This is a genomic window from Brucella sp. NBRC 14130 (assembly GCF_040371715.1).
Lineage (GTDB): Bacteria > Pseudomonadota > Alphaproteobacteria > Rhizobiales > Rhizobiaceae > Brucella > Brucella intermedia.
Map to the genome: position 1 here is coordinate 1 of NZ_BAABTE010000008.1, position 174,594 is coordinate 174,594.

Below are 174,594 nucleotides of genomic sequence, written 5' to 3' on the forward strand. Positions count from 1 at the left end.
GTATTCCCTATCAGAGCCGTGGAAGACCACCACGTTGATAGGCCGGGTGTGGAAGTGCGGCAACGCATGCAGCTTACCGGTACTAATAGCTCGATCGACTTGATCACTCCCATTTACAATATCCATCGAACGAAGTTCGATGAAGGCAATATGGCAGTAGGGCAATAAGGCAATATGTTGCCTAAAGCCCTTAACCATCGCCTGCACAGAAAGACAAAGCACAAAGGCAAAGGAAAGGCGCAGACCAAACATACTGCCCTATTCCCCTACTGCCTTACTGCCTTAAACCAGCTTCTCATTTGTGTTCTTCGCCGACCTGGTGGTTATGGCGGAGCGGCTGCACCCGATCCCATTCCGAACTCGGCCGTGAAACGCTCCAGCGCCAATGGTACTTCATCTTAAGATGCGGGAGAGTAGGTCGCTGCCAGGTCTGCTAAGCACACAAATCAATCCATCTTCTCAAACCCATGCAAAACAGACCAAATCACGCCCAAAGCGCCAAAAAAATACCAAAACCGGTCATAATATCGCACCCATAACGCGGGGTGGAGCAGCCCGGTAGCTCGTCAGGCTCATAACCTGAAGGCCGCAGGTTCAAATCCTGCCCCCGCAACCAAAAATAAAACTCGTCGCACAAGCGGCGGGTTTTGGCGTTTAGAGGGGCAGTGACGGCAGGTAGCCCGTTGCGGACAGCGGGCCTGGAACGTCATCGAAGCTTCACGCTCCCGAAATACGATGTTCCGCGTGGGGTGCCGATGCTGATTATTCTGGGTGGACTGCCAGCATCTGGAAAAAGCACGATAGCACAGGCTCTCGCCGTGCGTATCGGGGCTTGCTATCTTCGCGTGGATACCGTCGAGCAGGCAATTCGTTCTGCGGCGCCGCCATCGGCAGGGAATGAAGTCGGACCGGCAGGATATGTAACGCTTTATTGGCTGGCTGCAGAAAACCTTCAGCTGGGCCGTACCGTCATAGTCGATTCGGTGAACGCAACGGAAATCACCCGTCAGGCATTCAGAGACGTCGCGGCAAAGGCCGGCAGTAGATGGGTTCAGGTTGAAGTTGTCTGTTCGGACGTCGAAACGCATCGCCGTCGCGCCGAGACGCGAATAATGACGGTCGACGGATTGACGCCACCAGACTGGAATCAAATACAGAAACGCCACTTCGAGCCATGGAGCCCTGATCTACGCGTGGATACGTCCGTTCTGTCGGTGGAGGAAAGCGTCGAAACGATCATGAAATCGCTTTAAGCGTTGGGATGCCAACTCCCGTCGGTGGAGGCGGAAGCTTCAGCTGCCAGCTTTCACTTCAGCGACAAGGGGCGCATTGGGAGCAAGGGCGTTGCTGGATGGAGCGGCTTCCGTTGATTGCGATACGCATGCCGCTTCGCCCTGCAACTCATGAGCGTCGACCCGCATGGAGGAATTCTTTCTCCAGCCGCCGTGGAAATAAAGGATGGTCGACATCAGCAGGGTCGACAGCATCGCGGCAGGAAAGCTCAGCCAGAGCGCATCGGAACCAAGCTGTTCCCGCAGGCCGATGGCGACGCCGAGGCGTACAGGATACATCGATACGAAAAGAATGATCAGCGGCCAGATGACCTGGCCGTTTGCACGTACTGTTCCGAAGAGAACCATTGTCACGCCGAACGCGATGAAGCCCCAGGTGGCGATCTGGCCGATATGCTGGCCGATCGCGATGGCCGGGCTTTCAGCGCCGAGAAATATCTGCAGGGCCTGCCGGTCGGCGACCAGCAGCAGCCCGACAAGGGCTCCGGTCATCAGCACTGCGTAGATCGTTCCGATGCGGGTTATGGAGCTGACGCGATCCCATTTTCCGGCGCCGATGTTCTGGGCCGCCATCGCGCTGACCGCAGCACCCAACGCCATTGCCGGCATCTGCACATAGGTCCACAGCTGCTGCGTGGCGCCGAAGGCGGCTGTCGTGTCAACACCCTCGCGATTGACGAGCCGCATCATGGTCAGCATCGAGCTTGAGACAACGATCATCTGGATGCCCATCGGCAGTCCCTTGACAAAGATCAGCTTCAACAACTTCCGGTCCGGAACAAGAAGCAACAGCTCCCTCCCGCGCAGGCGCAGCGGCAGATCGCGATGGTAGATATAGTAGAGCATCGCCGCGAGACTTATGTAATTGGCGACAGCTGTCGCCAGTGCGGACCCCGCAATACCGAGCGCAGGCAGCGGACCCCAACCCAGGATGAAGAAGGGGTTGAGCACTATATCGAGGAGCACCGCCATTCCCATGAATATCAGCGGGGTCACGGCGTCGCCGCTGCCGCGCAGTGCCATCATCAGGATTGTCTGCATCAGGATCGCCGGCATGGCCAGAAAAGTGACCTGCAGGAACGCACGCGCCAGTGGTTCTATGGTTTCAGGAGTTCCCAGCAGCGCCAGAACTTTCGGGGCGAGCAGCCAGCCGATGACCGCGACCACGATGCTGAGCGGTACGAAAGTGCCGACCGTGGTGCCCGCTATGGTGCGCGCCGTTTCTATATCCCGTCGCCCGAAAGCCTGTCCGATGAGGATCGTCGATGCCATGCCGAAACCGAAGACGAAAGCGGTCAGCAGAAACATGACCAGATTGCCGTTCGTCGTTGCGGCAAGTGCGTATTCGCCCAGCAACTGCCCGATCCAGATCGTGTCGATGGAACCATTGGCCGATTGCAATATGGACGAGCCAAGGGTCGGCAGGGCAAAGAGCAGCAGAGCCTGATTGATCGGGGCGGTCGTCAGGTCGATGCTCTGTTTCATAAGTCCTCGTGATCGAAACGATATGCCGGAGCAATTGACAGGAAACTCCGCAAACCTGAAACGACTGCCATCGTTATTCTGTTCCGGTTTAAAGCATGATCCGACCTGAGTGAAACGAGGATCGATAAGATTATGCTATTAATAGAACAGCTTAGAGCGTCGATCTGATTCAGTCAGATCGAAACGCGCTCTAATGTTGGCAGTTTGCGCGCCGTGGGTAAAGTCACGGAAAAGAATGCCGCATAGGATGCAAAGAGCAGGTGTGGCTCTTTTATGCCATTCCCACCACCCAAAAGATTGCTAATATGAACTTGGGCATGGAGGGGCCCGATCCATGAAAGGTCTGGCAGACGCATCCACGCTGGGTGTCAACGAGGATAACGGCGAGAATGTCAGCGAGGGTGTCGGCGATCCGCGCCCCGGCGCAGGGCTGCACCGCTTGTCCCAGCCAAGGTCGGGCGACAATGCCCCGACAGGCACGGACCAGCTCGACTGGCTCGTCGCCATGATCAATCACGTGCCGGATTTCATCTATGCCAAGGACCTGCAAGGGCGGTTCCTGTTTGCAAACGACGCGGTGGTTCGCAACAATGGCCTGTCAGACATCAACGAACTCATCGGGCTGACGGACGTCGATATACACGGTCAAGCAGCGATTACGGCGCGCATTTCCGAGATCGAAAGGCGGGTCATGGAAAGCGGCATGCCAGATCTCGGCTATGAAGAGCGCGCCATGCGCGGCGGAGCGGATCGCTGGTTGATGATCTCGCGCGTCCCACTGCGCGACAGGAGCGGCAACATCATCGGTGTCGTGGGCGTCTCGCGCGACATTTCCATCAAGAAGAAGGCCGAACGCTTCATGCAGGTGCAGGCCCGCATTCTGGAAATGACGGTGAGCGCCGTTGCGATATCAGAATTCGTCGATCAACTGGCCCGGTTGCTGGAAAGCCTTGCCGGGGGCGTTCGATGCGTCGCCGTCGTGACCGGTCAAAACGCAGATGATGTCATTATTTCGGCCCCCTCGCTGCCTTCGCTGGCGACTGGTCTGAGACAGGCGCCACTTTCCCCGGCGCGCCTTGAAGCTGCACTGGCAGCGCTTGCTCCTGAAAGCGAAGCGATATTCTCCATGGACATTCCTTCGGCGGACGGTACGGGGCATGGCGTTCTGGGTTTCATGGTCGATGGCGAAGTTTCCGATGATCGCGGCCTGCGTGAGTTTTTGGCCACCGCTGCAGGGATGGCTGGAATTGCCATCGACAGGCGCATCGCCGACGAGCGCATCCGCTATCTCGCCGAGCACGACGCGCTGACCGGGCTGGCGAACCGGGTCTTTCTGGAACGACAACTCGAACAGATGCTCGATCAGGCGTCTAGCCATTCACGGAAGGTGGCTGTCGGCTTTCTCGACCTCGATCAGTTCAAGCCGGTCAACGATACGCTGGGCCATGCTGCTGGAGACAGGCTTTTGCAGCAGGTCGCCGGCCGGATTTTGCTTCTGCTCGACGAGGGTGAACTTGCCGGTCGCATGGGCGGCGATGAATTCATTCTCGTTCTGAAGGCAGACGAGGGTGATTATTGTTCCCGGATGGATGAGATACGGCGCAGGATAAGCGAGCCGGTCGAACTGGGTGGAACCTCTCTGGAGGTCACGTGCAGCATTGGTGTCGCCTGTTTTCCTCGACATGGCCGATCGGCAGGGGAACTGCTCGCGGCTGCGGACGCTGCCATGTATGAGGCCAAGGCGAAGGGCCGCAACAGCGTCTGTATCTATTCTGTCGAGATGCCGCGCGACTTCGCATCAAATGGAAGCGGACAGGCATAGTTCATGCGCGATGTTCAACCGATCTTCGCCTTGACGAACACGTCATAACGCGTGCTCTTGCCGAGGATCTGATGGGAGGGCTTGCGCAATCCGGCCATGGGATCGGCGCGCAACGGCCATTTGAGCACCACACGGTATTGCGCTGCCTCGAGCGCCACCTGCATCAACCTTTCGGCATCCGGATCGGTGCCGACGATTTCGCGAATCTGCCGCATTTCCTTTTTGACGAGCGCACTGTTGCCGCGCGGCGGATGCATCGGGTCAACCAGCACGACCTGCGGCTTCAATTCGGGCAGGAGCAGGCAGGAATCGCCGTGCAAAAGCGTCATGCGGGCAACAGTCTCGGCATAGCGGCCTCCTTCCGCGGCTGCACGCGCCAGCCCTTCGGCGAGAAGCCCGTGCATCTTTTCGGAGCGCTCGATCAAGGTCACTTTCGCGCCGAGGGAAGCCAGCAGAAAGGCATCGCGCCCCAGGCCAGCCGTTGCGTCAACGATTTCCGGCGTGGCATCCCGCGTCAGTCCGGCGGCCTTGGCGAGGGCCTGTCCGCGTCCTTCGCCGGAGCGGAGCCGGTGGCCGACAGCGCCGCCGACGAAATCAACGACCAGTTCCGATGTATCGATTTTCTGCGACATGGATGCTCTCAGAAAGGGCAGGGCGCGGTGAAGGTAACAGCGCGGCCATCGGGGTGCCGGAAGGAAAGTTCTTCCGCGTGCAGCAACAGGCGGTCTGCGGCGGCAAGCGCTCCGCCTTCGGCGTAAAACTCGTCGCCGAGGATCACATGGCCAAACGCTTTCATATGCACGCGCAGTTGGTGGGTGCGGCCCGTAAGGGGAAAGAGCCGCAGCCGGGTCGTGCGCTCGCTGCGATCGAGCACCTGCCAGCGTGTCTGCGCGGGCTTGCCGTGCTCGTGATCGACACGATGACGCGGCTTGTTGTCGGGATCAATCGCCAGCGGCAGGTCGATGAGCCCTTCGTCTTCTTCAACGTTCCCCCAGACGACGGCTATATAGGATTTTTGCGTCGTGCGTGCCTCGAACTGCGCGGCGATGGCGGCATGCGCCTTGCGATCGAGCGACATCAGGACGATGCCTGACGTATCCTTGTCGAGACGGTTGATCATCTGCGCTTGCGGAAATGTTTCCTGAACGCGCGTTGCGAGACTGTCAGACAGGGCAGGATGGCGTCCGGGTACGGACAGGAGACCGCTCGGCTTGTCCAGCACGAGAAAGCCCGCATCGCGATGAAGGATCGAGACATAGGGTTCCAGCGGGGGATGATAGATGGGAGCAACGGCGGATAACACACTCATGAGGCTCTTCTAGCACGGTTTGCGCCGTGCGGAGAAGCACGCGCTCGTGTCTACAGCGGCAAATGATGTGCCGTTCACCGGATGACTGGATGTTCTTGCAAGGAAATAAATGGCGGAGAGGGAGGGATTCGAACCCCCGATGGAGTTGCCCCCATGCCGCATTTCGAGTGCGGTGCTTTCAACCACTCAGCCACCTCTCCGCGTTGTGCAGCACTGTAAAACGACCCTTGAAGAATCGCACAGTAACAAGCATCAATGACGAATGCCGAGCGTGCAGCGGCTCAATAACGGGCCAGCGCCGATTAGACAAGAGCTAATTTGCATTCCCTTGCGAAAATTCTTGACTTTTCTGCCGCTTCGCACCTATAAGCACCAGACCTTAGGCGTGGGGTGATCCGCGCCTATTGTTTTGATTGCAGATTTCGGGCTTTTCCGGGGCTGCGATCAAGGGCAAAAGCCCGCTCATCAACCGACTGATAAAAAGACGGCCCATCGCTTCGACGCCAATGTCGCAGAATGAGAGCCGGACCGAACAACCGAAAGGACAACAAATGTTCGCAGTCATCAAGACCGGTGGCAAGCAGTATCGCGTTGCCGCAAACGACCTCATCAAGGTCGAAAAAGTTGCAGGCGAAGCCGGCGACATCGTAGAATTCGCAGAAGTCCTGATGGTCGGCTCGACCATTGGCGCCCCGACCGTCGCCGGTGCTCTCGTCACCGCCGAAGTCGTTGAACAGGGCCGTGCCCGCAAGGTCATCGCGTTCAAGAAGCGTCGCCGTCAGAACTCGAAGCGCACCCGCGGTCATCGTCAGGAATTGACGACCATCCGCATCTCGGAAATCCTCACCGACGGCGCGAAGCCTTCCAAGAAGGCCGCCGAGAAGAAGGCTCCGAAGGCAGACGCCGCCGAAGGCGAAGCCGCAAAGCCGAAGAAGGCAGCGCCCAAGAAGGCCGCAGCCAAGGCCGAGTCGGCTGAGTAAACAGAGAGATTAAAGGAGAACACCAATGGCACACAAAAAAGCTGGCGGTTCCTCGCGTAACGGTCGCGATTCAGAATCCAAACGCCTTGGCGTGAAGAAGTTCGGCGGCGAAGCTGTGCTCGCCGGCAACATCATCGTGCGCCAACGCGGCACGAAGTGGCATCCGGGCGCCAATGTCGGCCTCGGCAAGGACCACACGATTTTTGCAACCGTAAACGGCTCCGTGTCTTTCCGCACGAAAGCCAACGGTCGCACGTACGTGTCGGTTAACCCGATCGCGGAAGCAGCAGAGTAAGCCGGGCACTCTCACAAGCACCGGCGTCCCATCGGACCCGGTGTAAATGGCAGCCTAGCCAAAAGATCGAAGGGAAGATGGGGCCACCCATCTTCCCTTTTTGCATTTGGGCGCATCTCGAAAAGTGCGAAGCGGTTTTCAAACAAGGTGCGCCTCAAATGAAACGCTCTGGAGGAACGAAAAATGGTTGTCGAAGTTCTGGAAGAAGATTGTTACGACGCAAGCAGTAGCGAAAGAAGAGGCAGTTACGCAGATCTGTCGCCCGGCCTGGAGGATGCAAAGGCTCCCGACCTGGCCTACGAGCTGGACTGCCCCGTCCTCGTCACAGAAAGGCTGGTGTTGCGCCCGCCGCATGTCGAAGACGTGGATGCGATTTCCTATCTTGCCAATAACGCCCGCGTCTCCAGTATGCTTGCCCGTATGCCGCATCCATACACGCGTGAAAACGCCGTCGACTTTGTCGAGCGCGTGCGAAAAGGCGAGATGGGCAATTGCATCTACGCGATCACGCAAGCGGAAACCGGCATCTTCATGGGCTGTTGCGGCATCCATCCGCTCGATCGTGGCGACGGGCTTGAAATCGGCTACTGGCTGGGCGAACCCTATTGGGGGCACGGCTTTGCCACCGAGGCCGCGCACGCCCTGATCGATCTGGCTTTTCGTGCGACCGCCATCGAACGGCTGCATGTCTCGTGCCATGCCATCAATGGCGGCTCGCGCCGGGTGATCCACAAGTGCGGCTTCCAGTTCAGCAGCATGGGCATGGCCGACTCGCTCGCCGCGGGCAATGTGCCGGTCGAGCGCTATGTCCTCGATCGGCGTACCTGGATCGGGCTGAGAAGCTGGCAGTCGTAAGGGCTGTTCCAAAACCAGCCCTGTGTGGCTGCAAAATGGTCCTGCGTGAAGCCCTTCCGGCTGGCGCAGGACCGATAATCATCGGGGAATGACATGATGGATACCCACGCAATCGCACGTGACAGGATCGTGGTGCGCGCGCTCGAAAAGGGCGACCTGCATCGTTACCGGGCCATAAGGTTGAGCGCCTTGCAGCGCGCGCCGATGGCCTTCGGTTCGAGTTTTGAGGAAGAAAACGCCTATTCGGACAGCGTCTTCGCGCGCCGCCTGGAACAGGTGAACGGCAATGTGGTCTTCGGGGCCTTCGATGGCGAAAACCTGCTGGGAACGGCGGGCATGTTCCGTCATGATCGCAGGTCCGAGCGCCATCGCGGCACGCTCTGGGGCGTCTATGTAGCTCCCGAAGCGCGCGGGCTGCAACTCGGCAAGGCGCTTGTCGGCAAGGTCATAGACCATGCGGCAACGCAGGTCGTCGTTCTGGATGCCAAGGTGGTCGCCACGAACGAAGCCGCCAAACGCGTCTATTATGCGCTTGGCTTCAAGACTTACGGCGTCGAACCCAAGTCGCTTTACGTTCAGGGCCAGTATCTGGATCAGGAATTGATCTATATCGATTTCACCGATCCTGAACGAAACCCGAAATAGGCGGAAACCGGCTTCCTCGACTGTTTGCAGGAAGCCGGTTTTGCTGTAATTGCAACACACCACATGCGGGCGCGCCCGCATGTAATTCCTATTCAGGGCGCGCGCCGCCCAAAAGCCTGCCGCAGCGCGGGCATCAAGAAGGTTACGTTCAGATGAAGTTTCTCGATCAGGCAAAGATCTATATCCGCTCCGGCAATGGCGGGGCGGGGGCGGTTTCGTTCCGCCGCGAGAAATTTCTCGAATTCGGCGGTCCCGACGGCGGCGACGGCGGACGCGGCGGCGATGTGTGGGTGGAGGCCGTGGACGGTCTCAACACGCTGATCGATTACCGCTATCAGCAGCACTTCCGGGCCAAGACTGGCATGCACGGGATGGGCCGCAACATGACCGGCGGAAAGGGTGACGACGTTGTTCTCAAGGTGCCGGTCGGCACGCAGATCTTCGAGGAAGACGACGAAACGCTGATCTGCGACATTACCGAGATCGGCCAGCGCTATCGTCTCGCCAAGGGCGGAAACGGCGGCTTCGGCAACCTGCATTTCACCACCTCGACCAACCGCGCGCCGCGCCGCGCCAATCCCGGACAGGAAGGCATCGAGCGCACCATATGGCTGCGCCTGAAGCTGATTGCCGATGCCGGTCTGGTCGGTCTGCCCAATGCCGGAAAGTCCACTTTCCTCGCAAGCGTGACAGCGGCAAAGCCGAAGATTGCCGATTATCCTTTCACCACGCTGCATCCCAATCTGGGCGTCGCGCGCGTGGATGGCCGCGAGTTCGTCATTGCCGATATTCCGGGCCTGATCGAAGGGGCGAGCGAAGGCGTCGGCCTTGGCGACCGTTTCCTCGGCCATGTCGAGCGCACGCGGGTTCTGCTCCATCTGGTGTCAGCGCAGGAAGAAGATGTGGCCAAGGCCTATCGGGTCATTCGCGGCGAACTGGAAGCCTATGAGCACGGGCTTGCCGACAAGCCGGAAATCGTGGCGCTGTCGCAGGTGGATACGCTGGATGCGGAAGCGCGCAAGGCCAAGGTCAAGGCGCTGAAAAAGGCATGCGGACGCGATCCGCTGCTGCTTTCGGCGGTCAGCCATGAAGGCTTGAACGATGCGTTGCGGCAGCTTGCTGCCGTGATTGATCAGAGCCGCGCCGCAGAGGCCGGTACGGCGCAAGCCGAAGACTAAGCGTCGGATTTTATTTGGGCGCGCATCTTATCCGAAAACCGTTTCACACTTTTCGGGATGCGCTTTGGATGCGGCGAGGGAATGAAACATGCTGAAGAAACTGAAGGACTATCGCCGCATCGTTGTCAAAATCGGGTCCGCCCTTCTGGTGGATCGCGCAACCGGCCTCAAGCGCGACTGGCTGGAAAGCCTGGGGCAGGATATTGCAGCGCTTCATCACGCAGGCGTCGAGGTGCTGGTGGTTTCTTCCGGAGCGATTGCGCTTGGCCGCACCGTCCTCGGCCTGCCGAAAAAGGCGCTCAAGCTTGAGGAAAGCCAGGCCGCTGCCGCCGCCGGCCAGATCGCGCTCGCCAAGGCCTATGCGGATGTGCTCGGCGGACATTCCATCCGTTCCGGACAGATTCTGGTCACGCTTTCCGATACCGAGGAGCGCCGCCGCTACCTCAATGCGCGCGCGACCATCGAGACGCTTTTGAAGCTGAAGGCCGTGCCGGTCATCAATGAGAACGACACGGTGGCAACCACCGAAATCCGCTATGGCGATAATGATCGTCTCGCCGCGCGCGTGGCGACCATGATGGGCGCGGACCTTCTGGTTCTGCTCTCCGACATTGACGGGCTTTATACGGCCCCGCCGCACAAGAACCCCGATGCCGAATTTCTGCCGCTGGTCGAAACCATCACGCCGCAGATTGAAGCCATGGCGGGAGCGGCGGCTTCCGAACTGTCGCGCGGCGGCATGAAGACCAAGCTCGATGCGGGCAAGATCGCCAATGCGGCCGGGACCGCGATGATCATCACATCGGGCACGCGTTTCGGCCCGCTTTCAGCCATCGATCGCGGCGAGCGCGCAACGCTGTTTGAACCGGCGCGTGCGCCTGTCAATGCGTGGAAGACGTGGATTTCCGGCAATCTGGAACCGGCTGGCCGGTTGACGGTGGATGCGGGTGCGGCCAAGGCGCTCAAATCCGGCAAATCGCTTCTCCCTGCGGGTGTGAAGGAAATCGACGGTCAATTCGAGCGCGGCGATACGGTCGCGGTGCTCAATGAGGACGGGCGCGAGATCGCGCGCGGACTGATCGCTTACGATGCCGAGGATGCGCGCAAGATCGCCGGCCATAAAAGCGATGAGATCAGCGAAATTCTTGGCTATGATGCGCGCGCGGCGATGATCCATCGCAACGATCTGGTCGTGCGCGCGGCCAGCAATGCGGAAGCGGTGTAAGGGGAGAGGACATGCTGACCAAGGCAGATACGGCAAACGATATTGCTGCCGTGATGGCGGAAGTGGGGCGCAAGGCGCGCGCTGCCGCCGCCCCGCTTTCCATCGCCACCACCGAACAGAAGAACAAGGCGCTGATTGCCGCCGCCGAGGCGATGTTGGAAGCGCGGGCCGAGATTCTGGAAGCCAACAGGCTCGATCTCGCCAATGCGGAAAAGAACGGCATGGCGGCTTCTTTCGTCGATCGCCTGACGCTCGATGACAGCCGGATCGACGCCATCGCCGATGGTATCCGCGCCATCGCGGCGCTCCCTGATCCGGTGGGAGAGGTGATTGCCGAATGGGACCGTCCGAACGGCCTCCAAATCGAGCGCGTGCGCACGCCGCTCGGCGTGATTGGCGTCATTTATGAAAGCCGTCCCAATGTAACCGCCGATGCCGGTGCGCTCTGCCTTAAGGCAGGCAATGCGGTTATCCTGCGCGGCGGCTCGGATTCGGCGCATTCGTCTGCTGCCATTCACAAAGCGCTGGTCAGAGGACTGGAAGCGGCCAACCTGCCTGCCGATGCGATCCAGATCGTGCCGGTGACCGACCGCGCCGCTGTCGGCGAAATGCTGAAGGGCCTCATTGGCGCGATTGACGTGATCGTGCCGCGTGGCGGCAAAAGCCTCGTTGCGCGGGTTCAGTCGGAGGCGCGGGTGCCAGTCTTCGCGCATCTGGAAGGCATCTGCCATCTCTATATCGATAAAACCGCCGGTCTCGACATGGCGCGCAGAATTGCGCTCGACGCCAAGATGCGGCGCACCGGCATTTGCGGTGCTGCGGAAACGCTTCTGGTGGATCGTGCGGTGGCTGCGACACATCTGGCGCCGATCCTTGATGACCTTGCCGCCGCGGGCTGCGAAATTCGCGGCAGCGCCGATGTGCTGGCGCTCTATCCGGCGAAGCCTGCCACGCAGGAGGACTGGTCGACAGAATATCTCGATGCGATCATTTCCGTTGCGGTGGTCGATGGCATTTCGGGCGCAATCGAACATATCAACCGCTATTCCTCGCATCACACCGAAGCCATCGTGGCGGAAGATGCGGCAGCGGTTGCGCGTTTCTTCAACGAAATCGACTCGGCCATTCTCCTGCACAATGCCTCGACGCAATTTGCCGACGGCGGCGAGTTTGGCATGGGCGCCGAAATCGGCATCGCCACCGGCAAGATGCATGCGCGCGGACCGGTTGGCGTCGAGCAGCTGACCTCGTTCAAATATCGCGTGCGCGGCAGCGGACAGGTTCGTGGTTAGTTTCGGATGAAGTTCGGCTTCGGGCTTTCCGCATTGAAGGAAAAATATCCGGGTGTCAGTGCGCATTATCTGCGCATGCCGCATGTCGAAAAGGGCATGGCGGTGGGGCTGTTCGGCGGCTCGTTCAATCCGCCGCATGGAGGCCATGCGCTGGTGGCGGAAATCGCGATCAGGCGGCTGAAGCTCGACCAGCTCTGGTGGATGGTGACGCCCGGCAATCCGCTGAAGGACAGCCGTGAACTGGCGCCGCTCGCCGAGCGGCTGAAGCTGAGCGAGGAAGTGGCCGAAGACCCGCGCATCAAGGTGACGGCGCTGGAAGCCGCCTTCAACGTCCGCTACACGGCGGATACGCTGGCGCTCATCCGCGACGCCAATCCAGGCGTCCATTTCGTCTGGGTGATGGGCGCCGACAATCTCGCCTCGTTCCATCGCTGGCAGCGCTGGCGCGAGATTGCGCAGAATTTCCCGATTGCGGTCATCGACCGGCCGGGCTCCACGCTCGCCTATCTGTCGTCGCGCATGGCGCAGACATTTTCCGACAGCCGCATCGACGAACAATATGCGCCCATGCTGGCGCGGCGCACGCCTCCGGCCTGGACCTTCATCCATGGGCCGCGGTCGTCGCTTTCCTCCACCGCTATCCGCAAAACCCGTACCGCATCTTGATGGTTTCATGACAATTTCTGCAAGATATGGGTAGAACGGGCAAAGAAACTGAAAAAGTGAACGGGCTGGAAAAGCTCGTGCACTTGAAACAAAACAGGGACTCTGCCTATTTTAGGGAGTGTGGTGCTTACAACTGCCACACTGCGTTGTTCTGTTGAGAAAGGGATTACACTGAGAACAGCAATTGAGAAGAAGGCTCATCACGTGCCTTCCACGGTCGGGATGGACGAGTCCAATCTCGTGTCCCAGACCTTCGACGCGGCCTTGGCCAGTCTCGAAAACTCCAAGGCGGAATCCATCATCCCCATCGACATTCGCGGAAGATCAACGATCGGCGATTTCATGATCGTCGCGTCGGGCCGTTCGCATCGCCATGTGACGGCGGTTGCCGACCATCTTTTGCAGGCTCTGCGTGAAACAGGCTGCAAGGATATGCGGGTCGAAGGTCTCGAGAGTGGCGACTGGGTTCTCATCGATACCGGCGATATCATCGTCCATATCTTCCGACCGGAAGTCCGGGACTTCTACAATATCGAGAAGATCTGGCTCGACGAGGGTTTCGACGACGAACGGGCGCTGGAAACGGTGCATTAGAGCATTTTCGAGCCAAAAGTGCGCAGCGCTTTTGCGCGGAAGAATGCATGAAAGAAAAGATTAAAGCGTGACACGCTTTAATTCGATGAATTGAGAGCGTCATGCGTGTGAGTGTTTTTGCCGTGGGCCGAATGAAAGCCGGCCCCGAACGGGAACTGGTTGAGCGTTATTTCGACCGGTTTTCCAAGGCTGGACCGCCTTTGGGGCTTGAATTCGCCGGTGTGAGCGAAATTCCCGAAAGCCGTGGCCAGACGGCGGAACTGCGCAAGGCCGAGGAAGCCCAGCGCATCCACGACGCGCTCGATAATGCCAGTTCTGGCGGCGCGGCCCTGATCCTGCTCGACGAGCGCGGCAAGGCGCTCGGATCGGAAGCTTTTGCGGCGGCGGTCGGACGGATGCGCGACGACGGCAAGCGCCAGCTTATCGTCGCCATTGGCGGGCCGGACGGTCACGATCCGGCATTGCGATCACGTGCCGATCTCGTTCTGGCGCTGGGCGAACTGACATGGCCGCACCAGATTGCCCGCATACTGATTGCCGAGCAGCTTTATCGCGCCGCCACCATTCTGGCGGGCCATCCCTATCATCGGTCGTGACGGTTTTTCATATTGAAGATTTCTGATTTCTCGTGAAGGTATTTTTTACTCTTCTTGATAGAACAAGGTATGGTACAAATATCAGTGACGCCGAACTTGAAAGAAATGATTGGCCAGTTTTCTCGATTCCATCAATGATGAAATCGTATGAAAGTTCATTCATGTTTGCTTTTGCGATATTGAGCGTTATTACTTTTATTATGAAGAATGCAATAAGGCACCCTGTTGTTTTTATATAGCGCCTTATCATGAAATATAAAGATAATAGGCCTAGAATAACAAGAAATACTTGTAGTATTATAACAAAAACTATAGATGATCCGAGTAATATATTGTCGCGATATATTTCAATAATGACTTCCTCAGGGAATGCCTCTATTATATAAAATATATCAAGTGAAATGAATATTACTGAGGATATTACGGCTACAATTGGAATTAGCAGAAAACCACCAATTCCAATTGGTTCTTTTTTAAAAAAATCATTAAACACTGTTTTTCCTTAATGATCATCAGGCTGATCTCAATCGCTTTTGGTTCTGTGGCCACCCCTATCATCGGTCGTGAAATGCGTAATGCAGGCGTACGAAGCCGCGGTCAAGCGTCCTGGCGCTGAGGAGAACAGGGCTCGCCTTGAAGCCGGTCGGCGGAAACAGCGGCATGCCGCCGCCGATGAGTTCGGGGATGACGTAAATCTCGATTTCATCCAGCGCGCCGCGTTCCAGAAATGCCATTTGCAACTGTCCGCCGCCGAGCATCCACACATCGCCGTCATCGAGCGCGCGCAGTTCCGCAATCAGCGCATCGACGTCATGGCGGGTTTCAAGCGGGCCCCTGGGATTTTCGACAGGCCGTGACGTGACCACGATGCATCTTTGGTCGCCATAGGCCCAGGGCGCATCACTTTCAACCACGAAGTCATAGGTGGCGCGACCCATGACAACAGTGCGGATCGACTGGATGAAAGTACGGTAATCGTGCTCGCCCAGATCAGCGCCATCATATTTGAACAGCCAGTCGAGCTTGCCGTTCTCGTCCGCGATGAAGCCGTCGAGACTGGCGGCGATGTAGCCGACAATTTTCGCCATTGTGATTTCTCCGGTTGATTTATAAATGAACATACGTTTATATATTCACCATGGCAAGAACCAAATCCGTGCCCGATGAGGCAGTGCTCGACCGATTGATGGCCGTCATGGCGAAAGCCGGTCCCGATGGACTGACCTTCGCGCGGGCTGCAAAGGCGGCGGGGCTTTCCGCCGCCACGCTGGTCCAGCGTTACGGCAACAGCCAATCCATGCTGGAGGCGGTGCTGCTGCGCGCATGGGATAAGCTCGATGCGGCAACGCGCGCAGCCGATGAAGGCGCTGAGCCCGGCCCGCAGGGCGCAATCGACCTGCTGATGGCGCTGATGCCATCGGACGCCGCTGAATATAATGCCACCGACGGGCTTCTGCTTTTGCGCGAGGATATTCGCAATCCGGTGCTGCGGGCGCGGGGCGCGGCATGGGGCGTCTATCTGGCCGGTGCGCTCGGGCGACGTCTTTCCAGCGATGCGGAAAAAGCCGAACGTCTCGGCTGGCAGATGGCCAGCATCTGGCAGGGCGCACATATCTGGTGGGCTTTCACGCGTTGCGAGCCAGCGGAGACCGCAATCCGCCGTGCCCTCACGGAGTGGCTGGAGGCGGCGATACCGTCCTGATTTCTGTTGTACGGTCATGCCCCGCTTTGTAGGCTTGATCGCAAACAGCGGGAGGGCATTATGCGCGTCGAGCAACTGGATCATGTACAGCTGGCCATGCCGCAAGGCGGAGAAGAGCGGGCACGCGCCTTTTATGGAGACCTTCTGGGTCTGCCGGAGGTTCCGAAGCCGTCGAACCTTGCGGCCCGCGGCGGTTGCTGGTTCGAGCGCGGGGCTCTGAAAATCCATCTGGGCGTCGATCCGGCCTTCGTGGCTGCGCGCAAGGCGCATCCGGCGTTTCTGATCGATGATCTTGATGAGCTGATCGATATCCTGTCCGAAGCCGGTCATCCGGTGAGCGAGGATGAGCCGCTGGAAGGCTACAAGCGCTGCTATGTTTCCGATCCTTTCGGGAATCGCATCGAGCTGATGGAGCGCCTTCCAACCTGATGCTGGCCGTTATGGTTGATGGTTCGTTAACGGTATCGGTCTAGGTTGCGGTTTCAGCCCTGAATTTCGCCTTGTTTCGTCCCGATAGAACAGCATGTACCCTGTACGCCTTTTCAAAAGACCAAGATTGCTTGCATCTGTGCACGCCGGCCTTGTCCTTGCCGGGCTGGCCGGACTGTCTGTGTGTGCGCCGTCCGCTCTTGCGCAGGAAGCCTTGCAGCAGCAGCGCGATCAGGCGGCGAGCGAATATGAAAAGCTCAGCAACGAGCTTACCGTCACCGGCGACAGGCTGAAACAGCTCGAGGACGAGGTGGCCGGGCTGAAGAAGGACCAGACGACCATTACCGCCGCGCTGATCCAGTCGGCCAAGACCGACAAGAAGCTGCAGCAGGATATTGCCGATATCGCCGACAAGCTGACCGCGCTGCGCGAGCAGGAAGACGGCATCCGCGCCTCCCTGCGCGCAAGGCGCGGCGTTCTGGCCGAAGTGCTGGCCGCATTGCAGCGCATGGGCCTCAATCCGCCGCCCGCAATTCTGGTACGGCCCGACGACGCACTCGCCTCGGTGCGCAGCGCCGTGCTTCTGGGCGCCGTGGTGCCCGAAATGCGCGAGCAGGTGGAGGAGTTGACCGGCGATCTGAAAGACATGCAGCGCGTCACGGCTTCCATTGCGGAAGAGCAGGAAAAGCTGAAGACGACGCGCACCAACCAGGCCGAAGAACAGAAACGGCAATCACTTCTTCTTGAGGAGAAGAAGAAATTGCAGGCGCAGTCGGAACAGGAAATCGAGGCGCAGCGCAAGCGTTCGGAAGAACTGGCCGCCAGGGCAGGCAGCCTGAAAGACCTTATCGACGGGCTCGACAAGCAGATGGCGGGCGTGCGCGATGCCGCCGAAGCAGCCCGCAAGGCCGAGGCGGATCGCCTTGCCGCAGCAAGGGAAAAGGCCGGGGAAACCGCGCCCGACGACAATCATCTGCGCGCACAGGTCGATTTTGCGTCCTTGCAGGGCAAGCTCGCATTGCCTGCTGCGGGCAAGACGGTGCGCCGCTACGGCGAAAAGGACGGCGTCGGCGGTTCCATGATGGGGCAGGTGGTCGAAACCTTGCCCTCTGCCACGATTACGTCACCTTCCGATGGCGTGATACTTTACGCGGGCACATTCCGTTCCTACGGGCAGCTCTTGATACTCGACGCGGGCAATGGATATCATGTCGTAATGGCTGGCATGGGTCGAATCGACGTGTCGCAAGGCCAATTTGTACTTGCGGGAGAGCCGGTCGGCGCAATGGGAGAAAAACTTCTCGCAAGTGTTGCACCGATAGAGGTGGGCAATGGCGCGCCATTGCTTTACATTGAATTTCGAAAGGATGGAAAACCCGTCGATCCCGCACCGTGGTGGACCGAACGGCTTTCTGGAAGGACGTGAAAATGATGCGTAAACTGTCGCTGCTGTTCGCCGGGGCCCTTCTGGGGGCGTCAGCCATGGTGATGGTCCAGGGCGCGCCGGCTTCCACTGCATTTGCCGCAGGGAAAGATAGCGATGTCTACAAGGAACTGGCCCTTTTCGGCGATATTTTCGAGCGTGTGCGCGCACAATATGTGACGCCGCCCGACGACAAGAAGCTGACCGAGAGCGCGATCAACGGCATGTTGACCTCGCTCGATCCCCATTCGTCCTATCTCAACCCGGAAGCCGCGCAGGACATGCGTGCGCAGACCAAGGGTGAGTTCGGCGGTCTCGGCATCGAAGTGACGATGGACAACGATCTCGTCAAGGTCATCGCGCCGATCGACGATACGCCCGCTTCCAAGGCCGGGGTGCTGGCAGGCGATCTCATCACCAAGATCGACGGGCAGGAAGTTCGCGGGCTTTCGCTGAACGACGCCGTGGACAAGATGCGCGGTGAAGTGGGGTCGCAGATCGAACTGACGATCCAGCGCGAAGGCGCCGACAAGCCGATCACGCTGAAGATCGCCCGCGCCGTCATCAAGGTGAAGGCCGTTCGCTATCGCGTCGAGAACGATGTCGGTTATCTGCGCGTCATCTCGTTTACCGAACAGACGTCCGACGACCTGAAGAAGGCGATCAAGGATATTCAGGACAAGATTCCTGGCGACAAGCTCAAGGGCTTCGTGCTGGACCTGCGCCTCAATCCGGGTGGCCTGCTCGACCAGGCGGTCGCTGTATCCGACGCCTTCCTCGACAAGGGCGAGGTCGTCTCGACCCGTGGCCGCGATCCGCAGGACGTGACCCGTTTCGATGCGCGCAAGGGCGACCTGACCGACGGCAAGCCGGTTATCGTCCTGATCAATGGCGGTTCGGCCAGCGCTTCGGAAATCGTTGCCGGTGCCCTGCAGGATCATCGCCGGGCCACCGTGCTCGGCACGCAGTCCTTCGGCAAGGGTTCGGTGCAGACGATCATCCCGCTGGGCGAAAACGGCTCGCTGCGTCTGACGACGGCGCTTTATTACACGCCGTCGGGCAAGTCGATCCAGGGCAAGGGCATCACGCCGGACATCAAGGTGGACCAGCCTTTGCCGCCGGAACTGAAGGGTGAGGACGTCGTTCGCGGCGAATCCGAACTCAAGGGCCACATCAAGGGCAATGCCGAGGATGATAACGGCTCCGGCTCGTCGGCTTATGTCCCGGCCGATCCGAAGGACGACATCCAGCTCAATGAAGCCATCAAGCTCCTGCGTGGCGAGGTTGCCAATGCCGCCTTCCCGCCGGACCCGAAGAAGGGCGTGTTGAACTGATCGCTCCATGCTGGATCTGAACAGCCCGTTAGGACTGGACAAGAAACCGCAAAAGCGCGGGGGCTTACGCTCCCGCGCTTTTCGTTCTTCCATGAAAGCCTTGGCCGTGGTGGCCGCGCTTTGCCTTGCCGGGGGCGCGGTGTTGGCCATCTGGCAGACCAATCAGGCAGGTTTCCGCAAGACCGAAACCGCCGCCGTGGAACCAGCGCAACCCGAAGCCCCCGCCGTCAAGCCCGTCATGAAACCCGCGACCGGCAACACACCGCCGCCCGGCAGCGCGTTGCGCGGGGTAGGCGGACAGCCGGGACCGGCCATCATCAAGGTCACGCCGGACATGCCAACCGGCATGCCAAATGTCATTGCGGGTACGGCGGACGGCAGTGTGGTCGTGGTGCAGAACACGCATCAGTCCGGACAGGATCAGCGCGTCGCGCATCTGCCGGAACCGGCGCTGGTCGAGCAGAGCCCGACCGGACCGCTTCCGGTGCGCGGTGCGGACGGCCTGCGCCCGATGGATGCCTATGCGGTCGGCTGGTCTGGCGCGCGCGGTGCGCGGATTGCGCTTGTGATTGGTGGTCTCGGGCTTTCCCAGACCGGCAGCATGGAGGCAATCGACAAGCTGCCGCAGGAAGTCACGCTCGGTTTTGCGCCGCAGGGCAACAGTTTGCAGCGCTGGATGCAGGCAGCACGGCAAAACGGTCATGAACTTGTGCTGCAATTGCCGATGGAGCCGTTCGATTATCCGCGCGTCAATCCCGGTCGCAATACGCTTACGGTGGATGATGGGGCCAGCAAGAATCAGGCTTCGTTGTTGTGGGCGCTGTCGCGCATGACCAACTATGCCGGAGTGATGAACTATATGGGCGCGCGTTTCACATCCGAGACGGAAGTTTTCTCGCCGGTGCTGGGCGAGATCGGCAGGCGCGGCCTCTATTATCTGGATGACGGCACCTCGGCGCGCAGCGAGGCCGACCGGATTGCTTCCAGCGATGCCGTGCCTTTCGCGGCGGCGGATGTGCTGATCGATGCGGCGCAGGAGCGCGGCGCGATCCTCGATCGTCTTGATGAGCTGGAACGGATAGCGCGGGCCAATGGCAGCGCCATCGGCACCGGTTCGGCCTTTGCCGTCACCGTCGATGCGGTTGCCGCATGGGCCAATGAGGTCAAGAAGCGCGGCATTGAAATCGTGCCGGTTTCGGCGCTGGTCCGCGATCCCGAACGGCAGTAAAACATTTCCAGCAAAAAGTGCGAAGCGGTCTTGCGTCGGATAATGGGCAAAACAAAAAGATAGAGCATTTCCAATGGTTCAATTTAAGCTGGAACTGCTCTGAGTCTGCATATCATGGAGAATGTCATGTCGAAGCATAAAGCTTCAGCCGGTCATCCGGTCGATCCTGAAAGCCTGCCTTACCGCCCCTGCGTTGGGCTGATGGTGCTGAACAAGTCCGGTCTGGTCTGGGCTGGCCGTCGTATCGTCATTCCGGGCGACGAGATGGATGGCGCGACGCAGCTCTGGCAGATGCCGCAGGGCGGCATCGACAAGGGCGAGGACCCGGTCGAAGCCGCGGTGCGCGAGCTTTATGAGGAAACCGGCATGAAGTCGGTCTCGCTGCTCGAGGAAGCTTCGGACTGGATCAATTACGATCTGCCGCCGCATCTGGTCGGCATCGCGCTCAAGGGCAAGTATCGCGGGCAGACGCAGAAATGGTTTGCCTATCGCTTCGAGGGTGACGAGAGCGAAATCGCCATCAACCCGCCGCCGGGCGGCCATACCGCCGAGTTCGACCGCTGGGAATGGAAGCCGATGGCCGAGCTGCCGGGCCTGATCGTTCCCTTCAAGCGCAAGGTTTACGAGGACGTGGTGGCTGCTTTCCGGCATCTCGTGGACTGATTTAACGGGGGAGGTGTTCGCGCCCCCCTTGTGCCTTCCGCCAACATATAGTCAACTCGCATCAGGCGCGCCGGACGGCGCGTTCTGAGAGGGAGAAAAACGCATGGATGTTGGAAGTCTTCTCGTATTTCTTTTTGTGGGTCTCATCGCCGGCTGGCTGGCTGGCAAGGTCGTGCAAGGCGGCGGTTTCGGCCTGATCGGCAATATTATCGTCGGCGTGATCGGCGCTTTCTTTGCGGGCTGGTTGCTGCCGCGCCTTGGGTTTTCCATCGGCGGAGGGATCATCGCCGCAATCGTCAATGCCTTTATCGGCGCGGCCATCCTGCTTATCATCCTGCGCATCGTCAAACGCGCCTGATCTGCAAATATTTTTCTGAACAGGCCCGGCTTCCCGCAAGCCGGGTTTCTTCATTGCGAAGTTCAATTAGATGACACCGAATTCCAAACTGTCGCTCGGGCTGGTTCTCACCGCATCGGCTGGTTTCGTCGATGCGATTGCCTTCCTGCAGCTTGGCGGGTTCTTCGCATCCTTCATGAGCGGCAACACGACCCAGCTTGGCGTCGGGCTGGCGGGACAGCCGGGCGTGCAGGGCACCGTGCTGGTCTGGTTTCCGGCCATCCTGATCGTGTTGTTCTTTGCCGGAGCCTTTTTCGGCACGCTGACGGTGCGGGCGTGCGGGCGTCGCGGCAGTCTCTATGTGATGGCGAGCGTGGTGGTTATATTGCTTCTGGTCGGTGTGCTGCGACGCGAGGGGGCGCTGCTTGTCCAGCCGGTGCTGCTGCTTGCCGCGGCCATGGGCGCGCAGAACGCGGCGGTGCAGCCGATTGGTGCCGCACGTCTCGGCGTGACCTATGTGACTGGCACGCTTTTCAACGCTGCCGCCGATCTCGCCTGTTCGTTGCGCGGGGAAACGCCGAAATGGCGCTGGCTCCAGCACGTGGCCGTGTGGCTCTCCCTGATGCTGGGCGCTGTCGGCGGCGGTCTCGGCCACTATTTCATCGGCCTCGACGCCCTGTTCGTTCCGGCTGCGATGATTGTCGGCGTGATGATCGCCTATATGCGGCTCGATTGATTCAGCATGATCTGACCCGAAAACCGCTTCACGCTTTTCGGGATCAGCTTAACTGAACAGCGATTTCTCGCTTTCCACCAGTTCGGAAATGAGCGCCGAAACCGCCGTCACGCGCCGCAATGTGCGGGCGGATTCGTGATAGGCGAGCCAGTAGGCGCGGCGGATCACCCGGTCCGGCAGCACGGGTACAAGGTCGGGATCGGCGCGTGCGATGAAGGCGTGAAGAATGCCGATGCCCGCACCGGCGCGCACGGCCTCGACCTGTCCCAGAGCGCTCGACACTTCAAAGGCCGGTTTCCAGTCGCGGCTGATTTCCGGGGCATAGGCGAGCGACGGGTTGATGACGAGATCCTCCACATAGCCGATGAGCCGGTGCCGGGCGAGGTCTTCCGGGCTTTCCGGCGTGCCGTTTTCTTCCAGATAGCGGCGATGCGCATAGAGACCCAGCGTATAGTCGACGAGCCTGCGGGCAATCAGCCTGCCTTGCTCCGGGCGTTCGACGGTGATGGCGATATCGGCCTCGCGACGCGACAGCGAAAAGGAGCGCGGCACCGGCACAAGCTGGATGGTCAGGTCCGGGTATTTCTGCGTCAGCCGCGCCAGCCGGGGCGCCAGGAAATTGACGCCGAAACCGTCCGGCGCGCCGATGCGCACCGTGCCCGACACGGCAATATCGGCATTGCCGACCTGCGAGCGGGCAGCGAGCATTTCGGCTTCCATGCGTTCAGCCGCCAGCAGAAACTCTTCGCCCGCCTGCGTCAGCGTCGAGCCATTGGTGCGCCGCGTCAAAAGCGTGGTGGACAGCGCTGTTTCAAGCGCGGTGAGACGCCGCGCGACGGTGGTGTGGTTGAGGCCGAGCCTCCTGGCTGCGCCCAGAATCTGGCCCGAGCGGGCAACGGCGAGAAAAATGCGGATATCGTCCCAGTTCATGATGTTCCCTGCATGAGGATGCATCTTTGTTACTATAAAATTTGCACAACAGATACGCTTTTCAGCGCCTTGCAATCACGAATTTGCAGAGTCAAGATGAGGGCAACGATGGGGGCGCCTGCGCCCTCCAAAGCGATCATCAGGGAGGTTCTTCGATGCGCAATATCGGACATTTCATCGGCGGCAAGCATGTGGCAGGCAAGAGCGGCCGCACGGCGGACGTCTTCCAGCCGCTCGACGGTTCGGTGCAGGCCAAGGTGGCGCTGGCCACCAAGGACGAAGTGCGCGCCGCTGTCGAAAACGCCAAGGCCGCGCAGCCCGCCTGGGCGGCGACCAACCCGCAGCGCCGGGTCCGCATCCTGCGCAAGTTCATCGAACTGGTCGAAGCCGAATATGACAGCCTTGCCGAGCTGCTGGCGCGCGAACACGGCAAGACCATTGCCGACGCCAAGGGCGATATTCAGCGCGGCCTCGAAGTGGTGGAAGTCTGCCTCGGCGCGGCACATATGCTGAAAGGCGAGTTCACCGACAATGCCGGTACCGGCATCGACACCTATTCCATGCGCCAGCCGCTCGGCGTCGTGGCAGGCATCACGCCGTTCAACTTCCCGGCCATGATCCCGCTGTGGAAGGCCGGCCCGGCGATTGCCTGCGGCAATGCCTTCGTGCTGAAGCCGTCCGAACGCGATCCGGGCGTGCCGATGCGCCTTGCCGAACTGTTCATGGAAGCCGGTCTTCCGGCAGGCATCTTCAACGTCGTCAACGGCGACAAGGAATCGGTCGATGCGCTGCTCGACGATCCGGATGTGCAGGCCATCGGCTTTGTCGGCTCGACGCCGATCGCGCAATATATCTATGGCCGCGGCTGCTCGAACGGCAAGCGCGTGCAGTGCTTCGGCGGTGCGAAGAACCATCTTCTCATCATGCCGGATGCCGACATGGACCAGACCGTCGATGCGCTGATCGGCGCAGGCTACGGCTCGGCTGGCGAACGCTGCATGGCGATTTCGGTTGCCGTGCCGGTCGGTGAAGACACCGCCAACCGCCTGATGGAAAAGCTCATCCCGCGCGTTGAATCGCTGAAGATCGGCATCTCCACCGACAATTCCGCCGATTACGGCCCGCTGGTCACCAAGGCGGCGCTCGACCGCGTGCGCGGCTATGTCGATCTCGGTGTCGAGGAAGGCGCGAAGCTGGTCGTCGATGGCCGTAACTTCAAGATGCAGGGCTATGAAGACGGTTTCTACATGGGCGGCTGCCTGTTCGACAACGTGACCAAGGACATGCGCATCTACAAGGAAGAAATCTTCGGTCCGGTTCTCTCGGTCGTGCGTGCCAAGAATTACGAGGAAGCGCTGGCTCTGCCGAACGATCATGAATATGGCAATGGCGTTGCGATCTTCACCCGTGACGGCGATGCGGCCCGCGATTTTGCTAGCCGCGTGCAGGTCGGCATGGTCGGCATCAACGTGCCGATCCCGGTTCCGATCGCCTATTACACCTTCGGTGGTTGGAAGGCTTCCGGCTTCGGCGATCTCAACCAGCACGGCCCGGATGCATTCCGCTTCTACACCAAGACCAAGACCGTCACCTCGCGCTGGCCGTCTGGCGTCAAGGATGGTGCGGAATTCGTCATCCCGACGATGAAGTAAGCATTGCGCTAAACACCTCGTCCTTCGATAAACTCAGATGAGGCTGCGCTTCGTGCGTCCTCAGGATGAGGTGGTTGGCAATCTTTACTGCCCCCAAGCGAAACCCCGCCCTTGTGGCGGGGTTTTTGTTTATATCCGGGTATCAATAAGGGCGCAGAGTTGGTGATCATCGACAATGAAGCAGGCGGCATGGCGTCTGTCACCTCATCCTGAGGAGGCGCAAAGCGCCGTCTCGAAGGACGAGGTGAGGGGCCCCCATCGCCAATGTGACAATGAGGCAGGCTTTCAGGGATGCAGGGGCGGAAAGCCATGCCGTTCCGTGAGGGCGGCTAATATCTTGTGCGGGTCGGCAATCAGCGAACGCCCGTCATGCACGCCGGTCTCGAATGCGGAGCGGTCGCCATCCCTCACGATCAGCAAAGGCAGGCTCTGGTTGTCCTCGCCAGCCAGCGCGATTACGGCCTTACGCGGGCGCTGCCATTCCACGCGCTCGATGTCCAGATCGCTTCCCAATGCTGGAAACGAAGCCAGCACGCCCTCGATGAGCGCGCAGTGCCAGCAATAAAATTTCTGGCCGGGATAGGCCGGATCTTCAAAACCCGGTTTCAAGAGAAAAAGCTTGTCCTGATTCATGCTGTCATCCAAGGGTTGCTGCAAAAGGGCGATGCGTGGCGCAAATTCCCCGGCTCCAAAGCGCACATTCCGTAAACCGCTTCTCACTTTTCGGAATGCGATTTGGAACAGCTTTCCAAGCCAGGCGTTCACAACCGATGTATAGCTTGGTTCGGCTGCGGGCGGTCAGTTTTTTCGATCCCGGCTTAAAACAAATGCTTGGAGCGCCGATCCCTTTCAATAAGATCGGAGCGCTCGAAGCCGATCATCAGGAGTTCCGTCCATGAGCCAAAAGATCAATCGCCGTATCGTGCTGGCGTCCCGCCCCGAAGGTCGCCCGACCGCGGAAAACTTCCGGCTGGAGCAGGCGGCGCTCCCCAGTCCCGGTGATGGCGAGGTTCTGCTGCGCCTGCGCTATCTGTCGCTCGATCCCTATATGCGCGGGCGCATGAGCGCCGCGAAATCCTATGCCGCGCCAGTGGCCATCGGCGATGTGATGGAGGGCGGCACGGTCGGCGAAGTCGTTGAAAGCAGGAGCGCGGGCTTTGCACCGGGCGATTTCGTGCTGTCCCATTCGGGCTGGCAGGATTATGCGGTGGCCGATGCTTCCACCCTGCGCAAGCTCGACCCGAAACAGGCGCCCGTGACGACGGCGCTCGGCGTTCTCGGCATGCCGGGCTTTACCGCCTATTCCGGCCTTCTGACCATCGGCCAGCCGAAATCCGGCGAAACCGTCGTGGTTGCGGCGGCGACCGGCCCGGTCGGGTCTGCCGTCGGGCAGATTGCCCGGATGAAGGGCGCGCGCGCCGTCGGCATCGCGGGCGGGGCGGACAAGTGCAGGGCGTTGATCGATGAATTCGGCTTCGATGCAGCCATCGACCATCACAGCCAGAATTTCGCGCAGGAACTGGCGCAGGCCTGCCCGAAGGGCATCGACGTCTATTTCGAGAATGTCGGCGGCAAGGTCTTCGATGCGGTGTTTCCGCTGCTGAACCAGTTTGCACGCGTGCCGGTCTGCGGGTTGATCGCACAGTATAATCAGAGCGGGCCTTTCGACGGGCCGGACCGGCTGCCATTGGTGATGCGGGACATCCTGTCGAAAAGCCTGACCATTCGCGGCTTCATCCAGCGTGATTTCGCCGATCAGCGGCCAGCCTTCTATCACGACATGGTGAAGTGGATTGCCGACGGCCAGCTGCGCTACCGCGAAGACATTGTCAAAGGGCTGGAAAACGCGCCGAAAGCCTTCATTTCCCTGCTCGAAGGCGGCAATTTCGGAAAGCTTATCGTAAAGCTCTCTTGAGCTCGCAATATTCTGCTTGCAGAACGGCCTTTTGAGCGTGATGCTGTGCCCGTCAAGTCAAACTGAAGCGCGTTTCGATCTCCTGAATCGGATCGGCGCTCCGGTCATTTGTTTTAACGCGCATCTGTTCTGAAAGCCGTTTCACACGTTTCAGGATGCGCTCCAAGGGCAGGCAGAGCATGGGCGAGCGCCAGCAGGCGGGCATAGGGGAAGGCGGCGGGCCGGGACGTGAGCGCCAGGAAGAGGCCCGGCGCATTCTCGACCGGCTCGAGCGCGAGCAGAGCGGTGCAGAAGGCATGGTGCGGCGTGGATTTACCCGCACGGCACAGCATCTTTCAGCCGCCGACGCTCCCGAGAACGATGTCGTCGAACTGTGGGCTACACGTGTCGGACGCGGGCTCGGCTTCCTCATCACGCTGGCCATCATCGTCTGGCTCATTTTCTATCTCATGCAAAGCTAGGTACCCAATGACGCTTTCTGCGCCTTCGGATGCGACAACCGTTATTGTCATCTCAAGCCATGTCGTGCGCGGTTCGGTCGGCAATCGGGCCGCCGTTTTCGCATTGGAAACACTGGGTTTTCCCGTCTGGGCCGTGCCGACTGTGGTGCTGCCATGGCATCCGGGACACGGGGTTCCAGGCGCTCCGGCGGGCCGCATCGTGCCGCCGGCGGAAGAGTTTTCGCGTCTGATGCAGGATCTTCAGCGCGCGCCTTGGCTTGGCGAAGTGGGCGCCATCCTGACCGGCTATCTCGGCCATCCCGAACAGGCGGCAGCCGTCGCCGAACTGGTGAAGACCGTGAAGGCGAAAAACCCCGACGCGGTCTATCTGTGCGACCCGGTCATCGGCGACGAGAAGGGGCTTTACCTGCCCGAGGCGACGGCGACCGGCATTCGCGACAAGCTTCTGCCGCTCGCCGATATCGCAACTCCCAACCGGTTTGAGCTTTCCTGGCTGACCGGCGTGCCGCTCGAAGACAATACAGCCCTGATGGAAGCCGCGCTGGAGGCTGGTCCGGCAACCATGCTGGTCACATCGGCCTTTCCGCTGATGAGCGGCAGCATCGGCAATATTCTGCTGACGCCGACCATGGCGCTGATGGCCGAACATCGCCGCGTGGAAGGCCCGACCAACGGGCTTGGCGATCTGACCTCCGCCGTGTTTCTGGCGCGGCGTCTTTCCGGCATGACTGAGGAGAAGATGCTGCAAAGCACCACGGCGGCGGTGTTCGAGATCATGGCGCGCTCGGCAAAGCGCGGTGCGGACGAACTGATGCTGGAGGCCGATGCGTCGAGCCTCGCCACGCCGATGGCCATGGTGCAGACGCGGCGGCTGATGCATCCGACCAAGGGGTTCCGCGCTTGACGCAAGCCGTGCTTGCCGGTGTGGACGGTTGCCCCGGCGGCTGGATCGCGGTGGCCGGTGAGGGCGGGAGTTTGCGGGCCGAAGTGTTCGGCAGTTTTGCCGCTTTGGCGGCTTCGCTTCCCGACAGGGCGATCATTGCCGTGGACATGCCGATCGGCCTGCCGGAAAAGGGTGTGCGTTCGGCGGAGCGGGCAGCGCGCGACCATCTTGGCGAAAGACAGTCGAGCCTTTTCTCCATTCCCGCGCGCCGCCGTCTATGCCGGGGATTACCGCGAAAGCTGTTCCCTGTCGCTCGAACGGACCGATCCGCCGCGCAAGGTTTCAAGGCAGGCATTCGGGCTTTTCCCGAAGATCTGCGAACTGGACACCCTGTTGCGAAGCGATGCCGCATTGGCGGCGCGCATCATTGAATCGCATCCTGAACTGGCGCTTGCCGCGCTGAACGGCATGAATTCCATGTCCCTGCCGAAGAAGATCAAGGGGCGCGTAAACCCGGAAGGGCTGGCCGAGCGCCGGGCCTTGTTGCAGCGCTGCGGACTGCCGGAGGAATTTTTAAAAAGTCCCGTTCCGCGCGGCGCGAAGGAGGATGACTTTCTCGACGCCTGCGCCATGTATCTCGTGGCCCGTCGCCATGCACGTGGCGAGGCGCGTCCGTATCCTGATCATGTGGAGCGCGACGATTTCGGTCTCCGCATGGCGATTTGGGCTTGAGAAACATGCGTGAATGCGAACGGAAACATGCGTCCAATTCGACGCAGCCCGTTCAATGCATTTCGATTGATCTCGGTTTTCGATAGGGATATTGGAAAAATATGGTTGATCTTCCAGACTCACTTCTCGCCGGTTATCGAACCTTCATGCGCGAGCATTTTGCCCACGAAACTGCACGATATCGCCATCTGGCCGACAAGGGACAATCACCGGAAACGCTGGTTATCGCTTGTTGTGATTCCCGTGCGGCCCCTGAAACCATCTTCAACGCGGCGCCCGGCGAAATCTTCGTCCTGCGCAATGTTGCCAATCTCATCCCGCCCTACGAACCCGATGGCGAATATCATGCGGCTTCCGCAGCGCTGGAATTCGCGGTGCAGAGCCTCAAGGTGAAGAACATTGTCGTCATGGGCCATGGCCGCTGCGGCGGCATCAAGGCGGCGCTCGACACCGAAAGCGCGCCGCTTTCGCCGGGTGACTTCATCGGCAAGTGGATGAGCCTGATCGCTCCGGCCGCCGAAGCCGTCAGCGGCAACCAGCTCATGACGCAGAGCGAGCGTCAGACCGCGCTGGAACGGATATCGATCCGCTACTCCATCAATAATCTGCGCACATTCCCCTGCGTCGATATCCTGGAGAAGAAGGGCAAGCTCACCCTGCATGGCGCATGGTTCGATATTTCGACCGGCGAACTGTGGGTGATGGATCATCAGACGGGTGATTTCAAACGTCCTGACCCTGCCTGATCCGGCTCCCCGAAATGCCTTCCGAAACGGTTCCTCTCTCATCGAGAGGGCCGTTTTGTTTTTTCTGAAATACCGAAAATCGGTGTTTCTCGTTGCCAAAACGCGAAAAACCGCACCGGAACATGCAAAAATAGCCCCAAATTTTGGGGCTATTTTGTGTCGCGTGTAGCTTTTCTGTGGCAATTTCAAAGCGAAATTGCGGATTTGGGCTTCAGAACGGGGCGTTTTTAAACTGAGCCGTCATCCCGCTCCGAATTTTTTTGAGCATGATTTTATCCGAAAACCGGGTTCCGACTTTTCGGAATCATGCTCTAGTTGCCGTCGATGGCCTTGCCCATGACGGCGATGGCGCGCTGGTAGACCTGTGCGGCATTCCAGCCCTGGATCGCGCCATAGTTCGGTTCGCCCGGCTGATAGCCTGCGCCGCGCTGCCAGCCGTGGCCGACGAGGAAGTTCGCCGTCGAATGGAGCGCGTCCGCCTTGTTGCGCAGGTCGAAATGGGAGCCGCCCGAACCGCTGACACCGTATTTCAGGACGTTTGCCGGCATGAACTGGGTCTGGCCGACTTCGCCATGCATCGCGCCTACGGCCTGCGGGCTGAGGTCGCCCTGATCGATGAGCTTGAGAGCGGCATAGAGCTGGCCGGTGAAGTAATCTGAACGGCGGCAGTCATAGGCCAGCGTTGCGACGGCCGACAGGGTGTGCTGCTTGCCGAGATAGGAACCGAAGCCGGTTTCCATGCCCCAGATCGCGATCAGCGGGCCGGCCGGAACGCCATAGCGCTTCTCGATTGCGGCGAAGAGAGCGGCGTTCTGCTGCTTCTGCGCGCGACCGCGCTTGATGATGGTGTCGGCGCCGCGCTTCTTCATGAAGTCTTCAAAGGAGAGCTTGAAGCTCTTCTGATTGCGGTCGGCATTGATGGTGGCCTGCGCATATTTGGTGCCGGCCAGCGCATTGAGGCCCGCCTTGCCAACGCCGCGCGACGGCGCTTCCTTCAGGGTCTGCTGGAGCCAGGCATTATAGCCTGCGGCGTTGTTGCCGCACTGGGCCGCCTCGGCAATGCCTGTTCCCGTCATCATGCCCATTGCAAGAACTGCTGCTGCCGTCCAAGTCCGGCCCTTGGCAACCAACGCCATTCGTTTCTCCTTTGGAATTGATTCGACTTCAACGCGAACTTGCCATTCCTTACACCAAATGTCATGTCGGAATGGCAGCTGAAGAGTGGTCGAGCGGCGCGGTTTCAAGCATTTTTGCACCGGATCGGCAAGTGTTTCTTTGGTCGCAGAAGAAATGCAGCCCGCCGGCATGCCCCACGATCTGCCTCTTCAGGCTACCTCTTGGGGGCTGCATGCCGGAGCGGATGCGCCGGAGTTTATTTCCGGTGCGGGTTTCAGCCCGTTTCGGGCCTTTTGCTTGACATTGCGGGCTGATCGCCTTAAAGCCTGCTCCAATCTATCCGCGATCTTCAGAACGCGAGCCACCGACCGGGACCCATCATGGTATAAAGCGATCCCGGAGGTCCACATCCGACAGCGCGATGCGCCCTCGGGTGCTGTACCGCTTTGGTTGCTTCTTGAACTGGCAGACACACGGGACGATTTATCCCTGACGAAGCATAAGCCTCTTCTCGGATTAAAAGGAAATTCGATGTTTGAATCACTTCAGGAGCGTCTTGGCTCCATCCTGAACGGCCTTACCGGACGCGGCGCTCTTTCAGAAGCCGACGTGACGGCGGCGCTGCGCGAAGTGCGCCGCGCACTGATCGAGGCCGACGTTTCGCTGGAAGTGGTTCGCTCCTTCACCGACCGCGTTCGCGAGAAGGCTGTCGGCGCCGAAATCCTGAAAAGCATCAAGCCCGGCCAGATGGTCGTCAAGATCGTCCATGACGAACTTGTCGAAATGCTCGGCACCGAAGGCGTCTCCATCGACCTGAACGCGCCGGCCCCGGTCGTGATCATGATGGTCGGCCTGCAGGGTTCGGGCAAGACGACGACGACGGGCAAGATCGCCAAGCGTCTGACCGAGCGCCAGCGCAAGAAAGTGCTGATGGCCTCGCTCGATACGCGCCGTCCGGCTGCGCAGGAACAGCTTCGCCAGCTTGGCATCCAGACCGGCGTCGACACGCTGCCGATCATTGCCGGACAGTCGCCGGTGGAAATCGCCAAGCGCGCCGTTCAGGCTGCAAAGCTTGGCGCGCATGATGTCGTCATTCTCGATACGGCAGGCCGCACGCATATCGACGAGCCGCTGATGGTGGAAATGGCGGATATCCGCCAGGCCGCCAATCCGCATGAAATCCTGCTCGTCGCCGACAGCCTGACCGGCCAGGACGCCGTCAACCTGGCGCGCAATTTCGATGAGCGCGTCGGCATTACCGGCATCGTGCTCACCCGCATGGACGGCGATGGCCGTGGCGGTGCGGCACTTTCGATGCGCGCCATCACCGGCAAGCCGATCAAGCTGATCGCCACCGGCGAAAAGATGGATGCGCTCGAGGAGTTCTATCCGAAGCGCATTGCCGACCGCATTCTCGGCATGGGCGACATTGTTTCGCTGGTCGAAAAAGCCGCCGAAAACATCGACGCGGAAAAAGCCGCGGCGATGGCCAAGAAGATGCAGTCGGGCAAGTTCGATCTCAACGATCTTGCCGAACAGCTCAAGCAGATGAAGAAGCTCGGCGGCATGGGCGGCATCATGGGCATGATGCCCGGCATGAGCGGGATGAAGGACAAGGTGGCCGCTGCCGGTCTCGACGACAAGGTGTTCGACCGCCAGCTCGCCATCATTGGCTCGATGACCAAGGCCGAGCGCGCCAATCCCGACATTCTCAAGCACAGCCGCAAGCAGCGCATCGCCAAGGGTTCCGGCACCAGCGCCGCCGACATCAACAAGCTTCTCAAGATGCATCGCCAGATGGCCGACATGATGAAAGTCATGGGCAAGGGCAAGGGCGGAATGATGAAGCAGATGATGGGCGGCCTTGCCAACAAGATGGGGCTGGGCGGTCTGGGTGGAGGAATGGGCATGCCCGATCTCTCCAAGATGGACCCCAAGCAGCTCGAGGCGCTTGCCAAGCAGGCGGAAGCAGCGGGCCTGACGAAAGGCGGCGGTCTGCCGGGCCTTCCCGGCGGCGGTCTTCCGGGCGGTCTGCCCGGTCTGGGCGGACCCAAGCTTCCCGGTCTCGGTGGCGGTCTTCCGGGCCTGCCGAAGAAGAAGTGAGCATCATGAGCGACGAACAGAACACTGCACCGGCTGAACTTCTGGCACTGCGCGCCTCCATCGACAATATCGATGCGGCGCTGATCCATATGCTGGCCGAACGTTTTCGCTGCACAAAGGCCGTTGGCGTACTCAAGGCCGAACGCGGCCTCGCACCGGCTGATCCCGCCCGCGAAAAGCGCCAGGTGGAGCGTCTGCGCGCGCTGGCAGTCGATGCCCATCTCGATCCCGATTTCGCCGAAAAATTCCTGAACTTCATCGTGAAGGAAGTCATTCGGCATCATGAGCATGCCGCCGCCAATCACGGCGGAAAACAATAGCTATATCGATAGCTTAACCCGTTTTGCCACGGCCATTCCCCGGGCGAAGCAATTGTCTAAAGGAAAGAAAAAATGTCTCTGAAGATTCGTCTGGCCCGCGCTGGCTCCAAGAAGCGTCCTTACTACCACATCGTCGTTGCCGACGTCCGCAGCCCGCGTGACGGCCGCTTCATCGAAACCGTTGGCGCATGGAACCCGATGCTGGCCAAGGACGCTGAACGCGTGAAGCTCGACGCTGACCGCATCCAGCATTGGATTGCACAGGGCGCACAGCCGACCGACCGCGTTCTGCGCTTCCTCGACCAGGCTGGCCTTGCCAAGCGTCCGGCCCGCAGCAACCCGACCAAGGGCGAGCCGGGCAAAAAGGCCCAGGAACGTCTGGCCATGGCCAAGCAGGCTGAAGAAGAAGCCGCTGCAAAGGCTGCTGAAGCTGCTGCGGCCGCTGCAGAAGCCGCTGCTGCCCCGGCTGAAGAAGCTGCAAGCGAATAATCTTTCGCGCAGTTTGCGTTATAAAAAGGCGGCGGAGCAATCCGCCGCTTTTTTGTTGACCGCTTTCCTGGGGGGGCGAATGGGGATTTCATTGAAACTCGCCGCCGTGCTGCCCGCGCTTATTGTCGCCGTACTTGCCAGTCCGGCGCGCGCGATCGACGCGCAGCTACTGGCTGCGGCGGCGGCCTCTTATCGAGACGGAGCGGCAGCGCAACAATTGGAAGACCGGATTGCCGACCTCATCGAAGCGGGTGACAAGGCTGGGCTGGAGGCACTGGCCTCGCAAATCGAGAGGGAGGACGGCCCCTTTCTCGATGCATTGATAGCACTTGCGGAACAGGATCAAGCGCCGGCAGGTGAGGCGAAGCCTGCTCCCGGCAGCGAACTGGCACGCTTGGCGAGCGCCCTGGGCCCCTGTCATCAGGCGAACATCGCTCTCAGGATCATTGTGCTTCTCATTTCGAACGGCGAAGCTGAACCGGTTGTCAGGAATGGTATTGTCATGATCGACGGGAGTGAGATCGATAGTACCTATGCAACCCTGATCCACATATGCGAGAACGTCAACGCGCTGCCCGCCCATAAGGCGAGGATTGGGTCCAGATGCTATTTCACGGGTGCTTGTGGCGATGATCCCGATATGGATTGAGATATCGGGACTGACCTGATGGCATTCCATGATAAGGTCGGATCATGGAACATTCTGGTGAAATTCTTATTCTGACCGGCACCCCGGGCGCCGGTAAAACCACGACCGCCGAGAGGCTTGCGAACCAGCCGGGTTCGCCGAAGGTTCACCTTCATTCGGACGATTTCTGGCACTTCATCAAGAATGGTGCGATCCAGCCCTATCTGCCGGAAGCCCATGCGCAAAATGCCATTGTGATGGATGCGCTGACCAAGGCGGCCAAGGCCTATGCCGACGGCGGCTATTTCGTCATCGTCGACGGCATAATCGGGCCATGGTTCCTCGAGCCATTCCGAAACCTTGCCACGCCGCTTCACTATGTGGTTCTGCGTCCATCTCTCGATGAGGCGATCCGGCGCTGCCGCGAGCGTGGCGGCAATACGCTTACCGATCCGGGTCCGATTGCGGAACTGCACGGGCAATTGTCCGCGCTGGGGCCGCTAGAGCCGCACGTGCTGGCTGCCGAAGGGTGGTCGCGCAGTCAGACGCTTGCCGCTGTTCGCGCTGCGGTCGAAAGCGGCGCTTTCCGCCTGCATCCCTGAACCAGGCGGTCGCGGTTTTACCTTGTTGTCCAAACCGACTGGAAAACGAGTGAATTTCGACTATCTTGCTGATTTGACGGCTCGCATTTGCGTGAACGCACTCATGCGGGTGTTGAATTTGTTTCCCCGGCGCTTGGCAAAGCGCCCTTTTCAGGAGAAATCCATGTCGGGTACGACGGTTGCCACTTCCTTCTCGCTTGCAGCCCTGGGCCGCCGTATTTTCATCGCTCTTGGTCTGGCTGTTCTGGTTCCACTGCTCTCTGCCTGCGGTTTCAACACTATCCCGACCAATGAGGAACGGGCGAAGGCCGCCTGGGGCGAGGTGCAGAACCAGTATCAGCGCCGCGCCGATCTCGTGCCCAATCTGGTCGAGACCGTGAAGGGCTATGCCGCTCACGAACAGGAGACGCTGCAGGCCGTGATCGAGGCGCGCGCCAAGGCGACGCAGGTGCAGATCACACCCGAAACGCTCAACAATCCCGAACTCTTCAAGCAGTTTCAGGATAATCAGGCCAACCTGACGAGCGCGCTGTCGCGCCTGATGGTGGTGGTCGAGCGTTATCCGGACCTGAAAGCCAACCAGAACTTCCTTGCATTGCAGTCGCAGCTCGAAGGCACTGAAAACCGCATCGCCGTCGCCCGCCGCGACTATATCGAGGCGGTTCGCGTCTACAACACGTCGCTGCGCACCATGCCGACGATGATCTGGACGTGGATCTGGTATCGCGATGCGCAGCCCATGCAGAGCTTCAGCGCCGATGCAGGCAGCCAGACCGCGCCCAAAGTCAACTTCAACTGACGGCGCGTCTCATGATGCGTCTGGAGGCGGGTGCAGCACCCATGCGTGATCGTCGTGGCTTTTATTGGCCGCGACACCTCCTCGCGCTTGTCTTTGTGCTGTTTTCCGCAGCGCTGGCCCTGCACCCGACAGCGTTTGCGCAGGACGCGCCAAAGCCCGCCCAGGTCCTGACTGGCCGCGTGGTGGATGCGGCGGGGATCATCGATCCGGCAGAGCGCCAGAGCCTCACGCAGAAGCTTGCCGATTTCGAAGCCAAATCCTCGGATCAGGTGGTCGTGGTGACGGTCCCGAGCCTCAACGGCGAGGAAATCGAAACCTATTCCAACCGTCTGTTCCGCGCCTGGGCGCTTGGCCAGAAACAGGAAAACAACGGTATATTGCTGGTGGTGGCGCCCAATGACCGCAAGGTGCGTATCGAGGTCGGCTACGGCCTCGAAGGTGTCATGACCGATGCGCTTTCGAGCGTTATCATCAATGGCACCATCATTCCCGAATTTCGCACCGGCGATTATTCGAAGGGCATCGTGCAGGGCGTTGACGGCATTCTTTCGGTGCTTTCCGGGGATGCCGCCGAGCTTGAAGCGCGCGCCAGACGCAATGTGCAGTCGAGTTCCGATGATGTCGACTGGGTGTTCGTCGTCTTCATTGCCTTCTGGTGCCTGATCTTCTTCGGCGGTTTCGGCATGGCGATCCTGACGCCGGTTTTCGGGCGCAAGATCGGGCCGGGCCGGTATCAGTGGCTCGGCATGGTGGTGGATTATAACAATCGCGGCGGCGGCGGGTCTGGCGGCAGGGGTGGCGGAAGCTGGGGCGGCGGTGGCTGGTCATCCGGTGGGGGCGGCGGCGGTTTCTCCGGCGGCGGTGGTTCATCGGGTGGCGGCGGCGCCTCGGGCAGCTGGTAGGGAGACGCAGGGATGAAGCATCACACGCTGATTGGCGCCGAGGACCATGCCCGCATTGCCGAGGCGATCCGCAAGGCGGAAGCCGAGACCAGCGGCGAAATCTATGCGGTTCTGGCCCGTTCCAGCGACGATTATTTCTTTGCGGCGGGCTTTGTCGCCACCTGCGGCATTCTGCTGGCGTCGGTCGTCGTGGCGTTTCTGGCGCACTGGTACTGGTTCGATGTCCGCCTGCCTATGTTCGGGCTTGCGGTGCTGGCGGCCTTCCTCACCGCGATGCTGGTGCTGTGGGTCTTTCCGGCCATCCGCATGCTGCTGGTGCCGCGCCGCATCCGTTACAAGCGCGCGCATCTCAATGCGCTGCAACAGTTCCTGGCGCGCAATGTGCACATCACCGAGCATCGCACCGGCATCCTGCTCTTCGTCTCCATGGCCGAACATTATGCCGAGGTGATCGCCGATGCGGGCATCAATGCGCGGGTCGAACAGGACGAGTGGAATGCGATCGTGGCGACGCTCGTCCATCATGCGTCGCGGGCGCAGGTGGCCGAGGGTTTCGTGCTGGCGATCGGTCAGGCGGGCCTTTTGCTGGAGACGCATTTCCCTGCAGGGGCGGACAATGTCAACGAACTCGACGATCACCTGATCGAGTTATGAGAGCCGTTCGGTTCCGTCAGAATCATCTGCAACTTTAGTCTGAAACAGGGCAAAACCGGCCTGCGGCTTTACCCTTCCGGCGCCATTTCTGCGGGCCGTGGAGAAATCCACTGGCATAATCCGAAATTTCGCGGGAAGTTTTCGAAGTTTTGTTCCAAATTAAATGGATTAAATGCGGTTTTTCTGACTTTCCGGGAAATTTTTCGTTATTTTCAACGAATTGCCATCGAATCCGGTGCCTAATCTGCTAGTTTGGCGCGCATTGCCATCATGACAGGAGTATCCGACGTGACTGCAAAGCAGGATCGGTCGAGCAAGGTTAAGGGTTCAAAGGCAGGCAAGGAGGAGAAGAAGGGAGGAAAGTCGAAGGCGCTTACAGCCTTCTCGCAGCTTCTCTTCGAATGGGCGCCGCCAGAAGATCTGGCCGCTTACGATGCCGCCGCTCTCGACAGTTCAGCCCGTCACGGCTACGCCGCTCTGGAATCCTATCGCAAGGGCAAGAGCATCATCAGCGTCGATAACGGTATCGAACGCCATGATCGCCCGGTGAGCGTCATCACCATCGTCAACGACAATATGCCGTTCCTGCTCGACTCCATCATGGGTGAGCTGAACGATCATGCCAACCAGATTTTCATGGTTGTGCATCCGGTTCTGGACATTGCGCGCGAGAAGGACGAGCTCGTCATTCTGGGCGAGGCATCGCAGCTTGCGCCTGCCAAGGGCGTCGAGCGCGTCAGCCTGGTGCAGATCCATCTCCCGGCTCTCGACAAGCAGACCAAGGCCGACCTGACCGCCGCCATCAAGCGCGTGCTGGGGCAGGTTCGCGCCGCCGTCAGCGACTGGAAGCCGATGCTGAAGCGCCTCGATGGCGCGATCGCCGATTACAAGCGCGTGCACGACATGACGGGCGATCCGGCCATGCCGGAAGCGATCGCCTTTCTGGAATGGCTGCGCGACGACCGTTTCATCTTCCTCGGACTTCGCGAGCTGACCTTCAAGGGCAAGGGCGACAAGCGCGAACTCGTGCCGGTCAAGGAAACGCTCGGCATCCTCAACGATCACGAGGTCCGCGTCCTGCGCAAGGATGACGACGACACGGTGACGCCGCGCGAAGTGACCGAATTCCTCGATAGCAACGAGCCGCTGATCGTCACCAAGGCGAACTCGCTTTCGCTGGTGCATCGCCGCTCCTATCTCGATTATGTCGGCGTGAAGATATTCGGCGAGAAGGGCGAGGCCATCGGCGAACTGCGCCTGGTCGGCCTCTTTACCTCGGTCGCCTATACGAGTTCGGTCGCGGGCATTCCGTTCATCCGCTCCAAGGCCGATGCGGTCATCAAGCATCTCGGCTTCAACCGCGAGGACCATTCGGGCAAGGCGCTCATCAACGTGCTGGAGGAATATCCGCGCGACGAGCTTTTCCAGATCGATGTGGAAAGCCTGACGGCCAATGCAGAACTGATCCTGGCGCTGGGCGAGCGTCCCCGGGTGCGCGCCGTTCCGCGTCTCGACCGGTTTGGCCGTTTTGCCACCGTGCTGGTCTATATCCCGCGTGACCGTTACGACTCGGTCGTGCGCGAGAAGATCGGGCATTATCTGGTCGACGTCTATGGCGGCGACAGTTTTGAATTCCATCCGGTCTTCCTGCAGAACGGCCTGACGCGCGTCCAGTTCGTCATCCGCCGTCACGAGCGTTCCACGCCGCATGTGGACCGGGAAGCGCTGGAAGCGCAAGTGCGCGCCATCGTCCGCAACTGGGACGATGCGGTGCGTGAAAGCTCCGACAGCGCCGACGCGAAGACCGTCGCGCTTGCCGCAAGCTTTCCGCCGTCCTACCGCGAAATCTTCACGGCGCCGGAAGCGCTGGTCGATGCGGAACGCATTGCCAGCCTCAGCGCCGAGGCGCCGCTTTTCGTGGATTTCTATCGCTATCGGACCGACGGTCCCGATGCGGTTTCGCTGAAGATCTATCATCACGGTGCGCCGGTCGTGCTGTCGCAGCGCGTGCCGCTTCTGGAAAACATGGGTTTCCGTGTCGTCAGCGAGCAGACCATCGACCTGCCGCATGCTGGCAAGGACGGCGCAACCGTCTACCTGCACGACATGCAGCTCGTGAACGCCTATGGGGCACCGGTCGATCTTTCCGACGATGGCGAGATGCTGGAAGACGTGTTCCGCAATGTCTGGGACGGTCAGGCCGATAATGACGGCTATAATGCGCTGGTGCAGACCGCGCGCCTGACGGCACGCCAGATCATGATCCTGCGTTCCTATGGCCGCTATCTGCAGCAGGCGGGCATCGCCTATTCGCAGGGCTTCATCGCGGCAGCGCTGAACCGTTATCCGGAAATCGCCAGCGACCTCTATTCGCTGTTCGACCTGCGTTTCAACCCGTCGGCCAAGCGCCGGGATGCGGCTGAAAAGAAGCTCGTCGATGGCATCGAAACGGCGCTGCTGGGCGTGCCGAGCATCGATGACGACCAGATCTTGCGCCGTTTCCGCAATCTGATCGAAGCGACACTGCGCACCAATGCCTATCAGCCGGATGCCGAGGGCAAGCCGCGCGTCACCTTCGCCTTCAAGCTCAATCCGCGTCTAGTCGACGGCCTGCCGGACCCGCGCCCGTACCGCGAAATCTTCGTCTACGGGCCTGAAGTGGAAGGCGTGCACCTGCGTTTCGGCGCGGTCGCCCGCGGCGGCCTGCGCTGGTCGGACCGCGCACAGGATTATCGCACCGAAGTACTGGGGCTGGTAAAGGCACAGCAGGTCAAGAACGCGGTTATCGTGCCGGTCGGCGCCAAGGGCGGCTTCTATCCGAAGCGTCTGCCGGTCGGCGGCGATCGCAATGCGGTGTTCGAAGCCGGCCGCGATGCCTACAAAGTCTTCATCTCCACGCTCCTGTCCGTTACCGACAATATCGAGGACAGCCATGTCGTGCCGCCGGCGGAAGTCGTGCGCCATGACAATGACGATCCTTATTTCGTCGTTGCCGCGGACAAGGGCACGGCCACTTTCTCCGATACGGCCAATGCCATCAGCCAGGCGCATGATTTCTGGTTGGACGATGCCTTCGCATCGGGCGGTTCCGCCGGTTACGACCACAAGGGCATGGGCATTACCGCGCGCGGCGCGTGGGAAGCCGTGAAGCGCCATTTCCGCGAACTCGACATGGATATCCAGAACGAGCCTTTCACGGTTGCGGGCGTGGGCGACATGTCGGGCGACGTCTTCGGCAATGGCATGCTGCTTTCCGAACAGATTCGCCTCGTGGCGGCGTTCGACCATCGCGATATCTTCATCGACCCGAACCCGGTTCCGGCGGACGGCTTTGCCGAGCGCAAGCGCCTGTTCGAGCTGCCGCGTTCGAGCTGGCAGGACTATGACCGCTCCAAGCTTTCGGCTGGCGGCGGCATCTACAGCCGCAGCCAGAAGACGATCACGCTCTCGCCGGAAGCGGCCAATGCCATCGGCCTCGGCAAGACCTCCGGAACGCCGCAGGAAATCATGACGGCGATCCTGAAGTCCAAGGTCGATCTGCTGTGGTTCGGCGGCATCGGCACCTATATCCGCTCGTCCGCTGAAACGGATGCGCAGGTGGGTGACCGCGCCAATGATGCGATCCGCATCACCGGCTCGGAAGTCGGCGCCCGGGTGATCGGCGAAGGCGCAAACCTTGGCGTGACCCAGCGCGGGCGCATCGAATATGCCTTGTCGGGCGGTCGTGGTAACACGGACGCCATCGACAATTCGGCGGGCGTCAACTGCTCGGACGTCGAGGTCAACATCAAGATCGCGCTGGCTGCGGCCATGCGTTCGGGCAAGCTCAAGCGCCCGGCGCGCGACAAGCTTCTGGTCAGCATGACCGATGATGTTTCGGCACTGGTGCTGCGCAACAACTATCTGCAGCCGCTGGCGCTTTCGCTAAGCGAACGTCAAGGACTGGCGGAGCTGCCCTATCAGGCGCGCTTCATGGCGGAACTGGAAGCCCGCAAGCTGCTCGACCGCAAGGTGGAGAACCTGCCGTCGGACGCATTGCTCGCCGAGCGTCAGAAGGCTGGCCAGCCGCTCACCCGCCCGGAACTGGCGGTTCTGCTGGCCTATGCAAAGCTTTCTCTCTGTGACGATCTGGTGGCGAGCCAGCTTCCGGACGAGCCGTACTTCCAGTCGCTGCTGATGGGCTATTTCCCCAAGCGCATGGTGAAGACCTATGCCGAGGAAATCTCCGGCCATCGCCTGCGCCGTGAAATCGTCGCCACCTTGCTGGCGAACGATGTCATCAATCGCGGGGGCATTACCTTCATCAGCCGCCTGGCCGATACCACCGGCAAGTCGCCTGCCGATATCGTCCGCGCCTATGTGGCGGTGCGTGACGGCTTCGACATCGACACGATCTATGACGCCATCGATGCGCTGGACAATCGCGTTCCGGGCGATGTGCAGAACCAGTTCTACCATCTCGTCGGCGAAATGCTGCAGGCGACGACCGCATGGGTGCTGCGCAACGACACGACACGCGCCAACCTGACGGAACTGGTGGATACGATCACCAGGGCGCGCGCCGAACTGGAACCGCGTTTCGACGGCCTGATGCCGGAATATCTCAAAACCACGCTTCAGGCCGACAAGGCCGCTTTCGTGGAAATGGGTGCGCCGGAAAAGCTGGCACAGCGTCTTGCCAATCTGCAGCTTGCAGGCATCATGCCGGACATTGCGCTGATCGCGCATCTGGCGGGCGCCGACCGGGTGGTTACCGCCAAGACCTATTTCGGTGTTTCGGAAGCCTTCCGCATCGGCCGCATTGAGGAAGCCGCGCGCTCCATCCCCGTCACGGACTATTATGACGGGCTGGCGCTGTCACGGGCAAGCGATACGATCACGCAGGCTGCACGCGGCATCACCATTGCGGCGCTCAAGCGTTTCGCCAAGGACAAGGACCCGGCGGCAGCCTGGTTTGCAGCCGATGGCGCCCGCATCGAGCAGGTGCAGAACCGCATGGTCGCGCTGACGGAAGGTGGCGACCTGACCGTTTCGCGACTGGCGGTTGCAGCGGGCCTGATGTCCGATCTCGCCCAGTAGGCAGGTCGGGAAATTCTATTGCAGAAGGGCGGCTGTGGCCGCCCTTTTTATTTCTTTCCTGTGCACATTTCGGGGTATAAGCTCCCGCTAATATGATTTGGGCCTGAAATTCATCCGACACATTGAAGGAACGATGCAGCCGAACGGCTCGGCTGGCCTGCGTGCATCTGCATGAAAACCGGAACCGGTTTTCGCAAAGCATCGTGTGCAGATGTACCGGGCTGGAGTGGTCTTTATACGCCAAAAGGCGCATGGTGCTCTATCGTCGGAAGCCGCTTCGGGCGTGGGGGGAAGGAAAGAGTAATTGAGCGATCAGCTTATGGCTGCCCGCAGCCATGCCTCGCGGCGTGGCATATGGGGCTGGATATTCTTCGACTGGGCGGCACAGCCGTTCTTCACCGTCATCGTAACCTTCATCTTTGGTCCCTATTTCATCTCACGCATGGCCGACACGCCGGAAGCGGGGCAGATCGCCTGGGGGTACGGCTTTGCCGCCGCGGGCCTCGTGATCGCACTGCTGTCGCCCGTTCTGGGATCGATTGCCGACAAGACCGGCGCGCGCAAACCGTGGATCGGCTTCTTTGCCGTCCTGAAGATCGCGGGCCTGATGACGCTGTGGTTTGCGGTGCCGGGCGCAAACCTGTTCTGGGTGCTTCTGGCTTTCAGCATCGCGATGATCTCGGCGGAGTTTTCCATCGTCTTCAACGATTCCATGATGCCGCGGCTCGTCCCCGCCAGGGAGATTGGCAAAGTGTCCAATCTGGCCTGGGGGCTCGGCTATCTGGGCGGCGTGCTGGTGCTGATCTTCGTCGTGGTCTTTCTGGCGTCGTCACCCGAGACGGGCAGGACCCTGATCGGGCTTCCGCCGCTCTTCGGACTTGACCCTGCCAGCGGCGAAGATGCCCGCATCACCGGCCCCATCGCGGCGCTGTGGTATCTCGTTTTCATCATGCCGATGTTCCTGTTCACGCCGGATCAGGCGCGCGGCCAGCCGCTGCGCCAGGCGGTCGGCAGCGGTCTGGCGGAACTGAAGTCGACGCTGAGGGAAGTGCGGAAGCGTCCGGGAATAGTCCGCTTCCTTGCCGCCCGCCTTGTCTATCAGGACGGGCTCAATGCCATTGTCGCGCTGGGCGCGGGCCATGCCGCCTCACTGTTTCACTGGAGCATCAACGAAATCGGCCTCTTCGGCATGATCACCAATGTGTCGGCGATCCTGAGCTGCCTCGTCGCGGCTCGCCTCGATGCAAGGCTCGGCTCAAAAGCCATCGTGCTCGGATCGCTGGTGCTTCTGCTCATCGCCTCGTTCGGTATCGTTTCCACCGGAACGGATTATTTCCTGCTCGGCCTTTTGCCGGTTGGCTATTCCGAGGGAAATGGGCTGTTCTCCACGGCTGCGGAACAGGCATTTCTCGTCTACGGGCTGATGATCGGCGCCGCTCTGGGGCCGGTGCAGGCGTCCGCCCGTTCGTGGTTTGCGCGCAGCATCAGGCCGGAGGAATCGGGCCGCTATTTCGGCATCTATGCGCTGGCGGGCCGGGCGACGGGATTTCTCGGGCCGTTTCTGGTCGCGACGATCACGGCTCTCAGTGGCTGCGCGGCGATTGGCATGTCGGTGCTGCTGCTGTTTTTTGTCGTGGGGCTCTATCTGGCTGCCATTACGCCTTATCCGGCCGACAGGCCGCTTGTACCCGGCCCGCATTGACGGGCCGGAGGCGGTTCCGGTCTTTTCGAGACGGCTCTATTCGATCCAGCCCATCGAACGCTGCACGGCCTTTTCCCACGACCGGAACAGGCGCGTGCTTTCCTCGACCGGCATTCGCGGGTGCCAGCGCTGGCCCACCTGCCAGTTTTCCACGATGTCCCGCGTCGATTTCCAATAGCCGACGGCAAGTCCCGCCGCATAGGCGGCGCCCAGCGCCGTGGTCTCGATGATTTTCGGGCGCACCACCGGCACGTCCAGAATGTCGGACTGGAACTGCATGAGCAGCTCGTTGACGGTCATGCCGCCATCGGCGCGCAACTCCGTGATCTCGACGCCGGAATCCTTCACCATCGCATCCAGCACTTCGCGCACCTGATAGGCGCTCGCCTCCAGCGCCGCGCGTGCGATGTGCCCCTTATTGGCGAAGCGTGTGAGGCCAGCGATGATGCCGCGCGCGGAATCCTGCCAGTGCGGCGCATAGAGGCCGGAGAAGGCCGGGACGAAATAGACGTCGCCATTGTCTTCTACGGTGCGTGCCAGCGTTTCGATGTCGCTGCTGTGCCTGATGATGCCGAGATTGTCGCGCAGCCATTGCACCAGAGCACCGGTGATCGCGATTGATCCTTCCAGCGCATAGACCGGCTTCGCGCCGTCCAGCTTGTAGGCAACCGTGGTCAGAAGGCCAAAATTGGAGGGCACCAGTTTCTCGCCGGTGTTCATCAGCATGAAGCACCCGGTGCCATAGGTGTTCTTGGCCTCGCCCGGTTCCAGACAGGCCTGGCCGAAGAGCGCTGCCTGCTGGTCACCCAGAATCCCCGCCAGCTTGACGCCGGAAAGCGAGGGTAGGGCGATCTCGCCATAGACCTCGCTCGAGGAGCGGATTTCCGGCAGACAGGAAGCAGGAATCTCGAATAGGCGGAGAATATCCGCGTCCCATTTCAGCGTTGAAAGATCCATCAGCTGGGTGCGGGAGGCGTTGGTCACATCGGTGATGTGAATGCCGCCATCGGTGCCGCCGGTGAGGTTCCAGACTAGCCATGTGTCGATGGTGCCGAAAAGCGCGTCGCCAGCTTCGGCCTTTTCACGGGCACCGGGAACGTGATCAAGTATCCAGCGCAGCTTGAGGCCGGAGAAATAGGTCGAGATCGGCAGGCCCGTCTTTTCGCGCAAGCGGTCCGCGCCGCCGACTTTCGTGTAACGGGCGACCAGCTCGTCCGTGCGCGTATCCATCCAGACGACCGCATTAAAGAGCGGCGCGCCGGTCTTCCGGTCCCAGAGCAGGGTGGTTTCGCGCTGGTTGGTAATGCCGACGGAAGCTATGTCGGCTGCCTTCAGGTTTGCCTTTTTCAGCGCGGCGGCAATGACGTGCTGCGTGTTGCGCCAGATTTCTACCGGATTGTGTTCGACCCAGCCCGCCTTCGGATAAATCTGCTCGTGTTCGCGCTGGTCGCTGGCGACGATATCGCCCTGCCGGTCGAAAATGATGAAACGCGAACTCGTGGTTCCCTGGTCGATGGAACCGATAAACTGCGTCATGGGGCGGGCTCCTCCGTTGATCCGGTCTATTCTGAAAACGAATTTAAACGAAACAATATGAAACTCAACGAAAACGAGACCCCGGAACGGTTGGTTTCGGGGCCTCGATAATTAATTTTTATAAGGGGTTAGAGCATTTCCAGCAAAAGTGCCAAGCGGTTTTGCGCGGCATGATGCGTAAAAGCTCTAATGCCGGAAATGGCGCATGCCGGTCATGACCATGGCGATGCCATGTTCGTCGGCAGCGGCGATCACCTCGTCGTCGCGCATGGAGCCGCCAGGCTGGATGACGGCAGTTGCGCCGGCCTGAACGGCTGACAGAAGACCGTCTGCAAACGGGAAGAACGCATCGGAAGCGACCACGCAGCCCTTGGTGAGCGGCTCTGCAAGACCGGCGGCTTCTGCTGCATCTTCCGCCTTGCGGGCTGCGATACGGGCTGAATCCACGCGGCTCATCTGGCCTGCGCCGATGCCGACCGTAGCGCCGTCCTTCACATAAACGATGGCGTTCGACTTCACGTGCTTGCCGACGCGGAAGGCGAATTTCAGATCGTTGAGTTCGGCTTCGGTCGGCGCACGCTTGGTGACGACCTTGAGATCGAGATCGTCCACCACGCCATTGTCGCGCGACTGGACCAGCAGGCCACCGGCAACGGTCTTGGCGGCAATGCCCTTGGCGCGTGGGTCCGGCAGGCCGCCGGTCACGAGCAGGCGGAGGTTCTTCTTGGCCGCCACGATGGCCTGTGCGCCTTCGGTGGCATCCGGGGCGATGATGACTTCGGTGAAGATTTTCACGATCTCTTCGGCGGCTTCCTCATCAAGCGTCTTGTTGAGCGCGACGATGCCGCCAAAAGCCGAAACCGGGTCGCAGGCGAGCGCCTTGAGATAGGCTTCCCTGATGGTGGAAGCTTCCGCCACGCCGCACGGATTGGCGTGCTTGATGATGGCGACGGCTGCGGTGCGGGCCGGATCGAATTCAGCCACCAGCTCGAAAGCCGCATCGGTGTCATTGATGTTGTTGTAGGAAAGCTGCTTGCCCTGAAGCTGGGTCGCAGTGGCGACGCCGGGGCGCTTTTCGCCGGTGAGATAGAAGCCGGCCGTCTGGTGTGGGTTTTCACCGTAACGCATGACGGAATGCAGCTTGCCTGCGACCGAACGATAGACCGGGGTTTCTTCCTCGATCGCTTCGGCAAACCAGTTGGAAATGGCCGCATCATAGGCAGCGGTGCGCGAAAAGGCCTTGGCTGCAAGCTTCTTGCGGAAGGCGAGCGGCAGGGAGCCTGCGTGCTTTTCCAGTTCGGCTACCACGTCGGCATAGTCGGCGGGGTCGACGACCGTTGCGACATAGGCATGGTTCTTGGCGGAAGCGCGGATCATCGCCGGGCCGCCAATGTCGATATTCTCGACGGTGGTGTCGTAGTCGCCGCCCTTGAAGCGGACTTCCTCGAACGGATAGAGATTGATGACGGCGAGATCAATGCCGCCAATGCCGTGTGCTTCCATGGCCGCGACGTGTTCCGGATCATTGCGCACGGCGAGCAGGCCGCCATGGACTGCCGGATGCAGCGTCTTGACGCGCCCGTCCATGATTTCCGGGAAGCCGGTCACTTCGGACACGTCCTTCACGGGAATGCCCTCGGCGGCAATCGACTTGGCGGTGCCGCCGGTCGAAAGGATTTCGACGCCCTGCGCGTGAAGCGCCTTGGCGAAATCGATCAGGCCGGTCTTGTCGGAAACGGAAAGGAGGGCGCGGCGCACCCGATGAAGATCGGGAGCGGGAATATGCTTGGAGCTGACAGCCATAGGGAGTTGGTCTCTTCGTTGCTGAAACGGATGCGTTCAGGAAAGTGGACGGCTCGCCCTAACACAGGCGCGCCGAGAATCCTACCGCAAAAGGCCGGAAATGAACGGTGAAGAGGTATTTCTTGCTCTGCATCGCTACCACGCCGTCTCGAAGGGGAGGAGCGGGAGAGCGAATTACACGTAACTGCCGAGCGCGACGCGGCTGAACTGCCAGTTCACTTCCGGCAATTCGGAAGCCGGGAAGGAGAGCACGATCTGCTTCGATGTCACAGGACCGCGGAAGCCTGCAAAGAAGATCGAATCTTCCAGCTGCGGCGCAACCTCGAAGCAGGAAAAGACCCAGGTGTCGTCGCGGTCAGCCGAAAGGACGATCAATCCGTTCTCATCGAAGGAAATATCGACCGAGGGATGCAGGTGGAAACGGACGGCAATATTGTCGCGTCCGTTTGATTTCAGCGGACGGCCATCGCCGCGATAGAAGCGGTCGGCACCCTGGATGACGCTGCCATTATGCGACAGCACGAGACGGCGTTCGTGATAAATGCCGAACAGGCGCGCATAGCCGTCATGGCTGGCGACAAAACCCTGCCTTCCCATCTCCTCGATCCGGTCACGCTGTACGCGCGTCGGGCCTGCAATAATCGGCGTGCCGATCATGTTGGAGAGGCCTGCATTCAGGCTGAAACGGCACGAGGACGTGTCATTGATGGTGGCGGTGGAATGCGCTGCCGTCGAACGGCCCAATGGACGAAATTCCGGCGGGCCGAAACGGTCGACGCCGGAATTGACGATATAGCGCTGGCGTCCGGAGGACATTTCAAAGGCGAGACAGCCGGCATGGGCGTCCCGCGATGCGGTGACGGGCGGCGGCAGTCCGGTATCGGCGATGATGGTGGTCGAACCCATGGAAAGCCGTTCATAGCCCGAATAGGGCGCGTGGGTCAGCGGCGATCCGGCAGTTTCATCGTGCCGCAGAACCGAAATGATGCGTTCCGGCATGGTGGGGCCGACGCCGTTGAAAAGCGCAAGGCTGCCATCCTGATGACGGAAGAAACGCAGGGCAGGCAGCATGCGCTCGACGGCTTCGATCAGCGCCTTGGGCGGGGATTCCGTGCCATTGGCATAGGTCTGGCGCAGCGGCAGAAGATCGGCCAGCAGCTCCAGAACCGTAACGGGATTGCGTGAAATATGCCCGCCATCGGGCAGGATCTGGCGCTTCAGCTCATATTCCAGATTGCGCCGCGCGGCACGGGCCGTCGGCGGCGAAACCGGCAGCGCCAGAGCGGCGAAAGCCAATGCGATGCGGGCGCGCAAGCGTTCCTCGCCATCATCCATGGCGGCAGCGACGGTGCGCAGATAACGCACCTGCATGGCGAGCGAGCGCATGAACTTGCGATAGGCGGGAAGTTCCGCGCCCGACAGAATGAGATTGGAATGCTGCAGCCAGGCAATGATGCGCTGGGCGGTGACTTCTGGCGACCAGGCAAGGCCGCCGATGCGCTTGCCGAACATGCGCATCCAGTCATCGACGAGCGCGCGCGCATTGGCGGTTGCCAGTTCGCTGTTGGCGCTTTTCAGATGGCGCAGCCAGCCGAAACTCTGAAGTGCCGCTTCCCACTCCGGCGTCGGCGGCTCGACGGCGAAAGGCGACAACCCGCCGGTCTCGACCAGTCGACCGGCGAGCGCAAAGCGGCCGTGGTAAAACTCCTGCGCCAGCTGCGGGTCGGCGACGCGCAGGTCGGGCGGGGCGATCAGGATACGGTCCGGGGTAAAGCCGGTGAAGCGCCAGCGATAAAGCGGCCCCATGCGCAGACGGCGGCTGAACTTGCGCCACGCCTGTGCAACGGCCAGTCCCCAAAGATGTGGGGTTTCGCTGAGGGCGACTGCCACCCGGTCTTTCTCCGTATTGTTTGTCATTCTGCTGCGGCCAGATCGAAAGCCGGTTTCCCTTGATACAATTGTACAGAAATGGTGAATCGAGCGTTAACCATAACGGGCATCCCGGCCCGTTATGGCAAATTATCCGACTTGTCTGCTTATATCCGGTCTCAGGCCCGACGCTTGAAGCGGGCGGCGAAGAAACCGTCCATTCCGGCCATCTGCGGATTGCCGTCAAAACGCTCCGGCGGCAGGTCTGCCGGCGTGGACCGCAAAAAGCCTTCCGCCGTTACCAGCCCCTCCAGACCGGAACAATCCTGCTCCGTGATGGGGAAAGGCTCCAGCAGCGGATTTTCCGCCGCCTTGCGCGCCATTTCCTCGCCTTCGAGCGGGTGCAGGGAACAGTTGGAAAAGACGATTACACCGCCGGGTTTGACCAGGGTGGCCGCATGCGCCAGAAGCTTGCCCTGAAGTTCGGCAAGCTTGGCAATATCCTGCGGCGTCTTGGTCCATGGCACGTCGGGATGACGGCGCACCGTACCGGTGGACGAGCAGGGCGCATCCAGAAGCACGGCATCGAACAGTTCGTCCGGCTGGAAATCCATAAGATTGGTCGCGACGGTCTTCGCCTCGAAACCGAGCCGTTCCAGATTGCCGCGCAGGCGCTTCAGCCGGTTTTCGGAAAGGTCGAGCGCGGTCACATCCGCACCCTGGAGCACAAGCTGCGCCGTCTTGCCGCCGGGGGCCGCGCAAAGGTCGGCAACCCGTTTGCCCTTGATGTCACCCATCAGGCGCGCAGGCAAACTCGCCGCCACATCCTGCACCCACCAGTCGCCTTCGGCAAAGCCGGGCAGATCGGTGAGATTGCCTTCGACCGTCTGCAGGCGCACCGAGCCGTTGGGAAGCGCCACGCCACCCAGCTTTTCGGCCCACGCTTCCGCGTCGCCCTTGACCGTGAAATCGATCGGCGGCTCATAGGCGTGCATGGCGAGAATGGCTGCTGCCTTTTCCGCGCCATAGGCCTCGGTAATGCTCCTTGCAAACCATTCCGGCACGTTCGTTTCAGGCTCAAGCGTGTGGGCGAGCGCGCGTTCCTTGTTGCGCGACAGCCTGCGCAGCAGCGCATTGACGAGACCGGCATATTTGCGGTTGCGCGGGTCGCTGTTCGCCGCTTCCACGGCCAGATCAACCGCCGAATGGTCGGGGAGGTCGAGATAGAAAATCTGGGCGATGGCGACATGCAGAAGATGTTTCAGCGCCACCGCATTTTCCGGCAATGGCCGGTCGAGCCGCTTGTTGATGGCGCGTTCGATGCTGCCGCGATTGCGCAGCGCAGAACCAAGAATGGCGCGAACCAGTGCGCGGTCGCGCGGCTCCAGCGCCAGATATTGCGGATGACCGTGGGTATTGTCGGTCAGGCCGTCGAGCGAAGTGTTCTTTTCGATCACCGCGCCGAGAAGGCGGGCCGCACACAAACGCGCCGCCAGACCGGGGCGCAGGTCTGCGGCGCTGTTGTTGGTTAGCGGCTTTTTGTTTCCGCGCTTCGGCGCAGGCTTTTTATCGTTCACGCTGTTCTGCTACTTTTTGTTTAAGCATGATCTTGTCCGAAAACCGGTTCCCACTTTTCGGGATCATGCTTTATGACCACGGCCCCCGATAACCGGAACCGCCATTGCTGTTACCGCCTGCATTACCCCATGGACCACTGCTTTGGGAAGGGGTCGCGGCACGAGGAGCCATTCCGGCGGAGCGGATGCCCATTTCGGCGGCCATCTGCTCAAGCGCTGCAATGCGATTATCAGTATCCGGGTGGGTCGAGAAAAGATTGTCGGCACCGCGTCCGCTCAACGGATTGATGATGAACATATGCGCGGTTGCCGGGTTGTGTTCGGCTTCCTCGTTCGGGATGACCTTGGCGCTGCGGGCGATTTTGCCCAGTGCCGAGGATAGCCACAGCGGATTGCCGCAGATTTCCGCGCCGCGCTTGTCGGCGGCATATTCGCGGGTGCGGCTGACGGCCATCTGCACGATCATTGCGGCAAAGGGCGCGACGATCATGGCGAGGATGGTGCCGACCACACCCATGATGCCGTTGCCGTTTTCACGGTTGCCGCCAAGGAAGAAGGCAAAATTGCCGAGCATGGATATGGCACCGGCAAGCGTTGCGACGATGGTCATGGTCAGCGTGTCGCGGTTCTGGACGTGGGCCAGCTCATGCGCCATCACGCCCGCCACTTCTTCGGGTGAAAGCCGGTTGAGAAGGCCGGTCGTCGCGGCAACGGCGGCATTTTCGGGATTGCGGCCCGTGGCGAAAGCGTTCGGCTGGTCCTCATGGATGATATAGACCTTCGGCATGGGAAGGCCCGCATTGGCGGCAAGGCCGCTCACCATACGGTAATAGTCCGGCGCGCTGCGCTCATCCACTTGCTGCGCATTGTACATGCGCAGCACCATTTTGTCGGAGTTCCAGTAACCGAACAGGTTCATGGCGACGGCGATCACAAGCGCGATCATCATGCCGCCCCCGCCGCCCAACAAATAGCCGATGCTCATGAACATGACCGTCATGAGTGCGATCAGCATGGCAGTTTTCGTCATATTCATCCGTGGCGGTCTCCAAAATCTGAAGCTGCGTGGCCCGCAAGGGTTTTGCAGCGGGTGCCTTTCTGCCTATATGATGGGTATGAACAGGCTTCGCTTCAATAATGGGAGCTGACGCAGCCAACAGGAATGTGACCGATGAGCGAGAAAACCGAAGCAACCGAAAGCCCGGAAAACGTGGACAAGCGCCCGTTTGACGATCTGCCGCCCGCTGCCCAGCGCGCACTGAAGGAAGCCGAGGCGCGCCGTGCCGCCGAAAAGGAAGCCCAGGCACCTCGCGAAATCGGCGGTCGCGGGGGTAAAGACCCCGCCCGTTATGGTGACTGGGAGATCAAGGGGCGGACGATCGACTTCTGAAAATTTGGGATATTGCCGCTCCTGCGGCCTGCAAATCGCGTTCTTCTGCGCTTTTGCCTGCATTCTCAGGCGGTGTTGTTAAATAGCATCGGCGCAACCGAGGCTCAGTACTGAAAAAGCCCCGCCAAAGCGGGGTTTGGCTCTAAATGATATGCCATTAGGATAAAAAATTTCGATTTTTGAATAGAAACTTTCTGAATTTCTGGAATTCAGGATTCCTGTGTGCTATATATAAAGCACGCTCGGGAGCCTGACATTCATAGGCGCTGAGGCTACGGCCTCACCCGGCGTCTTTTTTTATGGCCTTCTTAGGATCAAATGTACCGTTGGGGTGGTGGATCAACCCGTATCCCACAAACTTCCCGTCGCGATTTCTTATCTTTTTCTTCAATTGTGCGGCATACTCGCCGTCTCCCACCGCATAAGCACGATGGATTGCTCCTGCCACATAATCTGCAACTTGAATGCCAATGGACATGCATGAGTCTTGCAAGAAAAGCCCCTCTATCAAGCGGTCGTATTTAGAGATCGTTTTGCCATTTGATCCTACAAGAGTTTGGTGATGAGCGCGAAACAGGCGGTCGTTGTCGTGGCTCCTGTGGTCAGCTACAACGATTCCAAGATCTTTCTTTTCCTGAAGGAAGTACTGAAACCTTTCAGTAATCGGCTTGTAAGCGAAGTGATAAAGGTCCTGTTGTCCGTTTACGCTGTTGTATTGGAATGCTGCGTCAACATCAGTTATCGAAGCAATGATTGTAATTGGTGCTTTGCAAAGCAGCTGGTTGAACTGTCTGCTTAAGGCTTTCCTTTCCCCGGCATCCTTGCCAAGTAGTGGATTTCCTTTGTCGGAGTTATGTGGTGAAAAATATCGCCATTTTAACTCGCCGTGAATTTTGTTTTGAACACGAAAGCCGTGTACATTCTTGTGAAGAATTGGCCAGTCGGCGCAGTTTATAATCACCGCGCCTAATGTGAAGTATGGCTTGTTTAGGTTGGGTTTGGATGGCGCCGTACCGCTCTCGTCCACAAAGCAGAAATACATAAATTAGTCCTAGCAATGACTCGACAATTGATCATCACTTAAAGCTCTGGAGAAAAGCAAGCCTCCGCCACACCCATAATTGTGATTCCTGAGGAAGACCGCCAATGTGTCTTGGCGCAGGTAAAGAGGGGGCAATCAGCGCTCACTCCGTATCACCAAGATCGCTTGCATAACGTTGACCGCTTCGGGCATGTTGTTTGCGCGTGATTTCAATCCAAGCCATCGTGATCTCCAGCGTGGCTTCGTAAACCACATTGAATCACAACTAACAGAAATCACTCAACCCTTTTTCGGTCAGACTCTAGCCCCGGTTTCCCGGGGCTTTCTGTTACTTCTTGTTCTGCCGATTTTCGATCAGGTCGTCCACGACGCCCGGATCGGCCAGCGTCGAGGTATCGCCCAGTGCACCAAACTCGTCTTCGGCGATCTTGCGCAGGATGCGGCGCATGATCTTGCCCGAGCGGGTTTTTGGCAGGCCCGGCGAGAACTGGATCTTGTCCGGCGTGGCGATGGGACCGATTTCCTTGCGCACGTGCAGGGTCAGCTCCTTGCGCAGGGCGTCTTCATCCTGAACTGCTTCGCCGGTCATCAGCGTGACGTAGCAATAGATGCCCTGTCCCTTGATCGGATGCGGATAGCCAACGACAGCGGCTTCCGAAACCGAGTGATGCGAGACGAGCGCCGATTCGATTTCAGCCGTGCCGAGGCGGTGGCCGGAAATGTTGAGCACGTCGTCGACGCGGCCCGTAATCCAGTAGTAACCGTCCTCGTCGCGACGGCAGCCGTCACCGGTGAAGTACTTGCCCTTATAGGTCGAGAAGTAGGCTTCGACGAAGCGCTTGTGGTCGCCGTAAAGCGTGCGCATCTGGCCCGGCCAGGAGTCGATGATGCACAGATTGCCGTCTGCGGCGCCCTCGACAACAGCGCCCTCATTGTCCACCAGTTCCGGCTTGATGCCGAAGAACGGGCGCGTCGCAGAACCCGGCTTCAGGTCCGTTGCGCCGGGCAGCGGCGTGATGAGGATGCCGCCGGTTTCCGTCTGCCACCATGTATCGACAATCGGGGAGCGCTGGTCGCCAACCACGTTGTAATACCATTCCCAGGCTTCCGGATTGATCGGCTCGCCGACCGAACCGAGCAGGCGCAGTGATGAGCGCGACGAGCGGGTGACGAATTCATCACCTGCGCCCATCAGGGCGCGGATGGCGGTCGGCGCCGTGTAGAAAATGTTGACATGGTGCTTGTCGACGACTTCCCAGAAACGTCCCTGATCGGGGAAGTTGGGCACGCCCTCGAACATCAGTGTCGTCGCGCCATTGGCCAGCGGGCCATAGACGATATAGGAGTGGCCCGTCACCCAGCCCACATCCGCCGTGCACCAGTAGATGTCGCCGTCATGATAGTCGAAGACATATTGATGCGTCATCGATGCATAGACGAGATAGCCGCCGGTGGTGTGCAGCACGCCCTTCGGCTTGCCGGTGGAACCGGAGGTATAGAGGATGAAGAGCGGGTCTTCCGCATTCATCGGTTCCGGTTCACAGGTCGGCTCGACGCTCGCGACTTCTTGGTGGTACCAGAGATCGCGGCCCGGGCCCCAGCTCACCTTACCGCCGGTGCGGCGCACGGTGAGAACCTTGTTGACCATCACATACTGCTTGGCGGCAATGTCGATGGCGGTATCGGTGTTTTCCTTCAGCGGAACCGGCTTGCCGCCGCGCACGCCCTCATCGGCGGTGATGACGAAGGTGGATTCGCAGTCGACGATACGGCCGGCCAGCGCTTCCGGCGAGAAGCCGGCGAAGACGACCGAGTGCACCGCGCCGATGCGTGCGCAGGCCAGCATCGCATAGGCGGCTTCCGGGATCATCGGCAGGTAGATCGTGACGCGGTCGCCCTTCTTCACGCCGTGCTTCTTCAGCACATTCGCCAGACGGCAGACGTTTTCATAGAGTTCGCGATAGGTGATCTTCTTGTCGATATAGGGATTGTCGCCTTCCCAGATGATGGCGACCTCGTCGCCACGGCTCTTCAGGTGGCGGTCGATGCAGTTGTAGGAAACATTGGTGACGCCGTCCTCATACCATTTGATGGACACGTCACCGTTGAAATCGGTGTTCTTGACCTTGGTGAAGGGCTTGAACCAGTCGATGCGCCGTCCGTGCTTTGCCCAGAAGCCGTCCGGGTCGCTCACGCTTTCCTGATACCAGTCGAGATAGGTTGCGTTGTCGATGAGCGTGTTTCTCTTTGCCTCGGCAAGAACCGGGTAAAGCTTTTCCGACATGATGTCCTCCTTCAGCATTGTGCGAACCGGACAGACATGTCCCGCACGCATAATGCACCCAAAACTGCCCGGCACCTCCCGCCGGATGAGACGGCCTGCCGTGAATGGCGAGACCATCGGGTGCCCTGTCTACCTTCCATTGCGGGCAAGGTAAATTAGACAATCGGCGCGTCCATGATCCACAATGACGCATCGTTAGAAATGGCAACTGGCAGCACTCGCCGCCGACTGTTGCTAATATATTGTTTTTACAGTTTAAAAACCATTTGGAGTGATTATCTTCTAATCAGGAGCCATGCAATATGGCTCTTCACAAAAAGGGGAAATCGCCATGACGACGTCCGCTTTGAACGCGAAATCAGCCTTTGAACTGCAACTTGCCCGCTACGGCCTGACGACGGCGAAAGTCTTCTATCACCTGCCCGATCATCCGCATCTGCTGCAGCTTTTCGTCTGGCAGGATTATGACCTCGCGCCGGATTTTCCGGTGCTCAATCATTTCATCGAATTCTGGAATCGCGAGATCGACGGGCCGTTGCATTCGGTCAGCTACACGCATTTCCGGCTGCTTGGCCCTTCGGACTGGAGGAATGTGCAGGGCGAGATCGTCCTGCATTAGGAGCATTTCCAGAAAAAGTGTGATGCGGTTTTGCGCAGGATAATGCGACAAAACAAACAGTAGGGTCACAATTCAGGCGGGGTTGGCATAGCTCCGCCCACCGAAGATGGCCGAGCCGACACGCACTGACGTCGCGCCAAAGCCGATGGCGGTTTCATAATCGCCCGACATGCCCATGGAGAGTTTTTCAACGCCAGCCTCACGGGCAAGCTTTTCCAGAAGCGCGAAATGCGGGCCGGGATTTTCATCCGCAGGCGGGATGCACATCAGCCCTTCGATTGCGAGGCCATGTTCCTTGCGGCAGCGTTCGACGAAGGCGACCGCTTCCTTCGGGGTAATCCCGGCCTTTTGTTCTTCCAGCCCGGTATTCACCTGAACGTACAGCTTCGGCGTCTTGTTCTGCTTTTTGATCTCGGCGGCCAGGGCGGCGGCGATCTTCTCGCGGTCGACGGTTTCGATGACGTCGAAGAGAGCGACGGCATCGGCGGCCTTGTTGGATTGCAGAGGGCCGATGAGATGCAGTTCGATGCCGGAATAATCCCCGCGTAGCTGCGGCCATTTGCCTTGCGCTTCCTGCACGCGGTTTTCGCCGAAGACGCGCTGGCCCGCGTCGAGGGCCGGGCGGATCTCGTCGGCGTCGAAGGTTTTCGATACGGCCACGAGTGTCACAGAGCCCTTTTCGCGCCGTGCTTCCTTTTCGGCACTGGCGATTGCGGCCTTGACCGCGTTCAGGTTCGCTACGATATCCGACATGAAACTCTCGCTTTCAGGCTTTTCATCCGCAAAAGGTTGACGCTTTCGCCAATACGTGGTGAAGGTCGCCATTAAATATCGACTCTCCTTATTGCATCACCTTCGTGCGAGTAAATACGGTCATGGCAGCCGAACGTTATAATCCGCGCGTGGCGGAAGCTCATTGGCAGAAAGTCTGGGAAGAAGACCGGACTTTCGAAACCGACAATAGCGACAGCCGCGAGAAATATTATGTGCTCGAGATGTTCCCCTATCCGTCGGGGCGCATCCATATGGGCCATGTGCGCAACTATGCGATGGGTGATGTTGTCGCCCGTTACAAGCGCGCCAAGGGTTTCAACGTGCTCCATCCGATGGGATGGGATGCATTCGGCATGCCTGCGGAAAATGCTGCGATGCAGAACAAGGTTCATCCCAAGGAATGGACCTACCAGAACATCGCCACCATGCGCAGCCAGCTGAAATCGATGGGGCTTTCGCTCGACTGGGCGCGTGAATTCGCGACCTGCGACGTGGAATATTATCATCGCCAGCAGATGCTGTTCATCGACCTTTTTGAAAAGGGCCTGGTGACGCGCAAGACTTCCAAGGTCAACTGGGACCCGGTCGACAACACCGTGCTTGCCAACGAGCAGGTGGTGGACGGTCGCGGCTGGCGTTCGGGCGCGCTGGTCGAACAGCGCGAACTGACGCAATGGTTCTTCAAGATCACCGATTTCAGCGAGGAATTGCTGGCCGGTCTCGATACGCTCGACCAGTGGCCGGAAAAGGTTCGCCTGATGCAGCGCAACTGGATCGGCAAGTCGGAAGGCCTGCAGGTCCGTTTCGCGCTGGACGACAAGACCGCGCCGGAAGGTTTCTCGGAAATCGAAGTCTATACGACCCGCCCGGATACGCTGTTTGGTGCGGCATTCGTGGCGATTTCCGCCGATCACCCTCTGGCTAAGAAGCTGGCCGAAAACAATGCCCCGCTCACCGGCTTCATCGATGAATGCCATCACCAGGGCACATCGCTGGCGGCGCTAGAAACGGCCGAGAAGAAGGGCTTTGATACTGGCGTGAAGGTCAGGCATCCGTTCGACGAGAACTGGGAACTGCCGGTCTATGTCGCCAATTTCGTCCTGATGGAATATGGCACGGGCGCCGTTTTCGGCTGTCCGGCGCACGATCAGCGCGATCTGGATTTCGCCAACAAGTACGAATTGAAGGTCACGCCTGTCGTTCTGCCGAAGGGCGAGGATGCGGCAAGCTTCAGCATTGGCGAGACGGCCTATACCGACGATGGCGTGATGATCAATTCGCGCTTCCTCGACGGGCTTTCGCCGGAAGCCGCATTCAATGAAGTGGCGAACCGCCTCGAAAACACCACGCTCGGCAATCGTCCGCAGGCAAGCCGCAAGGTGCAGTTCCGCCTGCGCGACTGGGGCATTTCCCGCCAGCGCTATTGGGGCTGCCCGATCCCGATGATCCATTGCGAGGCTTGCGGCGTCAATCCGGTGCCGCGCGCCGATCTGCCGGTCAAGTTGCCGGATGATGTCGAGTTCGACCGTCCGGGCAATCCGCTCGACCGTCATGCGACCTGGCGTCATGTGAAGTGCCCGAAATGCGGCGGCGATGCCCGCCGCGAGACTGATACGATGGACACGTTCGTCGATTCGTCCTGGTACTATGCCCGCTTCACCGCGCCATGGGAAAACGAGCCCACGGATCGCGCGGTTGCCGACCGCTGGCTGCCCGTCGACCAGTATATCGGCGGCATCGAACACGCGATCCTGCATCTGCTCTATTCGCGGTTCTTCACCCGCGCGATGAAGGTCGCCGGTCATGTCGGCATCGACGAGCCGTTCAAGGGCCTGTTCACGCAGGGCATGGTCGTGCATGAAACCTACAAGGCCAATGGCCAGTGGGTGGCGCCAGCCGATATCCGGATCGAGGAAACCGACGGCAAGCGCGTGGCGAGCCTGCTCTCCACGGGCGAGCCGGTGGAAATTGGCTCCATCGAGAAGATGTCGAAGTCGAAGAAGAATGTCGTTGATCCGGATGACATCATCGCTTCCTACGGCGCCGATACGGCGCGCTGGTTCATGCTGTCTGATTCGCCGCCCGAGCGTGACGTAATCTGGACAGAGGCCGGTGCCGAAGGCGCTCACCGCTTCGTGCAGCGCGTCTGGCGTCTGATCTCCGAAGCTGCCGAACAGTTGAAGGACGTTGCGCCCAAGACCGGTACCGAGGGCGAAGCCCTTGTCGTTTCCAAGGCTGCGCACAAGGCGGTTAAGGCTGTCGGCGACGATATCGAGAAGCTCGCCTTTAACCGTGGCGTTGCCCGTCTTTACGAACTGGTCAACACGGTTGCAGGGCCGTTGCAGCAGGTTGCTTCGGGCAATGCGGATGACGCGTTGAAGGGCGCTGTCCGCGACGCCACGGAAAAGCTCATCCTGATGCTGGCGCCGATGATGCCGCATCTGGCTGAACAGTGCCTTGCAGCGCTGGGTGGCAAGGTTGCCGGTCGTGAAACGCTGGTCGCCCGCAGCGCCTGGCCGGTGTTCGATCCGGCATTGGTGGTGGAAAACGAGATCGTTCTGCCGGTGCAGATCAACGGCAAGAAGCGTGGGGATTTGACAATCGCACGCGACGCTGATCAAGCTAGCATCCAGCAGGCGGTGCTCGAACTTGACTTCGTCAAGGCTGCGCTCAACGGGGGCTCGCCGAAGAAGGTTATCGTGGTGCCGCAAAGGATCGTCAATGTCGTTGCCTGACCGCTTTTTCTCCGCAATCAAAGCTTTCCGCGTTGCGATTTTCGCACTCGGGGCCGCGGTTCTCATGGCTGGATGCACCGTGCAGCCGCTTTATTCCTCCGGCGCTGGCGCCGGTGGAACCATAGGCGGCAGCGTGACGCCGGACATGCGCACCAAGCTTGCTTCGGTGGCGATCGATCCGGCTGGCGACGTCTTCAGCCAGCAGGTCCGCAATCGCCTCATCTTCCTGCTCGGCGGCGGTGCCGGTGAGCCGGCCAGTCCGGTCTATCGGCTTCGCCTTGGCCTGAGCAGCTACACGCTGGCCGCGGTAAGCGTGGACATTGGCGACCAGACCGACCGTACCGGCCGTCCATCGTCCGGTATCGTCAAGGCGACGTCGAACTTCGTGCTGCGCGACAAGGACGGCAAGCCGCTTGCCGCAGGCACCCGCACGGTCGGCGCTTCCTTCGACCGTCCGCGCCAGGAATTTGCGAACCTGCGCGCCGAACGCGACGCGCGCAAGCGTGCCGCGGAAGAACTGGCCGAACAGGTCTTCCTCGCTCTTGCGCAGAAGTTGTCGAAGCTTTGATTGTTGCGATGGCGTGACATGACACAAGGCGGTACTCTCGGTGCCGCCTTTTGTTTTTTCGGGGGCATTGCTGTCCAGTATGAATTATTTCGCGGAGAATGCTCCAGGGAAGAATTATGCGGCTCGTTTCATTCTCCGCCAAAGGCTATCGCTCGCTGCGTTCCGTCCGTGTCGATCTCGGGCAGGTAGCGGTTTTTGTGGGTGAGAACGGGGCCGGAAAATCCAATCTCTATCGCGCCCTGCAACTGGTGAAGGCGGCCGCCGAGGGCAATTTCTCAACGGAAATCGTGCGTGAGGGCGGGATGCAATCGGCCATGTGGGGCGGAAACCGCCGCAAGCACGAACCGGCGCGCATCATTCTGGAAGCCCATTTCGAAGATGAAAGACTGGCATCGCGTCTTGCCTATAGCGTCGAGGCGGGACTGCCGCCGCCGGTTTCGGGCGCCTTTCCCTTCGAGCCGCAGATCAAGGAAGAAAGTCTCAGCCTTGATACGGGGCGCCGTCCTGTCGACCTGATGGACCGGCGCGGACCGGTTGTCTTCGCGCGGGACGGGGAAGGGCGGCGCATGGAACATCCCGCACGCTTGCTGACTTCTGAAAGCGGGCTGGCGGTGCTGGGGCAATCCGGCCATTATCCCGAGATCGGCGATTTGGCCGCGCAGATGCGAAGCTGGCGCTTTTATCATGGCTTTCGAAGTGACCGCGATGCACCGGCGCGTCAGCCCTCCATCGCCGCTACCGCTGCCATGCTGGACGAGGAAGGCGGAAATCTTGCCTCGGTCTTCGCGACGCTGGCCCATATCCGGCAGGATACGGTCGATCTGGACCGGCTGGTGGCCGATGCGCTGGATGGTGCGGCGCTGGATATTCCCTTTCCGGGTGAGACGGCGACGTTCGGCCTGAATTTTCCGGCCTTTCCGCATCGCGTGTTCCGGGCCGGAGAATTGTCCGACGGGCAGATCCGCATGCTGGCGCTTGCCGGTGCGCTGCTTTCCTATCGCCTGCCGCCGCTGATCGCGCTCAACGAGCCGGAGGCGAGCCTGCATCCCGATATGCTTCCCTCGCTTGCCCGCATGATTGCCCAGGCATCGGAGCGCAGCCAGATATGGGTGGTGACGCATTCCGCCACACTTGCAAGCGCCATTGCAGAACAATGCGGCGCGCGGCCGATCCGGGTGAGCAAGCAAGACGGAGAAACCGTGCTGGAATAAAAAAGCGGGCCGATGGCCCGCCTTTCATGCGTCTGGCAAGGTCGCCGATCAGGCGATCTTCTGGCCGGTTTTCGCCCAATCGGCGAGGAAGGTTTCGAGGCCCTTGTCGGTCAGCGGATGCTTGACCAGTGCCTTGAGCGTTGCCGGCGGTGCGGTCACGACATCGGCGCCGATGAGGGCTGCTTCCTTGACGTGATTGACGGTACGAACCGAAGCGGCAAGAATTTCGGTGCGGAAATCGTAATTGTCATAAATCGTGCGGATTTCGGCAATCAGTTCCATGCCGTTGATGCCGGTATCGTCGAGGCGGCCAATGAACGGCGAAATGAAGGTCGCGCCGGCCTTTGCCGCCAGAAGCGCCTGATTGGCCGAGAAGCAAAGCGTCATGTTGACCTTGTGACCTTCGGAAGACAGGGCCTTGCAGGCTTTCAGCCCGTCCAGGGTTACAGGCAGCTTGATGCAGATATTGTCGGCGATCTTGGAGATGACGGCTGCTTCCTTCATCATCTGCTCATATTCCGTCGCGGCAACCTCGGCGGAAACCGGGCCCTTGACGATGTTGCAGATTTCCTTGGTCACTTCGATAATGTCCCGACCCGACTTCAGGATGAGGGACGGGTTGGTGGTCACGCCATCGACCAGCCCAAGGTCATTGAGCTCGCGGATTTCCTTGACGTCCGCAGTGTCCACGAAAAACTTCATAACAGCGTTCCTCCATAATGAGCGCGGGTGGATTTGAGGAATTTAAAACCATTTAATTCCCGGAAGGTGGCTTTTCTTTAGCGCAAAGCCGCGCCAAGGTCACGCGATCATGTCGAAAGATTCGCACGATATTGCAAACCCGATTTCTGGTCTGTTTCCGGAGCTCGCGCCACGGGTGGTTCCCGTGCTCGTGCCCATGCCCGCGGAGCGGCCTTACTCATATATGGTTCCGGCGGGTATGAACGTCCAGCCCGGATCGATCGTGCGCGTGCCGCTTGGACCGCGTGAGGTGGCGGGGATCGTCTGCGAGGGTGAAACCGATGCGGTCGATGCCAGAAAATTGCGGGAAATTTCCGAGGTCTTCGATTGTCCGCCGGTGGGCGCCGACATGCTGCGCTTCATGCGCTGGGCAGCGGACTATACGCTGTCGCCGCCCGGCATGGTGGCGCGCATGGTCCTGCGCGTGCCTGCCGCATTCGATCCCGAGCCATCGGTGCCGGGCCTTCGTTATTCCGGCGGTGAGCCGGAGCGCATGACCGACGCCCGGTCGCGGGTGATGGAGCTCGCCCGCGACGGGCTTGCCTGGACCAGATCCGGCCTTGCCCATGCGGCGGGTGTCTCGATGACGGTCGTGGATGGGCTGAAGGCGCAAGGCGTTTTCGAGGAAGTCATGCTGCCGCCGCCAGCCGTGGTGGCAAGGCCGGATATCGACTACGCGCGCGCCACGCTTTCGGAAGACCAGCAGGCGGCGGCTGAAATGCTGTCGGAAGCGGTTGAAGCAGGCGGTTTCTCTGTTTCGCTTCTCGACGGCGTGACCGGTTCGGGCAAAACGGAAGTTTATTTCGAAGCGGTCGCCAAGGCGATCGAGCAGGGCAGGCAGGTGCTGATTCTCCTGCCCGAAATCGCGCTGACCCAGCAGTTTCTCGACCGTTTCCATGACCGGTTCGGGGCAAAGCCCGCCGAATGGCATTCCGACCTTGCGCCGCGCACCCGCGAACGCGTCTGGCGGCAGATTGCCGAGGGTACGGTGCGGGTGGTGGCGGGGGCACGGTCGGCGCTTTTCCTGCCCTTCAAGGAACTGGGGCTGATCGTCGTCGATGAAGAACATGATCCAGCCTACAAGCAGGAAGACCGGGTTTTCTACAATGCCCGCGACATGGCGGTGGTGCGCGGCCATATCAGCGGCTTTCCGGTGGTGCTGGCATCGGCCACGCCCTCCATCGAAAGCCAGGTCAATGCGGAGCAGGGGCGCTACAGGCGAATCAAGCTCTGCGGGCGCTATGCGGAAGCGGCGCTGCCCGACCTGAAGACCATCGACATGCGGCGTTCTCCGCCGCCGCCGGGCCGGTTTCTGTCGCCCGCACTGACCGAAGCTGTCGGCAAGACGGTGGAGCGCGGCGAACAGGCGCTTTTGTTCCTCAACCGGCGCGGCTATGCGCCCCTGACGCTGTGCCGGGTCTGCGGCCACCGCTTCCAGTGCCCGCAATGTTCGAGCTGGCTGGTGGAGCACCGCTTTCGCGGGCAGCTCATGTGTCACCAGTGCGGTTATCACGAGCCGGTTCCGCAGGCCTGTCCCGAATGCGGTACGCTGGATCATCTGGTCGCCTGCGGTCCCGGCGTGGAACGCATTGCCGAGGAAGTGGCGGCGACCTTCGACAAGGCGCGAATCATCGTTCTTTCGTCTGATATGGCGGGGGGCGTGAAGCGGCTGCGGCTAGAACTCGATGCTATCGCAAAAGGCGAGGCGGATATCGTGATCGGCACCCAGCTTGTCGCCAAGGGGCACAATTTTCCCAACATGACGCTGGTAGGGGTGGTGGACGCCGATCTGGGGCTCGCCAATGGCGATCCGCGCGCCGCCGAGCGCACCTTCCAGCTGCTCAATCAGGTGACGGGCCGCGCCGGGCGAACCGGGCGCAAGAGCCTCGGCCTTCTCCAGACCTATCAGCCTGACCACCCGGTGATGCGGGCCATAGTCAGCGGCGACGCGGAGGCGTTCTACGCCCGCGAAATCGAGGAACGCGAGCGCAGCGCGCTGCCGCCCTACGGACGGCTTGCGGCGCTGATCATTTCCGCCGACAATCGGCCCGACGCCGAAAACCATGCGCGGGCGCTGCGCCGCGCCGCACCTTCCTCCCCGGAGGTTTCAGTGCTTGGGCCGGCCGAAGCGCCGCTTGCGCTGGTGCGCGGAAGGCATCGTTTCCGCATTCTGGTGCACGGGACAAAACGCGCCGATATTCAAGGATTTATCCGTGCCTTGCTCGCCAACGGGCCGAAGGAAAAAGGCTCGATCAGGGTGCAGGTGGATATCGATCCGCAAAGCTTCCTGTAGAGCGCATCGCGAAAAGTGGGAACCGGTTCTCGAGTAGGATGCGCGATAAACAAGCAGATAGAGCATTTCCAACGATTCATGAAAAACAGGATATGCTCTGGGGCAGCATCCGAACAGCCTGCACAGGATGGAACGTGACGCCAAATTCCGTTATATGGCCTGAAACGACGAGGGTGCCGAAAGGGGAAATGCGATGGAATTCTATCTTCCTGCCACGACCGGAGAATGGCTCGCCTGGGGCTCTGCGGCCCTGACGGCGCTGGCCGGTCTTGTCATGCTTTTTGCGCCCGGCATAACCATGAAACTGCTGCGGCTTCAGCCGATCAATGGCCGTCCCGAAGGTTACGGTTCCATCCGCGCGACGCTCGCCGGTCCTTATCTTGGCGTGGGGCTCGGATGCCTCATCTTCGCGCAGCCTTTTCTCTGGGTCGTTCTGGGCGCCGTGTGGGGATTCGCTCTGTTCGGACGCTTCATTTCGATGATGTCGGATGCGGGCGGGCGCAGGGGCGGACCGACCGGCGGGCGCTTCTATGACAGCCTGGCGGCACTGGTCGAATTCGTGCTGGCCGCCGGTCCGCTGCTCTACGCATTCGGCTTCATTTCCTGAGCGGAACCGGACGGGTTTTGCACGTCAGGCGTGCAGGCTGTGTGAGTGAAGAGTGCATCGCCCAAGCAGATGCGACTTTTTTGACCGCGAAAGGCGGCAAATCTTACACAAAAGTGCCGGATTCGCGTGTTGCGAGTCCTGTTCGTCTATGCTAGACGGCAATCACATTTCGGTGTTGATGTGCTCGCGCGTCAGTGGTTTTCCGGAAACATTCAATAAAATCATCGGCTTGGCGTCCTGAGCAAGATTGGACCCCAAAAGGATGGTTTCAACGTAGAGAGCAGGTTGTTCGTGGCTGAAACGTCTTCGCTCATTTCAGGTGTCGCACAGCGTTACGCCGGATCTCTTTTCGAGCTCGCGCTCGACGCGAAATCCGTTGCAGCTGTGGAAAAAGATCTTGACCGTTTCGAGGCGCTTCTGAGCGGAAGCGAAGACCTCAAGCGACTGATCTCCAGTCCGGTATTTTCCTCGGAAGATCAGCTTCACGCCATCGGCGCTCTCGCCGACAAGGCGGGCATCAAGGGTCTGGTCGGAAATTTCCTGCGCGTCGTCGCGCGGAACCGCCGTCTTTTCGCCCTGCCGGGCATCATCGCCGCTTTCCGCAAGATTGCTGCCGAGCATCGTGGCGAAATCTCCGCCGATGTCGTCTCCGCGCACGAATTGAGCGCGGCGCAGCAGAACGAATTGAAGGCAACGCTGAAGGGCGTGGCCGGCAAGGACGTGACGATCAATGTCACCGTCGATCCGTCGATCCTCGGCGGTCTTATCGTCAAGATGGGTTCGCGTCAGATCGACACGTCCCTTCGCACTAAACTTTCTTCTCTCAAGCTTGCACTGAAAGAGGTCGGCTGATGGACATCCGCGCCGCGGAAATTTCCGCTATCCTGAAAGAGCAAATCAAGAACTTCGGCAAGGAGGCTGAGGTCTCCGAGGTCGGTCAGGTTCTGTCCGTTGGCGACGGTATCGCCCGCGTCTATGGTCTGGACAATGTTCAGGCCGGTGAAATGGTCGAATTCCCCGGTGGCATTCGCGGCATGGCGCTGAACCTTGAAAGCGACAATGTCGGCGTCGTTATCTTCGGTGCCGACCGCGACATCAAGGAAGGCGACGTCGTCAAGCGTACCGGCGCAATCGTTGACGTTCCGGTTGGTCCGGAACTGCTCGGTCGCGTTGTCGATGCTCTCGGCAACCCGATCGACGGCAAGGGTCCGATCAAGGCCAAGGAACGCCGCCGCGTCGACGTCAAGGCGCCTGGCATCATCCCGCGCAAGTCGGTTCACGAGCCGATGTCGACGGGTCTCAAGGCCATCGACGCCCTGATCCCGGTTGGCCGCGGCCAGCGCGAGCTGGTCATCGGTGACCGTCAGACCGGCAAGACCGCCATCATCCTCGACACCTTCCTGAACCAGAAGCCGATCCACGACAACGGCCCGGACAAGGACAAGCTGTACTGCGTCTACGTCGCCGTCGGCCAGAAGCGTTCGACCGTTGCCCAGTTCGTCAAGGTTCTCGAAGAGCGCGGCGCTCTGGAATATTCGATCGTTATCGCGGCTACCGCTTCCGATCCGGCTCCGATGCAGTATCTCGCACCGTTCGCGGGCTGCGCGATGGGCGAATATTTCCGTGACAACGGCCAGCACGCCCTCATTGGCTATGACGATCTGTCCAAGCAGGCCGTTGCTTATCGTCAGATGTCGCTTCTGCTGCGTCGTCCTCCGGGCCGCGAAGCTTATCCGGGCGACGTTTTCTACCTGCACTCCCGTCTTCTCGAACGCGCTGCAAAGCTCAACGACGAAAACGGCGCTGGCTCGCTGACGGCTCTGCCGGTCATCGAAACGCAGGGCAACGACGTTTCTGCCTTCATTCCGACCAACGTGATCTCGATCACCGACGGCCAGATCTTCCTCGAAACCAACCTGTTCTATCAGGGTATCCGTCCGGCTGTTAACGTCGGTCTGTCGGTTTCGCGTGTTGGTTCCTCGGCCCAGATCAAGGCCATGAAGCAGGTTGCCGGTTCGATCAAGGGCGAGCTCGCCCAGTATCGTGAAATGGCTGCCTTCGCACAGTTCGGTTCCGACCTTGACGCTGCAACGCAGCGCCTTCTGAACCGCGGTGCGCGCCTGACCGAACTCCTGAAGCAGCCGCAGTTCTCGCCGCTGAAGACGGAAGAGCAGGTTGCCGTGATTTTCGCCGGTGTTAACGGCTATCTCGACAAGCTTGCCGTCAGCCAGGTTGGCAAGTTCGAAGAAGGTCTTCTCGCTTCGCTGCGCACCGAGCACAAGGATGTGCTCGATGGCATCCGCAACGAGAAAGCCATTACCGATGACCTCAAGGCCAAGCTCAAGGCAGCGATCGACGCTTTCGCCAAGTCCTTTGCCTGAAACTTGTGACGGGATGAACGGATGCCTTCACTAAAGGATCTGAGAAACCGTATCGCCTCGGTCAAGGCGACGCAGAAAATCACCAAGGCGATGCAAATGGTCGCCGCGGCGAAGCTGCGCCGTGCCCAGGAAGCTGCGGAAGCCGCAAGGCCTTACTCGCAGCGCATGGGCGCCGTTCTCGCGAATATCGCGCAGAACGTCACCGGCGAAGATGCGCCGGCCCTGATGGCCGGTACGGGCAAGGACGACGTGCATCTGCTCGTCGTCTGTACCGCAGAACGTGGCCTTTGCGGCGGTTTCAACAGCCAGATCGCGCGTCTTGCGCGCGATCATGCCCGCAAGCTCCTCGCTGAAGGCAAGACGGTCAAGATCATCACGGTCGGCAAGAAGGGCGCGGATATTCTGCGTCGCGAATTTGCCAGCCTGCTGGTTGATCATGTCGATCTGCGCGAAGTCAAGCAGCTCGCTTTTGTGCATGCCGACCAGATCGGCCACAAGATCATCAAGCTGTTCGAGGAAGGCGCTTTCGACGTCTGCACGCTGTTCTATTCCGAATTCAAGTCGGTGATCTCCCAGGTTCCAACCGCACAGCAGCTGATCCCGGCTTCGGCTGGCGACAGTGCGGGCGGCGAGACCGCAGGCGATGCGATCTACGAATACGAACCTGATCCCGCGGCGATCCTGTCGACGCTGATCCCGCGCAATATCTCGGTCCAGATTTTCCGTGCTCTGCTGGAAAATGTCGCGGGCGAGATGGGCGCGAAGATGAGCGCGATGGACAATGCGACGCGCAATGCGGGCGACATGATCAACAAGCTGTCGATCACGTACAACCGCCAGCGTCAGGCGCAGATCACCAAGGAACTGATCGAAATCATTTCGGGCGCGGAAGCGCTCTAGAGTTTGGTTTACCGCATGATTTCCCGGAAAGTCTGCAACTTTTCGGGATCATGCTAACGGAAGGTAAGGATCGATGGCAAAAGCAGCGACCCCGAAAACTACCGCCGCGGCCGAAGCAAAGCCAGCGGCGAAGGCGCCTGCCAAGAAAGCGGCGCCCAAGACCACCGCAGCAGCCAAGTCTGCCGCTCCCAAGACTGCAGCCACTGGCACAGTCGGCCACATTACGCAGGTCATCGGCGCTGTCGTCGACGTCAAGTTCCCGGAAGGCCAGCTGCCGCTGATCCTGAACGCGCTTGAAGTCGACAACCAGGGCAACCGCCTGGTTCTCGAAGTCGCCCAGCACCTCGGCGAAGACACCGTGCGCACCATCGCCATGGATGCGACCGAAGGTCTGGTTCGTGGTCAGGAAGCACGCGACACCGGCGAGCCGATCATGGTTCCGGTCGGCGTCGAAACGCTTGGCCGCATCATGAACGTCATCGGTGAGCCGGTCGACGAAGCCGGTCCGATCAAGACCACGGCAACCCGCGCCATCCACCAGAGCGCTCCGGAATATATCGAGCAGTCGACCGAAGCCGAAATTCTGGTCACGGGCATCAAGGTCGTTGACCTTCTCGCTCCTTACGCCAAGGGCGGCAAGATCGGCCTCTTCGGCGGTGCAGGCGTTGGCAAGACCGTTCTCATCATGGAACTCATCAACAACGTCGCCAAGGCGCACGGCGGTTACTCCGTGTTCGCAGGCGTCGGTGAGCGTACCCGTGAAGGTAACGACCTTTACCATGAAATGATCGAGTCGGGCGTTAACAAGCTCGGCGGCGGCGAAGGCTCCAAGGCAGCCCTCGTGTACGGTCAGATGAACGAACCCCCGGGTGCCCGCGCTCGTGTTGCCCTTTCCGGTCTGACGGTTGCTGAAAACTTCCGCGACCAGGGTCAGGACGTTCTGTTCTTCGTGGACAACATCTTCCGCTTCACGCAGGCAGGTTCGGAAGTGTCGGCTCTTCTCGGCCGTATTCCTTCCGCTGTGGGCTATCAGCCGACGCTGGCAACCGACATGGGCGCCATGCAGGAACGCATCACCACCACGACCAAGGGTTCGATCACCTCGGTTCAGGCGATTTACGTTCCTGCCGACGACTTGACCGACCCGGCGCCAGCCACCTCGTTCGCCCACCTGGACGCAACGACCGTTCTGTCGCGCTCGATCGCTGAAAAGGGTATCTACCCGGCTGTTGACCCGCTCGACTCCACGTCGCGCATGCTCGATCCGAAGGTCGTTGGTGACGAACACTACGCCGTCGCCCGTCAGGTTCAGTCGATCCTGCAGCGCTACAAGGCCCTTCAGGACATCATCGCGATCCTGGGCATGGACGAACTGTCTGAAGAAGACAAGCTCACCGTCGCCCGCGCCCGCAAGATCGAACGCTTCCTGTCGCAGCCGTTCTTCGTGGCCGAAGTCTTCACCGGTTCGCCGGGCAAACTGGTCGACCTCGCCGACACCATCAAGGGCTTCAAGGGCCTCTGCGCTGGCGATTACGATCATCTTCCGGAAGCTGCCTTCTACATGGTCGGCAGCATCGAGGAAGCTCTCGAGAAGGCCAAGAAGCTGGCAGCAGAAGCTGCTTGATGAATTGAATTTCCCGGTGGGCCGCAAGGCCCGCCGTGAAAGCCAATCATTTTGTTTAAGCATGACCTTTCCGAAAACCGGTTTAATTTTCGGAACCGTGCTTTTGAATTCAAGTGAGAACCATGGCTCAAGCTTTCCAATTCGAACTCGTGTCGCCTGAACGGCTCCTGCTTTCCGCGCAGGTGACGGAAGTCGTCATTCCGGGTAGCGAAGGCTATCTGACGGCTCTCGCCGGTCATTCGCCGCTGATGACGACGATCATGCCGGGTGTCGTTTCGGTGAAGCTTGCCGACGGCAAGTCCGACTCCTACGTGGTCTTCGGCGGTTTCGCTGATATCACCCCGCAGAGCTGCACCGTTCTGGCTGAATCGGCCACCCATGTGGACGATATCAATCCGGCAGACATCCAGCGCCGCATCGAGGAAGCCCGCAAGCATCTGGAAGATGCCTCCACCAACGAGCATCGCACCAAGGCGGAAATCTTCCTGCATCAGCTGATGACGCTGCAGGGAACGATCATGCCGGCCTGATCGGCTGCAATCCTGTCGTTTTCGTGAAAGCGGGCTTGTGCCCGCTTTTTCTTTTTCAGATCACCGGTCCGGCAGTGAATTTGTTCGCAGAACTGTCATATTGGCGTTAAATCCCATCACGCTTGCGTGAGTTCAGGAAGTTCGCTTGAAAATGGTTCGGCAGCGATCTATCCAAGTTCGCAATCATTAGTTTACTAATATATAAGGCGATTGGCATGGATACGGCGGACCTCAGAGCTGAAATGATTGATGCCATGGCGAAGGTTAATCGCAGGCTTCGCACTGTCTTCGACGCCCGGGTGAAGGAGCGGGGCCTGACATTGGCCCGTGCGCGCACCCTGCTTGCGCTGATGGAACAGGAAGGCCTTTACCAGAAGGAACTGGCGGAAGCGCTGGAAATCGAGAATGCGACCATGGTTCGCCTGCTCGATGGCCTGGAGCGGCAATCCTTCATCGAACGGCAGACGGTCCAGGGCGACCGCCGCGCCAAGCGCGTCGTCATGACGGCAGAAGGCAAGATTCTGGCCGAGCAGGTCGTGAAGCTTGCCGGAGACGTGCGCGAAGACCTTCTCGAGGGGGTAAGCGACGAGGAGCTGAACGTCGCGCTCAACGTGCTTCGCAAGATGTCGGATTCGATGAACAAATCCCATTGATGTTGCCAGTCTCAACAACGACCAGAAGCCGAAGCGACAGCTTCGGCTTTTTCTTTGGCTGATTACGGTTTCGTGAGCTGGCGTCTCGAAATTGAACCTGCCGCGCCATCTTTCCGTCGCAGCCGAACGGTCCACTGGCGGCGGTCAATCTCGGAAAGTGTGATGGGAGCGTTTGAGATGCGTCATTCATCTCAGGCTGTCGTGGGCTTGTGCGCGGTGCTTGCGGTCGCGGCGGTGCAGGTAAAAGATATGGCGCGCGGGACACGGCACGCCTATGCCCAGGCCTTGAATGACGTGAATACCGATGACGGGCTGATCTTTGATACGGCTTCGGCTGCTGCCGTGGATGTGCGGAGCAATGAGCGGTCTCGTCGGTCTTCGCGGGCGCGCTGAACCCCCGGTGCCGGAAATCAGGGGGCGAGCGTCCGCAGATAGGCCATGAGTTCGCTGGCCGTATCGCTCGCCCGTTCCGGCTGGCGGGAAACGATCGCTTCAATCAATGTTGCGTGGGCATTGGCCGAACCGGCTATGCCGCTCGATGGGCGGAGCCGGAACCAGAAGCGGCGGCTATGGCTCTGCAAAGGGGCGGCGATACGGGCTGCGTAGGGGTTGCTCGCAGCCGCACCCAGAACGATGTCGAATGCCTTGTCGGCATCCAGAAACAGCGCCACGTCCTCATCGGGAATTGCCTGCCGCATGGCTGCTGCCGCCGCTTCGAGCCGTTCATAGTCACGCGGGCTGCCGAAGCGTGCCGCATCGCGCGCCAGAACGCGCTCGACGCCTTCGCGCGCATCCAGCACCTTGATGAAATCCTTCGGATCGATTGCCGCGATGGCAATGCCTGAACGCGGGCGCACTTCCACAAGGCCCTCCCAGGCGAGCCGTTGAATGGCCTCGCGCATGGGCGTGCGGCCCATGCCGGTCAGCTCGATCAGCGTGCGCTCGTTGACGACCGTCCCCGGTTCCAATTCCAGCGTGACGATAGACCGTTCCAGAATGCGATAGGCCTGCTCGGCGAGGCTTTCGCTACCCCAGCTGTCCATGGTGGCCAGCGGCATGTTTGCCGGGCTCCGCGTCAGCCTGTCTCGAACGTTCGTTTCTTCCATGCCGTTCATGCCTTGTGGTTACGACGATTGACATAGTTCAATCCTATAGATATATCTCTGATATATCAATAAGAGGCGATTTGCATTGTCGATCCCTAACTTGGCCTTTGTGGCTTTTTCAAGCGGTGGCAAACTTTCAGCACAGCGTCATTCCAAAAAATCGATGGACAGAATTCGCGTGCTGGCGTTGAACATGGCGATTGCCGATTGGCCGAAGCGACGGTCTCTGCCGGTTTTTCGGCAAGGCACAAGGCAAAATTGAATCCGGTGGGGAGCCGTATACGATGAAATCTGATCCGCAGGGTCAGCAGGATGTTCTGATTATCGGCGGTGGTATCGTCGGCGTCGCCACTGCGGCCTTGCTTGCCGAGGCGGGGCGACAGGTTCTGGTTATCGACAGAACCGGCATTTGCGAGGAAACCAGCTCGGGCAATGCCGCGGCGCTTGCTTTCTCCGACATTCTTCCGCTCGCCTCCAAGGGGGTCATGCGCAAGGTGCCGGGTTGGTTGATGGACCCGCTCGGGCCGTTTACGATCCGTCCCTCCTATTTTCCAAAAATGGTGCCCTGGCTTTATCGGTTCTGGCGCGCCAGCAGCGCGGATGCTTTGGCAAGAACCGCGATTGCGCAGGCCGACATCATGCGGCTTGCCGGCAGCGAGATGATGGGCCTGATCGACAGGGCGGGCCTGCGCGATCGCTTGCGCGAAAACGGCAATCTGGAACTTTACGAGAGCGAAGCCGAGCTTGCGGCCTCGCAGCCCGGCTGGGATGTTCGCGAAAATGCCGGAATTGCCTATGAACACGTGCGGGGTGATCGGCTTGCCGAATTGCAGCCGGGCCTGAACCCGCGTTTCGTAGCCGGAACTTTCGTTCCGGGCTGGAAGAATGTCAGCGATCCGAAGCTGTTCGGCAAGGCGATCTGGGCCTATGCGGAAAGCAGGGGCGCACGCTTCCTTCAGGCAAAGGTCGCGAATGCAAGGCCAGTCAATGGCGGGGCGAGCGTCCGTCTCGTCGACGGGACCGAAATCCGGGCGGCGCACCTTGTCCTGATGGCCGGCGCCTGGTCACGTGATCTCGCCAAAGGCTTTGGCGATGCAGTGCCGCTCGACACGGAACGCGGTTACAATACGACCCTGCCCGTCGGCAGTTTCGATGTGAAGCGCCAGCTGACTTTTCCCGGCCACGGTTTCGTCATCACGCCGATGGAAACGGGCCTGCGTGTCGGCGGAGCCGTGGAATTCGGCGGGCTCGACCTGCCGCCCAATTTCGCGCGGTCCGAAGCCATGCTAAAGAAGGCTTCCATGTTTCTGCCGGGCCTGCGCACGGAAGGCGGGCGGCAATGGATGGGCTATCGGCCATCCATGCCGGACTCCGTTCCGGTCATCGGCCGGGCCTCGGCGGGCGGCAACATCTATTACGGCTTCGGCCATGGCCATCTTGGCCTTACGCAGTCGGCTGCGACCGGGCGGCTTATCCGCGATCTCATCACTGGTGCCGCGCCGGCAATCGACATCGAACCTTTCAAGCCACAACGTTTTCGGAACTGACCATCATGGCAAGACATTCCTTCTTCTGCGTCGACGGACATACCTGCGGCAATCCGGTGCGTCTGGTGGCCGGCGGCGGGCCGAACCTCGAAGGTTCGACCATGATGGAAAAGCGCGCGCATTTTCTGGCGGAATATGACTGGATTCGCACGGGGCTTATGTTCGAGCCGCGCGGCCACGACATGATGTCCGGCTCCATTCTCTACCCGCCCACGCGGCCTGATTGCGATGTGGCGGTGCTTTTCATCGAAACGTCCGGCTGCCTGCCGATGTGTGGCCACGGCACCATCGGCACCGTCACGATGGCGATAGAGCAGGGGCTGGTAACGCCGAAGACGCCGGGCAAGCTCAATCTCGATACGCCTGCCGGTCTGGTGGCCATCGAGTATGAGCAGAACGGCCAGTATGTCGAGCGCGTTCGCCTCACCAATGTCCCGGCCTTCCTTTATGCCGAAGGGCTTGAAGTCGAATGTCCAGACCTTGGAAGCCTCAAGGTCGACGTGGCCTATGGCGGCAATTTCTACGCCATTGTCGAGCCGCAAGAAAATTACACGGACATGGAAGATTATTCCGCGTTGCAGCTGATCGCCTGGAGTCCCGTCCTGCGCCAGCGGTTGAACGAGAAGTACAAGTTCCAGCATCCGCTGCTGCCTGACATCAATCGTCTGAGCCATATTCTATGGACCGGCAAGGCGAAGCATCCGGAAGCGCATGCCCGCAATGCGGTCTTTTATGGCGACAAGGCAATCGACCGTTCGCCCTGCGGTACCGGTACGTCTGCGCGCATGGCGCAGCTGGCTGCCAAGGGCAAGCTGAAGCCGGGCGACGAGTTCGTGCATGAATCCATCATCGGATCGCTTTTCCATGGCCGCGTGGAGCGCGCCGCGGAAGTCGCCGGGCGTCCTGCGATCGTGCCGTCAATCGCAGGTTGGGCGCGCATGACCGGCTACAACACGATCTTCATCGACGATCGCGATCCCTTTGCACACGGGTTCACAGTCGCGTAGGGTCTATTGGGGAAACAGGTTTTGGCGCTAGGTATGGGTGAAAATTCTCCGGTTCGGAAACCAAATCCGCCTCAGCTGCGCTTGCAGGCTGGCATCCCAAAGACCATAAAGTGGGTACGGTCGGTAATTTTCTTAACGGCCTCCCTATTTTTTGGCTTTCCGGTCGTGCAAAAAATGTGGAATAAGGCGCCCTGGGTAGGAGAAAAAAACATATACAGGACGTTTGTTAGGGGACATAACTAGTTTGTGGAAGTATGATGCCCTTAGTCTTTTGTCGGAGACAAAAGGGGCTTGCATTCCTCTATACAGCCGTTAGGTGTAAATAGCCGGGAATAAAATGAAGGCGCACGAAATAAAGATGCGTCAAAAAAACCCCGGACGGTAAAATGGGTGGCTTCTCGATGGAATATTTCTTCCAGCAGGTGATCAACGGGCTCGCGCTCGGCTCGATCTATGGCCTGATCGCCATCGGCTATACGATGGTCTATGGCATTATCGGCATGATCAACTTTGCTCATGGCGATGTCTTCATGCTCGGCGCCTTCATGGCGCTGATTGTTTTTCTCATCATCACAACATTCATCGGTGCCTTGCCGATTGCGCTGATGCTTCTTCTGATGATGATCGTCGCCATGCTGCTGACAGGCTTGTGGAGCTGGACGATCGAACGTGTGGCCTATCGGCCGTTGCGCGGTTCGTTCCGCCTCGCGCCGTTGATCACGGCTATCGGCATGTCGATTGCCTTGTCGAATTTCGTTCAGGTTACGCAAGGCCCGCGTAACAAGCCGGTGCCTCAGCTTCTGAACGGCTCCTTCAATCTCTTCGGTACGAATGTGACGATTTCGCTGAAGCAGATCGTTGTCATCGTGGTAACCGCGGTGCTGCTGACGATCTTCTGGTATATCGTCAACCGCACCTCGCTCGGCCGTGCGCAGCGCGCCTGCGAGCAGGACCGGAAGATGGCCGCGCTTCTCGGCATCAATGTCGATCGCGTCATTTCGCTCACCTTCGTGATGGGGGCGATGCTCGCGGCGGTGGCCGGTACGCTCTACCTCTCCTTCTATGGCGTGATTTCCTTTGCCGACGGCTTCATCCCCGGCGTCAAGGCGTTCACGGCGGCGGTTCTGGGCGGTATCGGATCGCTTCCTGGCGCTGTGGTCGGTGGCCTGCTCATCGGTCTCATCGAAGCGTTGTGGTCGGCTTATTTCTCGATCGATTACAAGGACGTTGCCGCGTTCTCGATCCTCGCCATCGTGCTGATCTTCATGCCGTCCGGCATTCTTGGCCGTCCTGAAGTCGAAAAGGTATAATCATGGCTGCACAGTCGAGTTCACGCCCGGATTCCCTTTTTGGCCGGGCCATTCGTGAAGGGTTCTTCGCCGGTCTTCTGGCGCTGGGCCTCTTCTGCCTCATCATCGGTTTCAAGACCGATCAGAACATCAACAATGAACTGGTGCTGCAACAGCGCTGGGGTGCGCTGGCCGTCATCGTCGTGCTGGCCGCCATTGGCCGTTTCCTGTTCGTTGCCTTTACTCAGCCCTGGCTGGAGGCGCGCAAGCTTGCCAAGAGCAAGCAGCCTGCCGTTGCGGTCGAAAGCCCGTCTTTCGTGCGCCGCAACTTCTCGCGCCTCGGCGTCGCCTTCCTTTTTGTCTATCCGATCCTGATCGTCGCCTTCCTCGGCTGGCAGGGATCGCTCAAATGGGTCGACAATTTCGGCGTCCAGATCCTCATCTATGTGATGCTGGCCTGGGGCCTCAACATCGTGGTGGGCCTCGCCGGTCTTCTCGATCTCGGTTACGTGGCCTTCTATGCAGTGGGCGCTTATTCCTACGCTCTGCTGTCATCCTATTTCGGCCTGTCCTTCTGGATGCTGCTGCCGATAGCGGGCATTCTGGCAGCGACATGGGGCGTTATCCTTGGCTTCCCGGTTCTGCGCCTGCGCGGTGACTATCTCGCCATCGTGACGCTGGCATTTGGTGAAATCATCCGTCTGGTGCTCATCAACTGGACGGATGTTACTCGCGGCACCTTCGGCGTTTCCGGCATTGCCAAGGCAACCTTCTTCGGCCTGCCTTTCAATGCCAGCAAGGACGGTTTTGCAGCCTATTTCGGCCTTACCTTCTCGGCCGCGCACTACAAGTTCTTCCTCTATTACGTCATCCTTCTGCTGGCGCTCCTGACGGCTTGGGTCACCATCCGCCTGCGCCGCATGCCGGTTGGCCGTGCGTGGGAAGCGCTGCGCGAAGACGAAATCGCCTGCCGTTCGCTCGGCATCAACACCACCACGACCAAGCTCACGGCCTTTGCCACGGGCGCGATGTTCGGTGGTTTCGCCGGTTCCTTCTTTGCGGCACGCCAGGGCTTCGTCAGCCCGGAATCCTTCGTGTTCCTTGAATCCGCCGTCATTCTGGCCATTGTCGTTCTCGGCGGCATGGGCTCGCTGGTTGGCATCGCCATTGCGGCGATCGTCATGATCGGCGGCACGGAAATCCTGCGTGAAATGGGCTTCCTGAAAGCTGTCTTCGGACCGGATTTCACGCCGGAACTCTACCGCATGCTCATCTTCGGTCTTGCCATGGTCGTAGTCATGGTCTGGAAGCCGCGCGGTTTCGTCGGAAGTCGAGAACCGAGTGCATTCCTGCATGAGAAGAAGATGGTGTCGGGTGCCTTTACCAAGGAAGGGCACGGCTGATGGCGGAGATAAGCACTATGTCTGGCACTATGTCCGGCAACACTCAGAAAGACACCATCCTTCAGGTCGAGCATCTCTCGATGCGCTTCGGCGGCCTCGTCGCCATCAACGATCTGAGCTTCAATGTGAAGCGCGGGGATATTACGGCGATCATCGGCCCCAACGGTGCAGGCAAGACCACGGTCTTCAACTGCATCACCGGCTTCTACAAGCCGACGGGCGGGATGCTGACGATGAACCGGAAGACGGGCGACAAGTTCCTGCTGGAACGCCTGCCCGACTTCCAGATCACCAAGCAAGCCAAGGTCGCGCGCACGTTCCAGAACATCCGCCTGTTCTCGGGTCTCACCGTTCTGGAAAACCTGCTCGTTGCGCAGCACAACACGCTGATGCGCTCTTCCGGCTATACGATCCTCGGCCTTCTGGGGCTGCCCGGCTACAAGTCGGCGGCGAAGGAAGCGGTTGAAAAGGCGCGTTACTGGCTGGAAAAGATCAACCTGATCGACCGTGCCGACGATCCGGCGGGCGATCTTCCCTATGGCGATCAGCGCCGTCTGGAAATTGCCCGCGCCATGTGCACCGAGCCGGAAATCCTCTGCCTCGACGAACCTGCCGCTGGTCTCAATCCGCGCGAATCGGCGGAGCTCAATAAGCTTCTCCTCGATATCCGCAAGGAAACCGGCACGTCGATCCTGCTGATCGAGCACGACATGTCGGTCGTCATGGAAATCTCCGATCATGTGATCGTGCTGGAATACGGCACCAAGATTTCCGATGGCGCGCCGGAAGAGGTCAAGAACGATCCGCGTGTTATCGCCGCCTATCTCGGCGTCGATGACGAGGAAATCGCCGAACTCATCGAAGAGGCGGACAAGCCCGGTGTTGTGGATCCGGCGCATCTGGTCGCCGCCCAGCTTGCCGAGGAAGCCATCGAGGAGGAAATTGCCGAAGAGAAGGGCGAAACGCCTTCCGCAGGCGTTGACGCAACCAATAGTCCGACCGGCGACAAGACTGCTCCCGCGAAGGCTGCCCAGGGTGAGGCTGCCAAGGGTGGTGCGAAACGCGCCAAAGCCCCGGCAAAAGCCTCAACAAAAACTCCGGGCAAGCCCAGGAAGGGAGGCGAATGATGCAGGCTGAAACCATGCAGAAAAAGCAACCGCTTCTGGCCGTCGAGAAGGTTGAAACCTATTACGGCAATATTTGCGCCTTGAAGGGCATCGACCTGTCTGTCGACGAGGGCGAGATCGTGGCGCTGATCGGCGCAAACGGCGCCGGAAAATCGACGCTGATGATGACGATCTTCGGCTCGCCGAAGGCGCGTACCGGCCGCATCCTGTTCAATGGCAAGGATATCACGTCCATGCCGCCGCACGAGATCGCCAAGCTGCGCATCGCGCAGTCGCCGGAAGGCCGTCGCATCTTCCCGCGCATGACTGTTCTGGAAAACCTCCAGATGGGCGCAAGCCTCGACAATCAGCAATATTTCGATGAAGACGTAAAGCTGATGTTCGACCTGTTCCCACGCCTGAAGGAGCGTATCAACCAGCGTGGCGGCACGCTTTCAGGTGGTGAACAGCAGATGCTGGCGATCGCCCGCGCACTGATGGCGCGTCCGAAGCTCCTGCTTCTGGACGAACCGTCGCTCGGTCTGGCGCCGCTGATCGTGAAGCAGATTTTCGAGGCGATCAAGGAACTGAACCGCACGCAGGGGCTGACGGTATTCCTCGTCGAGCAGAACGCATTCGGTGCGCTGAAGCTCGCAGACCGCGGTTATGTGATGGTCAACGGCTCGATCACCATGAGCGGCGCAGGCCGCGAACTTCTGGCCGATCCGGAAGTCCGTGCCGCCTATCTCGAAGGCGGAAGGCACTAGGAGGAAATCATGCAAGGTATTCTCTACGAAGAACCGTCATTCTGGTTGTTTTTCCTCATCACCTGTCTGCTTGGCGGCTGGGCTGCCTGGATGACGGGGCGTGCCTGTGCTTCGACCTGGCGCACCTATCCGCAGCTGCTGATCTATCTGATCCCGCTCGGGGCTGCGGTGCGTTTCATCCACTTCGCACTGTTCGAGGGGACGCTTCTTTCGTTCCACTACTATCTGGTGGACACGATCGTCCTGATGATTATCGGCACGGTCGGCTTTCGCTATACCCGCACCAAGCAAATGGTGCGGCAGTATGGCTGGCTTTATGAGAAAGCTTCGCCGCTGAGCTGGAAAGCAAAATAATTTCAAAGCTTCGCCGCCATGCGGCGAAGCTTTTTTACAAGATCACGTTGACAGTAATAAGATTCAGCGTAGATATTGCTGAGTAATCAGCAAGAAAATAAGGCGATGCAAAACATCGTTCGGGGTAAATACAATGATGGGAGTTCCAACAATGAAGAAATCACTTTTGGCAGGTGTTGCTCTTGCAGCGGTAATGTCTTTCGGGGGCTCGGCTTGGGCTGATGTAATTCTGGGTATCGGTGCACCCTTGACCGGCCCGAACGCCGTTTATGGCGCACAGATCCAGAAGGGGGCGGAAGCCGCCATCAAGGAAGTCAACGATGCGGGCGGCATCAATGGCGAGAAAATAACGATCTCGCTCGGCGATGACGTTTCGGATCCGAAGCAAGGCATTTCGGTTGCCAACAAGTTCGCAGCCGACGGCGTGAAATATGTCATCGGACACTTCAACTCGGGTGTTTCGATCCCGGCTTCGGAAGTCTATGCCGAAAACGGCATTCTCGAAATCTCGCCTGCCGCGACCAATCCGGTCTATACCGAGCGCCAGCTGTGGAACACGTTCCGCACTTGCGGCCGTGATGACCAGCAGGGCATCGTGGCTGGCCAGTACATCTTCGACCATTTCAAGGACGCGAAGATCGCCGTCATTCACGACAAGACCCCATACGGTCAGGGCCTTGCCGACGAAACCAAGAAGAAGCTCAACGAACTTGGCACCAAGGAAGCCCTCTATGAAGGCGTCAACGTTGGTGAGAAGGACTTCTCCGCTCTGATCGCCAAGCTCAAGCAGGCAGGCGTGACGGTGGTTTACTGGGGCGGCCTGCATCCAGAAGCCGGTCTCATCATCCGCCAGATGGCCGATCAGGGCGTGAAGGCCCAGTTCATCTCGGGTGACGGTATCGTTTCCAACGAACTGGCTTCGATTGCCGGTCCGGCTGTCGAAGGCACGCTCAACACCTTCGGTCCCGATCCGCGCAACAACCCGAACAATGCCGATCTGGTGAAGAAGTTCCGCGACGCCGGTTTCGAGCCTGAAGCCTACACGCTCTATTCCTATGCGGCGGTTCAGTCGCTGGCGCAGGCCGCAAAGGCTGCCGGCAGCAACGACCCGCAGGAAATCGCCAAGGCGCTGAAGGAAAAGGGTCCGTTCAAGACGGTGCTCGGCGACCTGTCCTATGACGAAAAGGGCGATCCGAAGCTCCCAGGTTACGTCATGTACAAGTGGGAAAAGGGCGCTGACGGAAAATATACTTACGTTCAGCAGTAAGTTTAGCTTATATTCTTTCCCGATCAGTGGAAATGCCCGGCTTTATGTCGGGCATTTTCGTTTGCGGCGCTCTGTTCCGCATAAAGTCATGCGTGAAACGCAGAATATAGACGAAATCAATACTTTACTTTCAGCCTGAAAGGGAATCTATCTACAATTGCATCCAGATGTAGGGCGATTCTCTATGCCTGGTCTTGCAATCTGGTGGGAGGACCAGTTTAGACGCGGGCATTTCGAAGCCCAGATAGCGTTCCAAAGGCTGATGCCGGTCTCCCATTCGAATATCGGGTTGTGCGCGGTGCTTCGCTGTGGCTGCGCAGGCCTGCAAACACGGCGGTCGCCCGATCGGATCGGGTCGCCGCTCTGAATGACTATTTTGATGCGCGTTCCGGGAACGGGTCAAACTTCCGGGATGCGTTTAGTGGGAGCAACTGAAATGAAGAAATCCTTATTCTGCGGCGTCTGCCTCTCGGCACTGGTTGCAATGGGCGGCGTATCGTTTGCCGACATCCAGCTTGGCGTCGGCGCACCGCTGACCGGCAGCCAGGCGGCTTTCGGCGAGCAGATCAAGCGCGGTGTCGAAGCGGCAGTCGCAGAAGCCAATGCCAAGGGCGGCATGAATGGCGAGCAGATCACGATCGTCTACGGCGACGACGCTGCCGATCCGAAGCAGGGCATTTCGGTTGCCAACAAGTTCGTCGGCGACGGCGTCCAGTTCGTCATCGGTCACTTCAATTCCGGCGTCAGCATTCCGACTTCGGACATCTATGCCGAAAATGGCGTGCTGATGATTGCGCCCGGCACCACCAACCCGACCTTCACCGAGCGCGAATTGTGGAACACGTTCCGCACCTGCCGTCGCGACGACAAGCAGGGAATTGTTGCTGGCAAGTACATGGCCGACAATTACAAGGACGGCAAAGTCGCGATCCTTCACGACAAGACGCCTTATGGTCAGGGCCTTGCCGACGAGACCAAGAAGTCGCTTAACGAAAGCGGCATGAAGGAAACGCTCTATGAAGGCGTGAACCAGGGCGACAAGGATTTCTCGGCGCTCATCTCCAAGATGAAGGCTGCCGGAATCACTGCAGTTTACTGGGGTGGCATGCACCCGGAAGCCGGCCTGCTCATTCGCCAGATGGCTGACCAGGGCCTCAAGGCCCAGTTCATTTCCGGCGACGGCATCGTGTCCAACGAACTCGCCTCGATTGCCGGTGATGCGGTGGCTGGCGTGATGAACACCTTCGGTCCCGATCCGCGCGACGACAAGTCGAATGCCGATCTGATCAAGACTTTCCGCGACAAGGGCTTCGAGCCGGAAGCCTATACCTTCTACGCCTATGCGGGCGTGCAGTCGCTGGTCAATGCCGCCAATGCAGCCGGAAGCAACGATCCGCAGGAAGTTGCGACCGCGATGAAGGAAAAGGGACCGTTCAAGACCGTGCTCGGCGACATCACCTTCGATGCAAAGGGCGATCCGAGCCTTTCGCCCTATGTGATGTTTGAATGGCGCAAGGGCGAAGACGGCAAGTATAATTACTTCCAGAAGTAATGGAGCATTTCCAGCAAAAGCGGTTTTGCGTTCAATAGTGCGAGAGCACAGATGCTTAGAGCGGTTCTGATGATTGCTTCATAATGGGAGCCGCTCTTGTGCTTGATATATTAGCATAATATGCTGCAAAATTCATCAATCTGCCCGGCTTTTGGTCGGGCATTTTGTTTTTATCTCCCGGTTGCACAGTTTGTTTGCGCTCGTGTCTATTGCAGGTTAAGCAATGGCGCCTTTGTCATTGCAGTTAGGGAGATCTGCCTTGTCTTTCGCCCAAAAGCCTATCCGGAAAATTCTGGTCGCCAACCGATCTGAAATTGCAATCCGCGTATTCCGCGCCGCCAATGAGCTGGGACTCAAAACGGTGGCCATATGGGCCGAGGAAGACAAACTTTCCCTGCATCGCTTCAAGGCCGATGAAAGCTATCAGGTCGGTCGCGGGCCGCATCTGGATCGCGATCTCGGTCCGATTGAAAGCTATCTTTCCATTGATGAAATCATTCGCGTTGCCCGGCTTTCGGGTGCCGATGCGATCCATCCGGGCTACGGCCTGTTGTCCGAAAGCCCGGAATTTGCCGAAGCCTGCGCCGAAAACGGCATCATCTTCATCGGTCCGAAGCCGGAGACCATGCGCCGCCTCGGCAACAAGGTTGCCGCTCGCAATCTCGCCATCGAAATCGGCGTGCCGGTGGTTCCGGCCACCGATCCGCTTCCCGACGACATGGAGGAAGTGAAGAAGCTGGCGAGCCAGATCGGCTATCCGCTGATGCTGAAAGCGAGCTGGGGTGGCGGCGGTCGCGGCATGCGCGCGATCCGCGCCGAAGCCGATCTCGCGCGCGAAGTGACGGAAGCCAAGCGCGAGGCCAAGGCGGCTTTCGGCAAGGATGAGGTCTATCTCGAAAAGCTGATCGAACGCGCGCGCCATGTCGAAGTGCAGATATTGGGCGACACCCATGGCAATGCGGTCCATCTTTTCGAGCGCGACTGCTCGATCCAGCGCCGCAACCAGAAGGTCGTGGAGCGGGCGCCAGCGCCCTACCTCAGCGATGCTCAGCGTCAGGAACTGGCAAGCTATGGCCTGAAGATTGCCCATGCCACCGATTATATCGGTGCCGGTACTGTCGAGTTCCTCATGGACGCCGATACGGGCAAGTTCTATTTCATCGAGGTCAACCCGCGTATTCAGGTTGAGCATACCGTCACCGAGCAGGTGACTGGCATCGATATCGTCAAGGCGCAGATTCATATCCTCGAAGGCTTTGCCATCGGAACGCCGGAATCGGGCGTGCCGCGTCAGGAGGACATTCGTCTCAACGGCCATGCGCTTCAGTGCCGCATCACCACGGAAGACCCGGAACAGAATTTCATCCCCGATTACGGGCGCATTCAGGCTTATCGCTCGGCGTCGGGCTTCGGCATTCGCCTCGATGGCGGCACGGCCTATTCGGGCGCATTCATCACCCGCTATTACGATCCGCTGCTCGTCAAGGTGACGGCTTCGGGCTCTACGCCTCTTGAAGCCATTCGCCGCATGGACCGGGCGCTCCGCGAATTCCGCATTCGCGGCGTAGCGACGAACCTGACCTTCCTCGAAGCGATCATCAATCATCCGAAGTTTCAGGCGAACGACTACACCACGCGCTTCATCGACAGCACGCCGGAACTGTTCGAGCAGGTGAAGCGTCAGGATCGCGCCACCAAGCTTCTGACCTATATAGCCGATGTGACGGTCAACGGTCACCCGGAGACCAAAGGCCGGGCAAAGCCGGCCAAGGATGCCGCCAGGCCGCGCGTGCCGTGGTTCGGCAATAAGCCAGTGGCGGATGGCACCAAGCAGCGTCTGGACCAGCTTGGACCCAAGAAATTCGCCGAATGGGTGCGCAATGAAAAGCGGGCGCTGATTACCGATACCACCATGCGCGACGGGCACCAGTCACTGCTTGCCACCCGCGTGCGAACCTATGACATTGCCCGCATTGCCAATTCCTATGCGCAGGCGCTGCCGAACCTGTTCTCTCTGGAATGCTGGGGCGGCGCGACGTTCGACGTCTCGATGCGCTTCCTCACGGAAGATCCGTGGGAGCGTCTGGCGCTGGTGCGTGAAGGCGCCCCGAACCTTCTTCTGCAGATGCTTCTGCGCGGTGCGAACGGGGTTGGCTACAAATCCTATCCCGACAATGTCGTGAAATATTTCGTGCGCGAGGCAGCCAGAGGCGGCATCGATCTGTTCCGCGTTTTCGACAGTCTCAACTGGGTCGAGAACATGCGCGTGTCGATGGATGCTGTGCTGGAGGAAAACAAGCTCTGCGAAGCGGCGATCTGCTACACCGGCGATATTCTCAATCCGGAACGCGCCAAGTACGATCTTAAATATTATGTCGATCTGGCGAAGGAAGTTGAAAAGGCTGGCGCGCATATCATCGCGGTTAAGGATATGGCGGGCCTCCTGAAGCCTGCCGCCGCCCGCGTTCTGTTCAAGGCGCTGCGCGAGGAAACCGACCTGCCGATCCATTTCCATACGCATGATACGTCGGGCATTTCGGCGGCGACCGTGCTTGCCGCAATCGATGCGGGCGTCGATGTCGTTGATGCTGCGATGGATGCGCTGTCCGGCAACACATCGCAGCCTTGCCTTGGTTCCATCGTCGAAGCCCTGCACTGTTCCGAGCGTGATCCGGGGCTCGACCCGGATTCGATCCGTCGCATTTCCTTCTATTGGGAAGCGGTGCGCAACCAGTATGCGGCCTTTGAAAGCGACCTCAAGGGACCGGCTTCGGAAGTCTATCTGCATGAAATGCCGGGCGGCCAGTTCACGAACTTGAAGGAACAGGCGCGCTCGCTCGGACTTGAAACCCGCTGGCACGAAGTGGCGCAGGCCTATGCAGACGTGAACCGCATGTTTGGCGATATCGTCAAGGTGACGCCGTCCTCGAAGGTTGTCGGTGACATGGCGCTGATGATGGTCAGTCAGGACCTGACCGTTGCCGATGTCGAAAATCCGGCCAAGGACATTGCTTTCCCGGATTCGGTTGTGTCGATGATGCGGGGCGATCTCGGCCAGCCGCCATCGGGTTGGCCGAAGGCGCTGCAGAAGAAGATCCTCAAGGGCGAGGGGCCGTTTACCGTGCGTCCCGGTGCTCTGCTGGAGCCTGCCGATCTCAATGCCGAGCGTGAAGGGTTCGAGCAGGCGGTCGGACACAAGATTTCCGATCAGGAATTCGCATCGGCGCTGATGTATCCGAAGGTGTTCACCGATTATGCAGCCGCGCAGGAAACCTATGGCCCGACGAGCGTTCTGCCGACACCGGTCTATTTCTACGGCCTCAAGCCGGAAGAAGAGGTATTTGTCGATCTGGAACGCGGCAAGACGCTGGTGATCGTCAATCAGGCGATGAGCGAGACGGACGAGAAGGGCATGGTGACGGTGTTCTTCGAACTGAACGGCCAGCCGCGCCGCATCAAGGTGCCGAACCGCGCCAAGGGCGCTTCTGGCGGTATCCGCCGCAAGGTGGAGGCGGGGAATGACAAGCAGGTCGGTGCGCCGATGCCGGGTGTCGTTTCCACCGTTGCCGTCGCCGCCGGACAGACGGTTTCTCAGGGCGACGTGCTGCTCTCCATCGAAGCGATGAAGATGGAAACCGCTATCCATGCCGAACGCGATGGCACTATCGCGGAAGTGCTGGTACGTCCGGGCGAGCAGATCGATGCCAAGGATTTGCTGGTCGTCTACTCGTAACCGTTATGGGCTTCAGCCGAAGCTGACCGATCTTCGGATCGCGCTCCAGACTTCCCTTTCCCTCATCCTGAGGAGCCGTTGAAAACGGCGTCTCGAAGGGCGAGGGAAATGCACAGTGCCTGCCCTCGTCCTTCGACAGGCTCAGGATGAGGGAGAAGCGCAGCGGCCCATCAGACCGAAACTGTCGCTTTAAAAGCGTCAGAAACGCAAACGCCGCGGCTGTCAAACGCCGCGGCATTTCTTTGCGCTTGCGCGGGAGGCAAAATCTGATATGCATGTTTATGCCTATTTTTGCATGATTGTGCATGTTGAGGGATAATGGCGACAGAGCTTCTGCTTCACGAAAGACAGGCACGCATCCAGCAGTTGCTGCAGCAGTCGGGGCGCGTGCTGGCGGCTGAACTGGCGGAAAGTTTCGGCGTGTCGGAGGATACGATCCGGCGCGATCTGCGTGAGATGGCCGCCGCCGGGCTTTGCAGGCGCGTCTATGGCGGTGCGCTGCGGGCCGTGCCGGAACCTTCGCCGCTTGCCGAACGGGATTGCGAACGACCGCAGGCGAAGGCCGCGCTCGCCGCGGCGCTGGCGCGGCTGGTAGAACCCGGCATGACGGTGTTTCTCGACGCTTCTTCGGTTAATACGGCGCTGGCGCGGCTTATGGTCGAGCGTGGCGAAGCCATTACCGTCGTCACCAATACGCCGTCCATCGCTGCGATTCTCATGGGTTCGCCCGAGATCGAGCTGATCATGATCGGCGGGCCCATCGACCGGCGCGTGAGTGCCGCAGTCGGCGCGCGCGCCTTGCGCGACGCGGAATTGCTGCGACCCGATCTTTGCGTCTTGGGGGCATGCGGGATCGCCGCCGAAATCGGCGTGACCGCGCTGCATCTCGACGATGCGGAATTCAAAAGGGTGATTGCCGGACGCAGCCGGATGGTGGCGCTTGCCATTACGAGCGACAAGCTCGGCACGGTTGCAGCCCATGATGTTGTTCCCTTGAACGATGTCGGCGTCATGGCTGTCGAATACGATGCGGATGAAGCGGCGCTTGCGCCCTATGCGGCGTCGGGTATGAAGATTTTACGTGCGGCAGCGGACCGCAACTGAGGGACAGATGGAACAGGTTTCCGGACGCGAAGATGCGGCGCCCACGCGTGCGCCGATTGTAACCAGAGAGCGGATCGCCGTGGCGCTCCTCTTCCTGATGAACGGTTATGTTTTCGGCGGATGGGCTCCGAAAATCCCGGAATTCGCCGCGCGTCTGGGTCTCGACAGCGCCGGTATGGGGCTAATGATCCTTGTCTTCGGTCTCGGTTCCCTGGCCATGATGCCGGTCGCGGGTGCTCTTTCGGCGCATCGCGGCTCGGGCATTGTGGTGCGCATGTTTGCGCTCGCCTTCATTCCGGCGCTGCTCATCATCGCAGTGGTTCCCAACGTGGTCACGGCTGTGATCGTGATGTTCTATTTCGGCGGGACCATGGCCGCGATGGACGTGTCGATGAATGCCAATGCGGTCGCGGTCGAGAAAAAGATGCGCCGGGCGATCATGTCGTCCTGCCACGCCTTCTGGAGCCTTGGCGGCCTGATTGGCGCTGCAAGCGGGGGCTTTCTCATTGCGCAATTTGGATCGACCGTTCATGCGCTGGTGACGACCGTTGTCGCCGCCATCCTGATCGCGGTTGCATGGCCTTCGATCATAGCGGACACGGTGCATCATCATTCGGGGGCTGAAAAGCAGAAGCTCACCCTGCCGCGCAATCCCCTGCCATGGCTTGTCGGCGTCATGGCGCTGTTTTCCATGGTGCCGGAAGGCGCGATTATCGATTGGGGCGCTTACCATATGCGTCAGGATCTGGGCGCTTCGGTCACGGTGGCAGGCTTCGGCTTCGCGGCGTTTTCAGGGGCCATGGCCATCATGCGCTTTGCGGGCGATCTGGTCCGCGACCGGTTCGGCGCGGTCAAAACCCTGCGCGCCTGTACGACTATCGCCATTATCGGCATGTTGATCGTCGGTCTCGGAAACAGTTCCACAACGGCGATCATCGGCTTCGCTATCTGTGGGATTGGCATTTCCAACATGGTGCCGATAGCCTTCTCGATGGCAGGCAACATGCCGGGCGTCAACCCGAGCGTCGGCCTGTCCATCGCGACGACGCTTGGCTATTCGGGAATGCTGGTGGCGCCGTCGTTGATCGGTTTTGTCGCCAAGCATAGTGGTTTCGGCGTGGTGTTTCTGGCGCTTCCGGTTTTGCTTCTGGTCGTGCTGGCCTTCTCAAGCCTGGCCCGATACGCCGACCAAAAGCATTAAGCTTTCTTATGCCGTGCATCTTATCCGAAAACCGGTTCCCACTTTTCGGGATGCGCTATCCGGCCGTCCAGCCGCCATCGACAGGAATGGCGGCGCCGTTGATCTGCGCCGCCGCATCGCTTGCGAGGAAAGCGGCGATGGCGCCGATCTGCGCAGTGGTGACGAATTCCTTGGTCGGCTGCTTGTCGAGCATCACTTCGCGGATCACGGTTTCACGATCCATATGATAGGCCTTCATCTGGTCCGGGATCTGCGCCTCGACGAGCGGGGTCAGTACATAGCCCGGGCAGATGGAATTGGCGGTGATCTTTGCGGTCGCAAGCTCCAGCGCCAGGGTCTTGGTGAAGCCGACAATGCCGTGCTTGGCGGCGACATAAGCCGATTTGAACGGCGATGCCACGAGGCCGTGCGCGGAGGCGATGTTGATGATGCGGCCCCAGCCCGAGTTGCGCATATGCGGGATCGCGGCAGCGGATGTGTGGAAGGCCGAAGTCAGGTTGATCGCGATGATGCGGTCCCATTGCTCAGGCGGGAACTCTTCCACCGGTGATACATGCTGGATACCGGCATTGTTGACGAGAATGTCCACGCTGCCGAACTGTTTCACGGTGGCCGCGATGAGTTCCCGGCAGTGGCCGGCCTTCGACATGTCGGCTGCGATATAGACCACGCTCACGCCGTGCTCTTCACCGAGTTTCCGCGCAAGCGCGTGATCCTCGTCACGGTCGGTGAACGAGTTGATCACGACGTTGTGTCCCGCCGCCGCCAGCGCATGGGCTATACCGAGGCCGATCCCGGAATTCGATCCGGTGATGATTGCGGTCTTGCGGGCAGATGCATCGGTCATTGGCAGACTCCTCCTTGTCGTCACGACATAATGAGAGGGCGACATTGCCTCGGCAAGCGATTATATAAACCGAAAGCCGGATATACGCGGGCCGTGGAAATGCAGACGTTGACATTCGCGTCGCGCTGCGCCACCTGAAAACAGGTACAGTTAAGAACAGAGCAAAATGTCTTCCGAGACCGTCAGCTATTTTTCGCATCCATTTCCCCGCCGCCAGTCGGTTGGTGTCAGTGTCGGTGGCGTTGTCGTCGGCGGCAGTGCACCCGTTGTCGTGCAGTCCATGACCAATACGGACACGGCGGATGTGGACTCCACGGTGGCGCAGGTGGCGGCACTGCATCGCGCCGGTTCGGAAATCGTGCGCATTACGGTGGATCGCGATGAATCGGCTGCCGCCGTGCCGAAAATCCGCGAACGGCTGGAGCGTCTTGGTCATGATGTGCCGCTGGTCGGCGATTTCCATTATATCGGCCACAAGCTGCTCGCCGATCATCCCGCCTGTGCGGAGGCGCTTGCAAAATACCGCATCAATCCGGGCAATGTCGGCTTCAAGGACAAGAAGGACAAGCAGTTCGCGGATATCGTCGAAATGGCTATCCGCTATGACAAGCCGGTGCGCATCGGCGTGAACTGGGGTTCGCTCGATCAGGAACTCCTGACCACGCTGATGGATCGCAATCAGGCCGAAGGCGCACCGCTTTCCGCGCAGGAAGTCATGCGCGAAGCAATCGTGCAGTCGGCGCTCATATCTGCCAATCTTGCCGAAGAGATCGGGCTTGGCCGCGACAAGATCATCCTGTCGGCCAAGGTCAGTCAGGTTCAGGACCTGATTGCCGTCTATACGATGCTGGCGCAGCGTTCCGACCATGCGCTGCATCTCGGACTTACCGAAGCCGGCATGGGCACCAAGGGCATCGTTGCCTCCTCCGCCGCCATGGGCATTCTGCTGCAGCAGGGCATCGGCGACACAATCCGCATTTCGCTGACCCCGGAGCCGGGCGGCGACCGCACCCGCGAGGTGCAGGTTGCGCAGGAATTGCTGCAGACCATGGGTTTCCGCCAGTTCATTCCTATCGTTGCAGCCTGCCCCGGTTGCGGCCGCACGACCTCGACCGTGTTTCAGGAACTGGCGCAGACCATTCAGGACGACATCCGCCGCAACATGCCGGTCTGGCGCGAGAAATATCCCGGCGTGGAAGCGCTCTCGGTTGCGGTCATGGGCTGCATCGTCAACGGGCCGGGCGAATCCAAACATGCCGATATCGGGATTTCGCTTCCCGGCACGGGCGAAACGCCGTCCGCACCGGTCTTTGTCGATGGCAAGAAGGTCACGACGCTACGTGGTCCTGCCATCGCCGAAGAATTCCAGAAGATGGTTGCCGATTACATCGAAAACCGCTTCGGGCTTGAGCAGAAGGTGGCATCCGGCCAGAACTAAGCCGTACGGATGACCGCGCGTGTCGCGGCTTCCGGCGTGGTTTTCAGTGTCGCCGCCCAGAAGATGAGCGTGACGAGGCTGATGCCTGCGCCAAGCAGGCAGACACCGTTCCAGCCTGCATGCGCATAGATCCAGGTTGAAATCGCCGAACCGCTGGCACTGCCGATGGAATAGAAGACCATATAGGCGGCGGTGAGCCTGTTCTGCGCATCCGGGCGCACGCGGTAGATCATCGCCTGATTGGTCACGTGCACGGCCTGAAGGCCGAAGTCGATTACAAGCACGCCCGCGATCAGCCAAAGCAGCGAATGTCCAAGCAAGGCTATCAATCCCCACGAGACGAACATCAGCATCAGGGCGAAGCCGGTCATGCGCTGGGCATGGCCGCGATCGGCGGCGCTTCCGGCGCGGGAGGCGGCGAGTGCTCCTGCTGCACCCGCAAGACCGAACAGCCCGATCTGGGCATGGCTCAGTTCAAACGGCGGGGCGCTGAGCGGCATGACCAGTGGTGCGAGCAAAGTGGTGATATTGGCGAAGATCAGCATGGCGATGATGGCGCGAATGCGCAGCACCGGCTCGGAGCGAAACAGTGTCACGAGCGACAGAATGAGTGCGGCATAGCGGACGCTGGTCGGCTGCCGCTTCTGGTCAGGCAGGCTGCGCCAGAGCAGGAGTGCGATCGAAAGGGTGAGAACGGCGGAAACGAAATAGACGCTGCGCCAGCCGCCAATATCGGTAAGGGCGCCCGCGATGGCGCGCGCCAGCAAAATGCCCAGCACGATACCGCTCGTTACGATGCCGACCACATGGCCGCGCCGCGCAGGTTCCGCCAGACTGGCTGCATAGGCGACGAGCGCCTGTGTGACGACGGCGAGCAGGCCCATGATGGCCATGGCAACCAGAAGCACCGTAGCATCGGCCGCAAAGCCGATTGCGATCAGCGACAGGACCGAGAGCAGGAAATGGGCGAGGATAAGCTTGCGCCGGTTGAACAGGTCGCCGAGCGGAACCAGGAAGATCAGGCCAAGCGCATAACCGATCTGGCTGGCGGCGACGATAAGGCCCGCTGTCGATCGCTTGAGGCCGAGATCGTCTGCCATCACATCGAGAAGCGGGTGAGCGAAATAGACATTGGCCACCGCCAGCCCGCTTGCGGCGGCGAACAAAAGAAGGGTAGCCGAAGAAAGCGGACGTGCATCAGGGTTCGCGGACAGCGCTGCTGCCGCGTCGGTTGAAGGGTGCATGGGTGTGCTCCTGCAAAATGGTTTTAAAATGAAACCATTTTGCTTGTAGCGAAAAAGGTTTTATATTGCAACCAGATTGCAATTTGTGGAGTGAACATGGTTCGAAAGAAAAGCCTGAAAGGCGACTATTGCCCCAGTGCCCGGGCGCTTGACGTCATCGGCGACTGGTGGTCGCTGCTGATCGTTCGCGAGGCTTTTGATGGCGTGACCCGTTTCAGCGCCTTTCAGAAGAATCTGGGGATCGCCCGCAATATTCTTTCGGACCGTCTGCGCAAGCTGACGGGGGAGGAAATCATGGAATCCGTGCCGGACCCCAACGGAGGTGCACATCAGGAATATCGGTTGACGGCAAAGGGACGCGATCTGCTGCCTGTCGTCGTGTCGCTCCGGCAATGGGGAGAAAAGCATCTTTTTGCGCCAGGCGAGACGCATTCACGCCTCGTCGATAGCGTTTCGGGCGAGGATGTGGCTCTGCTTGAGGTGCGCGCCCGGGATGGGCGCAGGCTTTCCTCGGATGATGTCGTCATCGTCAAGGTTCGCGAGGACGATCTTTAGCGGACTGTTTTCCGCATGTCTTATCCCGAACCGGTTTCCGCTTTCGGGCGATATGCTCTAGCTCTGGCGTTCGGCAATGAAGCGGGCGGCCTGCTTCAGAATATCGGCGTCCTTGCCGAAAGGCGCCAGCAGGCTTTCCGCCTGGGCAACGAGGCCGGACAGCTGCTTGCGCGTCCAGTCGACGCCATGAAGTGAAACAAGCGTGGCTTTTCCGGCAGCGGCATCCTTGCCGGTCGCCTTGCCCATTGCCTCGGCATCTGCGGTCACGTCCAGAAGATCGTCCGCCAACTGGAAGGCGAGGCCGATGGCCGAGCCGAATTCGGCCATGCGTTCGCGATCTTCGGTGGAGGCGTTGGCGATGATGGCTCCCGCCTCGCAGGCAAAGCGGATCAGCGCTCCGGTCTTCATCGCCTGCAGCGTGATGATACCGGCTTCGTCGGGCTTGCTGGTTTCGGCCATCAGATCGAGCGCCTGTCCGCCTGCCATGCCGCCGAGGCCCGATGCGCGGGCAAGTGCAGAAACCAGCCGCACGCGGATTGCCGGATCGAGATCGGTTTCATCCGACGAGACGATATCGAAAGCGTAGGTCAGCAGGCTGTCGCCAGCCAGAATGGCGGCTGCTTCATCGAATGCCTTGTGCACGGTCGGCTGGCCGCGCCGCAGGTCGTCGTCGTCCATGGCCGGCAGGTCGTCATGGACAAGCGAATAGCAGTGAATGCATTCGAGTGCGGCGGCAACGCGCAGAACGGCATCCCCGCCCTTGCCGAAGAGGGCGGCACTTTCGACGACCAGAAAAGGCCGGAGGCGCTTTCCGCCGTTCAGGACACCATGGCGCATGGCGGCGAGCAGCCTTTCCGGCCGGGCGATTTCTCCCGTCCGCAGGCGCTGGTCCAGAAGGCCCGTCAGTGCCATTTCCACTTCCATGGCGCGAAGGTTGAGAGCGGCGGTGAAATCGGTCGACAGCTTTTCCATGGCAAAGGGGATGGACGAAAGCGCCGGATTGGTCAACTGGCCACGTCGATCAGCACAGGCTTTTTCATTTGAACGTCATGAAACGGCGCGTTTCGACTTGTTTCCCCGGTCCGATTATGGAATCCGGTTCAAACTTATTAAGGAATGGTTTATGTCGCTTGAGGAAGGTAGCAGGCGGTGGCAGTGGCAAAAATCATCATCAAGAGCAAGGATGGACGCAATTATCTGGCAGATCCCGTCTGGGGTGCCCGGATTGCTCTGGCGCTCAAGATTCTTGTGATTCTGGCCGTGCTGCCGATTTTCCTGCTGCTGGTCTATTCACTGCCGTTCGTCCGCCCGATCTCGACCTTGATGGTCAAGGACTATGTTCTGCTGCAGGACGTCGATCGCCGGTGGGTCAGTATCGATGATATCGCGCCGGTTCTGGTCAATTCCGTGATGATGGCCGAGGACGGCCAGTTCTGCAGCCATGGCGGCGTGGACTGGCACCAGTTGGGGCTGGTCCTGGACGATGCGGGCGAGGGCGGTCCGAGCCGTGGGGCTTCCACGATAACCATGCAGACGATGAAGAATCTCTTCCTCTGGAACGGGCGTTCCTATGTTCGCAAGGGGCTTGAATTCCCACTGGCGCTGGCCGCCGATGGGCTTCTGTCCAAAAAGCGCATAATGGAGATCTATCTCAACATTGCCGAGTGGGGGCCGGGCATTTACGGGATCGAGGCCGCCGCCCAGCATTATTTCAATCGCCCGGCGGCAAAGCTCAACGCCCAGCAAGCCGCATTGCTTGCCGTCGCCCTGCCCAACCCGGCATTGCGCAATCCCGCCAAACCGACACGCAACATGCAGCGCATTGCCCGCATCGTGGCCGGACGCGCGGCGCGGTCGGGGCCCTATGTGGTTTGCGTGCAATAAATCGATGATACGAAAAAAAGATAAGACTCCCGCTGGTCAAACGCCGTGAGAGCGTGTATAGGCACGTGACTTTCCGGAATTTTGTCCGATGTGACAGGCTCTTCGGGGCCGTGCCGGACGTTTATTGACCGATCAGTGGAGCTGGATCCATGGCAGTACCAAAACGAAAAACGTCTCCGTCGAAGCGCGGCATGCGCCGTTCGGCTGACGCTCTCAAGGCCCCGACCTATGTCGAGGACAAGAACTCGGGCGAACTTCGTCGTCCGCATCATATCGATCTTAAGAGCGGTATGTATCGCGGCCGTCAGGTCCTCGAAGCCAAGGAATAAGTCTGACGCTGCATTGCAGCCGAAAGATGGTTTTCAAAAACGCCGTTCCCGCCTGTCGGGAGCGGCGTTTTCTTTGTGGATCCTGTGCAAGGCACATGAAAAAGGCTGCATGAAGCAGCCTTGATCGCGTGGTTGGTTCAAGGTCAGCCTGCGTCCGAGGCGAAGCCTGCACCTTCGATACCGGCGATGGCTGCAATTTCGTCATTGTCCGATGTGTCGCCGGAAATGCCGACTGCGCCGAGAATCTCGCCCGCTGCGTCCTTGATCAGGACACCGCCCGGAACGGGCACGATCTTGCCGCCCGACACGCCTGACAGTCCTTCCAGGAAATGCGGACGGTCCTTCGCCTGATTATGCAGCCAGCGTGAACCTGTACCGACCGCCAGCGCACCGAAGGCCTTGCCCGAGGCAATTTCGAAGCGCAGGATTGAGGTTCCGTCCTGCCGCTGGAACGCTTTCAGATTTCCGCCTGCGTCAAAGACCGAGACGGCCAGCGGCTTCAGTTTCAGTTCTGCTGCCTTGGCAAAGGCCCCGGCGATGATCGTATTGGCTCGTTCGAGCGACAATGAAGGCATTGGATATCTCCTGATATATAGCTGAATGTAGTCTAGCGATCATGACCGCGGATGCACACTCCAATGCTGCTGTCGGCGGGCAAAACACTTTATCGATTTTCATGAAGACGGCTGGAGCGATGCAGCAAAGCTTGCCAAGGGCAAAAATTTGGTCTTTGTGTTGCGCAACATTTTATGGAGGAAAGAATGTCCGAACCGAAAGCCATCGTCATCGCCAGCGCGGCCCGTACTGCGGTGGGCGCTTTCAACGGTGCGTTTGCCACTATCCCGGCGCATGAACTGGGCGCGACGGTCATCAAGGGCGCGCTGGAACGCGCCGGTGTCGACGCGACGGATGTGGACGAGGTTATTCTCGGACAGGTGCTGACGGCGGGCGAGGGGCAGAACCCCGCACGACAGGCAGCGATGGATGCCGGTTGCCCGAAGGAAACGACAGCGTTTTCCATCAATCAGCTCTGCGGCTCCGGCTTGCGGGCGGTTGCGCTCGGCATGCAGCAGATTCTTTCCGGCGATGCGAAAATCATCGTGGCGGGCGGTCAGGAGTCCATGTCGATGGCGCCGCATTGCGCGCATTTGCGTTCGGGCGTGAAGATGGGCGACTTCAAGATGGTCGACACCATGCTGAAAGACGGCCTGACCGATGCCTTCAATGGCTATCCCATGGGGATCACCGCTGAAAACATCGCCCGCCAGTGGCAATTGACCCGTGCCGATCAGGATGAATTCGCTTTGGCCTCGCAGCAGAAGGCCGAAGCCGCACAGAACGCCGGAAGGTTCGAGGATGAAATCGTTCCGGTGACCGTGAAAGGCCGCAAAGGCGATGTGGTTGTCTCAGCGGATGAATATATCCGCCCCGGCACGACGATGGAGGCCTTGGCCAAGCTGAAGCCGGCCTTCGACAAGGAAGGAACGGTTACCGCAGGCAACGCATCCGGAATCAACGATGGCGCGGCAGCGGTTGTTCTGATGGACGCGGACGAAGCGGCGAAACGCGGTGTAAAGCCGCTGGCGCGCATCGTTTCATGGGCAACGGCCGGTGTCGATCCGGCGATCATGGGAACAGGTCCGATTCCGGCTACGAAGAAGGCGCTGGAAAAGGCAGGCTGGAGCGTCGGCGATCTCGATCTGGTCGAGGCCAATGAAGCTTTTGCAGCGCAGTCATGCGCCGTCGTGCGCGATCTCGGTCTTGATCCGGATATCGTCAACGTCAATGGCGGGGCAATCGCGATCGGCCATCCGATCGGTGCTTCGGGCGCCCGCGTGCTCACAACGCTGCTCTATGAAATGCAGCGCCGCAACGTCCGGCGCGGTCTGGCGACGCTTTGCATCGGTGGGGGCATGGGCGTTGCCTTGTGCGTCGAGCGCGACTGACTTTCTGCGTCATTGAAACAGGGGCGGGCGGAGAATTAGCTCCGGCCGCCTTTTTGTTTCCGCAATGAGGCGTTTGAAATCGGTGCCTCGTATTGATGGAATTGCCGTAAAAGTTAACGGAAAACCGGTGGAAGTGGCATCGATGCCGGTTCACGTCCCGGTTTTCTAGCGCCTGCCGGGAGCATCGACCACCAGATGTTGTGAGAACAAACAAGGAAACTTTGAGGATCAGCGATTCGTCGCCGATTCGTTCCGGCTTTGGCCTGAAGGTTAACGAAAAACGGGGTTTCACGCGTTCCGGCGTTAACGAAGTATCAGTAATCATTAAGATTTCCTGAGAAACAGCGTTGCCGTGGATCAGTCTGTTGACAGGTTTTGCCAAAGGTTAACGATCACCGCCGTCTCGCGTCAGGAGAACACCGATAAGCGGAACATTTGATTCATCATGTTGTGGGCATTTGTGCTAGGCTTACTATATGTTGCCGTGAACAAATAGCGAAGCTGTCGGAGTCAGCGATTCGTCGCCGATTCGTTCCAGAGTCGTTCCAATTGTTAATCGACAAGTTATTGACCGGCTTCACATCGGTCGTCGACATATCGGCAATTGGCCCATACTTAAACTTAACAGGAGCGCTTTCGGTGCAGGTCGTATAGTGCTATCGCAGAACCAGCATCCAGCCCGTGAAGGGCGCTTGTACCGGGAATCCGATTATTGGCATGAACCAACTCCCTGCCCATGATTTGCCGCTGACCCTGAGTGGCCGCGATGTGACCGCCGTGCTTGGGCCGACCAACACCGGCAAGACGCATCTCGCCATTGAACGCATGTTGTCGCATGGAAGCGGCATGATCGGCCTGCCGCTGCGCCTTCTGGCGCGCGAGGTCTATAACCGTGTCGTGGAACGGGTCGGTGCGGCCAATGTTGCGCTGGTGACGGGCGAGGAAAAGATCGTGCCGCCCGGCGCGCGCTATTCCGTCTGCACGGTCGAGGCCATGCCGCGCCGTACCGATGCCGCTTTCGTGGCCATCGATGAAGTGCAACTTGCTGGCGACCTTGAGCGCGGCCATATCTTCACTGACCGCATCCTGCATTTGCGGGGGCGGCAGGAGACGCTGCTGCTCGGTGCCGGAACCATGCGCGGGATTCTGGAAAAGCTTCTGCGCGGCATCAATGTGGTGACGCGTCCGCGCCTGTCGCATCTGGCCTATGCCGGTTCCAAGAAGATTACCCGCCTGCCGAACCGTTCCGCCATCGTCGCCTTTTCCGCCGATGAGGTTTATGCGATTGCCGAACTGATCCGCCGCCAGCGCGGCGGGGCGGCCGTGGTCATGGGTGCGCTCAGCCCGCGCACGCGCAATGCGCAGGTGGAGCTTTACCAGTCCGGCGACGTGGATTTTCTGGTGGCGACCGATGCCATCGGCATGGGGCTTAACCTGGATGTGGATCATGTCGCCTTCGCGCAGAACCGCAAGTTCGATGGCTATCAGTTCCGCGACCTGACGCCCGCCGAAGTGGGGCAGATCGCAGGACGCGCGGGCCGGCATCTGCGTGACGGCACATTCGGTGTGACGGGGCAGGTGCGTCCTTTCGACGAGGAACTGGTCGAACGGGTGGAGGCGCATAATTTCGATCCGGTGAAAGTCCTGCAATGGCGCACGGCGCGTTTCGACTTTTCGTCGCTCGATTCCCTGCGATATTCTCTGGAAACACCCGCGCCCGTCGAGGGGCTCGCCAAGGCTTTGCCGGCGGTCGATCAACAAGCGCTTGAAAATTTGTCGAAAGACGAAGAGATTGTGCGGCTTGCGACGACACCGGCGCGGATCGAGCTTTTATGGGACGCCTGCGCGCTGCCCGACTATCGCAAGATCGCGCCGGCGCAGCATGCCGATATCATTGCAACCATCTACCAGGATCTTGTCCGCCGAGGGAGCGTCGATGAAGATTATATGAGCGAACAGGTGCGCCGCGCCGACAGCACAGAGGGGGAAATCGACACCCTGTCGCATCGCGTGGCGCAAATCCGCACCTGGACTTTCGTGTCGCACAGGCCGGGATGGCTTGCCGATCCGACACACTGGCAGGAAAAGACGCGCGAAATTGAGGACAGATTGTCCGACGCGCTGCATGAAAGGTTGACGAAACGCTTTGTAGACCGCAGGACAAGCGTGCTTATGAGGCGCCTGAGAGAGAATGCCATGCTTGAAGCAGAAATCAGCCCTGCCGGAGACGTGATTGTCGAAGGCCACAATGTCGGGCAACTGGAAGGATTCCGTTTTACCGCTGACGTTCAGGCCGAGGGGCCTGACGCCAAGGCGGTGAAGTCGGCTGCACAAAAGGCGCTGGCCGCCGAGTTCGAACGTCGCGCGGAGCGCTTTGCTGCTGCGCCGAACGGCGATTTCGCACTGGGCTCGGATGGCGTGATGCGCTGGGTTGGCGCAACGGTCGCAACGCTGGTTGCGGGCGATGACCTGCTGAAGCCGCGTGCGGTGATCCTCGCCGACGAACAGCTTACGGGAGCAGCGCGCGACAAGGTTGCCGCGCGCATCGACCGTTTCGTCGCGCATCATATCGAAACCGTTCTGAAGCCGCTTACCGACCTGGCCGCCGCCGATGCCCTGACCGGCATGACACGCGGCCTCGCATTCCAGATCGTTGAGAACCTGGGCATTCTTCCACGTCGCGATGTGGCGGAGGAAGTGCGCGGTCTCGATCAGGATTCGCGTGCAGCGCTTCGCCGTCTCGGTGTGCGTTTCGGTGCCTATCACGTCTTCATGCCCATGCTGCTGAAGCCGGCCCCGGCTGGCCTCATCACGCTGCTGTGGGCGCTTAAGAATGATGGCCGCGAACGCGCCGGTTACGGCGATGTCGTGAATGTACTGGCCGCTGGCCGCACCTCGGTCGTGGTCGATCCGGCTTTCGACCACCAGTTCTATCGTCTGGCAGGCTATCGCGTGCTGGGCCGTCGTGCCGTGCGCATCGATATTCTGGAACGCCTTGCCGATCTCATTCGCCCGGCGCTTGCCTGGCGTCCGGGTTCCGGTGCGCGTCCGGATGGCGCTTATGACGGCGGACGTTTCATCGTCACGCCTGCCATGATGTCCATTTTGGGTGCGACAACCGAGAACATGGAAGAAATCCTGCGCAGCCTTGGTTATCGCCACGAGGCGATGGAAGCTGCTGCCGTGACGGCGAAGCTTGCCGAGCTCGACGCTTTCGCAGCCGAAGCTGCCGCCAAGGAAGCTGGCGTTTCTCCGGTTGCGGAAGCTGAAAAGCCTGCTGTTCCGGCGGCTGAACCCGTGCCGGCACCGGTCGTGATTGCCGAGGAAGAGGTCGAAGCGAAGGCGGACGAAGCTGCTCCTGCGGCGGAAGAATCGGCCCCGGCCGCTGAAACGGCAGAAGCTGTGGCTGAAGAGCCAAAGCCTGTCCTTCTCTGGCGTCAGGGTCGCTTCGAGGGTCGTAACCGTAACCAGGACCAGAACCGTCAGCGCCAAAATCGCGGCAACCAGAATCGCGGTCATCAGAACCGCGACCAGGGTGGCGAGGCACGCAAGTCCGACGGCGCAGAGCAGCAGGCTCGCAACGATCGCGGCGGCAAGCGCTTCGACAAGCCAAAGCGTCATGACGGCGATGGTAAGCGCGAAGGTTCCAACAAGGGGGACTTCCGCGGCGGCAACCAGCGTCAGCAGAAGCGCGATCACGGTCATCCGGCTGGAAAGCGCGTCGAGCAGGAACGTCCTGCACGCATCGACCCCGACTCGCCTTTCGCCAAGCTTCTGGCTCTGAAAGAGCAGATGAAGAAGTAAGATGACGGCAGAAGCGGGCGCAAGACAGCGAATCGACAAATGGCTGTTCTTCGCGCGCGTGGTCAAATCAAGATCGCTGGCGGCGAAACTCGCCGTCGGCGGCAAGGTCCGGGTCAATCGCGACAAGATCGAGCAGGCTGCCCATCAGGTGAAGGTTGGCGACGTACTGACCATCACGCTGGACCGGCGCATCCTCGTCTACAAGATACTGGCTCCCGGAGAGCGTCGCGGCCCGGCGCCGGAAGCCCAGCTTCTCTATGAAGATCTTTCGCCGCCACCCGTGCCAGCTTCGGCGGTCGTGCCGGAGGCCGCAACGCCGCAGCGCGAGAGCGGCGCGGGAAGGCCGACCAAGAAGGAGCGGCGCGAAACGGATCGTTTGCGCGGAAACTGACATGGACGCGTTGCCGCAGGTCTCTTGCGGCGGTGATGGAAATTGCTCACCGAACCGTTCCGGCGAAAGCCTTTTCCAAGCGAAAGCTCTCAAACGAAATGCTGTTTCAGACGTGAGTGACTTCGTGACATTGCGGCGTTTGCACCCTTGTCATGGCGGGATAAAATCGTTACCTCACGCATTGTCATAAAAGGGCATGGGCTGATACCCGCAACCATTTCCGTGCACAGTGACTTCGTGGCGAGATATTCCGAAGCCCCAAGCCGGTTGCTGGCCGGTTGCTGGCCGATTGTCGGCTTGTCGGAGTATCGGCGCAAAGCTTTAGGATAGATAAGCTGCCTGTTCAGTAATTCGGGCGGCAACAGGAGTTCGACGATGACGTATGTCGTGACCGATAATTGCATTCGCTGCAAATATACGGACTGCGTCGAGGTCTGCCCGGTCGATTGCTTCTACGAAGGCGAAAACATGCTCGTCATCAATCCCGATGAGTGCATCGACTGCGGCGTATGTGAACCGGAATGCCCTGCCGAGGCGATCAGCCCCGACACCGAGCCGGGCCTCGACAAGTGGCTGGAACTGAATACGGAATATGCGGCAAAATGGCCCAATATTACCGCGAAGAAGGACGCCCTTCCCGAAGCCAAGGAGATGGATGGCGTAGCTGGGAAGCTGGAGAAGTATTTCTCTGCCGAGCCGGGCAGCGGTGACTAATACCGGCATGGTATTGCAGTCCCGGCTATCAGGCTGCTGCAAGCATGACGGTATTATATAAGTATCTCGTTGTTTCCGAAGACTTCGCACTTCTGGAACACCATAGGTTATCCTGTTAAGACTGACAGGGTAACCGGCATTACGGAAAAGCAGGATTTATCACTTGCATTTTCTGCGATGCACCGGCAAAAGACGAATGAAATCACGGGAAAACGCCCATCTTTTAGGTGTGTTGCGTTGCCGGATACGGCATATCCGGCAATTTGTTGATTCTTGCGCGAAATTGTGTTAGGTTGTCACAATAATTTCGGTGACTGGACGTCAAGTCGTGGCGCTATGCGTTAATCTCTGAAAGGGCTGATCTTTAGTACCGGGCTGAATGGCACCGGGGAAGATGATTGCGATCTGGCGTCGTCCCCCTCACCGTACACCCGGTCGGTTAGATTTGCCGTCAGACACGTTTTCAGTTGCAAACCGACAAGCAACGTCCGTGCTTCATTTCTCCGGAGCGCGGTCGACCATCATGTGTCAACCGGCGGGTCGCGCCGGGCACAACAGGGAGTAATGAAGCGTATGTCATCCCAGCAGAAAAAGTCTCCAGTAGCGCGTGGCGGTTTCAAGGCCGGTGAGGCCATCGTATATCCGGCTCATGGCGTCGGCCAGATCGTAACCATCGAAGAGCAGGAAGTGGCAGGTCACAAGCTCGAACTCTTCGTGATCGATTTCGAAAAAGACAAGATGCGCCTGAAGGTGCCGGTCGCCAAGGCCGCCTCCATCGGCATGCGCAAGCTGTCGGAGACCGATTATGTTGAACGTGCATTGAAGGTCGTTCAGGGCCGCGCACGTGTAAAGCGCACCATGTGGTCGCGCCGCGCGCAGGAATATGATGCAAAGATCAATTCCGGCGATTTGATCTCGATCTCGGAAGTCGTTCGCGATCTTTTCCGTGCTGAAAACCAGCCGGAACAGTCCTATTCGGAACGCCAGCTTTACGAAGCTGCCCTCGATCGCATGGCGCGCGAAATCGCTGCCGTGAACAAGCTTTCGGAAACCGAAGCTGTTCGTCTTATCGAAGCCAATCTCGCCAAGGGACCGAAGCGCGGCAAGGCCGATGCCGAGGCCGATCTTGACGACGATGAAGTTGAAGCCGCATAAGCTTTACTTCCCTTCTTTTTAAAAGGCCCGGCTTTAGCCGGGCTTTTTATTTGCCTCAGTCAAGAAAAGCCGGGTCGGCCTCGTTCCCCATGAGGCTGCCCGCAATATCGTTCTGGTTAAAATTCTATCGATCTTTGCAACCTCTCCTTAACCTTTCCGGACATTATCCCGCTTGGTCCGAGAATTATCCTGATCGATAGGGAACCTGATCGCCGCTGGTGCGTTTTCCCAGACACCAGTTCGTAAACGGGTTTGTTTTGCGGCGTAATCATGTTGGCCAAAGAATAGGCCTGGCGGGGAGTTTTGGGCGAATTCGCTAGCTCGTCCAATGAGTCTTTGTGGGACTGGCATATCCTTCCACTGAACGCCCGACGGGCGTGAGTTCAGAACAGGAGAACCAGATGAAGCAGTCATCCATGAGCAGTTCTTCCACAGTTCCGGCCAATCGCATGCCTATGGTTGCACGCAGTCTCCCGGCGACAGCAGCCTCTTCCCAATCCATGATCCGCAGCGCGATGTCGGCTCCCTATCTGGAGCGCGAAGAGGAACGCGATCTCGCCATCCGCTGGCGTGAACTGAAGGATCAGGAAGCCCTTCACCGCATCACATCCGCACATATGCGTCTGGTTATTTCGATGGCGGGCCGCTTTCGCAAGTTCAAGCTGCCCATGAACGATCTCATCCAGGAGGGTTATGTCGGCCTTCTGGAAGCTGCAGCCCGCTTCGACCCCGAGCGGGAAGTGCGTTTCTCCACCTATGCGTCCTGGTGGATTCGAGCCTCCATGCAGGATTATATCCTGCGCAACTGGTCCATCGTGCGCGGAGGCACCAGTTCGGCACAGAAGGCGCTATTCTTCAACCTGCGCCGTCTACGTTCGAAATTGGCCCAATCCGACGATACCATGAGCAAGGCCGAGATTTACCGGGAAATTTCCGATCAGCTGGGTGTTTCGACGAGCGACGTCGAGATCATGGACAGCCGGCTGTCGGGGCCGGATAGTTCGCTTTCGGCACCTGTGAACAGTGAAGAATCGGGCGCGTCGCGCCGCATGGATTTTCTGGTGGACGACCATCCCTTGCAGGACGAAATCGCCGAAAGCTCCATTGATATGGAGCGCCGTAACCAGTGGCTCAATGTGGCGCTCGACACGCTGAACGAGCGCGAACTGCACATTATCCGTGAACGCCGCCTCGATGACGACGGGGTGACGCTGGAGGCTCTGGGTGAAAAGCTCGGTATTTCCAAGGAACGTGTACGGCAGATCGAAAGCCGTGCGATGGAAAAGCTGAAGATCGCCTTGTTGAGCCAGCACGAACTGGCAGCCTATCAGGCGTAGTTCGCGAAGGTCGGGAAACCAAGAAGAGGGGCCAGGCGGCTCCTCCTTAGTTTTGTGGTTCGGTTGTCTTGCCTTCGAGCCTGGAGGACCAGTCCTCGACCTTGCGATTTTCAAGACGGCGCACGGCATAGCGCTTCCAGCTGTCGGCGAGGTGCGAAAGCCCGGCCATCAAGGCCAGTTCGTCATAGTTCAGCGTATCGACATAAAGCAGATGCCAGACGCGATGCAGCGTCCATTCCGGTGAAGGGCGGTCGACAAGCGTCAGCGAATCGCCGGCTTCCACATGACCTTCTTCCAGAACGCGGTAGTACCAGCCCGTCCGTCCCGTCTTCTGGACGCGGACCGCCATATCCGCTGTTGCAAAACGCTCGTTCAGTTTCCAGCAAGGCTGGCGTCCCTGCGATACTTCCACAAGCGCACTGCCAAGGCGAAACCGGTCTCCCACGGCGACATTGCGTTCATCGAGACCGGAGGTCGAGATGTTCTCGCCAAAGGCGCCCCTTGCGCCGAGACGCGGATTGTCACCGATTTCTTCGCGCCAGAGAGCGTAATGGTCATGCGGATAATGGTGGAGCGCCTTTTCCGGTCCGCCATGCACCTTTCGGTCGCCTTGCGCGTCGCAGTCCAGCCCTTCGAATGTCACACGAACCTTGCCGGATACCGGCTGCTTGTCGATGCCGCTTGGGACGCCACGGCTCCCGAGAGGGGCGACTTTTCCGGCCAGCACTGAGTGGACAAGTGTTTCCGTCATTCTGTCTTACTCGCTTATCAGCTTCACGCGGTCGCCGACCGAAACCGTCGCCCCCGCAGACATGGCATTGAGAAGGCGGAATAGTTCCAGCTTGCGCGTCGTACCCTGCATGCGTGCCGACAGGCTCGCCAGCGTGTCACCGGGCTTCACCGTTACGACGCGGATACGAAGCGGCTTGATGGAGTTCTGTTCGGCAGGCGACAGCAGGCGGAACGATTGCGTGACAGTTTGTGAGGCGGGCAGAAGGGCATTGCTGCCTTTCGGTGCCGCTGTCAGGAAGCGATAGACCTTGTTATTGGCGCCGATGACCACAATGTCGAACTGCCAGCGATCGGCGCTGGCACGCGCGGTCGCGGCGGGCAAGCCGTTGATGGTGGTGGTCTGGATCGAACTGTCGTCGAGACCTGTCACCCAGCCGGAGCGGATATAATCGGCTAGATTCGAGCCCGCTGGAAGAGATGCGCCATCGAAACGGATGGCCACTTCGCCGGGGCCGCTGGCCATGACCGCATTGGCTGAATTGTCGATGCTGAAACCATCCGGCGCGCGGAAGGTGACGCCGAGCTTCGGGTGGATGAAGGTCTGTTCGCGGACATAACCCTCACTGGGCGAGTCGCCGTAAAGAAGACCATCAATGCCGTCGAGGAAGGAATCGCGATCGGTCGTGCCGACACCCGGTGCGCCGATGCGGCGTGCATGGCCAAGCGCAAGCTGGATGCGCTGTGGCGTTGCCGGGTGGCTTGCGAGAAAGTCGAGGCTTGCATCGGTCGCGCCGGAAACCGAACGGAAGCTCTGATAGGCTTCCATCGACTGGAGGAAACGTGCCGAAGCGAACGGATCGTAACCAGCTTCACCGATCATCTTGATCCCGATGGCATCCGCCTGCAATTCCTGATTACGCGAGAACTGGGCAAGCCGCAGCTTGCCGCGCAGCTCTTCTTCACGGCTGGCGGATTCATTATGCAGCACTTCGCTTGCAACACGACCGGCAATGGCCGTCTCCGCCTCCTTCTCCTGGCGCAAAATGCCATGGTTGGCGATGACATGGCCCATTTCATGGGCGATCACGGCCGCAACTTCGGAGGAGTCGTTGGCGAGCGCGAGCAGGCCGCGCGTGACATAGAGATAGCCGCCCGGCAATGCGAAGGCGTTGATATTGGGGCTATCGAGAATGGTGATGCGATAGGTCTGGTCCGGCTTGTCGGTAACCGTCGTCAGCTTGCCGACGATCTTGGCCACCATGCGCTCAAGCTTCTGGTCCTTGTACTCACCGCCATAGGTCGCGAGAATGCGCGGATGCTGCTGGGCGCCGAGCTGCGCGAGCCGATCGTTGCGCGTCACATTGTCGACCGTCACGGGATTGTCGGACGGCTGCAATCCCAGATCCTTGCTGGAATTGATCGACTGGCAACCGGAAATCAGGGCGACCGCAAGCAAGCCAAGGCCGATGGCTGGTTTCCGCCAATTTTGCTGCGTCCATTCTGGCAGGGAGATGGGTAGACACAGGAAGGCCCGGGAACGGGTCGATTGACGGAACAGTATTTTATCCTCGCTTCTGAATCAGATTGCTTGATCCGTGGCCAAATCTAGTCACAGACCAGAACGCATACAAGCAGTACAAGAAATCTGCAGCGGTTCTTCCGGCAGATTGCGAACAAAATATGTCCGCAACCGTAACTCTATTTGAGGTTCAGCCCGAATTCCGCTTTTCGCCGATATAGCGCCGCAGGGCCTCCGGTCCAGTCGGGGAAAGCAGTTCAACAGCAGGCCCCATCGCGGAAATGCGGCCAGTGTCGAGAAAAAGCAACACCGCGTCGAGGTAAATTGCATCTTCCGGCGTGTGGGTGACCATCAGCACCGTCATGCCGGTTTCAAGCTGAAGCTCCCTGACCAGTTCCAGCATTTGATGCCGCAGCGCGGGGCCCAGCGAGGCAAAGGCTTCGTCAAGGAGTAGAACAGGGCGCTGGCGTATGAGCGCGCGGGCAATCGCCACGCGCTGCCGTTCGCCGCCGGACAGCGCTTCAGGCTTGCGCTGTTCCTTGCCCGCAAGGCCGACGCGCGACAGAGCTTCCGCGATGTCGGCACGATCCTTTGCGGAGAGTTTCAGGTTTGGCGAGCGTCCGAGACCGACATTCTGCTCGACGCTCAGATGGGCGAACAGGTTGTTTTCCTGGAACACCATCGAAACGGGCCGGTCTGCCGGTGAGAATTCGCTGACGTCGTTGCCACCGATCAGGATGCGGCCGGATTGCGGAAATTCAAAACCGGCAATCAGGTTAAGAAGCGTCGATTTGCCCGAACCGCTTGGCCCGACAATCGCTGCAATGACGCCGCCTTTTATCGTCGCCTCGAAATGCATGGCGGTTTCGCCATAGCTGAACTGAACGTTATCGAGGCGGATTTCGGTAGCCGGGTTCATCGGGGCATTCATAGAGAAGGCGTTTCCTTTCGGGATGCGCGATCCGCGATCATCATCAGTGCGAGGCACAGCAACCCGAGAATGAGCGCCAGGCCCGCCGCATCGAATGTGCGATAGCTGCCCATGCGCTGCAAGAGAAGATAGGGGAGGGTCAAAAGCGCGTCGCTGCCAAACAGGGCAATCGTGCCAAGGTCGCCAAGGGAAAGCGCCATGGCGAAAGCAAAGGCCATGCCGAGGGGCTTGCGGATCGAAGGCCAGTCGATGAGCCGGAAACGATTGAGGCCATGAATGCCCAACTGTGCGCAAAGCCGGTTGTGGCGGCTTGCTGCCGTGTCCCATGCCGGGCGCAGGAGACGCACGGCGAAGGGCATGGCCATGGCGGCATTGACGGTGACGACCATGAAAGGCGCCATTGCGAAAGGATTGGTGAAATGGCGAAGCAGGATGAACCAGCCGGCACCGATCACGATGGGCGGCATGACGAGGATCAGGCTCGCGCCGGTATCGAAGATGTTGGCGAGTTTACGTTTTTTCGCCGCTTCCCGTGCCGACACAAGCGCAAGCGACAGAATGACCGATAGCAGTGCCGCTGAAAAACCGAGGGCAAGGCTGGTGCCGATGGCGCGCCAGACTGTTTTCTCGGTCAAGAGCCGCACCAGATCGGCGGCGAGGCCGGAGACGACAACGCCTGCGATCGGCAGCGCGACATAGAGAAAGCCTATCCCGATGAAGATGATGTTGACGGCGCGTTCAGCCGGAGGGGCCTTACCGTAGCGTCGCGGCGTTGCCGCATGGGTAAAGCCTTCTTCGGACGGGCTTCCGGTGAAACGGAGGGCCAGAAGTACGAGCAATGTCAGCGCAAGCTGCGTGAAGGTGAGCGCGACGGCGCGGCCCGGATCGAAATCGAAATGCAGGCTTTGATAGATCGCAACTTCCAGCGTGGTGGCGCGGGGGCCGCCGCCGAGCGTCAGCACGGTCGTGAAGCTCGTCACGCAGAGCATGAAGATGAGGCCGATCATGCCCGGCAGGTTGCGGCGGATCACCGGCCATTCGATGAGCCGGAAGCGGGCCCGATTGCCCATGCCAAGCTGCGCGGCAAGCTTCCAGTAATCGGTTGGTATCGATTCGTAACCAGCCAGAATGAGACGGACTGCGAGCGGCATGTTGAAGAAAATATGGGCGATGAGGATACCGGTGATGCCGTAGATGTCCGGCTGGAACGGATGCCCCGCAGCTTCTGACAGATGGGCAATGAACCCGTTGCGGCCATAGATGCTGGTGACGCCCAGCACGGCGACAAGGGCTGGCAGAGCAAGCGGCAGGGCAAACAGGCGCAGGATCAGCCCGCGCCCCGGAAAACTTGCTTCGGCATAAAGTGCACGGGCGACGGGCACGGCAAACAGCACGGATAGCAGGCTCGAAGCGATTGCCTGCAGGATCGTGAAGCGCGCAACCCGCCACAGATAGGCGTCGAAATTGGCCGCGGTATCAAAACCGCCGCCGCCTGCTTCGAATGCAAGCGCGACAAGCGCGCCACCGGCAAGCACCACCAGAAGGCAAAGCGCCACCATGCCCGCGACCGGTCTGGCGGCGAATATATCTTTCGAGCGTTGCTGTGCCGGAAATGCCGTCATTTGCTGGTCGCGGCCAGCCATTCATCGACCCACGCCTTGCGGTTCCTGGCCACTTCGTCCGACGGGATGAGAAGCGTTTTTTCCGGCTTCGGCATCGCATCGAAAGCCGCTGGAAGCGGAGCGGAGGTCTTGCCTGCCGGGTACATCCAGTTGGTTTCGGGGATGGCGTCCTGAAAGCCGGGACCGGTCATGAAAGCCAGAAACTTTTGCGCCAGAGGATTCTTCGCGCCGGTGGTGGTCTGGGCGGCGAGTTCGATCTGGAGATAATTGCCCTCGGGATAGGCGAGGGCCTTATAGCGATCCGTCTTTTCCGCGATCATGTGATAGGCGGGAGACGTCGTATAGGACAGCACCATCGGGGCCTCGCCCTTGGTGAAGAGACCATAGGCCTCCGACCAGCCGGGCGTGACGGTGAGAATGCGCTTTTGCAGTTTCTGCCAGGCCGCTTCCGCTTCGTCTCCATAGACCGATTTCATCCAAAGCAGCATGCCAAGCCCCGGCGTCGAGGTACGCGGGTCCTGCAGCACGATCTTCTGGGAAGGATCGCCTTCGACCAGTTCCTTCAGGCTCTTGGGAGGATTGGGCAGCTTTTCGGAATCGTAGACCACGGCGAAATAGCCATAATCATAGGGAACGAAGATATCGTCCCTGAAGCCGCCCGGAACGTTTACATTGCTCTGGTCGATGCCGCTTGGAGCAAAAAAACCGGTGGCTCGCGCTTCGGTCGTCAGGTTGGTATCGAGACCAAGCACGATGTCGGCTTTGGTATTGCTGCCCTCAAGCTTGAGGCGATTGAGCAGGGCAACGCCGTCGGCGGAAGCAATCCAGTCGACTTCGCAATCGCATTCCTTTTCGAAGTTTTCCTTGATCTTCGGCCCCGGACCCCATTCGGAAACGAAGCTGTCATAGGTATAGACGGTGAGCTTGTCTTTCGCCTCAGCCGAAGGCACAAAGGCGACGGCTGCGGAAAATGAAAAAGCCAGCAAAGACAAAAGCCGCATCACGGCACTTCCTTTCTTTCTACACAAGAGGATTGAGCGCCGTTTATGGAGCATCTAATCCCTCCGCCGGTGCAAACCGGATCAGGTTCAGCGGGTTGGTCGTTTTATTCAGCATTTCCGGGCGCAAAACCGTTTTACACTTTTGCTGGAAATGCTCTTTGGACCTCTCAGCCGTCCGCGAAAGCAGACGGCACCCCGTTAGAGCGATTGCGACAATAATCTTTCAGGCGAGGAATGGCAACGGCAGCGAATGCAGGCTTCCGGCCCGGATTTACCCGTGTTATGAGCGGCTTATGAGCACATTCGTCATTCTTCTTGGTGGCGATCTGGTCGTGACCGATCGCCTGAAACGCCAAATTGCAGGTGCGCGTATTCTCGCTGCCGATAGCGGGATTCGCCACGCTGCCGCTCTCGGTTTTGAACCGGAGCTCTGGCTTGGCGATTTCGATTCGACCTCTGCCGAGCTGCGCGCGCAATATGGTCACGTGCCGCAGAAGACGTTCCCGTCCGCCAAGGATATGACGGACGGTGAACTGGCCGTCGAGGAGGCTTATGCGCGGGGCGCGGATCGCGTAATCCTTTGCGGCGCCTTCGGCGGGCAGCGTACCGACCACACGCTTCTGCATCTGACCATGGCGACAGCGCAGGCTGCAAAAGGGCGGGACGTGCTTCTGTCCAGCGGGTCGGAGGAGGCCTGGCCTCTGCCACCCGGCGATTATGTTTATGATTTTCCGGACGGGACGCCGTTCAGTGTTATCAATTTCAGCACGGTAGAAGGTCTTTCGATCACAAATGCGGAGTGGCCGTTAGATAATGTTACACTGCCGTTCGGCTCTTCCTGGACAGTTTCCAACGTCGTTCGTGGAACGCTTCGCGTTACTGCGCATTCTGGACTAGCGATACTTATCGCCAATCTGGCGATGGAGGATCAACCGCACTGAGGCTGCTAACCTTATCAATCGAAAGAGCTTGACGCTGACAATTGAAACGTATTGTAAATGGGTCAAGCGGGTGTCATCTGCTTTACGCCGAAATTGGGGACGCAAAGTCGGTGATTAGTTCAACTCTTGTAGGAGATGTTTCAATGAAGTCACGTCTTACGATGATTGCTGTTGCTGGCGTGCTCGCGTTCTCGACGGCTGCATGCACGACGAATGAACAGCGCACGGCCGGTTACGGTGTTGGTGGCGCGGCAATCGGTGCTCTTGCCGGTGGCGCAATCGGCGGCAATGGCCGCGGTGCACTCACGGGTGCCGCGATCGGTGCGGTTGCCGGTACGCTGCTTGGCGCAGCCCAGACCCGCAATGGCGTGCAGTATTGCCGTTACCGCGATCCGTATGGCCGCGTGTACGAAGCGCCTTGCCAGTAATTGCTGGATAAATAAGTTTTGCGGACAGGCCGGGGGAAACCCGGCCTGTTTGTTTTTCACGGGCCTTTTGGTGCCGTTCCATTTGACAGAACGGCTTTTGTCGCGGACAAGCAGGGCGGAATTTTCAATCCTGTTTATCGTAGAGAACCATGGCACCACCACTCCTTCGCCTCGACCAGATCAAGCTCACCTTCGGGGGCACGCCGCTTCTGGAGGATGCAAGCCTTTCGGTGAGCGAAGGCGACCGCATCGCGCTGGTCGGGCGTAATGGTTCGGGTAAATCGACCCTGCTCAAGATTGCTGCCGGTATGGTGGAAGCGACATCGGGCGAGGTTTTCAAACATCCCTTTGCAACTATCCGCTATCTGCCACAGGTGCCGGACATGGACGGCTTCGCCAATGTGCGCGCTTATGTGGAAGCAGGGCTGGGGCCTACCGACGACCTGCATCGCGTCACCTATCTTCTCGAACATCTGGGGCTGACCGGCGAAGAGAAGCCGGATCATCTTTCCGGTGGTGAGGCGCGGCGTGCTGCCCTTGCGCGGGTGATCGCGCCGCAGCCGGACGTGCTTCTGCTCGACGAGCCGACCAACCATCTGGATCTGACCACCATCGAATGGCTGGAAGGCGAGTTGCGCCAGATACGCTCAGCCATCGTCCTGATCTCGCACGACCGGCGCTTTCTGGAAAATGTCAGCCGGGCGACCGTCTGGCTCGATCGTGGCATAACGCGCCGTCTGGAGCAGGGTTTTGGCCATTTCGAGGAATGGCGTGACAAGGTGCTGGAAGAAGAAGAGCGCGATCATCACAAGCTCGGACGCCAGATCGCGCGTGAGGAACACTGGTTGCGTTACGGCGTCACGGCGCGCCGCAAGCGCAACATGCGCCGTCTTGGCGAATTGCATTCGATGCGGGCGGATTTCCGCAATCATCGCAAGGCGCAAGGGACGGCGGTACTGGCGGCAAGCGATGCGAAGGAATCCGGCAAGCTGGTGATCGAAGCCAAAGGGCTGAGCAAGGCCTATGGCGAGCGCGTACTGGTCAAGGATTTTTCGATCCGCGTGCAGCGCGGCGACCGCATCGGTCTTGTTGGTCCCAATGGTGCGGGAAAGACGACGCTTCTGTCGCTTCTGACCGGCAAACTGGAACCGGATTCGGGAACCTTGCGGCTTGGCGTCAATCTCGAAATGGCGGAACTGGACCAGAAGCGCGAAAGCCTCAATCTGGACGAGACGCTGGCCCATTATCTCACGGATGGGCGCGGCGAAAGCCTCGTCGTCAACGGCGAGCAGCGGCATGTCGTGTCCTATATGAAGGACTTTCTGTTCCAGCCCGAACAGGCACGCACGCCCATTCGCGAGCTGTCCGGCGGCGAACGCGCCCGCCTGATGCTGGCCCGCGTCCTGGCGCGCCCCGCCAACCTGCTGATCCTCGATGAGCCGACCAACGATCTCGACATGGAAACGCTCGATCTGCTGCAGGAGCTGGTCGCAGGTTTTCCCGGCACGGTCATTCTGGTCAGCCATGACCGCGATTTTCTGGATCGCACCGTTACTTCGGTTATTGCGCCGGAAGGTGACGGGCGCTGGCTCGAATATGCGGGCGGCTATGCCGACATGATGGCGCAGCGCAAGGAGCAGGCCTTGAACCGGCGCTCGGTCAAGGCTTCTGGCGGCAGAAGTGACGAGAAGCCGGAAGAGGACGCACCGCAGCCCAAGCGTGAGGAAAAGCGCAAGCTCTCCTACAAGCAGAAATTTGCGTTGGAAACGCTGCCGGGCAAGATGGACGCTCTTGCGAAGGAAATCGCCGTGCTGGAAGGCAAGCTCGCCGATCCGCAGCTTTATGCCAAGGACCCGACGCTTTTCGCCAAGACCGCCGATTTGCTTGAGAAGAAGCGCTCCGAAAATGCAGCCATGGAAGAAGAATGGCTGGAGCTGGAAATGCTGCGAGAGGAAATCGAAGGGTAAGACTACCCTTCGATGGATGCTCTGAAGTTTAACGGCTTGCTTCGTTCAGCAAGGCGATTTCATCCTCGCTGAGTTTCAGTTCGGCTGCGGCGATCAGTTCGCCCAGCTGGGCCGAGCGTGTGGCGCTGGCAATAGGGGCTGTGACTGACGGCTGTGCAATGAGCCAGGCGATCGCAACCTGAGCAGGCGTGACATCGAGATTGCGGGCCACGTCATCAAGTGCCGCAATGATCCGCGACCCGCGATCCGTCAGATATTTTTCGACTGATTTTCCACGCGCGCTTTGCCCGAGATCGTCAGCGGAACGGTATTTTCCGGTCAGGAATCCCGCAGCCAGCGAATAATAGGAAATTACGCCGAGCTCGTTGTCACGACAGATTTTTGCCAGCCCGTTTTCGAAATCCCCGCGATCATAAAGATTATAAAGCGGTTGCAGGCTTTCGTAGCGCGGCAGGTCATGTGAATGGGCGACGTTCAGCGCCTCGGTCAGTCGCTCCGGCGTAAGATTGGACGCACCGATGGCCCGCACCTTGCCGACCTCCATCAGCTCCTTATAGGTGCCGAGCACATCTTCGAACGGTGTTTCCGGGTCATCCCAGTGCGATTGATAGAGATCGATGTAATCCGTCTGCAGTCGCTTGAGGGAAGCATCCACCGCCTTGCGGATATAAGCCGGGGAAAGGCCCTTTTCGTCAGGGCCCAATTCGCCACCGACCTTGGTGGCGATGACCACCTTGTCGCGCAGGCCGCGGGATTTCAGCCAGTTGCCGATAATGGTTTCGGATTCGCCGCCCACATTGCCGGGCGCCCAGGCGGAATAGACATCGGCTGTGTCGATGAAATTGAAACCGGCATCGACAAAACGGTCGAGAAGCGAGAACGATGTCGCTTCATCGACCGTCCATCCAAATACATTGCCGCCGAAGCAGAGCGGCGAAACATTAAGTTCGGTACGTCCGAGCTTTCTGAACTCCATAGATACTGTCCCCTTCCTCTGAGTGTCCGATTCAAAAACCACCATGCCTTGCTGCAATGGCGCTTTTTCTCAGACACTGAATACGGATCGCGAATGATCCGTCGGGTTTCGATTTCAGGAAGAGGAGAGGCTCCGGGAAGAGCCGAAATCAGCTCATGCCAAGTGCATCCATATAGAGCTGCAGCATGGCTTCTTCTTCCTGACGTTCATGGTCTTCTTTTTTACGCAGACGAATAATGGTCCTCACGACCTTGCTGTCAAACCCCGAACCCTTCAATTCCGCGTAAACTTCCTTGATATCGTCGCCGATGGTCTTTTTTTCTTCTTCAAGCCGCTCGATGCGCTCGATGAAAGCACGCAACTGGCCGACAGCAATCGTTTGGGCTTCGCTGGTAATGTCGTCGCTCACGAGGAGTTCTCCAATTCAAATTCAATGATGATGCGGTCGCGCATGGCGCGAAACCGCTTCTCGAAAGTCTGGACCGTTTTTCCCGCGAGTCGCAGGCAAAATTAAGAGCCTTTTTCGATGCACGACCCGATTTGGCGGGTCAAGCCCTGTGGATAGCGGGCAAAGCCTCTCCTGACAGGCCCGTTATCCGATGCGATCGGCGCGCGAGCCGAAATGCCGGACAATGTGGATGTGGGGAAGTGTGTTGATTTGCGCGATCATGGGGGCAAGCCGGTTGGCCCATTCAGCCGCTCCCTTGTCATCGGCAATCAGGTCCTGCCGCACTTCGATCAGGACATGGGCGAAGCCCTTCGCGGTCGCATGCCGGTACATGGCGTCGTTCTTGAGCGCGCCGTCATAAGGTTCGTTATCGCCGACCGTCAGGTCAGGGTTTTCACGCAGCAGCGACAGAAGCGGCTTTACGGCGCGGTCGTCCTTGTCCCAGAGAAGGCCGATCTGCCAGGGGCGGGCCTTGTGCTTCCAGCGCGGCGTAAAGGAATGGATCGAAACGATGAATGGCGCAGCCCGGCTTTCGGCGGCCACGCGTTCGCTCGCCCGGGCAACCGCGTCGTGATAGGGGCGGTAGAAGCGTTGGAGGCGTTCCTCACGCTCGCCTGCGGACATCGGATAGTTGCCGGAGATGACTGCCCCGTCGGACAGCTGCATGATCAGCGTCGGATCGTCCTCCCCGCGATTGGGATCGATCAGGAGGCGCGAAAAACCACCGAGGACCGCCGGCGCGTTCAGACGGCTGGCGAGCCTGCGCGTCAAGTTCTCGACGCCGATATCATAGGCGATATGACGGTCGAATTCACTTTTCTGCAAACCAAGCGTGCCATATTCGGCTGGAACATCGCGCCGTGCATGGTCGGCGGTCAGGAGCAGGCCGAGGCTGAAATCTCCGTCGACAGTGTATACCGGTGAGAATTGCGTCGAAGCGATTGATCCGGATTGAAGCGGCATAGGGCGGAATCCGAGGCTGAACTTTGAGATTATTTCTGTGTTGTGCGGGAAGCTGTTTCAGGTCTGTCATGAGAAAGCCGGGATTGCAACGATCATTCTTCGATTGAGAGTACCTGTAATCAATGGGATTGCGTTGACATCAAAGGCGAAACTGCCGAAAAGAGAGCGACCCGAAACGGGATGTCCCCGAGATGGATTTCCTTGTGCAATATAAATTGTTCGATAAAACCGATAGCGGGCTGAAGGGGTTCTGCGTATGCGACTTCCACGATCTCTAGTTTTGTTTGCCGGTGTGCTGATGACTGCGCTGGGCATGACATCCATAGAGGCCAGGGCGGATTTCCGCGTATGTAACGCAACCCAGAACCTGGTCGGCGTTGCCATCGGCTACCGCGCCAAGACCGGCTGGGTGACCGAAGGCTGGTGGCATATTGAAGGCGCTGCCTGCAAGACGCTGCTCGAAGGCCCGCTTTCATCCCGCTACTACTACCTCTACGCCGAAGACGCCCAGGGCGGCGGGCGCTGGGAGGGCAAGGTCAACATGTGCGTGGCCGAAAAAGAATTCCGTATTACTGGCGTCCAGGATTGCTTCGCGCGCGGTTTCCAGCGCAACGGCTTCCAGGAATACGACACCGGGGAACAATCGAGCTGGATGGTTCAGCTCACCGATGAAACGCCGACAGAAAACCCCACTGTTACAGGAACGAATAGTCAATGAAGCGCAACCGCAAGGTCAAGATTCTCGCCACGCTAGGTCCGGCGTCAGGCGAGGAAGCCGTCATCCGCAAGCTGTTTGAGGCAGGCGCGGATGTGTTCCGCATCAACATGAGTCACGCCGACCATGATCTGATGCGCACCCTCGTCAAGCGCATTCGCAATGTGGAAAAGGAACTGGGCCGTCCGATCGGCATTCTGGCCGATCTTCAGGGTCCGAAGCTGCGCGTCGGCAAGTTCAAGGACGGTAAGGTCGATCTCGTTCCCGGCCAGACCTTCACTCTCGACAATAACGAAGCGCCCGGCGATGAAACCCGCGTCTATCTTCCGCACCCGGAAATTCTTGAAGCTGTCGAGCCGGGTCATCGCCTGCTGATCGACGATGGCAAGCTGCACCTCGTAGCCGAGGCAAGCGACGGCAAGTCGATCCGCTGCAAGGTGATCTCCGGAACGCGCATTTCGGATCGCAAGGGCGTCAGCCTCCCGGATACGACGCTGGGCGTCGGCGCGCTGACGGAAAAGGACCGCAAGGACCTCGATGCCGTTCTGAAGGAAGAAATCGACTGGGTTGCGCTTTCCTTCATCCAGCGTCCGGAAGACCTGGCCGAGGTGCGCAAGGTTTCGCGCGGCAAGGTCGGCCTGATGTCGAAGATCGAGAAGCCGCAGGCCGTGACGCGTCTTGATGAAATCATCGAGCTTTCTGACGCATTGATGGTTGCACGCGGCGATCTCGGCGTTGAAATGCCGCTTGAAAGCGTTCCCGGCATCCAGAAGCAGATCACCCGCAAGGCACGCCGCGCCGGCAAGCCGGTCGTGGTGGCCACGCAGATGCTGGAATCGATGATCACTGCTCCGGTTCCGACCCGCGCCGAAGTTTCCGACGTTGCGACCGCGGTGTTTGAAGGTGCGGATGCGATCATGCTTTCGGCTGAATCCGCCTCCGGCCAGTATCCGGTCGAAGCGGTCGCCACCATGAACCGCATCGCGGAGCAGGTGGAAAAGGAACCGACCTATTCGACCATCATCGATGCGCAGCGGGCAGCGCCGGAGCCGACTGGTGCCGACGCAATCTCGCTCGCTGCACGCCAGATCGCGGAAACGCTGAAGCTTTCGGCCATCGTCACCTATACCGCGTCCGGCACGACCGGCCTGCGCGCTGCCCGCGAGCGGCCGCGCACGCCGATTATCGCCCTGTCGCCGGTTGTCGATACCGCCCGCAAGCTGTCGCTCGTCTGGGGCCTGCATTGCGTTGTTACCGATGATGCGCACGACCTTGAAGACATGGTCAACCATGCCTGTGAAATCGTCTTCCACGAAGAGTTCGGCAAGGCAGGCGACCGCGTCATCATCACCGCCGGTGTCCCGTTCGGAACCCCGGGCGCGACCAACATGCTGCGCATCGCCTATATAGGGCCAGATGGAAAATCGGGCATCTAGAATGGCGATATTCCGGCCGTGACGGCCTGCAAATGGCGTCGTTTTGCGCTTCCGGTGCTCATGTGCATTCTTCAACGCAAAGTCTAATCCGAAAAGCCTGCAACTTTTCGGGACTATGCGTTGAAGTACATTCCGCTCCGGTTCTCAAACTCCACCATTTTCGACTCGCCACAGCCGCATCTCATCCAGTCACGGCAGACGGCATCCAAAAAAACGCGCTCTTTCAGGGCGCGTTTTTCTTTGAGCAGAGATGAATTGGAGGAGGCAGGGACGCTCTAAGTCCGAGTGTCGGACAGTTCGTCAGCCAGATCATTGAAGTTCTTCTGTGCGTCGCGCATCATCGGATAAACGATCAGGGCCTGTTCATAGGCTTTTAGCGCCTGTTCTTTGAGGCCGCGCAGGCGCAATATGGCCGCCATGCCGGTCAGGGCGCCATAATGGCGCGGTTCCAGTTCCAGCGTACGATTGATGTCGTACATGGCATGGGCATAATCTTTTTTAAGGAAATAGACCGTGGCGCGGCGATTCCATGCTTCCGCATATTCTGGGTCAAGCGCGATCGCTTCGTTCAGGAAGTCGATGGCCGAAGGATAGCGCTGCTCCAGCATCGCCGCGTTCGCCCATTGCATGAGGAGATCGACTGTTGCGCTGCCGGATTGCGACCACAGCGTATTGATCTGCGAAGCAATGCGCCGCGCCTTGGTTTCATCCGTTGTACGGCGAAGATCCGCAAAGAGCTTGTCGAGGCGCTCTTCAGGCGTTTGGGCTGCATTAGGCGCAGGTTTTTCCGGGGTCGGTTTCTGTTCGCTGTCGGGGCCGGTCTGAACGGGCGTCAGCGGTGCGGTAAGCGGCACCTTGCCGGGCGCGACTTCGGCATAAGCCGACAGCACCGTTGCACCCAGCGATGCGACCACAGAAAAAGAAATCAGACATGCAAAAACGTTCCGCATGCGCATAGATTTTATCATGCGCAGCGAAACGTCAAATGCTAAATCAGAAATAAGATTAGCCCTGGCGAGCCTTGTAGCGCGGGGCGGTCTTATTGATGATGTATACGCGGCCCTTGCGGCGGACCAGCTGGCAGTCGCGATGACGGGCCTTAAGCGCTTTAAGCGAGTTCTTGATCTTCATGTCAATCACCGGTCTTGTTGGCCCGTTGACGTGCAGATGCCGCGGGGCTTCATAAAAACAGGCGCCCGAGGCGCCAATTGGTTACAGGCACTGTTAGATGCCCGAAGGGTTGGCCGAAATACACAAGGTTTCAGGCAAATGTCAACTCCTGAGCCGCAGATTCAGGGTGCTGGAGCTGAAATTCTTGGCAGGCGGCAAAAGATTCATCGGGAATCGACGGGATTCCCGATGAACATCATTTCCTGCGAGGCTGGATGCGCGTCACATGGCCCATTTTGCGGCCCGGACGTGCTTCTTTTTTACCGTAAAGGTGCAGCACGGCATTGTTTTCGGAGAGAATCGCTGGAACCTTGTCGACGTCGTCGCTGATCAGGTTTTCCATTACGCAATCGGAATGGCGTTCGGTGCTGCCGAGAGGCAATCCGGCAACGGCGCGGATATGCTGTTCGAACTGCGAAATGGCGCAGGCTGCTTCTGTCCAGTGGCCGGAATTATGGACACGCGGGGCAAACTCGTTTGCCAGCAGCGTTCCGTCCTTCAGGACGAAGAATTCGAGCCCCAGCACGCCGACATAATCAAGCGCATTCAAAAGCTTTGTAGCGGCTTTGCGGGCAGCTTCCGCTGTGTTCTCGGAAATCGCAGCCGGAACGGTCGAGGTGGCAAGGATGCCGTCCTTGTGCACGTTTTCGGCAATATCGAAGATTGCGACGTTTCCAGACCGGTCGCGCGCTGCAATCACCGAGACTTCGCGTTCGAAATCGACGAAGCCTTCGAGGATCGCCGGGGCGCGATTGATGGCAAGAATCGCCTTGTGGGCTTCGCTCTCGTCGAGCGAGGTCAGGCGGACCTGTCCCTTGCCGTCATAGCCCAGACGTCGCGTCTTGAGGATGCCGCGCTCGCCAAGCGCTCCCAGGGCCGCGATCAGGGATTCTTCATCGTCCACGAGGCGCCAAGGAGCCGTCTCGATATCGCTTTGATTGAGGAACTGCTTTTCGGCAAAACGATCCTGCGAGACTTCAAGCGCTGCGGGCGGCGGCAGGACCAGAGCGGTTTCTGCCAGCCGGTCGGCGGCGCTCACCGGCACGTTCTCGAATTCGTAGGTAATGACATCGGAAGCTGCGGCAAGCTCCGCAAGCGCCTTCGGATCGTCATAGGCCGCGACGATCTGGCGATTGGCGACCTGTGCTGCCGGGCAATCGGCCTGCGGCTCCAGAATCACGGTTTGAAAGCCGAGCCGCGCTGCGGCCATGGCAAGCATCCTGCCGAGCTGCCCGCCGCCGATAATGCCGATGGTTGCACCGGGCTTCAGTACAGACTTGTTCATATCAGGCCTCGTTTGAAGGGCGTTCAGCCACGCTTTGCGTCTGTGCCGTGCGCCATTCGTCAAGGCGGGCTGCAAGCGCCTCGTCGTAAAGCGCCAGGACGGCTGCTGCGAGCAGTGCGGCATTGACCGCACCGGCGCGGCCGATCGCCAGCGTACCGACAGGGATGCCGGCCGGCATCTGGACGATGGAAAGAAGCGAGTCCTGGCCTGAAAGCGCCTTGGACTGGACTGGAACGCCGAAGACGGGAAGCGGCGTCATGGCTGCCGCCATGCCTGGCAGATGGGCTGCGCCCCCTGCGCCCGCGATGACGACCTTGAAACCTTCTGCCTTGGCGCCTTTGGCAAAGGCAACGAGACGATCAGGGGTGCGATGCGCGGAAACGATCCGGGCATCGAAGGAAATGCCGAGTGCTTCGAGTGTGTCCGCTGCATGGCGCATGGTTTCCCAGTCGGACTGGCTTCCCATGATGATGGCGACATCGGCAGTAACGCTCATTGATCTTCCTGCTCCGCTTCTTTCATGTAGTTGGTGGAATGATGCTGAAAAGATAAAGCCGGGCGAACCCCGGCTCTAATTATGGATGGTCATGGACATTCAGGCGATGATGTCGGGGATCACCCGATCTTCCATTTCCTGCAGCTTGTCCTTGATTGCGAGCTTTTTCTTTTTCATGCGCTGGACGCGCAATTGGTCGCAGCCAACCGCTATCATGGCGTTTATGGCAGCATCGAAGTCCGCGTGTTCCTGTTTCAGACGTGCGACGGCCAATCTGATTTCGGCCTGTTCCTGATCGGACATGCGGTGCCCCGTTCTGTTAAATAGTTTTACGGGCTGCGCCAACCCATGAAAAGGTGCGGCGTCAGCCCGTTTCCGGCGAAGCCCTTATCACATTTTTCGCGTCAGGAAAATGCTACCACGACAAAATCGACTTTGCATCAAACTCATGCCAAACTGTCATGGTTCTGTCATGAACGCGGCTGTCGAAGGCGACAAACACCACCGCATCCTTGGCAGCCGGGACTGCGTGTTTGGCCCGGAAATACAGGAGATGTGCCGGGCGCTCATGCAGGTTGAATGGCGGGATGGCGGGCAAACAAGGTCCACGCCGTTCCGTAAATCAGGGAAATCAACCAAAGGAGATCTGATGATGGCTATCGAGTCCCATCTTGCCACGCTCGAAAAGAAGCACGGCGCTCTGGAGCAGGAAATTTCCGAAGCCCTGGCGTCACCGGCAATGGATGACCTGCACGTTGCATCTCTCAAGCGCAAGAAGCTTATGCTCAAGGACCAGATCGAAAAACTGAGATCCCAGGTAACGCGTCACTGACAGGGAAGCCGCGTTTTGATCGCGGTTGGATAGGGCGTATCAAACCAAAGACTTCGGCTGTTGAAAGGCTCTCGCGAGCCTGAATTGCCTTGTCGCGGACATGGAATGTTGCACGGGCAGTGCGCTTTTCCGTGTCATGGTCATGACGCTGGATTGCTGCATTGGCGGCTGTGCCACAGCCGCCGAACATAGTGATTCAATTATTTGATTGGTTCTGTTTGTTTTAACGCCGTCAACCTTCCGTCTCCGCTCTCGGGTCAAGGTTCAGCGCTTCCGGCGTAGCACCGCGTTCCGACGGCATGCTCATGAACTGGTCCTTGTTCTCTTTGGGAACCGAAGCGCGCCTGCGGGAGCGGAACAGCGCATAACTGGTGATGGAAATATGCGCGAGCATGGTGATGGCAAAGAGGCCTGAGGGCCAGAAAATATCCATCGCCGCAGCCGCCAGAAGCGGTCCGAGCATCGTGCCGAACCCGTAAAGCAGCAGAAGTCCGCTCGACACTTTCACGAAGCTTTCCGATGTTGCATGGTCGTTCGCGTGGGCGACCGCAACGGGATAGAGCGCATAGGCGAGCGCGCCGTAGCAGCCGGTCATCGCGATAATGACGGAGCCGCTGGTAGGCGCGACGAGAAAGGCTATCAGGCCAACCAGTGCCGCCAGAGCCGCAACGCTGGCCAGTACGAAACGCCGGTCCACCAGATCGGAAATGCGACCGATCGGAATCTGCATCAGGGCACCGGCTGCGATGGTGACGCTGACCATCAAGGCGATCTCGGTGGTCGAGATCCCCGATTTCGCGCCAAATACCGCTCCAAGCGTACCCCAGGCGCCATTGGCGATGCCGATCAGGATGCAGCCGACAAAGGCTGCGGGGGAATTGTTATAGAGCGCCTTCAGATCGAGCTGCACTTCCGTCAGTGGCTTGGGGCTGACAGCCGTGGAAATCGCGGTCGGGATAAGTGCCAGGCAGAAGAAGACGCCGCTTATCATGAACAGATGATCGGAGCGCACATCGCCCGCGGCCACCAGCATCTGCCCGGACATGGTGGCCCCATAGTTGACCATCATGTACATCCCGAAAATCTTGCCGCGCGATTCGTTGGTTGCTCGCTCATTCAGCCAGCTTTCGATGACCATGAAGGCACCGGCCATGGAAAAGCCGGTGAAAGCGCGCAGGATGACCCAGATGGTTGCATCCACGAAGACGCCGGAAAGCAGGGCGATGATCGCAGCCGATGCTGCAAAACATCCGAATGCCCGTACATGGCCGACGCGGCGCACCAGGCGCGGCGCGAACAGGCAACCCGCAACGAAACCGCCAGCCCAGGTGGTGCCGAGCATGCCCAGCGATGTGACCGAAAATCCTTCCGCGCCACCACGCAGGGGCAGCAGGAGACCATGAAGTCCGGAGGCGATGAGGAGAAAGGCTGTGCCGCAAAGGAGGGCCAGAACCTGAATGTAAATGCGCAAAATTCTATTCCCGCAACTTGAAGCTGGGCCGTCGATGTCAAGCGGCCAATGCGATCAGTGACTATTGTTCCTAAACATTTCGTCCGGAAATGGTTCCGGCGATTTTGCTCCGGCATCCATTTCCGCTGACGAGTTTCCCCTATCGAAACAATGCTTCCGCCGCCGCGCGGCTGTCGCCCTTCTTGAGGCGTTCTGCCTTCAATCGCTCTATTTCGGATTGCAACAGGGCAATGCGCTGGTCGATCTCGGTGACCGAAAGCAGCGACAGTTCCTCCTCGCTCAGCGCCACGCTGCTGCGGGGCTTCGCCACATCCTCATCGAAACCGCTCATAGCCGTCCTCCGTGGTCAATGATGGCTCAGAAAAGATTTAACACCTTGAATCGTCGCATATATATTTGGGAAAATCGATGACGATTTCCCTAACGCGGTGTCTTGCATCCGTCATGCGGCATTTGTGCGACGGTGCCGATGAAGCACCTGACCACGGCGTAGGGTACGAAATCTGAATGGAGTCTTGAGCATGATGACCGACCTTCCTTCCCAGATGACCGCTATCGAAATTTCCGAACCGGGCAGACCCCATATGCTTCGCCCTGTTCAGCGCTCGGTGCCGGAACCCAAGGAAAGTGAAATTCTGGTGCGGGTGCGTGCCGCGGGGGTCAACCGCCCGGATGTCTTGCAGCGGCTGGGACAATATGCGCCGCCGCCCGGCGCGTCCGATATTCCGGGTCTGGAAATTGCCGGTGACATTGTAGCCGTCGGCAGCGGTGTCAAGCGTTTCAAGCTCGGCGATCAGGTCGTCGCATTACTGGCTGGCGGTGGCTATGCCGAGTATGCCGTCGTGCATGAAACCAATGCTCTGCCCCTGCCTTCCGGCTATGGCTACATCGAAGCGGCTGCGATCCCGGAGACTTTCTTCACCGTCTGGCACAATGTTTTCGAGCGTGGAGGGCTGAAGAAAGGCGAGACGTTTCTTGTTCATGGCGGCTCGTCGGGGATCGGCACGACGGCTATCCAGCTAGCCAAGGCATTCGGCGCGACCGTCATTGCGACTGCCGGCTCCAAGGAGAAGTGCGACGCCTGTCTGAAGCTAGGGGCTGATCGCGCCGTCAATTATAGGGACGAGGATTTTGTCGAGGTCGTCAAGGACGTGACCAAAGGTAGAGGTGCCGATGTGATTCTCGATATGGTCGGCGGTGACTACGTCGATCGCAATTACAAGGCTGCGGCCGAAGATGGCCGCATCGTGCAGATCGCCTTTCTCAATGGGGCGAAAGCCACGGCCAATTTCGCGCTGTTGATGACCAAGCGCCTGACCCATACGGGCTCCACGCTTCGTCCGCGGCCGGTCGAGTTCAAGGCTGGCATTGCGCGTGAACTGGAGGCAAAGATCTGGCCGCTTCTGGCGCAGCGCCGCGTCGCACCGGTTATGGATATGATCTTTTCGCTGAAAGATACCTGGCGCGCGCATGAACGGATGGAGGAGGGGAGGCATATCGGCAAGATCGTACTCGATATTGCCTAGAGCCGTTCCAAAGCCGTCCTGTGTGGCGGCAAATGGAGCTTTGTGGTTCAGGCTCTTTAGCTTGAGAGCCATTCTTGCTCTGGCGACAAAAAAACGATATATAGGCCGTGATTTCCCGGAAATTGTGGTTTTGCCCACGTCCCGCGCCACCGGAGCGGACGAACAGAAGGATTATATCTAATGGCCACCCAGCTTCTTATGCCGAAGGCAACGGCCGTTTGGCTTGTCGATAATACGGCCCTGTCGTTTGACCAGATTGCCGCTTTCTGCAAGCTGCACCCGCTGGAAGTGAAGGCTATTGCCGACGGTGAAGCTTCGCAGGGTATCAAGGGTCTCGACCCGGTCATTACCGGCCAGATTTCGCGTGAAGAAATCGCGAAGGGCGAAAAGGACCCTTATTATCGCCTGAAGCTTGCCGAACCGAAGGTTCGTGTTCCCGAAGCCAAGCGCAAGGGCCCGCGTTATACGCCGCTTTCCAAGCGTCAGGATCGCCCGAATGCGATTCTCTGGCTGGTACGCAATCATCCTGAACTGAAGGATGCACAGATTTCCCGCCTGATCGGCACGACCAAGTCGACCATCGAGCAGATTCGCAACCGCACGCACTGGAACTCGGCAAATCTGACGGCGATGGACCCGGTTACCCTCGGCCTCTGCTCGCAGATCGATCTCGACATCGAAGTCGAACGTGCGTCGCGCAATCGTCCGGCCGCGCCCGAAGCGGACAGCACCCTGCTGCCAGCTTCTGCGACCGAGAATTTCGACTATCGTGACGAGCAGCCTGCGGAAGACGAGCTCGATGCCGACAAGGTTTTCGCTAAGCTCTCTTCGCTCAAGGGCGCGAATACAGACGACGAAGACGAGGAAGAATAGTCGGGAAGCGACATTGCTTGCCGAAATGCAAGAAGCCCGGTTTCGCCGGGCTTTTTTGTTGGGTCAAGCTGCCGCCTCGCTGTCGGGAGTGGACGTCGCGGCGATCCAGACTTTGAGGGCGTTCACATAGCGGTTGGCCGCATCCTCCAGCGCTTCGGTTGATATCTTGTCGGCGGCATACAGCACAAACGGCGCTGCCCAGCCGAGCCCGCAACGGTTCGCTGTTGCCCGCAATGGGGCGAAAAGCTCGATCATCGGGAACATGTTGCGCCCGCCTTCGCGATAGGCTTCGGGGACATTTCCTGCCGTCGCGGCGATCAGGAGCGGCGTCCCTTCGAGCTTGCGGCCCTCCCGCTCATAGGCAACGTAGAACATGCGGGTCAGGACGGCATCTTGCCACGCCTTGAGAAGGGGCGGTGTGGAATACCATTGGACCGGAAATTGCAGGACAATGCGATCAGCCGACAGAAGTCGCGATGCTTCACGCTCGCTATCCTTCAAGAAATCGATCCCCTGCGGATAAGCGGCCTGCATGTCGACGATCTCCACGCCGGGTAATTTTGCAGCTGCGGCGGCAAGCGTTGCGTTGGCGCGGGATCGTGTCAGATCGGGATGAAAAAGTAAGATCAGTGTCTTGGACATGGTGCCTCCTTCGGGCTGACGGAGACGATGCCACTAGTAATTAAATTGCTCCAATTTATAATAGATATATACTATTATTGATCTCATGAATTTGCGTTCGCTCGATCTCAATCTTCTCGTCATACTGGATGCCCTTCTCGATGAAGCGCATGTGAGCCGGGCTGCCGACCGGCTTAACCTGACGCAGCCTGCTGTATCGAATGCTTTGCAGCGCTGCCGCGCCTTGTTCAACGACCAGCTCTTGGAACGGACGCGCGGCACGATGCGGCGCACTCCGAAAGCGGAAACATTGCGTGCTCCCCTGAAAACTTTGCTGGCAGGGGTGGTCGATCTGGTTGATCCGCCCGAAGTGCCGCTTGTGTCGCTGCAGCAGACGATACGCGTCTGCATGGCGGATTATCCTGCCATCTTCGTCATAGGGCCTCTATTGAAGGCGCTTGCGCACACTGCGCCGGGGATCAATATCATTGTCCAACCGTGGCATGGTGCCGAGGCGGCGCGGGTGGCGCTCGTGACAGGAGAAAGCGATCTTGCCCTCTCCGTCTTTCCTGATGCTGATAAGGAGCTTCAGCGCCGCCTGCTGCTGGAGGAGAACTACATTATTGCAATGCGCCGGGATCATGCGGCAGCAAACGCATTCTCGCTGGAGAGCTGGCTTGCATATCCGCATATCCTCGTCTCCGGGCGCGGAGACGACAGCAGTCCGGTCGACCGCACGCTCGCGGAGCGGGGATTGAGCCGCCGGGTGGGCGTGGTTGTACCGAATTTCGGCATGGTGCCGGAATTGCTGGCCAACACCGATATGATCGCCATGCTGCCATCGCGTTGTATGCCCGAGGACACGTCTTCCCTCGCGGCTTTTCCGCCGCCGATTCCCGTTGCAGGTTTTCCGTTGCATATCGCCTGGCACAAGCGCCGTCAGGAAGATCGCGGGGTACAATATGTGATCGAGCAATTGGTCAGGATCATGATGGAAAAGAGAATCGGCTCGACAGGTCTGTTGTGAACAGACCGCCGAACCGGTTCAAGCGACGGTTGCTTGGGAGTGGCCGAAGTGTTCAGTCCTTGAAGGCGTTATACTCGCTCAATTCCATGAGGCGGTAGAAATCTGCCAGCGTCTTGCCGCGTTCGGCTCGGAAGAGGCGGCCTGCGTCGCTCGCTTCCACGATGCGGTCGGTGCGGAATGTGCGGAAAGCATTGCGCAATTCGCACCAGCCGATAACCGTCCAGACCTTGCCCCAGAACCAGAGGCCGAGCGGACGAATATCACGCTCGCTTTCGCGCGATTCCAGATCGCGATAGCGGATGTTGAGGACATTGCCCTGATCGACGGCGCGTTCCACCGCGTCGATGATGCGGCGCTCGTCCATGCTGATGCGCGCCGTTGGCGCGTGAATCTGCGTGCTGGTGATGCGGGCGCGCTCTTCCTTGGGCAGCACGGCTTCGATCTTGACGAGAGCCTCTTCCGCGCCCCGCGCCATGGAAACACCGCCCCAGGCGCGGATGAGGCGCGCGCCCGCGACAAGCGCCACGATTTCGTCGCGCGTGAACATCAGCGGCGGCAGCTCGAAACCCTGCCGCAGAATGTAGCCGACGCCTGCTTCGCCATCGATGGGCACGCCGGTCGATTGCAGGTCGGAGATGTCGCGGTAGATGGTGCGTTCGGAGACTTCCAGCCGTTCGGCCAGCTGGCGCGCGGTGACAAGCCTGCCACCGCGCAGGTGCTGAACAATCTGGAAAAGGCGGTCTGCACGGCGCATTCCGTTTTATTCTCCGTTGCAATATCTGGTTTTGCGCTGTTCCAGATAACGATCCGGCCAGCCCAGATCCTTGCGCAGGTCTTTTGGCAGACCGTCGATGACGCGCTGTGTGCGGATAAACCGGCGGCGTTCGTCCTGCCTGCGCTTGTATTCCTTCAAGACTGCGATCAATGGTGCGATTGCGAGTGCCATGGTGAAAACTCCCTCATCCTTGGATACGCAGTATCGCACACCCCTTCTGACAGCTATCTGTCAGGAGCAAATCCGTCCTTTATTATCGTCCCAATGGAACGGGATCGCAACGTCACGCCTTGTAGCGCGGTGCTGCCGTATAGCTGAGAGGGAGGCGTCCGCCATCAGCATAGATGGTCTGGCCTGTCACATAGCTCGCCTCCCGCGATGCCAGAAATGATGCTATCGAAGCAATTTCAGATGCTTGGCCGATACGACCAAGCGGCGTTCGCGACAGGATCGCGTTGCGGGCATCGGCGTCCGTGTTCACGGCGGAAAGCATGTCGGTCTCTATGGAACCCGGGCCGATCGCATTGACGCGAATCCCCCAGCGAGCGAGCGCTACTGCCATGGAGCGTGTCAGTTGGTTCAATCCGCCCTTGGAAACGGAATAGGCGAGTTGCTCGGGCAGGCCGAAGATGGCGTTGATCGACGACATGTTGATGATTGTGCCCGGATCGCCGCCCGATTCGACGCGCTCCACCATGCGTTTGGCCACGGCCTGTCCGCACAGAAACGCACCCTTGAGATTGACCCGCATCACGCGGTCGAAATCTTCTTCCTTGAGATCAAGGAAATCCGCCTGATGCACGATACCGGCATTATTGACGAGAATATCGATCTCGCCGAGGTTGGTTATGGTGAAGGTCAGGAGATTGTGAATGTCGAGCTTGTCGCCCACGTCGGCAGCCATGGGATGCACCGGGCCGAACTGCTCCAGATCCCTGGCTGCGCGCATGGCTGCGGCATTGTCGATGTCGGACAGGACAACGCTTGCACCGTCCAGCAGGAAGCGTTTTGCTATGGCATAGCCAATACCGCGGGCAGCGCCGGTGACGATGGCCACCTTGCCTTCTAATTGCATGGTCGATCTCCAGTTTGCGTGGAGATTGGACCGGCGGAAACCGCCGGTCAATAGTTCGGGAATGGATCAGGCGAAGGCGAGGCCAGTGTGACGCTCGCGCAGAACAGTGCTGATTTCGTCCAGAATAGCCGGGTCGTCAATTGTGGCTGGCATCTTCCATTCTTCGCCGTCAGCGATCTTCTGGATCGTGGAACGCAAAATCTTGCCGGAGCGCGTCTTCGGCAGGCGTTTGACGGTCAGCGCCAGCCGGAAGGCGGCAACAGGGCCGATGATGTCCCGCACCATGCTGACGCACTCCTTTTCGACCTCCTGGGGATCGCGTTCGATGTTGGATTTCAACACCAGGAAACCGCAGGGAACCTGCCCCTTGAGGGGATCGGAAATGCCGAGCACCGCGCATTCGGCAACGTCGGGATGGCTTGAAAGCACCTCTTCCATCGCGCCCGTCGACAGGCGGTGGCCGGCGACATTGATGATGTCGTCGGTGCGGCTCATGATGTAGAGATAGCCGTCCTCGTCCATGTAACCCGCATCGGCGGTTTTATAGTAGCCCGGAAATTCGTTCAGATAGGCCTTGCGGAAGCGCTCATCCGCATTCCAGAGCGTCGGCAGGCAGCCCGGCGGCAGCGGCAGCTTGATGAGGATATTGCCAAGCTGGCCGCGTTCGAGTTCATGGCCTTCATCGTCCAGCACGCGGATATCATATCCCGGCAGGCAGACGGCCGGTGAACCATATCTCGTTTCCAGAAGCCCGAGGCCAAGCGGATTGGCGACCATGGGCCAGCCGCTTTCCGTCTGCCACCAGTGATCGATCACCGGACAGCCCAGCAGGTTTTCGGCCCAGTGAATCGTGTCCGGATCGGCGCGTTCACCAGCAAGATAAAGGGCGCGGAACTTCGAAAGGTCGTAGCGGCGCACGAAATTGCCGTCCGCGTCATCCTTCTTGATGGCGCGCAGCGCCGTCGGTGCGGTGAACATCACCTCGACGCCATGCTCCGCGATGATGCGCCAATAGGTGCCCGCATCCGGTGTGCCGATCGGCTTGCCCTCGAACAGGATGCTGGTCGCGCCATGGATCAGCGGCCCATAGACGATATAGGAATGGCCGACGACCCAGCCCACATCGGATGCCGCCCACCATACCTGACCGGGCTCCACGCCAAAAACATGCTTCATGGACCAGGCGAGCGCCACCATATGCCCGCCATTGTCGCGCACGACGCCTTTGGGCTCCCCGGTCGTACCGGAGGTGTAGAGCACATAAAGCGGATCGGTTGCCTCGACGGCCACGCAGGGGACATGGCGGCCACGCGCGGCATCGACGGCTTCGCGATAGTCGATGTCGCGGCCCGCCACCGGCTCGTGCCGGTGCTGTTCGCGCTGCAAGATGATGCAATGATCGACTTTATGGTGCGCGAGTGAAATCGCTTTATCCAGCATGGCCTGATATGGCACCACGCGCGTCGGTTCGATGCCGCAGGACCCGGCGATGATCATTACCGGCTTGGCGTCGTCGATGCGGGTTGCAAGCTCATTGGCGGCAAATCCGCCGAAAACCACGGAATGGACGGCGCCGATGCGGGCCGCAGCCAGCATGGCGACGGCTGCTTCGGGAACCATCGGCATATAGATGAGAACGCGGTCGCCTTTCGTCACACCATTGTCGAGCATGACGGCGGAAAGCGCCTCCACTTCCTCCAGCAGTTCGCGATAGGTGAATTTCCGGACCTTGCCGGTGACAGGGCTTTCATAGATCAGCGCGACCTGCTCGCCGCGCCCGTTGGCGACATGGCGGTCGAGCGCATTATAACAGGTATTGCACTCAGCACCCTTGAACCAGCGGCCATAGACACCTTCGTCGCCCGCAAAAACCTGATCCCATGGCTTGAACCAGTCGATTGCCTGCGCCGCTTCAGCCCAGAAGCGTTCAGGATCGGCCTGCCATGCGGCATAGGTTTCGGCATATTTCGAAGTCATGCTCTTCCTCCCAGAAGCACGCGCAACGCCAGCGGGCGGGCGCATGATTAGTCTGCTGACGAAAGCGCAAGATCGGCCCCCTGCGGCCCATCTCCTCCATGCGCCTTTCATCACCTCCGCGTACAGTTTATGCCGCCCAACGGTAATTCGTCCATGAAACTTAAGATGAAGGCGAAGCATGCCGGTAAAACGGTTGTGTCTGCTGTGCGCGTCTTGCGGCGATCACCTGTCTGCGTCACAAGGAGGCAGAGAGGTGATCTGTGACAAAAATCCTGCCCGTGCTGCTCGTTCTTCTGATGGGCCTGCACATCATAAAACCGCTCGGCTTGCCGGGCCTGAAGCGGCGCGGCGATTTCTGGAAAATCGCCGCCATCGCCATTCTGGTGATGGCGCTGGCGGTCGGCTTTCATCTGCACGAGGGATGAAAGGCTGCTCAGGCCGCCTTTTCCAGTTCCTTTTTCCAGCCGCCGGTGGCAGCAAGGCCGTTCATCTTTGCGCGATGCGCGAAAGCGCGCTGACCGGCTGCGATATTCTCATCCCTGCCACCCCAGGCTTCCAGTGCCGCCGCCTGCAACGCCCGGCCATAGGAAAAGGTCATTTTCCATGGCATGTCGAAGCCAGCATTCATGGCGGACAGATGGGCTGTCGCTTCTTCGCCCGTCTGGCCTCCGGAAAGGAAGGCGATGCCAGGCACTGCCGCCGGAACGGTGTTGCGGAAACAGCGGACGGTCTTCTCCGCCACTTCTTCCACGGAAGCCTTGCGGGCATTCTTGCCGTCGATGACCATGTTCGGCTTCAGGATCATGCCTTCGAGCCGGACGCGGGCATCGTAAAGTTCCGTAAACACCGTCTTGAGCACCCATTCCGTCACGTCATAACAACGGTCGATGGTGTGATTGCCCGGCTTGCCGTCCATCAGCACTTCGGGTTCGACAATCGGTACGATGTTTGCTTCCTGACAGAGGGCGGCGTAGCGGGCGAGAGCCTGCGCATTCTGCTTCACAGCGCCCCATGAGGGAAGGCCGTCGGAAATCGAGATCACCGCGCGCCATTTGGCGAAACGTGCGCCAAGCGCATGATATTCATTGAGCCGCTCGCGCAGGCCATCCAGCCCCTCGGTGATGGTTTCGCCTTCAAAACCCGCGAGGGGCTTTGCACCCGCATCGACCTTGATGCCCGGGACCGCGCCAGCGCTGCGGATGATTTCGACAAGCGGCGTGCCGTCCTTGGCCTTCTGCCTTATGGTTTCATCATACAGAATGACACCCGAAATATAGTTCTTCATCGCTTCGTCCGCGCGGAAGAGCATTTCGCGATAGTCGCGGCGCGTGTCTTCGGTGGATCCGAGATCGATCGCGTCAAAACGCTTCTTGATGGTGCCTGAACTTTCATCGGCGGCGAGAATGCCTTTTCCTGCCGCTACCAGTGCAATCGCAATATCTTCAAGACGTTCGGTCATATGCAACGCTCCTTCTATCAAGGCGATGAGGGAGTGTTGGTTAAAACTATGGCGAGCGCAAGTCATTGAAACGTTTGAAATATTTTTCAAACGGTTTAGGTCTTTCATACGGGCATCGCATGTTTTTGCCGAAACTGGTTTTATATCCGGGTTGCGAACCCCATGTAAGAAACCATTGAGGAAACCCCGCCTGTTTCCGTCGATGAGATTTGAGGAGGAAATATGCGACGCGTCCTTTTTAGCCTGCCGTTTGTTCTGGCTGCATCGATGGTCGCCCTGCCGGTGGTGAACGCTTCGGCTGAGAGTGTCAACGCCGGCGGCAGGCAGGCCGCAGCAAATGCTCCGTTTGCGGTAACGCCGGTGGCCGAATTCGATACGCCATGGGCGATCGCCTTTCTGCCCGATGACAGGCTGCTTCTGACAGAGAAGGGCGGCAAGATTTTCATCGTCACGCAAACGGGTGACAAAATTGCCGTCGATGGTGTACCGGAAGTCGCTTTCGGTGGTCAGAACGGTCTGCTTGATATCGCGCCCGCACCCGACTTCGAGAAGAGCAAGGCGGTCTATTTTTCCTATAACGAACCGGCGCAGAGCGGCAGCAGCGTGGTGCTGGCACGCGCTGTTCTGGATGAAGGTGACGGCAAGGCGGCGCTGAAGGACAGGACCGCCATCTGGAAGCAGGATGCGGCGGCGCGTGGCGGACAGCCGGGCGGCATTATCGCATTTGCGCCGGACGGCAAGCATCTGTTCTTCTCCGTCGGTGATCGCATGTTGCCTGCAACCGCGCAGGACGATGCAGCGCCGATGGGAAAAATCCTCCGCATGAATCTCGACGGGTCCGTTCCGAAGGATAATCCGCATGCCGATGCGGATGGTGTGCGGGCACTGACCTGGTCTACCGGCCATCGTAACCCTTACGGGCTGGCCTTCGGTCCCGATGGAAAGCTCTGGGAACACGAGATGGGGCCGCGCGGCGGCGACGAATTCAACCTCATCAAGCCCGGTCTCAATTACGGCTGGCCGCTTGTCTCGAATGGTGACAATTACAGTGGCCGACCGATCCCGCGCCATAGCACACGCCCGGAATTCGAGCCGCCATTGGTTTACTGGACGCCGGTTATCGCTCCGGCCGGGCTTGCCTTCTACGAGGGGGACATGTTCCCCGAATGGCGCGGTTCGGCGCTCATCGGCGGACTTTCGGTCATGTCGCTGGTGCGTGTCGTGATCGACAAGGACGGCAAGGCGGACGAAGCGGAGCGCTTTGAAATGGAAAACCGTATCCGCGATGTGGCGGTAGGGCCGGATGGCGCCATCTGGCTGATCGAAGACGACAATCCGGGCCGGTTGCTGAAGCTGACACCAAAAAAATAAGCCCGGCGGAACCGGGCTTACTGAAACCTGATTTTGGGCGTTATTTCTTCAAGACATCGACGCCGGGGAGCGGCTTGCCTTCCATCCATTCAAGGAAGGCGCCGCCTGCGGTCGAGATATAGGTGAAGTCGTCGGCAACGCCCGCATGATTGAGGGCAGCGACCGTATCGCCCCCGCCGCCGACCGAAACCAGCTTGCCTGCCTTGGTGCGGGCTGCGACATGCTTTGCAGTCTTGACCGTGGCGGCGTCGAAGGGGCGCAGCTCGAAGGCACCAAGCGGGCCGTTCCAGACGAGCGTGGCGGCGTCATCGATAGCCGAGGCGATCAGATCGGTCGAAAGTGCGCCTGCATCGAGAATCATGCCATCGCTTGGCACGGCATCAACGCCATAGGTCTGGTTCGGCGTGTCGGCTGCAAAGTGCCAGCCCACGACAGCATCGACCGGCAGGATGATCGCGCACTTTGTGGTTTCGGCCTTGGCCATGATTTCGCGGGCAGTGGAAGCAAGTTCGTGCTCGCAGAGCGACTTGCCGACATCATAACCCTTGGCGGCAAGGAAGGTGTTTGCCATGCCGCCACCGATGACGAGCGCATCGACCTTCTCGATCAGGTTGGACAGGAGGTCGAGCTTGGTCGAGACCTTTGCGCCGCCGACGATGGCCACAACCGGGCGAGCCGGATTGCCAAGGCCCTTTTCCAGCGCTTCAAGTTCGGCCTGCATGCCGCGGCCCGCACAGGCGGGCAGGACATGGGCAAGCCCTTCCGTCGAGGCGTGCGCGCGGTGGGCAGCCGAAAACGCGTCATTCACATAAAGATCGCCATTGGCTGCCAGAGCTGCGACGAATTCCGGATCGTTCTTTTCCTCGCCCTTGTGGAAACGGGTGTTTTCCAGAAGCAGGACATCGCCGTCCTTCAATGCATCGACCGCCGCCTTTGCCTTGTCGCCGATGCAGTCTTCGGCAAAATGAACCCCGTGTCCAAGCACCTTGGCGAGAGGTTTCACGACATGCTTCAAAGAGTTTTCATCCGAAGCCACGCCCTTGGGGCGACCGAAATGGGCGAGCAGAATGACCTTTGCGCCTTTCCTGGAAAGTTCGGCAATGGTCGGAACGATGCGCTCGATACGGGTCAGGTCGGTGACTTCGCCATTCGCCATTGGCACGTTGAGATCAACGCGGACCAGTACGCGCTTGGACTTGACGTCGGCATCGTCGAGAGTGCGGAAACTCATGATCTTTCTCCCAGAACTGTCTTTCGGGTGCCGGCGGAGCAGTGTGCTCAAACAGGCAGGCGCCGGAAAAGGGTTGGATAGTCGGTGACAAGCCCGTCCTCGTCGACGGGCAATTCAGCGGTGAAGGTGCGGTCGGCTGCCTCGTAGCGATAGCGCCGTCCTTCCTCGATACAGGTATAGCGCTGCTGGTCGCGCAGCGGGCGGAAGCTGTCGAAGGGCACGTAAAGCATGTCAAGCGGTACGGTGCCGCTTTCCGGCGTCAGGCCAAGGCGGCGGATGGGCAGCGTGTTGGTGAAGGGGGTTCCCGCCAGATCGATATCGATGCAGCCGTCAAATTCGGGCAGTGCATCGCCAGCCATCGTGTTCCAGTGACCGGCGCCATCGGAAACCAGCTCCAGCCGGTGGCCGGACGTGGTTTCGATCAGGAAATGAAGGACATGCCAGGCGCTGTTGCAGTCTATGCTGTAGCGCACGCCGTAGGGGACGCCGCCGCGATCGCCAATCACCACGCTTTCGGCACGGATCGTGCGGCCGCTAGGGCCGAGATTGAGATGTTCGAGCCCTTCTCCTTCCAGCGGACGCCAGCGCGCAGCGGTGGGGAGAAGGGCGCGAAACATGATCGGCGCTTAGATCAGCTTGCCGAAGGCGACAGCAGTATCGCCCATGCGGCTGGAGAAGCCCCACTCATTGTCGTACCACGACAGGATACGCACCATGGTGCCTTCCATGACCTTGGTCTGGTCCGTGTGGAAGACCGAAGAATGGGAGTCATGGTTGAAGTCGTGCGAGACGAGCGGCTCGTCGGTGTAGCCGAGGATACCCTTCAGGCGGCCATTGGCGGCTGCACGGATTGCATTGTTGACTTCGTCGACAGTCGTTTCGCGCTTGGCGATGAAGGTGAGGTCCACGACCGAGACGTTCGGGGTCGGAACGCGGATGGCGACGCCATCGAGCTTGCCCTTCAGTTCCGGCAGGACGAGTCCCACAGCCTTGGCTGCGCCCGTCGAGGTCGGGATCATGGAAAGAGCGGCTGCGCGGGCGCGGTAGAGATCCTTATGCATGGTGTCCAGCGTCGGCTGGTCGCCCGTATAGGAATGGATCGTGGTCATGAAGCCCTTTTCGATGCCGATGGCATCGTTGAGGACCTGAGCCACCGGCGCAAGGCAGTTGGTGGTGCACGAAGCGTTGGAAATGACCAGATGGTCCTTGGTCAGCTTGTCGTGGTTGACGCCATAGACGACGGTCAGGTCGGCGCCATCGGCAGGAGCCGAAACGATGACGCGCTTTGCGCCTGCTTCAAGATGCATGGCGGCCTTGTCACGCGAGGTGAAGATGCCGGTGCATTCCAGAGCGATATCGACGCCTTCTTCCTTCCACGGCAGTTCAGCCGGGTTGCGGACGGCATGAACCTTGATCGGGCCATAACCGACATCGATGGTATCGCCGGCGACCTTCACTTCCTTGGGGAAACGGCCATGAACGCTGTCATAACGCAGAAGATGCGCGTTGGTTTCCACCGGGCCGAGATCGTTGATGGCGACGACCTGGATATCGGTGCGGCCAGATTCGACGATGGCGCGGAGGATGTTACGACCGATGCGGCCAAAGCCATTGATTGCGACGCGAACTGCCATTTTCTCTTATTCTCCCGATTGGGTTCTGCATCTTGCGATGCGTCTCATTAGAACTGGTAGGTTCAAACATTGAAACGCCGACGTTTGTGTGACGCCGGCGTTTCCTTAAATCATGCGGGGTTGAGCTTCTTTTCCGCGGCTTCGGCGGCATGTTCTGCCGTAATGCCGAAATGCTTGTAGAGATCGTTGATCTCACCCGAAGCGCCGAAGCCCTTCATGCCGATGAAGATGCCGTTTTCGCCGATGAAGCGTTCCCAACCGAGCGAGATTGCCGCTTCAATGGCTACCTTCACCGGCGCATCGCCGATGGTTGCCGTCTTGTAGGCGTCGCTCTGCTGTTCGAAAAGCTCAAAGCAGGGAACCGAAACGACGCGGGTCGCGATGCCCTTGCCTTCCAGAAGGTCGCGGGCCTTGAGCGCGATTTCCACTTCCGAGCCGGTTGCGAAGATCGTCACCTTGGCGTCCTTGCTTGCGGCAGCAAGCTCATAGGCGCCGTAAGCCGACAGGTTCTCGTCGCGATGCTCGGTGCGGACCGTCGGCAGGTTCTGGCGGGTGAGCGCCAGCGTCGAAGGGGTCTTCTTCGATTGCAGGGCGATCTGCCAGCATTCGGCGGTTTCCACCGCATCGGCAGGACGGAACACATTGTGGTTCGGAATGGCGCGCAGCGCAGCCAGATGCTCGACCGGCTGGTGGGTCGGGCCATCTTCGCCAAGACCGATGGAATCATGGGTCATGACATAGATGGTGCGGATGCCCATCAGCGAGGAAAGACGCATGGCTGGGCGGCAATAGTCCGAGAAGGTCAGGAAGGTGCCGCCGTAAGGGATGAGGCCACCGTGCAGCGTCATGCCGTTCATGGCGGCAGCCATGCCGTGTTCACGGATGCCGTAATGGACATAACGCTGGCCGTAATCTTCCGGCGTTACAGCCTTGGTCTGGCTCGTCTTGGTGTTGTTGGAACCGGTGAGGTCGGCAGAGCCGCCCACGGTTTCCGGCACAACGCCATTGATGACTTCAAGAGCCATTTCCGAAGACTTGCGGGTCGCGACCTTCGGCTTGTCGGCGGAAAGCTTCTTCTTGTATTCGATGATGGTCGCATCGAAGTTTGCAGGCAGGTCGCCACGCATCCGGCGCTCGAATTCGGCGCGGGTTTCAGCGTCGGCCGCAGCAAGGCGTTTTTCCCATTCCTGACGCTTCTTGGCCGCATTGAGGCCAGCCACACGCCATGCGTCCAGCACTTCAGCAGGAACGACGAAAGGTTCTGCACTCCAGCCCAGCGCCTTGCGGGTGGCGGCAATTTCTTCAGCACCGAGCGGCGAGCCATGCACCTTGTTGGTGCCGGCCTTGTTCGGCGCGCCAAAGCCGATGGTGGTCTTGCAGGCGATGAGCGTCGGCTTGTCGGAAACCTTGGCCAATTCGATGGCCTTGGCGATTGCGTCCTGGTCATGACCGTCGACAGCCATGGTGTTCCAGCCGGAAGCGGCGAAACGGGCAGGCTGGTCGGTATTGTCGGACAGCGTGACAGGGCCGTCGATCGAAATGTTGTTGTCGTCCCAGAACACGATCAGCTTGTTCAGCTTCAGATGACCGGCAAGCGCGATTGCTTCCTGGCTGATGCCTTCCATGAGGCAGCCGTCACCGGCGATCACATAGGTGTAATGGTTGACGAGGCTGTCACCGAACTGCGCATTGAGGATGCGTTCGGAAAGCGCCATGCCGACGGCATTGGCGATGCCCTGGCCGAGCGGGCCGGTCGTCGTTTCGATACCGGCGGCGTGACCATATTCCGGATGGCCAGCGGTGCGCGAGCCGAGTTGGCGGAAATTCTTGATCTCGTCGATGGTGATGTCTTCGTAGCCCGAAAGATAGAGCAGCGAATAAAGCAGCATCGAGCCGTGGCCTGCGGAAAGCACGAAACGGTCGCGATCCGGCCAGTGCGGGTTCTGCGGGTCGTGCGAGAGGAAACGGGTGTAAAGCGTCGTCGCTATATCGGCTGCGCCCATCGGCAGGCCGGGATGGCCCGAATTGGCTTTCTCGACCGCGTCCATGGAGAGGAAGCGGATTGCGTTGGCCATCTGGTTTTGTTTGTCGGAATTGGTCATGGTCTCAGCCGTCTTTCCTTGGGAGGGGTTAACGGGGTTGCGGCGATGCCTTTTGCCTGAGCACGATCCGTATCGAAAACGGTTTCATGCGTTTTAGGATCACGCTCCAGAAGGCACCGGGACACATAGCACCTGCACATAAGGAGTCAATAAACCGATGAGTTTTGGGTAATAAACTGTCCGCGACTAATCGATTGAGTAGCGCTGACAGCTTATATGCAACCACTGAAAAGCCGTTTTTGCACCGATAACGGTGTATGAACGCTCGTATATGCCCCTCATTTGTTGCTTATCGGGCAGTCGATTATTACAATCTTTTCAAAGATGCCCGTCCCGCAGGCGCGATTCGATGTCCCTGAATTGGGCTTGCGATTGGCATTGGAAAGGACATGGATGGCACCCGATACGACCCTCAGGCAAGTCTTGGAACGGCTCGAAAAGGCACTCAACGCGCTTGAACAAGCGGTCGATCTGCGGCTGGACAAGGAGGGCGATTTCGCCGAAGCCGAGGAAGAGGTGCAGCGCATGAATGCGGATCGCAGCCGTCTCGCCCAGGAACTCGACCAGTCCGAAGCGCGCGCGGAGCGGCTTGAAGCCGCCAACCGCGAGGTTTCACGCCGCCTCGTGACTGCGATGGAGACAATCCGCGCCGTTCTGGACCGATAGGAGGCTACCATAGCGACCGTAACCGTTACCATTGATGGCAAGGCCTACCGGATGGCCTGTGACGAGGGGCAGGAAGAACACCTCTCCGGGCTCGCCGACCGTTTCGACCAGTATGTGACCCATCTGAAGTCGTCCTTCGGGGAGATTGGTGATCTGCGCCTGACTGTCATGGCCGGGATCATGGTGATGGACGAGATGGCCGAGATGCAGAAGCGCATCAACGGTCTGGAGAGCGAAGTCGACACGCTGCGCCGCGCCCGCGATGAAGCGCTCGGACGGGCCGACAGCAACGATGCCGCCCTGACCGGCCTGCTGACGGATGTGGCATCACGCATCGAGCAGGTTGCCTCCCGCATCGCGCCGCGAAGCAGCTAGAGCATTTCCAGCAAAAGTGTGAAACGTCTACGCGGGGAAATAAGTTCACTGGACTGATTTCCTGTCCCGCTTCGATGCGTTGGATAATGCGATAAAACAAATAGTTAGAGCGGTTCCGGCGATTCTGTCAGAACAGGAACCGCTCTAGGGTCAGGACCCGTGGTCCTGCCCACATCGCAGTTCAGATTTTTCTGAAAAGATTTCCTGTTGAGCTGGCGCAAGCCACTGGCGTTCCCGTCCGGCAGATACTATATTGGTCGCTGGCGAACTGCGCTTCCCGACAGGTGTAACAGCATCCCCGGGGCCTTATTGATCTCTAAGGGAGCTGTCCCTGTGAAGGCTTGCGGGCTTTCGCATATGGCGCCCACCTACTTTGTAGGTTCCCGGGATCAATCACTACCATCGGTCGTCGTGGTCGCCGCTTTCTTTTCCCGGCTTGTAGCTTGTTCGCTATAGGCTTGATCTTGCGGACGATTTGTTCGTAAACAGGCGCAAACTCCAACCATTTGCGCATCTTGATGAAATCTCCCGAAACAGCATCGCCCGATTCATCGGAAAGACTGGCCGTCGCGATACCCGTCGCATTCGTTTACGGGCTTCTGCTTTATGTCATGATCTGGTCGCGCCATTACATGGACGCGATGCCTGTCATTGCCGGGCTTGCCCTGTTGCCGATGGCTGTTGCGAGCCTCGCCTCCTGCCTGTCGGACCCGCGCGCGCAAAAGGGGCTCTGGCGTCATGTGCGCATGGGCTGGGCCATCATTGGCGGGCTTGTCGTCACCAGCATGGTGCTTTTCCACGAGGCGGGCATTTGCGTGGCCATGGCGGCTCCATTTTTCATGGTGTTTTCGGCGCTCGGTTCGGCGGTGACATTGTGGATCATCCGGCAGTTCCGCTCGCGGCGCTCGACCACTCTGGTCATTGCGCTGCCGCTGCTGGTGCTGCCTGCCGAGCTTCAGATGACCTATGCTCCGCACGACAGTTACGTCACGACGGTAGTCGAAATCGCAGCCCCGCCGGAAGTCGTCTGGCGGCAGACGGTCGAAATCCGCGATGTGCGCCCCCACGAACTGTCGTGGACATTCAGTCATGGCATATTGGGCGTGCCGCAGCCGGTGGATGCGCGGCTTGAAGGAGAGGGCATCGGGGCGGTGCGCCAGCTCCGGTGGACACATGGCGTCAATTTTCAGGAAATTGTCACGCAATGGGAAGAAAACCGGCTGCTGGCGTGGGATTTCCGCTTTGGTCCCGGTTCCATACCGCCCGAGGTCGAGGCGCATATCAAGGTCGACAGCACCTATCTAAAGCTTGCCCAGGGCAACTACAGTCTCGAACCGCTGGCGAACGGCCATACGCGCCTTACGCTGACGACCCACTACCGGATCGCAACGCCGATCGATTTCTATTGCGACCTGTGGGGAAAATTGTTCCTGAATGATTTCCATGGCGTCGTTTTGAAGGTCATCCGCGACCGTTCCGAGAAGATCGCCCAAGGGGCGGGCGGAGTCACTTGACGGATTGTCATATTGCGGTTCCACTGCATGGCGAAACACGGCAGCAGGGAGTGGCTTGGCATGACGGCAACGGAGCGTAGCCCCGGTCTGGAAAAGCAGGAGCTGAGACGCAGGATTCTTGCAATCCGCGATGCGCTTGATCCGCGCTTTCATTACGAGGCTTCTCTGGCGGCTGCCAAAAAGGCTGAGGCCGCGATCGACGTTCCCAAAGGCACCCTGATTGCAGGCTACTGGCCGATCCGGTCCGAAATCGATCCGCGTCCCCTTTTGTCCGCCTTCCGCGCCAAAGGCGCACGGCTCTGCCTGCCCGTCGTTCTGGACAAGGAAACGATAGCCTTTCGTGAATATCTGCCGGACGCGAAACTGGTGCAGACTGGTTTCGGCACGATGGGACCGGGGGAGGACGCGCCGGTTGTCGATCCGGCGATCATGCTGATGCCGCTTGCCGGCTTCGACCGGCGTGGCCACAGGCTCGGCTACGGTGCGGGGCATTACGACCGCGCGCTGGCACGCTTTACCGAGCGCGGTCTGCAGCCGCTGTTGATCGGCATGGCTTTCGACTGTCAGGAAGTCGAACATGTGCCCGACGAGCCGCACGATATCGCGCTCAACCAGATACTGACTGAAAGCGGCCTGCGTTCGCTGGGAACCGGACCGGCGCTCTAGTTTTTGCTCCTGCATTTATGCGATGTCAGGCGATGCCGCCTGACTGCAAAATGCCCTGACCGGCTTGCGTTCGCTTGGCGCAGGTTTATAAGGCAATCTCATGAGATTGCTTTTTCTGGGTGATATGGTGGGCCGGTCGGGCCGTACCGCGGTTTATGAAAAGCTGCCGGGGCTGATTTCCGATCTGAAGCTGGACTTCGTTATCGTCAACGGCGAGAACGCCGCTGGCGGTTTCGGCATTACCGAAGAGATTTTTCACGACACCATTCGTGCGGGTGCCGACGTGGTGACGACCGGCAACCATGTGTGGGATCAGCGCGAGGCGCTGGATTTCTCCAGGCGCGAAGATCGCTTCCTGCGCCCGGCCAATTTCCCGAAAGGGACGGCGGGCAAGGGTGAAGGGCTTTATATCGCCAAGAACGGTGCCCGTGTTCTGGTTTCGAACATCATGGGCCGGGTGTTCATGCATCCGGATCTCGACGATCCTTTCATCGCTGCCGAGAAAATTCTGGAAGCCTGTCCGCTTGGTGAACAGGCCGATGCCGTCTTCTTCGACTTCCATGCCGAAGCGACCAGCGAAAAACAGTGTTTCGGCCACTTTGTCGATGGCCGCGCAAGCGCGGTTGTCGGCACGCATACGCATGTGCCGACGGCCGATTGCCAGATATTGCGCAATGGCACGGCCTATATGTCGGATGCGGGCATGTGCGGCGATTACGACTCGTCGCTCGGCATGGATAAGGAAGAGCCGCTCAACCGCTTCCTGTCCAAAGTGCCGAAAGGGCGGTTCGAGGCGGCGAACGGCCCTGCCACCATCTGCGGCGTCGGCATCGAGATTTCGGACCGCACAGGGCTTGCAGAAAAGGCCGCTCCCCTGCGCATCGGCGCGCATCTGGAAGAGACGATACCGGCGTTCTGGAGTTAACCGTTTCAGCAACGGCTTTCGGTTGCAGAAACAGGGGCGGTGACTTTCACGCCCTCGAAATTTTCCGGCCCCGCAATCCGGGTGCACAGATCAGACCATTCGCAATGTTCGCAGGCCGCGCGCAGCGTGCCATCGGCGAAGCTCGAGCGCATTGCTGCCAGCCGCTCCGCATCGAGCGTGAACGGGGAAGGCGTAGCGAGAACCGTTCCCAGAAGTTCGCCCACGGCCTTGAGCGCCAGTGCGTCGCGTCTCCTGACGCTTGCTTCATAACAATGACAGTCGCCCCCGCAGAGCAGGGGCGCGCAGATGTCATCGGGACCATCGATCAGAAGAATATCTTCTCCCCGGCTCAACCGCCCGGCAATCGCATCGTAATTTTCCACGAAAGCCGGGCTGTAGCCCTTGCCGACATAAGTCAGCATGCAAAGAAGATGATGGCCACGCAGACGTATGGTCAACGGTTCGGCGCTGCAGCCTTGAGGATCGCTGCGCCGAGTGCCGACTTGATGAGAGCGCCGAGCAGGAACGGCGTCACGCCGAAGGCGATGGCCTTTTCAGCGCCGATGAGGGTGGACAGCCAGGCTGCACCGAGAGCGAGGCAGATCATGTTGGCAGCAAGAAACGAGACGAATGCGAGGCCGACCCGGTTGCCGTTCCAGCCACGTTCGGCCAGATAACCGGTCAGTGCAGCAATGAGCGGGAAGGAAACGAGATAGCCTGCGGTCGGGCCTGCGAAATGCGCAAGACCACCGGCGCCGCCTGCGAGAACCGGAAGGCCCATCATTGCTTCTCCAAGCCAGGCCAGAACCGTGGCCATGCCAAGACGCCAGCCATAGAGCGCGCCGATCAGCGGAACGATCAGGGTCTGCAGCGTGATCGGAACCGGAATCATCGGAACTTCGATCTGTGACGAGACGGCGAGAACCAGCGTGCCAAATGCTACTGCTGCAAGGCGCATTGCCGGGGAGCGGGCTTCGAGATTAAGCGGACTGAAGGATGGGCGCGTTTGAGTGATGGTCGACATGGTTACCTCGAATTATAGATAAAATTTAGATTCGATCTATATCTTTTTAAAGCTCCTGACGATAAACGCAAGAGCCGAACGAACGGCACGATCCCTTGCTGTGGAAGTTGCGCGCAAAAAAGCCCGTTCCGCCGCCTGAAATCCGCGTGGGGTATAGAGATAGGTTAAAGTTGGAAGGAAGCGCGTGCGATCGCGTCAGCCGACGATCGCGAACGAATCGCGCGTCTTGCCCGATGCCGTCTTGACCGGGCGGTGTCCGATCCATTGCACGTGCCGGGCGAGGATCGTGGCGGCGCTGTCGACATCGTTCTGGCGCAGCGCTTGCAATATCGCCCGGTGGTCATGGTCGGTGCGGGCTTCCCATTCCGAACGCCACGTGGCGAAAAGGAACCGCGCGCTGGCGGCATGAAGATCATCGATTGCGGCGAGCAGGCGCGGCATTTTGCAGGGTTCGAGTATTAGCCGGTGAAAGCGGCGGTTGGCGTCTTCCCAGCTTCTGACGTCGCGCGACTTGTCGCCTTCCAGCGTTGCCTGTTCGGCGGCGTCGAGCGTTGCCTGCGTGATGTGCGGTGCCGCGTGGCGGAGCGCCAGAACTTCCAGAGCGGCACGCATTTCCGCAACTTCCCTGATCTCACCAATATCGAACGACGCAACCCGGACGCCGCGTCTCGGTTCCGATACTGCAAGGCCCTGAGCCTCCAGTCGTCGGAACGCTTCGCGGACCGGCACATGGCTGGTCTCGAACTCTTCCGCGATGTGATCCTGTCGCAGTTTGGTGCCCGGCTCGATCTCGCCCGCAATGATGCGGTCGGCAAGGATGCGGCTGATGCGGGCTGCGATGGTTTCGCCGGGGGTGTTGTGGGGAGGCTGAATCATGAATTTATAGATAATCGGCTTTGCCCGCCGGGTCGAGTGATATTGCCTTTATTGACAGGGAATCGATGTTTGTAGCGCTTTTGCTGGACGAATGGGCCTGAATTCCTTATAACGCCGCCATTCTGCACGGAAAGCACTGTGGCCCGACCGCGGCCCTTCTCTGCTTGATCTCTGTTTCATGCGTGACGCTTCCGTGCGCAGCATTTTAAACAGAACAGGGGTGCCATGGCCGGCCATTCACAGTTTAAGAATATCATGCACCGCAAGGGCCGTCAGGATGCGGTGCGGTCGAAAATGTTTTCCAAGCTCGGGCGCGAAATCACCGTCGCTGCCAAGCAGGGTCTGCCTGATCCTGCGATGAACCCGCGTCTGCGTCTGGCGATCCAGAACGCCAAGGCGCAGTCCATGCCAAAGGACAATATCGAGCGCGCCATCAAGAAGGCTGCCGGCAATGACGGCGAGAACTATGATGAAGTGCGCTACGAAGGCCGTGGTCCCGGCGGCGTATCGGTCATCGTGGAAGCGCTGACGGACAACCGTAACCGCACGGCATCCAATGTCCGTGCAGCCTTCACGAAGTCGGGCGGTGCGCTGGGCGAAACCGGTTCGGTTTCCTTCATGTTCGATCGCGTTGGGGAAATCATCTACAAGTCGTCTGTTGGCGACGCCGACAAGGTGATGGAAGCAGCCATCGAAGCTGGCGCTGACGACGTGCAGTCCGGCGAAGAGGAACACGTCATCATCTGCGCGTTTGAAGACATCGGCGAAGTGTCGAAGGCTCTGGAAGCTGCTCTCGGTGAAGCCGAATCGATCAAGACGATCTGGAAGCCCCAGACCAATACCGAACTGGACGAGGAAAAGGCGCGTTCTGTTCTCAAGCTTCTCAACGTGCTTGAAGACGATGACGACGTGCAGAACGTCTACACGAACTTCGAAGTCAGCGACGAAGTGATGGAAAAGCTGAGCGCCTGATCCGGTCCTCAAGATTGTTTTTGAAAAATCCCGGCCTTGTCCGGGATTTTTTGTGCCTGGCGAAACGAAAAAATCGGGCAATAAAAAACCCCGCCGAGGCGGGGCTTTTCAACCAGATGCAATATCGGATCAGATGCCGAGATTGCCGAAACGGTTCTTGAACTTCGTAACGCGACCGCCGCGATCGAGCAGGGTCTGCGAACCGCCCGTCCAGGCCGGATGGGTGGTCGGGTCGATATCGAGGTTCATCGTATCGCCTTCCTTGCCCCAGGTCGAGCGGGTCGTGTATTCGGTGCCATCGGTCATCACGACCTTGATGGTGTGGTAGTCGGGATGGATATTGGCTTTCATCTTCTCAATCCTGAAAGTCTGGGGTGAAAAGCGCAGCCTTGACTATCGAAACTGCGGCACTTTCGCCCAATGGCAGATATGAAGACCCATTACCTGCAGGCAACGGCTTCCAAAAGGGTTGGCGAGCCTATACATCAGGCGCACGGCAATAACAAGGGCGCAAACACAAGAATGGCCGACCGGGATACTGAAATTGATATGAATCATGAATTGACCGCAAAAGAAAGCCGCCAACGCCGTTCGCTGAAGCCACTCAAGAGAGTGGCGCCGTTCCTCGCGCCCTATAAGGGACTGGTTGCAGGTGCGCTCTTCTCGCTGGTGCTTGCCGCCGTGACGACCCTTGCCGTGCCGGTCGCGCTGCGCCGCATGATCGACCATGGCTTCACCGGTTCGAATGCGATCTTCGTCAATAATTACTTCGGCATGCTCGTGGCGCTGGCGCTCATTCTCGCGCTTGCATCGGGCCTGCGCTACTTCTTCGTGATCTCGCTTGGTGAGCGGGTGGTGGCCGATCTGCGCAATGCGGTCTTTTCGCATGTGACGGCGCTTTCGCCGGAATTTTTCGACCGGTCGCAGTCGGGAGAAATCGTTTCGCGCCTGTCATCCGACACGGTGCAGATCAAGTCTGTGGTCGGCGCGACGGCCTCTGTTGCGCTGCGCAACATGATTCTGGGTGTCGGCGCGCTGGCGATGATGGTTGTCACGAGCCCGAAACTTTCGGCGCTGGTCATCGCGGCCATTCCGGTCATCGTCATTCCGCTTATCGCCTTCGGGCGTTCCGTGCGCCGCCGCTCGCGCATGACACAGGACATGCTGGCGAAAGCCAACGCCTATGCCAGCGAACAGATCGGCGCGATGCGCACATTGCAGGCCTTCACCAACGAGGAAATGGTGGTGGGTCGATTTGGCAGCGCCGTGGAAAAGTCTTTCCAGGCAGCACGCTCTTCCATTCAGGCGCGCGCGGTTCTGACTGCTTTTGCCATTTTCCTGATCTTCTCCAGCATCGTGGCCGTGCTATGGTTCGGTTCGCGTGACGTGCTGGCCGGTACGATGTCAGCCGGTACGCTCGGCCAGTTCGTGCTCTATGCCGTTTTTGCAGGGAGTTCCTTCGGGGCCTTGTCGGAAGTTGGCGGCGAGCTGGCGCAGGCCGCAGGCGCGACGGAGCGGCTTGTCGAAATTCTCGATGAGCAGCCGGGTATTGCCCCGCCTTTGAAGCCCGTTGCCATGCCGGTGCCGCCACGGGGCGAGATCGTGTTCGATTCCGTGCACTTTTCCTATCCGACGCGACCGGATGCGCCGTCGCTCAACGGTGTCAGCTTTACGGTGAAGCCCGGCGAGACGGTTGCGATTGTCGGCCCGTCGGGCGCGGGCAAGAGCACGATCTTCGCGCTGGTCATGCGCTATTATGATCCCCAGTCGGGCAGGATATTGATCGACGGCGTTGCCTTGCCTGATGCCGACCCGCAGGCCGTTCGCGCGCGCATCTCGACCGTGCCGCAGGATGTGGCGATTTTCGCCACCAGCGTGCGCGAAAACATCGCGTTCGGCAGGCCGGGCGCAACCGACGAGGAAATCATGACAGCGGCAAAAGCCGCCCTCGCGCATGATTTCATCATGGCGCTCGACAAGGGCTATGACACGGAAGTGGGCGAACGCGGGGTGACGCTTTCGGGCGGCCAGCGCCAGCGCATCGCCATCGCGCGGGCAATCCTGCGTGCCGCGCCCATCCTGTTGCTTGACGAGGCGACATCGGCGCTCGATGCCGAAAGCGAAATGCTGGTGCAAAAGGCTCTGGACGGCCTGATGGCTGACCGCACGACACTTGTCGTCGCTCATCGGCTTGCGACCGTGCTCAAGGCCGACCGCATCCTCGTGCTCGACCATGGCCGCATCGTCGAAGAGGGGACGCATCAAACCCTCGTCGAGAAGGGCGGTATCTATGCCCGCCTCGCCAAACTGCAATTCGATGCGGGGCTAGTGGATTGAATTTGACATTTGAATCCCGACTGAATGAGATGCTGTTTCAAACGTCAAATTCGAAAAACCCACTAGATACATAAAGTGACTTAGAGGTCTTCGTCGCCAAATAGACGGGGACGGCTTCTCGCCGTTTATGCTTCTATCTCTCCGTCAGTTTCAGCTCGATGCGGCGGTTCTTGGCGCGGGCATCGGCGGTGTCCGAGGCATCGAGTGGCTGATATTCCCCGAAGCCCGCGGCAACGAGCCGGTTGGCCGGGACGCCATTGGCGATCAGGAATTTGACCACAGCGGTGGCGCGGGCCGATGAAAGCTCCCAATTGTCGCGGAAGCGCCCGGTGCCTGCCAGCGGCACATTATCGGTATGGCCGTCGACACGCAGCACCCAGTTGATGTCGTCCGGGATTTCCTGATTGAGCTGGTTTACCGCATCGGCGAGCTTTTTCATTTCATCCTGACCGGCGGGATTGATATCAGACGAGCCTGTCGGGAACAGCACTTCCGACTGGAAGACGAAACGGTCGCCGACAATGCGGATATTTTCCTTGTCGGACAGGATCTCACGCAGACGCCCGAAGAAGTCCGACCGGTAGCGGTTCAGTTCCTGCACCCGCTGGGCCAGCGCAACGTTCAGGCGGCGCCCCAGATCGGCGATCTTGGCGTTCGATTCGCGGTCGCGGCTTTCAGAAGCGTTGAGCGCATCTTCAAGTGCCGCGATCTGGCGGCGCAGAGCCGAAATCTGCTGGTTCAGCAGCTCTACCTGACTGAGCGCGCGGGCGCTGACCTGCTTTTCGGCATCGAGGCTTGCCGACAGTTCCCCGGCGCGCTTTTCAGCGGCGGCACCTGCGCCACTTCCTTCGTTCAGCAGGCTTTGCAGGCGCGAACGCTCGGTTTCCGCCGTGGACAGCGAGGCTTGCAGATTGGCGATGGTGTCCTGCATGTCCTGCGAATTGCTGCGCTCCAGCGACAGGAGCTGAGTCAGTTCCTGAATCTGGCTGTTGAGGCGGGCAAGCACGCTGTCCTTGTTGTTGACCTCACGGCTGAGCAGGAACTGCGCCAGCACGAAAACGGTCAGCAGGAACATGATTGCCAAGAGCAGCGTCGTCAGGGCATCGACGAAACCCGGCCAGTAATCGACATGCCTTTGGGTGCGGCGGTTGCGGGCAAGAGCCATGGGAATTACTCCGCCTTGTCCGTGCGGTCGGACTTGCGGTCATGCGGACGCTCTCCGATGGCCCGGGTGAGGCGGTCGAGCGTCTGGCGGATCGCCTTCTGCTCGTCGGCCTGCTTTTCCACCCAGTCGCGCATGATCTGCTGTTCGCTGCGCATGTTCTTGACGAGGCCCTGTATGCCTTCGGCAAGATTGGCAAGTGCTGCCGTTGTGCGCTGCGTGGATGCATCGCCGCCATGCATGTTCTGCAGCCGGTCGGCCAGATTACGGATTTCTTCCGTGCCGCCGTGCTGGTCCGCGTCCGAGCCGAGATCGGTGACGGAGGAAAGCCAGTTTTCCAGTTCCGTATAGAAGCGGTTCTGTGCGCGGCCCGCTTGCAGGTCGAGGAAGCCTAGGATCAACGAACCGGAAAGGCCGAACAGCGACGACGAAAAAGCCGTGCCCATGCCCGAGAGCGGCGCCTGAAGACCGGCTTTCAGGGCATCGAGAACGTCACCGGTACTGCCCGAATTGGGATCGAGGGTCTGGATAGTCCGACCAATGGAGCCGACGGTTTCCAGAAGGCCCCAGAAGGTGCCGAGAAGGCCAAGAAAGACCAGAAGCCCGATCAGATAGCGCGATATATCGCGGCTTTCGTCAAGGCGGGTCGCGATGGAATCGAGAATCGAGCGCATGGAGGCGGTGGAAAGCGCCATCGACTGGCGACGCCCGATGAGTGCGCGCATCGGCGCCAGCAGCACGGGCGGGCGCGCGGTGCCCTCGCGGTCGCCGTCGCGGAATGAATTGACCCAGCGAATTTCCGGCAGAAGCCGGAGCACCTGTCCGAAAGCGAGCAGGATGCCGACCAGCAGAACGCCGAGAATAAGCCCGTTGAGCCCGGGATTGGTGACGAAGAACGTGTGAATCTGCCGCATGAGGATTGCAGCCAGAAAGGCTACAATAATAAGGAAGATCGCCATGGTGAGAATGACAATGCGCGGGCTCGAAAGGCGGTAGGGGTCGTAATCGCGTCCCTCATCCAGACGTTCCCGGGAAAGTCTCAAATCGCTCATGCGTTGCGCTCCATGGTCGCGTGTTTGCACAGGAGCCTACTTCATTAATTCGTGAAGCGGAATCGTCTGGTTACGAAAAAATGAAGGCAGAAATGCTTCAGCGCGCCGCTTTCATGCGACGCGCTGATTCAAAATGCGAATAATGCTGGCAATGTCAGATCGGCTTTTTGATTGTCTTGAGAAGCGCGCCGTGAATGGTTTCGTTGCCGGCGACGATCGAGTGATTGGTGAACATATCCTGTCCGCCATTCTTGTCCGAGACGAAACCGCCAGCTTCGCGCACCATCAGGATGCCGGCGCCGAGATCCCACGGATGCATGCCATCTTCCCAGAAGCCGTCCAGGCGGCCGCCCGCGACATAGGCGAGATCGAGCGCGACCGCACCCATGCGCCGAATGCCTGCGGTTTCGGCCATGACATTGCGCAGCTCGACCAGATAACGGCCGTGATGACCGCGGCCCAGATGCGGGATTCCGGTGCCGATGACGGAATCGACCAGCTTGTTGCGCGATGCGACGCGCAGGCGGCGGTCGTTGAGGAATGCGCCGCCACCGCGTTCTGCGGTGTAAAGCTCGTCCATGGCCGGATTGTAGATGACGCCGGCGACGATCTGTCCCTGACGCTCAAGTGCGATGGAAACAGCAAAAACTGGAATGCCGTGCAGGAAGTTCGTGGTGCCGTCGAGCGGATCGACCAGCCAGCGGTGCTGTCCGTCCTTGGATTCAATCTCGCCGGATTCTTCCATCAGGAAGCCGTAATCCGGGCGGGCGCGGCTCAATTCCGTGTAGACGATCTTTTCGGCGCGGCGGTCTGCCTGGCTGACATAGTCGCCGGGGCCCTTGAGAGAAACCTGAAGATTCTGGACTTCGCCAAAATCGCGAGCGAGGCTGCGGCCGGCCTTCATAGCGGCCTGTACCATAACGTTGAGAAGGGCTGAGCGGGCCATTTCATTGTCCTTGTAAGCACGATCCCTAAGCGTGGAGTTTAAAGAGGATCATGCATTTCGTTAAAAAGAGAGGGCGAACATCCAGCCGCGAACATATACGGCGGACGGTCAGGGAATTGAGCGATCTGAGAAAGAACGGTCGCAAGGATGCGACATGCGGCGCCCCGGCGGGACGCCGCCATAGTCAGAGACGGATCAGGCGCGGCTGACGTAGGTCAGTTCATTGGTATCGACGATCACGCGTTCGCCCGATTCGATGAATGGCGGAACGAGGATGCGGATACCGTTTTCAAGCACCGCCGGCTTGTAGGACGAAGCGGCGGTCTGGCCCTTGACGACCGGATCGGCTTCGGTGATGGCGAGCGTGACCTGATCCGGCAGGCGGATGCCGATCGGCTTTTCTTCGTAAAGTTCGACAGTGACCATCATGCCGTCCTGCAGGAAGGCGGATCGGTCGCCGACGAAATCCTTGGCCAGTTCGAGCTGCTCGTAGGATTCCGTGTCCATGAAGATCAGCGCTTCGCCTTGTTCGTAGAGGAACGAGAAATCCTTCTGTTCCAGACGAACGCGCTCGACGGTTTCGGCGGCGCGGAAACGTTCGTTGAGCTTGGTGCCGTTGATGAGGTTCTTCAGTTCGACCTGATTGTAGGCGCCGCCCTTGCCGGGCTTGACGGCATTGGTCTTGACTGCAACCCACAGGCCGCCAGCATGTTCGATGACATTGCCGGGGCGGATTTCGTTACCATTGATCTTCATGAGCTTGATCCGGAATGAAAATGTGAAACTATGTGCGGCCCGGCTTTATTTCGGGGATTGCCTGAGCATCTCATATTCGAGCCGCGATAATCGCGTTTCCAAGACCATAAAACGACGCTTTGTGCAAGCCTGACCACGAAAAGAGGGTCGGTCCGGTTTGAAAAAACCGCTCAAAAATCAGCGGACGCGCAGGTTATTGGCGGTTTCTATGGCTTGCTTGATCTGATCGTCAGCCAGTCCGTCCATCATGTCGTTGAGGTCCGGCGCGCGGAAACCGGCCCGCTGTGCGACGATATACCAGGCGGCGGCCTTCACCAGATCGCCTTCGGTGCCGATGCCATCGCGGTAGAGACGCGCGAGCCATGCCTGCGCCATAACCATGCCGCGCTGCGCGCCAAGCTGCATCCAGCCGAAACCCTGTTCGTAATTGCGGTCGCCGCCGCGCCCTTCGATCAGCCAGCGGCCAAGGTCGAATTGCGCGGTGTCATAGCCTTGCGCTGCCGCGAGCAGGAGATAGACGCGCGCCTTCTTGTCGTCGCGAGGAATGGTCGGGGTGCCATTGGCATAAACCTGGCTGACTGCATATTGCGCATCGGCAAGCTTCGCCTCGGCTGCCTTCTCGAACCACGGGAAGGCGAGGTCGAGGCCGGGCTTGCCCGGTGTCTTCACCATCAGCATCTGGCCGTAGTTGAACTGCGCCATGGCGTTGCCGCCCTCGGCCGCCTTCTTCATCAGCTCTTCCGCCTTGACGGGGTCTTTCGCGGTATAGGTGCCCTGAAGCAGAAGAGCCGCGTAGCGGAACTGCGCCTCGACAACACCGTTATTGGCCGCCTTCTCGTACCATTCCGCTGCCAGTTTCTGGTTGGCGGGAATGCCGAGACCGCGCGCATAAATCTCCGCGATGAGCGTCTGCGATGCCGGGTCGCCCTCTTCGGCCTGTGGTTTGGCCAGATTGAAGGCGGTCAGATAAAGGCCGCGCTGGAATGCACCGAAAGCCTCGTCCGCCGGCTTGTCGCCGAAACGGCTCGGATCGATATGCGGCATCGGTTCCGTGGTTGCCGGTTGCGGCAGCATGACCGGCTTGGCAGGCTTGGCAGGCTTGGCAGGCTTGTCGGCCTTCGTGCCCTGATGATTGCCCTGCTTGCCGCTCTTCTGGCCGTGCACCGGCTCGCCGGCTGCCAGAACAGGCAGCACCGGCAGCGCGAGAGACATAACGGCAGCGAGAAGAAATTTGTTCTTCATGGGCATCGGCAAGACCTTGATGAGGTATCAGTTTTCAAAGCGCGGCGCTTTTTCGTCGAGCAGCCGGTTGGCTTCCGCAACAGCCTGCGCCGGGTCTTCGGCGTCGAAGACTGCACGTCCGAGCGCCACGAAATCCGCGCCGGTTTCCGTGGCCGGGATAATGCTTTCCAGCGCGCTTCCGGCCTGCGCAATGCAGGGTATCTCCACCATCTGCGCCCACCATTCGGCGAGCACCAGGTTGCGCGGATGAGCGTCCGGCTTGTTGTCCGCACCGATTTTTCCGAAGAACACATAGTCGGGCTGCAATTCGCCGATTTCCATTGCACCATGGCGGTCGCGCAGATTGCCGGTGCCGACAATCATCTTCGGCGTGTGCTTTTCTATCGCCTCGGCCAGATCGGCAGCCTTGCCTTCGATATGGATGCCGTCGGCCCCGACGCGACCTGCAATGCGCGTATCATTGAGGATGAGTGCGGCAGCGCCCTTTTCCTGAATGACGGGGATCGCCTTTTCGGCGGCGGCCTGAAAAGTGGCCTCGTCGAGATCGCCGGTGTCGAGAATGACGCTTGCAACGTCACCCCCCGAAAGCGCAGCCGTCAACAGTTTTGCGAGCGCCGTGCCGTCGGCAAGCGGGGGCGCAACCAGCACGATGCGGCAGCGGTCGGTTTCAGTCTGGTGAGCGGGCGTGTTCATGAACGAAGCCTAACGGGAAAAACGTGATGGAATTCGGGCAATAGAGGCGTTCTGTTTACCGGAAACGGAAGCGGCTCTCTATCTATTTGTTTTATCGCATTTATGCGACGCAACCGCGCTTCGGCAAGTATTCATTGGCGAAGCACGCTGCCGGTCAGGCCAGTCCCGACTGGCATAATGTTATCCACTGGAACGAAAGTTGATCGGAACCAACCCGGTTCTGCACGAATTTACGGATATATAACCCACACCAAGACCGGGCACTGAACACCCCGGCAGAACGTGTGAAACCGTTCCGGCCACCCATCCGGAATGACACGAAGAAGATTGGAAAGTCGTGCAATCCCAAGTGCAGGTGCTTTCCTTCAAGGATAGGCAGGCTGGTAAATGAATATTGCGACCGCTGGAGAAGCGATGCACGCACCGAATGCGAAAATGCGCGATACGCGCATTGACGTGTTCCGTGCGCTCGCGCTGCTAACGATCTTCATCAACCATGTACCCGGCACGATCTACGAGAATCTTACACACAGGAATCTCGGATTTTCCGATTCGGCCGAAGCCTTCGTGCTCATTTCCGGCATGGCCGTCGCGCTTGCCTATGGATCGAAGTTCGCTCCCGGCAATCGCCTGCTTCTGTCGCTCAAGATGTGGCGCCGCGCTGGTGTGCTTTATACCGCGCATATCATGACGACCATGGCGACCATCGCCATCTTCGCGGCCGCTGCCCTTTTCCTCAAGCGTTCGGAACTCTTGACGCAGATCAACATCGCCCCGCTGGTCAAGCATCCGGTGGAAGCGCTGTTCGGTATCGTCACGATGGGCCACCAGCTCGGCTATAACAACATTCTGTCCATGTATGCCGTGATGCTGGTCCTGACCCCGGTCCTGCTTCTGCTGGCGCGCATCAGCCTGCCGCTGATGCTTGGCGTTTCCGGCACGGTCTGGTTCCTCTCGGGCCTCTATCACGTGGCACCGGTCAATTATCCGACCGAGGGCGTCTGGTTTCTCAATCCGCTGTCCTGGCAGTTCCTGTTCGCAATCGGTATCGCAGGCGTGATGCATGTGCGTCGCGGAGGCGAACTGCCGAAGCATCCGCTGCTGATCGGCCTTGCCGTCGGCTATCTGGTGCTGGCGCTGGCGTGGGTGCGCATCCCGCTCTGGGGTATCGATGCATCGATGGGAATGCCGATGGTCATCACCGGCTTCGACAAGACGTTTCTGTCGGGTCCGCGCCTGCTGCACGTGCTGGCCATTGCCTATCTTATTGCCGTGGTCCCCACGCTGAACAACATCGCCCGCACCGCGCCCGACAATCCGCTCGCCATTCTCGGCAAGCATTCGCTGCCGGTCTTCATTGCCGGTACGCTGCTGGCGATGGTGGCGCAGGTGATGAAGCTGGTGAACCCCGGCGGCCTGCCATATGACACGCTGCTGATTGCAACCGGAATCGTGATGCAATTCGCATTGGCCTATTATCTGGAATGGCTGCCGACCATCGGCTGGAGCAAGAAGGGCGCAGCCGCTTCGGTCAAGCCCGGCGTTCCCGCTGCCGAACCCGTCAAGATGCAACTCGCCACAAGCGGCAAGCCTGCGATGCAGCGATATTGACCACGGATAAGCCGCCCGCTCGGGGCGGCTTTTCTTTCGGTGGAAGCGCGGAATCATTTGAGATTATCCACAGAGCGGAGCGGAAATTAACCATTCATTAATCTTAAGAATGTTAAATGGTTTACATCCAGTTCGGCTGGATTCTTACCGAGTGGTTTAGCCACTCTGTTTGACGCCTCCCTGTTAAACTCCTGAGAGCCGCCCTTGCGGCTCTTTTTTTATGCGCTTTTTGCTGCATACCCCGGAAATATCGGCTTTCCACGCGCCGCAACATGGAACGAAATCATCTGCCGATCCGTTCTATTTGCGGACTTTCTTTAAAAGCCCCTGAAAATGTTAACCGAACGTTAAACATAAACTTGCGCGACGGTGCATGAAAGTGCAGTTTGTCGTGGACTTGTTTAGCACAGCTGTTCCGTCTCAGCCTCCCCCATGGTCGAACAGCGGTTCAATGGTTTCATTCGTATCCGTCCGGCAAATCCCACCGGAGGGCTACGGCAACGGAATGGGCCGCCGATGCCGGCGGTCATGCAAGGTGGCAGAGCAGTGATTAGCGAACAGGGTCAGATGCCGAGCAATATGATCAGCCTCGCGGAGCGCATGGTCTTCTCGGATTCGTTCAAGCCGATCTATACGCAAGGCATGGATATGGTCGAGGAAGCCGCAAGCTACCTTGATGGCGAGGGCCGTGAGGATGCGCGCAATCTGTCGCGCGTGGCCGCGACGCTCTATGCCGCCGAATCGATGCGGCTGACCACGCGCCTGATGCAGATTGCTTCCTGGCTGCTGCTCCAGCGCGCCGCGCGCAGCGGAGAAATGTCCCGCCAGCAGGTTGCCGCCGAAAAGGCCAAGGTGCGCCTCGACACGCCGTCCGCGGGTGAAGCCGCACAGGGCTGGTCCGAACTGCCCGCCGCATTCGTGGAACTGGTTGAACGCTCGATGCGCCTTCAGGCCCGCGTGCGCCGGATGGATCGCGAGGTCTACGGTGAAGTGGTTTCGCTGCAGGGCATCCCGCGCGGCAATCCGGTTTCCGAACAGATCGTGTTGCTGAAAACTGCCTTCGGTGCTTCCTGACATTGAATAACCGTTGAGCATCGGCGCCCTTTGGGGCGCATGTTTCTCTTTTGTTCACTTTTCTGCTGTCAAGTGAATCCGTCTGAGGATAGGGTTCGCTTATGAAAGAAACGATTCGCATCATTGGTATCGATCCGGGCCTGCGCCGCACCGGCTGGGGCATTGTCGAATCGCTTGGCAATTCACTGCATTTCATCGGCTCGGGGACCGTGACCTCGAATGCCGAGATGGATCTCGCATCGCGCCTCTGCCAGCTCCATGAAGGGCTTTCCAAGGTCCTGCATGAATTCATGCCGCACGAGGCGGCGGTCGAACATACTTTCGTTAACAAGGACGCAACGGCGACATTGAAGCTTGGTCAGGCGCGGGGCATTGCCTTGCTGGCTCCGGCGCAAGCTGGCCTGCCTGTTGCCGAATATGCGCCGAATGCCGTGAAGAAGGCGGTCATCGGCGTCGGTCACGGTGAAAAGCAGCAGATCCACATGATGGTGAAAGTGCTGATGCCGCGTGCATCGTTCGATACGAGCGACGCCGCCGATGCGCTTGCCATTGCCATTTGCCATGCGCACCATCGTCAGAGCATTGTAAGCGCCCGCCGGATGCAGGCGCTGTTAGCGGGGTGAGACAGAATGATCGGCAAGCTTAAAGGCGTGATCGATGAAATCGCCGAGGATCATGCGGTCATCGATGTGCATGGGGTCGGCTATGTCGCGTTTTGCTCGGCGCGGACACTGGGCAATCTCGGTGGCGCGGGCGAGGCGGCGGTGCTGTTCATCGAAACCTATGTCCGCGAGGACATGATCCGTCTTTACGGATTCGCCAATCAGCTTGAACGAGAATGGTTTCGTTTGTTGCAGAATGTGCAGGGCGTCGGCGCCAAGGTGGCGCTTGCGGTGCTTGGCACGCTGTCGCCGTCCGAACTCGCCAATGCGATCGCATTGCGCGATATCGCCATGGTGTCGCGCGCGCCGGGCGTCGGCAAGAAGGTTGCAGAGCGCATCGTGACTGAACTGAAGAACAAGGTGCCTGCCTTTGCCGGCGATGCGAGCGGCACGATCGGGCTCAAGCAGGAACTTGGCGCGGGCGCCGCGCCTGCGCCGGTGGCCGATGCGGTGTCGGCGCTTTCCAATCTCGGTTATTCCCGGGATCAGGCAGCCAACGCCGTTGCAGCCGCACTGAAAGAGGCGGGAGAGAATGCCGATTCGGCAAAGCTTATCAGGCTGGGTTTGAAGGAATTGTCGCGGTGAGAGCCTGTTCCAAAAGTCGCCATGCCGGTCTGCAAACGGCGCTTTCCTGCGTTCCGGTGCTCATGTACATGAAGTACACTCCGCTCCGGTACTCGAAAATCGCCATTTTCGCCACGGCCTGCCGCTTTTTGATTCAGGCTCTGCGCAGCTTGCCTGAACATGATGTTCGTGCGAGGAGGAAGGCATGAGCGACCGCAACCCTCTCATCGATGCCGACAGACGCGTGGACGAAGACAATACGCTGCGCCCGCAAATGCTCGACGATTTCGTCGGCCAGGCGGCGGCGCGCGCCAATCTGAAAGTTTTCATCGAAGCGGCCAAGGTGCGGGGTGAGGCGCTTGATCATGTGCTGTTCGTTGGCCCTCCGGGTCTCGGCAAGACGACATTGGCGCAGATCATGGCCAAGGAACTGGGCGTCAATTTCCGCTCCACGTCCGGCCCGGTCATTGCCAAGGCGGGCGATCTTGCAGCACTTTTGACCAATCTCGAAGAGCGCGACGTTCTTTTCATCGATGAAATTCATCGCCTGAGCCCGGCAGTGGAAGAAATCCTCTATCCCGCCATGGAGGATTTTCAGCTCGATCTCATTATTGGTGAAGGCCCTGCCGCCCGTTCGGTGAAGATCGATCTTGCCAAGTTTACGCTCGTTGCGGCAACGACCCGTCTCGGCCTTTTGACCACGCCATTGCGCGATCGTTTCGGCATTCCGGTGCGGCTCAACTTCTATACGGTCGAGGAACTGGAATATATTGTGCGCCGTGGCGCGCGCATCATGCAGATGGGTATTTCGCCGGATGGTGCGCTGGAAGTGGCGCGGCGTTCGCGCGGCACCCCGCGCATCGCCGGGCGGCTGTTGCGCCGCGTTCGCGATTTTGCGCTGGTGGCGGGCGCCGATGTCATCGATCGCAAGATAGCCGATGAGGCATTGTCGCGTCTTGAGGTGGACAATCGCGGACTGGACCAGCTCGACCGGCGCTATCTCAATATCATTGCGCGCAATTTCGGTGGCGGGCCGGTGGGGATCGAAACCATCGCTGCCGGTCTGTCCGAGCCGCGTGACGCGATTGAAGACATTATCGAACCCTATCTGATTCAGCAGGGTTTCCTGCAACGCACGCCGCGCGGCCGCGTCCTGACCGCCGTTGCATGGCAGCATCTCGGATTGCCTGCGCCCGCTGAAATCATCCAGCAGTCGCAATACGGCCTCTTCATGGAAGACGAATGACGGAACGACAGGAACAATTGGCGCAGGCTGCCGTATCGGGCGAACTGAAGGACGGCGCGCATCTGCTCTATGCACGCATCTATTATGCCGATACGGATTTTTCCGGCTTCGTCTATCACGGCCGCTATCTGGAATTCTACGAACGCGGGCGCACGGACTTTTTGCGCTTGCAGGACGTTCACCATATCGAACTGGCGGAAGGCGCGCTTGGCGAAGAAATGGTGTGGGTCGTTCGCCGCATGGAGATCGACTACAAATCGCCGGCCAAGATGGACGACCTCATCCTGATCGAAACCCGCGTCAGCGAAATTCGCGGGGCACGGGTCATCATGGCGCAGAAGATCACCTGTGGAGAGCGGCTGCTTTCGGAAGCAAAGGTGGAAGCCGTAATGATTACCAAGGAAGGCCATCCGCGCCGCATTCCGGATGAATGGCGAGAGGCCTTCACCAACAGCCGCGAGGGCTGAGCTGCGGATTATTCCGCCCGAAATCGTTGGCACTTTTTTGGGGTGCGTTCTATTTAGGCAAATGCTAACGCATCTTTAACCATAATATTCCATTAATCACCCTGACGGAATCGGTAGAGAGGCTGGCTGGCAGCGCAGCGCCTTCCTTTCACCAAAATTAACCGTAACAAGCGCCTGATGGATTTAAAGTTGAAATCCGGGATGGCGGTTGCGGTGCGAAGTGTCGGCCGCTCGTCGGGCAGGTACGGCTTCACGTTGAAAAGCTGCGCAAGGTTAGAGTGTCTGTTTTCAGACGCTGGGTAACGGATTTGCGATACCGCCCGGTCATGTGGCCGGGCGTTTGGATTCGAGGACGGTAGATCGATGGAAAATGTTGCGTTAGCGGCCCCCGCCGCCGATGTTACCCTCTGGGGCCTGTTCATGCAGGCGAACTGGGTCGTCAAGCTGGTTATGCTTGGCCTGCTGTTCGCTTCAATCTGGACCTGGGCTATCATCGTGGACAAGACGATTGCTTACGGACGGGCGCGGCGCGCGATTGATCGCTTCGAGCAGACGTTCTGGTCCGGCCAGTCGCTGGAAGAACTTTACCGCAATCTCGGCGAACGCCGCACCACCGGCATGGCATCCATCTTCATGGCCGCAATGCGCGAGTGGAAGAAATCATTCGAAAAGGGCGCCCGTTCCCCCATCGGTCTCCAGATGCGTATCGACAAGGCCATGGACGTGGCGCTGGCGCGTGAAGGCGAAAAGCTGGAATCGCGACTGGGCTTTCTGGCAACCATCGGCTCTGCAGCTCCCTTCATCGGCCTGTTCGGCACGGTTGTCGGTATCATGACCTCGTTCCAGGCAATTGCAGCCTCCAAGAACACCAGCCTTGCCGTTGTTGCGCCGGGTATCGCCGAAGCGCTTCTTGCAACGGCCATCGGTCTTCTCGCCGCTATTCCTGCCGTTATCGCATACAACAAACTGTCTGCGGATGCCGGCAAGATCGGCGGGCGGCTGGAAGGTTTTGCGGACGAGTTTTCCGCCATACTGTCGCGCCAAATTGATGAGAAGCTGACGCCGCGTAATTAAGCGGCATCAAGCATCGAGTGTAGTTTCAGCCTTCGGGAATCTTGCAATGGGCATGTCGGTCGGAAATCAGGGAATGCAGTCGGGCGGACGCCGCAGGCGCGGTCGCAAGAAGGCATTGATGAGCGAAATCAACGTGACGCCGTTCGTCGACGTGATGCTCGTTCTCCTCATCATCTTCATGGTCTCCGCGCCTCTTCTGACGGTCGGCGTGCCGATTGATCTGCCCGATACGCAGGCCAAAGCCATGAACGCCGACACGCAGCCGATCACCGTTTCGGTCAACAGCGAGGGCAAGATCTACCTGCAAGAAACCGAAATCCCGATCGAAGAAGTGGTGCCGAAGCTCCAGGCCATCGCCAAGACGGGCTATGAGGAGCGCATTTTCGTGCGCGGTGACAAGGCTGCCGATTACGGCACAGTCATGAAAGTCATGGCCCGCATTTCCGCCGCCGGTTTCAAGAATATCGGCCTTGTGACCCTCCAGGAGCAGGATAGCTGACGCCATCATGAAGGCTGGCCTGACATCTTCTGTTGCCTTGCATGCCGTTGCGGTCGCGCTGGCAGTGGTTTCGTTTTCCTCGCCGAAGGCTTTCGACGTGCAGGATTCGGAATCGTTCCCGGTCGATATCGTGCCGATTGAATCGCTGACGCAGATCCAGCAGGGCGAAAAGACTGCGCCCATGAAGGAAAAGTCGGCTCCCGTGCCGACAACCAAACCGCAGACAGTTCCCAACGCCGAGAATTTCGGCGATCAGGATATCGACACCAAGACACCACCGAAGCCGGACCCGAAGGCCAAGCCGATCGAGGCAGCGGAAGAGCCAAAGGCGCAGCCGGAGCCGGTGAAAAAGCCCGAACCGAAGCCGGAGCCTAAACCGGAACCGAAGCCCGAGCCCAAGCCGACGCCGGTTCCCGCGACGGAAGTGCAGACCAAGCCGGTGGAAAAACAGGAAGTGAAGCCCGATCCGGTGGCGGAAGCCATCGACAAGCAGGCTGAATCGCCTGACGCCCAGACGCCGAAGCTGCCGGACAAGGTTCCCGCACCGGAAGCCAAGCCGAAGCCGCCGCAGGCGCAGACCGCCAAGACGCCGGATCGCAAGCCGACCGAGGAAAAGAAGCCGACGCAGAGCGCGTCCCAGTCGTCGCAGTCCAAGAACGATGCGATTGCAGACGAGGTTGCGGCCCTTCTCAACAAGCAGAAGGCGGCAGGCGGCGGCGCCAAGCGGTCCACCGATCAGGCATCGCTGGGGGGCAAGAAGAATACCGGCGGCTCCAAGCTCAGCCAGAGCGAAATGGATGCGCTGCGCGGTGCGATTTCGAAGTGCTGGAACGTTCCCGCCGGTGTGGCGGATGCGCCGGGGCTGATCGTAACCGTCAAGATGAAGCTGAACCAGGACGGCTCCATTCAGGGCGTTCCGGAGGTGACATCGGGCGGCGGCGGCGATGGTGTGGGGCGAGCAGCAGCCGAGAGCGCCAAGCGCGCTGTCGCACGCTGCGCACCGTACAATCTGCCAGTCGACAAATATGATTCATGGTCGGAAGTGATCGTCAATTTCGACCCAAGCGAAATGTTCTGACCGGGTTCCGGTCGCCAACCACTGCAAGGACAAAGAGGTCCCAGAAGACATGAAAATCGGCATCATCAATACAAAGATCCGGACGGTCTTTTCGGCTTTCGCGTGTATGATTGCCGCAAGCCTTGTCTGCACCATGCCGGCGCGCGCCGTCGTGGAAATCAACATCAACAAGGGTGTGATCGAGCCGCTGCCGATCGCCATCACCGATTTCCTTTCGGCCGACCAGCTCGGACCGAATATCACCTCGGTCATCGCGGCTGATCTGGAACGGTCGGGCCTGTTCGCACCCATCGACAAGGGCGCCTTCATCGAGAAGATTTCCAACCCGGACGCGGCTCCGCGTTTCGAGGACTGGAAGGTCATCAACGCGCAGGCGCTCGTCACGGGCCGCATCACCAAGCAGCCGGATGGCCGTCTCAAGGCCGAGTTCCGCCTGTGGGATACGTTCGGCGGCCAGCAGATGATCGGCCAGCAGTTCTTCACCACGCCGGACAACTGGCGCCGTGTCGCTCACATCATCGCCGATGCGATCTATGAGCGCCTGACCGGTGAAAAGGGCTATTTCGATACGCGTGTCGTTTTCGTCGACGAATCCGGTCCGGCACAGAAGCGCGTGAAGCGTCTGGCCATCATGGATCAGGACGGCGCCAATGTGCGTTATATTTCGGACGGCCGCGCCATTTCCCTGACGCCGCGTTTTTCGCCGAACCGTCAGGAAGTCACCTATATGTCTTATGAAGGCGGTACGCCGAAGGTGTATCTGCTGCAGTTGGAAACCGGCCAGCGCGAGCTCGTCGGCAACTTCCCCGGCATGACCATTGCTCCGCGTTTCTCGCCCGATGGCCAGAAGGTCGTGATGAGCCTGCTTCAGGACGATGGCAGCGCCAATATCTACACGATGGACCTGCGCAACCGTTCGACCACGCGCCTGACCAACAGCCAGGCCATCGACACCGGCGCGTCCTATTCGCCGGACGGCTCGCAGATTGTGTTCACCTCGGACCGCGGCGGTCGCCCGCAGCTCTATGTGATGGGTGCAGACGGCTCCAACCCGCGCCGCATCTCGATGGGCGACGGCAGCTATTCCACGCCGGTCTGGTCTCCGCGCGGCGATCTCATCGCCTTCACCAAGCAGTCGCAGGGCCAGTTCTCCATCGGGGTGATGAAGACCGACGGTTCCGGCGAACGCCTCCTGACCTCCGGCTTCCACAATGAAGGTCCGACCTGGGCTCCGAACGGTCGCGTGCTGATGTTCTTCCGCAAGGCGGCGGGTGCAGGTGGTCCGAAGCTGTTCACCATCGACCTGACCGGCCGTAACGAGCGCCAGATCCAGACGCCGAACTTCGCGTCCGATCCGGCATGGTCGCCGCTGCTCGAATAGAGCAGTTTCGACGATTCAGTCGAACTGGAAATGCTCCGGTTATGGAAAGTGAAGGCGCGAAACCGGTGTTTCGCGCCTTTTTCATGGCAATGCGCCACAATCCTTGCCGGAAAGCCGTGTTTCTGCCGTATTTTGCCCCCAAGGGCTGAGGCAGCAAGAAAATATTAACCATACTTCTTGAGCCTGTCTTAACCTCAATATGATTATTGGATGGTTACGCAGGAACATCAAATCTTAAGGAGCTCCGGCCCATGCGCCGTATCCAGTCGATTGCACGTAGCCCGATCGCTATCGCCCTTTTCATGTCGCTCGCCGTTGCTGGCTGTGCGTCCAAGAAGAACCTTCCGAACAATGCCGGTGATCTGGGTCTCGGTGCAGGCGCCGCAACGCCAGGTTCCGCACAGGACTTCACGGTCAATGTCGGCGATCGCATCTTCTTCGATCTCGATTCTTCGCTGATCCGCGCCGATGCACAGCAGACGCTTTCCAAGCAGGCCCAGTGGCTGCAGCGTTATCCGCAGTACTCGATCACGATCGAAGGCCATGCCGACGAACGCGGTACGCGTGAATACAACCTCGCTCTCGGCCAGCGCCGTGCAGCCGCCACCCGCGACTTCCTCGCTTCGCGCGGCGTGCCGACCAACCGTATGCGCACCATCTCCTACGGCAATGAACGTCCGGTCGCAGTTTGCGATGCCGACTCGTGCTGGTCGCAGAACCGCCGCGCCGTTACCGTTCTCAACGGTGCGGGGAGCTGATCTGCCAATATCAGATAGTGTTACGGAAAAGCGGCTTTCGGGCCGCTTTTTTCGTTTTAGGCCGATTGTTTGGGCGTTTCGACAAACTTTGGCCGAAGTCACCCCTGTCATAGTGAGCGCCAGGAAGCCTTCGCTTTTCGCATTTTGCGGCGCAAAACCGCTTCGCACTTTTGCTGGAAATGCTCTAAAAGCGGAGCTGATCGTGCGGCAAACGCATTCAGCGTCTGTTCAGGCGCGGCACTCGATCATCCGGTTCGCGTGAATTGGATGGGTGAATTTGCAGGGGCAAAGGGAATGAGGAAACCAATGAGGAAAGTGACGCTGGCAATTGCCATGCTGCCGCTTTTGGCGAGTGCTCCGGCTCTGGCGGCATCTGTTTCTTCGCAAGGGGAAATTCAGCTCGCGCAGGCAGGTGCTCCCGGCGGAGATCAGTTTTCGCAGCAGGTCTGCAATCTGGCACATCAAAATGCCCAGTCCTATGCGCGCATCTTGCAGCTTCGCGACAAGATGCTGAAAATCCAGCGCGACAATGAAGTGCGTTTCCAGGCATTGGAAAAGGGGCGCGGGGGTTCACAGCATCGCGTCAGCATCGGCTCGACGGCCATTCTCGACGAAGCGATGCGGGACAATGGTGGCGGCAGCGGGCAGGGCGGCGGCTATCAGAGCCCCGGCTTGCAGCAGGAACTGGTGCGCAACCTGACCGGCAAGGTCGAGGATGTGGACGCCCAGATTTCGTTCACCGACAATCAGCTGCAAAAGACGCAGGAAGACAATGAATTCCGGTTTGAAGAACTGGAAAAGAAGAATGGCGTAACCTCGCCTGCTTCGAGCAGCGCGGCTCAGCCTGCGCCCGCTGCAGCATCGCCGGGCGCCGATCTCTGCGCACAGGGCGTCGGTAACGCGGCCGCGATTGCCGATGCGTTGAGCGCGCGGGCGGAAGCCATGAACTTCCAGATCCTCGAAATGCAGGATCAGATGCAGAAGATGCAGGAAGCAAACGAAACCCGCTTCCAGTTTCTGGAAACCGGGAAACGCGCCGATACGGAAATTCAGCAGGCTGGCGGCGACACGTCGCTGGCCGCTGCCGGTTCCGATCAGGGCAGCAACGGAAACCTCGATGGCGGGGTTTCCGGAAGCGCCCCGCAGAATGGCGGATATGACGCTTCCACGCAGGCTGCGGCCAGCCAGTCGTCTGGCGCCGATTCCATGGCTATTGGTTCGAATGCGCCCGCACAGGGCGGACCGGCACGTGGCGAGCCGCCGCAAACGCTGGGCTCCATCCGCTTCGACGCCAGTGGCAATGTAATCGGCGAGACACTCGACGCCACGCCGCGCACGGTACAGCCGGGCGCAGCACCGGGAACCGCCCCAGGCGGAACGGCAGCAGGCGATGCGGTTGCATCGCTTCCGACCGACGATAATCCCGGTTCGCTCTATCAGGCATCCTATCAATATCTGATGTCGGGCGACTACAAGGCAGCTGAAACCGGCTTCCGCGAGCATGTGAAGCGCTATCCGGCTGATCCCAGCACGGCTGAAGCACGCTTCTGGCTTGGAGAATCGCTTTACGGTCAGGGCCGTTATCCGGAAGCCGCCACGGTGTTCATCGATACGCAGCGCGATTATCCCGATTCGAAGCGCGCGCCGGAAAACATGTTCAAGCTCGGCATGACGCTGGAAAAAATGGATAATCGCGATGTTGCCTGCGCGACCTTCGCGCAGATACCGGAACGCTACCCCAAGGCGGCGCCTGCCATATTGAAGCGCGTTGCCGATGAGCGCACGCGCGCAAAGTGCTAGAGCGGTTCCCGTTAGAACACAGCCGTCGAACCGCTCTAACTATTTGTTTTATCGCATTATTTAATGCAAAACCGTTTCACGCTTTTGCTGAAAATGCTCTAATGGCGGAGTTAATTCGTGGGGCTTAGCCCAAGCAATATTTTCAAATTATTCGAGCCATTCGGATTTGAGCAGGCCAGGGCCGTGATTGCCGCCGTGTCAGGCGGCAGCGATTCTCTCGGCCTGCTTTTTCTCCTCCGGGATTACATGGCCATGCTCAAGGACCCGCCCCGGCTGATCGCCGTGACGGTGGATCATCAATTGCGCGCAGAATCCAGGGCCGAGGCAGAAAATGTCGGTCGGCTTTGCCGGGATTACGGGATCGAGCACCGTATTCTCACCTGGGATGAGGCGAAACCGACGAGCGGACTTGCCGCGGCTGCGCGCACGGCGCGTTATCGCCTGTTGTCGCAGGCGGCGCAGGAGGCAGGCGCTGCCTTCATCGTCACCGGCCATACGCAGGACGACCAGATCGAAACCTTTCTGATGCGCAGGGAGCGCAGCGCCCATGCCGAAGCAAGGGGGCTTGCCGCCATGTCATCGCGCTCGTTACTGGGCGGCCTCGGGCGGGTGGGATCGGTCGAACTCGACCGCCCGTTGCTTTCCATTTCCCGGCAGGTCTTGCGGGAGGAGTTGCGGGACAGGAGCATCGGCTGGATCGATGATCCCAGCAATGCCAATACGGACTATGAACGGCCACGGGTTCGTCTGGGCGTCGCGGCGAAGGCGGACAGACAGGCGGTGCTCGACCAGATTGCCGAGGCCGGAGCCGCGCGCGAGCGGGACAATGCCGTTCTGATTGCCGCACTCGCCGACCCGGCGAGCCTGCGCATCGATGCGAACGGAGCTTTGCTGGTCGATCCGCAGCTTTGCGCCGCGCTTCCCGACAACGCCAGGCGACTGTTCGCCGGATTGCTGGCGGCGATTGCGGGCGGACGCCGTTTCCTGCCGGGCAACAGCGAGCGCTCACGCATCGAACGGGTTCTTTCGGGAGAGGATGACAATCATCGCCTGACTGTGTTCGGCGCGCTGATCGAGCGCGGCGCGGACGGCTCGCCGCATCGGTTTCTTCGCGAAAAGCGCAATCTCCCCAAGCTCCATCTGGAGCCGGGCAAGCCAATCGTCTGGGATGGACGCTTCCGTTTCTTGAATGAAGGCTCAATTGATTTCGAGCTCGCTGCACCGGGACGGCAGGAACTCGCCGATTTCCTGAAGGCGCAGAACATCGAGATAGAATCCCGTAAACGTGAGGCCCTGCTGGTTTCGCCCGCCCTTTACAGGGATGGCAGGCTTTATGCCCTGCCTTTCCGGCGGGAAGGGGATTTTCCGAAAGACATTCGTGTCGAACGGCATTTTGCGATCTTCGATCACGTGTTGCCGGGGCATGATTTCGATCTTGCAATGGCTGTTGAAGCTCGCATCGGGCGCGTCTGCGCCGAATCGAAGCGGGATGAAAAATCAGTCCAGTGAACTGATTTCCCCGCGTAGACGCTTCGCACTTTGGTTGGAAATGCTCTTTTTATAAACCAGAGTGCGAAGAATCGAGGATGCGGGGGCAAACGCGCCTTGGCAAGGCCATCCTTCGATCCTATGTTAGACCGAAACATCGTTCCGTGCCCGCGGAATGGCCGTGGTATCGATTGGACCCGATATGAATCCGAACTATCGCAACTTCGCCCTCTGGGCGATCATTGCTCTTCTTTTGATCGCGCTGTTCAACCTGTTCCAAAGCCCAGGTCAGCGCTCCAATTCCCGTGAAGTTTCCTATTCGCAATTTATAGACGACGTATCCAACGGTCGCGTAAAATCGGTGACGATCACCGGCCAGCGGATCACCGGTACATTTGCTGACAACGGTTCGACCTTCCAGACCTATTCGCCGGGCGATACGGGTCTCGTTTCGCGCCTTGAAGACAAGGGTGTCGCGATCACCGCACGCCCGGAAACGGATGGCTCCAGCTCGCTGATCGGCATTCTCCTGTCGTGGCTGCCGATGATCCTGATCCTCGGCGTGTGGATTTTCTTCATGCGCCAGATGCAGGGTGGCTCGCGGGGCGCGATGGGCTTCGGCAAGTCCAAGGCCAAGCTTCTCACCGAAGCGCATGGCCGCGTGACCTTCCAGGACGTCGCTGGCGTGGACGAAGCCAAGCAGGACCTTGAGGAAATCGTCGAATTCCTGCGCGATCCGCAAAAATTCCAGCGTCTGGGCGGCAAGATTCCGCGTGGCGTTCTGCTCGTTGGCCCTCCCGGCACCGGTAAGACGCTTCTGGCGCGTTCGGTTGCGGGCGAAGCCAATGTGCCGTTCTTCACGATTTCCGGTTCGGACTTTGTTGAAATGTTCGTCGGCGTCGGTGCGAGCCGCGTCCGCGACATGTTCGAGCAGGCCAAGAAGAATGCGCCCTGCATCATCTTCATCGACGAAATCGACGCAGTCGGCCGTCATCGCGGCGCCGGTCTCGGCGGCGGCAATGACGAACGCGAACAGACGCTCAACCAGCTTCTGGTCGAGATGGACGGCTTTGAAGCCAACGAATCGATCATCCTGATCGCGGCGACCAACCGTCCCGACGTTCTCGATCCCGCGCTGCTGCGTCCGGGCCGTTTCGACCGTCAGGTCGTGGTGCCGAACCCGGATATCGTCGGCCGTGAACAGATTCTCAAAGTGCATGTGCGCAACGTGCCGCTTGCACCCAATGTCGATCTCAAGGTTGTCGCACGCGGCACGCCGGGCTTCTCCGGTGCCGATCTCGCCAACCTCGTCAACGAAGCCGCCCTAATGGCCGCGCGCCGCAACAAGCGCCTCGTGACCATGCAGGAATTCGAGGACGCCAAGGACAAGATCATGATGGGTGCGGAACGCCGCTCCGCCATGACTCAGGAAGAAAAGGCCAATACGGCCTATCACGAGGCAGGCCATGCCATCGTTGCGCTCAACGTGCCGAAGGCAGACCCGGTTCACAAGGCAACCATCATTCCGCGCGGCCGTGCGCTCGGCATGGTGATGCAGCTTCCGGAAGGCGACCGTTACTCGGCCACCTATACCTGGATGGTGTCGCGCCTTGCCATCATGATGGGCGGTCGTGTGGCCGAAGAGCTGAAATTCGGTAAGGAAAACATCACCTCCGGTGCTTCCTCCGATATCCAGCAGGCCACCAAGCTCGCCCGTTCCATGGTTACGCAATGGGGCTATTCGGACAAGCTCGGCCGCGTGGCCTATGGCGACAATCAGGAAGAAGTCTTCCTCGGCCATTCGGTTTCCCGCACGCAGAACATTTCGGAAGAAACCGCGCAGATCATTGATGCCGAAGTGCGTCGCCTGATCGATGAGGCCTATGCCGAAGCGACCCGCATCCTGACCAAGAAGAAGAAGGACTGGATCGCGCTTGCCGAAGGACTGCTCGAATATGAAACGCTCTCCGGCGACGAGATCAAGGAACTGATCGCGGGCAACAAGCCGTCGCGCGATCAGGGTAGCGATACGCCGTCGCGCGGTTCTGGTGTGCCGAAGGCTGGCAGCCCGCGCAAGCGCAAGGGCAGTGAGCCTGGCAGCGAACCGGGTATGGAGCCGCAGCCGCAATAAGCTGCTTGAAAAGAAATGCAGAAAGCCGGGCTAGTCCCGGCTTTCTGTTATCCGGCTTTATGGGGCTTGTCGCAAAGGCTCGTTAAGGATTTCGGCGCATCATACTGCACCAGCTTACGACTTTGGACGGGGGAAGGACGAACTTGCCGCCAAAGACGAAATTGCATTTGTGAAGGTTTTCGCGTTAAGAACAGCGAAAATCTGCTGCCTGGCCAACCGGCAGCCATTGCTCGCCGATCATTTTGGGCGGCATATATTTGAAGACAGAGAGCAGTTCATGGCTCAGCGCAAGGCGAAACAGATGGCACGCAAATATTTTGGAACCGATGGCATTCGCGGACAGGCCAACAGCTTTCCGATGACCCCGGAAGTCGCCATGAAAGTCGGCATGGCGGTGGGTCACATCTTCCGCCGCAAGGGTCAGGCTTCGCGCGTCGTGATCGGCAAGGATACGCGCCGTTCGGGCTACATGCTGGAAAACGCGCTGGTGGCCGGTTTCACTGCCGCAGGCATGGATGTTTTCCTGCTTGGCCCGATCCCGACGCCTGCCGTTGCGATGCTTTGCCGCTCGCTGCGCGCCGATATCGGCGTGATGATCTCGGCATCGCACAACCCGTTCTACGACAACGGCATCAAGCTTTTCGGCCCAGACGGATACAAGCTTTCCGACGAGATCGAATTGAAGATCGAGGCGATGATCGACGGCGATCTCTCTCCATATCTCGCCAGCCATGGCGATGTCGGTCGCGCCAAGCGCGTCGATGGTGATATCTATCGCTATATCGAATTCGCCAAGCGCACGCTGCCGCGCAATATCGACCTGAACGGTCTGCGCGTCGTGGTCGATTGCGCCAATGGCGCGGGCTACAAGGTTGCGCCTGCTGCGCTGTGGGAACTGGGCGCGGAGGTCATCACCATCAACAACGAGCCGAACGGCATCAACATCAACGAGGATTGCGGTTCGACGCATCCGATTGGTTTGATGAAAAAGGTTCATGAAGTGCGCGCCGATGTCGGCATTGCGCTCGATGGTGATGCGGACCGTGTGCTGCTGGTCGATGAAAACGGCACGGTCATCGACGGCGACCAGTTGATGGCCGTCATCGCCGAAAGCTGGGCGGCGAGCGACCGGCTTGAAGGCGGCGGCATCGTGGCGACCGTCATGTCCAATCTCGGCCTCGAGCGCTTCCTTGCCGACCGTCACCTGACGCTGGCCCGCACCAAGGTGGGCGACCGCTATGTGGTCGAGCATATGCGCGAGCACGGTTTCAATGTCGGCGGCGAGCAGTCCGGCCATATCGTCCTGTCCGATTTCGCGACGACGGGTGACGGCTTGATTTCGGCCTTGCAGATTCTTGCCGTCGCGCAGGAGCAGGGCAGGCCCATCAGCGAAGTCTGCCGCAAGTTCGATCCGGTGCCGCAGCTTCTCAAGAATGTTCGCACCGCTGGCGGCAAGCCGCTGGAGAACAAGCGCGTGAAAAGCGCAATCATTGAGGCAACCGAGCGCCTTGGCGGTCAGGGCCGTTTGGTAATCCGCCCGTCCGGCACCGAACCGCTCATCCGCGTCATGGCGGAAGGCGACGACCGCGGTCTGGTGGAAAAGGTCGTCAACGACATTATCGACGTGATCTCATCCGAGGGCAGTGCTGCCGCCTGATCACTCCATGAGCAATTTCAGCAAAGCGCGGGTTCTGTCCCGCGCTTTTTGTTTGGCGGGCGTCCCGAAGAGGGGAGACCGACAGCCGGAGCACGTCCGGTATATTAGTGATTCTTAATGAGCTTGGTAAAAAAACAAGGTTCCTTGTTTATTGTATTATGCTATTTTTTGCAACCTGCATAACCTATTGATTTTAATACACAACGTTGCCTTGAACGTGGAAAATCTGCGGTTGCTCTTTGGATGGTTGGCAATAAAACGACCGGAAAAGGAGCACGAAATGGACAAGACGAAAACAGCAGCAGCATATGCGGAGAATATGCAAGCATTCGCTAAAGTGCTGGAAAACTTATTCCCGCAAGCAGGTTTTGCATTGATGGTTTTCGACAAGAACACCGATGGCGATGAGCAGATGCGGTTTATATCGAACTGCCCGACTGAAAGCCTGAAAGCAGCAATGAAAGTGGCAATCGCGCAGATGGAACAGCGCGTAATTGTTTCAAAGTCCGTCCAGTAGATCGGTCTTGATCGGAACAGTCGTATCGTCGCCTTGATAGCGGCTCGAATTGACGTTCGGTGACACTTTCCATGCTTGCAGCAGATTGTCGTTAGCAGGCTTGAGCAAGTCCTGTCGAGGTTCTGCAAGCCATTCACGCCAATGTCTGTTGTCGGAGCAACGTTATATCGGGGCTGCAAATTCCTGGGTGTCGCGGGAACGAGGTTATACATCGCGTGGATTTCCGACCACGTGTAGAGTTCGCTAAATCGTCCGCACATCTTTTCGACTCCAACTTGGAGCCCACTATAGTAAGAGGTCAGATTTTCGGCAAATTCCGTTGAACTGCGCGGCTTTAACCATCTTCACACCGTTGATATTAATTGCCGGTAGCGTCTTGTCGAAGAACGTCTCGGCATTCTCGAAATAAAGCAAATGAAAGATACCTGTTATTCGATCAATGCTTAGAGACTTATGCGCGCTAGTGCTAAATTTGTCGCTATATGACGTAGAATTTATCGTTATATTATTGTGTATCTGCGTTTCAAAAGCGGATCCGTCAAAATAAATGGTTTGACCATCATAAATTAATCCTATCTCGCGTTCTGATTTTCCGAATGTTCCTTTACAAGTAAGAATGATAGGTTCAGCAACAGCAGCCTGACTTGAAAGTGCGGTTATAAAAGCAGCCAAAACATACGACTTCATGTGGTATTGCCCCCAATGGTTGATTTTGCGTCACTGCGCAACTACTGCAATAGTGACAAATAAAGAGTTAATAAAAACAGAGCATTAGCGCTCGCCCTTTGAAATCACTGGCAATAGCACAATGGAAATTAACATTGTGCGAGGGCCACATGAGCATTCTAAAGCATATTGGTTTCAGTGCTGCTGCAATTGGAGTTGTAGCAGGCATTCCTTATTTGTTTAACGAGTTGCAGAAACATTCGATTGCAGAGAATGAAGCAGCACAGCGGCAACTAGATCAGTTGATGGTTATAACCGTTTCCCCAAAGTTCGACGTGATCGAAATTAGCAAGCAGCAAGCATTTATCAGAGATACAAACGGGATATGGGTTGTTCGCGTTGGTGATGTTTTGCCAAATGGTGAAACAATCACAGCAATCGGCAATGGAATAATGACAGATAAAGGCAATACGTTTACAGTTAGATGATCGCCGTTAAATACGTTTGTTAAATTGCATGGGGTTAGCGTAATGGCTGACCCCATATTCATTTGGAAAAATCATGGATAAAGTTAAAAAGATTGAAGGTCAGTTTTATTTTGCAAAACGAAAAGCATTAGATGCAAACGAAGCGTGGAACATAACTTTCAAAGAATGGCTTTCTTATGCAGTTGAATGCAAAGCAATCGATTTGCTCACAAAGCCGAATAGCGGAATGAAGATCGTTCGTCTCATTGAAACTAAACCGTGGCAGTTGGATAATCTGATCTTATTTCCTAAACGACCCGGAAAAGTATCAAAGAACGCCGTAGAGGTTCGTGATGGCACCGAGTACACCACGCTAACATTGCCGCAGTGGTTGAGCGCCCTAGAAGCAGATAAGGCCAACCAGCATAAATAGAATTGAGGGCATTACCCCTTTGCTCTCCACTCGCACAGCGCTCCAAATTGCGAGATAGCCCATTCGGTCGAAGCCATCCCGAATGGGCTTTTGTTTCTCCAGATAAATATCAAACAAACTGGAGGTGATCGAAATGAATTCAATCAAAGAGTTATTGGTTCAGATAATGAACCTGATTATGAAATTTGGAATACGATCTGGAATAAACGTAATTGCTCCGATTATAGCAAAAGTAGCAAGTTGGATTAAAAAGTATCTGAATTTGGATGAACGAAATGCGTTGAAACAAGAAATTTACAATAACTTACAGAGCGAAAAGGAAAAGCAAGAGAAATAATATTGCATGATTGCTTGCGCGGTGTTAATTCCGAGCGCATAGCAGCAAGCGGAGGGATTAACATGCTAGACTTTTTCTTATACGCATTGGCAATCGTCATACTACTTCGACCACTGGCATAGCACTGGTATCAGTCGGGGGCTTTGATGATTGACTTCATTCAGAATAACGCATTGCTTTGCATCACATGCGCAATTGCAGTTTATGGTGCAGGACTTGCATACGTTACACGCAATAACATGCTTCGTATTGCGAAGATCGTTGATGAGGAGTTTGTTCCTCGTGACGAAATGAATCCCATATTGAAAGTGATTGCCACACATTCAAACGACATTCAGGCACTTAAAGAACGTCAGTAAATTTGTTTCACACATGGAAATGGCCCGACTTGCGAGAGTTGGGCCATTTTCGTTTCATTCAGGATCGATAATGCGTCCAGCAATTCGAGCAACTTTCGTCCATGTGCTCAACGGCAAATCCGTTTGGAAATGCAGATCGCGCTCAACACGCCACCGTTTGAATATCAGCAGTTGTTCGAGTTCCTTCAAACTTACGTAACCGAGTTCCGGTTCACCTAGACCCAAATCACACAGTCCGAAGCACATATCACCGTCAGGCAGCATATCCTTGAGTAACCAAGATGCATTCGTATTTGGCACGAACAATCTTACAACTGGCGCATGATCGGCTTCGCAATCCTGTCCATTCTCAGCGAGTTTCAGGCGTTGTTGGTGAGCGCGACGAACAACCCACCTTTTCTTTTGTGAATGAGGCCGCGAGATAAGCTCCTTCATCGATAGGAGCGGAATGGAATGGTTGGAGAACGCGCTGATGCCATGCTTGAAGTCATGGATGAAG

At 59.2% G+C, this 174,594-nt stretch carries 168 protein-coding genes, 2 tRNA genes, 2 rRNA genes, 1 other RNA gene, 2 pseudogenes and 1 riboswitch; of the genes and pseudogenes, 115 read left to right on the forward strand and 60 right to left on the reverse strand.

Annotated features, from left to right (window positions below):
• The 4 genes from ABWW28_RS17275 to ABWW28_RS17290 all read left to right on the forward strand — a co-directional run.
• Nucleotides 1-107: ribosomal RNA gene (locus tag ABWW28_RS17275) — 23S ribosomal RNA — on the forward strand; the annotation flags it as partial.
• Nucleotides 108-315: 208 nt separating this feature from the next.
• Nucleotides 316-430: ribosomal RNA gene (rrf, locus tag ABWW28_RS17280) — 5S ribosomal RNA — on the forward strand.
• A gap of 109 nt (nt 431-539) precedes the next feature.
• Nucleotides 540-616 (forward strand) — tRNA-Met (locus ABWW28_RS17285).
• A gap of 49 nt (nt 617-665) precedes the next feature.
• Complete coding sequence (locus ABWW28_RS17290) at nt 666-1,253, forward strand: P-loop nucleotide/nucleoside kinase family protein (RefSeq protein ID WP_313015757.1); 588 nt, start codon at nt 666-668, stop codon at nt 1,251-1,253.
• A gap of 39 nt (nt 1,254-1,292) precedes the next feature.
• Here ABWW28_RS17290 and ABWW28_RS17295 read toward each other — a convergent pair whose 3' ends face one another.
• A complete protein-coding gene (locus ABWW28_RS17295; RefSeq protein WP_021588119.1) occupies nt 1,293-2,777 on the reverse strand; it encodes an MATE family efflux transporter in 1,485 nt (494 codons plus the stop codon).
• A 334-nt stretch (nt 2,778-3,111) separates the two neighbouring features.
• Here ABWW28_RS17295 and ABWW28_RS17300 point away from each other — a divergent pair, with 334 nt between their 5' ends.
• Nucleotides 3,112-4,599, forward strand: a complete 1,488-nt coding sequence (locus tag ABWW28_RS17300; RefSeq protein ID WP_353391598.1) for a diguanylate cyclase domain-containing protein — start codon at nt 3,112-3,114, stop codon at nt 4,597-4,599.
• Between the two features lie 14 nt (nt 4,600-4,613).
• On the opposite strand, the gene ABWW28_RS17305 is transcribed toward ABWW28_RS17300, so the two are convergent.
• The 3 genes from ABWW28_RS17305 to ABWW28_RS17315 form a co-directional block, all read right to left on the reverse strand.
• Nucleotides 4,614-5,231, reverse strand: a complete 618-nt coding sequence (locus ABWW28_RS17305) for a class I SAM-dependent methyltransferase (RefSeq protein WP_021588117.1) — start codon at nt 5,229-5,231, stop codon at nt 4,614-4,616.
• 8 nt (nt 5,232-5,239) lie between these two features.
• Nucleotides 5,240-5,908, reverse strand: coding sequence for a pseudouridine synthase (locus ABWW28_RS17310; protein WP_176588514.1), 669 nt, complete (start codon nt 5,906-5,908; stop codon nt 5,240-5,242).
• Nucleotides 5,909-6,018: 110 nt separating this feature from the next.
• Nucleotides 6,019-6,108: transfer RNA gene (locus ABWW28_RS17315), tRNA-Ser, on the reverse strand.
• Nucleotides 6,109-6,459: 351 nt separating this feature from the next.
• Here ABWW28_RS17315 and rplU point away from each other — a divergent pair.
• The 10 genes from rplU to rlmH all read left to right on the forward strand — a co-directional run bounded on the left by rplU (nt 6,460) and on the right by rlmH (nt 14,234).
• The gene (gene rplU, locus ABWW28_RS17320) at nt 6,460-6,888 is read left to right on the forward strand and encodes a 50S ribosomal protein L21 (RefSeq protein ID WP_006471230.1); all 429 of its coding nucleotides are present in this window, start codon (nt 6,460-6,462) and stop codon (nt 6,886-6,888) included.
• Between the two features lie 25 nt (nt 6,889-6,913).
• A complete protein-coding gene (gene rpmA, locus ABWW28_RS17325; protein ID WP_002964927.1) occupies nt 6,914-7,183 on the forward strand; it encodes a 50S ribosomal protein L27 in 270 nt (89 codons plus the stop codon).
• Between the two features lie 183 nt (nt 7,184-7,366).
• Complete coding sequence (locus ABWW28_RS17330; RefSeq protein WP_006467870.1) at nt 7,367-8,038, forward strand: GNAT family N-acetyltransferase; 672 nt, start codon at nt 7,367-7,369, stop codon at nt 8,036-8,038.
• Between the two features lie 93 nt (nt 8,039-8,131).
• Nucleotides 8,132-8,683 carry a GNAT family N-acetyltransferase gene (locus ABWW28_RS17335; RefSeq protein ID WP_031347309.1) on the forward strand — a complete coding sequence of 184 codons (552 nt, stop codon included), beginning with the start codon at nt 8,132-8,134 and terminating at the stop codon, nt 8,681-8,683.
• Nucleotides 8,684-8,835: 152 nt separating this feature from the next.
• A complete protein-coding gene (gene obgE, locus ABWW28_RS17340) occupies nt 8,836-9,861 on the forward strand; it encodes a GTPase ObgE (protein ID WP_021588113.1) in 1,026 nt (341 codons plus the stop codon).
• An 88-nt stretch (nt 9,862-9,949) separates the two neighbouring features.
• A complete protein-coding gene (gene proB / locus ABWW28_RS17345; protein ID WP_006467867.1) occupies nt 9,950-11,086 on the forward strand; it encodes a glutamate 5-kinase in 1,137 nt (378 codons plus the stop codon).
• Nucleotides 11,087-11,097: 11 nt separating this feature from the next.
• A complete protein-coding gene (locus ABWW28_RS17350; RefSeq protein WP_176588513.1) occupies nt 11,098-12,378 on the forward strand; it encodes a glutamate-5-semialdehyde dehydrogenase in 1,281 nt (426 codons plus the stop codon).
• Nucleotides 12,379-12,384: 6 nt separating this feature from the next.
• Complete coding sequence (locus ABWW28_RS17355; RefSeq protein WP_021588111.1) at nt 12,385-13,044, forward strand: nicotinate-nucleotide adenylyltransferase; 660 nt, start codon at nt 12,385-12,387, stop codon at nt 13,042-13,044.
• 222 nt (nt 13,045-13,266) lie between these two features.
• Complete coding sequence (rsfS, locus tag ABWW28_RS17360; RefSeq protein WP_021588110.1) at nt 13,267-13,638, forward strand: ribosome silencing factor; 372 nt, start codon at nt 13,267-13,269, stop codon at nt 13,636-13,638.
• A 101-nt stretch (nt 13,639-13,739) separates the two neighbouring features.
• On the forward strand, nt 13,740-14,234 hold the full coding sequence (gene rlmH, locus ABWW28_RS17365) for a 23S rRNA (pseudouridine(1915)-N(3))-methyltransferase RlmH (protein ID WP_021588109.1): 495 nt from the start codon (nt 13,740-13,742) through the stop codon (nt 14,232-14,234).
• A 7-nt stretch (nt 14,235-14,241) separates the two neighbouring features.
• Here the strand turns inward: rlmH and ABWW28_RS17370 are convergent, their stop codons facing one another.
• Nucleotides 14,242-14,727, reverse strand: coding sequence for a DUF2569 family protein (locus ABWW28_RS17370; protein WP_082465657.1), 486 nt, complete (start codon nt 14,725-14,727; stop codon nt 14,242-14,244).
• A gap of 61 nt (nt 14,728-14,788) precedes the next feature.
• Complete coding sequence (locus ABWW28_RS17375; protein WP_021588107.1) at nt 14,789-15,322, reverse strand: dihydrofolate reductase family protein; 534 nt, start codon at nt 15,320-15,322, stop codon at nt 14,789-14,791.
• A gap of 50 nt (nt 15,323-15,372) precedes the next feature.
• Between ABWW28_RS17375 and ABWW28_RS17380 the strand changes: the two genes are divergently transcribed.
• The 8 genes from ABWW28_RS17380 (at nt 15,373) to ABWW28_RS17415 (ending at nt 22,086) form a co-directional block, all read left to right on the forward strand.
• Entirely contained in the window at nt 15,373-15,936 is a 564-nt protein-coding gene (locus ABWW28_RS17380; RefSeq protein WP_021588106.1) for a hypothetical protein, read from the forward strand.
• 60 nt (nt 15,937-15,996) lie between these two features.
• Nucleotides 15,997-16,365: a VOC family protein gene (locus tag ABWW28_RS17385; RefSeq protein WP_021588105.1), complete on the forward strand. Its 369-nt coding sequence runs from the start codon at nt 15,997-15,999 to the stop codon at nt 16,363-16,365.
• A gap of 94 nt (nt 16,366-16,459) precedes the next feature.
• On the forward strand, nt 16,460-17,791 hold the full coding sequence (locus ABWW28_RS17390; protein WP_031347306.1) for a murein hydrolase activator EnvC family protein: 1,332 nt from the start codon (nt 16,460-16,462) through the stop codon (nt 17,789-17,791).
• Nucleotides 17,792-17,793: 2 nt separating this feature from the next.
• Nucleotides 17,794-19,122 (forward strand): S41 family peptidase, encoded by a 1,329-nt coding sequence (locus ABWW28_RS17395; protein ID WP_031347304.1) that lies wholly within the window; start codon nt 17,794-17,796, stop codon nt 19,120-19,122.
• Between the two features lie 7 nt (nt 19,123-19,129).
• On the forward strand, nt 19,130-20,350 hold the full coding sequence (locus tag ABWW28_RS17400; protein ID WP_021588102.1) for a divergent polysaccharide deacetylase family protein: 1,221 nt from the start codon (nt 19,130-19,132) through the stop codon (nt 20,348-20,350).
• Nucleotides 20,351-20,476: 126 nt separating this feature from the next.
• On the forward strand, nt 20,477-21,013 hold the full coding sequence (locus ABWW28_RS17405) for an RNA pyrophosphohydrolase (RefSeq protein ID WP_021588101.1): 537 nt from the start codon (nt 20,477-20,479) through the stop codon (nt 21,011-21,013).
• Nucleotides 21,014-21,116: 103 nt separating this feature from the next.
• Nucleotides 21,117-21,371, forward strand: a complete 255-nt coding sequence (locus ABWW28_RS17410; protein ID WP_006467855.1) for a GlsB/YeaQ/YmgE family stress response membrane protein — start codon at nt 21,117-21,119, stop codon at nt 21,369-21,371.
• Between the two features lie 70 nt (nt 21,372-21,441).
• Nucleotides 21,442-22,086 (forward strand): YoaK family protein, encoded by a 645-nt coding sequence (locus tag ABWW28_RS17415; protein ID WP_021588100.1) that lies wholly within the window; start codon nt 21,442-21,444, stop codon nt 22,084-22,086.
• Nucleotides 22,087-22,134: 48 nt separating this feature from the next.
• On the opposite strand, the gene ABWW28_RS17420 is transcribed toward ABWW28_RS17415, so the two are convergent.
• Entirely contained in the window at nt 22,135-23,016 is an 882-nt protein-coding gene (locus tag ABWW28_RS17420) for a LysR family transcriptional regulator (protein ID WP_036593175.1), read from the reverse strand.
• Nucleotides 23,017-23,171: 155 nt separating this feature from the next.
• On the opposite strand from ABWW28_RS17420, the gene ABWW28_RS17425 reads away from it, so the two are divergent.
• Nucleotides 23,172-24,668, forward strand: coding sequence for a CoA-acylating methylmalonate-semialdehyde dehydrogenase (locus tag ABWW28_RS17425; RefSeq protein WP_021588097.1), 1,497 nt, complete (start codon nt 23,172-23,174; stop codon nt 24,666-24,668).
• A 285-nt stretch (nt 24,669-24,953) separates the two neighbouring features.
• On the opposite strand, the gene ABWW28_RS17430 is transcribed toward ABWW28_RS17425, so the two are convergent.
• Nucleotides 24,954-25,301 carry a DUF3088 domain-containing protein gene (locus tag ABWW28_RS17430; RefSeq protein ID WP_031347301.1) on the reverse strand — a complete coding sequence of 116 codons (348 nt, stop codon included), beginning with the start codon at nt 25,299-25,301 and terminating at the stop codon, nt 24,954-24,956.
• Between the two features lie 262 nt (nt 25,302-25,563).
• Between ABWW28_RS17430 and curA the strand changes: the two genes are divergently transcribed.
• The 5 genes and pseudogenes from curA (at nt 25,564) to ABWW28_RS17455 (ending at nt 29,405) form a co-directional block, all read left to right on the forward strand.
• A complete protein-coding gene (gene curA, locus ABWW28_RS17435) occupies nt 25,564-26,583 on the forward strand; it encodes an NADPH-dependent curcumin/dihydrocurcumin reductase (protein WP_021588094.1) in 1,020 nt (339 codons plus the stop codon).
• Between the two features lie 179 nt (nt 26,584-26,762).
• On the forward strand, nt 26,763-27,044 hold the full coding sequence (locus ABWW28_RS17440; protein WP_021588092.1) for a hypothetical protein: 282 nt from the start codon (nt 26,763-26,765) through the stop codon (nt 27,042-27,044).
• 7 nt (nt 27,045-27,051) lie between these two features.
• The gene (pdxY, locus tag ABWW28_RS17445) at nt 27,052-27,948 is read left to right on the forward strand and encodes a pyridoxal kinase PdxY (RefSeq protein ID WP_021588091.1); all 897 of its coding nucleotides are present in this window, start codon (nt 27,052-27,054) and stop codon (nt 27,946-27,948) included.
• Nucleotides 27,945-28,659: pseudogene (locus ABWW28_RS17450) on the forward strand (DUF429 domain-containing protein). The gene pdxY and the pseudogene ABWW28_RS17450 overlap by 4 nt, the downstream one beginning before the upstream one ends.
• Nucleotides 28,660-28,760: 101 nt before the next feature.
• Nucleotides 28,761-29,405, forward strand: coding sequence for a carbonic anhydrase (locus ABWW28_RS17455; RefSeq protein WP_006467844.1), 645 nt, complete (start codon nt 28,761-28,763; stop codon nt 29,403-29,405).
• Between the two features lie 311 nt (nt 29,406-29,716).
• Here the strand turns inward: ABWW28_RS17455 and ABWW28_RS17460 are convergent, their stop codons facing one another.
• A complete protein-coding gene (locus tag ABWW28_RS17460; protein WP_006467843.1) occupies nt 29,717-30,541 on the reverse strand; it encodes a lytic murein transglycosylase in 825 nt (274 codons plus the stop codon).
• 511 nt (nt 30,542-31,052) lie between these two features.
• On the opposite strand from ABWW28_RS17460, the gene ffh reads away from it, so the two are divergent.
• The 10 genes from ffh (at nt 31,053) to ABWW28_RS17510 (ending at nt 43,799) form a co-directional block, all read left to right on the forward strand.
• Nucleotides 31,053-32,624 (forward strand): signal recognition particle protein, encoded by a 1,572-nt coding sequence (gene ffh, locus ABWW28_RS17465; RefSeq protein ID WP_021588088.1) that lies wholly within the window; start codon nt 31,053-31,055, stop codon nt 32,622-32,624.
• 5 nt (nt 32,625-32,629) lie between these two features.
• Nucleotides 32,630-32,944, forward strand: coding sequence for a chorismate mutase (locus ABWW28_RS17470; protein ID WP_006471242.1), 315 nt, complete (start codon nt 32,630-32,632; stop codon nt 32,942-32,944).
• 72 nt (nt 32,945-33,016) lie between these two features.
• Complete coding sequence (gene rpsP, locus ABWW28_RS17475) at nt 33,017-33,433, forward strand: 30S ribosomal protein S16 (protein ID WP_021588087.1); 417 nt, start codon at nt 33,017-33,019, stop codon at nt 33,431-33,433.
• 91 nt (nt 33,434-33,524) lie between these two features.
• Nucleotides 33,525-34,082: a hypothetical protein gene (locus ABWW28_RS17480; protein ID WP_021588086.1), complete on the forward strand. Its 558-nt coding sequence runs from the start codon at nt 33,525-33,527 to the stop codon at nt 34,080-34,082.
• A 44-nt stretch (nt 34,083-34,126) separates the two neighbouring features.
• Nucleotides 34,127-34,663, forward strand: coding sequence for an ATP-binding protein (locus ABWW28_RS17485; RefSeq protein ID WP_021588085.1), 537 nt, complete (start codon nt 34,127-34,129; stop codon nt 34,661-34,663).
• Between the two features lie 163 nt (nt 34,664-34,826).
• Nucleotides 34,827-35,462 (forward strand): LemA family protein, encoded by a 636-nt coding sequence (locus tag ABWW28_RS17490; RefSeq protein ID WP_025090902.1) that lies wholly within the window; start codon nt 34,827-34,829, stop codon nt 35,460-35,462.
• Nucleotides 35,463-35,503: 41 nt separating this feature from the next.
• Complete coding sequence (locus ABWW28_RS17495; protein WP_376787008.1) at nt 35,504-36,364, forward strand: TPM domain-containing protein; 861 nt, start codon at nt 35,504-35,506, stop codon at nt 36,362-36,364.
• Between the two features lie 12 nt (nt 36,365-36,376).
• A complete protein-coding gene (locus tag ABWW28_RS17500) occupies nt 36,377-37,018 on the forward strand; it encodes a TPM domain-containing protein (protein ID WP_021588082.1) in 642 nt (213 codons plus the stop codon).
• A 288-nt stretch (nt 37,019-37,306) separates the two neighbouring features.
• Nucleotides 37,307-42,097, forward strand: a complete 4,791-nt coding sequence (locus ABWW28_RS17505; RefSeq protein WP_031347296.1) for an NAD-glutamate dehydrogenase — start codon at nt 37,307-37,309, stop codon at nt 42,095-42,097.
• Between the two features lie 319 nt (nt 42,098-42,416).
• Nucleotides 42,417-43,799: an MFS transporter gene (locus ABWW28_RS17510; RefSeq protein ID WP_031347295.1), complete on the forward strand. Its 1,383-nt coding sequence runs from the start codon at nt 42,417-42,419 to the stop codon at nt 43,797-43,799.
• A 36-nt stretch (nt 43,800-43,835) separates the two neighbouring features.
• Here the strand turns inward: ABWW28_RS17510 and glpK are convergent, their stop codons facing one another.
• The 5 genes from glpK to htpX form a co-directional block, all read right to left on the reverse strand.
• Nucleotides 43,836-45,335 (reverse strand): glycerol kinase GlpK, encoded by a 1,500-nt coding sequence (gene glpK / locus ABWW28_RS17515; protein WP_021588079.1) that lies wholly within the window; start codon nt 45,333-45,335, stop codon nt 43,836-43,838.
• Nucleotides 45,336-45,521: 186 nt separating this feature from the next.
• Nucleotides 45,522-47,138, reverse strand: a complete 1,617-nt coding sequence (gene purH, locus ABWW28_RS17520; RefSeq protein ID WP_021588078.1) for a bifunctional phosphoribosylaminoimidazolecarboxamide formyltransferase/IMP cyclohydrolase — start codon at nt 47,136-47,138, stop codon at nt 45,522-45,524.
• A 174-nt stretch (nt 47,139-47,312) separates the two neighbouring features.
• Nucleotides 47,313-49,055, reverse strand: a complete 1,743-nt coding sequence (locus ABWW28_RS17525; protein ID WP_021588077.1) for a heparinase II/III family protein — start codon at nt 49,053-49,055, stop codon at nt 47,313-47,315.
• A gap of 131 nt (nt 49,056-49,186) precedes the next feature.
• On the reverse strand, nt 49,187-50,584 hold the full coding sequence (locus ABWW28_RS17530) for an RsmB/NOP family class I SAM-dependent RNA methyltransferase (RefSeq protein ID WP_021588076.1): 1,398 nt from the start codon (nt 50,582-50,584) through the stop codon (nt 49,187-49,189).
• 70 nt (nt 50,585-50,654) lie between these two features.
• On the reverse strand, nt 50,655-51,620 hold the full coding sequence (gene htpX, locus ABWW28_RS17535; RefSeq protein ID WP_021588075.1) for a zinc metalloprotease HtpX: 966 nt from the start codon (nt 51,618-51,620) through the stop codon (nt 50,655-50,657).
• A gap of 135 nt (nt 51,621-51,755) precedes the next feature.
• Between htpX and ABWW28_RS17540 the strand changes: the two genes are divergently transcribed.
• A complete protein-coding gene (locus ABWW28_RS17540) occupies nt 51,756-51,974 on the forward strand; it encodes a DUF1674 domain-containing protein (protein WP_021588074.1) in 219 nt (72 codons plus the stop codon).
• A gap of 280 nt (nt 51,975-52,254) precedes the next feature.
• Here the strand turns inward: ABWW28_RS17540 and ABWW28_RS17545 are convergent, their stop codons facing one another.
• Nucleotides 52,255-53,016, reverse strand: a complete 762-nt coding sequence (locus ABWW28_RS17545) for a DUF3800 domain-containing protein (RefSeq protein ID WP_021588073.1) — start codon at nt 53,014-53,016, stop codon at nt 52,255-52,257.
• Between the two features lie 328 nt (nt 53,017-53,344).
• Nucleotides 53,345-55,300: an acetate--CoA ligase gene (gene acs, locus ABWW28_RS17550; protein WP_031347294.1), complete on the reverse strand. Its 1,956-nt coding sequence runs from the start codon at nt 55,298-55,300 to the stop codon at nt 53,345-53,347.
• Between the two features lie 331 nt (nt 55,301-55,631).
• Here acs and ABWW28_RS17555 point away from each other — a divergent pair, with 331 nt between their 5' ends.
• Nucleotides 55,632-55,919, forward strand: coding sequence for an usg protein (locus tag ABWW28_RS17555; RefSeq protein ID WP_353391618.1), 288 nt, complete (start codon nt 55,632-55,634; stop codon nt 55,917-55,919).
• Between the two features lie 72 nt (nt 55,920-55,991).
• Here the strand turns inward: ABWW28_RS17555 and ABWW28_RS17560 are convergent, their stop codons facing one another.
• Nucleotides 55,992-56,672, reverse strand: a complete 681-nt coding sequence (locus ABWW28_RS17560) for a YggS family pyridoxal phosphate-dependent enzyme (protein ID WP_031347292.1) — start codon at nt 56,670-56,672, stop codon at nt 55,992-55,994.
• Between the two features lie 122 nt (nt 56,673-56,794).
• Here ABWW28_RS17560 and leuS point away from each other — a divergent pair, with 122 nt between their 5' ends.
• From leuS to ABWW28_RS17575, 3 genes are all read left to right on the forward strand, one after another.
• Nucleotides 56,795-59,428, forward strand: a complete 2,634-nt coding sequence (leuS, locus tag ABWW28_RS17565) for a leucine--tRNA ligase (protein ID WP_025090890.1) — start codon at nt 56,795-56,797, stop codon at nt 59,426-59,428.
• The gene (gene lptE / locus ABWW28_RS17570) at nt 59,415-59,996 is read left to right on the forward strand and encodes an LPS assembly lipoprotein LptE (RefSeq protein WP_021588068.1); all 582 of its coding nucleotides are present in this window, start codon (nt 59,415-59,417) and stop codon (nt 59,994-59,996) included. The genes leuS and lptE overlap by 14 nt, the downstream gene beginning before the upstream one ends.
• Nucleotides 59,997-60,112: 116 nt before the next feature.
• Nucleotides 60,113-61,207, forward strand: coding sequence for an AAA family ATPase (locus ABWW28_RS17575; protein ID WP_021588067.1), 1,095 nt, complete (start codon nt 60,113-60,115; stop codon nt 61,205-61,207).
• A gap of 48 nt (nt 61,208-61,255) precedes the next feature.
• Here ABWW28_RS17575 and fsa read toward each other — a convergent pair whose 3' ends face one another.
• Nucleotides 61,256-61,909, reverse strand: a complete 654-nt coding sequence (fsa, locus tag ABWW28_RS17580) for a fructose-6-phosphate aldolase (protein WP_006467816.1) — start codon at nt 61,907-61,909, stop codon at nt 61,256-61,258.
• Nucleotides 61,910-62,018: 109 nt separating this feature from the next.
• Between fsa and ABWW28_RS17585 the strand changes: the two genes are divergently transcribed.
• The 9 genes from ABWW28_RS17585 to ABWW28_RS17625 all read left to right on the forward strand — a co-directional run bounded on the left by ABWW28_RS17585 (nt 62,019) and on the right by ABWW28_RS17625 (nt 71,329).
• Nucleotides 62,019-64,241 carry a primosomal protein N' gene (locus ABWW28_RS17585; protein WP_021588066.1) on the forward strand — a complete coding sequence of 741 codons (2,223 nt, stop codon included), beginning with the start codon at nt 62,019-62,021 and terminating at the stop codon, nt 64,239-64,241.
• A gap of 193 nt (nt 64,242-64,434) precedes the next feature.
• Complete coding sequence (locus tag ABWW28_RS17590; protein ID WP_021588065.1) at nt 64,435-64,848, forward strand: AGROH133_08824 family phage infection protein; 414 nt, start codon at nt 64,435-64,437, stop codon at nt 64,846-64,848.
• 291 nt (nt 64,849-65,139) lie between these two features.
• Nucleotides 65,140-65,700, forward strand: coding sequence for a F0F1 ATP synthase subunit delta (locus ABWW28_RS17595; protein WP_031347290.1), 561 nt, complete (start codon nt 65,140-65,142; stop codon nt 65,698-65,700).
• The gene (atpA, locus tag ABWW28_RS17600; RefSeq protein WP_006467811.1) at nt 65,700-67,229 is read left to right on the forward strand and encodes a F0F1 ATP synthase subunit alpha; all 1,530 of its coding nucleotides are present in this window, start codon (nt 65,700-65,702) and stop codon (nt 67,227-67,229) included. The genes ABWW28_RS17595 and atpA overlap by 1 nt, the downstream gene beginning before the upstream one ends.
• A 21-nt stretch (nt 67,230-67,250) precedes the next feature.
• Nucleotides 67,251-68,129 carry a F0F1 ATP synthase subunit gamma gene (locus tag ABWW28_RS17605; RefSeq protein ID WP_006467810.1) on the forward strand — a complete coding sequence of 293 codons (879 nt, stop codon included), beginning with the start codon at nt 67,251-67,253 and terminating at the stop codon, nt 68,127-68,129.
• A gap of 73 nt (nt 68,130-68,202) precedes the next feature.
• Nucleotides 68,203-69,753, forward strand: coding sequence for a F0F1 ATP synthase subunit beta (gene atpD / locus ABWW28_RS17610; protein WP_006467809.1), 1,551 nt, complete (start codon nt 68,203-68,205; stop codon nt 69,751-69,753).
• A 122-nt stretch (nt 69,754-69,875) separates the two neighbouring features.
• On the forward strand, nt 69,876-70,283 hold the full coding sequence (locus tag ABWW28_RS17615) for a F0F1 ATP synthase subunit epsilon (RefSeq protein ID WP_006471254.1): 408 nt from the start codon (nt 69,876-69,878) through the stop codon (nt 70,281-70,283).
• A 215-nt stretch (nt 70,284-70,498) separates the two neighbouring features.
• On the forward strand, nt 70,499-70,936 hold the full coding sequence (locus ABWW28_RS17620) for a MarR family winged helix-turn-helix transcriptional regulator (protein ID WP_021588062.1): 438 nt from the start codon (nt 70,499-70,501) through the stop codon (nt 70,934-70,936).
• 177 nt (nt 70,937-71,113) lie between these two features.
• On the forward strand, nt 71,114-71,329 hold the full coding sequence (locus ABWW28_RS17625; RefSeq protein WP_241084411.1) for a hypothetical protein: 216 nt from the start codon (nt 71,114-71,116) through the stop codon (nt 71,327-71,329).
• 17 nt (nt 71,330-71,346) lie between these two features.
• On the opposite strand, the gene ABWW28_RS17630 is transcribed toward ABWW28_RS17625, so the two are convergent.
• Nucleotides 71,347-72,042, reverse strand: a complete 696-nt coding sequence (locus ABWW28_RS17630; RefSeq protein WP_006471256.1) for a GntR family transcriptional regulator — start codon at nt 72,040-72,042, stop codon at nt 71,347-71,349.
• A gap of 284 nt (nt 72,043-72,326) precedes the next feature.
• Here ABWW28_RS17630 and ABWW28_RS17635 point away from each other — a divergent pair, with 284 nt between their 5' ends.
• The 12 genes from ABWW28_RS17635 (at nt 72,327) to ABWW28_RS17690 (ending at nt 88,372) form a co-directional block, all read left to right on the forward strand.
• The gene (locus tag ABWW28_RS17635; protein ID WP_151659134.1) at nt 72,327-73,589 is read left to right on the forward strand and encodes an NAD(P)/FAD-dependent oxidoreductase; all 1,263 of its coding nucleotides are present in this window, start codon (nt 72,327-72,329) and stop codon (nt 73,587-73,589) included.
• Nucleotides 73,590-73,594: 5 nt separating this feature from the next.
• On the forward strand, nt 73,595-74,596 hold the full coding sequence (locus ABWW28_RS17640; protein WP_063620170.1) for a 4-hydroxyproline epimerase: 1,002 nt from the start codon (nt 73,595-73,597) through the stop codon (nt 74,594-74,596).
• Nucleotides 74,597-74,997: 401 nt separating this feature from the next.
• Nucleotides 74,998-75,906, forward strand: a complete 909-nt coding sequence (locus tag ABWW28_RS17645; RefSeq protein ID WP_006471258.1) for a branched-chain amino acid ABC transporter permease — start codon at nt 74,998-75,000, stop codon at nt 75,904-75,906.
• Between the two features lie 2 nt (nt 75,907-75,908).
• Nucleotides 75,909-77,288: a high-affinity branched-chain amino acid ABC transporter permease LivM gene (livM, locus tag ABWW28_RS17650; RefSeq protein WP_025090882.1), complete on the forward strand. Its 1,380-nt coding sequence runs from the start codon at nt 75,909-75,911 to the stop codon at nt 77,286-77,288.
• 29 nt (nt 77,289-77,317) lie between these two features.
• Nucleotides 77,318-78,415, forward strand: a complete 1,098-nt coding sequence (locus tag ABWW28_RS17655; RefSeq protein WP_151659142.1) for an ABC transporter ATP-binding protein — start codon at nt 77,318-77,320, stop codon at nt 78,413-78,415.
• On the forward strand, nt 78,415-79,161 hold the full coding sequence (locus ABWW28_RS17660) for an ABC transporter ATP-binding protein (RefSeq protein ID WP_151659141.1): 747 nt from the start codon (nt 78,415-78,417) through the stop codon (nt 79,159-79,161). Before ABWW28_RS17655 ends, ABWW28_RS17660 begins: the two co-directional genes overlap by 1 nt.
• 9 nt (nt 79,162-79,170) lie before the next feature.
• A complete protein-coding gene (locus tag ABWW28_RS17665) occupies nt 79,171-79,515 on the forward strand; it encodes a DUF6867 family protein (protein ID WP_006467798.1) in 345 nt (114 codons plus the stop codon).
• 151 nt (nt 79,516-79,666) lie between these two features.
• Nucleotides 79,667-80,782, forward strand: coding sequence for a branched-chain amino acid ABC transporter substrate-binding protein (locus tag ABWW28_RS17670; RefSeq protein ID WP_021588054.1), 1,116 nt, complete (start codon nt 79,667-79,669; stop codon nt 80,780-80,782).
• 436 nt (nt 80,783-81,218) lie between these two features.
• Nucleotides 81,219-82,334, forward strand: coding sequence for a branched-chain amino acid ABC transporter substrate-binding protein (locus ABWW28_RS17675; RefSeq protein WP_021588053.1), 1,116 nt, complete (start codon nt 81,219-81,221; stop codon nt 82,332-82,334).
• 259 nt (nt 82,335-82,593) lie between these two features.
• Nucleotides 82,594-86,067, forward strand: a complete 3,474-nt coding sequence (gene pyc, locus ABWW28_RS17680; RefSeq protein ID WP_021588052.1) for a pyruvate carboxylase — start codon at nt 82,594-82,596, stop codon at nt 86,065-86,067.
• A 318-nt stretch (nt 86,068-86,385) separates the two neighbouring features.
• On the forward strand, nt 86,386-87,171 hold the full coding sequence (locus tag ABWW28_RS17685) for a DeoR/GlpR family DNA-binding transcription regulator (RefSeq protein ID WP_021588051.1): 786 nt from the start codon (nt 86,386-86,388) through the stop codon (nt 87,169-87,171).
• A 7-nt stretch (nt 87,172-87,178) separates the two neighbouring features.
• A complete protein-coding gene (locus ABWW28_RS17690) occupies nt 87,179-88,372 on the forward strand; it encodes an MFS transporter (RefSeq protein WP_006471264.1) in 1,194 nt (397 codons plus the stop codon).
• Between the two features lie 55 nt (nt 88,373-88,427).
• On the opposite strand, the gene ABWW28_RS17695 is transcribed toward ABWW28_RS17690, so the two are convergent.
• Nucleotides 88,428-89,219, reverse strand: a complete 792-nt coding sequence (locus ABWW28_RS17695) for a 3-hydroxybutyrate dehydrogenase (RefSeq protein ID WP_021588050.1) — start codon at nt 89,217-89,219, stop codon at nt 88,428-88,430.
• Nucleotides 89,220-89,385: 166 nt separating this feature from the next.
• On the opposite strand from ABWW28_RS17695, the gene ispG reads away from it, so the two are divergent.
• Entirely contained in the window at nt 89,386-90,657 is a 1,272-nt protein-coding gene (ispG, locus tag ABWW28_RS17700; protein ID WP_021588049.1) for a flavodoxin-dependent (E)-4-hydroxy-3-methylbut-2-enyl-diphosphate synthase, read from the forward strand.
• Here ispG and ABWW28_RS17705 read toward each other — a convergent pair.
• Nucleotides 90,654-91,901 (reverse strand): MFS transporter, encoded by a 1,248-nt coding sequence (locus tag ABWW28_RS17705; protein WP_021588048.1) that lies wholly within the window; start codon nt 91,899-91,901, stop codon nt 90,654-90,656. The genes ispG and ABWW28_RS17705 overlap by 4 nt on opposite strands.
• Before the next feature lie 96 nt (nt 91,902-91,997).
• Between ABWW28_RS17705 and ABWW28_RS17710 the strand changes: the two genes are divergently transcribed.
• Nucleotides 91,998-92,456 (forward strand): winged helix-turn-helix transcriptional regulator, encoded by a 459-nt coding sequence (locus ABWW28_RS17710; RefSeq protein ID WP_021588047.1) that lies wholly within the window; start codon nt 91,998-92,000, stop codon nt 92,454-92,456.
• 57 nt (nt 92,457-92,513) lie between these two features.
• Here the strand turns inward: ABWW28_RS17710 and ABWW28_RS17715 are convergent, their stop codons facing one another.
• The gene (locus ABWW28_RS17715; protein ID WP_006471267.1) at nt 92,514-93,428 is read right to left on the reverse strand and encodes a polyprenyl synthetase family protein; all 915 of its coding nucleotides are present in this window, start codon (nt 93,426-93,428) and stop codon (nt 92,514-92,516) included.
• A gap of 183 nt (nt 93,429-93,611) precedes the next feature.
• On the opposite strand from ABWW28_RS17715, the gene mtgA reads away from it, so the two are divergent.
• Nucleotides 93,612-94,340, forward strand: coding sequence for a monofunctional biosynthetic peptidoglycan transglycosylase (mtgA, locus tag ABWW28_RS17720; RefSeq protein ID WP_031347284.1), 729 nt, complete (start codon nt 93,612-93,614; stop codon nt 94,338-94,340).
• 149 nt (nt 94,341-94,489) lie between these two features.
• A complete protein-coding gene (gene rpmF, locus ABWW28_RS17725; protein ID WP_006467787.1) occupies nt 94,490-94,669 on the forward strand; it encodes a 50S ribosomal protein L32 in 180 nt (59 codons plus the stop codon).
• Nucleotides 94,670-94,812: 143 nt separating this feature from the next.
• On the opposite strand, the gene ABWW28_RS17730 is transcribed toward rpmF, so the two are convergent.
• Nucleotides 94,813-95,244, reverse strand: coding sequence for a GlcG/HbpS family heme-binding protein (locus ABWW28_RS17730; protein WP_006471270.1), 432 nt, complete (start codon nt 95,242-95,244; stop codon nt 94,813-94,815).
• 186 nt (nt 95,245-95,430) lie between these two features.
• On the opposite strand from ABWW28_RS17730, the gene ABWW28_RS17735 reads away from it, so the two are divergent.
• The 6 genes from ABWW28_RS17735 to ABWW28_RS17760 all read left to right on the forward strand — a co-directional run bounded on the left by ABWW28_RS17735 (nt 95,431) and on the right by ABWW28_RS17760 (nt 104,016).
• Nucleotides 95,431-96,615, forward strand: a complete 1,185-nt coding sequence (locus tag ABWW28_RS17735; RefSeq protein ID WP_006471271.1) for an acetyl-CoA C-acetyltransferase — start codon at nt 95,431-95,433, stop codon at nt 96,613-96,615.
• A gap of 717 nt (nt 96,616-97,332) precedes the next feature.
• On the forward strand, nt 97,333-100,419 hold the full coding sequence (locus ABWW28_RS17740) for a helicase-related protein (protein WP_176588511.1): 3,087 nt from the start codon (nt 97,333-97,335) through the stop codon (nt 100,417-100,419).
• A gap of 1 nt (nt 100,420) precedes the next feature.
• Nucleotides 100,421-100,810 carry an RNA-binding S4 domain-containing protein gene (locus ABWW28_RS17745; protein WP_021588043.1) on the forward strand — a complete coding sequence of 130 codons (390 nt, stop codon included), beginning with the start codon at nt 100,421-100,423 and terminating at the stop codon, nt 100,808-100,810.
• Between the two features lie 375 nt (nt 100,811-101,185).
• A complete protein-coding gene (gene fdxA / locus ABWW28_RS17750; protein ID WP_006467781.1) occupies nt 101,186-101,524 on the forward strand; it encodes a ferredoxin FdxA in 339 nt (112 codons plus the stop codon).
• Nucleotides 101,525-102,097: 573 nt separating this feature from the next.
• Entirely contained in the window at nt 102,098-102,679 is a 582-nt protein-coding gene (locus ABWW28_RS17755; protein ID WP_006471273.1) for a CarD family transcriptional regulator, read from the forward strand.
• A 401-nt stretch (nt 102,680-103,080) separates the two neighbouring features.
• Nucleotides 103,081-104,016 carry an RNA polymerase factor sigma-32 gene (locus ABWW28_RS17760; protein ID WP_006471274.1) on the forward strand — a complete coding sequence of 312 codons (936 nt, stop codon included), beginning with the start codon at nt 103,081-103,083 and terminating at the stop codon, nt 104,014-104,016.
• 46 nt (nt 104,017-104,062) lie between these two features.
• Here the strand turns inward: ABWW28_RS17760 and ABWW28_RS17765 are convergent, their stop codons facing one another.
• The 5 genes from ABWW28_RS17765 to thiB all read right to left on the reverse strand — a co-directional run bounded on the left by ABWW28_RS17765 (nt 104,063) and on the right by thiB (nt 109,821).
• Nucleotides 104,063-104,767, reverse strand: coding sequence for an MOSC domain-containing protein (locus ABWW28_RS17765; protein ID WP_031347283.1), 705 nt, complete (start codon nt 104,765-104,767; stop codon nt 104,063-104,065).
• A 6-nt stretch (nt 104,768-104,773) separates the two neighbouring features.
• Nucleotides 104,774-106,255 (reverse strand): cell division protease CdlP, encoded by a 1,482-nt coding sequence (cdlP, locus tag ABWW28_RS17770; RefSeq protein WP_031347282.1) that lies wholly within the window; start codon nt 106,253-106,255, stop codon nt 104,774-104,776.
• Between the two features lie 202 nt (nt 106,256-106,457).
• Nucleotides 106,458-107,186 (reverse strand): thiamine ABC transporter ATP-binding protein, encoded by a 729-nt coding sequence (gene thiQ, locus ABWW28_RS17775; protein ID WP_031347281.1) that lies wholly within the window; start codon nt 107,184-107,186, stop codon nt 106,458-106,460.
• 8 nt (nt 107,187-107,194) lie between these two features.
• Nucleotides 107,195-108,820, reverse strand: coding sequence for a thiamine/thiamine pyrophosphate ABC transporter permease ThiP (thiP, locus tag ABWW28_RS17780; protein WP_031347280.1), 1,626 nt, complete (start codon nt 108,818-108,820; stop codon nt 107,195-107,197).
• Nucleotides 108,817-109,821, reverse strand: a complete 1,005-nt coding sequence (gene thiB, locus ABWW28_RS17785) for a thiamine ABC transporter substrate binding subunit (RefSeq protein WP_021588039.1) — start codon at nt 109,819-109,821, stop codon at nt 108,817-108,819. The genes thiP and thiB overlap by 4 nt, the downstream gene beginning before the upstream one ends.
• Nucleotides 109,822-109,862: 41 nt before the next feature.
• A riboswitch (TPP riboswitch) is annotated at nt 109,863-110,029 on the reverse strand.
• Between the two features lie 85 nt (nt 110,030-110,114).
• Here thiB and ABWW28_RS17790 point away from each other — a divergent pair.
• From ABWW28_RS17790 to ABWW28_RS17800, 3 genes are all read left to right on the forward strand, one after another.
• Nucleotides 110,115-110,762, forward strand: a complete 648-nt coding sequence (locus tag ABWW28_RS17790; protein WP_021588038.1) for a thiamine diphosphokinase — start codon at nt 110,115-110,117, stop codon at nt 110,760-110,762.
• A gap of 143 nt (nt 110,763-110,905) precedes the next feature.
• Complete coding sequence (locus ABWW28_RS17795) at nt 110,906-111,190, forward strand: YMGG-like glycine zipper-containing protein (RefSeq protein WP_006471279.1); 285 nt, start codon at nt 110,906-110,908, stop codon at nt 111,188-111,190.
• Nucleotides 111,191-111,339: 149 nt separating this feature from the next.
• Nucleotides 111,340-113,157, forward strand: coding sequence for an ABC-F family ATP-binding cassette domain-containing protein (locus ABWW28_RS17800; RefSeq protein WP_021588037.1), 1,818 nt, complete (start codon nt 111,340-111,342; stop codon nt 113,155-113,157).
• A 28-nt stretch (nt 113,158-113,185) separates the two neighbouring features.
• On the opposite strand, the gene ABWW28_RS17805 is transcribed toward ABWW28_RS17800, so the two are convergent.
• The 3 genes from ABWW28_RS17805 to ABWW28_RS17815 form a co-directional block, all read right to left on the reverse strand.
• The gene (locus ABWW28_RS17805) at nt 113,186-114,133 is read right to left on the reverse strand and encodes an aldo/keto reductase (RefSeq protein WP_021588036.1); all 948 of its coding nucleotides are present in this window, start codon (nt 114,131-114,133) and stop codon (nt 113,186-113,188) included.
• A gap of 148 nt (nt 114,134-114,281) precedes the next feature.
• Complete coding sequence (locus ABWW28_RS17810; protein WP_002964837.1) at nt 114,282-114,542, reverse strand: DUF2312 domain-containing protein; 261 nt, start codon at nt 114,540-114,542, stop codon at nt 114,282-114,284.
• Between the two features lie 183 nt (nt 114,543-114,725).
• Nucleotides 114,726-115,544 (reverse strand): N-formylglutamate amidohydrolase, encoded by an 819-nt coding sequence (locus ABWW28_RS17815; protein WP_021588035.1) that lies wholly within the window; start codon nt 115,542-115,544, stop codon nt 114,726-114,728.
• A gap of 256 nt (nt 115,545-115,800) precedes the next feature.
• Between ABWW28_RS17815 and ABWW28_RS17820 the strand changes: the two genes are divergently transcribed.
• Both ABWW28_RS17820 and pyk read left to right on the forward strand, forming a co-directional pair.
• Nucleotides 115,801-116,262 (forward strand): DUF1036 domain-containing protein, encoded by a 462-nt coding sequence (locus ABWW28_RS17820; RefSeq protein ID WP_025090863.1) that lies wholly within the window; start codon nt 115,801-115,803, stop codon nt 116,260-116,262.
• Complete coding sequence (pyk, locus tag ABWW28_RS17825; protein ID WP_006467768.1) at nt 116,259-117,695, forward strand: pyruvate kinase; 1,437 nt, start codon at nt 116,259-116,261, stop codon at nt 117,693-117,695. The genes ABWW28_RS17820 and pyk overlap by 4 nt, the downstream gene beginning before the upstream one ends.
• Nucleotides 117,696-117,970: 275 nt before the next feature.
• On the opposite strand, the gene ABWW28_RS17830 is transcribed toward pyk, so the two are convergent.
• From ABWW28_RS17830 to ABWW28_RS17850, 5 genes are all read right to left on the reverse strand, one after another.
• Nucleotides 117,971-118,663 carry a tetratricopeptide repeat protein gene (locus tag ABWW28_RS17830; protein WP_031347279.1) on the reverse strand — a complete coding sequence of 231 codons (693 nt, stop codon included), beginning with the start codon at nt 118,661-118,663 and terminating at the stop codon, nt 117,971-117,973.
• 37 nt (nt 118,664-118,700) lie between these two features.
• Nucleotides 118,701-118,826 carry a type B 50S ribosomal protein L36 gene (gene ykgO / locus ABWW28_RS17835; RefSeq protein ID WP_006467766.1) on the reverse strand — a complete coding sequence of 42 codons (126 nt, stop codon included), beginning with the start codon at nt 118,824-118,826 and terminating at the stop codon, nt 118,701-118,703.
• Between the two features lie 235 nt (nt 118,827-119,061).
• Entirely contained in the window at nt 119,062-120,150 is a 1,089-nt protein-coding gene (locus ABWW28_RS17840) for a 5-(carboxyamino)imidazole ribonucleotide synthase (RefSeq protein WP_021588032.1), read from the reverse strand.
• Between the two features lies 1 nt (nt 120,151).
• The gene (gene purE / locus ABWW28_RS17845; RefSeq protein WP_021588031.1) at nt 120,152-120,646 is read right to left on the reverse strand and encodes a 5-(carboxyamino)imidazole ribonucleotide mutase; all 495 of its coding nucleotides are present in this window, start codon (nt 120,644-120,646) and stop codon (nt 120,152-120,154) included.
• Between the two features lie 99 nt (nt 120,647-120,745).
• Nucleotides 120,746-120,949: a YdcH family protein gene (locus ABWW28_RS17850; protein ID WP_006471281.1), complete on the reverse strand. Its 204-nt coding sequence runs from the start codon at nt 120,947-120,949 to the stop codon at nt 120,746-120,748.
• A 346-nt stretch (nt 120,950-121,295) separates the two neighbouring features.
• Between ABWW28_RS17850 and ABWW28_RS17855 the strand changes: the two genes are divergently transcribed.
• Nucleotides 121,296-121,478 (forward strand): YdcH family protein, encoded by a 183-nt coding sequence (locus ABWW28_RS17855; RefSeq protein WP_021588029.1) that lies wholly within the window; start codon nt 121,296-121,298, stop codon nt 121,476-121,478.
• A 232-nt stretch (nt 121,479-121,710) separates the two neighbouring features.
• On the opposite strand, the gene ABWW28_RS17860 is transcribed toward ABWW28_RS17855, so the two are convergent.
• Both ABWW28_RS17860 and ABWW28_RS17865 read right to left on the reverse strand, forming a co-directional pair.
• A complete protein-coding gene (locus ABWW28_RS17860; RefSeq protein ID WP_021588028.1) occupies nt 121,711-122,949 on the reverse strand; it encodes an MFS transporter in 1,239 nt (412 codons plus the stop codon).
• A gap of 139 nt (nt 122,950-123,088) precedes the next feature.
• Nucleotides 123,089-123,280 carry a DUF1192 family protein gene (locus ABWW28_RS17865; protein WP_006467760.1) on the reverse strand — a complete coding sequence of 64 codons (192 nt, stop codon included), beginning with the start codon at nt 123,278-123,280 and terminating at the stop codon, nt 123,089-123,091.
• Between the two features lie 190 nt (nt 123,281-123,470).
• On the opposite strand from ABWW28_RS17865, the gene ABWW28_RS17870 reads away from it, so the two are divergent.
• The gene (locus tag ABWW28_RS17870) at nt 123,471-124,475 is read left to right on the forward strand and encodes an NAD(P)H-quinone oxidoreductase (protein WP_021588027.1); all 1,005 of its coding nucleotides are present in this window, start codon (nt 123,471-123,473) and stop codon (nt 124,473-124,475) included.
• 180 nt (nt 124,476-124,655) lie between these two features.
• A complete protein-coding gene (locus ABWW28_RS17875) occupies nt 124,656-125,348 on the forward strand; it encodes a DUF1013 domain-containing protein (RefSeq protein ID WP_006467758.1) in 693 nt (230 codons plus the stop codon).
• 63 nt (nt 125,349-125,411) lie between these two features.
• Here ABWW28_RS17875 and ABWW28_RS17880 read toward each other — a convergent pair whose 3' ends face one another.
• The gene (locus ABWW28_RS17880; protein ID WP_021588025.1) at nt 125,412-125,990 is read right to left on the reverse strand and encodes an NAD(P)H-dependent oxidoreductase; all 579 of its coding nucleotides are present in this window, start codon (nt 125,988-125,990) and stop codon (nt 125,412-125,414) included.
• Between the two features lie 85 nt (nt 125,991-126,075).
• On the opposite strand from ABWW28_RS17880, the gene ABWW28_RS17885 reads away from it, so the two are divergent.
• A complete protein-coding gene (locus ABWW28_RS17885; RefSeq protein WP_021588024.1) occupies nt 126,076-126,996 on the forward strand; it encodes a LysR family transcriptional regulator in 921 nt (306 codons plus the stop codon).
• Nucleotides 126,997-127,048: 52 nt separating this feature from the next.
• Here ABWW28_RS17885 and ABWW28_RS17890 read toward each other — a convergent pair whose 3' ends face one another.
• The 4 genes from ABWW28_RS17890 to ABWW28_RS17905 all read right to left on the reverse strand — a co-directional run bounded on the left by ABWW28_RS17890 (nt 127,049) and on the right by ABWW28_RS17905 (nt 130,823).
• Nucleotides 127,049-127,750, reverse strand: coding sequence for a helix-turn-helix transcriptional regulator (locus ABWW28_RS17890; RefSeq protein WP_006467756.1), 702 nt, complete (start codon nt 127,748-127,750; stop codon nt 127,049-127,051).
• Nucleotides 127,751-127,756: 6 nt separating this feature from the next.
• Entirely contained in the window at nt 127,757-127,942 is a 186-nt protein-coding gene (locus tag ABWW28_RS17895; RefSeq protein WP_021588023.1) for a hypothetical protein, read from the reverse strand.
• Between the two features lie 112 nt (nt 127,943-128,054).
• A complete protein-coding gene (locus tag ABWW28_RS17900; protein ID WP_021588022.1) occupies nt 128,055-128,846 on the reverse strand; it encodes an SDR family NAD(P)-dependent oxidoreductase in 792 nt (263 codons plus the stop codon).
• 66 nt (nt 128,847-128,912) lie between these two features.
• Nucleotides 128,913-130,823 carry a propionyl-CoA synthetase gene (locus tag ABWW28_RS17905; RefSeq protein ID WP_021588021.1) on the reverse strand — a complete coding sequence of 637 codons (1,911 nt, stop codon included), beginning with the start codon at nt 130,821-130,823 and terminating at the stop codon, nt 128,913-128,915.
• 260 nt (nt 130,824-131,083) lie between these two features.
• On the opposite strand from ABWW28_RS17905, the gene ABWW28_RS17910 reads away from it, so the two are divergent.
• Entirely contained in the window at nt 131,084-131,248 is a 165-nt protein-coding gene (locus tag ABWW28_RS17910; protein ID WP_021588020.1) for a hypothetical protein, read from the forward strand.
• 8 nt (nt 131,249-131,256) lie between these two features.
• Here the strand turns inward: ABWW28_RS17910 and ABWW28_RS17915 are convergent, their stop codons facing one another.
• Nucleotides 131,257-132,282, reverse strand: coding sequence for a class I fructose-bisphosphate aldolase (locus ABWW28_RS17915; RefSeq protein WP_112669444.1), 1,026 nt, complete (start codon nt 132,280-132,282; stop codon nt 131,257-131,259).
• Between the two features lie 222 nt (nt 132,283-132,504).
• Between ABWW28_RS17915 and ABWW28_RS17920 the strand changes: the two genes are divergently transcribed.
• On the forward strand, nt 132,505-133,653 hold the full coding sequence (locus tag ABWW28_RS17920) for a PQQ-dependent sugar dehydrogenase (protein WP_112669446.1): 1,149 nt from the start codon (nt 132,505-132,507) through the stop codon (nt 133,651-133,653).
• Nucleotides 133,654-133,693: 40 nt separating this feature from the next.
• On the opposite strand, the gene ABWW28_RS17925 is transcribed toward ABWW28_RS17920, so the two are convergent.
• The 4 genes from ABWW28_RS17925 to tkt all read right to left on the reverse strand — a co-directional run bounded on the left by ABWW28_RS17925 (nt 133,694) and on the right by tkt (nt 138,620).
• Nucleotides 133,694-134,884 carry a phosphoglycerate kinase gene (locus ABWW28_RS17925; protein ID WP_112669448.1) on the reverse strand — a complete coding sequence of 397 codons (1,191 nt, stop codon included), beginning with the start codon at nt 134,882-134,884 and terminating at the stop codon, nt 133,694-133,696.
• Nucleotides 134,885-134,931: 47 nt separating this feature from the next.
• The gene (locus tag ABWW28_RS17930; protein ID WP_112669450.1) at nt 134,932-135,501 is read right to left on the reverse strand and encodes a putative glycolipid-binding domain-containing protein; all 570 of its coding nucleotides are present in this window, start codon (nt 135,499-135,501) and stop codon (nt 134,932-134,934) included.
• Between the two features lie 9 nt (nt 135,502-135,510).
• Complete coding sequence (gene gap / locus ABWW28_RS17935; RefSeq protein WP_021588015.1) at nt 135,511-136,518, reverse strand: type I glyceraldehyde-3-phosphate dehydrogenase; 1,008 nt, start codon at nt 136,516-136,518, stop codon at nt 135,511-135,513.
• 110 nt (nt 136,519-136,628) lie between these two features.
• On the reverse strand, nt 136,629-138,620 hold the full coding sequence (gene tkt / locus ABWW28_RS17940) for a transketolase (protein ID WP_176588509.1): 1,992 nt from the start codon (nt 138,618-138,620) through the stop codon (nt 136,629-136,631).
• A 393-nt stretch (nt 138,621-139,013) separates the two neighbouring features.
• Between tkt and ABWW28_RS17945 the strand changes: the two genes are divergently transcribed.
• From ABWW28_RS17945 to ABWW28_RS17970, 6 genes are all read left to right on the forward strand, one after another.
• A complete protein-coding gene (locus ABWW28_RS17945; RefSeq protein ID WP_006473231.1) occupies nt 139,014-139,286 on the forward strand; it encodes a DUF4164 domain-containing protein in 273 nt (90 codons plus the stop codon).
• A gap of 9 nt (nt 139,287-139,295) precedes the next feature.
• Entirely contained in the window at nt 139,296-139,661 is a 366-nt protein-coding gene (locus ABWW28_RS17950; protein ID WP_025090848.1) for a cell division protein ZapA, read from the forward strand.
• Between the two features lie 262 nt (nt 139,662-139,923).
• Nucleotides 139,924-140,082: non-coding RNA, 6S RNA (gene ssrS, locus ABWW28_RS17955), on the forward strand.
• 97 nt (nt 140,083-140,179) lie between these two features.
• A complete protein-coding gene (locus ABWW28_RS17960) occupies nt 140,180-141,175 on the forward strand; it encodes an SRPBCC family protein (RefSeq protein WP_112669486.1) in 996 nt (331 codons plus the stop codon).
• A 60-nt stretch (nt 141,176-141,235) separates the two neighbouring features.
• Nucleotides 141,236-141,841, forward strand: a complete 606-nt coding sequence (locus ABWW28_RS17965) for a 5-formyltetrahydrofolate cyclo-ligase (RefSeq protein WP_112669454.1) — start codon at nt 141,236-141,238, stop codon at nt 141,839-141,841.
• 100 nt (nt 141,842-141,941) lie between these two features.
• Nucleotides 141,942-142,766: a TIGR00282 family metallophosphoesterase gene (locus tag ABWW28_RS17970; RefSeq protein WP_006467741.1), complete on the forward strand. Its 825-nt coding sequence runs from the start codon at nt 141,942-141,944 to the stop codon at nt 142,764-142,766.
• A 5-nt stretch (nt 142,767-142,771) separates the two neighbouring features.
• On the opposite strand, the gene ABWW28_RS17975 is transcribed toward ABWW28_RS17970, so the two are convergent.
• From ABWW28_RS17975 to ABWW28_RS17985, 3 genes are all read right to left on the reverse strand, one after another.
• The gene (locus tag ABWW28_RS17975) at nt 142,772-143,224 is read right to left on the reverse strand and encodes a DUF1284 domain-containing protein (protein WP_151659131.1); all 453 of its coding nucleotides are present in this window, start codon (nt 143,222-143,224) and stop codon (nt 142,772-142,774) included.
• Nucleotides 143,221-143,790, reverse strand: a complete 570-nt coding sequence (locus ABWW28_RS17980; RefSeq protein WP_151659130.1) for a biotin transporter BioY — start codon at nt 143,788-143,790, stop codon at nt 143,221-143,223. The genes ABWW28_RS17975 and ABWW28_RS17980 overlap by 4 nt, the downstream gene beginning before the upstream one ends.
• A gap of 195 nt (nt 143,791-143,985) precedes the next feature.
• Complete coding sequence (locus ABWW28_RS17985; RefSeq protein ID WP_021588007.1) at nt 143,986-144,666, reverse strand: GntR family transcriptional regulator; 681 nt, start codon at nt 144,664-144,666, stop codon at nt 143,986-143,988.
• Between the two features lie 225 nt (nt 144,667-144,891).
• Here ABWW28_RS17985 and ABWW28_RS17990 point away from each other — a divergent pair, with 225 nt between their 5' ends.
• Complete coding sequence (locus tag ABWW28_RS17990; RefSeq protein ID WP_006467737.1) at nt 144,892-145,638, forward strand: YebC/PmpR family DNA-binding transcriptional regulator; 747 nt, start codon at nt 144,892-144,894, stop codon at nt 145,636-145,638.
• A gap of 129 nt (nt 145,639-145,767) precedes the next feature.
• On the opposite strand, the gene rpmE is transcribed toward ABWW28_RS17990, so the two are convergent.
• Nucleotides 145,768-145,989 (reverse strand): 50S ribosomal protein L31, encoded by a 222-nt coding sequence (gene rpmE, locus ABWW28_RS17995; RefSeq protein WP_006467736.1) that lies wholly within the window; start codon nt 145,987-145,989, stop codon nt 145,768-145,770.
• 69 nt (nt 145,990-146,058) lie between these two features.
• Here rpmE and ABWW28_RS18000 point away from each other — a divergent pair, with 69 nt between their 5' ends.
• Complete coding sequence (locus ABWW28_RS18000; RefSeq protein ID WP_176026744.1) at nt 146,059-147,975, forward strand: ABC transporter transmembrane domain-containing protein; 1,917 nt, start codon at nt 146,059-146,061, stop codon at nt 147,973-147,975.
• A 133-nt stretch (nt 147,976-148,108) separates the two neighbouring features.
• Here the strand turns inward: ABWW28_RS18000 and ABWW28_RS18005 are convergent, their stop codons facing one another.
• The 6 genes from ABWW28_RS18005 to ABWW28_RS18030 form a co-directional block, all read right to left on the reverse strand.
• On the reverse strand, nt 148,109-149,140 hold the full coding sequence (locus tag ABWW28_RS18005; RefSeq protein ID WP_006467731.1) for a peptidoglycan -binding protein: 1,032 nt from the start codon (nt 149,138-149,140) through the stop codon (nt 148,109-148,111).
• Nucleotides 149,141-149,145: 5 nt separating this feature from the next.
• Nucleotides 149,146-150,189, reverse strand: coding sequence for a MotA/TolQ/ExbB proton channel family protein (locus ABWW28_RS18010; protein WP_006473228.1), 1,044 nt, complete (start codon nt 150,187-150,189; stop codon nt 149,146-149,148).
• Nucleotides 150,190-150,343: 154 nt separating this feature from the next.
• Nucleotides 150,344-151,135: an inositol monophosphatase family protein gene (locus ABWW28_RS18015; protein ID WP_112669460.1), complete on the reverse strand. Its 792-nt coding sequence runs from the start codon at nt 151,133-151,135 to the stop codon at nt 150,344-150,346.
• A 195-nt stretch (nt 151,136-151,330) separates the two neighbouring features.
• Nucleotides 151,331-151,891: an elongation factor P gene (gene efp / locus ABWW28_RS18020; RefSeq protein WP_006467724.1), complete on the reverse strand. Its 561-nt coding sequence runs from the start codon at nt 151,889-151,891 to the stop codon at nt 151,331-151,333.
• Between the two features lie 177 nt (nt 151,892-152,068).
• Entirely contained in the window at nt 152,069-153,133 is a 1,065-nt protein-coding gene (locus ABWW28_RS18025; RefSeq protein ID WP_112669462.1) for a tetratricopeptide repeat protein, read from the reverse strand.
• 27 nt (nt 153,134-153,160) lie between these two features.
• On the reverse strand, nt 153,161-153,826 hold the full coding sequence (locus ABWW28_RS18030; protein WP_112669464.1) for a thiamine phosphate synthase: 666 nt from the start codon (nt 153,824-153,826) through the stop codon (nt 153,161-153,163).
• A gap of 414 nt (nt 153,827-154,240) precedes the next feature.
• Between ABWW28_RS18030 and ABWW28_RS18035 the strand changes: the two genes are divergently transcribed.
• The 17 genes and pseudogenes from ABWW28_RS18035 (at nt 154,241) to ABWW28_RS18115 (ending at nt 171,833) form a co-directional block, all read left to right on the forward strand.
• Complete coding sequence (locus tag ABWW28_RS18035) at nt 154,241-155,437, forward strand: OpgC family protein (RefSeq protein WP_176026748.1); 1,197 nt, start codon at nt 154,241-154,243, stop codon at nt 155,435-155,437.
• A gap of 567 nt (nt 155,438-156,004) precedes the next feature.
• Nucleotides 156,005-156,511, forward strand: coding sequence for a protease adaptor protein RcdA (gene rcdA, locus ABWW28_RS18040; protein ID WP_025090968.1), 507 nt, complete (start codon nt 156,005-156,007; stop codon nt 156,509-156,511).
• Nucleotides 156,512-156,612: 101 nt separating this feature from the next.
• Complete coding sequence (gene ruvC / locus ABWW28_RS18045; protein WP_002964793.1) at nt 156,613-157,134, forward strand: crossover junction endodeoxyribonuclease RuvC; 522 nt, start codon at nt 156,613-156,615, stop codon at nt 157,132-157,134.
• Between the two features lie 6 nt (nt 157,135-157,140).
• On the forward strand, nt 157,141-157,758 hold the full coding sequence (gene ruvA / locus ABWW28_RS18050; RefSeq protein WP_021587997.1) for a Holliday junction branch migration protein RuvA: 618 nt from the start codon (nt 157,141-157,143) through the stop codon (nt 157,756-157,758).
• Nucleotides 157,755-157,904: pseudogene (locus ABWW28_RS18055) on the forward strand (flagellar basal body P-ring protein FlgI); the annotation flags it as partial. The gene ruvA and the pseudogene ABWW28_RS18055, both read left to right, overlap by 4 nt.
• Nucleotides 157,905-157,942: 38 nt before the next feature.
• The gene (ruvB, locus tag ABWW28_RS18060) at nt 157,943-158,983 is read left to right on the forward strand and encodes a Holliday junction branch migration DNA helicase RuvB (RefSeq protein ID WP_021587996.1); all 1,041 of its coding nucleotides are present in this window, start codon (nt 157,943-157,945) and stop codon (nt 158,981-158,983) included.
• Nucleotides 158,980-159,450 carry a YbgC/FadM family acyl-CoA thioesterase gene (locus tag ABWW28_RS18065; protein WP_021587995.1) on the forward strand — a complete coding sequence of 157 codons (471 nt, stop codon included), beginning with the start codon at nt 158,980-158,982 and terminating at the stop codon, nt 159,448-159,450. Before ruvB ends, ABWW28_RS18065 begins: the two co-directional genes overlap by 4 nt.
• Nucleotides 159,451-159,813: 363 nt before the next feature.
• Entirely contained in the window at nt 159,814-160,524 is a 711-nt protein-coding gene (gene tolQ / locus ABWW28_RS18070; RefSeq protein ID WP_006467714.1) for a protein TolQ, read from the forward strand.
• A 46-nt stretch (nt 160,525-160,570) separates the two neighbouring features.
• Nucleotides 160,571-161,023 carry a protein TolR gene (gene tolR, locus ABWW28_RS18075; RefSeq protein WP_006467713.1) on the forward strand — a complete coding sequence of 151 codons (453 nt, stop codon included), beginning with the start codon at nt 160,571-160,573 and terminating at the stop codon, nt 161,021-161,023.
• A 7-nt stretch (nt 161,024-161,030) separates the two neighbouring features.
• Nucleotides 161,031-162,101 carry a cell envelope integrity protein TolA gene (gene tolA, locus ABWW28_RS18080; protein WP_006467712.1) on the forward strand — a complete coding sequence of 357 codons (1,071 nt, stop codon included), beginning with the start codon at nt 161,031-161,033 and terminating at the stop codon, nt 162,099-162,101.
• A gap of 49 nt (nt 162,102-162,150) precedes the next feature.
• Nucleotides 162,151-163,482 (forward strand): Tol-Pal system beta propeller repeat protein TolB, encoded by a 1,332-nt coding sequence (gene tolB / locus ABWW28_RS18085; RefSeq protein ID WP_006473325.1) that lies wholly within the window; start codon nt 162,151-162,153, stop codon nt 163,480-163,482.
• 251 nt (nt 163,483-163,733) lie between these two features.
• The gene (gene pal / locus ABWW28_RS18090) at nt 163,734-164,240 is read left to right on the forward strand and encodes a peptidoglycan-associated lipoprotein Pal (protein ID WP_006473326.1); all 507 of its coding nucleotides are present in this window, start codon (nt 163,734-163,736) and stop codon (nt 164,238-164,240) included.
• Nucleotides 164,241-164,534: 294 nt separating this feature from the next.
• Complete coding sequence (gene ybgF, locus ABWW28_RS18095; RefSeq protein WP_036593157.1) at nt 164,535-166,040, forward strand: tol-pal system protein YbgF; 1,506 nt, start codon at nt 164,535-164,537, stop codon at nt 166,038-166,040.
• Nucleotides 166,041-166,157: 117 nt separating this feature from the next.
• The gene (gene tilS, locus ABWW28_RS18100) at nt 166,158-167,549 is read left to right on the forward strand and encodes a tRNA lysidine(34) synthetase TilS (RefSeq protein WP_021587992.1); all 1,392 of its coding nucleotides are present in this window, start codon (nt 166,158-166,160) and stop codon (nt 167,547-167,549) included.
• Between the two features lie 181 nt (nt 167,550-167,730).
• The gene (gene ftsH / locus ABWW28_RS18105; protein WP_006473328.1) at nt 167,731-169,659 is read left to right on the forward strand and encodes an ATP-dependent zinc metalloprotease FtsH; all 1,929 of its coding nucleotides are present in this window, start codon (nt 167,731-167,733) and stop codon (nt 169,657-169,659) included.
• A gap of 301 nt (nt 169,660-169,960) precedes the next feature.
• Nucleotides 169,961-171,316, forward strand: a complete 1,356-nt coding sequence (gene glmM, locus ABWW28_RS18110; protein WP_006473329.1) for a phosphoglucosamine mutase — start codon at nt 169,961-169,963, stop codon at nt 171,314-171,316.
• A gap of 280 nt (nt 171,317-171,596) precedes the next feature.
• A complete protein-coding gene (locus ABWW28_RS18115) occupies nt 171,597-171,833 on the forward strand; it encodes a hypothetical protein (protein ID WP_353391649.1) in 237 nt (78 codons plus the stop codon).
• A 285-nt stretch (nt 171,834-172,118) separates the two neighbouring features.
• Here the strand turns inward: ABWW28_RS18115 and ABWW28_RS18120 are convergent, their stop codons facing one another.
• Complete coding sequence (locus tag ABWW28_RS18120; protein ID WP_353391650.1) at nt 172,119-172,520, reverse strand: hypothetical protein; 402 nt, start codon at nt 172,518-172,520, stop codon at nt 172,119-172,121.
• Between the two features lie 149 nt (nt 172,521-172,669).
• On the opposite strand from ABWW28_RS18120, the gene ABWW28_RS18125 reads away from it, so the two are divergent.
• From ABWW28_RS18125 to ABWW28_RS18140, 4 genes are all read left to right on the forward strand, one after another.
• Nucleotides 172,670-172,987: a hypothetical protein gene (locus tag ABWW28_RS18125; RefSeq protein ID WP_353391652.1), complete on the forward strand. Its 318-nt coding sequence runs from the start codon at nt 172,670-172,672 to the stop codon at nt 172,985-172,987.
• A 73-nt stretch (nt 172,988-173,060) separates the two neighbouring features.
• On the forward strand, nt 173,061-173,399 hold the full coding sequence (locus tag ABWW28_RS18130; RefSeq protein ID WP_353391654.1) for a hypothetical protein: 339 nt from the start codon (nt 173,061-173,063) through the stop codon (nt 173,397-173,399).
• A 133-nt stretch (nt 173,400-173,532) separates the two neighbouring features.
• Nucleotides 173,533-173,736, forward strand: coding sequence for a hypothetical protein (locus tag ABWW28_RS18135; RefSeq protein WP_353391655.1), 204 nt, complete (start codon nt 173,533-173,535; stop codon nt 173,734-173,736).
• A gap of 146 nt (nt 173,737-173,882) precedes the next feature.
• Entirely contained in the window at nt 173,883-174,095 is a 213-nt protein-coding gene (locus ABWW28_RS18140; protein ID WP_353391657.1) for a hypothetical protein, read from the forward strand.
• A gap of 54 nt (nt 174,096-174,149) precedes the next feature.
• On the opposite strand, the gene ABWW28_RS18145 is transcribed toward ABWW28_RS18140, so the two are convergent.
• On the reverse strand, nt 174,150-174,594 hold a 445-nt coding region (locus ABWW28_RS18145), incomplete at its 5' end, for a DUF2958 domain-containing protein (RefSeq protein ID WP_353391659.1).

Coding starts and splice junctions, on each gene's coding strand:
- ABWW28_RS17295 (WP_021588119.1), bottom strand. CDS start 2,777: ATGAAACAGAGCATCGACCTGACGACCGCCCCGATCAATCAGGCTCTG.
- ABWW28_RS17300 (WP_353391598.1), top strand. CDS start 3,112: ATGAAAGGTCTGGCAGACGCATCCACGCTGGGTGTCAACGAGGATAAC.
- ABWW28_RS17305 (WP_021588117.1), bottom strand. CDS start 5,231: ATGTCGCAGAAAATCGATACATCGGAACTGGTCGTTGATTTCGTCGGC.
- ABWW28_RS17310 (WP_176588514.1), bottom strand. CDS start 5,908: ATGAGTGTGTTATCCGCCGTTGCTCCCATCTATCATCCCCCGCTGGAA.
- rplU (WP_006471230.1), top strand. CDS start 6,460: ATGTTCGCAGTCATCAAGACCGGTGGCAAGCAGTATCGCGTTGCCGCA.
- rpmA (WP_002964927.1), top strand. CDS start 6,914: ATGGCACACAAAAAAGCTGGCGGTTCCTCGCGTAACGGTCGCGATTCA.
- ABWW28_RS17330 (WP_006467870.1), top strand. CDS start 7,367: ATGGTTGTCGAAGTTCTGGAAGAAGATTGTTACGACGCAAGCAGTAGC.
- ABWW28_RS17335 (WP_031347309.1), top strand. CDS start 8,132: ATGATGGATACCCACGCAATCGCACGTGACAGGATCGTGGTGCGCGCG.
- obgE (WP_021588113.1), top strand. CDS start 8,836: ATGAAGTTTCTCGATCAGGCAAAGATCTATATCCGCTCCGGCAATGGC.
- proB (WP_006467867.1), top strand. CDS start 9,950: ATGCTGAAGAAACTGAAGGACTATCGCCGCATCGTTGTCAAAATCGGG.
- ABWW28_RS17350 (WP_176588513.1), top strand. CDS start 11,098: ATGCTGACCAAGGCAGATACGGCAAACGATATTGCTGCCGTGATGGCG.
- ABWW28_RS17355 (WP_021588111.1), top strand. CDS start 12,385: ATGAAGTTCGGCTTCGGGCTTTCCGCATTGAAGGAAAAATATCCGGGT.
- rsfS (WP_021588110.1), top strand. CDS start 13,267: ATGGACGAGTCCAATCTCGTGTCCCAGACCTTCGACGCGGCCTTGGCC.
- rlmH (WP_021588109.1), top strand. CDS start 13,740: ATGCGTGTGAGTGTTTTTGCCGTGGGCCGAATGAAAGCCGGCCCCGAA.
- ABWW28_RS17375 (WP_021588107.1), bottom strand. CDS start 15,322: ATGGCGAAAATTGTCGGCTACATCGCCGCCAGTCTCGACGGCTTCATC.
- ABWW28_RS17380 (WP_021588106.1), top strand. CDS start 15,373: ATGGCAAGAACCAAATCCGTGCCCGATGAGGCAGTGCTCGACCGATTG.
- ABWW28_RS17385 (WP_021588105.1), top strand. CDS start 15,997: ATGCGCGTCGAGCAACTGGATCATGTACAGCTGGCCATGCCGCAAGGC.
- ABWW28_RS17390 (WP_031347306.1), top strand. CDS start 16,460: ATGTACCCTGTACGCCTTTTCAAAAGACCAAGATTGCTTGCATCTGTG.
- ABWW28_RS17395 (WP_031347304.1), top strand. CDS start 17,794: ATGATGCGTAAACTGTCGCTGCTGTTCGCCGGGGCCCTTCTGGGGGCG.
- ABWW28_RS17400 (WP_021588102.1), top strand. CDS start 19,130: ATGCTGGATCTGAACAGCCCGTTAGGACTGGACAAGAAACCGCAAAAG.
- ABWW28_RS17405 (WP_021588101.1), top strand. CDS start 20,477: ATGTCGAAGCATAAAGCTTCAGCCGGTCATCCGGTCGATCCTGAAAGC.
- ABWW28_RS17410 (WP_006467855.1), top strand. CDS start 21,117: ATGGATGTTGGAAGTCTTCTCGTATTTCTTTTTGTGGGTCTCATCGCC.
- ABWW28_RS17415 (WP_021588100.1), top strand. CDS start 21,442: ATGACACCGAATTCCAAACTGTCGCTCGGGCTGGTTCTCACCGCATCG.
- ABWW28_RS17420 (WP_036593175.1), bottom strand. CDS start 23,016: ATGAACTGGGACGATATCCGCATTTTTCTCGCCGTTGCCCGCTCGGGC.
- ABWW28_RS17425 (WP_021588097.1), top strand. CDS start 23,172: ATGCGCAATATCGGACATTTCATCGGCGGCAAGCATGTGGCAGGCAAG.
- ABWW28_RS17430 (WP_031347301.1), bottom strand. CDS start 25,301: ATGAATCAGGACAAGCTTTTTCTCTTGAAACCGGGTTTTGAAGATCCG.
- curA (WP_021588094.1), top strand. CDS start 25,564: ATGAGCCAAAAGATCAATCGCCGTATCGTGCTGGCGTCCCGCCCCGAA.
- ABWW28_RS17440 (WP_021588092.1), top strand. CDS start 26,763: ATGGGCGAGCGCCAGCAGGCGGGCATAGGGGAAGGCGGCGGGCCGGGA.
- pdxY (WP_021588091.1), top strand. CDS start 27,052: ATGACGCTTTCTGCGCCTTCGGATGCGACAACCGTTATTGTCATCTCA.
- ABWW28_RS17455 (WP_006467844.1), top strand. CDS start 28,761: ATGGTTGATCTTCCAGACTCACTTCTCGCCGGTTATCGAACCTTCATG.
- ABWW28_RS17460 (WP_006467843.1), bottom strand. CDS start 30,541: ATGGCGTTGGTTGCCAAGGGCCGGACTTGGACGGCAGCAGCAGTTCTT.
- ffh (WP_021588088.1), top strand. CDS start 31,053: ATGTTTGAATCACTTCAGGAGCGTCTTGGCTCCATCCTGAACGGCCTT.
- ABWW28_RS17470 (WP_006471242.1), top strand. CDS start 32,630: ATGAGCGACGAACAGAACACTGCACCGGCTGAACTTCTGGCACTGCGC.
- rpsP (WP_021588087.1), top strand. CDS start 33,017: ATGTCTCTGAAGATTCGTCTGGCCCGCGCTGGCTCCAAGAAGCGTCCT.
- ABWW28_RS17485 (WP_021588085.1), top strand. CDS start 34,127: ATGGAACATTCTGGTGAAATTCTTATTCTGACCGGCACCCCGGGCGCC.
- ABWW28_RS17490 (WP_025090902.1), top strand. CDS start 34,827: ATGTCGGGTACGACGGTTGCCACTTCCTTCTCGCTTGCAGCCCTGGGC.
- ABWW28_RS17495 (WP_376787008.1), top strand. CDS start 35,504: ATGCGTGATCGTCGTGGCTTTTATTGGCCGCGACACCTCCTCGCGCTT.
- ABWW28_RS17500 (WP_021588082.1), top strand. CDS start 36,377: ATGAAGCATCACACGCTGATTGGCGCCGAGGACCATGCCCGCATTGCC.
- ABWW28_RS17510 (WP_031347295.1), top strand. CDS start 42,417: ATGGCTGCCCGCAGCCATGCCTCGCGGCGTGGCATATGGGGCTGGATA.
- glpK (WP_021588079.1), bottom strand. CDS start 45,335: ATGACGCAGTTTATCGGTTCCATCGACCAGGGAACCACGAGTTCGCGT.
- purH (WP_021588078.1), bottom strand. CDS start 47,138: ATGGCTGTCAGCTCCAAGCATATTCCCGCTCCCGATCTTCATCGGGTG.
- ABWW28_RS17525 (WP_021588077.1), bottom strand. CDS start 49,055: ATGACAAACAATACGGAGAAAGACCGGGTGGCAGTCGCCCTCAGCGAA.
- htpX (WP_021588075.1), bottom strand. CDS start 51,620: ATGAATATGACGAAAACTGCCATGCTGATCGCACTCATGACGGTCATG.
- ABWW28_RS17540 (WP_021588074.1), top strand. CDS start 51,756: ATGAGCGAGAAAACCGAAGCAACCGAAAGCCCGGAAAACGTGGACAAG.
- ABWW28_RS17545 (WP_021588073.1), bottom strand. CDS start 53,016: ATGTATTTCTGCTTTGTGGACGAGAGCGGTACGGCGCCATCCAAACCC.
- acs (WP_031347294.1), bottom strand. CDS start 55,300: ATGTCGGAAAAGCTTTACCCGGTTCTTGCCGAGGCAAAGAGAAACACG.
- ABWW28_RS17555 (WP_353391618.1), top strand. CDS start 55,632: ATGACGACGTCCGCTTTGAACGCGAAATCAGCCTTTGAACTGCAACTT.
- ABWW28_RS17560 (WP_031347292.1), bottom strand. CDS start 56,672: ATGTCGGATATCGTAGCGAACCTGAACGCGGTCAAGGCCGCAATCGCC.
- leuS (WP_025090890.1), top strand. CDS start 56,795: ATGGCAGCCGAACGTTATAATCCGCGCGTGGCGGAAGCTCATTGGCAG.
- lptE (WP_021588068.1), top strand. CDS start 59,415: ATGTCGTTGCCTGACCGCTTTTTCTCCGCAATCAAAGCTTTCCGCGTT.
- ABWW28_RS17575 (WP_021588067.1), top strand. CDS start 60,113: ATGCGGCTCGTTTCATTCTCCGCCAAAGGCTATCGCTCGCTGCGTTCC.
- fsa (WP_006467816.1), bottom strand. CDS start 61,909: ATGAAGTTTTTCGTGGACACTGCGGACGTCAAGGAAATCCGCGAGCTC.
- ABWW28_RS17585 (WP_021588066.1), top strand. CDS start 62,019: ATGTCGAAAGATTCGCACGATATTGCAAACCCGATTTCTGGTCTGTTT.
- ABWW28_RS17590 (WP_021588065.1), top strand. CDS start 64,435: ATGGAATTCTATCTTCCTGCCACGACCGGAGAATGGCTCGCCTGGGGC.
- atpA (WP_006467811.1), top strand. CDS start 65,700: ATGGACATCCGCGCCGCGGAAATTTCCGCTATCCTGAAAGAGCAAATC.
- ABWW28_RS17605 (WP_006467810.1), top strand. CDS start 67,251: ATGCCTTCACTAAAGGATCTGAGAAACCGTATCGCCTCGGTCAAGGCG.
- atpD (WP_006467809.1), top strand. CDS start 68,203: ATGGCAAAAGCAGCGACCCCGAAAACTACCGCCGCGGCCGAAGCAAAG.
- ABWW28_RS17615 (WP_006471254.1), top strand. CDS start 69,876: ATGGCTCAAGCTTTCCAATTCGAACTCGTGTCGCCTGAACGGCTCCTG.
- ABWW28_RS17620 (WP_021588062.1), top strand. CDS start 70,499: ATGGATACGGCGGACCTCAGAGCTGAAATGATTGATGCCATGGCGAAG.
- ABWW28_RS17625 (WP_241084411.1), top strand. CDS start 71,114: ATGCGTCATTCATCTCAGGCTGTCGTGGGCTTGTGCGCGGTGCTTGCG.
- ABWW28_RS17630 (WP_006471256.1), bottom strand. CDS start 72,042: ATGGAAGAAACGAACGTTCGAGACAGGCTGACGCGGAGCCCGGCAAAC.
- ABWW28_RS17635 (WP_151659134.1), top strand. CDS start 72,327: ATGAAATCTGATCCGCAGGGTCAGCAGGATGTTCTGATTATCGGCGGT.
- ABWW28_RS17640 (WP_063620170.1), top strand. CDS start 73,595: ATGGCAAGACATTCCTTCTTCTGCGTCGACGGACATACCTGCGGCAAT.
- ABWW28_RS17645 (WP_006471258.1), top strand. CDS start 74,998: ATGGAATATTTCTTCCAGCAGGTGATCAACGGGCTCGCGCTCGGCTCG.
- livM (WP_025090882.1), top strand. CDS start 75,909: ATGGCTGCACAGTCGAGTTCACGCCCGGATTCCCTTTTTGGCCGGGCC.
- ABWW28_RS17655 (WP_151659142.1), top strand. CDS start 77,318: ATGTCCGGCAACACTCAGAAAGACACCATCCTTCAGGTCGAGCATCTC.
- ABWW28_RS17660 (WP_151659141.1), top strand. CDS start 78,415: ATGCAGGCTGAAACCATGCAGAAAAAGCAACCGCTTCTGGCCGTCGAG.
- ABWW28_RS17665 (WP_006467798.1), top strand. CDS start 79,171: ATGCAAGGTATTCTCTACGAAGAACCGTCATTCTGGTTGTTTTTCCTC.
- ABWW28_RS17670 (WP_021588054.1), top strand. CDS start 79,667: ATGAAGAAATCACTTTTGGCAGGTGTTGCTCTTGCAGCGGTAATGTCT.
- ABWW28_RS17675 (WP_021588053.1), top strand. CDS start 81,219: ATGAAGAAATCCTTATTCTGCGGCGTCTGCCTCTCGGCACTGGTTGCA.
- ABWW28_RS17685 (WP_021588051.1), top strand. CDS start 86,386: ATGGCGACAGAGCTTCTGCTTCACGAAAGACAGGCACGCATCCAGCAG.
- ABWW28_RS17690 (WP_006471264.1), top strand. CDS start 87,179: ATGGAACAGGTTTCCGGACGCGAAGATGCGGCGCCCACGCGTGCGCCG.
- ABWW28_RS17695 (WP_021588050.1), bottom strand. CDS start 89,219: ATGACCGATGCATCTGCCCGCAAGACCGCAATCATCACCGGATCGAAT.
- ispG (WP_021588049.1), top strand. CDS start 89,386: ATGTCTTCCGAGACCGTCAGCTATTTTTCGCATCCATTTCCCCGCCGC.
- ABWW28_RS17705 (WP_021588048.1), bottom strand. CDS start 91,901: ATGCACCCTTCAACCGACGCGGCAGCAGCGCTGTCCGCGAACCCTGAT.
- ABWW28_RS17710 (WP_021588047.1), top strand. CDS start 91,998: ATGGTTCGAAAGAAAAGCCTGAAAGGCGACTATTGCCCCAGTGCCCGG.
- ABWW28_RS17715 (WP_006471267.1), bottom strand. CDS start 93,428: ATGGAAAAGCTGTCGACCGATTTCACCGCCGCTCTCAACCTTCGCGCC.
- rpmF (WP_006467787.1), top strand. CDS start 94,490: ATGGCAGTACCAAAACGAAAAACGTCTCCGTCGAAGCGCGGCATGCGC.
- ABWW28_RS17730 (WP_006471270.1), bottom strand. CDS start 95,244: ATGCCTTCATTGTCGCTCGAACGAGCCAATACGATCATCGCCGGGGCC.
- ABWW28_RS17735 (WP_006471271.1), top strand. CDS start 95,431: ATGTCCGAACCGAAAGCCATCGTCATCGCCAGCGCGGCCCGTACTGCG.
- ABWW28_RS17740 (WP_176588511.1), top strand. CDS start 97,333: ATGAACCAACTCCCTGCCCATGATTTGCCGCTGACCCTGAGTGGCCGC.
- ABWW28_RS17745 (WP_021588043.1), top strand. CDS start 100,421: ATGACGGCAGAAGCGGGCGCAAGACAGCGAATCGACAAATGGCTGTTC.
- fdxA (WP_006467781.1), top strand. CDS start 101,186: ATGACGTATGTCGTGACCGATAATTGCATTCGCTGCAAATATACGGAC.
- ABWW28_RS17755 (WP_006471273.1), top strand. CDS start 102,098: ATGTCATCCCAGCAGAAAAAGTCTCCAGTAGCGCGTGGCGGTTTCAAG.
- ABWW28_RS17760 (WP_006471274.1), top strand. CDS start 103,081: ATGAAGCAGTCATCCATGAGCAGTTCTTCCACAGTTCCGGCCAATCGC.
- ABWW28_RS17765 (WP_031347283.1), bottom strand. CDS start 104,767: ATGACGGAAACACTTGTCCACTCAGTGCTGGCCGGAAAAGTCGCCCCT.
- thiQ (WP_031347281.1), bottom strand. CDS start 107,186: ATGAACCCGGCTACCGAAATCCGCCTCGATAACGTTCAGTTCAGCTAT.
- thiP (WP_031347280.1), bottom strand. CDS start 108,820: ATGACGGCATTTCCGGCACAGCAACGCTCGAAAGATATATTCGCCGCC.
- thiB (WP_021588039.1), bottom strand. CDS start 109,821: ATGCGGCTTTTGTCTTTGCTGGCTTTTTCATTTTCCGCAGCCGTCGCC.
- ABWW28_RS17790 (WP_021588038.1), top strand. CDS start 110,115: ATGAGCACATTCGTCATTCTTCTTGGTGGCGATCTGGTCGTGACCGAT.
- ABWW28_RS17795 (WP_006471279.1), top strand. CDS start 110,906: ATGAAGTCACGTCTTACGATGATTGCTGTTGCTGGCGTGCTCGCGTTC.
- ABWW28_RS17800 (WP_021588037.1), top strand. CDS start 111,340: ATGGCACCACCACTCCTTCGCCTCGACCAGATCAAGCTCACCTTCGGG.
- ABWW28_RS17805 (WP_021588036.1), bottom strand. CDS start 114,133: ATGGAGTTCAGAAAGCTCGGACGTACCGAACTTAATGTTTCGCCGCTC.
- ABWW28_RS17815 (WP_021588035.1), bottom strand. CDS start 115,544: ATGCCGCTTCAATCCGGATCAATCGCTTCGACGCAATTCTCACCGGTA.
- ABWW28_RS17820 (WP_025090863.1), top strand. CDS start 115,801: ATGCGACTTCCACGATCTCTAGTTTTGTTTGCCGGTGTGCTGATGACT.
- pyk (WP_006467768.1), top strand. CDS start 116,259: ATGAAGCGCAACCGCAAGGTCAAGATTCTCGCCACGCTAGGTCCGGCG.
- ABWW28_RS17830 (WP_031347279.1), bottom strand. CDS start 118,663: ATGATAAAATCTATGCGCATGCGGAACGTTTTTGCATGTCTGATTTCT.
- ykgO (WP_006467766.1), bottom strand. CDS start 118,826: ATGAAGATCAAGAACTCGCTTAAAGCGCTTAAGGCCCGTCATCGCGAC.
- ABWW28_RS17840 (WP_021588032.1), bottom strand. CDS start 120,150: ATGAACAAGTCTGTACTGAAGCCCGGTGCAACCATCGGCATTATCGGC.
- purE (WP_021588031.1), bottom strand. CDS start 120,646: ATGAGCGTTACTGCCGATGTCGCCATCATCATGGGAAGCCAGTCCGAC.
- ABWW28_RS17850 (WP_006471281.1), bottom strand. CDS start 120,949: ATGTCCGATCAGGAACAGGCCGAAATCAGATTGGCCGTCGCACGTCTG.
- ABWW28_RS17855 (WP_021588029.1), top strand. CDS start 121,296: ATGATGGCTATCGAGTCCCATCTTGCCACGCTCGAAAAGAAGCACGGC.
- ABWW28_RS17865 (WP_006467760.1), bottom strand. CDS start 123,280: ATGAGCGGTTTCGATGAGGATGTGGCGAAGCCCCGCAGCAGCGTGGCG.
- ABWW28_RS17870 (WP_021588027.1), top strand. CDS start 123,471: ATGATGACCGACCTTCCTTCCCAGATGACCGCTATCGAAATTTCCGAA.
- ABWW28_RS17875 (WP_006467758.1), top strand. CDS start 124,656: ATGGCCACCCAGCTTCTTATGCCGAAGGCAACGGCCGTTTGGCTTGTC.
- ABWW28_RS17880 (WP_021588025.1), bottom strand. CDS start 125,990: ATGTCCAAGACACTGATCTTACTTTTTCATCCCGATCTGACACGATCC.
- ABWW28_RS17885 (WP_021588024.1), top strand. CDS start 126,076: ATGAATTTGCGTTCGCTCGATCTCAATCTTCTCGTCATACTGGATGCC.
- ABWW28_RS17890 (WP_006467756.1), bottom strand. CDS start 127,750: ATGCGCCGTGCAGACCGCCTTTTCCAGATTGTTCAGCACCTGCGCGGT.
- ABWW28_RS17895 (WP_021588023.1), bottom strand. CDS start 127,942: ATGGCACTCGCAATCGCACCATTGATCGCAGTCTTGAAGGAATACAAG.
- ABWW28_RS17900 (WP_021588022.1), bottom strand. CDS start 128,846: ATGCAATTAGAAGGCAAGGTGGCCATCGTCACCGGCGCTGCCCGCGGT.
- ABWW28_RS17905 (WP_021588021.1), bottom strand. CDS start 130,823: ATGACTTCGAAATATGCCGAAACCTATGCCGCATGGCAGGCCGATCCT.
- ABWW28_RS17915 (WP_112669444.1), bottom strand. CDS start 132,282: ATGACCGAACGTCTTGAAGATATTGCGATTGCACTGGTAGCGGCAGGA.
- ABWW28_RS17920 (WP_112669446.1), top strand. CDS start 132,505: ATGCGACGCGTCCTTTTTAGCCTGCCGTTTGTTCTGGCTGCATCGATG.
- ABWW28_RS17925 (WP_112669448.1), bottom strand. CDS start 134,884: ATGAGTTTCCGCACTCTCGACGATGCCGACGTCAAGTCCAAGCGCGTA.
- ABWW28_RS17930 (WP_112669450.1), bottom strand. CDS start 135,501: ATGTTTCGCGCCCTTCTCCCCACCGCTGCGCGCTGGCGTCCGCTGGAA.
- gap (WP_021588015.1), bottom strand. CDS start 136,518: ATGGCAGTTCGCGTCGCAATCAATGGCTTTGGCCGCATCGGTCGTAAC.
- tkt (WP_176588509.1), bottom strand. CDS start 138,620: ATGACCAATTCCGACAAACAAAACCAGATGGCCAACGCAATCCGCTTC.
- ABWW28_RS17945 (WP_006473231.1), top strand. CDS start 139,014: ATGGCACCCGATACGACCCTCAGGCAAGTCTTGGAACGGCTCGAAAAG.
- ABWW28_RS17960 (WP_112669486.1), top strand. CDS start 140,180: ATGAAATCTCCCGAAACAGCATCGCCCGATTCATCGGAAAGACTGGCC.
- ABWW28_RS17965 (WP_112669454.1), top strand. CDS start 141,236: ATGACGGCAACGGAGCGTAGCCCCGGTCTGGAAAAGCAGGAGCTGAGA.
- ABWW28_RS17970 (WP_006467741.1), top strand. CDS start 141,942: ATGAGATTGCTTTTTCTGGGTGATATGGTGGGCCGGTCGGGCCGTACC.
- ABWW28_RS17980 (WP_151659130.1), bottom strand. CDS start 143,790: ATGTCGACCATCACTCAAACGCGCCCATCCTTCAGTCCGCTTAATCTC.
- ABWW28_RS17985 (WP_021588007.1), bottom strand. CDS start 144,666: ATGATTCAGCCTCCCCACAACACCCCCGGCGAAACCATCGCAGCCCGC.
- ABWW28_RS17990 (WP_006467737.1), top strand. CDS start 144,892: ATGGCCGGCCATTCACAGTTTAAGAATATCATGCACCGCAAGGGCCGT.
- rpmE (WP_006467736.1), bottom strand. CDS start 145,989: ATGAAAGCCAATATCCATCCCGACTACCACACCATCAAGGTCGTGATG.
- ABWW28_RS18000 (WP_176026744.1), top strand. CDS start 146,059: ATGGCAGATATGAAGACCCATTACCTGCAGGCAACGGCTTCCAAAAGG.
- ABWW28_RS18005 (WP_006467731.1), bottom strand. CDS start 149,140: ATGGCTCTTGCCCGCAACCGCCGCACCCAAAGGCATGTCGATTACTGG.
- ABWW28_RS18010 (WP_006473228.1), bottom strand. CDS start 150,189: ATGAGCGATTTGAGACTTTCCCGGGAACGTCTGGATGAGGGACGCGAT.
- ABWW28_RS18015 (WP_112669460.1), bottom strand. CDS start 151,135: ATGGCCCGCTCAGCCCTTCTCAACGTTATGGTACAGGCCGCTATGAAG.
- efp (WP_006467724.1), bottom strand. CDS start 151,891: ATGAAGATCAATGGTAACGAAATCCGCCCCGGCAATGTCATCGAACAT.
- ABWW28_RS18025 (WP_112669462.1), bottom strand. CDS start 153,133: ATGAAGAACAAATTTCTTCTCGCTGCCGTTATGTCTCTCGCGCTGCCG.
- ABWW28_RS18030 (WP_112669464.1), bottom strand. CDS start 153,826: ATGAACACGCCCGCTCACCAGACTGAAACCGACCGCTGCCGCATCGTG.
- ABWW28_RS18035 (WP_176026748.1), top strand. CDS start 154,241: ATGCACGCACCGAATGCGAAAATGCGCGATACGCGCATTGACGTGTTC.
- rcdA (WP_025090968.1), top strand. CDS start 156,005: ATGCCGAGCAATATGATCAGCCTCGCGGAGCGCATGGTCTTCTCGGAT.
- ruvC (WP_002964793.1), top strand. CDS start 156,613: ATGAAAGAAACGATTCGCATCATTGGTATCGATCCGGGCCTGCGCCGC.
- ruvA (WP_021587997.1), top strand. CDS start 157,141: ATGATCGGCAAGCTTAAAGGCGTGATCGATGAAATCGCCGAGGATCAT.
- ruvB (WP_021587996.1), top strand. CDS start 157,943: ATGAGCGACCGCAACCCTCTCATCGATGCCGACAGACGCGTGGACGAA.
- ABWW28_RS18065 (WP_021587995.1), top strand. CDS start 158,980: ATGACGGAACGACAGGAACAATTGGCGCAGGCTGCCGTATCGGGCGAA.
- tolQ (WP_006467714.1), top strand. CDS start 159,814: ATGGAAAATGTTGCGTTAGCGGCCCCCGCCGCCGATGTTACCCTCTGG.
- tolR (WP_006467713.1), top strand. CDS start 160,571: ATGGGCATGTCGGTCGGAAATCAGGGAATGCAGTCGGGCGGACGCCGC.
- tolA (WP_006467712.1), top strand. CDS start 161,031: ATGAAGGCTGGCCTGACATCTTCTGTTGCCTTGCATGCCGTTGCGGTC.
- tolB (WP_006473325.1), top strand. CDS start 162,151: ATGAAAATCGGCATCATCAATACAAAGATCCGGACGGTCTTTTCGGCT.
- pal (WP_006473326.1), top strand. CDS start 163,734: ATGCGCCGTATCCAGTCGATTGCACGTAGCCCGATCGCTATCGCCCTT.
- ybgF (WP_036593157.1), top strand. CDS start 164,535: ATGAGGAAACCAATGAGGAAAGTGACGCTGGCAATTGCCATGCTGCCG.
- ftsH (WP_006473328.1), top strand. CDS start 167,731: ATGAATCCGAACTATCGCAACTTCGCCCTCTGGGCGATCATTGCTCTT.
- glmM (WP_006473329.1), top strand. CDS start 169,961: ATGGCACGCAAATATTTTGGAACCGATGGCATTCGCGGACAGGCCAAC.
- ABWW28_RS18115 (WP_353391649.1), top strand. CDS start 171,597: ATGGACAAGACGAAAACAGCAGCAGCATATGCGGAGAATATGCAAGCA.
- ABWW28_RS18120 (WP_353391650.1), bottom strand. CDS start 172,520: ATGAAGTCGTATGTTTTGGCTGCTTTTATAACCGCACTTTCAAGTCAG.
- ABWW28_RS18125 (WP_353391652.1), top strand. CDS start 172,670: ATGAGCATTCTAAAGCATATTGGTTTCAGTGCTGCTGCAATTGGAGTT.
- ABWW28_RS18130 (WP_353391654.1), top strand. CDS start 173,061: ATGGATAAAGTTAAAAAGATTGAAGGTCAGTTTTATTTTGCAAAACGA.
- ABWW28_RS18135 (WP_353391655.1), top strand. CDS start 173,533: ATGAATTCAATCAAAGAGTTATTGGTTCAGATAATGAACCTGATTATG.
- ABWW28_RS18140 (WP_353391657.1), top strand. CDS start 173,883: ATGATTGACTTCATTCAGAATAACGCATTGCTTTGCATCACATGCGCA.